Below are 219,802 nucleotides of genomic sequence, written 5' to 3' on the forward strand. Positions count from 1 at the left end.
AGGGCTCGCAGTACGGCCTCTGCGTTTGTCGAAAACAGGGATTTCACAAGCCCGCCAAGTGCTTCGACCTTATTGACGAACGGCCGCACGACAAGCGTGACCGCTTCTTCTTCAGATAGAGTGAGTTCGACGGAAAACTGAGCCGGCGCAGAACCGGTTGGCAGGCAAGCACTATAAAGCTGAAAAATCGCGGCACGGGCGAAATTCAAGCGTGTATCATGGGATTCGGCTTCGACGATTGATTGGAGAAAGCGTGAAGAGTTCACTGCCGGATTCCCTCTTTCGAATCGGGATAGCCCGATGATGAGTCAATATACGATACCGCTTCTGGGAGCGAGCCGTCCGCATTATTCATATTGCCAACTGCCGACCTTCGAAAATCTCCAGTTTATCCCCGATATCCTGGATATACCGCGAATATTTGGCGAAGCTAGAGACCCAGTTTAGATCGCAAGAAAATATGGATGCATTAGGTCAATACTCTGGCGTGTTGAGATCGCTATCACTCGTCCGTTCGCGCAACCATCCCGGTTCGCGAGCGCGCTTCCGATCGTCGTGTCATGCGTGTTTTCGTCTTGAAATCGGGTTCCGCCTTCGAATGCTGGACGGCGGAATGGCTCCGGTGGCCCTGATTATTGAAGCTTGAGGGCGGCGTCGCGCAGAGCGTGCCAAGCAGGGCTTCCATCGTTATGGATGTCGAATTTGTCATAATCGTCCTCAGGATAGAGGCCCGAGTCCTGGGTGCTGGTGAGCCGCCAGACCACCCAGCCTCCGCAATCCGAGGTGGCGATCGTGTTCAGCCACGTTTCATAGGCATTTGCCTGATCGGCATCGGATCGGGGAATTCCAAATTCCTCCAGGATCACCGGTTTTCCGATACTTCGTCCGATCGCGCAGTATTCGCGAATGCGGGCATCGAAATCGGAATGGCTCATTTTGACGTAGGATGGATAGCCATGCCACGTGCCGAAATCGACGCTCGGAATATTCATATCCGCCAGCTTCTGATCCATGTTCCCATGGCCCGTCGTTACCAGTTGTTTCGGTGCCAGGGATTTGACATAGGCTGACATTTCCGACACCCACTCATAAAGGAGCGGTTTGGGATGGATGTCAGGTTCGTTGGCCAGATCCCAGGCAAATATGGTGGGGTCATCGGAATAGCGCACACCGGTAATCGTGTTGACGCGCGACAGAACATGCCGGACCCATGCCTTGTAATCGCGTCGGGTTCGCGGATCAGCGGCAAAAAACGTGTATTTGTCCGAACTCCCGTACCAGGCGTTCATCTGTTGGGCACCGCCGGTGTAGGCCCAGAAATCGACGAATGCGAGGATCAGCTTGAGCTTGCGCTTCGCCGCTTCGGCGATGAGGTAATCGACCTTTTCCAGGCCGTCAGGTCCGTCGTTGGGAACCATCTTGTTGGTTATCGGATCCCAACTCATCATATAGATGCCCTTGGTTCCCAGATTGCTGGAATCGGCCGTGCTTTTTGAATTCCAGATCGTCGGCACCTGGCCGTCCAGCGACCCTATAACCGGTTGCAGGAAGGTGCGCACCACATTGGCACCCATTGCCGTGGCATCGTCCAGCACGCGGGTGACCTCGCCTGGTGAGCCAAATGTCAGATAATGGTTGTTTACGCCGGCCACCCGAAATGGCTTGCCGTCCAGCAGGAAGCCCCCCTCTTTCGTCGTGACGAAAGATTGCTGCGCAGATGACTGCGCGTCCAAAGATCCGACCTGAGCAGACCAAAAAAGCGCCAGCGCCACAGCGCCGACAGCGAAATTCCGGAAATGGCGAATACGTCTCATGCGAAGAAACTCCCTTTCAAGCCCGTGACGCAATTCCGATTTGGTCTGTCTCGTCGAGGGAATTGCCGTATGTCGAGACACCGGCAGCCGCTGATGGCGCGATGGCGGGCTGCGTTGCAGTGTGCCGTGTGGCCCAATACAATGCCGGGCACAGAAGCAGGCCTTCCAGCGAAACAGCAATGACCCAGAAATTGGCTGTGCCTGCGATCCCGAATTGCGCACCAGCGACGGCGGCCGCGATCTCCAGCACCGCACCGCCGGTCAGAACGAGCGTGGCAAAACCCAGGCGCCGTCGGACACGTTGAACCGCCAGATAGTGATACTTCAACGCCATTCCGAAAGCGGCAACGCCAAGAAACTGGAGGCCATTTCCTGCAATCACGGCATAGGCCGGATTGAATATCCAGAGCATCAAGCCTGATAGGAAGAGGAACGCCAAGGCGGTCGCCGCGCAGACCAGCATCGACAAGCCGAGCGACAGGCGCAGGCGCGAAGGAAATAGCTCCGGCTCCCGCAAAGCGATGGCAAACAACACCGAGGCGAGTGACGCAGGGACGAGAAGCGCGACGTTCAGCACCGTCCAGGCGGCATAAAAGGCGGCGTTGATCTCCGCGGACAGCATCACCGTGACGACGAAGGGCAGCAGCAGCGCCGGCGCCTGAACAGCCATGCTGAGCGTATGATGGCCGAAAACCTGTCCGAGCACCGGGCGGAAGGCGCGGATCTCCGGCCGGTGGAAAACGCGCCTGCCGGCATAAACAAGAAGCCCGGCCACGACGACCAGCGAGACAAGCTGCCCGGCAAACCAGGTGGTGAAGATCGCCAGTCCGCTGGCCGCCCGGCCAAGTGTCAGGCCGAGAGCGATCAGTAGAAGAAGCTTGCTGGCGGCGAAGACGACATTCCGGGCCAGTTGAAGGCCGCTGCGCAGAAGGCCAACCAGGGCTTGGTCGAGCACGAGGGTCACGGCCGTCAGAGCGCAACCAGCGACGAAGAAGAGATCGGTCGCGGAGGAACCGACGATCGAGCCAAGCCGCGTCGATGTATAGGCTGCGATAACAAGATAGATCAGCCCCACGACGATGGAAGCGCTGAACGAGGCCAGCAGGGCGCCCGTCAGAAAGGGGCCCGCTCTTTTCTGACGGCCCATCTCGCCCATCAGGAAGGGCCCGAGACCGACTTCACCGAGATTTGCGAGGAGATTCATCAACGATATGGCGGCGGCGGCGAGCCCAACAGCTTCGGCCGAGAAGGAGCGCGCCGCGAACCACCAGTAGACGAAGCCGAGAATGGCCGTCATCAACGTCCCAAGCCCCAGCATGCCTGCATTGAGGAGCAAAACCGCCTGATTCAACAAGAGGCTGCGGACCTTGGCAATGGCGGCGCTGAGGGTCATCATGCCTACTCCACCGGTTCGAGAGCGCGAGCAGGAACGGAGGTGAACGGACGCGTAAGGGCAGCGCGGGTCCGGCCGAAAGCGAAGCCGGCCGCAGTGGCCGCCAGGCCGGCACCCAGCGCGACGGCGCGAAGAAGGCCGCTCGGCTGGCCAAGCAACAGATCAGCGAATCCCCGCATAACCCCTTGGGGCAACGTCCTTGTCATATAGGTCTTTTCCGACGCCAGCGCCTCGCCGGAGCCTGCGATCAACGATAGGCTGGCCTTTGAAAGCCCTTCGGCCCAGCATCGATGAAGGAAATATTTCCAGGTCGCGCGATCGGCGGGGATGGCGTGATCGCTGCCGCTCGATGGCTCGAAGACGAAACGGCCATATGGCAAGGCCTTGGCTGCACGGATGCAGAGTTCCGTTTCCTCGCATCCGAGCGGCAAAGCCTTGGCCGTTCGGCCCAAGCCGGAATCGAAGCCGCCCGTATGATCGAAGACGTCGCGGCGTATGCACATCGACGCGCCGATGAGGTTGCGCACCGGCCCCGGATGAAGGCCGCGATAGGTGCAGCCGAGGGTCCACAGGAATTCGTCGGGAAACCAGGACGGACGGTCTGTTTCCCACAACGGGCGGATAGCGGACACGGCGCCCAGAACCGAGGGATCTTCGAGTTGCCGCACCAAGGTCGCCAGCAAATCTTGATCCGACACGGCGTCGTCGTCGAGAAACAGGATGACCTCGCCGCGGCTGACAGAAATTCCAGTGTTGCGGGCACCGGAGAGGCCGGGCGGATGAATATTCTCGACGATCCTGACCGGGGTTTCGAAGCGTCTGGCGCGCAGACGCAGCGCGAGTGCCGGATTGTGATCGACGACGACGACGATCTCGTCCGCGGCCGGGACCTGACGTGCTGCCGCCTCGATTGCTTTGTTGAGAATGTCCCAGCGCTTGTCGGAATAGCAGCAGATGACGATTGCCGTCGTAAGCTTGCCGGGCACGGGGTGCTGGAAATTATCCATTTTTCGTCCCCGGAGCGAACTGAAGGGTTATTCCGGTCGATGCCGGGGACTGGAGCGTGTCGATGGTCATCCAGACCTTGCGGTAGATCGTTTCCCTGTCGCCGCCCTTGTAGAGCCAGGCTTCCAGCCGTGCGGGGGGGTGCGTTTTTGTTGGTACGGAGAATTCGAAGGTTTGGCTGGAGGACGGTGCCAGTTCGAAGCTTGGCATCTTTCCAATCAACGTGCCGCCGAGAACAAGGTCAAGACTGTAAAGCGTCTTGGCGTCTTCCGAATTGCGCACGCCGACCGTTACCACATTGTTCGTCCAGTTCCCTTTGGGCACCATCCAAAGCTCGGTGAAATGAAACGGCTTGCGTTCAAGCGCGACCGGGCGCGCCATGAGCACGGAACTCGTCGCCAAGATGATGGAAACAGCGAAGGTCCCAAAACGGCGGCCGGGCCAAGCCCAGGGGATGGCTGGAACCGGCCTTGCGAGCTGCAAAACGACATTCAGCCACCGAACGGCGATCGTCGTCAGGCCCAGCGCGTAGACCCAGCCTCGCGCATCGAGATGTCCGACGACATGCAGCAGAAGCCCCAAAAAAATGCAGGCCGCGAAGCTCAGGAACACCGAGAGCGTCCCCCTCGTGACCATATCGCCCTCTATGCGCAAGGTGTCCACCAGCATGCGGCCCGGGAGATGCAGTATCAGCGGCGCGCAGAGCACCAGGCGCACCGCCTTTTCCCAGGTCGAAAAGGTTTCGGGCAGCCACGTTACGGCCAACGCAGCGGCAAGAACCCACAGCGGAATGATTCCCGGAAAGACACGGCGGGCCATCATCGGGGACGAGCTCCTGCATCCGCCCATGCCGTCGCGCCGATGATCTGAGCGGCGCCCGGGTTCACCTTCATGAGCTTCTGCCGGATCACGTTCGGGTCGAAGGATTTCTGGACGAGATGAACGATCTTGCTGTCCAGCCGGCTCAGAGTGAGGCCGAGACGGCTATGGATCTGCGTCAGATAGGCCCCGCGCGCATCGCGCATCGTCGGCGACTGGTGCATCACATCGAGCAGAAAGACGGAATAGAGCGTCCATTCCCCGAACCGTGTCTGATCTTTTGACGCGCTCAGCCCCTTGAGCAGCTCGACGTAGGGTTTTGAGCCGTATTTCGACGCGATGTAGTCATTCAGAGCGATAAGCCATTCGCGCTTGAAGCAGAAGAAATCATTGATGAAATCGACGTAACGAGAAGACCGGGCTGGCTCGACGCCGAGGATCTTTGCAACATTGCGCAATCGTTTCTTCTCGAAACGGTAGTGCAGATCGGGAAGCCTGTGGCTGGAATAGTAGAGAACCGGTTCGCGCCCGTCGATCAGATCGGTCCTCGCAATGGGCCGCAGCAGCAGTGTATCTGCGCCGAGATTACAGAAATGCTCGGTTCGGCAGAATTCGGAGGCGCGCAGCTTGATGATCTGCTGCCGAAACCAGCCGGGAAGTTCCAGTTCGCTGGCGGAAAGCCAGTCGCTGTCGCCGGTGACGGATGCGCCAGGCACGAGACCCTTCGCGTCGAGGAAGGCTCTTAAAGCCGCCGGGTTGTCGGTGACCATAGTCAGGTTTCCCTTGTCGGGGAAATGCTGCTGGTAGGAGCGAAGGGACGCTTCGAGCAAATATTCGATGTCCCGCGAATGGACGCACATGAAAGCGTCGAGACGGCTATCGATCATCGCGAATCTCCGTCTGTTCGTCCCAAGGATTGCACCGGCTCTCCGGTCCGCTTACCAGGGACGCCGGGCTGCCGTGTTTTCCCGAGCCGCCCGACGTCGAAAATGACCATGAAGCCGTTGTCGAAGCTACGGTCGACATCGGGCTCGGAATTGAACTTGAGCAACGATGACGGCTGGAGGGGGACCAGGTGGTTTCGGTCCTGCGCGCCGCCGTCGAAATAGACGCCGACACCAGGCAGGCCGGTGGTCATGCGCAGGTCGACCATGACGAAACCGATGCCCGACTCGATCAGCAGCTTGCGTTCCATCGGACCGAGATCGGCTGCGGTGATGGCCATGCCTGTATCCTGCCCACTCTCAAGCGTGGTCGAGACCTTTTGCCGGCCGTAGGTAGACAGGAGCAGGCGATTGATCCGGTCGGCTGCGAAATGCTGGTCGCCGCCCAGCCATTCCCTGGTCCACCTTGCGGCGCTGATCCCCATCGGTTCTATCGACGAGGAGTCGGCCGACACTTCATAGCCGGCCGGAACCAGGATACGTGGTCCCTCTGAGCTGATGACGCCAGCAATCAGCACCGTCGTTGCGGCGGCGGCAAGCGCCGTTGCGCGCAGCCAGCCACGCGACGTGCCGTGCCAGAACGCCGCAACGGCCACCGCGACGACAATTGCGACGCCGAGGAAGGATAGCGAGCCGATGCGGTTGCCGATCTCCCACCCACTGCGCGTCAGGCGGAAGATGATGCTGAGGGGGTAGGCCAGCGTCACCAAAACGAGGACAACGAGCAGGCTTGACCGCCATAGGCGCCATCTGGTCGCCGGCCAGAGGATGCTCGCATTCCGGGGCTGCCCATTGAAAACGAGCGAGCGGAGAAAGCCGGTGAGAAGTCCCAGGCAGATCAGCGCGACGCCCGCCATCGTCAGGTAACGTTGCCAAGCCGGCGCCAAGGCTCCCGTGTCCGACACGAAAAGCTTACGCGTCGAGGTCGAACTCGATACGAGTTGCGCTACCTCGTGCAGGCCGCCTGCCAGTACGGGAAGAATGTAGCTGCCGGTGGGGTTCCCGACGATCTTCGACCAGGCGACCGGAGCAATCACGGCGATCGAGGCCAGCAGGATCGCCTGCCGCCTCCCCATAGCGGACGCGCCCTGTCTCAGGCATTCCATCACCGCCGTGGCGCACAGAAGGGCCGTGCAAAAATAGGAGGTGAGATGATGGGTAGCCGCGAGCGCCACGATCAAAACCATGGTGGCGACGACCGTCGGCCAGCCTGCCGCGTCGCTTCGCTCCATGCGTCGGCTTTCCGAAGCCAACAGCACCGCCGCAAGCATGGGGATCGCCAGGCTTTCATAGGAATAGTGGACGTCGAACAGCAAAAACGTGGACGAGCCCATGTAGATCAGGCAGGCGATGGAGGCGATCCGTGCCGAGCCCGTGATCTTCTCGAAGAGCAGGAATAGCGTGAGCATCAGCATTATCCGTGCCGCCGCCAACACGATGAGGCCTGCCGCGAAAACGGACAGTCCGGAGAGGCTGACCAAGGCGGACGTTATGAGCTCCAGCCCGGGATAGAGCGGGCTGACCGGCAAAAGCGGATTGGGCAGGAACAGTCGCCCCGCCTCCAGAATGTCGTTCACCGTCGCCCAATGCAGGAACTCGTCATGGTCTATGAAGGCGACGGGCGCGCGGATGAGGCGTACCACGAAGAGGGCTGAGGTGACGATCACTATGAGCGCCAAGCGCTCCAGGCGGCTGGCTCCCGGATGGATGATTCGCGCCGCCGCGGGGAGAAAGATCGCGGCGATGGCGCAATAGAACGTCGGAACCGCCCAGCCCTCTCCCAGCCGACTGGCATTTGCAGCAAGAGCGGCCACAACAAGGGCGCAGCTGCATAGGAAGGCAAAGACCGGCGACATCCCCAGCGACGAAGGATCGGCAATGTCCCCGACCGCGCTGTCCTGCCTGCGCAGGCCCAGAAATGCGGCGATCCACAGATCGACGCGTGGAATGGAAACCCTTCCTGGATAACCATGACGATAAGCTCCGTCCTGGTAGGCCTTCTGCCGGCCTGGAGAAGCCCGCCCCTTAACAACGGTCATCGTGCTTCAAATCTCCAAGCAGTGCTGGACCGGTTCGCAGTTCAGGCTGCGGATGCGAAAGGACGCGTCTGTACACCATCAGCAGCCGGTCCGTGCAATCGTCCCAGTCCGGCAACCTCGTCTCGATTGAGATCGGCCCCGCGTCCATGGCGGCGAGCATTTCACGCGCGGTGAAGTCTGGCGAAGCGTTGAGCGGAATGGATCGCACGAGGCCCTCCTCAGCCAGCTCCCGAAAGCCGGATGTGTCGGCGGTCAGTACGGGAGCCTTGACCGAAAGCGCCTCCATAACCGCCACGGGATGAGCTTCATAATCGCTGAGGAGCACGACAAGAGCGGCCGAAGACAAAAGATCGGCCATTGCGGACCGGTCGGTCGGCGGAATTGCCCCGATCTCGACACGGTTGCCGAGCCCAAGCTCGGCCACCTGCTGACGCAGCTTCGCCTCATAAGGCCCCTCTCCCAGGATCCGAAGGCGCATATCAGGGAATTTCGTTGCCAGCACATGAAATGCAGCAAGCGCGCGGTGATGACCTTTATAGCGCTCCAGCCTGCCGAGCGAGACAATCAGCCGCCTGTCGTGAGGTGAAGCCGGTCGCCACCCGGACGTTTCCGGCAGGCGCGCGCCATTGGGGATAACGATGAACCGGTCTCTCGCGATTGCCATATTCCGGCTGAAGAGATCCGCTTCGAACCGCGACACGCCAATGAGTTGCGCTGCCCCCGCAGCCAGAGGCGCAAGCATTCTATGTTGGAGGCGCCGGATCGAGGACCGAAATCGCGACGAATGGCCACCGCTGTGAAAAGTGACCACGAAAGGAAGGCCTTTGCGCCATGCGGCGGCCATTCCCAGCGGCGCCAGGAAGGTGTGGTAGCCCTGAACATGCATCAGGTCCCAATCCCCTTCGGCGACCGCCCTGAAGACGCCGGGGGCGAAGCACCAATCCCGCCCACGGGGAAACGTCTTCAGCCTGACAATCTGCACGCCGTCTCGGGTTTCCGCTGCCGGAAGAAGGCCATCGGGATTGCCCGTCAATACCGTCACCGCATGCCCCTTGCGCACGAGCCGGATTGCGACCTCGCTGACATGGGTTTCCGTTCCTCCGGCAAAAGGCAGGTATCTCGCGCTGAGCATCAAAATGCGCATCATGCGGCCTCGCCAATTGAATCCAGACCTCAGGAAATGCCCTGCTCGAGGACTTGGACGCCCGTCGGCGTACTGACGCGTTCCCGGAAGATCGTCTTCAGCACGCGCCAGCCGTCCGGAAGGGCACGCAGATTGCTGACGCCGTAGATACGCTCCGATTCAAAGCTCGCGACTTCCATGATTTTGAGATTGTTCTTGAGAGCCCGCAAATTGATCAGCGTCTCAATTTCGAAGCCGTCGCAATCGGCACGCAGCAAGGGAACATGCCGTCTCCAAAAGCCCATATAGCCGTAGCACAGATCGCTAAAAGAGCTGCCATAGAGCATCCGGACCAGGAGGGTCAGGCCCAGATTGCCGAAACGGCGGATGACGGTCATGTCGCTGGTGCCGCCACCCTGCATAAAGCGCGAACCCTTGACGAAATCCGCACCTGCAACAAGAGCTGCGACGAACAAGATGATTTCGTAGGGATCCATCGACCCGTCAGCATCAAGCATCACGATCATATCACCAGATGCGGCTTCGAAGCCCGTCCGCAACGCGATGCCTTTGCCCTTCTTCGGCTGAAGCACGATCTTGACATCATCGCGCATGCTTCGCGCGATATCCGGCGTTCCGTCCGTCGATCGCCCATCGACGATGATGATTTCATGCACCCATGTCGGTATGCGGGGCAAGAGCAGCTTAATGTTTTCCGCTTCGTTCAAGGTTGGAATAACGAGTGAGGTCCTTGGCAAATTGAACATCGGACCTTGGACCGGCATAGAGGAATGCGAGGACTGTAACGCTTCAATTGTAGACATAAGCTCTCCTTGGCGTTTTGGACCGCGTGACAAATCGCAAATCGACGATGCCCCTGAGCTCTTTGGCCGAGAGGAGGACTAAACTCTCCTGGAAGAGTATGTGGGTAAGTCTCAATGTACTTTGATCAGATCGCCAGGCTGTAAGACCGTTTCTTCGGTCGCAGGTTCGACGATGACACCATTCGGTCCAGGCCGAACGATTTCAAATTCAACACCGGCGCTATCATTCGACGATACCATCGACTGGAAGATTTCAAGATCGCTCTCGGTCGTCTTCAACGCCGTGGATAGGCCTCTTTCGGCATCCGCTGCCGACTTTTCGATCTCGATCTTGCGTTCGATACGATCGCGCTCAACGTCCTGTTTGGCTGCCGCCAGCCGTTGCTTTGCGCTCTCGACATCGATGACGGCTTGCTGCTTTCGATCTTCCGACTCGGTCAGTTCGCTTTGTGCCCGGGTCAACTCAATGCTCGTGACAAGTTTGTTTTTGGCCAACTTCTCGATACTTGCCAGCCGATCCTGGCGGACCCGAATGGTGGCATCATAATTGCCGACTCGTGCCTGACGCAGATCAAGATCGGCCTGAGCATTGGCAACAGATTTTGCGTAAGCACTGCTCTGCGCATCCTTGCTCGTCGTTACCAATTGGCGCTGCCATGTCTCATCATCCAGCAACCGTTGAGCATCGGGGTCGGGACCAAGAACAGGCGTGCCAATGCTGGCAATTTGTACGGAATCGCGCTTCGCCCTGAGCACCTCGGTTCGCGACGCAAGCCGCTTCACGTCGGCCAGCCCAGCCTTCAACCGCTCGATCTGGCGTGAAATTTCCACGCTCTGCCATGGCTCAATACTCTTCGCAGCCATGCCACCCGCTTGCGCGACGGCATGCAGAACAGTCATGCCATCAACATATCGAAACGACCCAGGATTCCGAACCGGGCCGGTAATATAAATTGGCTGGTGCTCAATCTTGACGATATTCACGAACCCCTTTCTGCCGACCAAATTTTCGTACGAAGGAAGAATTATCGCCTCCACATCCGCCGGAGGAAGCCCTCGAACCGGGAAGCGTCCCAAAAGAGGAAGCGAAATCGTCCCGTCCGCTTCAACGACGTATTCGCCGGTGAGCTCGGGCCGCTGGTAAAAGTTCCAGGGAACCGTGCCCCGTGAGCCCGTCCAGCGATCTTCGACGGAGGCCAAGCTTTCGTAAAATGCGAGATCCAATTTATCGCCTGAGCGAAGAACGTCACGCAACAATTGAGGCTGTCGCGCCGAAGTCTCACCAGACGTCACAACCGAGACCGCTTCCGTGGGCGCAGGTAACTCTTCCGCTGCTGACGTCAAAGGAGCAATTGCCGTAAATACCATCCACAGTATTGTTTGATTTAGGCGAGAACCTCTTCTCAACCTATATTCAGGCATAGCTGGAGATATTATCTTCGAAAGCTTCATGTTTTCGGATTTCCGCCTTTAAAGCGCTGAGCACCCTCGGATCTGTTTAAGGTTAACATAATATTAACCATATTCAATAGTACTTACGAATGATTAGTACATCTTCCAAGCAGCCCAAGAGTCTGACTTGAAAAGAATTCAATGAACGTAATAACTTGCAGCGACGGGCAGGACTTCTAAACCCTTGGTCTTATCGATTTATTTGACGATCTGCAGGGTGAACTTTACGACCTTTTGCAATGTAGCCCTCAGCTTTGATCCACCAGAGCCCGCCATGGATGTCGGCAGAGTCCAGGGATGGCTTTCGGCACATCCGGTCATCCCGGCGCGGGTTTCGACATTCTGATCCGGCATGGCGAGCCGACCGCGCCTAGCCGGCGCAATTATCCATAAAATGGCATTATGTTATGTATTTCACACATCTATAGCCATAGAACCTGTTGCGATAGGGTACCCGCCATGAAGGTGGGCTCTCGGCACAGGCCGACCGCTCTCCCGCAAAACGACGCCTGGCACCGTAGCCGGGGTCAATGACAGGGAAAGGTTTAAAGCTCTATGTCTGCAGATGAAAAGCCACTGATCGCGATCGCCGGTGCAACGAGCAAACAGGGGCGCAGCGTCGCCGCGGCACTCCTTGAGAGCCAACGTTTCCGGGTGCGTGCCTTCACCCGGAAAAAGGATTCGCCTGAAGCTTTACGCCTGGAGAAACTCGGCGCTGAAATCGTAACGGTCCCGCTCGAACTTGGCCGTCAAAAGGACCTCGTTGCTGCCTTCACAGGCGCGGACGGTGCATTTCTGATGACGCCGCCGATCGCCCCGCCGGAGACGATCGAGGCCCCTCTCGGCCGGCAACTGGCGGATGCCGCCGTTGAGGCCGGCGTTGGGCATGTTGTTTTCAGTACCCTCGAAAATGTCGACAAGATCACCAGCGGCACGAAGTATGCACCGCACTTTACCGACAAAGCGCGCGTTGCAGACCATATTCGCGGCCTGCCTATCTCTCATTCCTTCGTCATGCTGGCGTTCTTCTACACCAATCTTCTCGAATATTATGTGCCCCGCATGGAGGGCGATACTCTCCTCCTGCCGATTTATCTTCCCGAAGATTTCCGAGCGCCTTTTGTCGATCCGCTGACGGCGACCGGGCCGGTCGTGCTCGAAATTTTCTCAAATCCCGAGCGTTACAACGGGAAAACGCTGCCGATCGTTGGCGATATCCTTTCTCCGCGTGAGATGATCGAAACCTTCCAGCACGTGACCGGGCTCAAGGCCGAATATCGGAACGCTTTCACCCGGGATGGCCTGCTGCGCTATTTTCCGGAGTTTGCCGCCAATGAACTTCTCGTTCGAGAGATTCTGGGGATGGTCGAATATGCTGTCGAATATGGCTATTTCGGCAAGGAGCATGATCTCGAATGGAGCCGTCGCCTGAACCCCGACACGCTCAACTGGGAACAATATCTGCGGACGACGGGGTGGCGCGGCGACAAGCGGTCTTTCGGGGGTTGAAGCATGTCTCGCAAAACTGCGGCAGCGGTTTTGCGACAACGTCATGCTTGAAACCAGGACTTATGATGGCCGGATTCCAGGCAGCTTGGCAATCTCGGCGGCAAGAAAGTCGACGAGCAGCCGAACGCGGGCAATGGCTGCCCGCTCTGGGACGATTAGCAAGCTCACCGGAACCGGCGCAGGACGATAGTTGCCAAGCACGACCTCGAGCTGACCGTCGTCCAGAAGATCGTGAACCAGCCAGAGGTGTGCGGGCCCAATGCCGCGTCCGGCGGCAAGGGCTTTGCGCGCCGCAAGCCCGTGATCGACGCGCAGCTTGCCGCTCACCGGGATCATCAGGCTTGTGCCATCGGGAGAGGAAAGAACGAGCCGATCGCTCCCCGCCACATTGGACATTATGACGGTTTCGTAGCGTGACAGATCGGTGGGGCGCTCCGGCCGTCCATGGACGGACAAATAAGCCGGAGCGCCCACCAGCAGCCGATGGCTTTCTCCGAGCGCATGAAGTTTCATCGCGCTGTCGGCGAGAGGCCCGAGACGGAGTGCGACGTCAACGCCTTCGCGAACCAGATCGATCCGCTCGTCCGTCAGGTTGAGGTCGACCCGGATGTCCGGATGCTTGTCCTGGAAATCAAAGATCAGGCGCGTGACGTGCATCACGCCGAGCGCGGCCGTACAGGAAAGCCGAACAGCGCCGGCGGGGGCCTGACGGGCATCTCTCGCTTCTTCGGCAGCCTGTTCGACCAGGCGTAATATCTGAAGGCAGTTGGTATAATAGCGGCTACCTTCGTCGGTCAGGGTGACGCGACGCGTGGTTCGGCTGAGAAGCGGTACGCCGACAGCCTCTTCAAGTTCATTGAGGTGCCGTGTTACGGTGGATTGACCGACACCCAGCTCTCTTGCGACCATCGACAGGTTACCGCGTTCGGCGACGCGAACGAAGGTGCGCATTCTGTCGAGAGACAGTCCCGTATTATCCATTTTTCAGCACAGTAATCATCATTCCCTCGGTATAGGGAATAATCCGGGCTATGCCTAGTTCGAGCATATCGGCCGGATTGATCCGGCCGATCGCTGTTCATCCGAATTTGACGAGGTTGAGGACAGGCAACGGGCCGCCGGGGAATTGCGCAAGCTTGCCGCCGATCGAAATCGGCCCGAGATCGATGCCGGCAAAACCCAGTTTAGAGATCAGAGCCCCCACTTCGGCCTTCGATGACGCATCGTCGCCGGAGTAAAAGAGCACGCGGCTTCCGCCCTCGGCGCGGGGATCGGCTGAAACCAGATGCGCCTGAAGATGGTTGAATGCCTTCACGACGCGAGCACCGGGCACCAGGCTCGCGAAGACTTCCGTCGACAAGCGGCCATTCAGCTCGGCCGGTTTGAACAGCGGGCCTTCGATCGGATTGTTGGCGTCGATCACGATGCGACCCGCCCAGCCTGGAAGATCCGCCAATGCCTTGGGAAGCTTCGACCAAGGGACGGCGACAAGGACGAGGTCAGCTTTCGCCGCCTCTTCGATCGTCCCGGCCGTGATGTGCGGGGACAGTTCCTCGGTCAGCTCCTGCAATGTGTCGGGGCCGCGACTGTTCGAGATCGTGGCGGCGATGCCGTTGCGGGCAAGAGCTAGAGCGAAGGCGGAGCCGATCTGGCCGGCGCCAATGATGCCGATGGTCATTGCGATAACTCCATTGTTTGGTTTCAATGGAGCAAATATCGCCTTGTTATTCCCCTGTGATTAGACGGAATTGCCTGTTATTAGTTTCAAGCATTCATTGAAAGTCATGTATGGAGACGCTTGCAAACCTGGAATCCTTCGTGCGCAGCGCCGAGCTTGGAAGCTTCTCCTCGGCGGCACGGCGGCTCGGCCTGACGCCGGCGGCGGTCAGCCGCAATGTCGCAGCACTTGAAGGCAACCTGAAACTCAGGCTGTTTCAACGAAGCACCCGAAGTCTGACGCTCACGGAAGCAGGCGAACGCTTTCTGCACTCGATCCGTGACCATTTGGAGAGCCTGCAGGGAGCGATCTCGGAGGCATCGAACGAACAGTCCGAACCATCCGGCGTGCTGAAACTCAGCATGAGCCCGACACTCGGCATAGGCTACATCCTTCCGCTGTTGCCGGAGTTCATGCAGCGATATCCGATGATCCGGCCGGAATGGATGTTCGAGAACAGACAGGTCGACCTGATCGCCGAGGGCTACGATGCTGCGATCGGCGGAGGGTTCGAATTGACGCCCGGTATCATCGCCAGGGCATTGGCGCCTGCTCATATTATCCCCGTGGCATCACCGGGATACATGGGCGATCGGGTTCCGCCACATGATCCGTCCGGCTTGCACGAACTCGACGGTATCGTCATGCGCTCGATGCGGACGGGTCGAATTCGCCAGCGGCAGATGCGCAATCTTGCTGGAGATGAGCAGCCTGCGGCCTTGAAAGAGAAGATCGTCGTCAACGATCCCGCTGCAATGCGATCCGCCGCACTTCTCGGCCTGGGTGTCGCGATGATCGCCAAGGCGGATGCTCTCAGCTATCTGGAGAGCGGCGAGCTGATTCGATTGATCCCGGCGTGGTATGCCGATGCAGGCCCGATTTCGATCTATTATGCGAACCGCACCCTGTTGCCCTCCAAGACAAGGGTGTTCATCGACTTCCTGACGGAGGTTTTTCAACGTGAGCGATGGCCGGAACGATTTGCAGGAACACTGGGCTGATATCGACATTTTGAGGGCATTTTTGACTGGCCTCATTGGCCGGTACAAAGTTCGCAGATCATGCCAGCTTACCGCGTCGAGCCGCGTGGGATGATGGAGAAGCCGCAATCGACCTTGTCTTCGCCGGGCGGCTCGTCGCGGATGGCGCGCAGCAGCATGTCGGCGACGCGGTGGCCGATATCGTAGCGTGCAATCTGCACCGTCGTCAGCGTCGGCTGGGTGAAGGCCGAAAATTCCAGATCGTTGAAGCCGCAGATGCCGACATCCTCCGGCACGCGGATACCGCGCACGGCGCATTCGATGAGGACGCCGAGCGCCAGATCGTCGCTTTGGGCAAAGACGGCATCGATATCCGGCACGCGCTGCAACAGGCGGGCAAATAATTCCCTGCCGAGGCCGGTGCTGCTTCCCTCATCTCCGCCAATGGCGAGATCGGGATCGAAACGGCCCGCTTCCCGCAGCGCGGCCTCATAGCCTTCCTTCCGGCGACGCGAGCGAATATCCGTGCCGCGGCCGATGAAGCCGATCCTCTCATAACCCCTCGACAGCAGGAAGCGGGTGGGTTCGGCGCCTGCCGCATGATGGTCGAGGCCGACGACGAGCGTTGCCGGCTCCTGGCTGAGATCGGTGATATGAGCGATCGGACAGGTGGCATTCTCGATCAGCGGCAGAAGATCACGATAGGATTCGGCGCCGGCGATGATGACGCCGGCCGGCTTCTGCGTCAGCACGGATTTGAGCTCGCCGGCCTCGCCGTCGGCATGGTGGAGCGTATTGGAATATTGCACGCGGAATTCGGTGGCGCGCAAGCAATCCTCGATGCCGATCATCAGGCCGGCGAAGCCGTGCTGGTGCAAAGCGGGCGTGATGACGCCGATAATGCCGTTATGGCGGCCGGCCAGCGCCCGGGCGGCAAGATTGGGGATGTACCCCATTTCCTCCACCGTGCGCAGGATGGTCTGGCGCAGATCCTCCGAGACGATTTCAGGATTGCGAAGCGCGCGCGAAATCGTGATCGGGCTGACTCCCACCTTCTTCGCCACATCGCTCAACTTCACCTGCGCGCCGCGCCTGGCCTTCCGCCCCCGCTCCACTGCTGCCCTCATCGCCCCGTTATATCTAGCCCGCGAGACTCATTTGCCCTCGAATCGCGGCCTTTACTTTCTGAAGAAGAAATAATTTAGAGTCTACTAACATTTTATATTCGCAACAGGATCCGGGAATATAACTTCCGGAAAGAGCAACAAGTTCGTCCGTCGGCGAATTACGGAGGCATGCGGAGAACGGATCACCGCCTGCGGGAATAAGTCCATTTATTTTCGAATGAAAACATCGCGAAGGACGCGAGCTAGGCAACATCAGGCCGGAATTTTTGAGAAGGTCAAACGCTGGGGAGAGCGAAGATTAAATTCCAGTCATATCTTACAAATCGGCAATATAAACATGATCAAACTTTAATTTGTAAATCCGCTTGGTGGGATCATATGAATCCCGAGCGCCAATTCTTCTCTTCCCCCGGTCGCCGCCGCTGACGACTGCGCGTTCCCAAGAGGAATTGGCGCCAAACGCCATCCGACGCCAGGTCCCAGGACATGGAACCACGACGCCATCCAAAACCAACGCTCTCGCAAGGGATCATCACCCAAGGGACCACCACCATGTCACACATCCTCCGCAACCATCGCACAGCAGCGCTTGTCGGGGCCGCGTTCATCGCCGGCGCGGCATGCCTGCCCTTCGCCATCAACGCCTCCAATGCCGTTGCCGCGCCGTCGGATACCGGCGGCATTCTCGCCCCCAGCGGCTCGTTCGCCTCCATCGTCGATGCCGACAAGCCTGCCGTCGTCACCATTACCACCACTATGAAGGCGACCGATGTCAGCGAGCAGGAATCGCCGATGGACGAGCAGTTCCGCCAGTTCTTCGAGGATCAGGGTATCCCGCTGCCGCGCCAGGCACCGCAAAAGCGGCCTTCGCAGCAGGCGATGGCGCTCGGCTCCGGCTTCATCATCAGCCCTGACGGGGTGATCGTCACCAACAACCATGTCATCGACAATGCCGTCGACATCAAGGTGACGCTCGACGACGGCACGGAATTGCCGGCCAAGCTGATCGGCACCGACCCGAAATCCGATGTCGCCGTGTTGAAGATAGAGGCGGGCAAGCCGCTGCAGACCATTGCCTGGGGCGATTCCGATCGGCTGAAGCTCGGCGACCAGATTCTGGCGATCGGCAACCCCTTCGGCATCGGCACCACGGTCACGGCTGGCATCGTCTCGGCGCGCGGCCGCGACCTGCACAGCGGCCCCTATGACGATTTCATCCAGATCGACGCGCCGATCAACCATGGCAATTCCGGCGGCCCGCTGGTCGACCGCAGCGGCAATGTCGTCGGCATCAACACCGCCATCTATTCGCCGAATGGCGGCAGTGTCGGTGTCGGTTTCGCCATTCCTTCCGATGAGGCCAAGGCAATCGTCGCCAAGCTGCAGAAGGACGGCTCGATCGATCACGGCTATCTCGGCGTGCAGATCCAGCCGGTCACCAAGGATGTCGCCGATGCCGTCGGCCTCGATAAGACCGGCGGTGCGCTGGTTGCCGCCGTCACCGCCGATACGCCGGCCGCCCATGCCGGCCTGAAGCCCGGCGATATCGTCACCTCAGTCGGCGGCGAGAGCGTCAAGACGCCGAAGGATCTGTCGCGCCTGGTCGCCGACCTTTCGCCGGGCGCCAAAAAATCCCTCAGCGTCTGGCGCGACGGCAAGACGATCGATCTCAACGTCACCGTCGGCACCAATGAGGAAGGCCAGAAGCAGGCGGCGGCCGAAAGCCCCGACACTCAAGATCAGAGCAGCGGCCAGCCGAGCCTCGGCATCGGCCTTGCCGATCTGACGCCCGACGTGCGCCAGCAGCTCAACCTGCCGCGCTCCGTCAACGGCGCGGTGGTCGCCAAGGTCGCCCCGGACAAGTCTGCGGCTGCCGCCGGCATCCAGTCCGGCGATGTCATCGTCTCGGTGAATGACAGGCCTGTTCATAACGCCCGCGACGTCAAGACCGCGATTGCAGACGCCGGCAAGGCCGGCCGCAAGTCGGTGCTGCTGCTCGTCGAACGCGACGGCAACAAGACCTTCGTCGCCGTGCCGTTTAGGGCTGCTTGAGACGAAAGGACCTGGGGAAAGCCCGTGAACCGGCGCCGATCTCTGCCTCTCCACGTAACCTTGACGGGGTTGAGCCACTCGTCTCGACCCCGGTTGGCGGCCTGTGGCAGCAGGCCCGTTCACGGGAACTCGGACAATCGTTCAGGCAGCCTGGTTTTGGGAAAGCGGTAAGCTGGCGGCCGCAGCGAGGCGTCCGCACGCCCAGACGCCGTATATCGCGCGATCCGATAGGCTTTCACCGGGGCGCCCCCGTCATCCTGCCATCGGGCCAAGGAACCGTCTTCCAAAGCCTGCGGAAGCGGGCCTGAACTCAATTGTGTCGCGAGATACATTTTCAGAGCCGATTTCAACGCGGCCTCGTCGACGATCCCCATCTGGAAACAATGAATGAGGAAACTTGTGGCGCTGATCTCGCCATCATCGGTCGCGTAGGTTTCGCCGCCGCGAAAGCCGGCCTTTCGGAGGATGCGGTCCAGCATTCTCAAATTATGGATATCGAAAAACTGATCTGATGTGGAAGACATGGTGTCCTCCTTCGTTGGGGCTAGGGTTCGCTGGCGCCAGGATTTACTGGCGCGCCCCAAGCAGCGGTGCCCGTATCGTGCCCGCCGATAGTTCAGCTTGCGCTCTTTGCCATCTGACCGCAACCTCATTCGGCGGCCGCCATTGATAATGGCGGGACGGAACCCATTTTAGAGAGAGGAGGATACGCATCATGCAGTTCAACGATGAAGCGACCCTCACAAAGCCGTCGGCATTGCCGGTGGAAAGGCGTGCGCTGGTCGAACAGCTGCGAGAGGCGATCGCACGCCTGACGCACGGGCTGGCGGCCGCCGGATTGGTGGAATTCGTGCCGCCACTGCTGGAGATCAACAAACTTCTCCGCGATATGACGGACGAAATATCCAGTGCGGATTCGCTCTATTCCGATGAGGTAATCACGGGTACGATGCGCTTGATCAAGACATCGGAAGCCTTGCTTGAAAACCGGGTTATCGTGCAGACCATCCACTAAGATCTGCCGACGCTTTGACATTCAGGCAGGCTGATCGCGGATATCCGGCGTCAAGCTATTCGCTCCCTCGTGCATCCATCATCATCACCGGTGCCCGAGTTCCGCAGATCGGCCGAGCCCACTTCCAAGGATAACCGCAATGACACTTATTTTCCCCAACAGAAGCCGCAGCTTCGACGAAGCGAGAAAAGGCGTCCGTTTCACCGGCTATGACGGCATGTTCGAAGTCAGGTTTCTGGTCGAAGAGGCAGCCCTCGGTAGCGCAATCACCCAGAACTCTTCCGAGGCCGCCTATCTCAATGCCTTTGATGCGGCGCGTTCTTCCATTCAGGAGGCGGCATCGAGAGCCTATCAGCATCGACGCGGAAACAACTTTACGCTGACGGCCGCAGATTTTCGCTGAACGCTGGAAGGCGCATGGCGCCGGCGCGCTGAAATGGCCATCGTCCCGCACTGCCGCCTGAGAGCCTGAGAGCCTGAGAGCCTGAGAGGAGGAGCAAAGCATATGGTTTGCACGCGATATCGCCCGAAAGACCTGAAGCTGGCACGCCGCCATATCGTGATGGCTGCACGCCGCATTGCCGAGCAGGAAAGGGTGATCCGGACACTATCGCTCAAAGGCGCCCCCGCCGGAGCGGCCTACGCCCTGCTGGACAGGCTCTACGACAATCAACGACGGAAGCTCGCCCGCCTGAAGCTGATCGAAGCGATGCTGAATGAAAGCATGGCGCTGCCCGCGCTTCGCCAGGCCTGCCACCCGCCCGGCAAGGCCAAGACGCATCTACGCCTGGTCTCTCCTGCTTCAGCAAACAGCGGGAACCCGGATTGCCTGCCTTAAGGCGGAGAGCAAGACAGCCCTTCCCGTCTGTTCATCTTTGATATTTCGATTGACGTGGTATCGGGAAGCCAAGTGGTTTAAGGTGCAGCCTTCAGACCTGCCGCGCCTCGATCACCGATTCTTAGCGCGGCTTTGCTGCACGATATATGGAACTCCAGACAGACACGGCTAAGCGCTGTCCGATACCAGCCTTCCCATAGGGGCGCGGATTGCATGATGCATCTTACCAACGCGGTTTGCTGAACCAGCATCGCGTTCAATGCCACACGACCACCCACAGGGAAAACGATGACAGACGCACCTGAAAATGACGCGCTTTTCAACATCACCGGACATTACGTGCAGGAATTGAAGGCCGTTCTTCAAAGCGAGAGCATTGTCGAAGGCACCGACTACGAAAACAGCGCCTTTAACGAAAAACGACGGGCGGAAGGACTGCACCTGCTGCGCTTCCACAAGACCGGCACGGCAGCACAGGCGACGCAGATCTGGGAAAAACATATGACGGCCCGAGCGCATCGATAAGACGCCCCGAAGCCGATTCTCCGGCTGATGCCGACTTGAGCGCGCCGGTTCTCCGATCCTCGGTTCGGAGACGACGGCGTTGACACGTCCAGCTCAACATTTCCATGGAAGGAAAAATCATGACCAATGAAACAACGAAAAAGGTCCAGCCGGCCAAAGCGGCCGTGGCTGACGCACCCTACGACGTCATCTATTTCGCCAAGAAACACCGCATTTCCAACGAGGATGCCAGGGACATCATCGAAAAACACGGCGCCAATCGCAAAGAGGCGGACAAGGCCGGCCGGCGCATCAGCGCCTGAAGCTTGAATGGCCCGGCAGACGTCAATTGCATGTCGCCGTCCCAAACCGCTGCAACGTTTGGATGACGTGTATTACAGCGCCGCGCGTCTTTCAGACGCGCAAAGGACGCGGTAACACTTTCAATCGACGCATCGTGCTTCCGAAAATCGATTCCGATTTTCGGGCCGATGCGCTAGCGACTGCCGGCTTTGCATCTGCCGGCGATGCCACGATGCAACATCGCCGGACGAATTAACCCTACTGGCTTACCTTAACATCAGCATCCGCTTGAATACATCCGCGCCTATGCCATCGTAGCGTCACGAAAACACTTCTGGTTCCTGAAGCAGCTCGCCGGAACCGTGGGCCCGCCTTTCCCTGGAGAGGCCGCCTTGCCTTCATAGGGCCCGAGCTCGATCAAATGGAGGGTGCGCCATGAACAACGTCTTGGAATTTCGTCCAAAATGCCCGCATGTCGAAAGCCTGTCCGACTGCCGGGACGCGCTTGAACCGGCCGTGATGAAAATCGTCAGCGACGCCGTCGGCAGGGGATACACGGCCGCGGAAGCCGCCATGGTGATTGCCGATATCGCCGACGACTACATCCTGATGCTGTCGCGGCAACCACGGCATTGACACGCTTTCTGAGCGCGCAGCTGTGCCTTCTTGAGCCATCGCACATGACGGACGAAAAACATGGCTTCGCCCGCTGCCAATAGCCGGGAGCAAAGTCTTTCCGTGAACTGCTTGAAGTGGACCGCGCAGCAACTGCAGGGGTAGCAGTGGTACAGGAGACGAGACCTGCCGCGCGATCCGCCGGCAAAACCCCTGATATTGCCGGAAGTTCCCGGCAGAGAAACGGCGCCACGACCCCGGAAATTCCGCCGAGGATCATCGACAACCTGCCCGGGCACATTGCGACGTCACACCGACAAGCTCCCGCCGGGCGAAAACCGACAGGCACATTAGAACGCCAACGAAAAACCCCGCCGGAGCGGGGCTTTCAGCAATTCCAAGTGGAGCAAGCCGAACATTCGGCCCGCGTTTTAAACAAAATCGATCATTTCAATCCGGCAAAAGCACCTCTTTCGCGAGCGTTCACGGCGCTGCTCTGGTCCGCTCAATCTTTGAATCATTGCTGTAATGTGGCGTGTAATGATTACTTGCTACAGGCCCTCCCCACCTAACGCCACCTTGGCTGGCGCGGCGGAGCATTGGCCTGGATTTCATGCAGCGGCGCCCGAGACCCGAGCAATTTCTTCAGCTTCTTCTCCTCCGCCGGGCCGATCCCGAATTTGCGGCAATGTTCCGCAACATCGTGCTCTCGTGGGCCGGGAATGCGAACTTGGCGATTGCTCATGCTCTTCATGACTGTTTCCTCCTGAGGGGAAAACCAACAGGGCGCCGTTTTGTTCGTTAGCGACGTCTAAAATTTAGGGGTTTGTTTGCTTCGGTTTGGGGCGAGTGAGTCTGCTGACGCCCCGGTGCTCGAAGGAGGTCAAATGAGGGTTCCACCTTTCTAACCGTCGCCCCGATCTACGGATCAAAAATCCGCCGAGCTGTGTGCTGCGGTCAAGGAGATCGGTCATCTCTGCTTGAAGAGTGCCTGTCTTCATCGCCAGGGATTACAGATCGAGCCCATCAATTGATTTTCAACCAATGCCGAAGCGCCGCCACCGCGCCATCGCTCGCATAGGCAATGGTGCCCCCAATCGTCAGTCCCGCAAAGGCAATCAACCCCGATATCCCATAGCCAATCGATTTCATCCGTTTCCACTCTTCAAGCGCCGGCCCGACCGCCTCCTGGTTCTTCTCGACGGTCTCCTTGAGGCTCTTGATCTCCTCGCGGATCTGCACATCCGCGCCGCCGCTGATCGCCACCCGGGTGTCGAGACGGGCGATCTGCCTGGCCTGCTCGTCGAGCCGCTTGTGGATCACGGCGCGGCTGTCGTGGGCGTTGGCCTTTTCGTCGCTGACCTCGTTGCGCAGAAGCGCGACGTTTTCCTCGATGCCTGTCAGCCTGCCTTCGACGCGCCCGAGGGCGCGCAGGATATCGTCATTGGATGTCATCTCTATCGGTGCTCTGTTGTGGGGCGGAACATTTTCAGCCCGGGGATGTTGAATCTTCGGATTGCCGAAGAGGCTTTTGCATGCCGCAAGACAGCTCAATCGATCTGACGCGAGGCGCCCATGAGAATGTTATTGATGCTCATCATCGGGGTAATGGTCGCGTCGATCCTGAGTATCCCAGTGATCAAGCCGTTCGTTCAAGGGAGCGGCAAGAGCGAAACGCCGCCGCCGGTCATCCAGCAGCCGGAGCCGAAGTGACGAGGCGGAAGGCCTCACGCGCCAGCCGTGCCTAGGAATTGAATTTCAGCTTTTCAGATTGGGGAATGCCGCCCACGACGCGGTCGATCACGGCGCCATAGGGATGAACACCATCCGGCGTGACGCTCGGACGGACGATGGAGCCGACCGGCAGCACCGTGGAGCGCGGGATCGAGATGGTGATCGTGTTGCCGGAGATGCTGCCGATCGAGGTGGTCGACAGGCGGGCAAGGCCATCCGGCCCGGCATAGGTGCTGATCTCCTGCTCCGGCCCGAAGATGCTGGCATCCGCAACCTCGATCGTCGTGTAGATCGCAACCCCGTCCGTGCCAGACTGCACCGTCACCGTGGTGCTCGGCAGCTCCAGCATGCCGGGCCAGACGCCATCCCTTTCACCGGAGACCCAGGCCGCATAGGTATCGATTGCGTCGTCGCAGCAGGCCGAGGTCTTCGCCAGGATATCGGCGCGCAGCCGCCATTTGCCCGAGGCATCCGTGCCGTCCGCCGGCCAGGTGTTGTTGGCCGAGAAGCTCTGGTAGGCGGCCCGGAGATAGAGATCGTTGGCGGTGATCGTGCCTGTCGCCGGCGATGTCGCCGATCCGGCAAAATTATAGGTGAAGCTGTTCGGCCCCGTGACTGTGATCACCACATTGCCGTTATACTCCGTCTGCGCCGCGCCGGAGATCGACACGGCCTGGCCGGTCGCAAGGCCGTTGATGCCCGAGGCAATCGTTGCCGTCACGACGGTGCCGACCGATGTCAGGGTGACCGCGCGGGTGGACACGGTGCGGCCGAGCGGCGGGAATGCGACGATTTTGACGCCGGGGTAACGCGCCCGAAGCCTGGTGATCAAGCTTCTGTAGTTGGTGTTGAAGAACTGCGTATAGGTCGCCGCCGTGTCGTTCTGCCCCATCTGGTTGGCGATAACGGTGAATGGCTTCTTGTTGTTGTTGAAGGCGGTGATCTCGTCGAGAATGGCCCAGCGCCGGGTCGCGATCGCAGCACCGGTGCCGGTGAGCTCGCGCACCGAACCGGCTCCCGGCATGCCGATCATCAGATGCGGAATGCGGCCGACGCCGCCGTCCCTATCGAGCCAGCGGCGAAACCAGCCGAGATTGCCGCGCGCATCGGCAGCCGCAGAAAACTGCTGGCGCGCTTCACCGATGCTATCCACAAGGCCGAGAACGATCGCCCGACCATCCCAATCACCCTTGGCGACCATGAAGTCAGGTCCGTAATATTGCGGCTGGGTAATGGTCGCGTAATTGCTATCGAGTGCGGCCGTGCTGTCGGCGAGGGGCGTGTCCTTGAAGGCGAGCAGCGTGGCGAGATCGCCCGCACCCCAGACGCGCTCGCCGCGATGCTTCTGGATGCGGTAGACCGGCCAGATCTTCTCGCCGACGGCGGTATGATAGAACAGCCAGATTTCGATTTCGCTTTCCGGGGCGACATCGGGAATGGTCAGCTCATCCGTCCAGGCGCCGTTCGTCTGGTCGGCGACCGTCACCGTGTTCAGGCCGGCGAAGGTGCATTGGTAGAAGACGCCGGCGACCCTGATGAACATCGCATCGGCGACCACGGAATTGCCGGGCGTGCCGATCGTGCCGGTGACCTGAGTTTCCTGCGGCGAGTTGCCGCCTTCCGTCGAAGCGAAGCCGGAGAGGTGAAAGCGGAAGGTCCTGGTCTTGTACTGCGGCGTGTTGACGACGATTTTGGTGCAGACATAGTTCGTGCCGGATGCGGCGGTGACGAGACTGCCTGATGGCATGCGGTTGCGGGTGGCGAAGAACATGTAGCGATCGGGGTCTCCGCCGGCCCCGCCTCCACCGCTCAGCATCGGATTCGCAAGGGCAAGCGAAATAGCGTTCATCATCGGCGTGTTCCGTATCTGTTGGTGAGGTCGTCGTAGAACTGAATAGTGCGTCCCTGGCGGGCGTTGGCGCGGTCGAGCGCCTGACGCTCGCGGGCGAGGATCGAAATCACCGGCTCGCCTTCGACAACAGGCGCATGCGCTTCCTGCCGGCGCAGATCATCGGGCAAAGGCGGCAGAGCGATGCCGGCCGCCGCCTGCCCCTTCGTCACCGCTGCCTTGTTCAGGCGCTCAGTGGCGGAGCAGCCACTGACGATCAGCAGCAGTGACAGCGCAAGCGCGGTTCTTTTCCGAAAGCTGAAGTTCATAGGATTGGATCTCGGTTTCGAGTGTGTCTCTGGCGGCCTGCTCGGCGGCCTCGGCCGCGGCAAGGCGCTTGCGGTGCTCTTCGCGGGCCGCCGTCGCCGCATTGCGCTGGCGCTCCATCTCGGCGGCTCTCGCATCGGCAGCAGCCTTCTCGGCAACAAGGACATAGCCGGCGCGCGCCTGCCTTGCCGCCGAGGGATAGCCGATCGAAACGGAATAGAGGTGATAGAGCAGAAGACCGGCGGCGATGCCGGCGCCCATCTTGAGCGTGTCGAGGAGACCGAACATCAGATACCCTCGAGGCAGAACTGGCGCTCTTTCTGCCGGCGCCGGGTGAGGCCCGGAAAGACGATGCCAGCCGCACGGTTCCACTTCAAAAGCGCCTCGCAGCCCTCGGCCGTGCTGCCCTGGTTAATCAGCCTGACCGCGCTCGAACCGCAGGCCGCCTTGACGCCGACATTATAGGCGAATGAGGTCAGCGCCACGAAGCGGGCATCCGGCAGGGCCACGCGCACGCAGCTTTCGATGCCCCCGGCATAGGTCTTGAGCTCCAGCGCCAGGAGCGCCTTGCACTGCTCCACCGTCTTGCGGTCCCCCGGCTTCACGCCATTGGTGCTGCCATAGCAGATCGTCCATGGCTTCCCCTGCGTCGCCGGATCGGGATAGGCGTTCTGGCGCAACCCCTCCAACGATCCGACGAGCGCCACAGCCATGGCCGCGGCGGCACTACCCTTCTGCAGGCGGTTTGCCATTCAGTTCTCCTGAGATTTTCTGCTGGACGAAGATGCGGGCGATGATCGCCGCAACGGCGAGAAGGCCTGTCGCTACCGACATGGCGAGCTGGATGTAGAGGTTGCGGGACACCCAGGTGGCGGCGACGAAGCTGTAGACGGGCTCGAGGACGATGCAGAGCAGCGCCAGCGCCATCAGACGGACGGACCAGGCACGCTTCAGCACCTCGCGCCAGTTATGGACGAGCATGGGGTGGGCTCCGGATTGTGAGGATGTGGCAAAGCATCCGGCTCCTGGGTGGAGACGGGGCAACGAACGCTCGGGTTAGGGTGAGTCCATTACTTTAGGCGGATAAACGTCACGACCAGAGGCAGGTCACGGCTTTCATAGAAATGCTTGTAGATTGCGCTGCCATAGTAATCTTTTTCGCCCGGCCAGTCTTTGTCCCGGAGGTAGAACGCTCGATATTCTCTGTTGTTCATACCATGGCGGTGATATCTGGATATCAGAGCCGATCGGCACATCTTTGCCGGCAGGTCACCTTGGATCACGCTCTAACGCGTGCCAGCGATAATTCCCATGAAGATCAATAGAATAGCAAGAAGCCGCATGGCTGTTACCGGTTCGCCAAAGAAGATCATGCCTCCAACTGTCACAGAAGCAAACATCACACCGATGAAGATCGGATAGGCCAATGACAGTTCATAGCGTTCGAGCACGGCGAACCACGCGATCGACGCGATAAGTGTCATCGCATACGATGAAAGAATAAGTGGATCACTCAGGTAGCGAATGACCCTTGTCAGTACGGTGGCAGAGCCAACCTGCTCGGCCAGCACTCCGACGCGCCATTTGGTTATGAATTGACTGTACAGCGTAAGAATGACGGTCGGCAGGATCGCCAGAAGCAACTTCATGCCGTTGCGCTCCGGTCGCAAATACTATGAGGGACAGGCTGCCACGCGCTCAAGACCTCGTTGATCATGGAATAGCATGTCCGTAGCGATACATGTCAAGCATCTCAGGCGGTATGCCCCAGTCCTTGGCGCCGATCTGATCGTGCAAACGTTCCACGGCGTCGCGCATGTTTGCCGCGATCTGGTCCGGCATTCGGCTCGTCGCAGGCGAAAATCCGTGCTGATAGGCAGCGCTCATCTGGTGGCGGACCGCTTTCGAGACAGCTTCATCCCGCGTCATTGTGCGTAGTGGCTTACGACTAGGTGCAAAAAACGCGTAACGCTCGTCTACGGCTTCACCGTGCAACATCTTGGCCATCACCTCGGAGATCAAAGGAGCGAGATGGAATCCGTCTCGCTTTGTTCCTGTGGCAGCGAAAAGATTATCGATCAACGTCTTGCCGAGCAGCGGGTAAGTATCCTGGCTGTTAGGTCGCGCGCCGACGTTCACACGGATCAGGTCGGCCCGGTAATAATTACTGTTAATTTGCTTTATGGCCCCGTTGAGCAGGCCCTCTATGCTCGTCAGGCGACCATGCGCATGGAGTTGCGGCGCAATAAAGTTACTGGCCCCGACGAGCACATGATCGTTCGGCTCGTTTGGCCCTTGGAAATAGGGCGCAGCATAGAGGCCACAGGCCAGACCGCGGTTAGGGGTACGGATGACATGGGACAGTGCGTCATCCGGGCTGCGGATTTCTATCGATGTGCCGATGCCATAGAAGATGCGCTGAATCAGGTCCCGCAACCCGCTGCGATCGAGGACGTCCCACGCCGTTGCTCCGGTGGCTAGGACAAACTGGTCGCCCTCAACCTGTTTGCCAGACATCAGAGTGACATGAGTGATCGCCCCATCCGCATGGTTAAAACGATCAACACCTTCGTCGACAAATCGCACATTCGGCGCGCGGCGTAGCGCACCCTCCATCTTCTCCAACATGATGCGCGGATTGAACCAACCCTCGTTGTGAATGAAGAGGGCGCGGCTCGCGCGGTAACGCTGGTGCGGTCTATAGTGGGGAATATCTTTCGGCGAAATAACATCGTGCTGCTCGTTGAAATCGACCAGCGCGGTGAGAATGGCGTCGAAATTAAGGTCATCGAGATCGTCGGCGGCGTTGTTGTTGATAACGTAAGTGCCGGATTTGAAACATCCGCCGCCCGCGCATCCCTGGCAGGCAGAGCAACCAGAGGGAAGTGTGTCCCCCGCCGCGTCGATAAGTGACTGTTCAAAAGCGGGCCAGAGGCGCGTCGCCCGATGACTCATCTCAAATCGAAAGAGATCGACATCGGTATCGAGACCGCCATGCTCAATTTCCGCGAAGGAATTAAGCATTGCCGCCGCAGCAAGCGTCGCGGACCCCGGGCGTTGCGCGGGGCCGACCACCACGATCTCATCCGAAGCGTTTGCGCGCCGCAGCAAGCCGAAGGCGATCGACAATCCCACAACGCCGTTTCCCAGCACCACCCGTTTCATGTCAACTCCAAGCGATCGTAAAATACGAGTTAGATCTTCTTCAAATAACACAGCCCAGGATAGGTCGGGCATCGGTGCAGACTATGGCCGTATCTGCCGATGATGTTCTCTGCATAAACGCGCCCTTCAGCCGGAATGACATTTCTGGTCAACTGCCAAAAAGCAGCAATGCCGCCCGGCACCATCCGCTGCCAAACAGCCTCGAAGGCTTCGAGCGACGGTTGATAGGAATTCACATCGAAAAAGGCGAGCGCCACAAATTCATGGGGATTTTCAGAGAAATATTGGGGAATAGTCTCGCAGCAGTCCCCCTTAATCACCTTGTGCTTGCCGAAATTGTTTCCCATGGCGTTGGATTGCTCATGCAGCTTCAGCAATTCATCGAGATAGACGGCATATTCCTCGCCTCCGACGCCATAGGTGCCGTCGCGATGCAGGTCCGACGGAGCATCCTTGTCGGAGAATCCGACATAGCCCTCGAACGTGTCGAAACAGGCTATCCGACGATTGAGATGCAGAGGTTCGTAAATGGCCCGGAGGTTCTCGCACAGTACAGCTGTCTGGCCGCGCCATGTGCCAATATCCAAGATGGAGCCGGGAATATCGACGATCTGTACATAAATATCCCGGATCGCCAGAATACGCGCCAGCAATGAACCACGCAGGAAAAGACCCGGCGAACGCTCTTTTTCTTCCGGCGTTGCCGGATAGGTCTTCTGCAACTCGAATATCTTGAGTCTGGCGTCGATGCTGGTGGAAGGTGAATAGCTGATAGAGGTGGATTCGTGCGACATGATCAATCTCTGATTTTTGGGTAAGCAGCGGATGTTTCTATCTCCAAAATCTGTCCTTGATAATATAGAGTGGACGATTTTGAACTTCCTTGAAAATTTTCCCAACGTAAAAGCCGACAACTCCCAAGCAAATCAGCTGGACACCAAAAGCAAACAGGCCGATCGCAGCAAGAGACGTGAAGCCGGGCTCGATGTTGGACAAAAACAAGCGCATCACCACAAGCAACAAGCCCATTATTGTACCAAATGCACTAATGAGAAGCCCCAGCGACATCATGAGAATAAGTGGGCGCTCGGAAAAATACAGCAGCCCATCAAGCCCCAGTCGCAGCCGTGACCAGAAATTATAGGACGACCTGCCTTTCAGTCGCTGCCGGTGGGCGATGCGTGTGTAACGTGGCGAGAAGCCCAGCCACTGGTCCAGACCTTGAGGAAACCGCGTTTTTTCTGTCAGGCAGTTGTAAGCATTGACGTATCGGCGGCTCAGCACACGCAGGGGAGACGTGTTTTGCGGCGAATCGAGACCGGTCATGATTCGAAAAAAGCTATAGTAGAGTCGAGCGGTCATGCGATTGATCAGCGGGCTTTCGCGTTGATCGTACTGTCCGATCACGATGTCCGCCTTCGCCGCCGCCATATGCTCGAGCAATGTTGGAATTTGGTCCGGATGATCCTGCATGTCGACATTCATTCGGATGACGACATCGCCCGTCGCCTCACGAAAACCGCAAGCGATGGCGATGTGCTGCCCAAAGTTCCTTGACAGGTCGATGATCCTGACGAAATCGAACTCGGCCTGCAACGGCAGCAGCAGCTCAAGGCTGTTGTCCCGGCTACCGTCATTAACGAAAATCAGCTCCAGTATCGCCCCAAGATCCTCGCGGCCTGTAAATGCACGCATGACCCGCTGAACTTCCGCACACAGGTCACCGGCCAAACCGCCATCGCCATAGATGGGCACCACAATGGAGTAATTCACAGTTTGAGCCCGATATATGCGCAGCCAACCTGCTCTTCGGCTTCGCAAACGAAAGTCAAACGGCTTACCATCCTGCTGCTCCCTGTTGTGATCCGGGCGTGGCCACAAATCCAGCCCCATGCCCATTCAGAATAGGATCGATGATGCTGACTTGCCCGTCAAAAACACCGTGAAGCTGGGTATAGTCCGGATACGGGCCATACCTCATCCATTCCACGGTGACCCCTGCATCCCGAAACATCGTTTCATCCAAATACACTTTCGCGGACGGACCCGACAAATAATGTGTCGCGCCAGCCGCAAGGCAAGTCGCAAGAACGCGCTCACTTCGCGCCGAGTGTGGCGCGTATATTCTGTCGCGTGTGATCAGAACATCCAGCTTCAACATTTCGACGAAATGTCTGAGGAACAACTCGTTGACCTCAGTCAGAAATCGCAATTTCTCGGCCTGATTGTAAAGCGATTCGATAACTGGAAGAAGGACCTTGGCGGCCGGTGCGGCTTTATAGGCCTGACGGATCTGGGAAAAGTGCGCCTCGACCCAATCCCCCTTGATTTCAACGTCCTCGATGGGCTGCCCCAACCTACCGCTGGTCATCACAGGAATGGTGATCCAACGTGTGCCCGTTGCGGTCTTGATCTTGTTCCGATTGTGCCAGTGGCCCTTGCTGTAGGCGACCTGATCATAAATGATATATTCATCGCAGCGGCTGATCAGGTCGAAGAAGCCACGCCAAGGAATATAAGATGACTGTATGATCGCGACGCGTTTCATGGCCGCGCACCTGCCGTCTTTCGCGCCACCACGAAACGCGACCCGCCGGCCGGCAGGCGCACTCCGAGGCGGATAAGCTGTCGTTCGCCATCCAGCAACATCTCGAACGACCTATCCACGAACCACGGCAGTTGCAGCTCCCGCGCCGGATCATGATTCTTGGAGCGGCTGCGCGTGGAGCGCTGGAGAGCGAAAACCGGCAACAGGCTCGTCACAAATGACGTCGAGAAAATCACGTCGAGACCGGCGGCAGCACATTTCCGCTCCAATTCGCCGCGCTGATAGCGGCGTTTGTGGAACGCCAGATCATCGTTGCGGCTCCAAAGGCCGGGGTGTTGCGGAACAGCCAGCAGCACTCCGCCGCCCGCCCGCAGGGCCTGGGCCATTTGCCGCAAGACGAGCTCGTCCTCTTCGATATGCTCAAGCACATCGAAAGCACAAAGCAAATCAAACTCCTCACGGAAAGGGATATCGCGCGCATCCATCTGGTAGAGTTGCCCCGCCCCTTTCAATCTTGCGCGCGCGTAAGGCAAGCCGTTCAGATAGATCTCGCTGCCGCACAGCACCGCATGCGGAAGAGCCTCGCGCAAAGCAGTGAGGACGAAGCCCGTGCCGCATCCCACTTCCAGCGCCCGTTGGCTGTTGACAAAATACCGTCGCACAAGATCTGTGATCAGGCGGTTTCTGGCTCGAAACCAGAAGCTGCCATGCTGCAAAGCCTGAAGCTGTTCATGTGAACTGCTCGCAAAACCGTCGTTGTCACGGGCAAGTGCGGGCGCAAAGGACAGAAAACCATCCTCCAGAGGCACGAGCGTATCACATTTGGGGCATTGCCAGATGTCCGCCTCATACGCGGCATCGCACACCAAACAACGTTTCATTGCGCAAGTTCCAGAACCCGGCTCGCGACATGGGCAATATCTGCCTCGGTCAGCCCGCCATGCAGAGGCAGCCGGAGCAGGGTATCGGCCGCCTCGTTGGTGACGGCCATCGACGACACAGTTAGTCCATATCGTTCACCGGCTGGCGAAGAATGCAGAGGAACATAATGAGTAACGCCCCCTATGCCTTCCGCCACCAATTTGCGGCGCGTCTCTTCGCGACGTTCAAGATTAGTGAAGCGCACATGATAGATATGTCCATTATGTGCAGCGTCGGCCGGAATTTCAGGAAGACGCAGCCCGTTATGGCCGGCCGCTTTGAATATTTCATCATAGGCATGCCACAGCGAAAGCCGATGCCGCGTCAGCTCCTCGGCGTACTCAAGCTGAGCCAGAAGCACGGCAGCCACCAAATCGGATGGCAGGAAGGAGGACCCCATATCCTGCCAGTCGTATTTGGCCACTTCGCCGCGAATGAACTGGGAGCGATTGGTGCCCTTCTCCCGAATGATTTGCGCTCGCTCGACGAAAGCGGGATCATTGACGATCAAGGCCCCACCTTCACCGGAAACGATATTCTTGGTCTGATGAAAGCTCAAAGTGGCCAACTGGCCGAATGTTCCGAGAGCCCGGCCTTTCCAGAGGGCCCCGTAAGCCTGGGCCGCATCCTCCACCACAACCAGTCCATGGCGCGTGGCGATAGCCAGGATAGGCTCCATCTCGCACCCTACTCCGGCGTAGTGAACGACGAAGATTGCCTTGGTTCTCGGCGTGATGGCAGCCTCAATCAGCGTTTCGTCGATATTGAGCGTATCGCTGCGAATATCGACGAATACCGGCACCGCCCCGCGCAGCACTACTGCATTGGCCGTCGACACGAAGGTGAACGACGGCATGATAACCTCATCCCCCGGCCCGAGGCGGAGAAGCATTGCGGCCATTTCCAAGGCGGCGGTACACGAGTGGCACAAAAGCGTGCTGGCACCGTACTGCGATTCCAGATGCGCATGACATCGCTTTGTGAAGCTTGCATCGCCGCCCCACTGGCCCGAGAGAAGGCATTCGTTGAGATACAGCGCCTCCTTCCCGATCAGGTGAGGCAATGCGAAAGAGACACGATTCATTCACGAACATCCGAAGCAGCATAGGGTCAAGGCGCGATAGAAAAAGAGCCCCGCGTTGCGCCCCTAATTAAATTATAATCCACATAAGACAAGCGATATTCCGCCAGGGACCGCGGGCATAGACCATGACGCTCGCGGCGATACATTTTTCTATTAAAAGAACCGTTTGGTTTGCAAATTTCTATTAAAAACCGCCTGGTTTGCAAATAGTGACTTAACCAAGGCCATTTATCAACTGTGCACGTCCGGCAACCGAAATCACACTCGTTGCTATTGCACCTGTCTGCCGATTCCATTCATTGGATTAACCGTCATCTTTGATGGCCCACTCGACTTTGACGTTGGTTAGAGACACAAACAATGACAGAGCCCACAACGCAATACCGATATTTCGTGCAAAAATGGATGTCCCGTTTGCACAAGGAAAGCCATGAGATGCCCGACATTAGAGGACTTTTCAAAAGGGCTGAATTGCAAATATTTCTCGTTTACATGGGCGCCCATCTTCCCATCTTTCTTTTATCGGATGCACGATATTGGGATGACTGGAGCCTTTCCGGCGCCAGCAAAGAAATGCTTGTTTCTGTTTTTACGCAGGCCGGATTTCCCCTCCTCGGATATTACCATTATGCCGTTCAAGTGATCGGCTGGTGGTTTTACGCTTTCTCGACCTTTGCGCTCGGCTACCTCATCATTTATGTATTCTATCTTATCCTGAAGTCTTTCGATTTCTCAAAATCTGACGCAACAGCGCTATCGTTTCTCGCGGCAGCTTCACCTGTTTACTTTGCCAGAATTGCGGCCATAAACAATCCAGGTCTATTTTTTCTACTGGCGTTTGTTTTTGCATTATATATTTTTGTAGTTTCGGTGAAGAATAAAAATGTATATACAGAATCTCTTTCTTACACTTTGTTTATGTTTTCTTTTCAGTTCAACGCGCTTATACCGTCGTTTCTTTTGGTGTTTTTTATTGCCGCCTTCCTGTTTTATAAGAAGGACGATGCTTCGACAGGCTCACTTCACTATGGAAACTATTTGAACAAATTCAAGTACATCATAAAGAGAACGGCTGCAATTGTACTTTTGCCCTTCCTCTATGCCATTGTACAACATTTTTTATTCAAGAAAAGCGGCATGTTTGCCGCCAGCTACAATGTCATAGGCATCAATTTCGGCGCAATACTATCGGAAATCAAAGTCTTAATTTTATATTTATTCCCATATGATGGAATATATATTGGAAAGCCAATCGCCATGACGATATTTTTGGCTTCCTTGTTGATTGTTTACTTGGTCAGATCTAATCCTGTGGGAAACGACACGGAGGCCGAATGCAATGGAAAAGGATTGATAGGCATCGGTGTCGTGCTGTTGGGCCTGGGAGCCTCGGCCTATGTATTGGTTGGGAAGGAGCCCGTCTATGAGCCTTGGATGGCGACCCGCTTTCAAGTGCTGCTTCCGTTTGGCGCCGCCTTTTCTACCCTGGGTCTCTTAAAGATCATATGTGCCGTTTTTCCGGCGAAGAATCCCGATATACGTCATCGGGTGAAAGTGGCCTCATTTGCCGGCTTGATGGCGGTGTTCATTGTGAATTGGTGGTTTGTTTATGCCACTTTTTACGTCGACCACCTGCGCCAGGAGGCTTTTGCCGATACCATCAGGACCACCCCTTCCCTACAAAGCCGCAATTACGTGATCCTTGATAGATCTGGCCTGAACGCATTCGATACAACGCCCGGATTGGGAGAATATGCCGGGTTGCATGAAGCCGCGACCGGGAAACACGATGCATTGATTTTGGATTATGACGCCATGACAGCATATGGCGGCTGGTCTGGATTTGTTGGCAATTTCGAACGGTTCTTGGGAGCCTGGTCGAAAGTCGAAGACGCGGCGTTTGACGTTCCAGGATGCCTCTACATCGTTCATCGCGGACGCGACGTGGAAAGCAAGTGGACCTATGCGGTGAGTGCTTTTTTCGTCAAGATAAGACATCCTGAACATTATACGGCACGGCACCTCTTGAGTTTTGATGGCCCCTATTGCCAATCGCCCCGGTGAATGTGACGTGCTCCGCGCAAATTAGCTAAGTGCTGACTCCGACTCTTGAACGAATGGCGTCATCCATGAGGTCGGGCTCAAAAAGAAACCACGTGGGACGACTGTATCGATGAAGCCGAGGCACGCATGATGGGCTCAGCGCCGGAACCGGGTGTCCAAAATTCGACCTCAACTTGCGCTCCGGATGCGATCTAAGTGCGGTATTTGACGACTTTCGCCGGCGAGCCAACGGCGATCGCGTAGTCGGGAATATCGGCCGTAACGACGGAATTTGCTCCGATCACAGCGCCGGTCCCTATCGTGACGTTCATCAATATTTTGGCGCCTGCCCCAATCCAGACATCATCACCAATTTGGACAAAGCCGATTTCTGCCCTCTGAAGCCTAATCGGCGTCTCGCGCCTCATGCCGTGGCCGTGATCTATAATCTGGACATCAGAGCCGATCAGGACATCACTGCCGATTGATATCCTGTTCTTCGCCGTGATGATATTGCGCCGGCCGATTACGGTGTTGTTGCCAATGAAGACTTTGGGCTCTGGCATTGTAAGTTGAAAGAACGACTGATCTTGGATGGTGACGTTATCGCCGACCTCAAGGACGGCATGACCGACCAGGCGGAACTCAGCACTGCGCTTCACCACGAGATTTTCGCCGGCCGCGGTGAAGTAGCGGAAGCGCTTATAGGCAGTGACGAGCCTCTGGATTACGCCGCCTCGATTGCGATATGATGCCTTGTCGACCTGTGCCATTTCTACTCCTGGCCTGATGGCTGCATGTCAAACACAGGTGTGGAGCTTATTCAAGAGCTCCTTCCGCAAGGGAAATGGAAGCCATCGGTCCAGATCCAGATGCTGCCGGTAGAGCCGCCCACTGCCATGCGAATTTGTCGACTTGTATTTGTCCATATCTCCTGCGATCCTACTGCGAAACCGCTCGCTACCTGGATAGAGCCGGCGTTGGCGCCGTCACTGCCGGCGCCGGCAACAAGCGCACCTTGTGCAGGGTCGGATAGCAGAGCTGCGTTAGTTGTTGCCGACGATGTGAACTCGAAACGCAGCTTCGCTTTGACTTTCGCCCCATTTGGCACTGTTAGCGCCAGAAGCGTCGAGGTCGTAGAGATAGCCGCACCGACAGCATCCTTGACCGGCGTCACGAACGTATATTCGTCCCTCGGATACATGACAAAAGACCGAATGTTCGAACTTCCATCGGTCAGCACGACGCCGATGCATTTCACGATGGTATAGCCGGTGAGCAGCGTCATGGTGATGCCGCCGATCGTTGGGGAATTCGAAAGAACCACGTCGAAAGCTAGATCTGCGTCCTTGCGCAGGGCATATGCGAAATAAGCGGCGTTCGCCGCAACGGCGCCGGTGTCGAGGCCGCCAGCCCCCGTTCCGGCTGCAAATGTTCCAGTCACCCTTTTGGTGAATGACGCTGCGCTGGAAACGAAGCTTGCCCCCGATCTGGCGGAGCCGGCGGTGAAATCGATATGGGTGTTCGGGTTGCCGCCGTTGTTGGAAAGGATGAGCCCAACGACGAAATCGCCTACCGCCGAACTGTCGGCTTTACTCTGTATCCTGGCGAAGAGCTTGTTGGTGAAGAAAGCGGCACCGGAACAGATGATTTCGACGCTGTAGCCGTCCTTCAGGACAAGCGTTGCGACCCCATCGATCGTCTCGGCGCCATTCGGATCGATCGTCACATCGCCGCCATCGGCAATGACGGCATAGTGCCAGTTCGCGCCGAGCGTTGCCGCGGCGGTCAGGGTCACGATCACGTCAGCCGTGAAGCGATGGACAGCGTTGTCGTCAGACGCAAGTGCCGTGTAATCGCCTGACTTCGCCGCGTAGACAGAAGCCTTGTCGAAGGCGACGTCGACGCCGTTTTGCGCGAACCCCAGCAACCCGCCGCCCTTCAGATAGAGGCCGGTCTGGGGGGTCGAGGCGAAGCCGAGACCCGGGGCGGATACCGTTCCGCCCGCGGCCTTGAGGGGCGCGACCATCGGCGCCGAGCCGTCGCGCGGCAGCGAGTTGGTGATTTCGTTGCCGAGGTCAGTGGTCAGCGCGTTCCACGGCACGGGGTCGATGACCTGGCCGACAGACGGTGTCGTTCCGGCGGGCTTGGAATAGACGCCGGTTGAGGGGTTTCTGGGCATTGACCTTCTCCAAAGAAAATGGCCCCGCGAATTGCGAGGCCTCGAATCGTATAGTATCGGTTGCGGCATGCAGAGTGATCACGAGCCGAACCAACCGTCACACAGAGCGATCAAGATCGTCGCGATGCTCATCGCCGTCGTGACGTTTGCCTCATGGCCCCCGCTCAGGACAGGCCCCGCCAGGTGGGTGGTCGATCAGTTTCCGATCGAGTTGATCATGTTTCTCGCCGGCGCTTTGACGGCAGGACCGGCCAGTTTTTTTATATGGAAGCAGGCGCGGGCCAATTGCGAAGGACTTTATTTCAACGGCACCACCTGGCTGCCCGGCGCCACCCTCGGCCTGATGATCACGCTGGCAACATTCCTGCTGGTCGCCATCCGGATCCAGATCGTCCTTGATAACCGCTGACATCATGTACCCCTCAGGCCCGCAAGCTTCCAGGAAGGATTTTTAATGAGGAAATTCATATCCATGACACTGGGGGCGATGATGGCCATTGGCGGAGCATCAGCGGCCGCTTACATGTTCCTGTACGCCGGCCAACCCGTCAAATTGATCATCTGGGCCATACCGATAAGCGTGATGGCACTGGGGGTTGCCATTTTGTGGGACGATCTGCGGGGATAGCTCACCAGCCACCACCGCTATTTTTGCTGCTTCCGAGCAAGCAACAGTGCGGAAGTTCATATCCATGGGTCACCGCCATCTTGCTTCTGTCGAGAAAGCAATAGAGCTCGGATGAGTGCCTCCGCCATCGGTTGGCGGACGACTTCCTTGGGGGCCGCATTCAGCGTGGCCTGATAAAGCGGAGAACGTTGCCGAACCATTCGATCAACGGAAGACAGCGCCCGGGATGTCAAAATGTTGGATAGTTCCTTGCTGCCTTGGCCCAAGACTGTCGGGACCAATGCACCCACAGCCGCGCCGCTGGCGGCGGCGCCGGCGCCACCGGTGCTACTCGCCGCCGCTCCAGCGGCGCCGCCCGCTGCCGTGCTCAGCATCCGAGCGAGACCACTTCCGCCCTCCAAAAATTTTCCTATGCGACGCGTAACGTTTTGGGCCGCGCTGCCCCCGGCAATAGTTTTGAGCGCTTCTATTTCCTCGGGAGAAAAGCGGAATATCTCCTTGTCCTGAAGAAGGGTAGAGGCGGCGCGTTGACGAATCACATCTACATTATTTGTAGCGGAAGTGTTTGGTACAGCGCGGAAATCTGGGGATCTGTCGATACCGTTCACAATATCGGAACGCTTTGCGGCTGCAAAATTACCACTTGCTGCTTTGAGCGCGTCGGCTGCGTCAGTCGCCTTTCCAGCCACGACGGTCGCCGGATCGCCGGCACCAATGAATTCGTCCAACTCTCGAATAACGCGGGACGCAGCAGCTTGATCGTTCGGTTCTTTAACGTATTGGGCTATTTTTCCGAACGTCTTGCGGGCTGAGTCTAACCCCTCGATGCTCGCCAAGCTGTTTTCCGGAGGGTTAAAGAGTTTTGCGAGAATCTTGTGAGTCTTTCCGGCGAGCTCTGGGTCAAAACCCTCTTTCTCGAGCTTCGATTGAGCTGCCTCTGCCATTGTTTTAACGGCATCGGAGGAGTAATCAACACCACTGTTTCGCATCGCCTCGAAATTGCGTTCTGCCTCGGCATAAAGAGCGTTGCTAGATGGCGGCTCTACGCTATTTGGCCTTCGCAGGCTCTTGCTCACTCCTGGGACTAGCCCCTCTCCTGCGCGGAGCCCCGGCGATGCCGGGATGAAAGTCGACGCAAACTCCAACGAACGGCCAATCGCCTCTGGGCTTATTCTGCCATCTGGGCCATTCATCTGCACTTTGCCGCTGTAGACGTCACCCGGAAGCATGACGGAGCGTTTTAGCGCTCCCAGAATGCCGGCGTCGCTATCGAAATATCTGTTCCCGTCGGTGTCCCGGCTGATTGGCCAAAGCTGTCCGATATGACTCTTATCTACAGGTGGAGTGAGGCTATCTGCAGGCGGGGGGAGGCGCCGCGATAACTCGTCAACTAGAAAATTCTGGTCGTCCGCAGAGAGGCTCAAAAAGCTGTCGTCGACCGTTAACTGCTGGCCATTAACCAAGATTGTCGCCATTACTGAATGCTCCATGTGGTGCCGTTCGATGTTTTGCGCATGGCTGAAGGCGTTGTGGTTCCAGCAAGAGCGACAGGGGCTGCCCGCTGTCTCGGAGCGACCGAGGCAGCGACCGGCGAAGTTAGCGCGTTCGGTTGTGCAGATGTTCCAAAATCGGGAACGACATCGGTCGGGTTGAGCTCGTCGCGCTCAACGATATCTCGATATTGTGTAGTGTTCGCGTTGAATGCTTCGTCGGGCGAAACCGCAGACGAGGTGTTAGACGCGTGCCTCGATGCGGCGAGACCTTCAGCCGCACCTGCACGTTTCTCCTGCTGCCTGATCGCCAGCCCGCCCATCAGTGCCTGCGCTAGCCGCGCCGCCCCCTGCCACGGGGATTGCACCGGGCTCATATCCATGCCCTGCTGCAGCATGGCGTAGGCCAGCCGCTTGCGCTGGTCGTCGATGTCGCCCTGTGTCTTGCCGGTATCGCCGCCGAAGATGGTTGGGATCATACGACTGCCCTCTCGTAATCGACGCGGTCGAAGCCGTCGGCGTGTTCGAAGACGGCGTCCGGATGAATCTTGCGCACATCGTCGGACATCAGGCCGATCTGGGTCGGGCCGCCGTCCTTGTATTTGAAGGCGTAGACCGGCAGGCCGTTATCAAGCGTGCCGACGCGTTTGATGTCTTCCTTCAGCCGACGGTCGGACTTCGCCCAGCCGCCGAGCAGCGAGCCGCCGAGGCCGAAGAGGCCGCCCATTGCCGCGTTCGACTGCGCGACCTGCCGGTCGTAGAGACCCATCTTCTGATTGAAGTTCTCATTGATGAGTCCAGCCTGATCCACGGTCGGCAGTTGCGTCGTCGGCGTGTTGACATAGCTCGGCTGGTGGACCTGCGAGCCCGACATCAGCGCCGAAATCTCGTTCAGCGGCTGGTTTCGTTCGGTCAGGATCGAATTCTCAGCATTCGAATACATGTCGCCGAGATACTGGTCGGATGCGGCCTGCTTGCGCGTCGAAAAATCGCGCAGCGCGTTGTCATAGGCGGCCGAGCCCATCGAGATGCCCTTGTCGGCAAGGCTCTGACTAAGGCTTGCCTGATCGCGGTCCCACTGGTTGTTGAAGCCGGACTGCCAGTGATCGTTGACATATTTGTCGACATTGCCGGCGCTGAGATCGACATTGGTGCCGAGAATGCCCGAAATCTTGCCGGTCTGGTCGTTGGCGAGCCTGGCAAGGCCGAGCTGCGTCTGCTGCGTCTGGTCGTAGATCGCCTGGTTCTCGGGCGAATAGGTCTGATAGGCGGAATAGGTCGGCAGCTGGTAGGTCTTGCCGTTCTGGTCTTTCATCGTCTGGTAGCCGCTGACCTTGTATTCCAGCGAACCATCCGGCGTGTACTGGTTGGTGTGGCTCAGCCCCGCATTGGCGATGGCGGTGTCGACGTTGGTGGCCGTCTGCGCCGCTGCGGTCTGTGTCGGATCAGGCGCCTTTGGGGCCTTCGGCGTGGAGACCATAGGGAAAATCCTCTTTCATGATTGCGTAAAGCAGCGCGTCGCAGTCGCCGAAATAGGCTTGCTGGCGACCTTCCAGGCGTGCGCCGAGCCGTGCCAAAACCTTCTGGGATTCGGCGTTGTCGGCGCGGGTCCTTGCGGTTGCCCGGCGGCAGCCGAGCTGATGCACGACATAGCGAAAGACCGATCGCATCAGCGTCAGCGTCAGCCGGTCGGCGGCCAGCGAAACTTCGACGTCATGTTCGGTCCAGACGTTGAAGACGAAGCCGGCAACGATCCGGCCGCGGTCGACATGGGCGAGCGTGGTGTAAGGCGGGTGGAAGCTCACGCCGATCCTGTTGCCGACCCAGGCCGCGATTTCCTCGCGCGGTTCGGAGACGATCAAATCGGCGCACCCTTTTCGTAAAGCACGGAGCCGCCGACCACGGCTGCTTCGGAGACGGAGCCGGACGAGCCCGAGATCAGCGCCCGGATCGTCGGCGCTAAGGCTGAACCGGCGCCGCCGGCGGAGGCGAATTTACGGACAAGCGAAATGCCCGGGAATTTCGACACGCCCCAGACCGCCGTTCCCCATTTCGCCGCCGCATTGTTCTCGACCGAGGACAAAAGTGCTGTCGGCACCTTGGTCTGGTAGTCCACAGAGATGCCGGCATACATCAGCGTGGAAACCCCGATCTGCGCCGTCACCCCGATCAGCTTCGAGAGCTTGGTCGAGAGGCCGTCGCCATAGCGGCTCCATGCGCCGACCATCAGCGCATCGATCGCCACGCCATTGTCGTTGGCCCCGACCTCGGCCTCGTAGACCGTGCCGTCGCCCGCCCCGAAGAACAGCCGGTCCTGCCATGTCGTCCAGCAGGAGGCCGGCATGCCGACGAAGCGGCACCAGGCCCCGGTTTCGGTGTTCATCACATATTGATAGGGGCCGAAGGAGGACGGCAGGTTGACGATCGCCATCTGCCGCGCCGGGAAGCTCGAAAGCTGCCACTCCTCAGAGGTCGTGCCGGTCGCCGCAACGGTCTCGCGCCAGGTCGGGCCGATCTTGGCGGTGATCGCCCCGAGGCTGGTGGCGCCACGGTCGAGCTGCACGGCCTTGGTGATCGGCACGATGCCATCCGTCGTCATGATCGCCAGATCAGCGCCGACCGACAGCAGGCATCGATCGGTACCGAGCGGCCGGCCGAGCTTGAAGGTGCCGATCAGGCCCCAATTGGCAGCACTCGAAGGATCGGAGCCCTGGAAGACGATCACCTCGCCTTCCGAGGAGATCAGCACCAGGCACTGCTGCAGGCCGGTCGAAACGGGAATCGTCCAGACGTTGATCGCAATCAGCGTGCCGCCATATTTCATGTTGCCGCCGACCGGCAGCACCGTCGCCGTGCCGCTGACGGCGTCGGTGGCCAGATACCAGACATTGGTCGAATTCTTCTCGATGAACCAGAGACGCGAGCGATAGGCGGTCACCGCGATCAGCAGCGAGGCGTCCGGAATGCCGGTGATCATCGTCGAGGAAACGTAAGGGGTCGCGACCGCGCCCGTCTCAAGCTGCGCATTGGTGACCGTTCCCGAGACGGTGACGACAAGCGTGCCGGCCGCCGGCGTGAAGCTGAGCGACACCCGGTTGTTGACGCCCGTGCCGTTCAGCGTGCCGGTGAAGGCGCCGGAAAGCGTGACGGAGCCGGTGCCGAAGAAGCTCAGCGTATAGGGCACGTTCCGGACGGCGACGTTCTGGGTGGCGAGCGTTGCCGTGCCGACCAGAAAATTATTCGTCCAGGCTGTGCCGTTGAAGAGCAGCGGCGTGTCGAGGCCGTTGACGAGGCGCAGAAACTCCTGGCCGGCCGGGTTGGTATATTGCTGCACCGACCAATGGGCGCTTGCCATGCCGGAGACGACGGGTGCACCGACAGCGCCGCCCGCAGTGACGTCGAAGATCTTGTCGCCGGCGGCGGCAAACAGCCTGTTGCCGACGCCCGAATAGGGAATGACCGTCCGCACGTCGGCGCCGAGGCCGGTCGCGAAGGCGAGGAAGCCATAGCGGGCGCGCACCCGGTTGGCCTCGGGAAAGAAGTTGTCGAGCTGAAACGCTGCATCTTCAGGCATATCGGCCATCTCGACATCGGTTCGCCAGCCGCCGATCGGCGCGATCCAGTCTTTGCCGGGCGAAACGCGGCGGGTGCGCCCGTTTTGAGGGACAGGTCTGCGGGTCATGGGTTCAAAATCGTGATCGTGCCGGGCCAATAACTCTCAGGGGTCTGTCCCCTCACCGGCAGCGAGAGGTCGACAGCGCTTGCGGCGCGATCGGCGCCGATCGCGGCTTCCTTAGATCGCTCGAAACTGGCGATCTCCTCGCCATAGTCGAGGCCCTTGGCCCGCTTCCAGCGCCAGATCAGCGAGAGCTCGAGAAGGTCTTCGGGGAAACGGGCGGTATCGGTGTCACCAGCCCAATTGGCGGCATAGGTCGCCTCGCCATTCACCGCCACCCAGAAGCCGGAAATATACTCATAAGCCATCGTCTCGCCGGCAGCGTTCGGATGGATATCGAGCTTACCGCCGGCTATGCGCCAGATCTGCGGCACCGGGTTCGAATTGATGATCCTGTTGCGCTGCCAGGTCTGCGGCACCACAGGGCCGTTGAGCTGCCAGAGGCGCGAGGCATTCCAGATCTTCGAATTGGCGGCAAAGCGGTCCCAGTCGGCGGGCGGCTCGGCCGGCTCCGGGTTGGCGCCCGTCGTTGCGAATTGCCGCTGCACCATCAGCGTCGACCAGTCATGCTCGCGCATCAGGTCGCGGCCGGCGCGGGTGGAGAGGATGCGCAGCTGCATGATCTGCGGATCCGCCGAGGACATGACGGCCGTCGGCGGATCGAGGTCGATTTCCGCACAGACGTTCTGAATGATGGTCAGTAGCGACATGCGCGGAATCTCCTGTTCAGAGCAGTTGCTGTGGGCGTGGCGGGGTGAGTGAATCTGCCTGAGGGTTGTGCCGTGTGGCCCCCTCATCCGCCTGCCGGCACCTTCTCCCCGCTGGGGCGAAGGGGTTATGCCGCGAGGTCTCGATTCCCTCTTCTCCCCAGCGGGGAGAAGGTGCCCGTAGGGCGGATGAGGGGGCGGCTTGTGTCAGCGCTTCATCGGGCCGCTTGTCGGCTGCGACCCTTGACGTTCGCTTTCCAGCGCCTCGAAGCGCAAGGCCATCTCCTTCATCTGCTCCTGCAGACGCGTTACCTCGTCCTTCAGCCGCTCGTTTTCGGCGGCAAAGGCCGAGGCAGCACTCGAGTTCTCGGCGGTTGCCAGATAGGCGCGGGCGGCGGCGACAAGCTCGTTCGCCCCCATGCCGATCTTCTGCTTGACGGTGTCGGAGAGTGCTGCGAGCTGCTCGACGGTGTAGATATTGACCGCCTCCAGCTCCTTGATCTGGCTGGGTTTGAGATAGGGCCATTGCGCCAGCGGCGTGCCGGTCAATTGCTCGCGGGCGGCCGCGCCTTCCTTGAAACGCTTATAGGCATCGGAAAAGCGCTGTTTGTCGTTTTCGGTCACCTCGCGATAGACTTCGGTGTGTTTGTCGCCGGAGATGAAGATGCGGACGAATTCCTTGTCGGCGAAGATCGGCCGGCCTTCCTTCTCCGTCAGAAAGGTCTGCTCGACCGGTTCGAGGCTGAAGGAGGCATAAATTCCAGTGTTGCTGTCGGACATTGTGTTTGTCTCGCTGTTGATGGCGGGGAAGGAAATGGGCGCCGAAGCGCCTCGGTGTCATTCTCGGCCTTGTGCCGAGGATCTGCTGCGCATGAACCGGCTGCAGATGCTCGGGACAAGCCCGAGCATGACGGAAGGGAAGTTGGCAGGCATTGTCAGCAGTCTCAACGGGCGCCAAAACGCCCGTCGATCACTTGCTGGTTTAGTTCACCTTCGACAGGAACGGACGCATCAGCGTTGCCTCGAGCACGCCCGTTGCGGTGATGGTAATGCCCGTGCCGTTGGCGGTGGCGTTGGCCGAGAGCGTGATGCTCTGGACGACGCCGCTCGGGCTGTAGGTGATGCCCGAGATGGTGGTTCCGCCTGATATGCCGGTGCCGGAGACGGCCGCGCCGATGAACGGGCCGGAACCGGCATTCAGCCCGGAAAGGCTCGTCAGCAGGTTGGAGCCGTTGACCGTGGTAGCCGTGAACGTCTGGTTGGCTGCCGCGAAGTTGACGTTGGCGATGGCCTTGGTGGTTGCCGTGGCCGATGCCGGGGCGCTCGCCTGGCCTGCCGTGGTGGTGGTTTCGGCAACGACGAGGGCCGCCGTTGCGGTTGCCACCTGCGACGGCGCCTGGCCATTGCGCTGCAGCCAGATGTAATAGGTGCCGGGTGCAAGGGTGATGGCACCGACCGGGCCGCCGGTCAGTGTCGGGGGCTGGGCAGCACCGGAAAAGACGCCGCAGCGCTGGCCGACGACGGCAGCGGCCGTGGTCAGCAGCGAAGCGACATAATCCCTGGTCCACTGAAACCACTGGCCGGGCTGAAGGGTCGTCTGCGAGGCCAGCACGAGCTGGCAATAGACCCATTCGGATTCGCGGTCTCCGCCGGCGACAGCGCCGAGGGCAAAGTTCGGGCCCGGAATACCGGAGCCGGAAACGATCGGGCCTTCGACGACGAACGGGTTCGCGCCAAGACGATCGGACTGGATTGAAGCGACCGACATTTGCTTTTCCTTTCGTTGACGATCAGGCGAACAACACGCCCTGCAGGAAGGCGTTGTTCATGGTGAGGTTGCCGGCGAAGCCCATGAGCTGCACGAAGGCATCCTGGTTGGTGTTCATGCGCTCGTCGCCGATCGGAGCCATGTCGCGGTCGCGGTGCGGGCGGTAGAACAGGTACTTGGTGTTCAGGAAGAACATCTGGTTGAGCGGCGCACCGCCGCCGAAGCCGCCGTCGAAGATCACGTCGGCGCCCATGTACTGGAGCGACTGGAAGCCGGCCATGCCCTTGTCCGCCGAGGTGATGCGCTGGATCGCCTGCAGCGATTCCCAGTAGAGGCGGAAGAAGTTGTTGTCGGCGACGACAAGATCGGGCGCGTCGGAGCCGCGAACGCAGGACATGTAGAGCCGGTTCATGTAGCTCTGGATGTTGGCATTCGAGGCGGCGGCACCGCCATCGGCCGAGGCCGAGAATTTCTGGTTGCGCCAGAAACCCCAGGTGGCGCGCGAAATGCCGCCGACGGTGCCTGATGTCGGCGAGGTCGAGATCAACAGCTGCAGGCCGCCGATCTGACGCCCGCCATCGGCCGTGCCATCGGAATAGCAGTCGAGCGCGATGTTGTTCTTCAGCGTCGTTTCGGCGTTTTCGATGCGCTGCTCGAGCAGATCGAGGATCGCATCCTCGGCGGAGTTCTGCAGCTGTTCGAGGCCCGACATGGAGACGGCGACCGCGGCCTGCTTGAGGTCGTATTCGGCAGCGGTGATGACGTCGGAGGGCTGGACGTTGAGGATATCGTAGCCGGAATAGCGCTTGAAGGTGCTGTTTTCCTGGTACTGCAGTTCCTGAACGATGGTGCGGCCGCCGGAGATGGGCTTCTTGCGGCCGCGGCTGTTCAGACGGGTGAGAAGACCATTGTTCTTCGTCACGTCGTCGGCAACCGTGCCGCTGCGGTTGCGCAGCGTCGTGGTCACGATTTCAGAGAGATTGGGCGAGATGGGCATTGATCATTCCTTTGATCAGACTTGACCGCGCGAAAAACGCATGGCGTCGCGCAGCGAGTCCCGGATTGAAGTGGGCTGGCCTCTTGCCGCATCGCGGGTCGGGCCCGGCGCGGAAGATCCAGAGATGGATCGCGAGGCGCGGCGGGCTTGATCTGCCGCTGCTGCCCTCTGGGCTTGCTGTTCTCGGACGGGTGCCTGCGCAGTCTGGCTGATCAACTGCTGGCGAATGTCCGGGCGCATCCAGCATGCGGCGTCGTAGGCGTCCTGAAGCGACGATGCCCGCCCTGCATTGATAAGGGCGATCATGTCATCAAGCACGTCATCGGCGTGCGCGTTTGCCGGGTCGGAAAGGAAGGCATCGACTTGAGTTTCGGTGTCCCTTTTCCGCAAAACATGTTCAACCGTCGCCTCGACGTTGATATGTCGCGGCTGCGGTCCTCCTTGCTGTAGTCCGGGCTGTGGTCCGGCCTGCTGCGCGTTGCGCTGCAGGACCTGTTCCATCTGGCCATCGACCAGGGCGTGAAGATTGACCCCGGCCATCCTGGCGACGTGAACGACGGTGTTGACGGGATCGTGGATGAGCGCCTTTTCCCAGTCGATCGCCCGGCGCATGACATCGGCATGGGTCATGCCGGCCTGGCGGATGAGCGGCGTGAACTCCTCGAGCCCCTTGTAGTCCTGCAGGACGCGGAAGCCGTTATCGACCTCCTGTTCCCGCTTGGTAATGGCCGCCTGCACTTCCCCGGGAAGGCTTGCAAATTGCGCCTTGGCTTCCGCCGACCAGCCGGGCGGAACCCGGCTGCCGATGCCTGCCGGCTGTTCGCCGCTCTGCGCTCGGCTTTGTGTTTGCGGCGTCTGCTGAGCGGCGGTTGCCGCGGGCGCCTGCCCTGCCCTTGCCGCTGCCGCTGCTTGCTCCTGCTCCTTGGCCAGGAAACGGCCGTTTTCCCCGTCGCGCGGCTGGCCGGCGATATTGCCCGGTCCACTGCCTTCGACGGTGTCGATCGCCGCCTTCAGGCTGTCGCGGATGCTGACCGGCCTGTCATTCAGGGGCTTGTCGTCGAACGCGCCAAAATCTTCGCTGCCGTTGCCGGCCTCGTTCAGGTCTTCCATATCCATGTCGGAAACTTCCTTTGTCGGGGATTGATGCCCGTAAAAACAAAAGGTTAGAGCGGTTGGTTCTAGGCGTTGTATTCGGCGTAAACCCGCCGCAGCTCCTTACGGATCTCGTTGCGATCCGTCTTCGGTGTCTCGATCGGCTGCGGCTTTTCGTTGCCGATCTCGACCACGCCGGCCGATCGATAGGCGGAGCGCAGCTTGGCCTTCGAGGTGTAATGCCTGCCGTCATGCATCGATTGGATATCGATGCTGTCGCTGACGAAATGCGGCGCCGGCAGATCCGACTGCGCGATGTTCTTCACCGGCATGCAGTTGTGCGGCCATTTGTCGAGCGGGTGCCAGCCGCCGCAGACGCGGCAATAGCGTTCTCTCATGTTGGATCCTCGAAACTATTGATAGGCCGGCTGCGCCTGGAACTCCAGCAAGGCCTGCGCCGCTGCCTCGCCGCGCGCCTGTTCCACCACGGCGCGATGTTCGATCTCGGCCTGGGCGACGCCAAGCTCGGCTTTCCGCTGCTCCGCACCCGCCTTCACTTCAGCCGTTTTCAGCTTGATCATCTGCTCGGCCGGGGGCTCCGGCGGCGGTTTTGGTGCGGTGGCGGCCTCGGAGAGCTGGGCGCCGACCTGCTCCAGCGTGCTTTCGAGCTGGCGGCCGGCCCTGAAGCCGCGGGCGGCAAAGAGCAGCGTCTCGACCATGACAGGCACCAGCATCGGGTTCTGCTGCGCCATGGCGCCGGCCTGCTGCAGGAAGCCGCCGATCATCTGCACGAATTCCATGCGGCGCTGCTTTTCGGCGTCCTCGTCGGGCTCGATCGTCGAATCCGTTTCGATGTCGATTTGGAAGCCGCGAATGCTGTCGTTGCGCAACAGCTGCACGACCTCGTCGATCGTCGGCTGCTGCATCATCTGCTGGAGCTGCGGCGGCATCTGCGGCGGCGGCGGTGCGGGCTGGCCCATCTGCTCCGCACGCGCCGCGGCCTGCTGGGCCGCCATCTGCATCTGCTGCATCTGCATTTGAACCTGCTGCTTCTCGGCCATGGTCGGCAGCTTGATGCCGCTGACCAGCATCAGCGTTTCCGGCTGGAACTGACCGCAGATGATTTCACCGGCAAGCCGGATGATATCGCGGGCGAAGCGGGCAAGCTCGGACTGGCGGTCGCGGATACGGATCGAGCCCCACTGGCTCTTGATCCGCTGCGCCGTCGCCGTCTCCGACGCCTGGGTATCGCCTCGGACGATGTCTGATATGCCGGTGATCTGGTAGACGTCCTCGATCAGCTGCTTGCGGGCCTGGATGCAGGCGATGATGACCTTCTGCACCTCGTCGATCGGCAGCGTCACGATCGCCTTCGAGCCGCCCTTGTCGGTGAAGGCCGCCCATTCCGGGATCGGCACCATCACCGTGTCGTTTTCCGGCCGCATCGCCTTCTCGATCGCCGGCGAGATCGCGCCGTCGCCGGAGGGGTAGAACACTTTCAGCCGCAGCTGATCGGTCAGCTTGTTGACGCGTCTCGTCAACAGATCGATCTCGTCGCATTGCTGCTGATAATAGACATAGTCGGGAACCGGGATCAGCGAGCTCGTCGACATCGTGCCATAGGCCGGGCGCGGGCAAGGCCAGAAGTGGGTGAGATCAAGCGGCGGCTCCGACACTTCGAGCGCCACGGGCGCGCCATCGGCGATCCAGACGGTATAGTTTTCGCTCTTGCACCAGATCTCCCAGACATGGGTCTTGCCCTCGTTCTCGGCGCGCTCGGTCTGGGTGGTGCCCTTGTTGCTGCCGGCACCTTGCGCTGAAAGCGATGCCATCGCGTCGGGGCCGAAGCGCTTCTCCAGCTCCTCGTCGGTCATCGGCACGCGCCGCGCCACCCATGTCACATCCTTCCAGCGCCGCGCCGGCGAATGCAGGAAATCCGACCAGTGCACATAATCGATGCAGACACGCTCGTCGGTGATAGCCTCTGGCGGAACGCCATTCTCGCCCGTGCCACCGGGCAGGCCGCCAGAGAGGAGGCCACCAATCGCCGGCGCGTCGGAGGGTTGGACGCCCATGTCGAGCGGCTCGAAATCGGCCTCGTAGCGCAGCCACACCGTGCCGCGGGCACAGAGCAGGAAATCATCGCGCACCGCCCGCATGATGGAATCGATATCGGCTTCATCGCCCATATAGGACAGGTTACGTTCAACCAGTTCCGAGGCCATGCGCGCCACCGGCTGGGCGTCCTTGAAGCGGCGCTCGACGACCGGCTGCGGCACCCGGGCATAGACGGCCGGTTGCAGCACCGAGGTGTTGGCCCAGAGCATCGGAAACCGTCGCTTGGCCGCATTCGTCTGGTCGGACTGCTGGTCGAGATAGATCTTCTCGATCTTGACGCAGCGGTCGTGCCAGGATTTGAAATAGCGCTGGGCGCGCTCGAGCTCCTGCTGCCAACGGGCGCCGACCTTTGCCAGGTCCCATTGCTGCCCGCCCTCCAAAGCCATTGTTTCGTCTTCCATCAAACACGCTCGCTATATGCAGGGGTGGAATCGGCAAATTCGTTGAATGTCATCGTCTGGAAGGTCGGCAGGGTTTTCGTTTGCGGCTTCAGCGGTTCCGGCGCCAAGCCGGTGAAGATGATCGCCAGCCCGCCGAAAGCGTCCGCACCGTGCGAAGCCCAATTGTGCAGCGGCTCGTCGCGGAAGACGCTCAGATCTTCGTCCCAGTCCTTGCGGTAGTTCCGCAGACACCTAATGCCCTGAATGCAGCCGGCCTGATCGAACTCGATCTTCGCCAGAATGCGCCTGGTGCCGTTGATGCGGTCGTGGACATAGGCGCGCTCGATCTTGCGGACCGTGCCGAGATCGCGGGCCTTGACCTCTCTCAGCATGACCTCGATGCGGGTCATGCCACCGCGCGTCCATTCCCTGACCTTGATGTCATGCGGCATGTTGTGCACGCCATAGACATAGCCATGTTCTTCGGCGCGCCGCTCCAGCTCGTCGAGCATGCCGTCCATGCCGGTGCCGGTATGCTCGAAATAGCCGATCATCCGAACCCTGCCGGGCAGCACCTGAAACAGCCAGACGCTGTTGGTATCGTCCATGCCGATGTCGGAGATGGTGTGGACGGGATAACCTTCGACATGCGGGAAAACCCCGATCCGCTCTTCGGCATCGGCCACCGCCATCTGATCGGCGTAATAGGCGCCCTCGACGCTCGCCTCGAAAGCTTCTGCCGGTGTCGAGGGGTATTCGCGCTTCATGTCGCCGAGCTGGGTTTCGGCCTTCTTGACGTACCAGGCCTTCTGCCGGTCCGTCAGCGTGATGCCCTGATCGGCCAGGTTGCGGAAGTACTTTTCGAGAGCATCTGTGATGATGACGCCATCAGCCGCGATCGCATATTGCGGCTCCTTCCACCAGGGGAAGAAATGGAACTTGAAATCCAGTTCGGTGAGCTTTGCCGCCTGGCGCTGCTTGACCTGGCCATCTTCGCAGAGCGTGTAGAAATGTCCTTCCTGGCCTTCCGCCGTGCTTTCGACGAAGACCAGCTGGCCGGCCTGCACCGTATTCAAAGCACCGGTGCGGACTTCCCTCGCCTTGTCGGGATATTTGGCGCAAAGCTTCCCATATTCGGAAATATGCAGATATTGCAGCGTTCCCGAGCGCAGCGAGGTGCCGACACGAATGCTCGAATTATTGCCAAGCAGCAGTTCGGTCTGGTTGGCCCTGACGACAGGCACGGCGTTACGAATGCCGTCGGGCAGATTGTCATAGGGATATTTGATCTTGTCCCGGAAGATCGTCTGCACGTCGCCCAGCGTATGGGCGATGGTGCCGGCGCGGATATCCCGGTTGAAGACGCAGGCATCGAGCATGAAGATCTGAATGAAGGTGGTGAGACCGAGCTGGCGGGCTTTCAGCAGCACATTGAGGTAGTGCATCTGCTCGAAAAACGTCATCTGCGTCCAGTTCATCTCGAACCTGACGCGTTTGCCTGATTTGTCGGTGATCCAATAGAGGTTGTTCAGACGCCAGCGCCAGTCGGAAAACTGGTCAACGGCCGTTTGGAAGTCCGCGCGTCTTGCCATTGATATCTTCCAGCAACTGCGAAACCTCGCCGGTCACGGCGCCCTGGTCGGGCTCGACCTTGGAACCGTATTTCTTCGGCTTCAGCTTCTCGGCGACCCATTGGCGGGTGGCGATGCGGAGCTGCGACCGGCGGATGGCTTCGCCATTCTCCTGCCAGCCGGTGGTCTCGCCGCTCGCATTCTTCTTTTCGATCCAGTCGTCTGCGCGGTCATCGGCAATCTCGACCATCTCGTCGACAAAGCCGTCCGCCTGAATCTCGCGCGCCAGGGCGTATTTGACCCGAAAACCGGCCTTGTCGTCATCGGCGAGCCAGGACAGCACGCTCGACATCGCCGGCATCCCTTCATCCCGGCAGATCGACCGCAGGCTTTCCCTGTCGGCGATGCGCTCGCAAATCCTGTCGGCAATCGCCTGGGTGAACTTGATGGGTCTGCCCATGAGGCGCCGCTTCTGGAGGGTTCTAGAACAACGCGACGATATTGGAGGCCGTGGTCCCGGTCAGCGCCACGATGGCGGCGTGAACCGGCAGGATCGTCCCCGCCGGCACGCTCTTGAAGATGACCGGATCCATGTCCCGGCGCGGCGCAATAGCAACATCGCCCGCCGTGCCGATATAAAGCGCGCGCGCACCGACAATGGCAGTATCGTTCGGGGTCACCACTGCGGCCCGCGAGGCGGGAGCAATCGAAGGGTCCATTACAGTTCTCCTTGGAAGAGGCGAGCGCGATCCGGCCCGATCCCGATGTGATCGAAGATGAGAGGTCAGGCGGCAGAGGATGAGGATCAACGACGAGCTGGGAGCTGGCCGGACGGTCACAGACACACCGATCGGGGGCGGCGTCGACCTGGCTGACATCACCTTCTGGATTCAAATTTCGCAGCTTGGATTTACGGTAGTCTTAACTGATTTGCCGGGGGGTGATCAAGCGCTAATCGAGTCTGAAATCCAGCCTGCTCGACCCAGTGGGCACCGGAACATCTTACGAAGCGCCGGCGGTGGATTTGGCAAACCGCGCTCCCCACCCTCCGTCATCCTCGGGCTTATCCCGAGGATCTATGCCCGCTGCCCGTGGAGGCCAACGTAGATCCTCGGGACAAGCCCGAGGATGACGGAGCAAGAGGCAAGCTCTGCGGCAAACTCGCGATGGTGGCTCAGTGCAGCTGGCCGGCTCTCAAGCCTTGGCGAATGGGCGCGTACTATCGGAGGGCGGCGCCGACTTAGTCGGCATCACCTCTGAATTCAAATCTCGTAGCCTGGATTTGCGGTAGTGATAACGGATGTGTCAGGGGGTGATCAAGAGCTTTTGATCGCAGGTCATGCGCCGGTTTGAAATCGCCCCAATCGGCGGCAAAACCCCTCACCGCTTTTCGAGCCTTCCGGTCCGGCGTACAATGAGCAGGCTGTTGATCCAACGGTGGAGAAGTTCAGTGAAAACCGCGAGACATTTTCTTTGCCTCGTCGCTTTTCTCAGCGTCACGTTCGCTGGAGACCCAGCTGGTGCCGACGAGCTGGTTCACTTCGAAAGCGCGCCCGTCAAGCTAAGCCCATTTCGGATAAGCAAAGCGAGAGAACAGGGAGAAATTCTTTCTCAACCGCAAGGTACGCCCCTGCTGGGATATCTGTCCCGCCCGGAGGGTGATGGCCCCTTCCCGGCGGTCGTCGTCCTGCATGGATGCGAGGGTATGCGTCTGAGCATCAAAGACCTTTGGCCGAAACGACTGGTCTCATGGGGCTACGTCGTGCTCGCCGTCGATAGCTTCACCACCCGCAACCTCAAGGACACGTGTCAAAGCCATCTCCCCGATCGCGTCTTCGACGCCTATGGCGCTTTGAATTTTTTATCGAAACAAAGCTTTGTCGATATCAGGCGAGTTGCCCTGATCGGCTTTTCAACGGGCGGCACGGCGACGCTGGAGGGAACAAAAATTGAAGGCAACGAACAGCTGATGGACCGCAAATTCAAAGCAGCGGTTGCCTACTATCCCCGCTGCGCGGCAACTCAGGGCGATGCGACGGTGCCGATCCTGATTTTGACTGGCGAGCGAGACAATTGGAGCCCGGCCGACCGATGCCGGAAGAGGCTTGCCCGTCTGAGTGACAATAGTCCGCCCATCGAGCTCAACATCTACAAGGGTACCTACCACGATTTCGATGCCCCGGAGTTTAAGGTGGGAAGGAAGGTGTTGGGTCACATCGAAAAATACAATCCGGACGCCGCGGGAAAGTCGATCCGCAGCGTTCGCACATTCCTTCGAGAGTACCTTTCGAACTAGAGTCCGAGCTTTGTCCGCTTGAGCGCCAACCGGCTATCTCAGTCACGTTCCATAGGATCAAAATACAAGATCACATCACCGGTTGAACGCCTAGCGTAGCTCACCAAGCACGACGTAGCTTCTTGCTCGCAGTCCGATCTTCATAAAGCCTTCAGATTCACCACTTGCGCAGTCGTGTGGGGTAAAACCCTTCGGCAACATCACATCGATCGATGAGGAAACCTCATGCTTTGCCAAGACATCAAGCTTTTCAGACCGTCTGAACGGCGCAATCTCGATAGTCTCCTTCCCAACGAGCACGAATGCAAAATGGCCCTCATCCGCAACGTAGTTGTTCGCGGCGAGATACATGTTCACTCTGGCAGCTAACGCATCTTTGGAAGGCAATCGGTCTTGGTAGGGCTGGAGCAGGCAGACCACCTGGGCATCAAAGGACGATAGATCCGAAAACTTCGCGGTCTTGCCAATTGGGATGCTTTTGAAAGCATCGTCATCCAAGGAAGCAGCATTGGCCAACGGCCCGCAAACAATCCATGCCATCGAAACCAATAAACCAATAAACCTCACGAGGTTCATTCGCGTCCGTACCTCCTGCGTCGATACTTGATACAACCCTGTGTTGATCACGCTGTCAACAAGGCCCGGCGCCCAATTGGCCAAGCGCTTTTTATCCGGCAGCCAGGTCAGATCCGATGCGAGCGCGCTGCGAGTGAACGCGTCGAGCGCTGGAGCGTCGGCGGTGTGTTTTCCCGAGCGCGGGTTGCTACGGTTCTTGGTCACTTTTGCGCCTTCTGCGTCTGCGGCCTATTCTACGGTTTCTTGAGAACTGACGTCTCGACCCAAGTATTCAACAGGTCCTTACCAACGACGACGACCGTCATCCACGTATTCTCACCCTCGATCAAATAGGCCATGCCGCTTTCCTTGCGGTCCTTCGTGACTGAACCCAACGAGTCTGCCGCGAGCCCAGCTTCGAAGGCTTCGATCTCAGCGCTCGAACAGCGCAGATCCTCCGAACGATCCGCCGCCAGGACGGCAAAATAATCGAGCGTACAGGTAGTAGAAAAGAGCTTTCGGTATTCCTGATAATACATGGCGAACCGCAGTCCGCTCGGCATCGTGTAGTGCTCGCTGCCGGTTCGAGGCTCAGAGGTCGGGTTGACGGGAGAAGAAGGCGCTTCAACGGTCCAATCGCCTCGATCGACGCCGTTGTGCAAGGCAGCCAGGCTTCGGCCATTCAACACGCAAAGCTTCAACGTATCATTGAGAGGGCATGCAACCGCCCCATCCCCACTCAATAGGATCGCAATCACCAAAGCTGCAAAGAAACGCACTCGACCATCCCCCAAATCATCACCATCAAACCCACCGGCACCGTAGTTCGGATGCCGGACAGCGGCGCCATAGCAACTTGCTATAATCAGATGGTTGAGCTAGATTGCGGCCATAGCAAAATGCGATGCGCGATTCCGGATCTATGCACGTCATTACACAGAAAAAGATCTGGGAAGCGAAAGACCGATGGCCGCAGGCGACCAATGCCCTGGATAGTTGGTATCGGCTCATGAAGTCGTCGGAGCCGACTGACTTCGCTGACATGAAGTCACTCTTTCCGGCAACCGACAAGGTCGGACGGCACCATGTATTCGACATTGGCGGCAACAAGCTGCGATTGATCGCGGTGGTCCATTACACATTCAAGAAGGTCTATCTCCAGAAGATTATGGACCATGCGGAATACGACAAAGGAACATGGAAGGCTTAGCCCGATGAGCGCACTTGTAAAACTGGTCAGCGAGCACTGGATGCATGTAGCCCCTCTTCTTGCCATGCCGACCAATGACGCTGAATATGATCGTCTCGTGGAGCAACTTGACGAGATCCTGGCTGAAGTCGGCGACGACGAGGAACATCCTTTGGCGTTGCTTGCATCGCGTATGGGAGACCTTGTCGAGGCCTATGACGAGCGAAACCGCCCAATGCCTCCGGTGACCGGAGCTGATGCACTGCGTTACATCATGGAAGAGCGGAATCTTGGCCAGTCCGAGGTGCCGGAAGTCGGCGCTCAGTCCGTCGTGTCCGAGATTCTCAGAGGAAAGAGACAAATCAACGTCCGACAGGCTCGCGCGCTGAGTGAGCGATTCTTGATTCCAGCGACGGTATTTCTATCGCTTTAAAGATGGACATGCATGGCGGCGCTCAAGGGAAGATGCCCGCCATTTTGAGTTTGCCGCAGAATACCGACATCGCTTTCGCGACGCCCTCGCTGCAGGGAAACTTGAACGGTCGCGTGGCTTCCTCGGTCAAAACCGGCGCGCCTGTTGCGGCGTCACGGCCGGTAACATGCTTCGTCAGCAGGATGCCGCAGGCCTCGCCGGCGGCCCCGTCGATCGCCATCTGGACATCGCCGAGATAGGTATCGCTGGGGATGTCGATGATGAAGGCCGTGAAAAATCTCACGCCTCGGCTCCCCGCCACGGCCTTGACCAGGCTTGCATGCGCCTCGGAGACCTCAATCTCCTTCTCCGGCGGCCACATCACATCACTTGCAGGCCACTCATCATCTTCCACGGCTTCGCCGATCGGCTGCTCGCGCATATCCGCTCTCCACATCTTCGGTTTTCAGATGGCGGCCGCCGCGCCGATGTTCTGATGATGGAGAGAGTCAAGACGGATGTTTTGGTATGCGCTGCCTTCCAGTGCAACCGCCAGAGAACGGGCATGATCAAGAGATCTGCACCGTCCCCCGGCCCTGCCTTAACCCCGCTTGAGCACGACCTTGCCCGGGGCTCCGGCTGCGACCGCATTCTGCGCCGTCACGCTAGGCACCGCTCCTGGCAGGACTGAGTACGCAGCGCCACCTATTACCCTCCCGGTGATAGACGTCGGTGATCCATTCGTCGGCTGATATCGGTTCGCCACGGAACATGCCGGTGTTCTGCCCGCGACCGGTAACCGTGGCGACATTGCCGATCAGATGGACGTGATGCGTCGTCTTGGTCATCGTGTCATGGCTCAGGACACCGGATCCGATCGCCGAAAGAATAGCCTGTGCAGGGATTGGGCCGCGTTCAGACGTCACCAGCACCCAATCCTGCGTGATGCAGGCGGCGATCCGGGCGGGATCGTTGGACACCATCGCCGCGTTGAAGGCGCGCTCAGCCGCCTCGAGCGCTTCAAGGGCTGCGGCACTCATGCCGATATATCCTCGTTCCAGCGGCGTTGCATCTCCTCGGGCGTGACCTGCTCGATGGTTTGCGACAACATCCAGCGATGACCGAAGGGATCAAGCACCTGCGCCACCCGCTCGCCAAAACTCTGGTCGGTCGCCGGGCGCAACATCGTCGCCCCGGCCGACAGCGCCTGCGCCAATGCTTCGTCGGTCGACACCGTGTCCATGTGGAAGGTTACCGGCGAGCCTCCGATGGTATCGGGAGACAGGGCGCCGAAGTCCGGATATTCGTCTGCCAGCATCATCAGCGTCTCTCCGAAACGCAGCTCGGCATGGCCGATCCGTCCGTCCGAAGGATCGGTCATGCGGAAGACTTCCGTGGCGCCGAAAGCCTCCTTGTAGAAGTCGATGGCCCGTGCCGCATCCTTGACGATGAAGTAGGCGCTCACTTTTCGGGCAAAACTCGGCATGGATGATCCTCCTTGACTGGGTTATTTATTAACGTTACGTATCGTAAAGATATGAGTCAAGAGAATAACGCAATACCGAAGAAACGAGGGCGGCCGCCAAGCGCTGCCGCGCAGAGGCGTGCCTTGGAGGCCGCCCATGAAATCCTGATGGCCGAAGGTTTCGGCCGCATGACGATCGAAGCCGTGGCGGCGCGGTCCGGTGTCGGCAAGCCGACGATCTACCGCTCCTGGGCCAACGCGCAGGAACTGGCGATGGCCGCTCTTCTGGTCAACCGGCTACCGGAAGCGGAGGTCGGAGGGGCCACGGCGCAGGCGGCTCTCGGCGCGCAGATGAGCGGACTGGTGACTGCCTTTGCAAGCACGCGCGGGCGGCAGATCACCATGGCGCTTGCGGCCGCCGACCCGGAAAGCGAATTCACCAAGGCCTTCCGCAATCAGGTGATCCTGTCGAGCCGCAACGCGGGTCGTGTCATCCTGGAGGAGGCTCTGGCTCGGGGAGAGATCGTTGCGCCGCCTGATATGGAGGCGCTGCTCGACATGATCTACGGACCGGTATTCTTCCGGCTGCTGGTCGGCCATCGCCCGGTCTCGCCGGAGTTCGGCGATGCGATCGTCAGGACCGCGCTGCGGGCCGTTGCACCGTCGGGCGCGTGAGACCCTCCCGTCGCGATGGGCGAAGCCGACATGCCAGGGCAGAGGCGATTGGCGGCGTGGAAATCCCTCACCGTCTCGACCGACGGCTGACGGCAGAAACTCTGCTTTCCGCGTCAACGATATCGAGATGATCAGCCAGCTCCTATTGGATGATTTTCCCACCCTCGGCCGCCTCCAGCTTTCGCCTGAGCGCCTGTTCCTGTTCGTATGATTTATGCGGGAAATGCTCAAAGCACCACCAGCGCGTTGGCACGGCCGGGGATGGGCTGTGGCCCCAGCCTCCCCATTCCTTGCAGCGTGTGCCGTCAGCATCGTGGTGTTCGCAATAATGCTCGACGATCACATTGGCGCCCGGTGCACTCGAATGGCCTTCGATGCTCATGGCTGCACCGTCCTGCGTTTCCCGCTCTTGATGCTCTCATAGATCATTTCCAGCCGTCTTGAGGCGACATAGGCACTGTCCTCGTATCCGGCCGACGGCCAATCCAGTCGATGGCTGCCGTCAGTCGCCACGATCCAGAACCATCGATTATCGATCCCTCCGCCTGCCTGTGACCGGAATATCCTTCCGATCTGGGTGTCGCCGTCAAAAGCGACGTAATCGTCACCGGGTTTCTCCTTCCAGGCGTGCCGCCATTTAAATCTGATTTCCCGGCCACTGACATGTTCCCACGATTTCCATGTGATTTGTTCTGGCATGCGTCGTCCTGTCCTCTCGCGAGGTATTCCTTTGACCGCATGGTTGATGGATGGCTCCCGCCCGAGCCGGTGAATTCAGATCAGCGTCGGTTCCGGATCGGGGTCGATCGGATCGGGGTCGATCGGATCGATAATGTCAGCCGTGTCGTTCTTGGGCGAACCCACGTTGCGGCCGATCGGCCACATGGTCATCAGTTCCGCCGGGAACGGCTTCATCAGGTCGTTCGGATCGGGTTCCGGCGATAGCCAGCGTTCATAATCCTCACGATGCAGGACCACCGGCATGCGGTCATGGATCTGCGCCATCATTTCATTCGGTTCGCAGGTGACAATTGCGAAGCTCCGGATCTCTATGTCATTGTCGCGCCGCGTCTCCCAGATGCCGGCGAGCGCAAAGGGCGAGCCGTCAGCCATGGCGATCGCATAGGGCTGCTTGTTCTTGCCGGTGCCGAAGATATCCTTCCACTCGAAGAAGCCGTTGATCGGCACCAGGCAACGGCGCGACCTGTAGGCCGAGCGGAACAGGCCGTTGGTACCGATACCCTCGCAGCGCGCATTGATCGGCGGCGGACGCCCTCCCGGCTTCATCCATGCCGGCATCAGACCCCAGCGCGCCGAGGCGAACACCGGCCCCATGATATCAGGCTCGCGGACCATGTCGCGAATGATGATGGGATAATCCAGCGTCGGCGCGCCGTTATAGCGCGGAAATCGGTTCCCGAGCGCATCGATCGCGCCTCGCTCTGCGAAGGCGAAATTGCGCACCAACTCCTCAAGCGATGTCTTGATATAGACGCGGCCGCACATCCAAAACTCCATCCCGCATATTAGATGTTCTGATTATGTTCTGGGTGTTCGAGGCGAGTCAAGGCCGGTCGCTACAACCGATGCCGCCATTACTTTCGCCAGAGTCAAAGTGAAGCCTGTCACCGTTTCGACGACCGCTGAAGACGCAAAATCTGCTTTGCGCTTGACAGCCTTCCTACTGGAAGGTAGATAAAGCCTATGAGCAATCTTTTGACGACCTCCGACGAAATCCTGGCCTCCGCCCGAGCATTGATCATGACCGGAGGCTATAATGGCTTCAGCTATGCCGATATTGCTGCCGTCGTCGGCATCCGCAAGGCCAGCATCCATCACCACTTTCCGAGCAAGACCGACCTGGTGCGCACGCTTGTCGTGCGATATCGCGAAGATGCCGAGGCGGGTATCGCGGGCCTGGAACAGCAGGTGCAGGATCCCCTCGCGCTCCTCAATACCTATGCCGGCCATTGGGCCCAGTGCATCGAGGATGCAAGCCGACCTTTTTGCGTCTGCGCCCTGCTGGCGAGCGAGCTGCCGGCGCTGCCGCCGGAGGTCGCGGCCGAGGTCAAGGCCTTCTTCCGCTTCGCGTCGGCATGGCTGACCTCGGTGATGGAACGGGGCGCCAAGGACGGGAGCTTGACATTGTCGAGCGAACCGCGCGTCGAGGCTGAGGCCTTCATGGCCTCCGTCCATGGCGCCATGCTTTCAGCCCGGGCTTACGGAACCCCGGAGGTCTTCGCCACCATTCTGGCGCCCACCTTGCAGCGGCTCACTCCGGCCGCCGCTCGATAAAGCTCCGGGCGGGATGAACGCCCGGAGCGACAAACACGACCAGCAAAACTACCAACTAGTAGGAAGACAAACATGATCAAGACCATTCTTCCCGCCCTCGTGCTGGGGCTCAGCGCTGTCGCGTCGGCGGCCATCTTGCCGGCGCCCATCCATGCCGAAGACCAGAAACCCGAGCAGATCCATGTCAGGGGCAGCATCGTCACCTATAGCGGGTCCGCTCTCAAGGTGAAGACCCGTGAAGGAGAGACCGTCGATGTCACCCTTGCCGACGGCTGGAAACTGGCGAGCGTCGCAAATGCCGCGGTCACCGACATCAAGCCGGGCGACTTCGTCGGCATCGCATCCCTGCCCAGCGAAGGCGGCGGCGACGGCGCGCTTGAAGTGCTGATCTTCCCGCCGGCGATGAAGGGCGCCGGTGAAGGTAGCTATGGTTGGGACCTCAAGCCCAACAGCAGCATGACCAATGCGACCGTGGCCGACGCCGTCAAGGGCATCGATGGCCGCACCGTCACCGTCTCCTATCACGGCAAGGAGAAGAAGATCTCCATTCCGGACGGCACGCCGGTCGTGACCATCGCTCCAGCCACCAAGGACGATCTCGTTCCCGGCGCCGTCGTCTTCATCCCCGCCGAGAAGGCTGCCTCGGGTCCCCTCGCCCATCAGGTCCTTGTCGGGAAAAATGGCGTGGTCCCGCCCATGTGACCACGTCGTCGCCGGTCGGCCGGGCCGCCCCCGGTTCGACCGGCGATTTGCCAGGGAATGCCGCCTGACTGCAGCCGATGGACCCGAACGACGGAGAACACCGTCTCGACGGCAACCGGCGGTGCCGGGGCGGTTCCCGCAAGCCCAGGAAATCCAATCGCGATGACGGACGCCGCCGCTCATGACGGTGAGCCGTCCCTATCAGACCAACACCATCACATTCAGGAAGAGATCATGATGACCACCGATCAAACCACCGTCGCGTCTGGCGACAGGGAAGAGTGGCTAACGCGCTATTATTTCACCCGCGCAGCCTTTTCCGCCATCTGGGTCGCAGCAGCCTTGACGGCCGGCCACCAGTCGCTCGCCGTCGCGGCCGCCTTGCTGATCCTATACCCGGCCTGGGATGCCGCCGCCAACCTGGTCGACGCAGGGCGCAGTGGCGGCCTGGCAAACAACCGCAGCCAGGCGATCAACGTCGCCGTCAGTGCGGTGACGACCGCTGCCGTGATCGTCGCGCTGACGATGAGCATGAACTGGGTTCTCGGCGTCTTTGGCCTCTGGGCGATCTTTTCCGGCCTGCTGCAGCTCGGAGCCGCTGTCCGGCGCTGGAAGACCCATGGCGGCCAGTGGGCGATGATCCTCAGCGGCGGCCAATCCGCGGTGGCAGGCGCATTCTTCATCGCCCAGGCGCAAATGCCGGAAGCGCCGTCCATTGCCAACATCGCCGGCTATGCCGGCCTCGGCGCCTTCTATTTCCTGGTGTCGGCCGTCTGGCGGAGCGTCACGCAGATGCGGCGGAAGCGGGCCTGAGCGAGGAAAGCGCGGGAGATATCCCACGCCATGCCGGGCGGCGGCGGCCGGCCCGCCAGGACCGCTCAGCTGGAGAGAGGTTGCAGCCTGTTTCAACAGGAAGCGCAGCTGCACGACACACCGACCAGCCCTCATCCTGAAGTGCGCAGGCCAAAGGCCGGAGCCGCGAAGGACGAGGGCGGGTGGCAAGCGCTTCGCCCAGCGATCGGAGCGATCACCCGGCGAACAGAGAAGTTCCGAAGGCTCGATGCGGTCTCCAAAGACGGGTTCCATAGCTACACGGTCGGCGATCTCGTTCTGCCGAGACGTGCAGCGGCGGTGTGACCGCACTCACCGCCTTGTGTAAGTTTTCGAAAAGCGGTTAGCTGAATCGTTGGCTATGCTTGGTGTGCTGAGACGTGTCTGCATTTCGGGGGAAATCTCGTGCACTGGTCCAAACCCCTAAGACTGCATCTCGGCGTCCTGGTCGTCGCATCGCTGCTTTTCACGTCGACGCCGATCATCTGGCTGGCGTTCAGGCAAGGAAGCGATGCTGCGGTCAATGCGGGCGTGCAGCAGATGCGCGAGTTGAGCCTGCGGCTGATCGAGGGGTATCGCAATACGCTGCATGGCGGCACCGAGGCGGCGGCGCTCGCTTCTACCCTGCCGCTGCTCGCCTCCCCGCCGCCCCAGGATATCACGGCGAAACAGCAATTCTTTCTGGAGGTTCTGCGAAACGTCCCCAACGCAGCGAGCGTCTACACCGGCTATCCTGACGGCTCGTATCTGCAGGTCATCAACACGCAAAGGCAGGATGTCCGCCGGATCCTCGCAGCACCCGATGGCACGGCTTTCGCGATCCGCACGATCGCACGCAGACAGGGCCCGGACGTCATATCGACAATTCGCTTCCTCGACCCCCAGGCAAGGCCGATCGCCGAGCGTGACGTCGACTATGCATCATTCGATCCGCGGCAACGCCCCTGGTACAAATCCGTCATCCAGCATGGCAAGGAAGTATCCGTCGGACCCTATGTTGCGGGAACGCTGCAGCTTCCAACGCTGACGATCGCAGCACCGATGAGAGACGACGGTCGGGTTGTCGTCGGCATCAACATCCACCTGATGACTGTCAGTCGCCTGCTGGATGCGCAGGAGATTTCGCCGCGGGCGCGCGCCTACATCATCGATGATGCTGATGATCTGATCGCCCATTCCGACCCGGCAATCATGAACAGGCTTCTCGGCATATGGTCGAAAAATGCCGATGGCGCCGTTGCCGTCGATACGACGACAGACAGTTACGACACAAGCCTCGAAACGGTGGCGAGGCTCAGGCGGGATCCGGCCTTTGCAGATGGCGGCGTGGTGCGGATCGATTTCGATGGCGAACGCCAGATCCTGCAGATCGCCCCCGTCAACGTGTCCGGTCTGTTCAAGGGAAGCGTTGCCGCAATCGTCGTGCCGCTGGAAGATCTGGTGGCTGAGGCCAATCGGCTGCTCATGCACAATCTCCTGATTGCCAGCGCATTCGTGATCGCGGGCCTTGCTGCATCGGTGTTGCTGTCGCGCATGGTCAGCCGCTCCCTCTATCGCCTGGCGGACGAGGCGCGCAGGATCGGCGATCTGGATGTCGGCGAAAAAGGCGTCTCCCATTCCTTCATATCGGAGATCAACACGCTGGCGAGCGCGCTGGCGGCAAGCCGCCATGCCATTAGCCAGTTTGCCCTCTATGTTCCGCGTGAAGTCGTCAGGCGGATCATCGATCCCAAGGGAAGAACCGCCGTCAAGGCGCAGCGGCAGGATGTGACTGTGCTGTTCACCGACATCAGAGACTTCACCACCATATCCGAGCGACATTCGCCCGAGGACGTGGTCGATACGCTGTCGGCCTATTTCGAACTCTTAAATACCATCGCCGAGCGCCATGGCGGGACTGTCGTGCAATATCTCGGCGATTCCATTTTCGTCATGTGGAACGCCCCTGTTCCAGATGCCGGACATGCCGAAAACGGCTGCCGATGCGCCCTTGCCATGAAAGCGGCAGTCGACGACTTGAATGAAGCCAACCGCCGGAATGGCCGTCCCGCACTCATCACGCGTTTTGGATTGCACACCGGCGCGGCCGTCGTCGGCAGCTTCGGCGCGATTTCACGTCAGCAGTACACCGCCATGGGCGATACGATCAACGTCGCCTCACGGCTGGAAGGACTGAACAAGGAATTCAACACCTCGATCCTGGTGAGCGCCGCCATCCACGAGGCGGTCGCCGATCGCTTCACCCTTCGCCCGCTGGGCCTCGTGCAGGTCAAGGGACGCGCCGAGAAGGTCGATCTATGGGAGCTTGTCGGGGATGTCCGCTCCCCAACCTCCCCCGGGCCTTGATGTATGGCCTGAGCCTGGGATCCATGCCCGATGGAGGCGCGAGTGGATCCTCGGGTCAAGCCCGAGGAAGACGGAGGATGGGGTGGCGTCTGGAGCAAGGATAGCGACGTATCCGGAAATGATCAGTGCGTCCACTTCGGAGGCGACAGGCGGCTCGGCCCATGGCCAGCCCCGTCCTTCGATGCCCCTTTCGGGGCACCTCAGGATGAGGCTGGAGAAAGGTTGCAGCCCCGTTGCTTGTGTTGCGGCGATGTTTAGAGCTTTCCCTCTGCCAGCAGTTCGCGGGTTCGCTTCAGTGTCGACAGCAAGGCGGCCTTGTAACCGGTTTCGCCGTCGAATTGAGCCTGCTCGGCCTGCTCTTCCGGGCCGTTCGGCTCCTTGCCGCGCAACCCGATGTAGCAGTAGAAGCGCAACTGCAGCTGACCTTCTTCATCCTCGAAGAGCTCGTTGATAATAGCTCCCTCGCGTGGGCCTGTGGCCTGAAAGAAGGTGACCTTGCTTTGCTGTTCGAGGGTGATGATCTCGCGCAGATCCTGCCCGGCAATCGTCGCCTCGCGCACGAAGTGGGTTGGGCTTTCCTCCACGACATCGCAGCGGGTGCAGAGACCGGCGGGAAGAAAGAGCCGGGCGTCGCGTGCCTTGCGTTCGAGACCTTGCCACGCCTCGGCGCGCGTCAACGGGGTTTCGCCTTCCGGGTTCACCGGAACTGTGGCGGTCGAATAGATCATGGTGATAATCCTTGTGGTCAGATGGCTGTTGGGCTTGCCTCAGGCGGAAGCAATAGTTTCCGAGGCGAAGGTGCGATAGCTGCGCAGCGGGCGTCCGAGCAGCTTTGTCAGACGCTCGAGGTCGCCGGCCTCAGGCAACATCCCGTCGGTGATGAAGCGTTCGCCCATCAGCCGCATGTCGTAGGCCATCCAGGCAGGCATGAACTGCTTGAGATTCTGCTCGAAGCCCTCGGTATTGTCGCCGCCATAGTGGATCGGGCGGGCGAGCACGTCTGACCAGATGGCGGCGATATCGGTTCCGGTCAGCGTCTCCGGACCGACGAGGTTGATCCTCTTGAGCGCCAGTGGCTCTGCAGCCTGTTGCCGGCGCAGCAGCTCAAGGGCGGCGATCTCGGCGATATCACGGACGTCGATCATGGAGAGACCTTTGGGCCCGACCGGCATCGGGTAGGCGCCGTAGCCGGTGATGACGTCTTTGACCATCAGATCGTTCTGGATGAAGTAGGCCGGGCGCAGGATGGTCGCCTTGAAACCCATCTGCTCGATCATCCGCTCGACGCCGAACTTGCCGGCGAAATGCGGCACGTTCACGTAGACGTCGGCGTGGATCACCGAGAGATAGACGATCCGCTCGATGCCGGCCGATCGGGCGACGTTCAGTGCAATCAGAGCCTGGGTGAATTCGTCCGGCACCACGGCGTTGAGCAGGAACAGGGTCGACACGCCCGACATGGCGTTGCGCAGCGAGTCGACGTCGAGGAAGTCGCCTTGGGCGACGCTGACACCAGCCGGGAATTCGGCTTTCGACGGGTCGCGGACGAGAGCACGGACATCGGCGCCGCGCTTGATGAGGTGTTCGACGACTTGGCGGCCAACATTGCCTGTGGCGCCGGTGACGAGAATGGTCATGGTTTTTCTCCGTGTTGAGTTGCTTGACACCTCGAATATGTGTGGTTCACTGGTAGTCCGATAGACGGCGATTTTGGACACGCCGTCTCGCTGGTGGAACGCTCATGGATCTTCTTGCGCTTGCCGATTTCAATCTCGTTGCCCGCCATGGTGGCTTCGGCAAAGCCGCAAGGGCGACCGGCCGGCCGAAGGCAACCCTGTCGCGGCGTGTCGCCGAGCTGGAAAGCAGCCTCGCTCTGAGGCTGTTTGAACGGGGTGCGCGTAACCTCAAGCTTACCGAGGAAGGGCGGGCGCTCTTCGAGCGGACTGGGGCGTTGCTTTCCGAACTGGACGAGACGGCGTCGGCGATTGCCTCCGGCGGTCAAAAACCCAAGGGCAGATTGCGGATCAGCGCACCTTTGCATTTTTCCCAGACCGCCATGGGCAGGATCGCCGCGGGCTTTGCCCTCCAATATCCGGAGGTGAGGCTCGAGGTAACGAGTGAGGACCGGTCTGTCGATATGATCGAGGAAGGCTACGATCTGGTCATCCGGGTCAATCCGGATCCCGACGAAAGCCTGGTCGGACGGGTGTTTCTCCGTGACCGGCTGGTGGTGGTGGCAAGCCCCGATCTTCCCCGCCCGACCGGCGGACACGCCGCTCCCGGCGTCATGCGCGGCGCAGGCGATCGGCAAACATGGCAGGTGAAGACAGAAGGCGGCCGGTCGACGATCAGGATCGAACCTGTGCTCACCTTGGCGACGCTCATCATGGTCCGGGATGCAGTGCGCGCCGGCGTCGGTGCGGGACGCCTTCCCATTTCGCTGGTAAGCCACGACCTGGCGGACGGCACTCTGGTCAATTGGGGAGATATCGACGGCCCCGAAATCGCTCTCTGGACGCTCTACCCATCGCGGCGGCTGCTCAGCGCGCGCGTGTCGGCGTTCCTGGACTTTCTCAAACAGGCCTTCCCCAATGGGACGGCTGACGAATTAGCCGCGTATATTGGCAGGTGATGACGGCGCTTGCCAGCTTCTTCGGCGGGTTTACCGCGTTAGGCTCTCTTAGCTCGCTACCTCGTTTCCAACGACGCGCCCTCCGGCGATGATGAGAGCTGTGGAATCGCGCGCTCTACCGAAGTCTCTCAAACGGTATCGATTTTCGTTCGCATCACATCGGAGCTCGACTCCGTTAGCTGAGATTGGCGCTAGAAAAGGCGTTCCAATTCTTCGAACGGAGAATACTGTAGCCGTTTGGCATTGCAGCGGTAGTCCTGATGCATATAGCCACTAAGGGCAAACCCGTACCTTTGGTCATAGTGCAAGGATTCTGTCGTCACGCCGGCACGTTCTGTGAGTTTATTCTTCGCCTTAAACCTGATGCAGATGATCCGATCACCACCGCTTAATATCAGTGAGTTCGATATGGTCGCGTCGCTGATTTCACGCTCATTGTAATACGTCTTCCGTGCATATTCGATGACAGCTGATCTGTCGGCTGCCGTTGGCGCGGTCTGGTTGGAATACACCGGATCCCACCGCTCGGGAGTCCCGCAGCCGGTTAATAATATCGGGATTGCGAGAAGAGTCAGGCGAGGCATTTGCTCTTTTGCTCCATTTCTCTACTACAATTCGGAAATGCTTATTTCTTCGATGATATATTGGCCCTCGCGTATGGCCCGCGCAATGGCTCTCGCACGGCTGATACGTTGAGGTCCTTTCTTATGATTGCGCATAGTTCGATGGCGGCCACGTTTTCTGGATTAAGCAACGTATGCATCTCGGCCCTGCTTACTTTCAGATCCTCGGTAACTACCTGGAATATATCTCCGATTTCCATCCTCGGAATCGGTTCGCGATACTTTCCATCCTCATATGCATCAAGCTGAGCCTCCTGATACTTCCGATAGGCCTCATTCACGCTGCAAACAGACAGCGCTTCGGAAGAGATATCATTATGAACGAACTCGATGCATCCTCGCGGATAGTGATCGCCCAGAGCATCAATGACATCGCCTGCTTTCTTCAGCACCTCAATCGCAGAAGCGTCGCTCGCACGCGAGAGTGCGGGGTGTCCGTGTTTTCGAAGCATGTCGGACGCGGCTTTCAACGCGGCCGCCTCTTCTCCTGCCTGAAACTTCGCGTTTATCTCCTTCGCTTCATCCATATGATCTGTGAAAATCGCGTGGAGCAAAGGGTTGGTGCTTGCAAGGTCATTCATTAGCTCCCCAACCGATCCCGGCGTCGCATCTTGTGCAATCGCTCCTGATGCGAGAAACCAAACCCCTCCGCATAGTGATAAGAAATTTTTCATGCACACTCGTCCCCACTTTGCACGTCCCCAGAAGACCTATCAGTCTATCGTGACGCCGCCGGCGTCAATGTGGCTGCGCGTCACGCCAAATTCGTCGGCAAGGTCGTGCAACGCTTCCTCCACGTCAGCGTCCAACGAGAGGGCCGCGGAATTGCGCAGACGTAGCGCCGCCCGACGACGCATGCCGAGCCCTGCAGCACATGTTTCATGGAGCGCGCACCGGCTCATATGAGATGACGGAGGATGGGCGCGTGCTTTCGCCGCGACCCCGCTGTCGACGAAAGGCCTTCCTGCGAAATTCCTCGAATCCCAGCCGATTTTAGGGTAAAATTAACCAGCGCATCGAGAGGGCTGAAACGCCCTTGCGCGTCGCATGCGTCGCGCAGCGCTTACGGAAGGAAAGATGAGCCAATGAAAAGGTTAGCAATCGTTATCCTGTCGCTGGTGACGGCGCTGACGAGCGTTCCGCCGGCCATGGCGTTTCCCACCATTGCCGTGCCGAAGATCGAAGCCCCGGAGACGCAGCCGGTCCAGTACAGAAATTATCGCGGTGGATACCGAGGCGGCTATCGAGGCTATCGCGGGCGTGGATACCGCCATCGTGGCGACGATTGGGCCTGGGCACTCGGCGGGCTTGCCACCGGCGCAATCATCGGCGGAATGCTGGCGCAGCCGAGATATTATGGCCCGAGCTACTACGGTCGGGGCTACTACGACGGGGGCTACTACGGATCGCCCTATTACGGTCCGCCGCGCTACTACGGGTCGACCATTTACCGTCCGCGCTACTACGCGCCTTACCGCCCGCGCTACTACGCGCCGCGTTACCGCCAGGTCTATAGTGGCGGCAACGGACATACGCGCTGGTGCTACTCGCGCTACCGGTCTTACAGGGCCTACGACAACACGTTCCAGCCCTATTACGGTCCGCGACGGGCGTGCGTCTCGCCCTACTAGGCTCAGGGTGATTAGTTTCTGCTGAGCGAGCGCCAGATGGCGCAGATGTCGCGGTTCTTCCCGCTGTCGCGCGGGGTTCCGCGGGTCGATGACCGGCGAGTGGTGAGTGGGATCGTCTACGTGATCCGCAATGGCCTGCAGTGAAAGGACGCGCCGGCAGGTTATGGGCCGCACAAAACGCTCGACAACCGCTTCATCCGTTGGAGCCCGCTCGGCGTCTTCGACCCCGTCTTCGCCGGGCTCACCGGCGGACGGCCCAGGCCTGAGCGCATCATGTCGACGCGACTCATCTTAAAGCCCACCGCACGGCTGCGTTCCCAATTTGGCGCGTTGTGCTGATCGCGGAGACAATAATCTCCGCGTCCAGCCCCATCGTTCACAAGCCGGCGTCTCAGGCGGCAGCGAACTTCTGGACGGCTGTAACGTCGAAATAATCCCGCCACTCGACAATCTTGTCACCTTCGATCTCGAAAATGCCCATGATCATCACGCGTCCGATTTCGCTGCCGTCGGCACGCTCGAACCTGTCGAGCCTTTCGGTGAGAACGCGAGATCCGTCGGCGGCAATCGCGAGCATGTCGATATGGACCGTCGAGATGCCCAACGACGTCTCCAGTCCGTCGATCATGGCGATAGCCTCTTCGACGCCGTTCGTGACTGAAACGCCTTCGTTGACCCAGCGCGTGTTGGGTGTGAACCAGCGACGGACGGCTGGCCTTCCGCCGTCTTCCAAGAATGTGGAGCAAAAAGCCGAAACAGTTTCGGTTGGGGTGGGCATGGCAGTTCCTTTCTGGATGATTTCGAAGCCTCAACGGCCTCTGTGTTCAGCCTGAAGATAGGCCTTGAATCGCGCCGCCACGATGCCAGATCTTCCGCTATGATTGCCTGATTTTCCGGAATGATTGATAATTCTGGGCAATCGAGTTAAGTTGCCATGATGAGCGAACTCGACAAAATCCGCGCCATGGCGGTGCGCCACGCTGGCCGTCAGAGTCCTCAACTGCCGAGACTGTTCGCTTACACCCTCGACCATACAACCGAGATCGATCCGCTGATCTACGATCCTGCGGCGTCCCTGGTGATCCAGGGAACTCAGCGCATGTTTATCGGCGACAGGATGTTTGAGTACGGCCCTGGCCAAAGCATGATCGTCGCGGCTGAGATCGCTGCGTTGGGTCAGATCTGTGAGGCGTCTGAGGATCAACCGTTTCTAGCAGTCGGTCTGTTTTTGGACCCAGCCCTGCTGTCGGATCTCGTACTTGAAATGGCAGCGATACCAGAGCTGCCGATTGAATCGGGATACGGCGTTAGCACTGCGAGCGCGTCGCTTCTGGGCGCTTGGGGAAGACTACTGGAACTACTCGATCGCCCAACCGAAATCCCGGTCATGGCTCAGTCTCTGGAGCACGAGCTCATGTTTCGGCTGCTGATGGGACCGCACGGCGGCCTGCTCCGTCAGATTGCCGGATCTGACTCGCGCCTGATGCACATCCGAAAGGCCATGGCTTGGATCCGCGACCATTACACCGAGCGCCTCAATTTCAAGGCGGTCGCTGCGCTCGCCGGCATGAGCGTATCCGTGTTTTACGATCGCTTTAAAGCCGTTGCCGCCGTCAGCCCGCTTCAGTATCAGAAATATATCCGGCTCCACGAGGCCCGCCGTCGCATGATCGCGAACCAGGTGAGTGCAGCCGAGGTGGGATTTGCGGTCGGCTATGAAAGCGCCTCGCAATTCAGCCGTGAGTACAAGCGTCTCTTCGGAGCGCCGCCGGGTCAAGATACCGAGAGAGCGAAGGCAGGCTTGGGGGGCTTCAATCCGCCAAGATCGCTTGGTGCTCGACCAGATGTTGCTTGAAACGGTGACTGTAGTCCCGACCCACGGCCGCGACGACGCTCTCTCGTAATGCCAAAGCCTCACGCCATAGGGATACGCGTGGGAGACCCTGAAATATCATCTGCGTCACGGTCGGGTTGATGAGGTCGAAATACTGGAACAGAGGCGCGAACACCGCATCGACCATGCTGAACGTCGATCCAGAGAAGTTCGCCCCCTGGCCAAGCACATCTTCGAGCCTCTCTAGCCGGTTTCGGAACGCTGCCGGCTTGGCGTCTGCGGTCGTGCGATCCTTGGCGTTTAGGAATTGCCAGGCTTCGGCTAGAGTCGCCGTACCATATTCGATCCACGCGCGCTGTTAAGCGCGACAGCGCGTCCTCAGAGTAGAGCTTGCCGCCGCCCTGCGTCTCTTCGAGATATTCGCAGATCACCATGCTTTCGAACAGGATTGCGTCCCTGTCATCCGCCATGATGCCGGAAAGCGTGAGCGGTTTTCGGACGACTTCATGCTCTAAAGCGCGTCGCGAACTTTCAGATTCGCTCTTCGCGCTTTAGGTCTTTGTTTTTACGCATGTCGTTGCCGCAAAACCGCTGCACACTTTTGCGCAACATGCTCTAACTGTTTAATTCAGAACAGAATTCAGGTTTGAGGCCGACCCGGCCTCAATTCATCCTGTTCTAGCGGAAGCCGCCGCTGGCGGCCAATCGCTCGCCGGTCAGCCAGCGGGCATCGTCGGAAGCGAGGAAGACGGCGACACCGGCGATATCATTCGGCTGGCCGATGCGGCCGAGCGGCGTCTGAGCGACGATGGTCTGTTCGAAATCCGAGCCGATGACGCCGGCCGAGTGCGTGCCCTCGGTTTCCACCATCCCCGGCAGGATGGCGTTGACGCGGATCTTGCGCGGGCCGAGTTCCTTGGCAAGCACGCTGTTGATGCCCTCGACGGCTCCCTTCGTCCCGGTATAGACGGCGGAATCCGGCGGCGCCAGACTGGTGACCACCGAGGAGATGTTGATGATGCTGCCGCCCTCGCCGAGATGCTTGACCGCTGCCTGGGTGGTCAGAAGAACACCGAGAACATTCACGTCGAAGATGCGGCGATATTGCTCCTCGGTCACCTCACCGATCGGCGCGAATTCATAGACGCCGGAATTGTTGACCAGCACGTCGAGCTTGCCGAACTCCTTGACCGCAGCATCGACCAGTCCCTGTGCCTCACCGGCCTTCGAAACATCGCCCTGCACCGCGATGGCTTTGCCACCGGCCGCGCCGATCGCCTCGACCACGGCATCCGCTCCCGCCTTGCTCGAGGCGTAATTGACCACCACTTGCGCACCTTCCGCCGCGAGTGCCTTGGCAATCGCAGCACCGATTCCCTTGGAGGCTCCCGTTACCACAGCGACCTTTCCTGTGAGCTTGGCCATTCTTGTTCCTTCCGATCCGGACAGCCGCCGGGATTGGCGGCACTGTTCCATAGTTCGGAAATTCGGAACTGTTGATCTCGATGTCAAGGGGCGCTATATAAAATTCATGAGACCGCTCTTTCACCCAGCCCTGGAGGACATCAAGCCCGAGGCGATCCTCTATGCGCTGTCCGATCCGGAGCGCGTTGCTATTTATGCAAAGCTTGCCGGCGCCGGCGGTGGCGGGACGTGCTCTGCGCTTGCCGATCTCGGCGATCGCGTCATTCCAAAGTCGTCGCTGTCCAACCATTTCAAGGTGCTGCGCGAGTCCGGGCTGATCATGAGCGAGCGCCAGGGTGTGGAGATGCGCAATCAAACGCGCTGCACCGAGCTGGACGAACGCTTCCCGGGCCTGATCAGGGCCATTCTGACGGCTTACGGCCAGCTTCCCGGACAGCCGAAGACGGACTGATCGCCCCTAGAGCAGCATAGTCCCCAATGGCCGACGGAGGTTCGTCTAGGTGCTTGCAGGCAACACGAATGGTCGCATGGATCCAGTCGCCCTTTCTATCTGCCCTACTGATGATTGTGGGCGTAGTTTGCGACCCGCGCATTGGACCGACAGGCGACCCAATGCGGGAGCACCAACAGCGGACAGCAGCAGATCAACGAGCGCTTCGGGTTATGATCTCCATCACGAGCTCTTTGTCTTTGTCCGTCCGGTAGATTCCCTGCACCCGGCAGCCGCGCATGATTTCATAGTTTTCGCGGTTATCCGGGTTCGATCGCATGAGCGCCACAATCACGTCGTTCGGCCCCCTCCACTGGTCCGCAAGCCCGCTTCGTGTCCAATTGAAAGACGATGGACCCCGTTGAACGCTCCCCTTCAGGGTCTCCAGTATTTCGAGGGTCACCCGCGCCTCTTGGCCCGGTTCCAAAACTTCGTAGTCCCGGAAATTGCCCCGAACGATCACGTCAGCGTCGAACAGCTCAGAAAAAAATGGTCGAGGTACTGCGCACGCGTGAGCGCTCGTCGCTGCGACGAAAACCGAAATCAGGGCGCAGACTGCCGGAAGCAAAAATTTCATCCCCCCAAGCGCAACTAAGATGCAAAGGCGGTTTCATATTCAGGATAGGCCATGCCCAAGATGATAATATTTATTTCCTGAACGGTTTCATTGAAATCCTCAATCGCGACGCCCTCGCATCGAAGCACCCCGAACTCTGCTGAACACGCAGAGAGCTGGGCCTTGCCCTCTAAATCATTATATTCGCCGTCAATTACGAACGCGTGGAGGCGTGGATCATAATCTGGAGTGGGAACAAAATGTCCCCCTGCAACGCCCATCGACGGATCGATGGGACCGAGATCGGCGTGCCCAATGATTTTTTCTTCGTGCAGAATATCGACATTCATGGCTTCATCTCGAAGTTTGCCTCGTTGCCTAGCCCACCGAATTTTCGACCACTATACCGCGAAGCTCCATTATATAGGAATGTCATCCCGATGCTTCCTTCCGAGTGGCAATTGAACGAGTACCGCCGCGTAGGGGCTGGAGCCGGCTCATAACAGCAACAGGCCGACACGCGAACAGCTAGTCAGCGACTGGTCCAACCTTTGGCCTTAGCTTAATTCTTGATCACATTGATGTTGACGGTGACGTCCTTGATGGTCCCCTCCCCGTAGGACACCCTCACCTTGTACATGTCACGTCCAGAATAGCCGCTGTTGGAAGTATAGTATTCCGACACGCCGAGAGATTTCCTGGAATTGCATTTAATACGGATGCCATCCTTGTAATTTGAATAAATATTCTCTTTGACGAATTCAACCGAGCCATGCGCCGGGGCTTCTACCAACTTTATATTGGCGATTGTTGCAGCCGTGCAGTCTTCATTCAAATTGTAGGACTGGCCCATCTTTGTCCGCTCTCCACTCAGAGCCCGACTGTGATCCGCAGAAACAGCGACACCGTCTTTAGTGGTGACGCATCCAGACAAACCGAAAATGATGGAAAGCAGAGAAATCGAAATAGAGTTTTCTTTCAAAAATCGCGAAGCCTGCATTTTGTTTTTCATCTCTTGGTTTTATCAATAGCGTCATTCAGCTTATCCAATCAGCAGCTCATTGCAATCGCACGTGCCTACGGCCGCCACCGCCTTCATTGTCTTTTCACCGCGGAAGCAGCCTGCCAGCAAAGCCCGATGGTACAGCGCCCATGCTCGACTTTAATCCGCTCTATTCGACCCCGCAGGTTGCGGCCATCGAACAGTTCATCGATCGGCATTATCCGCTTGCTGGGCCGGTTTCCTGCCGGATGCTGCAACGCGGCTTGAATGATGTGTATCTGGCCGTTGCAAGCAACGGCGAGCGGTATGTGTTCCGGCTTTCCCATCGCCGCGCCCGTGGCCCGGCCGACGTCAAGACCGAAACGGCGTTCCTGGCGCACCTTGCGCAATCAGGCGTTCCGGTCGCAGCACCCATCCCGACACGCGAGGGCAGCTTGTTCGCTGAGGGACAGGCGCCGGAGGGCGTGCGCCAGGCCGTGCTCTTCCGGGAGATCGGAGGCCGCAAGCCGGATACGACGGATGCCGGCGATGCACGGGCCAACGGCAAGACGCTTGCTCTGATGCACAATGCCGCCGAGACATTCCAGCCGGACGGATCCCTCTATCAGCTTGATCTCGAACACCTGCTGCATCGGCCTCTCGCCCGAATATGCGATAGCGGCGTCGTGGAAGACGCGGACGCCCGCAGCGAACTTGAAGACATCGCTGCGCGGACCGCAAAGGCGATCGAAGCCCTTGCCAATCTGAGCTGGACTTATTGCCATGGTGACTGCCACGGCTTCAATGCACGGATCAACGACGCCGGCGAAGCCGTATTTTTCGACTTCGATGACGGCGGTCCGGGATACCTCGCTTACGACTTGTCGGTGTTTTTATGGGCGCAAACATCCTTCGGCCGGAGGTCGACCGACATGTGGGACGCCTTCGTCGATGGCTATCGGGCCGTTCGGCCGATCACGCCAGACGACTTCGAAGCCGCCCATCGCTTTGTGATCGTCCGCCACATCTGGTTGATGGGTGAGTATGCCAGCCGGGCCCAGGAATGGGGAAGCGAGACTGTCGGCTGGATTGCCAGGCAGGCGAATTTCCTTAAGACGTGGGAGACCGAGCGATGTGTCGACCGCCTGTTTTGAATTCAGTTCTGCTCGTCCCGGAGGATCGGAGTAGCAGCTCGGAGATGGGCGAGCACCTCGACCTTCGCCCACTCCTGGTGCAGGTACATTGCTTTGACGCGACGATCTGTGCGCCAACACGAGCCGTGAGAGCGCCAGGCCTAATATTCGCGTCGCGATGCGGCCCGCGTCACAGCCGCGTCCTCCATGACGTAGGTCGCATATCGGTGGTCGCGGATCAGTGTTATCTTTTGGTCCCTCCATTCAAGCAGCATGAAGTAAGCTGGAGCAGCGGACGGCGCAGCCGAAACCAGCAATATCTCCCTGCCCTCCAGACAAGCCGGTTCGATCCAAACCCGCGGATAGTCTGCATAATAGGAAAAGAACCGGCCAACGTTCGCCGCACCGGAGACCTGCGGCCGTCGTGCCTGACGAAGCCGAACATCCTCGGCAAGCAGCCTGCGCAGGGCCGTCCAATCCCTCGCGTTGAAGAGCGCTGCGAAATTCAGAACCTCGGCACTTGGGGGCAGCGGAACTTCGGACTCTGACTCGGAGATGGATCGCAATCCTGCCCGACCACGTGAGAGATGAGCTTTGACAGCATCGATACTCAGGCCTAATAGCGCGGCGATGTCTGCGATGGACTCTCCCAGCACATCCTTGAGGATCACCGCGCTACGCTGCGGCACCGGCAATTTGGCAAAGTGAGCCAAGGCAATCCGCACCGTGTCCTGCCGAATCAGCGCATCCTCTGGATCAACAGCACTGACATCAGCTAGATCAAAGGCCGTGTCCAGCGGCTCTGACGGACGGGTACTTCGCTGGCGCAGCGCATCAATGGCGCGATTGTGAACAATGCGAAACAGCCAGGGTCGCAGCGGCGTGCCGGACGAGATCGAGTCGACCATCGCGAACGCACTGACTAACGCGTCCTGTATCACGTCCTCGCCGTCGATCACCGAGCCGACCAATCGGGCGGCATAGCGATGCAGTTCCGGGCGAACTGCATCCGCCTCCTTGGCCAGCGCCGCGTATAGTGTGCTCTTCGCTTCTGCTTCGAGGGCAGCTTCATCCATCATTCGATGACCGTCACGCCCGTATCTCCACGCACGGCGTAGATCATAGCCTCTTCTAGCGCCGTGTTGCCGATCAGTTCGGCTACCATATCGCCAAAGCCACGCGGTGTCATGTCCGGCCAGGTAGCGGCCTGTTCGGCGAATGAGCGGCCCGCCGCCGCAGCATAGCCGGAGATTCCGGCGTTGCCCACGCCGGTTCCTGCGAACATCTGCCGGGGAACAATGACCCGGAAACGCAGGCCGAGGCCAAGCTGGGTCGACAAGCCCTCAGCATATTTTGCAATGAACCACTGCGCCCGTTTTGCTCCTGCATAGCCTCCCGACAGTGGCGAGCCTTGCACCGCGGCTCCGCTGGAAACGAGAACGACCAGCCCGCCCGACGCCATCGGCAACGTCAGAGCGGCCTGGACCCAATGCAGGGCGGCCTTCACATCGACGTTCCAGTTGGTCGTGAACGCCTCCCAGCCAACACGGTCGATACGTTCCATGGGCGGTTCCGCGCCGGCGTTCATGATGACGACATCAGGTCGTGTCTCTGACATGATCCTCTTCGCGGCGTCGGCACTGGTCGCGTCAGCAGACACAGTCGTGACGGCTAGTTGCTCTCCCAGCGCTTGCAAAGTCGTCGCGTCGCGAGCCACGACGGTCACTTTAGCTGCGCGCGCTACAAACGCCTCGGCCATTCCGAAGCCCAACCCGCGGCTACCACCGACGACAACTATTCGTTTTCCATCCAAATCCATGTTCTTTTCCTCATTCGATCCAAACCGCGCAAAGGCAGTCGCAACAAGGACGTTCGAATGAACTGAAAAGAGTCATTATTTCGCGGGTGTCGTTGAATTGGCTGTGCCGCCAAACCTTTATCGCTGAGATCAGCAGGATTGCGGCCAGGGCCGGCAGGAGGAAGGCGTTTGGCACTATGCCAAGCAGGAGGCCGCCGGCAAAGGTGCCGACGATTGAGCCCCCCGCCATGACCAGCAGGAAGGTCTTGTTGCGGCCAAAGACCGAAAAACTTTGATCGCGGCTGAAGCGGGTGAACCCGACCAGCATGGTGGGCAGGCTTACGGCGAGCGAGAGGCTTCCGGCCAGTTTGATATCCGCCCCGAAAAGCAGGACCAGCGTCGGGATCAATAGCTCTCCGCCCGCCACGCCGAGCAGGGATGCCACAATCCCGATGATGAAGCCCGCCACCACGCCTGCGATCATCTGGGCCACGCCGGTCAGAAGCGCCTGGCTGGCTGTCGCGTCGTGGCCAACGACCAGGACGGCGGCGATCGCGACCAGCATGGCGGCAATCACCTTGTAGAGGGTTTCCGACTTCAGGCGGGTTGCCCAACCCGCGCCAAACCATGCCCCGAGCAGACTTCCAGCGAGCAGGTTGACGATGATCGGCCAGTTCTCGGCGATCGTGCTGAAAGGCACTGTCGCAGCACGGAACGGGAGCGCGGTGGCAACAACGACCAGGCTCATGGCCTTGTTGAGGATGACCGCCTCAAGAGCCGCAAAATTGAACAATCCGATCAGGAGAGGTAACCGGAATTCCGCTCCTCCAAGCCCAATCAACCCGCCGAGGGCACCGATAATGCCCCCGCTTGCAAAGGCCACAGGGAGATTTTGAGACTTAGGTTGCGAGGCGGGCAGACCCTCAGACATCGATATAGCCCATTGAAGATATCGCTATCCCTAACGGAGATAATCGAATTCACCAAGATAAGGTTGGATTGCAACGTCGGCTTAGGGCCGAAAGTGGACGACTACCGTGATCTTCGATTGCGGGCGTTGAAACATGGGCTTCAACAGCAATTCCAACGACAACGTGCTGTTTCGATCAACCTAGACTAGGTGCTTGCAGGCGACACGAATGGTGGCATGGATCCAGTCGGCCGTTCCCACCGACGACGCAGCTGGTCCAGGCTTTCCGATGATCGACGGGACGATATCGCTGGCCTTAAGCTTGCCGGCGCCAGCGGTGGCGGGACGTGCTCTGCGCTTGCCGATCTCGGCGACCGCGGCACTCGCGTGTCGAGCAACTGCTGCTCCCACATTTAGGCGATGGCGCTTCCAACGTGGTGGGGTATCGCCATGCGGCAAAACCGGAGTCCAACGAGCTTCTGCAATGGAACTGTTGGGGAAAGCGGGAGAACCTTTCCGCTGGGTTCATTTTTCCCCATGATAGCTGCCGAAGGATTTTACGGGTGACCAAGCGGGAAGGATCTCGGGCAGTTTTGGCGATAGAGCGCTATAGTCCTGCGCACCAAACACGACCTCTCCGTCCATGATCGTGAGCACAGAAGAGATGGAGTTGATCTGATCTTCCGACACGGTGAAGTAATCCCTGTCGAGCACAACAAGGTCCGCCAGGTATCCGGGAGCGATTACGCCCATTTCGGATTCTGTATTCATGAACCACGCCGCACCATTGGTAAACAGTTTCAGCGCCTCGGCGCGGGATAGGCGATTGTCCTCAGCAAGAATTTCGGATCCGGACACAGACTTGCCGGATACCATCCAACTTATACCGACCCACGGGTTGAACGTGGCTGCCCGGAAGGCGTCGGTGGTCATGGCCAGCGGCATGCCGCTATCCACGAGCTTGCGCAGACGCGGGGTCTCCAGAGCCTTCTCGCGACCATGGGTTTTGATAAAACCATCGCCGTGCAGCGCCATTTTGGCATCCAGGGCAATTCCGCCACCCAACTTTTTCACCCGATTGATGTTCTCCGGACTGATGGTCTCAGCGTGCTCGAGACTCCATTTCAGGCCATCGAGCGGGATCGTTTCGTCTACTTTCTCCAGAGCGTCAAGAAAGGGGGAGATGTTCTCGTTGTAGCTGATGTGCATGCGAAACGGGATACGCCTCTGGACCAGCTTCATCACATCCCGCTCGACGAAGCGTCGCATCGTCTCGGGCTCGATGATGACCGCCGGCCGGTCGAAGTTTTCATGATCGTGCACTTCCCCGCTCAGAACCTCCCCGGCCCCTCGATATTCATGGCCATGTGCCAGGGTGGGGTGCAGGTTTTGTCCTGGACTTATCGGCGCCGTTTTCGTGATCGCCTCGAGTTCCAGATCCACCATGTTTACCGGCCCGCCGTCGCCGAGTTGCAAGTCCACAAAGGGCATGCGCACATTGAGGCGATTGTCTCGTGCAAGCACGTCCACCCTCTCCTGGGCCTCCGGGTATGGCCACCTGCCGCCATTATCGATGATCGAGGTCACGCCGACCCGGTTCAGACCGTGAATGCTATAGACTATCGAACTCACTTGTTCGTCGAATGTGGGCTGCGGCACCATGGTCTCCAAAGCAAGAAACAACCACGTGTATCCGTGGACCACACCAGTGGGATTGCCGCGGCTGTCCTTTTCGAATTCGGTGTCCGGCAACTTTGGGAACCGATCGGTGCCCACGCCAAGCGCCTCCATCGCCTGTTTGTTCAAGAAGGCGCGGTTGTAGGCATATTGCACGATCATGGGGCGGTCGGGCACAGCCTCGTGCAGTTCGCCCAGCGTGGGAAAGCGGTTCTCTTCAAACTGGTAAGGGGACCAGCCTCCAATTACCTTGACCCATTGGCCCTCCGGCGTGCGTGCGGCCTGCTCGCTAAGCATGCTCAACGCGCGACGCAACGTCGGCACGCCATCCCATCTTACATTGTAGTTGTAAGCCATGTCGTTGAGGACGTGCGTATGAGCATCGATGATGCCGGGGATGAGCCGGCGGCTGCGCGCATCAATCACCCTGGTCTCCGATTTTTTCAGACCGAGAATATCCACATCAGAGCCGACGAAATAAATGCGGCCTTCCTTGATCGCCAAAGCTGAAGCTTCGGGCTGAGCACGGTTGCCGGTGAAGATCTTTGCGTTGAAAATGATCAGATCAGCACCGGGCTGCTCCTGCGTCGTTTGTGCCTGAACCGCAGAGAAAGAAAAGCTCGTCACAACCGCGATGAATATTTTTCTGATCATTTTACCCTCGTTCGACTGATCTTTATGAATTGCGGTCATGCACAAGCCGGCGCCCTATATTGGCGGTTCCTGAGGCAGGTCGCGAGGATGCCCTACGGGAGAGTCAGCCGCCGCGAAGTTGTCATTCTCCTCTTTGCCTTGGTAGTCCTCAGTCGTGTGAAGCCGTGTTGCAAAATAAGGAACGCTTTGTGGAACTTGAGGATCTCAGAATATTTGTCGAAGTTGCCGATGCGGGCGGAGTATCGGCTGCAGCGCTGCGACTGGGCATCTCCAAGTCGATGGTCAGCCGGCGGATCACCAGGCTTGAGGCGGAACTCGGCGCACAGCTATTTGCAAGGACGACCCGTGGTATAGCGCTCACGGAAGCAGGTTTTACATTCAGAGATTATGCAGCACGGGTTTCTGCTGACTTGGATGTGGTGCGCGAAACGATCCTGCCCGCCGGTGAGCTTCGAGGCCGCATGCGCGTGGCCGCGCCCCTGTCATTTGGTCCGACCTATTTTGCTCCCGTCCTCTCCCAGATGGCTAGCCGACACCCGCAACTGCAAATCCTTTCTTCCTATACTGATCGCTTCGTCGATCTCGTGGGAGAGGGTTTTGATTGCGCGATTCGGCTTGGGCATCTGCCGGACTCGAACCTCGTCGCAAGACGTATCGGACCGATCTTCGGCAAGCTGGTTGCGAGTCCTGCCTACATCGAGGCTCACGGCGCCCCCGAGACACCGGACGAAATTGTGAATCACCAAATCGTTATGCGGGACGCCGAGAAGTGGCAATTCATGGATGGCGACGAGATTGTCACGGTGCGTCCCCAGGGACGCTTCATAGCTGATAACGCGTTGTCCCTCGTAGCGGCCGCTCTGGATGGGCTCGGGGTCGCCTATCTGCCAGAACCGCTTGTCGCGGACCATATTTGTTCGGGTGCGCTGGTGCCAATCATGACGCGTCATCCGATTCCGCCAGCCGGCATCTTCGTCGTGAGGCCGCCCGGCCAGTATCCCTCTCGAAAAGTCCGAACCCTCACTGAGATGCTTATCGAACGATTTGGAACTCGTTGATCACAGCCAGAAGATGACGGAAGCTGCGATGCAGATTGCCGAGAAGAAGGTAATTGTTGCAACGGAGCAGTCTACGTTCAAATTGTAGGACTGGCCCATCTTTGTCCGCTCTCCACCTCAAGACGTGGGAGACCGAGCGATGTGTCGATCGCCTGTTCTGAAATCGGCTCTGGTCGCCATGACGCGATCCGCGGGGCGCTTTTGATATCGGACTACCGCGCCTCAACGCGTGAGCGCAACCCGAAAACGTGAAGAAGGCGGCCGGTTTGCGGGGCCGCCTTCTGTTTCATCAGGCCGTACGTCTGACCATTCTCGCAATAGCTATCAGGATGCAGGCACCGATGAAGCCCGCGATCAGATAACCCAGCCAGCCGCCAAGGGCGACGCCGAAGAGAGACAGGATAAAGTTGGCGACGATGGCGCCGACAATACCGAGAATGATGTTCATGAGCACGCCCATGTTGCTCTTCATGAGCAATTCGGCGAGCCAGCCGGCAATGCCGCCGATGATGATGGCGGCGATCCAGCCAATACCTGCATTTTCCATGGCAATTCCCCATTGTGAATTATTGAGCGGCCGGCGCCGGCTATCACGTCTCGCAGGTCGAGCTAAACCGATTGCCAAGCGACACGACTATAACCTTCCGCGGCGCCAGTTGGTTCCATAAGCCCCGCCTCCAAGAGTTGGCGTGCCCCTCCCCATCTGCTTCGGGTCACTTGTCGGCCGCGGGCCAATCGTTCGCAGGCTCCTCTATGACGGCAACGTCGTCGTCCGCGGGGTCGGGATCGCGCTCAAGGGCTGCGCGCAGTGTGCCGATCTCCTTGATGATCGCATCGAAGACGTCCTGCTGCCTGGCCCCGGCCACAACGCAGTCGTCGACGAGATGCTCCAGCTTGGCGCGAAGTCCGACCTTCCAATTATTTTTGCTCATAGCCTCTCCTCCTCTGTCTGACAGTTCCCACCGCCGTTGACAGGCGGGCGGCGGCTTCTACGTTCCAAGAGAAGTGCTGGTCGGCGGCTCGATCATCGCGAGATCCTGTTCAGCGGGATGAGGTCGCGGCGAACGGGTAAAGGTGCTCGCCTGGCGTTTCGTTGCCCGCACCGAGAAATCGGAAAAACCGGTGCGTTCACCATCTCCGTCACGTCCGATTGGCACGCCGCGACCTCGCCAAATTAACCGGCAGCCGCAGGAATGGTTCCGCCCGGCCTGGACTCTTTGGGTCCGTGACAGTGTCTCGCCTTCACCGCTGGAGCCGATATGCAAGTCCGGCATTTATTTCGAGCCCGAGACTATGCCAAGGCAATTCCCTAAAGTCCGCGGCTTCCCGGTCCAGTTCGGCATATTTCCCGCTGTGCGCGTGGCGAATTTGCGCCATTTGCTGACATTGACCCGCCGAGCCGGATGACGTCCTTGTCACGGCACCTGCACGATGCGGCCATTACCCTTGATCTCTGCACGCCGCATCACCGGATGCCCCGACAACTCGACATTGCCGCTCCCGGAAATCGAAACATCCGCATCTACCTTTGCGGTCACCTTTGCATCGCCGCTCCCACGGATTTGCACCGTCGCCGACTGCGCAGTCAAGCCTTCAAAGCGGGCTTCGCCAGAGCCGGAAATGCTGAGATTAACTGCGTATGCAATTCCGGTCGCGGAGGAATTCCCGCTGCCCTTGATGTTCACCTGAAGCTCCGGCTGGTTGATCTGCGACAGAGTCAGGTCGCTATTGCCGAGCAAATCCCATCTGGTGATCGCTGGCCCCGATAGCTTGACATCGAGTTGCGACGCAGACCAGCCAGGCGCGCAATCCAGGCCCAGTCGGCCGGATTCGATGCGCAAGTGGCTGAGCAGTGCTGAGTCTCCGCTGACGACAACCTCTGCCTTTTCCCCCGGCCGGTAGTGTATGGAGCCCGGCAAGTCGATCACCAGCCTGTCGCCCGCAGTAAAAGGCAGCGCAATTTGCTGCTGCGTGCCGCTCGCAGGCTCGCACGTCGATCCCCCGTTCCATAAATATGCTGCGCTGGCCCAGCCAGATCCGGAAAGAACGGTTCCGAGCGTCAGAAAGGCGGCAGCACCGATCAGTCCACCTGTCGCGATGAATGCCAGTGTGCGGGTCATGTCTCGTCCCTTCGATAACTTTGGTTGAAATTCTCAGTTGCCGAGCCGATCCGGCCGGACCAGACGAAAATGCAATCGCGCATACTGGCCGAGAACGCGGATACCGGCCCCCAGCCCCATTAGAAGCAAAGCGCCGCCTCCGAGGAAGCCGCTCACAAGTCCAGCGCCGATACAAAGGCGGGACAGTAGAGCCGTCAGCGCGTCACCTGGGTTAAGGAGCAAAGCCGTGACAATGACATTCAATCCGGCTGCTCCAATCGCCAACAGTCCAGCCGCAAACCCCACCACCAGTAGAATTGCCAGTAACAACAACGGCAGCAGGAGAAGGAGATCGACAATAACCAGTCCGGCCAATGCGATGACCGCAGCGATAAGGTTCGAGAGGCTCCAATGCGTTTCGAAACGCCTCAGTCCGATGTCGGCCCGCAGTTCCCGCGCGATCCTGGCAGGCTCACCGAGTGCCGAGACCACCTCCGCCTCGCTGCGTCCCCGGCTCTCTGATTCGGCAAAATGGGCCGAATAGTCGGACATGATTTCTTCGATCTCTTCGCCTGGAAGACCGCGAAGCCCACGCCGCAGCGTGTTCAGAAAGGCATCCTTGGTCATGATAAATCCTCAAGAAGTTTATCGACGGCAGCCGTAAAGGAGCGCCAGTCGCTGCGATGCGCCTCGAAAACGGTCTCACCGAGTGGCGTGAGCCGATAGTATTTGCGGGGCGGTCCGCTGCTGGATTCGACAAGTCGGGTGGCCACAAGGCCATCATTCTGCATGCGGCGCATCAGGGGATAGATAGTCCCTTCGCCCATGCCGACAGCCGCGACCAGGGTGCTGGCGATTTCATAGCCATAGCTCTCACCCCGTGACAGCACGGCCAAGACGCACAGATCGAGCGCGCCTTTTCTCAATTGGATTTGGATCGAGTCAACCATGTCATTTCCAGTATTTACAGACTGTTTATAACACGCTACCTGTTATTGCAAGGTAGTGAACCAACTTCGCCTAACTTCTCGATTTCGACACAAGCCGCGCGGCGAAAGGCCGGGCCGCCGCATAATTCTCTCGGATCGGAGCAATCACCATGACACGCATATGCTTGGCCCTCGCGGCCGCTTTTTGTCTCACTATGTCGACTGCGCAGGCGGCAGGCCTGAAATACCTTCACATCCCGGGCGGGCGGGATGGTCCGGCAATCGACGCGGCGATGTGGTCGCCTTGCATCAAAGCGCCTGAAGAAGTGCAGATCAGAGCGCTCACGATTCCAGCGGTTCCGGATTGCCCGATTGCTGGAGAAAGGTTGCCGCTTGCGATTATCTCGCACGGCTATGGTGGCTGGTATCTTGGCCATCATGACACGGCCGAGGCCTTGGCCGATTCCGGCTTTGTCGTGGTCGCCATCAATCATCCGCATGCAAACTATGCCGACATGAGCCGCGCGAATGGCTTGAGCCCCCTGATCGGGCGGCCGGTCGATATCAAGCGAACCATTGATTTCATGCTTACCGACTTCCCGGATTCTGCCAAGATCGACCCGCAAAGGATCGGCTTCTATGGCTTCTCTCAGGGCGGCTATACTGGTCTTGTTCTTGCTGGGGCCAATCCGGATTTCAGCAAGTTGCCACCGCGTTGCGCCGACCCGAATGCAGTCGGCTGCCCGCAGGTCAATCAAACCAGACCTCCGCAACAACCTCCGTTGCCCCAGACGCTAACGCATGATCCCCGCATCAGGGCGATGGTGGTCGCAGACCCTCTCAGCATCGTCTTTCAGACGACAGATAGCGTGAGGGACATCACGATTCCGCTTCAGCTATGGGGATCGGAGCTGGGAGGGGGTGGCGGCGCATCGCTGGAAAATGTCGCGACACTTGCGCGTGTATTGCCGGAAAAGCCTGACTTCCGAATCGTCCCCAACGCCGTCCATCTGTCGTTTTTGACGATGTGCCCTAAAACCCAACTGTCTTCGGAAGTGTGCATCGATGCTCCGGGCTTCGACCGTGCCGCTTTCCACAGGGAGTTCAATGCTGAAGTGGTCGCGTTCTTCCGGCGAAATCTAGGGGAGTGAACTGCCTTCTGATACGAACGGCTTAAGTGTTCACGTCTGGCTTTCCGGGAATTTCGCGACAAAAGAGAACCACAATATGGAATCGATTATCGAGATTGGGACCATAAAAGATGTTGAGCCGTGGGCGGAGCTTCGCGTTGCGCTGTGGCCGCATCACTCGCTCGAATATCATCGAGCGGAGTTGGGCCGGGCGTTTCTTTCAGAAAATGGAGAAGCGGTCGCGTTCATCGCTCGAAATGCTGCGAATAAAGCTGTCGGGTTTGCTGAGGCCACTTTGCGACATGATTATGTGAATGGATGCAGCAGCTCGCCCGTTCTATTCCTCGAAGGGATTTATGTCCGGCCCGTTGACAGGCGAAAGGGTATCGCACGATTGCTTTGCGATGCCGTTGCCGATTGGGGGAAGTCGCTTGGGTGTAGTGAGTTTGGCTCTGACGCGCGGCTCGAGAATTCAGCCAGCCATGCGCTCCATGCCGCGTTAGGATTTGAGGAAACACAGCGCGTCGTGTTCTTCCGAAAGCCGCTGTAGGCCGGTGTTGCCCTTCCACGAGGATGGTTCGCCGCACAAATCCTAAGACTTGTTAGGTCACAGATTTTAGTCGCAAAAGGTGTCGCAGGTTTCGGGAATTTTGCGACAGGGAACTATTCATCGGAGTTGATCTGCTGATGACACCGGACGAATTGAAGATCGTGCGTCGAGCTTATGCGAAGCAGATCACGGCGGCTGTGAGAGTTGTCGATGAGCGTGTTGAAACAGCTTTTGCCGACGTGCCGCGAGAAGATTTCCTTGGTCCCGGTCCGTGGCCGATCTTCCGGATGCGAAAAGCCTATGTTCCGACCCCGGCCGCCGACCCGGTCTACCTCTATACGGATGACGTTGTTGGTATCGTCCCTGAGCGCCACATCAACAACGGACAACCGTCACTTCATGCCTTCCTGCTTTCGCAGGCTGCGCCGCGAGCAGGCGAGCATATCGTGCATGTTGGCGCTGGTGCCGGCTACTATTCTGCGATCATGGCGAAACTCGTTGCCGCATCCGGCAGGGTGACGGCGATCGAGTTCGAGCCGGAGCTTGCTGCGCGGGCAAAAGCAAATCTCGCTGCCTATCGGAATGTTTCCGTCGTTCCGGGCGATGGCAGTTCCGTGGATTTCGATGCAGCCGATGTGATCTATGTGAACGCCGGCGCGACCCGGCCCGCGAATATCTGGTTGGACCGGCTCAATGATGGCGGAAGGCTGATCCTACCGCTTACGACCGATCTTGGATTTACCAGCAGCAATTGGAGCAACATGCACCTTCGCGGGGCGGTGTTCCTGGTGACGCGCAGCGGTGATGACTTTCACGCGCAATGGATTTCGCCGGTGGCCATCTTCCCCTGTGAAGGGATGCGCGACGCGGAATCGGAAAAAGCGCTTGCGGCGGCGTTCGAGAGCGGGGAGCACAAGCGGGTGACGCGGCTGTACCGCAATGATGAGTTGCCGGCCGGGCGATGTTGGGTTCGCGCTCCCGGCTGGTGCCTAGCCTATGCTTAGGCAACGGTTCGGCATCACCGTCGCGTAAACGGCTTATCCCGTTAGCTCCGGCAGCCCAAGATGTAGTGCAGCTACTGGCCGTATGAATCGCGGATTTTCAAGCTGGATTGCACCTTATCTGAGTCGCAGCGGGGATCCGAAAGGGGCTGGATATCAGCGCTATTCGTGGACGCTCCGGGCTGGTTGCAAAGGTCAAAGTAGTCTGTGAAGATAGTACTTGGCCTTTGGTCGGCCGAAGGGATACAGGTCTGGTGAAGGCTCGGCGGGTGTTTGGCGTTATCGCGACTACGGTCTTGGTGGCCGGAATCGGTGTACCTGCATACCTCTCTCGACCTAGCAGAATCACTGCCGCTTTGCTCAACGTGTCTGAACTTCCCAGCTCATTGCGCAATAGCGAATGCAGTTCCCTGCTGTCGCAGGACACCATTACCACATGCTCTTTCGACATCGATCCTGCGGATGCCAAGCGTTTGGCTGTAGGTTGGCCCTATAAGCCACCGATTGAGTTGGCTGGCAGCAGCCACCAATATGGATGGGGACTCAAAGTCGGGACGCCATTTCCCGTTTCCGTGATCTATGAGTACTCTACAGATCAAGGCGCAGGACCATATGAATACGTAGACGTCTCACTAATGTTCAACGCCGAACAAAGCAGGGGCCTGGTAACCTTCTTCGGGCTGTGAGGTACAACAATGAGCGATGACCAAGAACAAAACCAATTTGACGGCCCTCAGATGCGGGGAGCGCATTACGAGCGCGCCGATATGTCAGGCGCTAATTTCGACGGCGTAAACCTCGCAGACGCACGGTTTTACGCTGTTTTGACCAAGGCAAGATTCACTGACACCAATTTAAGCGAAGCGATTTTTGACGATATCAACCTTGCAGACGCGCGCTTTAATAACGTCAATCTGTCTGGAGCCGCCATCACCAATGCAAACCTATCGCGACTCACCATAAGCGGCGTCACCTTGGCAGATTCGGACATCAAAGATGCCGATTTGACTGGGATGCGGATCAACGGTGTTCTCGTAACCGATCTATTCATGGCCTATGAACAGGCGAAATCCCGAGATAATGCATGACGTCGCAAATATCCTAGTTCCGCGACACCGGAAGCGCTGATTTTCCAGGGATTTTCTGGCCGGAAGCAGACCCATCGCCCCATTATCATTCAATGGCGAAGGCAACCCGACGACCACCGATCGAGCCGGTGCCGCTTGCCTCCTCTCGCTTCGAAGAGCGAGTAGCGAGCATGGCGATACGCTTCACCTACACAAGGCATCAAGGACGTGGCCAAGACCCGACCGGTACCAACCATACTAATCCCTGCCAAGGTCGAGAGGTTGACGTTCGTATCGTGAAATCTCGCGATGAATCGCGGACAAGTCCGAGCTTCCGCATTACGCTTTGGGAGCGGAGGTTGTCACCACTGGTGTATGAGACGATTTGGTCTAGCCCGACATCATGGATTGCGTGAGAGAGGGCTGCTCTGGCACTCTCGAAAGCGTAGCCATTTCCCCAGGCCTCTCGTCGGAATCGCCAACCCACTTCGTAATGGGAATCCAGCGGATGTTTTGGGTCCATCCGCGGCATCACCCCGCAATAGCCTACGAAATTGCCATTCACGTCTTCCACAGCCCATCGCGCGACACCATGTTCGGCTTGTGCGGCGAGGTAGCGGGCTAATTTGAGGTCGCTCTCGACATTGTCGATTGGGCCGCCGAGGTCCGCCATGACCTCTGGGTCGGCGTGCATCTCGGCAAATGGTGACCGGTGATGGTCGGCGAAATGGTACAATTTCAGGCGCGTCGTCTCAATCACTTTGGGTTCCCGCTTGATCCGCCGCACCTACTTTAAAAGCCATTGCGACCATAGCAACGGCAGGTCTCCGGCGCAAAGCCGTCGCACGCGAAGGCAGACAACACTTCGCCCAGCGATGGGAGCCATCATTCAGCGAAGAGGTTGGTGGCCATGTAGTCGACGAACACCCGAACCTTGGGAGAAAGATATCTGTTTGTCGGCCAAAGGATCCGAAACGTTCCGGTATCGGCCAGATAATCGTCCAGCAGCGAAACCAGTTTGCCCTCTGCGACCTCGGAGGCCACGGCAAATGCCGGAAGACAGGTGATCCCGAAGGATCGCTGCGCAAGGTAGATCAGTGGCTCCAGGGTGCTCGCGACCGTCGTCACAGGCAGGTCGAGTTTGACCTCATCTCCTTTGCGGGCCAGCGGCCAGGGCTCGAGCTTGCCGGAGTTGGCGAAACGATGGTGAAGGCAACGATGCTCCAGAAGGTCTTCCGGCACTTGCGGGTGGCCATGGGCCATCAGGTATTCCGGTGCGGCAACGATCCTGTGCCTGAACGTACCGAGCTTTCGGCTCATCAGCCGGGTGTCCCTCATCTCGCCGGTGCGGATGACGGCGTCAAACCCTTCTTCGATGACGTCGACCAGGCGATCGGAAAAGTCGAGGTCGAGATTGATGTCCGGATAGGTTTGCATGAAGGCGGAAATGGTCGGCATCAGGAGCATGCCGGCCAGCGGAAGGCTCACACGCAGCTGCCCGCTGGGAATGAGCTGCGCGTTCGACAGCCGCGACTGGGCGGATTCGTATTCCGATTGAATGCGCCAGCACGCTTCGAGAAAGAACCTGCCTTCTTCCGTCAGGGCCATGCTGCGGGTCGAGCGATTGAACAACCGGACGCGCAGCTCGTCTTCGAGCCGGGCGATCGCCTTGCCGACAGCCGAGCCGGAGAGGCCGAGGCGGTGGCCGGCTGCCACGAAGCTTCCAACTTCTGCCACCTGAATGAAGATGCCGAGCGTGCCGAGCTTGTCCAATGACTATCCTATTGCGGAATTTTCATCCGATGTGTTGCGAATAGGCGCCTATTTATCCGCTATCCCAAGAGCAATATCCAGATGTCGCCGCGGCCGCAATGGCCCGAGCTTCAGATGGAGACAGCCATGGAAACGAACCTCATTGCCGCCTTTGCGGGCGCGCCCACGCCAACGACCTTTATCGTCAACGTCATCCACGTCCATCCGGGAAAGCAGGAGGAAGCCTTCGACATCATCCAGGATGTCGTGCACTACGTCGCCGACCGGAAAGAAGGCTTTCTGTGGAGCAGTCTGGCAAGGAGCACCGACGGCCAGACGGTCGTCAACGTCGAGGCGATCCAGGGCGCCGGCAACGTCGACGAATTCTTCTCCGACCCGGTCTTCGTCGAGAAGTTCCGGAGGCTCGATGCGGTCTCCAAAAGCGAGTTCCATACCTATACGGTCGGCGATCTTGTTCTGCCGAAACGTGCAGCAGCGGTGTGACCGCTAGCATCGTGCGCTCGCGCAGTCCGGTCAGGACTCGCGCTTCCAACGCCTCGCGCGGGGCGGTGCAGCCGTTGGCGAGCGCATGGTTGGTGCAGGTATTGCCGCGTGAGTTTCCCAACGCGCGGTCACGCGGTGATTTCCGGCGCTGCGACTGTCTCGCGTTCTGTCAGGATGCGATCAATCAGCCCCCACTCCAACGCTTCCTCGGCCGTCATGAAGCGGTCGCGGTCCATCGCCTGCTCGAACTCTTCATAGGTGCGTTTGCAATGCTCGGCGTAGAGCCGCGTCATGCGCTGCTTGGTTTTCAGGATTTCCTCGGCATGGATTTGCATGTCCGATGCCTGTCCTTGGAATCCGCCTGACGGTTGATGAATCAGAATGCTGGTGTTCGGCAGTGCGGTGCGCTCGCCGGGTTCGCCTGCCATCAACAGGAACGACCCCATCGAACGGGCCGTTCCCATGCAGAGTGTATGAACCGGCGCACGGATGTATTGCATGGTGTCATACATGGCGAGGCCGCTGGTGACGACGCCACCGGGGGAATTGATGTAGAGTTGAATCGGCTTCTTGGGATTCTCGGCTTCCAGAAACAGCAACTGCGCGCAGACGAGTGCGGAAACGGTGTCGTTGACGTCACCGTTCAGGAAAATGATCCGCTCGCGGAGAAGGCGGGAATAAATGTCGAAGGAGCGTTCGCCACGGCTGGATTGCTCGATGACCATAGGGACGAGTTGCATCGCTTCGCGCATGGGCGAACTCCTGTAGGTTCGGATTTAAGGTGACTGGCTAGCTAGGCAATTCCAGGAAAAGTGCGAGGCGGTTTTCCGTCCGGAATTGCGTAAAAACAAAGGGCTGGAGCGGTCCTGCGCTTCCGTTAAAAGCTGAACCGCTCCAAAGCGTCAGGCGGCCAGCATCATCCACGGCCCATTGCTGTTCGCCGCTGGTGGCATCCGCAGGGCCAGCCTCGCATCCGCCAGCCCGTGAACGATCCTGAGTATCGTGCCGCCGTTGGCATCGGGCCTGACCTGAAACGTGACGATGCTCTCAAGGAAGGGCGGCTCATCGTCCCGCATCCTGTAGCTCACTTCCTCGCCCGGTGCCGTGGAGATCGGCTCGGCGTCTGCCAGTTGCTGCTCGGGCAGCCATTTGTCCCGAAAGGCTGGAATACTGACCGCCCGCCAGACTTTTTCCGGAGGGGCGTCGAGTTCGTATTCAAACACCAGATCTTTTTCCTGCCTTTCGGCCTCCGTATCGCTCATTGGTCCATGTCCTTCAGTAAGGCCTTCAACGCATCAATCCGCGCAGGCCAGTAAGCCCGATACTTCGCCAGCCATCCGGCTATGAGCGCGAGTCCGTCTGGATCGACCTCGTAGTTGACGAAGCGCCCCTGCCGCTCCTCGCGGACCAGCCGCGCATTGCGCAGCACGGAAAGGTGCTGGGACATCGCCGGCTGGCTGATGTCCATGCCGTCACGCAAAGCGCTGGCGTTCATGCTGCCGCTCGCCAGCTTCTCGAAGATCACGCGGCGTGTCGGGTCGGCCAGAGCTTTGAAAATCTCGTTCTCGATCATGCCAACAGATAAGCACACACTTATCTGATTCGCAAGGCTATTGTCAGGCTGCGGACGCACAAACCGGATGGGATATGGGCGAGCTTCACTTCCGCCCCTGGGGTCATTCGGCGTCAAAGACCTCACTGCAAGGCTTGCCACCCAGGTCCCGGATCACAAAGGCTCCACCAGCAGACCTGCCGCCAGGGCATGGAAAGCCTCGACCGCCTTCGGCATCACGCCCTGCGGATCTTCGCTGGCGGCGATCCAGAGGGCGGCATTGAGAGCGGCGCCACTCAGCAATCGGGCGGCCGCCTCTGCGTCGAGCGGCTTGAGGATGCCTTGGGCGATCAGGCGCTCCACCGTGCTCTTGGTCACCTGCAGACAGTTGTTCTGGCTCGGCCACTGCGAGGGATCACCCAGCACTGCAGGTCCGTCGAGCAGGACGATGCGTTGGACTTCCGGATTGAGCGCCATCTCGATATAGGCCGCCCCCTCGGCGAGCAGGCCCTGCCAATCGTTGCCCGCGCGCGCGCCGATCTCTTGAGCGCGCACCGCCATCTCCGTGTCGATCTGATCGACAACCGCCGCCAGCAGCCCGCGCTTGTCTCCGAAGTTGTGGTAGAGCGCGCCCCGCGTCAGACCGACGTCAGCCGTCAGTTCGTCCATCGATGCCGCGGAATACCCCTTTTCCGCAAAGGTCTTGCGCGCCGCCGCGATCAGCTTGACGCGGTTTTCCTGCATCGTTTCGCTGCGTTTCTTCGCCATGCGATCCCTCAATTTCATATACGAGGCGTATATGGACTTGACATGCGCGACGCATGCCATACATTTCACATACGTACCGTATATCAAATAGGGCGCGAGATGTGAAGCGAAACGCCGCGCTCATCGGTCGTTGTCAACAATATAGAGAGATCAGAATGACCCAACGTGAAGCAATCTTTCCTGCCAACCGGCACGCTCTTTACGAGGAGCACGGCTATTCCGCCGCCATCCGATCCGGTGATCTGTTGTTTGTGTCCGGGCAGGTCGGCAGCCGTTCGGACGGAACACCCGAACCCGATTTCGAAAGCCAGGTGCGGCTGGCCTTTGAAAACCTGAAGGCCACGCTGAGTGCCGCGGGCTGCACGCTGGATGATATCGTCGATGTCACCAGCTTTCACACGGATCCCGAAAACCAGTTCGGAACGATCATGGCGGTCAAGCAGGAGATGTTCAGCAAGCCACCCTACCCGAATTGGACTGCCATCGGCGTCAACTGGCTCGCCGGCTTCGACTTCGAGATCAAGGTCATCGCCCGCATTCCGTGAAGTTACTGACATTGCCGGGGCCGCATCCGACACCGCAAGAAGTGCCGGCAGGGAAGCGGCCCCGCGCTGCCACCCCCGGGACATTTGACAGCAGCACAACCTTAGGAGTTAAAGGACCAAGCCTCACTCCGAGAGGTTTCCTTGAAGCGCGCGTGGATCATCGGTTACTCCTCTGTTATTGCCTGCTTACATTGCCCTGGCGCCGCGGAGAATAACCCCGCAGCGCGCCGCGCTGCCATATATTTAGAAAAATCAACCGCATAATCTTGGGGAACAAAGATCTCCTCTGCGTGTTTTGACCGCATGGATCGTCATCTGATCCGCAAAATGGAGAAAACACCTATGAAGAAGATCGTCTTTGCGGCGGCAATTCTTGGCGCGTCTGCAATTGCAGCCCTTGCCCAGACAACACCGGCTCCATCTCCGGATGGAAATACACCTGCGGTTGCAACACCGGACACCAAAAACCCGACTGCGCCCGTTGAGGGCGCCAACAGCTTTACCGAAGCTCAGGCGAAGGATCGCATTGCGGAAGCGGGTTACACCGACGTCAAGGATCTCAAGCTGGATGACAAGGGGATCTGGATGGCCGCCGGCATGAAGGACGGCAAAGCCGTCTCCATCGCCCTCGATTATCAAGGCAACATCGTCGCCAAGTAACCCCAAGGAGAAGCATGATGAAAACTGTAACCGGACTATTCGATGATTATTCGGACGCTCGCTCCGCCGTCAGCAAATTGGAAGCGGCAGGCATTCCCTCGAACGACATCAGTATCGTCTCCAACAAGGCCGGCCGCATCGATCGCGACAATGATGTTGCCGAGGATGCCGCGACGGGGGCTGGCATCGGCGCTGCCGTCGGCGGCGCCGGCGGCCTGCTCACGGGACTGGGCCTGATGGCCATTCCCGGTGTCGGACCGGTGGTTGCCGCAGGCTGGCTTGCCGCGACTGCGGCCGGGGCTGTCGCCGGCGCCGTCGCTGGCGGTGCCGCTGGTGGCCTGATCGGTGCCCTCACCGATTCCGGCGTCCCGGAAGATGATGCCCACCTTTATGCCGAGGGTGTCCGCCGCGGCGGCAGCCTGGTCACGGCCAAGGTCGACGACGCCCGCGCCTCCGAGGCGCAGGCCATTCTCCAGGGTTCAAACTGGGTCGACCCGATCGAACGCCGGCGTGCTTATAACGAGCAGGGATGGACCCGCTTCGACGACACCCTCGATCCATACGCCCCCGAGCAGATTGAACAGGAGCGTAACCGGTATCGCCGGACGATCTAACCGGCCTTGAGTTCAACCCTCCTTGCACGTCGCAAGGAGGGTTGAAGCGTTGATCTCGGTGCTTGGGATCCTCAGTGGACAAGTCCCCGTCGGAGAACGCCGGGGCGCGAAAGTCCCTGCGAGCGTCGTCATCATCGGCTCATCGCGTCGATATGGCAGCCCGCGATATTTAGCATGAAAGGATTCCCTGTCAGGCGTGTTACAGTGCCTTTGTCTAGCTGAGCCTTCCGGCCGGTTGGCATTGTTGCCGAGTGATGACTTGCTTCGTGAGTCTCCGGCCCATGAGGGCCTCTCCATGCAAAAGATTCCCACAGTGCATTTCGAAGCGGCGAGCACTCTTGCCGTGGTGGTATCGTCCAATGAACCGCTGCTTTTCTTGTCCGACGACCTGAAGGTCATCGCGGCGAGCGCATCCTTTTGCCGGGCCTTCGACATCGACCCCGGGACAGTTTGCGGCCAAAGCCTCAGCGAAATTGGAAACGGCGAATGGGCGATGCCCAAGCTAGCGTCACTGCTGGCGGCCACTGCCTCGGGAAGTGCCACCATCGAGGCTTACGAAATCGACTTTCAACGGCCAAACCAGAAAACACGGCAGCTGGTCGTCAATGCACGGACGCTGGATGACGGCGACATCGATCATATTCGCCTGCTTCTCGCCATCACCGACGTGACCGATATGCGCGCCGAGGCTCGACTGAAAGATGATCTCGTTCGCGATAATGCGATCCTGCTGCAGGAGGTCCAGCACAGGGTCGCAAACAGCCTCCAGATCATTGCCAGCGTTCTCATGCAGAGCGCCCGCCGGGTCCAATCGGAGGAAGCGCGCGGGCACCTCCACAACGCCCATCACCGGGTCATGTCGATTGCGGCCCTGCAGCGGCAACTCTCGACGTCTAACGGCGGCAAGGTTGAACTGCGTGCCTATTTCACTCAGCTTTGCCAAAGCCTCGGTGCGTCGATGATCGCTGATCCTGACAGGCTTTCGATTCAAGTGACGGTCGACGACAGCGCCGTGGACGCGGACGTTTCCGTTCGCTTGGGGCTTGTTGTGACCGAGCTTGTCATCAACGCCCTCAAGCACGCCTTTCCCGATGAACGACCGGGCGCAATCGTCATCGACTATCAATCATCCGGCGACGACTGGACTCTCACCGTTACCGACGACGGCATCGGCATGGCCGCGGGCAGCGAAGCACCAAAGGCGGGCCTGGGGACCGGCATTGTGGAGGCGCTGGTAAAGACCCTGGATGGCGACATTCAGCTGAGCGATGCGGGTCCCGGCACCGCCGTCACCATCAGCCACCGGGAAAGCGCCGGTTCCCGCGACATTTCTACGGCCGCGTAGGAACCGATTGGCTTCCTACGCGCTATCCCATCGGAGCCCCCCGAGGTTCACACTCCAATTTGACCGAGTGAGTGATGAAAAATGGCAAGGCGGTCGTCCTGGTCGTCGAAGACAGCACGATCATTCGGATGAGTGCCGTCGATCTGGTACTCTCTGCGGGATACGAAGCGCTGGAGGCCTGCGATGCGGACGAGGCAATTGGCATCCTCGAATCCCGAGACGACATCGATCTGGTTTTCACCGATGTTCAGATGCCAGGCACAATGGATGGCATCAAGCTATCCCATTACATCCGGGATCGGTGGCCACCTGTCAGGTTGATTGTCGCATCCGGCGAAGCAATCCTCGAAGAGAGCAGTCTCCCCACGGGAAGCCGGTTCTTCTCGAAACCCTACGACAGCCACGCGATTACCGATGCCATGGCGCATCTGCTGTCGATCCAGAATAAGACTGGCTGCTAAACTAAGTGTTTTTCGACTGTGGGGTCTGGGCGCGTAGCGTCCTCCCGGCGCAATCGCCAGAGAATGGTGCGTCAATCAAGACGTGGTCCTCATCTGCGCTATCGGATCTTGACAGTTTTTGACATTCTGAGGTACGTACATCATCATTCCGTCCGAGCTGCGATCTGCGCTGCACCAACAATCAAGCCGAACCCGCGAGCGGGGCTGATCAAGCCAACAACAGAGCTTCGAAAGGCAGTGGAATGAAGGAGTTCAAGGTCAATCCAGACTTCGCCATAACAGATGAACAATCTCTTCGAAGTCTGTTTGACGCGACACATGCTCTGGCCATACAGAAGTGTCAGGGCACGCTCAGCACGCATGCGCAAGCCTTTATCCGGCGCTCGCCATTCCTCTGTATCGGCACCCAGAATTTGGATGGAAAGGCCGACGTCAGTCCCCGCGGCGACCCTGTCGGCTTTGTCAAAATTCTCGATGAGCGCACGCTGGCGATACCGGATCGACCCGGCAACAACCGTCTCGATACGCTGGTCAATATTCTCGCCAATCCCACCGTCGGACTATTGTTCATCATTCCGGGGTTTGACGACACATTGCGGGTGAATGGGCGCGCCACTCTGACGACCGATCCTGAACTTCTGGGGAGCATGCGTGTCAATGACCGCGCCCCCAAACTCGCAATCGTGGTCGAGGTGAGCGAGGTCTTCATGCACTGCGCCAAGGCATTTCGGCGCTCTCACTTGTGGAACCCCGATCATTTCCAGGATCGCACTGAGATGCCGTCAATTGTAAAGATCATTCTGGATCAGACGACTGGCGCGCCAAGCGACGAGGATGCGATGCGCAAAATCGATGACGATCTCGAAGATGAATACAAGAGGACGCTTTACTAGAGCAATTCCAGGAAAAGTGCGAAGCGGTTTTCCGTCCGGAATTGCGTAAAAACAAAAGGATAGAGCGGTTCTGCGCTTCCGTTAAAAGCTGAACCGCTCTAACTCGACGGCCGACCTCGACCGCCAACCATCTCACCCTCAGAGCAGCCTACCCACCCCAAAATATGCAATTGAAGCGAACCATGTTTGTCTCCAGCCGGCTTGATGCGAAGCTGATCCGGGCGTAGTTCAGGATACACCCTCTCCTCGACACCGATCTGAAACGAACCCATGGCGCACTCCCTCAATACAGCCCCCTCGCCCGCCGGCGGCCCCAACCAGCCGAAACTCGATACGGACGACATCTGGCAGGCCCGCGTCGATCTTGCCGCCTGCTTCCGGATGGCGGCAAGGCTCGGCATGGAGGAAGGGATCTGCAACCACTTCTCGGCCGTCGTTCCCGGCTATGACGACCTGTTCATCGTCAACCCTTACGGCTACGCGTTTGCCGAACTGACGGCCTCGATGCTGTTGATCTGCGATTTTCACGGCAACGTGGTGTCGGGCAGCGGGCAGCCCGAGGCCACCGCCTTTTACATCCACGCCAGGATTCACAAGAACATTCCCCGCGCCAAGGCGGCGTTCCACACCCACATGCCCTATGCCACCGCCCTTTCGATGACGGAGGGCGATCCGCTGATCTTTGCCGGGCAGACCGCATTGAAATTCTATGGACGCACGGCCGTCGACCGCAACTATAACGGCCTGGCGCTCGACGCGCGCGAAGGCGATCGGATCGCGGCGGCGATCGGCGATGCCGACATCGTCTTCATGAAGCACCACGGCGTCATGGTCTGCGCTCCCAATATCGCCGAGGCCTGGGACGATCTCTACTACCTCGAGCGCGCCTGCGAAGTGCAGACGCTCGCCCTGTCGACCGGACGCGAAGTCCTTGCCGTCGCGCCTGAGATCGCGGAAGCGGCATACCGGCAAATGCGCGAAGGCGATCCGGAGTCGGCCCGGCTCCATTTGGAGTCCGTGAAGCGCGCGCTTGATCGCAGCGAGCCCGAATACAAGCGCTGAGCCGCAGACCGCGGTTTAGGCGTGTGCCGGCCGCCAATGCGGATAGGTGACATAGGCGGTGAGCGCGCCCTCCTCGTGCGAGCGGATGGTCACCGTTTCACCTTTGGGCATGTAGACGATCTCGCCGGAGCCGGCGGTGACCGTTCCCCCGTCCGTCGAGACCGAAAGCCGGCCTTCCAGAACGATCATGACGTCGTCGACCGCCATTGTCTCGGTGAGGCTCTGGCCGGGCGCGTAACGTCCATAGCCGATAGTGATCGGCCCACCGCGCCGCTCGTCGACCAGATTGCCGACGGAGATGTCTGCCTCCTGTCCGGGGGAACGCTCCAACGACGCATCGGCGATCGTGAACTTACGCATCTTCATGATCTTCCTCCATTGCCGCATGCAGAGGTAGCGCGGAAATTTCAGACGCCAAGACGGTGCAAAACGCTCGAGGAGGTTCCCGCCTCATGGTTTCCTCGCCACCGAGAAAGGCGGGGGAGGCATGGCAACCCGCTTCACCCACACAAAGCTTTGGGATATCGATCCCGCGTGCCTTTTGGCCCGCGACACCGAAGCAGCCGTCCCAACGAGGAGGGAAACATGCGCTTTCTCCATAGGTCGGCCGTTCCTATCGAGGAATTTATTCGAGCAAAGAAGTTCCATGTGTTGCGATGTGATGTCGACGGCTTGACCAAACCCGTGGCCGTGCCTCCTTCCGAAGTCAGCGAATTGCTTGATAAGTCGCAGATAGCCTGGGGAGCCCGTGCGCCCTACTATCTCTCCGCTGGAATGACTGATGAACAAGCGCCCCTTTCGCTCGAAGACGCCGTTCGCCAGATCGAACAAACTTCTGGCGATGAATTTCTTTTGGACATGTATGTCGACGGAGGGCTGATATCGGTGTCAGCAAGCGTGCTGGAGTTCCAACAAGGAGCCAGCGAAGCAAACTGGTGGCAGCATCCACGCCCGTTCAAAAGACGATGGCGCGATCTTCCTGGCGTGCGGCATCTCATTCATTTGACGTCGACATTCAAGAGGTCATGATCGGGCGAGATTGAACTGGAGAAATCGCCAAATTTTCGGTGGAGACCTTCGCGCCATGATGGACGAGATTGAAATCCGGCGCGCCATTGGCAGTGACGCCCCTTTGATTAGCGAGCTCGTGACAAATACGATCCGCATCAGCAATTCGGCGGATTATCCCGCCAGCGTCATAGAGAGGGTCATCGGTAATTTCTCTGCCGATGCGATCGTGAAATTGATGGACAGCCGGACCGTCTGGGTCGCCCTTCAGGGCGGTGAACCCGTGGAAACGCAAGCCTTGACGGGAATACGGTGAGGACGGTTTTCGTATCTCCGATAGCTCAGGGGCGCGGCATCGGAAGACGCCTCATGCAGACCGTTGAAGCGGCTGCTTTTGCCAACGGCATAAAGGCTTTGCAGGTTCCCGCCTCTCTGACTGCGAGAAATTTCTATGCCCGCCTCGGTTACAACGAAGTGCGGGAGGTTTTATTTGGCGAAGAGCGCACTTTCGTGATGGAAAAGCAGATCGGTTGATCAGGCAGAAGGCAAGAGGCCAGCCCCGTCCTTCGAGGCCCCTTTGGGGCACCTCGGCCGGAGAGAGGTTGCAGCCTGGTTCAACGGGAAGCGCAGCGGCAAGACGCGCCGCTAACCCGAGGCAAGCACCACGACTAGCCCTCATCCTGAGGTGCGCAGGCCAAAGGCCGGAGCCTCGAAGGACGAGGGCGGGTGGCGACACGGTCGCGCTGGAAGCCGCTCCCCCACCCGTCACCTTACGAATCCGTAAGTTGTGGCAAAGCCGTCCTCTCGGCTAGATCTCGCCCCCAGGCATGCCGGGAAGATCGGGCTGATGCGAATCCTGCTTATCGAGGACGATACCAAGACGTCCGATTATATCGCCAAGGGCTTTTCCGAGGCCGGGCATGTCTGTGACGTGGTTGGCGATGGCCGCGATGGGCTGTTTCAGGCGCAGCGCGAGGCCTATGACGTCATCGTCGTCGATCGCATGCTGCCGGGCCTCGATGGCCTGGCGATCGTGCGTTCACTGAGGGCTGCCAAGGTCGGCACGTCGGCGCTGTTCCTGACATCGATCGGCGGCGTCGACGATCGGGTCGAGGGGCTGGAGGCGGGCGGAGACGATTATCTGGTCAAGCCCTTTGCCTTCTCCGAGCTGATGGCGCGGGTCAACGCGCTTGGCCGGCGGCCGCCGGTGCAGGAGCAGAGGACGGTGCTGAAGGTTGCCGATCTCGAACTCGATCTGATCCGGCGGGAGGCGCGCCGCGCCGGCCAGGTGATCGAGCTGCAGCCGCGCGAATTTACCCTGCTCGAGGTGCTGATGCGCGGCGAAGGCCGGGTCATCACCAAGACGATGCTACTGGAGCGGGTCTGGGATTTCCACTTCGATCCGAAGACCAGCGTCGTCGAGACCCATATCAGCCGCCTCAGGGCCAAGGTCGACAAGCCGTTCGAAATCCAGCTTCTGCATACGGTCCGCAACACCGGATACAGCCTGCATGCGCCTCGCTAGAACAGGAAAATCTCAAATCCTGTTCGCAATTCAAAGAGTAAGAGTATGATGTCGTCCGAAAACCGCGCACACTTTTCGGCATCATGCTCGAGCCTGCGCAGAAGCACGCCGTTCCGGCTTGCCGTCACCTTCGGCGTGCTCTTCGTCGTCACCTTCATCCTGAGCGGCGCGATCATCTACCACACGCTGCGCCTTGGCCTTGAGCGGGATCTCGACCAGTCACTGAACGAGATGAATTCGCTTATTGTCTCGACCTACAATCCCGGTGACACCGAGGATCTGGTCAATACGCTGAACAATTATGCGAGCTTCCAATCAACCTCCGACGGGCTTTATTCGCTGACCGATGCAGGCGGGCGCAAACTCGCCGGCAATTTCGCCGCACCCCGTATCCCGAACGGCGTCTATACCGTCACCTCCAGGGATGTCGGGCTGAAGGGGCATGAACGCTACCGGATGCAGGTCTCGACCATCGGCTCCTACAGCCTGGTGGTGGCGGAAAACTTCAACGATGTCGACGAGATGCTGCGCATCGTGCTTGTCAGTTTCGAATGGGCGGCCGCAATCGTCGTCGCGACCGCGATCGGCGGCGGCGTCTTTCTCGCCGTTCGCGCCCAGGCGCGGCTGGACAGGGTGGCGCTGACCATGAACGACGTCTCCCACGGCGCGCTCGACGCCCGCATTGCCATCACCGGCAACGGCGACGATCTCGATATGGTGGCGATCCAGATCAACGCGGCGCTGGAGCGGCTGCAGAGATTGGTCGAGAGCATGCGGCAGGTGAGCGCCGATATCGCCCACGACCTGAAGACGCCGCTGAACAGGCTGCGCCTGACGCTGGATGCCGCGGTGGCCGGAAATGACCGGCAGGCCGATGTGTCGGCCCTTCTCGACGAAGCGAGACACGAGAGCGACCGGATCAACGCCACTTTCGAGGCACTGCTGCGCATTTCCCAGATCGAGGCCGGCGCCCGCAAGGAGCGTTTCCAGGCAACCGATATCGACGCCGTGCTTGCGGTGATTTCCGAGGTCTATGTCGATGTCGCCGAAGACGCGCTGATGGCGCTGAGGATTGTGGAGCGCTGTCCCGCGCTCATCCGCGGTGACCGTGATCTGCTGACGCAGATGATCGCCAACCTGGTGGAAAACGCGATCAACCACTGCCCGGCCGGAACTGACATCACCATTTCGCTCCGCTGCCGGGGCGGCCGCGCCATCGTCTCGGTCGCCGATAGCGGCCCCGGCATTCCCGCCGATGAAAGAGACAAGGTCTTCCGGCGTCTCTACCGGCTCGACAAGAGCCGCGCGACGCCGGGAAGCGGCCTCGGGCTCAGCCTCGTCAAGGCGATCGCCGACCTGCATTCGGCTGAGATCACCATGGCCGACAATCATCCCGGCCTCATCGTTTCGATCGGCTTCCCGCTGATGCCGGCGGAGAAGTCCTAACTTCTCATCCGCCATGCCGCGAGCCGGCTGAAGCGGGCGGTGAAGCGGCGCACTTCAGCCGCGGCGCGATACGGCAGCACGCTCCACGGCCGGCGGCGGCCCAGCCGGTAGGTCGAAAGCCCTGCCTGGATCTGGGAACAGGGATCGGCCCTTTGGCTCACCGGCAGCGGATCGACAAAGCAGGCGCTCAGCCCATCATCGAACTCCAGATCGAAGGCGAGATCATAAGGCAGGCGCATGGGGACAAGCACACCGGCAATCCAGCCCGCCGCCTTGCGATTGATCAGATAGGCGCCGGACCCCTTCTCGCGGGTGAGCGCGATGGCAAGCGAGCGTGACGCGGTCAGCGGCTCCACCTTGTGCTTTTTCCCGGAATTGACGGTCGACAGCCGCAGGATGTCCCAGCGCGCCTGGTGCTCGAGAGCGGCCTCGAGCAGCTCGGCCAGATCGTCATCGAAATCGAGATCGTCTTCCAGAATGAGCGCGAACTCGGCATGGCTGCCGAGGAACCGCTTGGCGCATTCGACGTGGCTGAGATAACAGCCGATCTCGAAAGGGTTCGGCCGGCGGCCGTGCCGGCTGAGATAGGCTGCTTCGTCAAAACCCGGATGCGGCAGGCTCAGCCCTGCCCCATCGACCGCCGCCACGCGCTCGAAGGCAAGGCCGAAGCTTGCCAGCAGGCGCTCCATTCGAAACCGGCGCAATGGCGCACGGTCGAGATTGATCAGATAGGTGTTCACCCGCAGGCTGACCGGATGAAGGGCCGGCATTAGGGTGGCAGTTGCGGCACGCATGTTCATGAGAGGACCTCGACTTGGCAATGATGGCGCCAAGCCTGCGCTCCAAACCTCACGGGGACCTCGCTGGAACTATACATTTTGGTAAAGTGCGGCGGTCGAACGGCCGGGGCTGCATTCTTTACGGATTGGTATGATCCCGGCAAAGTGCACGTAAGAATGCCGCGCTACCAGCTCTCCTGCGGCACGCCGTGGACGCCTCCCTTCCCGCGATCGAAACGACAACCAGCGCGCCTTCGATGACGACAGCGACCCACTGCGTGCCGCGCCGGATGGGCCTTGGCTGAGCAATCGGCTCAGAGCCCACCACTCTTAAACCCCGACGGAGACCAACGATGAAATCAGTTACCAGACTGCTGCCACTTTTCGCCGCAGTTGCCATCGCCTGCTCGGCCGGAGCAAGCTTCGCGGCCGCCACCGTGATCAATGTTACGGAAGATGGAGAAGGCGGCGGTGCAATGTCGCTGAAGCTCGACCCACCAACGGTGAAAGCCGGCCCCGCGACCTTCGCAGTCCATAACGATGCGATGACGGAGCAGCATGAAATGATCGTCGTTCGCCTGAAATCTCCGGACCTGCCGATCCCGCTCAACGCTGCCAAAAACCGCGTCGATGAATCAAAGCTGAAAAGCCTTGGGAAGGTTTCCGATCTGAAGCCAGGCGCCAGCGGCAAGCTGAATGCCAGGCTGGTGCCGGGGACCTACCTGCTCTTTTGCAATATGAAGGGACACTACGAAGCCGGGATGGAAGCCAGACTGACGGTTACGCCGTAGGGCTTGCCAGCAGGACCGCTTCCAGCCAGTTGTGTCGGCATCGTTTTTCGTGAAAAGTTGTGGCATGAGTGACCACGTCAAGATCGACATTGACGCCCTCCGCAAAATTGGGTGGGATCATTGGGACCCTATCGGAATTCGTCAGCTCGATGATCCGGCTTGGCGAACCGACGCAGCCGAAGAATACGACACCTATCTCCTGCAGGCTGCCCACATGATCCTGCAGGGCGCGACATGCGAAACAGTTGCTGCCTATCTCGATGACATCATTTCCGATTCCATGGCGCTCGGACCTCCAAGCGAGGCCGTTCATCGCGCTTCCCTGCTTACGGCCGAAGCGATCTCGGCCTATTTGCAGATCGATCGAGCAAGCTTCTGACAAACAGGCGTCTTCGAACACTCTTCGCAAAGGAGAAAATCTTGGCCGAGAATGATTATGATGCCTTCGCGGCCGCCTATGACGCCGATAACGAGGTCAATGCCTGGAATGCCTATTACGAGCGGCCGGCCATTCTTGCGCTGGTTGGCGAGGCCGCCGGGCTTTCCGTGCTTGATGCGGGATGCGGCGGCGGGGCGCATGCGGCAGCGCTCCTTGAGCGCGGCGCTGTTGTGACCGGGATCGACGCCAGTGCCGGCATGCTTGAAATCGCGCAACGTCGCCTGGAAGGGCGCGCGCGGCTGCTGCCGGCGGATCTCAACGAAGCATTGCCGTTTGCGGACAAAGCTTTCGATCTGATCCTCGCCTCGCTCGTCATGCATTATCTGCCCGACTGGTCGAGGCCGCTTTCGGAGTTCAATCGGCTGCTGCCAGAAGGCGGCCGCCTGGTTTTTTCCACCCACCATCCGTTCATGGATCACGCCTCGACCGGCCGCGACAATTATTTCGAAACCTACAGCTTCGATGAGGTCTGGCAGCGCGGCGGCAAGGAAATCGCCATGCGCTTCTGGCATCGGCCGCTGCACGCCATGTTCGACGCACTCAGGTCGGCCGGATTTCAGATCGATATCGTCAGCGAGCCCCAGCCCGATCCGCAAGCCCGCACGCTTTTTCCGCAGGCCTATCAGAGCCTGACGACCAAGCCGCGGTTCCTGTTCTTTTCGGTGGTGAAAGCATGAGGACGGATGACGAGAGCCTTTCTCTTACGCCGGGACTGCAGCCCTACGGATGGCCGGGCTAAGCGACAGCACCGACCCGTCATTTCTTTTCCTGCCAATATCTTTGCCAGAGGTCGAGCCTCGGCTTCAGCGTATCGGCTCCGAACGTCACGCCGTGATTGGTGAAGTCGATGACCCTGTGGACGAAGGGGTCGTGGTGAGGCCATTTTGGCCGTGAGCCTCCATTGGGGTCACCGCTCGTTGCAAATTGGACCCAGTAAGCACTCGCCAATGTGGCCATGGCCCAGTCGGCAGGCGTAACCTTGTCTTTCACCAGTGCGTCTGGGATGTTGAGCGTATAGGGAATTTCGAAGCCGTGCTCGACGCGGCGCAGAGAAGGGACTTGTCTCTTACCGTTTCGCAGTTCTGCCATATATTTCAAAATATGAGAGTCCGGCGGACGATTGTGTGGCGTTTGGAGCTTTGGCGGTGGATGCCGTCAATCCTTGCTTTGCTGACGTTGTTCTCGGCTTTGAGCCTGGCGACGCCCGCATCCGAAGCTGAGCGTGTCGCTATAGTCCTCAAGATGAACGGGGCGATTGGCCCGGCGACGGCCGACTATGTAAGACGCGGCCTTCAACGGGCCAATGAACGTGGCGCCAGCCTAGTCGTCCTGCAGATCGATACGCCCGGCGGTCTCGACACGTCGATGCGCGACATCATTCGGGCGATCCTTGCCTCGTCGATACCCGTCGCGAGTTTCGTTGCACCCAGCGGAGCACGAGCCGCCAGCGCCGGCACCTATATTCTTTACGCAAGCCATATCGCGGCAATGGCACCGGGCACCAATCTGGGTGCGGCGACGCCGATCGCACTTGGCGGCCGACCATCCGATGGTGACCGAAACGACAGCCCTGATACGACCGGCAAGCAGCGGCAAGTGCCGCGCGATGCCGGCGAGGCGAAGGCGATCAACGATGCGGTGGCCTATATCCGCGGGCTGGCGGAACTGCGCAATCGCAACGCCGACTGGGCGGAGCGCGCCGTGCGCGAGGCCGCGAGCCTTTCCTCCGCCGCGGCTCTGCGTGAGAAGGTCATAGATTTCACGGCGGCCGATATAAACGATCTCCTGGCACAGGCGCAGGGCCGGGTCGTGCGGGCCGGTCAAATGGATGTCCGGCTCGAAACATCGGGTCTCATCGTCCAGGAACTTGAACCGGACTGGCGAACCCGCCTGCTTTCGGTGATCACCGATCCGAACATCGCGCTGATCTTGATGATGGTCGGTATCTACGGCCTGATCTTTGAATTTCTGACGCCCGGGACGCTGGTGCCGGGAACGATCGGCGGCATCTGCCTGCTGCTTGGTCTCTATGCTCTGGCCTTGCTGCCGGTGAGTTTTGCGGGCCTGGGGCTGATCGTTCTCGGCGTGGGTCTGACGGTGGTCGAGGCCCATTCGCCGTCCTTCGGCGCACTCGGCGTCGGCGGCGGCATCGCACTGGTGCTCGGCGCTACCATCTTGTTCGACACGGATATACCCGGGCTTAAGGTTTCCTGGCCGGTGCTTGGCGCAATCGCCGTCGCCTGCCTCGGTCTTAGCCTTATCATTGCCCGTCTCGCCTTCATCTCGCGTCGGCACGATGTCGTCACCGGAAGTGAGCAGATGATCGGAATTTCGGGCAAGGTCGACAGCTGGACGGGCATCTCGGGCTACGTCATCGCCCATGGCGAGCGCTGGAAGGCCGTTTCAACTGAGCCGCTTGCCGCCGGTGACCGCGTGAAAGTGACCGGTCGGGATGGGTTGACGCTCGAAGTGGTTCGCAGTTCGCAGGAGGCCTAGCGGCCTTCAGATGCAGGAGGAAAAGTCATGGGCGTGTTTGCAGATCTCGCCTTCTATCTTGTGATCATCTTTATTCTGCTCGTCGTCGTCGCATCTGCGATCAAGATCCTGCGGGAATACGAACGCGGCGTGGTTTTCACGCTTGGCCGTTTCACCGGTGTCAAGGGGCCTGGCTTGATCCTGCTCATCCCCTATGTCCAGCAGATGATGCGGGTCGACCTGCGCACGCGGGTGCTCGACGTGCCCGGCCAGGATGTCATTTCGCATGACAATGTTTCGGTCCGCGTCAGCGCGGTGATCTATTTCAGGGTCGTCGATCCTGAGAGGTCGACGATCCAGGTCGAGGACTTCATGATGGCGACGAGCCAGCTCGCCCAGACGACACTGCGCTCGGTGCTCGGCAAGCATGACCTCGACGAGATGCTCGCGGAACGCGACAAGCTCAACATCGACATTCAGGAAATCCTCGACGCCCAGACCGATGCCTGGGGCATCAAGGTCGCCAATGTGGAGATCAAACATGTCGACATCAACGAATCGATGATCCGCGCAATTGCCCGTCAGGCGGAAGCCGAGCGCGAGCGGCGCGCCAAGATCATCAATGCCGAAGGCGAGCAGCAGGCTGCAGCCAAACTGCTCGAAGCAGCCGAAATCCTCGCCAGGCAACCAGAGGCCATGCAACTTCGTTATTTGAGTACATTGAACGTCATCGCCGGCGAAAAGACCTCGACGATCATATTTCCATTTCCGATGGAGTTCGGCAATTTGATGCCGCCCAAACCGGACCGATGACGACGCCTTGAATGCGTTGTTTTTGCCGATGGAGCGATGGTCCTGCGGTTGAAAGCATGAGGACGTGGAGAACCAGAGCCTGTCTGTTACGGCCGGACTGCAGTCTTGCCAATGGCGGGCTAAACGATAGGCACCGGCCCCGTCACCTCTTCTCCTCCCAATACCTTTGCCAGAGGTCGAGCCTCAGCTTCAGCGGATCGGCTCCGAACGTCACGCCGTGATTGGTGAAGTCGATGACTCTGTGGACGAAGGGGTCGTGGTGAGGCCATTTTGGCCGTGAGCCGCCATTGGGGTCACCGCTCGTTGCAAATTGGACCCAGTAAGCACTCGCCAATGTGGCCATGGCCCAGTCGGCAGGCGTAACCTTGTCTTTCACCAGCGCGTCTGGAATGTTGAGCGTATAGGGAATTTCGAAGCCGTGCAGAGTGCCTTTCCATGCCGGATCGTTGCGGAGGGCCTCGGCGACATAGGAGAAACGATACCACCACGTCGGCTGACCAGCGCGGATCATCTCGTCAGCAAGGTGGCGAGACGGTTCGACAAGCGTTTTATCGGCCAGAACCTGCTGCTTCAGCTCATCGAGTGTCTGTTGGCCGGTCGGATCGTAGAGGGTGCGGGCTTCGGCGGCATGCTTCCCGAACAGCGCGAAGAGATCGTCTTTCGTCGTGGCCTGACCGAGACCGAGATCTCGATTATTTGCCCCGACGATGACGGGAACCGGCGCTTGACGGCCTGCCGCAAGAGCCGCTTCCGGCGTTTCGAGCAAAAACCGTCCGTCAATGATCGGGCCTGAGACGCCGATGACGGGCTTGCCGGTCGACATGCCCGCCAGCACGTCATGTGCCGATGCACCTTCGGTCAGCTTTTCCGCAGGCAGCGCCCGAAGGGCGGTGAGAGCGTCGGCATCGCTGCCATTGATTCCCAGCGAAGCCGCATAGTCCAGCGCGGTTTTCTCCGCTTCTTTCAAAGGTGACAAAGGCGTGCTCTCAGCACGCGCTGTAGGCAGACCAGGCGACTGTAGAATGGCGCCGCGGAAAAGCCCGCGTGACAACGGCGATATCATGTGCGCCATCACCGAGCCGCCACCGGCTGACTCTCCGAATAGGGTCACTTTCTTCGGATCGCCGCCGAAGGCTTCGATATTTTGCCGGACCCATTTCAAGGCGGCAAGCTGGTCCATGTAACCATAATTGCCGACGGGCTCGTCAGGAGATTCCTTCATCAGCGCCGGATGGGCAAAGTACCCCAATCGGCCGACACGGTAGTTCATGCTGACGAACACAACTCTCCGGGCGGCCAGCTGGTCACCGGGATATTGAAGGGTGTTTCCCTGGGCTAGAGCGCCGCCATAAATCCAAACCATCACCGGCAGGGGTGTCCGAGAACGCTTGGCGGGTGTCCAGACATTGAGGGTCAAACAATCCTCTGACTTCGGCAGGTCATCGGCCTGCATGCAGGACGGACCGAAATCGCGGGCATCCTTGATACCGCTCCATGTCTCCGCTGGTCTCGGATTACGCCATCTCAGACCACCCACCGGCGGTGCCGCATAGGGTATGCCTTTGAAGCTGACGACCGTGCCCGACCTCTCACCTTTCAGCATGCCGCTGTCGATCGCAACGGTGTCCTCTGCCGCACCCGATCGTGGCGCCAACGTCAGTTGACACGATGCGACGGCCAAAAAGAGCAGCAACGTGCGACGGCCGTCCACAAACACTGCACTCTCCAGCGCCAAGTTGAGACAGTTTGGGAGGAAAATACTCCCATGGAGCGGCAACGAAAAGGGGCATCCGACGTTGATCAGGTCTGCCGGCGGGTGTTGTCGGGGTAGCGTCTTGAACCTGGGAGGGAATGGAAACTCATCCATGGCAAGGACTTATCCGGAATTATGCAGCAATGCCACCAGCCGGTGATCGTGCGCGGTGACCGCTTTGCGCCGCCAACAGCGGTCATGCGTAGTTTCAGCGTGCACGATGAAACAGTTAGGCCGACAGCAGCTTTCCGATGTCTCGGCGTGGCGGAGCCCCGAACAGCCGGGCATATTCCCGGCTGAACTGTGAGGGGCTGGCATAGCCCACCTCAAAGGCGACCGTTTCCGCCGACATTTCGCGCGACAGCATCAGCCGGCGCGCCTCCATCAGGCGGATCTGCTTTTGAAACTGCACCGGTGTCATCGCGGTCATTGCCCTGAACTGACGATGGAAGGCTGTCGGGCTCAGGCCGGCGAGCGCGGCAAGATCATCGACGCGCACCTGCTTGTCGAAATTGCCCCGCAATGCGTGGATCGCTTCGACCAGACGCCGGTTTCGCTCCGCGCCGACGACCATGCGGGCGAAGACACCGCCATGTGGCCCGGCCAGCAGGCGGTAGCAGAGTTCGCGCTTGACGCCGGGATAGAGAATCGGAATTGCCTCCGGCTCGCCAAGCAGGCTGATGGCGCGCGCGGCGCAGCCGAGGATCGCCTCGTTGAGCTCCATAACGAAGGCGGCGGCATGCTCGCCGGAGGCCGGAGTGGGCGGCGCCTCCATGCTTTCATAGACTTCGCGTAGGATCGCCTGGTCGAGTTCGATGACGGCGCTGAGATAGGGCGCATCCGGCGCGCCGTGCACCACCTGGCTTGCACCCGGCATCTCGACGCTGACGACCATGGCCTGGCTGGTGCGATAATGGAGCCTCCGTTCGCCGAACGTCGTCCATTTCGCGCCCTGCACCACGATGCAGAGCGCTGGCCGGTGGATCAGGTGGTTCGGATGCCGCTCGGAGAAGGATCGGAGCAAGGCCAGCCGTCGATCGCGGTGAAATAGGGGCTCCCGTTTCCATGAGCCGCAAACGCGGCGACGACGGCATCATGCAACATCGAAAGAGTGCTCAATCGGATCCCCCGCAAATCTGGAATTCCAAATTAACGCTGGAGGCAGGATCAGGCAAGAATGAAGCCGGTTCCGGCATGTTCGCCCGTGCTTCGCCCTCTTATGTTCACCGTCATCAACAAAGGAGAACGGCGATGACACAGAGTTCCGAACGAAAAATCGCAATCGTCACCGGCGGCAGCCGCGGGCTGGGCCGCAACACCGTGCTCAACCTCGCCAGACGTGGTGTCGACTCGATCCTCACCTACAATTCCAGCAGGGCGGAGGCCGAAAAGGTCGTGGCCCTGGTTGCTGAAGCCGGCGCCAAAGCCATTGCCCTCAAGCTCGACACCGGCGACGCCCACGGTTTCGACCCTTTCGTCGACGCCGTAAAGCAGGCGCTTGCCGATCTGGGCGCCGCCGAGCGCTTCGACTACCTCGTCAACAATGCCGGAACCTCGCACCACAACAGCATCGAGGCGACGACGGAAGATGAACTGGACATGCTTTACAATGTGCACTTCAAGGGCGTTTTCTTTTTGACGCAGAAGCTCTTGCCGCTGATCAATGACGGCGGCCGGATCGTCAACCTGTCGAGCGGCCTGACTCGCATCATCGTTCCTGGCAGCGCTGCTTACGGTGCGATGAAGGGAGCGGTCGAGGTGCTGACCCGGTACATGGCAAAGGAGCTGGGACCGCGTCGCATCGCCGTCAATGTCGTCGCGCCCGGCGCCATCCAGACCGACTTTAGCGGCGGTATGGTCCGCGACAATCCGGATCTGAACCAGCGTGTCGCCGAAATGACGGCGCTGGGCCGCGCCGGCCTGCCCGATGATATCGGTCCGATGATTGCCTCGCTGCTCGCTGAGGACAACCGCTGGGTCAATGCCCAACGCATCGAGGTCTCCGGCGGCATGTCAATCTGAGATGCCGGTCCGGACCGAGTTCAAATAATCCTACCGCTTCGCAAACAATGGAGATTCGATCATGATGATGAACAGACGTACATTTTCGAAAACTTTGCTCGTCGGTGCTGCCACGTCACTTGTTGCGACACATGCCGGCCTGGCCGCCACCCACACGCCTCCAAAGGCGCGCAATGTCGTTCTCGTGCATGGACTTTTCGCCGACGGATCATGCTGGACCGAGGTTATCGCCCTGCTGCAAGCGAAGGGCCTAAACTGCACGGCGGTCCAGAACCCGCTCACTACGCTGCCCGATGCCGTGGCGGCCGCCCGGCGCATCCTCGACCGGCAGGACGGTCCGACCGTCTTTGTCGGCCACTCCTTTTCGGGGATGATCCTAACCGAAGCAGGCGTACATCCGAACGTCTCTTCACTGGTTTATGTCGCTGCCCGAGCACCGGATGCAGGTGAGGACTATGCAGCTTTGGCAAAAACCTACCCGACACCACCCGCAACCGCGGGCATTGTCTTCGACGGCGACGAAGGACGGCTGACGGAGGAAGCGTTCCTGCGCGATTTCGGGGGCGACCTTCCCGAGGCCAGGGCGAGGGTTCTCTATGCCGTTCAACAACCATTCCAAAAGGCGTTGCTCACCGGCAAAACCTCAAACGCTGCTTGGCGTTCCAAGCCAAGCTACTACGCCGTTTCGACGCAAGATGGAACGATAAATCCAGACCTGCAGCGTTTCATGGCCAGACGCATGGGCGCTAAAGCCATCGAACTCAAATCCAGCCATCTGTCGCTCATTTCACATCCGAATGAGATCACCAAGCTCATTCTGGAAGCTGCCGGGCAATCATGACATTGGATCCCCTGACGCCGCGCGAGCCGATATTCCGAGCCTAATCGCTGCCGGCAGGGCCAAGGGGGAGATCGCCGAGGCACTCGGAAAAACGCAGGCCCGGATGGCCGCGAAGGATGACGAATTGCGGCGCGGATATCAAAGCCTGAAGCTAGAGTTGGAGTCGACAAACGAGAGCGGCATCGAGGAATACGCACCGTTCATCGATGCCGTGGTAAGACCACCACCAAAGACCTTATGACGGCTCCGGGCCGGAAGCGGCCGCTGGTGGCATTTGCTACCTAATACCGGACTTATCCTGCCGAAGCATCGACCCATGAGTACGCGATCTGCATAGATCCGGCGTAGGTGTTCGGCTCGATTGGCACGGATTCTGGCGAAAACATACGCCCCACCCTCCGTCATCCCAGGCCTTGAGCCTGGGATCCATGGCCTTGCTGATGGAGGCCGGCGTGGATCCTCGGGTCAAGCCCGAGGACGACGGAGGGTGGGGTGAGCTCTGCGGCAAATACAGCGATGGCAGAGGGGTTATGAGCGAATTTCGCTTCCGGCGTTGGATCGAGTCATTCGAAGTCGAAGACGTTGCCGTAAGGTTTACCACCGCGCTCCTTGGCAACATACCATTCCAGCCACGCGGGCTCGTCAATCGCACCGTGCTTTTTCAAGGCTTCAAACAAAATCCCGGCAAGCCGTTCGGGCTTCGGAACCAACCTTTTGTCGACCACGAAACAATCGAGTCTGTTGTGGGGGAAAACGCCTTCCGCAGGAATCCTGGCGTCAGTGATGAAAAAACGTGCGACATGCGCAGAGACCTGACCACCACCGCCCTTGTGCCGTGTGACATGGTAGATGCTGCCGGAATCAGAGCCTCCTCCGCGAGAAAATTCGACGAAAAATTCGGGCGACAGGTCAATGTCGTTCATTTGCAATTCCTACAGCAGACGCGAAGCGCAGGCCAAAGGGTTAGCGCAAAAAGTCCCGGCCTTCCATATGTCGGACTCGGCAAAGCCAGGGCTGCTCCGTATGGATCTGCAAGCCCTCCACAGGCCTAGCCTCATTTCATCACCCACCCCTCGCCCCCCGCAACGCCGTCAACCCCCGCCGCAGCCACAGCAACTGCTGCGGCGGCATCTGGCGCAGGTGGTCGTAGTCCATCACCGTCAGGTTATAGACCATGCTGCGCACCTGCGGCCCGTCGGGGCAGCGGAGCAGGATGCCCTGCAGCGCCATCATGCGGTTGCTGGCCTTGCGGGCGCGGTCGGCGAAGGTTTCGGTCTGCTCGCCTTCATGGCCTTTGACGGAGAACAGCGATTGGGCTCTCGGGCTCGGGGCCGGGATGCCTGTGGTCTTGTGGTAGCGGGCGATGGCCTCGGCATAGTCGTCGCCGGCCTGGCGCTGTTCGGCGGTGATCAGGCCGTCGAGGAACATGCGGCCGAGGGTGTAGCCGGCAAAGGGGCTCCTGACCGTCTCGTCATCAACCGTGCGGCCGAAGCCGTGGATGCGGCGGCGCGCTGATATCGCCACGCTGATATTGTCTTTCTCGGTTTCGAAGGGCTTGATCTTGCCGCAGGGAAAACGCTCGACATTTTCCTTGCGCGGCCGGCCGGCGCCCTTGTTTGCCCGTCCTGTCTTCACCTTGGTGGCTTTGCCGCCCATGCTGATCGTCCTTCTATCGAATGATGCCGTTTCTGAGTGCCGCGGCGACCAGCGCCGTCTCCTTGAAGACGCCGAGCTTCATCTTGGCGTTGGCGATGTGGGTATTCACGGTGATCGGCGAGATGCCGAGAATGGTGCCGATCTCGGAGGCGGTCTTGCCCTCCGCCATCCAGCGGATCACTTCGGTTTCGCGTGGGGTGACCTGGCTCATGGCTCCGCAGGCCCATCGATGCTGGGCACGCGCGGCATCGTCACATGCGCACCCGACAGGGTCACCCGCGTCACGCGGTCGGGGTGGCGGACCGGCTGGATGGGCGGGCCTGCCTTGGGATGCGGATGCCAGGTGTCGTGCCTCGAGGGGAACCTGTCGCGGTTGCGGTGCGCCATATTGATGACGGTGTTCTTCTTCGAGCCGAAGAGGTTGGCGATCTCTCTCGCCGACAGCCCTTCCCGCCAAAGCTTTTCCGCCTTGACGATCTTGTCTTCCGTCCAAAAGGTGATGGTCACTTGGCTGCCTCCTGTGCGTCGCGCGCGGCGCGGGCGATGATCGGGTTGTCGGGAAACATGCGGGCCAGCTCCCGCTTGGCGTTGCGGCTGCCATTGGCCGCATCGCGCAGCAACTGCATCTTGTAGGCCGGCACTTTCGGCCGCGGCACCTCGGGCTCGGCTTCCAGGCGCGGCCGGCGCTCGGCCTCGATCGCCGCCTGCTGATGGCGGCACTCCTCGGCAAAGCTTGCCGAGCTCGGGGCAAAGGCGCGGTTATGGTCCCTCACCTGGCCGGAGATGAAGCGTTTGGCGGCCCGCCAGACCGCCTCTGCCGGAAGGCCCTCGACGGCGACGAGATAGGCGCGGATCTGCATGTCGGGATCAGTGCCTGCGGATGCCGGGAAGCCAGAAAGCATCCCCGAAATGATCTTCACCAGAGGGGAAATCTCGTGCGGCATCCACTGCTGTCCTTCTCATGCTGCTGTTGATCGACCCGGCCTCCCTCGCCTTCTCCTTGAGGTACCAGTCGCATTTGATCGCCTGCCAGCCGCGGAAGATCTGCATCTCGGCGGCGCCGACCGGATCGCCGGTCATCAGATATTCCCTGGCCTGCATCCGTGCTGCATAAGCCGTCAGCGGCTTCTTCAGCGTGCGCTTGCGATGCTCGATGATTGCCGCCGCCAACTCCTCGCCCAGCACCGGGCGGAGGATCTCCATGATCTCCTCACTCACCATGTCCTTAGCCATGCGATGTCCCTTTCCCGCTCGCGGCCGCCACGGCCGCATGAATGGTTGGCCTCAAACCCGCGGCCTCCGTCGCCCGTCGAGCAAAATTGACCGGGGCGCCGGGCCTCGCGGGACGGCGGGGAAACCGCCTGACCTCGCCGCCGGCATGGTCCTGCTGGGCGGTGTCGCCCTTTTCCGCGCTTCGCAGCCGATGGATCTCGCTTTCCACCGATGGCACCGACGTGCCGATGATGGCTGATATTTCGATATAGTCCCGGCCGGTGCGGAAGAGCTCGAGCGCGTTCATGTAAGTGTCTTGCTGCGCTGGCGCGGCCTCGGCCTGGATGCTCATCGCTTGATCCTTCTTTCCGATTTCGAACGCGGCTCGTCGTTCCCGCCGGAGCGGGTGCTGGCCATATCCTTCATTTTCAAATTCGTGGATGACGACCGGAGCCGGCTTTGGAAACAAGGGCTCCGGTCGTCTGCCAGGCCGCCGCCTGGGTGGGCGCGACAGAGCCGCGCCCGGTGGGCTGGCGTCGCCGAGGGAGGGCGACGACGCCAGCGGCCGATAGCCGTCAGGGAGGGACTGGGCTATCTGGGTTGGAGATCGGCAGAGCGCCGGGCGGGATCAACGTTTCCCGCATCTCTTCCGGGCGCGTCGGCCGATTGCAATTCTCGCAGTGGCGCTCGATCACTTCGGCAATCGACAGCGCCTTTGCGCAGATCGGGCAGCCGGTGTAGCGGGCGACTGTTGCGGTGGCGATGCTCATATCGATTCCACCTCCCGGTTGGCGTTCAGCACCTGCTGCAGGGCCTTGGCGAGGAAGGGAATATCCTCGTTGCGAACGGGGATCATAGACATGCGCCCTCCCCTTGGGCCTTGCGGCCGGTGAATGACGACGCCGGTCGGCATGACGTCCATGGCGAGCTTCTCTTCGCTTGAGATGGTGAACCTCATGGCGCCGTCTCCCCACTCCGAAAGGCTGAACCGTTGTTGATGATGTCGGTGTTTGTCATGGCGAGTAGGGTACAATTAATACCCGATATGTCAAGCACATTAGGGCATGACATGTACCTTAATTTAGGGTATTTTTTATATCATGTTGAAAGATCAGGAACAATTTGAGCGCGAAGAACGCGCAAAGCGCCTCGTCATGGCCAGGAAGAATGCCGGCTTTGCCGGACCGAAGGCGATCGTCGATCGGTTCGGCTGGAATGCCAATGTCTACAAGGCGCATGAATCCGGCCGCAACGGCTTCGGCATTGCCGACGCGAAGAAGTATGCCCGCGCTTTCAAGGTCAATCTCAACTGGCTGCAGTTCGGCGCCGGCAATGCGCTCGATCCGGATGAGCTGCCCGCCTCCGTCGCCGACGTGCCAAAAATCTCCTGGGTCAGCGCCGGGCAGCTGAGCGAGCAGGCGCCGATCACCGACTTTTCGGAGTTCCCGACGGTCGCCGCCCTCGATCTGCCCGATGGCGAATGGATCGCGCTCGAGGTCGAGGGCAATTCGATGAACAAGATCTCGCCGCCCGGCTCGATCATTTTCGTCAATCTGCGCGACAAGCGCCTGGCGCCGAACGCGCTTTATGTCGTCGCCGACGAGACCGGTGCTGCAACCTACAAGCGCTATCGCCCGAACGACGATCCGCCCTTCCAGCCCGCTTCCTACGAAGACGTGCCGCCGCCGGAATTCCAAGGCGCCGTCACCATCGTCGGCCGCGTCCGCCGATCGATCATCGAGATGTAGGGATGAGAGCGCAAGGCTCGGAAATAATGCCGCCAATCAATCATATTTCAATAGGGAAAACAGGATGATCCGCCCTTCCTCACGCGCCGGCCGAATCTGGTTCTATATCGTCACACTAGCGGTGTTGCTCCTGGCCTACAGCGCCGCGCGCGAGATGTACGGCCTGTAGGATTTAGCTCGAAGCGCGCCAATCCCCAGCTGCGATCACGAGGGGTATCGGGACGATTCATCCTCTGAAACCAGAAATTGCGGAAGCTCCGGATGCCGTTCGCGTACCACTCTCGTCACCGCCACGAGATGGAACGGATGGCTGCGGGGAACATGTCCTTCGGCAGCTTCTCCTCCATGGATCTTAAAAACTCGGTGATGACATCCAGCCTCGATCACCTCGTTGGGGTTTTCGATTTCATGCGCATGGCCGGCCTCCTTTTTGCTTTCATCATGTACTCCAACTTCAGTTTCTCTATCCTCTCTCTTCAGCTTAGGAGGAGAAGGTTCCTGAAGGCTGGTGAGGGAGGGTTCCGGCCAAAGCTTCCCCCTACCCCATGAGCAAAGCCCATGAAGCCGGGAGAGCATTGGCCAGGTCCTGAAGGCCGGAGCCGGGATGGGACACGTGCCAGAGGGGCCATTCGCTTCGCCCTCGTCCTGATTTTCTGACAGCGCACTTAAGGACTTTCGCTTCCCGCGCCGCTGGGCTTCGTCAGCTCGGGAGTTGCACCCGGTCGCCCAATCACTGGCCCCAGACATACGCCTATGATTCGTACCTCGTCAATCTATGGGGTATTTTTTATACCTTATCCGATTGACGCGATAGGGTATTAAATATACCTTTCTCTCGCAGGCCGATCAGAAGCGCGAGAGGACAGGCGATGCAGCACATCCGCAAGATCGAGACCGAGGAAAGCAGGCGGGATGCCCGCTGGAATGGCGCGCAGACGATCGGCGACTGCCGCGCCTATATGGCGATCGAGGCCCAGCGCATGGGCGCCCTCGGCTTCGCCTTCCTGCGCCGTCCCGAACATTCGATCCGCGGTCCGTCCTGGCTGCGCGGGGCGGCGGCTTCCGTCGAGGAGCATTACCGCTATGCCCGCGAGATCATGGGCGTCGCCAACAACGATCAATTCTACGCCTGAGGGGGAACGGAGATGTCTGCCACCAACCTTACACCTGCTTCAACCGAGAGCCCTTCCCTTCCTGCCGCCCGGCGGACTGGGACAGCCGAAAAGACCCGCGCCAAGGCCCGCTTCACCGCCGGGGCACCCGATCTCCTGCAGGCGCTGGTGGAGGCCGAACGCTTTTTCGATGGCAGCGACGATCACGGCTGCCCGCTTCACCAGAAGATCCTCGCCGCCATCGACACGATGAAAGGCGGTGCGTCATGAACGATTGCCTGATCAAAGCCTTTTCCGGCTGCGCCTGCCCGCCCGGCGAATGCGCGAAAAGGCCGGTCACCCCGGCGCCGGTCACCTTCGTCTCATGGCGGACCCAGGCCATCGCCTGCCTCGCCTTCGGCTTCCTCGCGGCCATCGTCTCGGCCGCCTGCATGGAGACGCAGTTCAAAACCCGGGATCTGCGAAACCAGGAACAGGTGTCATGGAAGTGAGCCAGGGCTTTTGCCGACACCGCCGCTCAGGAACTGAACTTGATGTCGCTCGCCTTCGCCGCAGTGATGAATGCGCGGCGCACCTGCTCCGGCCCGGCGGCATCATTGAACACATCAAGCACCAGCCGCTCGGCCACCTTGGCCGCCGGCGTCTGCTCGGGCCAGTCATTCAGCAAAGTGTTGCCGGCCTGAACGACATTATAGACCGTCCTCACCTTGCCATTGATGGTGATCTTCACCGGCTTGAAGCTTCGTCGCCTGCTCATGATGCATCCCCCCACGCTGGAAATACGCGACTCAACGAATCACCGCGGGACTCGTTCCGGTTGAGATGATTCTTTGTTCGCCAGCCGGGCGCTGAGCCCGATGTCCTCCGCCTGCATGACAGAGCACGGCTCGGATGCGTGCGAGAATGCGGCAGATGAAGCCCGAACCAGGAGGCAACACAATGGACCTTCAGAGTCTCGTCGCCGCGCATATGCCAAACCGCCGCCGCCCGACGCCGATGGGCGCCGCGGCCGAGGACCGATACTACCGAAATCAGATCACCCTGCCGCGCCTGAAGCTTCGGCTTCTCGGGCTGACTGCCGCGACCGCCGGCCTGACGCTGTTTTTGGCCGGCGTCATCAAGGCATGAGGTGCCGTCATGCTCCGACAGAGCGATCATGCTATGCTGCGATCCGTTGTGGGGGACCGCGCGATGGACGACAGCGAGGCTGACCGGGCGGCGATCATGGCCGTGATCCGCGCCGAAACCGAGGCCTGGCTGCAGCGCGACTTCGAGGCGCTGGCGAGCCACTGGGTGCAGTCACCGCAGACCCGGCGGATGGAATACTTCGCCTCACTCGGCGTCCGCGTGGACGAAGGCTGGGACCCGATCGCCGCGCGGATCAAGAAGATCGTCGAGCGATTCCCGGAGAAACACGCCTTTTCGGAGCGCGTCCGCTGGGAAAAGGTCAACATCGTCGTCGACGGCAACATGGCCTGGATGACCTTCGATCAGATCGGCAGCGACACCGGCGAGGATCGCAAGCGCCAGCTCCGGATCCTCCACCGGATCGACGGCGCCTGGAAGATCGGCTGCATGGTGATGATGGAGAGCAGCGTCGAGGAGGCGAACTGCCCGCTGATCGAGGTCGACGCGGATGGGCGGATTCTCTGGACGAACCGGTTGGCGCGGGAGCGAATGCATGGCCATCCCGGGCTGGTCGCCGCCGCCGGCCGCCTGCGTGCCCGGCGGCGCGAACGCGACCCTGCACTGCGCGAGGCGGTGCGCCTGGCATTCCGCGAGCTGCAGAGCCAGAGACCGCTGAACATCGCGCCGAAGCAGGCCTGGGCGGTGGCGCTCGGCGAGGACGCGGCGGGGATTCCGCTCTACTGCTGGGTTCTGCTTGAGGACGGCAAGGCGCTGGTCTCCTTCGACGACGCCGAAACGCTGGTGCGCCGGATCGCGAGCGCGCGGGAGGTCTTCGGCCTCTCGCCGGCGCAGACCCGGCTCGCGCGCCTGATCGTCGATGGCCATGACCTCGCAGCCGCCGCCGATCTGCTCGGGGTCAGTGTCAACACGTTGCGCACTCAGCTACAGCGCATCTTCGACAAAACCGGCGTCCGCAGCCAGGCGGCATTGGTCCGGGCGCTGTTGAGCGCCGGGGCTCCGAACCAATAGGATCGACCGCGACCAATGCTCATGACGCGGCACCTCGCGCGAAACACGGCAGGACTGGCTCCGGTTGAGGCGCCTATCTTGCGTGTTATTGTTGATCAGAGAATCAATGAAATTTGCCGGTGGCTAAAACGTGCCAGAGCCAGAAAAACGTAGCGATAAGTTTACTTGGACGTATGCCCTCTGGGCGTTGCCATTCCTGGCGCAAAATTGGCTATATTGGCTTCATCCCCAATGGGATTGGTGGACGATCAGCCTGATCATATGGGTAATGACGCTGATCGCCGTCGCAGGCTCCCTCTGCATCAATCTGGCGCAGCGACGCTGGCGGCGTCTCGTCTCTCTCCTAATCGCACCCCTTCTGTTGCTGGTCCTGCTCCGTATCCTCGCTGCTGTCGGCATAACGTCCGACAGCCTTCGATTTGCGCTGACCAAGCAAACGTATCTGGCAGAGATCGAACGAACCGATCTGCCGGGCGGAGAGCAACGATTCAGGACATTCGTATGGGACGATACGTTCCTCGAGAAAACCTACTCGACGCTCGTCTACGACGAGGGTGATGAAGTCGCTTTGCCCAGGGGCGAGCAATCCACGGCCTGGCAACAGCGTGTCCAGACATCATGCTCGGAAAAGAAGGAATGCGTGGATCTCGATCCCGGTCCGGGCGAGTACGTCAGCGTCAGAAAAATCGGCGAACATTTCTATATTCTGGACAATTATCTGCCGAATGCGTTTCCTTAAGCCGCCGCCGCTGCACCCTTGGAAAATTCCCCCGCTTGATTCCGTCGGCGCGTTTCCTTAAGCGCACTCAGCCGCGCCTTGGTTATAACTTTCCTACAGAAAAATTATAACGAGCGAAAGGATGGGCTTTCGAGCGGTTGAACTCGATGTTATAATCTTTTTGCAGGAAAGTTATAACCGGAGAGATCCGTGCCCATCCGCGAGATCGATTTGATGTACCAGACCATGCTGGCGGAGCTCGGCCAGCGTTCGCTGGACGGACGTTTTGTCGCCGAGTTCCCGCTGGAGGGTCGGTTCGTCTCCGTTCCCGTGAAGGGCAAGGAATATTGGTATTTCGATCATCCGGGCCAAGACGGCGTCAAACGGTCTTATGTCGGGCCAAAGAAAGACGAGGAGCTTACGAAAAGGGTGACCGACTTCGGCGCGATCAAGGATGATCTCCGAAACCGCCGGCGAATGGTGGCCACTCTGACGAGAGAAGGCGGCATGAACGCACCGCCCAGGTTTACCGGCGACGTCATCGAGGCGCTTGCCAATGCAGGGCTCTTCCGTCTGCGCGCGGTTCTCGTCGGAACCGTGGCATTCCAGACCTATTCCGGCGTTCTCGGCGTTCGACTGCCGGCGTCGCTTATGCAGACGAGCGATGCCGACTTCGCCCAGTTCCATTCGATCTCGACGGCGGTCAACGACAGCATCCCTCCCATAGGCGAGGTTCTCGAAAAACTGGACCCGACGTTCCGAGAGGTCCCGCATCTCAACCATCCCACGCGCTCGACCCAGTTCGTGAACGCGAAGAACTACAAGGCCGAATTCCTGACGCCGAATACGGGCAGCGACGACAATCAGCACAAACCCGCCGACATGCCGGCCCTTGGGGGAATTTCCGCAGAACCGCTGAGATTCCTCGATTACCTCATCTACAACCCAATCAGGACCGTGATCCTTCACAAGAGCGGCATTACGGTCAATGTTCCTGCTCCGGAGCGCTACGCAGTTCACAAGCTGATCGTCGCCTCGCGGCGCCAGAACGACGACAATGGCGTGCTCAAGCGCGAAAAGGACGTGCAACAGGCCTCCCATCTTTTCGAAGCAATGGGCGCGACACGCCGCCATTCCGATATTGCGCTGGCCTATTGCGAGGCGTGGGAACGCGGTCAGTCGTGGCGTGACGCAATAGGGCGCGGACTCTCATTCATGCGGCCGGACCGCCGTATACAGCTCATGTCCGTTCTCGCCGAAGGCATGGCGGAAGTTGGCGAAGACGCCGTCCGTTACGGGGTTCAAACGGACCATGACGGCGTCGAGGGAACTTCATGATGAAGACACTGAGAGGGCAGCCTGAACTGGCAGCCAATGCCAATGGCCCCGTCCCGCCGCGCTCAGTTAGCCGGAGCGCTCGTCAACCAGTGATGGGTGCCACGTCGACCGTCGTTTAATACCAGCGTCCCCGGCCGTACCAGCCGCCGCCGCCCAGCAAAAGAAGTATTACAACGATGATGAGAAGGGTTGTGAGATCCATGTGCGTTCTCCTGGGAGGACCATCACCATCTCGTTTGCGCCTGACGGGCGTTGCTCATGGTGGGACTCCCTCGCGTACAACGGCGCTGGCCGGGGTTGGTTCCATTCGATGGCCCCTACCCGACCGGCGCGGACCTGGGCGGAGTTTATGCACTAGAGATGATCAATCGTTGCCGTAGTCATTGCCGTGCAAAATCGGCATAGCAGCGCCAGAAACGAAAAACCCCGCCGGAGCGGGGTTTCTAGCTGGTCGGAGTGGAGTGATTCGAACACTCGACCCCCACGTCCCGAACGTGGTGCGCTACCAGACTGCGCTACACTCCGTGACCAGCGGCGCTTCTATAGAACAGCCTATCTGGTTGCACAAGCACCAAATTCCAAAAAGCCGGCGGAAATTTTGACGGGGTTGTGACACGTTCGGGCGTGGGCTGCTGCAGCAAAAAGCCACACCTGCCGCAAATCGAACGGAAGTCTCTTGAGAGCAATTTTCTTTTGCCGGGTTCCGCGCTAAAGGGCAGACGGGACAGGCGAAAACGCTCACGAGGCGGGCTTGCCAGCCAATGCGCTAGAGATCAGGACGACACGATGAATTTCCGCACCATGACCGCGGCCGGGCTTGCCATTGCGCTTGCCGGATGCACGACCATACCTTCCGCCGGCAATCCGATCGAGGCCCGCTGGGTCGGCAAATCGGCCGGCATCTTCTTTGCCGCCTACGGGCCGCCGATCAGCGACAGCGAGCAAGGCTCGAGCACTGTCTATACCTGGCGCGGCGGCTACAAGACCGTGCGTATCCCGGCGAAATATGCCGAAGGCGCCGATGGCAAGCGCGGCAAGCAGATTGCATCCGCCCGCACCGCCTATCTGCGCTGCCAGGCCGAAATCACCACCAATTCCGATTACACGATCCGCGACATCCGCACCGTCGCCGACATCCCCGGCGTCAGCGGTCCGTCCTATTGCGCAGAGTTCCTGGCGCCCGAACAGAAGTAACGGACGGTTTGTCCGACATGCTGGACAGGCGGCCCGGATGCCGCCTGTTTTTGTTTTGGCAGGTCACCGCGCCGGTTCATTCATTTCATCGAAGCCGGCTGGGTCTGGCCCTGCGCCTCTTTTGGCCCGGAAGCGATCGGTTTGGATCCTTTACCGCCGATCGGTTCCGCCTATGCCGTCCTTGCGATTTATGAAAGTCTCGGCTTCATCCACCACGCGTTCCTTGACCGCATCATGAGCATCGGACGCAGCATCCACGGCCTTTTGATAGACCTCCGACGCTACCTCTTTACCCTGCGCGACGACGTTCTCCGCCTGATGGCTGAGAGTGTCTTTCGCGCTATCTGCGGCTTCCCCGACCAATTCATCCTCGGTGTCGGTGTGCGGCAACGCCGCGCCGATCGCTGCGCCGACCGCGAAAGCCAGAGCTCCGCCAACCAGCGGCTGGTCGCGGAAGTGGATGAGGATTGCCTCGTTGAGCTTGCTCGTTTGCTCCTGAAGACTGGTCGCCGCCGAAGAGGATCGGCTCGAAAGCGAGCTCGCCGCGTCAGACGCACGGGCGGTCAGGTCGCTCGCGGCGTTTTTTGCCTGCTCCCATTTCTCCGCCGCCCAGCCGGTTGCCGCATCGAGCATTGCGCCAGTCTCGTCGGTGATCTGACTGAGCTGTTTTCCACTTGCGTCGGCGAAGCCGCGATAGGTCTTGCCTGCCTCGTCCATGAAATGGCCGGCACGCCCCCCTGTTTCGTCAGTCAAGGCTTTCAACCTCCTGCCGGATTCGTCGGCAAAGTGGCTGTAACGCGCTCCGTTTTCCATTGCCGGCGGACCAATCCTGCGGACTTGGCCTGTCGCCGGATAAAGCGGGTACTCAGGATTCTCCCTCCAGGTCGCCGTCTCGCCTGATGACGGGCTGCCTTTGGCCATGAGCCAGGCCAGGCTCACGCCCATCAGCGCGACCGGCAGAGGGTTCGCCTTGAGGGCGTGGCCAAGATTGCTGACATATTCTCCGCCGCCGCTTCTCTTGGCGTAGGCAATCACCTCATCGATCAGTTGGCCTGGCGACATCCGTTCCTGGATAGCGTCAATCCGGTCGCCGATCCGGCGGCGGTCCTGGTCGATCTCGCGCTCAAGGTCGGCCGATGTTTTCTCCATTGAAGTTTCCATCACATTTTGTCCTTCACAACATCAACGTCGCGGCGAAGCGAGGTTGCAGTTCGATCCAGTGTCATGTTGTAGCCACGAAGTGCGGCAAGGCCCCGGGAGACCAATGCCCACGCGATGCCGGCAATGATGATGCCGACGATCAGCGAGGCGAGCGCGCTGGCAGTGGTTTCGGTAAAACCCTGTGTCACGAGGAAGGCCGCGAGACCGCCGACAAGGGCGCTCAGCAGGACGCCGACCGCCCCGATTGCCAGGACCAATCCGAATAGGAGGATCTCCACGCCGCTGAGCGCCTGCGAAAGTTTTTCCGAAGCCTCCGTCTTGGCAAGATCGATTTCCTTGCGGAGCAGGCCCGTGACATCACCAACGAGGCCACTGACCAGTTCGGAGAGAGGTGTGTTCTCTGAAGTTTTAGCCATTGTTCTCGCCTCCGGTCGGTGCTGGGCCGGAGCGACCGATTGGTGGTTCGCGCGACGCGGCGGTTGTTTGCCTTTTCGCGGACGCTGTGAGGAAGCGGCTTGCGGCCAGGCCTGCAAGTGCGGCGATGCCGAGAAAGGCGAGCGGTTGTTTGCGCCCGAACTCTTCGGTCATGGTGGCGATTTCCCCAATGTCCTTGCCTTCCATCCGCCGAGCAACGGTCTGCACGCTCCGCCCGATCTGCTTGGCGTATCGTCCGACTTCCGCCTGACCGGAGCTTTCCATTTCGGCGCCAGCCTTCTCGAGCGCCATTGCAACACCGCCGACCTGACGAGCGGCAAAGCTGGTGCGTTCGGAAATGACTTCCTTGGCTTTCTCGACGGCGGTGTCGGCACCGTCCCTGATCGTTTCCTTGGCGGCGGAAACATCCGCGCTCACCTTCGCTTCCAGATCGGAAATGGACGTGTGCGTTCCCGGCGAAGAACCGGAAGCTCGGGATGAGGACGGGGTCTGGGCGGACGCGCTCCGCCCTGCGGGATCTGTGAAATCGTTTTGCATTTCGAACCTCCCAATTCGTGCCGGCAACTGCCTAAGCCCCAAACCACGGATGGCCCGCTTTGTTCCAGGACGCTCTGTGGGACGTTCGCCTTCGCTATGGCTCAGAACAGCGACTGCCCGAAGCAGCACCGTCCTAGCCTTTCCTGACCTTTGGCGGGCGTGACAATAGACGCGGCTATGTAACGCTCCTCCCGGTCGCCATCGTTGAAGTAGTAGACGGCGAGCAGGGATCCATCGCCGCGTTTTACGAGTCTCGGATAGCCGAGATCAGCCGTGCCGCCGTCGCTCCGGATGATCTTCTCGGCGCCCCATGTCCGGCCGTCATCGAAACTCATGCGCATCCTGATCCCAAATGGCGGATCACGATGGCCGTAGACGAGCAGCAGCATGCCTTCGATCCGCCCGAGCGCCGGCGGGTTGCCATTGCTGCCCGTGTCGTCGACGATGCAGCCTTCCTTCGTCCAGGTCCTCCCTTGGTCATGGGAGGTGAAGGCCTCTATCCACCCCTTGCCACCGCCTCTGCCCATGCAGCGCGTCAGCGTCAGGATGGCGCCACCGGAAAGTGCCGTCGATGCCGGCATGATCGAATAGCCCTCAGGTTCCGGATCGACAAAGCCTTGCAGGACGAAGCTGCGCCCGCCATCCACGGTGCGCGCGCAGAATACTCTTCCTTCCGCGCCGTCCTCTTTGGACGTGCTGAGCATGAAGAGCGCATCGTCCCTGCCGAGAGGAACGATATCAGTGCGCGCCGAGATCGGAAGGTGCAAACCGGCGAACCGGAACGGACCCTGCCATGTCAGGCACCGATCCCGGCTGACATAGAACCAGCTGACGGCATCGCTCCGCACATCGGTTCTGGCGCACATGACGATCGTCTCGGCGTCGAGGAAGTCTATGGGATCGCCAATCGAGCAAAGGTCTTCGCGGACCGACAGACGGGGGCGGACCTTGAGGTCGGCGTTCAAATGCTCGTCGGCCGAAAGCGAGAGCCCGCCCGGCACGCGGCCGCGGAACGGCTCGTCCATCCATGTCAGTCCGCCGTCCAGGCTGCGTGCCTGCCAGGGTACGAATGGGTAATCATGGTCCAATTCGTGCAACTCCCCCTTCGCTCCGAGTTTGCCGCGCGCGAAGACGACGACCATTTCGTCACCCCACGACCAGAGACCATAATTTGCCGGCCAGGCTGCGAACTCGCCGCGTCTGCGATAGATTTCAAGATTGCGGAACTTCGTGTCCATGGAGGCTTCCAGACGGTCAGAGCGTTTCGACTGGAAGCGCCCGCACCAGCAATTCTTCCTGCCCGAGCAGCTGTTCGAGTTTGCGCCGGTATTGGCGCCACCAGGCCCGATCGAGACTGTTCACCATCACTTCGATCACGATGACCGTATCTTCTTCAGTGCCCTCGCCAGTGGACCAAAACCCCTTTGCCGGGGAATTGAGGTATGAAGTCGCCCCGCCATGGCGCTCCGTCATCTCGCGCTGAATCATCGCGATAATGTCTTCGATGTCGATCGCCGCTTGCGGCGCTGCTGGAATAAACAACTGTATCAGATGCATTTGGAATTCTCCTCGTCCCGCAAACTTCGGAGGCCCGTCGAGGTTCCGGCCCAGCTCGACATCGGATGCGATCCCATGGAACACCTGGCCGTTCAAGGACGTGCAGCGGGCGCCTGCGGCAGCCGGAGACGCAACGTTGCGTCATCGGATGATCAAAAATTGGGCTGGTCCTGACGGCTCTTGAACGGAGCGCTGTCACCCACAATATCATTTCGATCAGGATCATTGGTGGCAAGAAAGGAGGAAAAAATGCCGCTGAACGATGTCCCATGGGTTCGGCCGGTGAGACTCCGGTTGCAGTGCGGTTTGGAGCGCACCTTCACAAGCGTCTACGACGCCCTGGATTTTCTCGAGAACGAGTGGCCGCTGCGTCATGGCGAACGCCATGATCGGGCAGTGAAGACGTGTCGTGGCGCCCTCAACGGCATCATACCGAGCATGATCGCGCGGGAGGCTTTTATCGCAGCCTGCCTCGAAGCCGGCATGCCAACGGTCCTGGCCCCCTGGAAGACCAAGCCCGCCGCGCATCCGCTGAGGCCGGCGCGTCACGTTGAAGACCGATATCAAAGACGCCAGGCGCAATGACGCGAGGAGAGCGAGCAAACCTCAGCATGTCAGCGGGGAATCCGATGAGGCGTTCGGATTCACATGACGGCAATCCAGGCGAACCCGAAAGCGCATCAACAAGCGCCACGCCGCTTTCGCCCAGCTGATGCTGGCGGTCTAAAAAGCCAGCCGCAGCTGCGGCGCCGCGGCCGGCGCTCGTCCTTCCAGCGAAGAGAGGGCGACGCCGAGCAATCGTATGCCCTTTCGCGGCGGAAAGATCGGTGCGAGCAGCAGGTTGACCAGTTCCTCGAGGTCCGCGATTACCGGCAGGGGTGCCGGAACCGTCTTGCTGCGAGTGATCTGGCTGAAGTCGGCATATTTCACCTTGAGCGTCACTGTCTTGGCGGCGATCCCGTTGGCCTCGCAGTAAGCCCACACCTTTTCGATCAGCGGCTGGAGCCCTTCGCGAGCAGGCTCGAAAGCGTGGAGGTCCTGTGAGAAAGTATCTTCCGCGCCGACGGATTTGCGCACCCGGTCGGGCTTGACCTGGCGCTCGTCGATCCCGCGGGCGATGCCGTAAAAATAGGGGCCAGACTTGCCGAAATGCTCCACGAGGAACTCGAGTGTCTTCTCCTTGAGATCGGCGCCTGTTTCGATCCCGAGTTGATGCATCTTCTCAGTGGTTGCCGGTCCGACGCCATGGAATTTCCGGACGGGAAGCTGTTCGACGAAGGCCGGCCCGTTCTTCGGCGTGATGACAGCTTGGCCGTTCGGCTTGTTGAGGTCGCTCGCCATCTTGGCAAGAAATTTGTTGTAGGAAATCCCGGCCGACGCGTTGAGGCCGGTGACCTGCTTGATCTTGGCGCGGATCTCCAGAGCGACCTCGGTGGCGATCGTCATGCCTTTCAGATTTTGCGTCACATCGAGATAGGCCTCGTCGAGTGACAGCGGCTCGATCAGCGGTGTGTATTCGGCAAAGATTTCACGGATCTGCTGCGACACCGCCTTATAGACGGCGAAGCGCGGCGGCACGAAGATCAGGTCAGGACATTTGCGCTTGGCAGTTACCGACGGCATTGCCGAGTGTACACCGAATTTACGGGCCTCATAGCTCGCCGCCGCCACCACACCCCGGGCGGCCGACCCGCCGACGGCAATCGGTTTGCCGCGCAAGTCCGAATTATCGCGCTGCTCGACCGACGCATAAAAAGCATCCATGTCGACATGGACGATCTTCCGGACGGGAGGTGAGCTTATCTCGTTCATGGCGGTTTCAGCGATCGCGATGGGATCGGCATCCGAAATTGCGCGCCGAAACAAAAACAGAACATACCAGCCTTGGGACGCGATATCAACAATTCCAATGGGCGGCTCGGACCTGCCGTCGAAACTACCAGCCGCCCAAGGCGTTCTCATCCTGTGAAAAATGAAAATAAGGAGGCAGCCAATGGCGGACGACAGCACGATCACGATCCGAGCCACATTTGAAACACGCGAAGCCGCTGATCTCGCGGTCGAACATCTGGTTCAGCAGCATGGGGTTTCGAGGCCCGACATCTTTATCCAGTCGGCAAGCGACCGGAACAGTGCGGGTTCGGCGCCATCAGGCGGGGATATCTCTCATGACGATGGCGCCCGTCGCGATGCGCCGCTCGAAGGCGAGATCGAGGTCTCGGCAGATCTCGCATCCAGCCAAGTCGCCGCCGTCCAGCGCAGTCTCCGAGCTGCCGGCGCAGTGCGTGTATCGAGCCGCTGAGCACGGCCGATACCCTCTCGAAATACCGCCAACGCAGTTTCAAGAAGACCGACGACCCAGCCTTAAGGCAGCAGGCGCACGAAGGGCAAATGCGGATCGATGCGGGCTAGCAGATTGAGAGCGTAGGCGGCGCGCAGCAGACGGTCGGCGCGTGTCTGGCCGGAGGCGGCGGCCAGTTGGCCGACGAGGCTGCCGGGAAGCGCCAGGCCTGCCTCATCGAGTGTGCGCCCGAGGCGTTGCATGCGCTGCATCCGCTCCGGATCCTCCATGCGGCCGCCGAGTTCGGCGAGCGCCAGGATTTCGTCGAAGGCGGTGGAGATCAGCCGCTGGCTGGCGGCCTGCGGGCGGGCCAGCGCTTCGAAGCGCATCGGTTTGCGCTCCGGCGCGCCGGGCAGCGTCAAGCTTTTGGTCAGGCGCGAGAGTAAGCTCGGCTTTTGCGCGGTCGTCGTTGCCGGCGCCGGCGGCAGATCGAGGAGGGTCAGGCTGTCGGTTCCGAAAGCAAGCGGCGAGAGCACGATGTCGGCGCCGCGGGCTTCGGCGAGGACGGTGAGCAGCGGCGGCTGACGGTCGCCGATCGTGCCAAGCAGCGCGAAATGGGTCTCCAACCGTTCGTCGCCTTCGATCTCCAGTTCCAGCCAGGCCCCCTCGCGGTCGCGCACCGGCCAGCGCCCGACCTGCGCCACGCCGTCGAAGCGCAGCGAGCCGAAAGCGGTTGGGCGCAGGATCAGCGGCAGGGCGCGGCGCGGCGGTGTCGCGAGCTTCGGCCGGAAGGCACTCGCAAGACGGATGCCGCATTGTCTCCACTCATCGATGACAGCGCCTTCGATCCCCTGCACCGCCGCGCTCCAGCCGGCCTCGAGAAGCTCGGCGCGGCCGCTGCCGGTCTGCAGCCGGCCATCGCCGGTTGCGGAGGCGCCCTCGAGGCGGAAGGCGCTGCCGGCGATCGCCGCGAGCGAACGGCCGAAGACGGGCTCGGCGGTGGCCGCCTGGCGCGGCACAAAGCCCGGATCGCTGCCGGCCCCGCGCGCCAGCATCGCGCTGAAGCTTCGCCCGTCCATGGAGAGATAATAGCCGGTCACCCCGCGCGCGCCGCTGTCGGCCTGCCACAGGCGCAGGCCGCAGCCGACGAGGTCGATCGCCGGCAGCGGCTGTGGCGCCTCGGCAGCCGCGCCGGTGAGCAACGGTTCATCGGGCGAGGCCCGAAGCGCCTCAGTCAAAGCATAGGCGCGCGCCAGCATGACGAGAAGCTCGGCAGGATCGGCCGCATCCAGCCGCTCGCGTCTTCGCCGGATCATCGCGGCGATGGTGCGAAGCTCGGCAGCCAGCCGCGGCATCGCTTCGGTGCGCGAGGACAGGACGAGATCGCCGATCCGCTCTTCAAGACCGGCAGGCGCCTTCGAGAGCGCCTGACGCGCGGCATCGCGCAGCAATGCGGCCGCGTCTTCGATTGTGCCGGAGGTGGCCCTGCCTGGCTCTTTCGGCGCTTGCTCGGCACCGGCGGCCGTCTCACCAGGCCCGCGGACGGCGAGAAGCGCTGCCGCATGCAAAGCGGCGCGTTGCGACGCCGCCGCCTTGGAGAGCATGCCGGCAGGACCGCCGCCGGCGGGATAAAGCACCGGTGGATGGGCGCCCAGCACGATGCGGACGGCATTCGGGCTCGTTTCGATCCTGATCGCACCCGGTTCGAGCGCCGCCAACAGCGTTTGCGCCTGGATATAAGCGGCGCGGCCGAAGGCGCGGATGATGACGTCTTCCTTGAGCGAATGCACTTCCGCATGTGGATCCGGAATGGCCTCCGCGCGGATCGGCGCCCGTGTCTCGGCTGCGCCTGGCTCCTCGGCCGGTCTCACCTCCTCCGCCTCGCGGATGAAAATAATGCCGGCCAGAATATGCCGGCAAAGGCCGGTCGCCGGGCAGCTGCAGTGTGCTGAGGCGAGCGGACCGGCGGTGAGCCGCACGCTCTCGCCATCGGCTTCGGCCAACGCCGTTCCGCCATCCCAGCCGGAGAGGCGCACGAGCCCGGCCTCCACATCCCGGTGGGCGCGGCGCAGCAGGCCTTTGGAGGAGGCTGCCTCCAGCACCTCGTCGCTGAGGGCTGCGGCGTCGAAACGCTGGGAATTCTCCGTCTTGCCCTTCTTCACCTGATATGCCCCGCAACCCAATCGGCGAAATGCTCCGGCGTCAGTGCTGCGATCTCCATGCCGGCATCGACGAGCCGCGCCGCGGTATCGCGGTCATAGGCCGGCCGGGCAGTCTCATCGAGTGCGGCAAGCCCGAGCAGCTTCACCCGGGCGCCGGCAAGCCGCCGCACCGCCGCAAACAGCGGGGCGGCCGGCGCGCCTTCGCAGAAATCCGAGACCAGCACGAAGATCGTCCGCTGTGGCTCGGCGATATGCGTTGCTTCGCAATAGGCGACAGCCTTGCCGATATCGGTTCCGCCGCCGAGCTGGACCGACATCAGCACGTCGACGGGATCGCCGACCTCGTCGCTGAGGTCGACCACCGATGTGTCGAACAGCACCAGCTTCACCGTCACCGCCGGCAGCGTCGCAAGGATCGAGGCCATCACGGCGCTGTAGATCAGCGAGGTCGCCATCGAGCCCGACTGGTCGATGCAGAGCACGATCCGCCAGGGCAGGTGCCGGCGGGCGGCGGCGTGGAAATGCAGATGTTCGGCGATCAGCACACGCCGCTCCTGGTCCCAATTCTTCAGGTTCTTGCGGATCGTCTGGTTCCAGGCGATGTCGCGGGCGCTGGAGCGGCGCGCGGTGGTCTCGCCGCGCCTTCTCGCGCCGGAGAGCGCCCGGCTCGTCTGCAGGCGCAGCTTCTTGGTCAGCTCCTCGACGACGCGCTTGGCGACCTGGCGGATTTTCCCGGCGATCACAGGATCGGAGCGGCCGCGATGGGCAAGCAGAGCTGCCAGCAGCGACGGGTCGGGATCGAGCTCGGCGAGCGCCTTCGGGTCGTCGAGAATCTCGGTCATGCCGAAGCGGCCGAGCGCGTCCTTTTCGACCCGCTCCAGCACCGATTTCGGAAACAGCGAGCGCATCTCGCCAAACCATTCCGGCAGCGTCATCTGCGGCGGCTCCGCACCGCCCTTGGGGTTCTTCCTGTTGCCTTCGGGACCCCCTGTGCGGATGCCGCGCCGGCGGTAGGATTCGCCGTAGATGCGGTCGAGCGCAGCATCGCGGCGGGCATCGGCGCCGCTGCAGCAGTTCGAAAGCTGGCGCTCGGCAAAACGGCCGAGCACCAGGCGCCAGCGGCGAAGACTTTCCTCGGGCTTGTTGTCGCTCATGGTGCCTGCTCCTCCAGCCAGAGCCCAAGCCCATCCGCCTGCATCAGTTCGGCAAGGCTGGCGTTGAGGCGGGCATTGGCGAGCAGCTCGGCCTCCGTCAGGCCGCCGGAAAAACGCGGCGCCAGATCAAGATCGCTGCCCTTCACTTGCGCGATCACGGCGGCGAGCGCGTCGGTTTCGTCAGGCGCAAGGGCGGTGAAGGCAAGGCGCAACGCCGGCAGCACCTCGATGAAATCAGCCTCGTCGAAGCCGGCGAGCACCAGATCCAGCCTTTCCAGAAGCGCCGGCGTGCGCTTGAGCAGGGCCGGCTGCACCGCCAGCAGGCCGACCAGCGCCTCCACCCGGGTGGGCGGTTCGCCGACGCTGAATTGCAGCGGGCCGATGACGCGGGTGGCCAGCGCCTCCGCACTCAGCCTGCCCGACATATGCCCGATCGCGGCGACCGCGCCTGCCGCCCGTGGCGCCAGATCGGCGTCGATGAGGGCGGCGACCCCCTCGTCGAGCAGATCGAGATCGAGCGGCTGTTCGTCTTCTGCGGCCTGCGCGCCGGCTTCGGCGATCTCGTTCAGCGTTGCCAGCGCATCGACATAACGCGGTACGTCCTCGTCCTTGGCGGTTTCGAGGTCCGGCAGCAGGTCGATCGCCCGGCGATAGGCGATGAGGCGCAGTTCATCCGGCCCCGGCATGCCGGCAAAGCCCAGCGCCTTGCGGCCGCGCTGGAGATTATCGAGCATCGACAGGCAGACGGCGACCCGTCCGAAATCCGGATCGGTGGCAACGGCCGGACCGATCGCGGCAATCAGCGCGCCGCAGGATCTGGCCAGCCCCGCCTGGGCTGCGATCATCAGCAGGCGGAGGGCGGCATGGGCGTTTTTCGCCTGGCCTTCCTCGCCGAGCGCCTGGACGCGGCGGGCAAGAACGGCGTCGGCGGCGCGCTCCACCGTATCGCCGTCGATCGACAGCGCCACCAGCCGGCTTTCGACGGCCGGCGACCATCGATAGGTCCATTCCTCGAAGAGCACGTCGGTGGCAACGCCGCCTGCCCAATCCGGGCCTCTGAGACAACGGCCGAAGCCGGTGCCGAGCAAGGTCATCACATGCAGGAAGCGGCTGGCGGCAAGGTGCCGGGGCTTGCGATGGATATCGAGCAGGCGGTTGCGCTCGGTGCCGTCCTCGATGCGGAAACCGAGGGCGCGGGCCCGGCTGCGTACGGCCTCGACCAGCGGCGGAGCGCCGGCGCCGCTGGGCACCTCGCCGATGCCTTCGCCGGTGAGTTCGGTGAGCAGCGCCTCCATCAGCGGCGAACCGCTGCGGGGATCTTCCCCCTTCAGCAGGCAGGAGCGCGCCGCATCGAGAATTTCAGCCCGCCCAGGACCTTGCAATCCGCGCAGATCGGCCAGCGCCTGCGCCTGGCCGACGGTTGCAGCCAGCGAGGGCAGCGGCGGGGTGAAATTCGGCCGGTCGCGGCGCAGGCGCTGGGTGAGGTCGATCACCACATCGGTCGCCGCCTCGGTGAACGGATCGTCATGGCCCTCGGCGATCCGCTGCTGCAGCCGCTCGTACCAGCGCGGCGATGGCATGCCGGCGCCGTAGCCGTTGATCCGGTCGAGATGGTCGTGGGTGTAACGGATCAGATAGGATTTCGTCTGAACAGCTGACCTCGCCTCCGGGAGCAGCTTCGCCTCCTCGGCTGGCGGATCGATCATCACAGCCGTATGGAATCCGCCGGTAATGACGGCGATCGGCCCGTCGCCGGAAAGCGCCTCAGCCTTTGCCATGGCCGCCCGCATGCAGGCCTCGCGGGCCAGCGTGTCGTCGGCGGCGATCTCCTCGGCCGGGGTGGCGAGGCGCGACAGCGCGCAATGAATGCCGACGTCGCGGAAGAAACCGCGCCAGTCCTTTTCGGCGGCGCGGGATTCGAACAGCCTATCCCAGGCCTCGTTGAAATCGCGCACGCCGAGGCGCTTCACCAGGCCATCGGCATAATGCGAATAGGCAAGCTGGCCCTCATCGGTCAAAAGGGCCGGCGCCGTGTCGTCCTGTCCCGCCTCATCCTGTCTCGGGGCTTCCTCGCCGTCTTCCCCGGCCTCGCCCTTCTTCTCCGACCGCGCGGCGGCCAGGCGGGCGCTGCTCTCCCGGTCGGCCAGAATGACGGCGCTGCCGAATTCGCCCGCCAGCCGCAGTGCCGCCCATTCCGGCGAGGTCGCCGAAAACGGCCAGTATCCGACAGGGAGGCGCTCGTCGGAGGTCTTTTCCCCGTCGGCCACCGAGACGATGGCGATCGGCAGCCGAATGTCGGGATGCGAGAGCAGCGGCAGCAGGGGCCCAAAATCCGCCGGCATCTCCAGCACGATGGCGCGCGGCCGGATCTCGGCCAGGGCTGCGGCAAGATGCAGCGCGCAGGCGGGGCTGTGGTGGCGGATCGGAAAGAAGAAAAACCCGCCCTCGCCCGAGGTCAGCCGCTGCCCGTAGGCAGCAAAGTCCTGACGTTCCGCCGCTGCCGCTGCCGCTGCCGCCTCCATTCAGTCGAGCCTCAAGGCGCGCGCCGCCTCGTAGAAGGAGCGCCAGTCGCTTCCCGAGCGGGCGCGATCCTTGACGATGTGATCGACATAGGACTTGAACTTGCGGCCGTCCTCCGGATCGTCCTTCATGACGATGCCGCCGATCTGGCGGGCGAGATGGGCGCCCGTCACCCTGCCGTCGCCAAGATAGGCGGCTTCGAGGGCGGCGGCATGGGCGACATTGACCGCTTCGGCGGTGGACATGACGGCGGTCGGCTTCTGCAGCGTCACGCCTTCGGCCGTGCGGCCGGCGCGCAAGTCCTGGAAGCAGGAGACGAGAATGCCAAGGGCTGCCTCCGACATATCGGGCTTGATGCCGGAGGGCGCCAGGCGGTCGGCAAGACGGCGCTCGATCAGCTCCCGTTCGAAGGCCGGGTCGGTGATCGGATGCACGGTCTCGAAATTGAAGCGGCGCTTCAAGGCGCTCGACATTTCGCTGACGCCGCGGTCGCGAAGGTTCGCCGTGCCGATAATGTTGAAGCCGGGTGCGGCGCGGACGATCGCGCCATCACCGAGTTCGGGAATGGCGATCATCTTTTCCGACAGGATGGAGATCAGCCCGTCTTGGATCTCCGGCGGGCAGCGCGTCAGCTCCTCGATGCGCATGACCAGGCCACCCCGCATCGCCTGCAGCACCGGCGATGGCACCAGCGCCTTTTCGCTCGGGCCTTCGGCGATCAACAGCGCGTAGTTCCAGCCATAGCGCAGATGTTCTTCCATGGTGCCGGCCGAGCCTTGCACGACCAGACGGGTCGAGCCGGTGACGGCGGCGGCCAGAAGCTCGCTCAGCATCGATTTCGCCGTGCCCGGTTCGCCGACGAGCAGCAGTCCCTGCTCGCCCATCAGGCTGACGATCGCCCGCTCGACCAGCGCATCGTCGCCATAGAATTTGCGCGAGATGCCGAGCGCGGGATCGCCAAGCACGAAGGAGCGCACCGCGCGCGCCGAAAGCCGCCAGCCCGGCGGGCGCAGCCCCTTGTCGGCCTGATCGAGCTTGGCGAGTTCGGCGGCATGCAGGGTTTCCGTCGCCGGGCGAAGTGCTGTCTGATCCATGCTTACCATCCGCCCTTTTTCTGCCACTCGCTATCGAAGCCGGTGCCCTTGTCGGCAATGGCGCGCAGGTCGTTCCATGTTTCGCTGAGCAGCACCGGCGGCACTTTGGAGAGCGTCGTCTCGCCGCCATAGATCACCCGGCCGCCCGGCAGAATTTTCGCAAAGCGCATGTCCGTCAGCGCCTTCGGCACACGTTCGTTCTCGCCGATATAACTGCCGGTGAATTCGATGACGGCGGCAAAACCGCAATCGCCGAAGGCCTTCTCATAGGTGTAGAAGCCGGCGCCGTCCTCGACCGGCCCTCTGACATAGCCCAAGGCCTCGGCGGCCGAGCGCAGCGTCAGATTGTCGATCATCCAGCCCTTGCGGTCGTCGATGTGCTTGGCGTTCGGTTCGCCCTCGGAAAGCACCGGCCGGTCGAGCTGCTCGAACAGCGGCTGGACCTCGTAATCGTCGAGATGGGTCTTCCAGGCCTTGGCGCCCGCCTCGCCGAGGCTGACGCGGTGGGCGATCGAGATGCCGGCGAAAGTGTCGAGCGCGACGGGTTCGTCCTCGGCATTGGTGAAGCTGCCGTCATCGAGTGCCCGGAAGCTTCCGATGATCTTGCCCTTGTCGTCATGACCGGCAAGAACCAGGCGGCGCAGCAGCCGGCCAACGATCGGGTGGCCAAGCAGGAAGGTTTCGAAATCCTCGCGCGGCCAGATGCGGGCCGCGCACATCGCCTCATAGAGACGGCCGCTCTGCAGCTCCACTGTCTGCTTCAGCTCCTTCTTGGCGCTGGAGAGCAGCTTCTTGCCCTCCTTCGCCTCTTCCGCCTCTTCAGGATCGGTCGGGGTCGGCAGTGAAGCGATCGGTTTGCCGTCGGGATTTTCAAGGACAAGCTTCAGTTCCTGCGCGCCGTTCTTCGCGCGCTCCGCCACCAGCCGCGCCCGGTAAAGGCGCTCGCCGATCGGCAGTTCGAGAATGCCGTCCTCGTCGATGCCGGCAGAGGGCATGGTGCGGTCGCCGAGCTCGGCCGCCGTCCAGCCGCGGGCCTCGGCAAAGGCGGTGATCACCTCGCCGGCATATTTGCGCATACCCGGCTGCTTGTGGCGCTGCGAGGCGATCAGCACCAGCTGCAGCACCTGGGGAACCGGGTTTGCCATCAGCGCATCGATCAGCGCCCGGCACTGGTTCGGCCGCTTGCCGTGTTCGCGCAGGTACCGCTTGACGAGCAGCGTGGATTCGGCCGGCGGCGCAAAACGGGCAAGCGCCAGCAGGCCGCGATGATCGAGCGCGCTGTTTAAATAGATGGCGAGCTTTTCGCGGCGCAGTTCGGCAAAGGCCAGTTCCTCGGTAAAATCCTTGCGCCATTTCTTGGTATAGTCGTAGCGTTGCTTGGCATTTTGCGCCGCATAGGCATTGGCCTCTTCGCTGGTCGGGCGCTCAGTGTCGTAGGAGATAAAGGCCGAGACGACCGCCGCCCCTAGCCGCTCGGCATCCCTGCGGTCGAGACGTTCGAGCGCCATGTGGATCATCGGATCGCCGCCGGCCATTTTCAGCTTGTGCGACCGGGCAAACCACCATTTTACCAGCTTGGCCGAGACCTCGCGCCCATCCGCCCAGTGCAGCACGGGCAGGTTGTCGGCATCGAAAAGCGGGGAATAATCGACCTTGGTCGAGGCCAGCCCCTTTTCGGCCTCGGCCAGCAGCGTCTCTTCGGCGAAGAGATCGGAGGTATCGTCGCCGCAGGCGGCGAGCGCCGACATGGCCGCCGCCTTGACCGTCACCGATTTCTCCTTGGCCAGGGCTGCGCGCAGCGGCGCGATCGCATTGCCGTCCCGCCGTTCCGCCAGCCAGCGGGCGGCGGCAAGCCGTTTGGTTTCCGGCCCGGCCGTCAGCATCGGCGTGATCAGCGGCGTCAGATCGGCGACTTCGCGCAGGAGGTAACGGGCAAACTCGCGCTGGCGCACGCCGCCTTGCACGGCGCGGTCGGCCACCAGCGGGAAATAGCGGCGCGGCAGGCGCGGAAACATCCTGAGCCAGGAGAAAATGAAATCCTCGGTCCAGCGCTCCTTCAGGCCGTCGCCGGCAAGGGCGGCGTCGATCGCGGCAAAGTTCTCGGCCAGCAGCGGCCAGACATTAGCCGGCACCGGCTCGTCGATCATCTCGGAAATATTGACATAGGCCTTATCGGCGAGTGCATCGATCATGTCGCCGACATTAGGCGCGCCCATCTCCGCGGCGATTTCCGCGAGGATGCGGATATCGGCGCCGGCCTTGATGCGGGCGATGATCTCATTGTCGGGGCCGCGCATCCAATAATTCGTCGTCCCCAGCGAGACACGCAATATATGCTGCCAATGCCGCCCGTCCGTCGCCTGGAAAAGCAGCCGCGACAGCGCCTGAAGGGAGATATCGGCACGGGAGAAGATGGCCTTCAGCCCATTGCCCTGGACCTGGCGCGTCTGCCGCCTCCAGTTATCGGTGCTCTTGTCGTCGACCGCCTTCCAGACGTCCCGGCGCTGCGCTTCGCTCAGGCGTTCACCCCGCATGGCGGCGACGATATGTTTTGCAATCGCCGGGTCGAAGGGTGGCGAAAACGGCCGGGCCGGCCGCTGGTTCCAGTCTTTGCCGGGCGGCGTCTGGTCGTAATCGATGCGGGCCGCCGCATTGGCTTCCGTCAGAAGCTTGCGGAACGCCTCTTCCAGATCGGCCGGCAGCGGCTCCTCCTTGGCGGCGGGCGGCGGCGCGGCAACGAAGCTTCCGTCGAAGGCAAGATAACCTGCCTCGCCATCCCCCTCGCCCTCGCCTGCCTCGGCGCCGGCAACCGAGCCTGCCGCATAGGTCGCCCGGATCGTTGCGATCGCCGCCAGCACCGTATTGGATTTTTCCTGGTCCGCGTGCCGGTCGAGGATCGGCAGGGAGCGTTCGCGCAGCAGGGCGGCCAGAATATTGACGCCGGCCAACCGTTCGTTCGCCTTGCGCGAGGCGAGAAATTCCTCGGCCTTTGCCTGCACCTTTGCCTCGTCGGCCACCTTCAGCGCATTCGAAGCCGCCTCGCGCACCGTCTTGGCGCCGTCGCTCGCCATCTGGAAGGCGAAGTCGAAGAAATGCCGGTCGCGATCGATCAGGCCGTTCTGGCCGAGGAAGCTGACCATGACCTCGCGGCCGCCTGCCGCGAGCGTCCCGATCGTTTTGGTCGCTTCCTCAGGCATGGCGGCCATCGCATCGGCAAGGCCCGGCAATTTCAGCATCCGCTGGGTCAGATATGCGTAGGGCACGTCCTTGTCGGAAAAGGTGCAGTCGATCAGCGGCGCGACCGAGGGGGCAAGCTCGGCAGCTTTCATCATCTCGAAGATGCGCGGCGCGGTGAGAAAACCGAGGGGATTACGGCCTTCCGGTGCCGAGGTGTCGAAAAGCAGGCTTGCCGTGCGCAGCCAAGGTGGCGATTGATCGCTGCCGGGAAAGCGCCACGCCCGGTTTTGCGCATTAAACTGGCTGTGCAGATGGAGATAGCGATAGAGCGCCGCCGGATCGAAACCTTCGAGTTCGAAGAGCACCCGTTCCCTGGCCTTGTGGCGCTTCTCACGCTCGACCTTGTTATTCCAATCGTCGGCGACGGCGATGAAGACATTGTGAAGCCTGGTGCGGATATCACCCTGGGTGGTCTTCAACAGATTGCTCACATGAAGCACGCTCGCTTCGTCGGCGCCTGTCAGGACATAGCGGGCAAGGGCCTTGCCGAGACCCTTCTCCACAGCGTCGAAGGAGGCGAGGTCTGCCGTAATCGCCTCCCTGTCCCTTGCCGTCAACGCACTTCCTGCCGGAATGTCGTCCGTTTCCGAACGGCCACGGAAAAGCTTCTTCAAACCCTCTACGAACATCGTCAATCCCTCCTCACCAGGGCCAATTCTGCACGGTCATGTCTTTGGGTGATGCTGCGGCCAGGGGCGATGGGAAAACAGTGTCAGCGCGCTGGCATCAAGCATCGGCGGCAATCCGAAATTTATTGAACGAGTAAAAACTAATCATGCAAATCAACGGTCGTATGACGATGCTTGCAGCTAGCGCGCGTCCGGCCGTTTTCAAGCATCAAAGCAGTTTTCAGTGGCGCTGAATCGACGCCGGGGAAGCGATCGATATTTACGGACCTTCGGCAGTAAATGCAACCAACGGGTGTTTCTCGCCGCGACGAAATCGTCCTGGCTTCACGATGACAGGCTGTTCTTCCAGGTCAGCGCGAACACGCGCAGCCAGTTGTCGAAAGCGAATTTCGACAGGCTCTGTGTGTCGAAGCCGCTGTTGCGCATTGCTTCGAACAGATGCGGCAGGCCGCTGGCGTCCTTGATCGCGCGGGGGATGACCGCGCCGTCGAAATCCGATCCGAGGGCGACCCTGTCTTCGCCGACGCGGTTGACGAGATAGTCGATATGGCGGGCGACGGCCTCCAGCGGGGTATCGTCCTTCAGGTGGCCATCGGCTCTGACGTCGTTGACCGAGAGGTTGAAGCCGATGACGCCATCGCTATCGCGGATCGCGTCGAGCTGCCTGTCGGTGAGATTTCGGGTGGAGGGGCAGATGGCGTGGGCGCAGGCATGGGTGGCGACGAGAGGGGCTTGGCTCAATGCCGCCACATCCCAGAAACCCCGTTCGTTGAGATGTGCAAGGTCGATCATGATTCCGAGCGCATTGCAGGTCCTGACCAGCTCCTTGCCGATCTCGGTCAGCCCGGGACCCGTGTCCGGCGACCTCGGAAAGGCGAAGGGAACGCCGTAGCCGAACATGTTCGGGCGGCTCCAGACCGGCCCCAGCGACCGCAGGCCCGCCGCATGCAGCCGATGGAGATAGTCGAATTCGCCATCCACCGCTTCGGCGCCTTCCATATGAAGTACGACGGCAAAGGCTCCCTCGGCTCTGGCGGCGGCGATCTCAGCGACATCAACCGCCAGGCGCATCCGACCGTCGGAGCGGCGGATCAATGTTTCGAGCGCCAGGCGCTGTGCCTCGATCTGCCGGCGGGCATAGAGCGGATCGACGGTCTCAGCATAGATAACCTCGTAGCCATTGTCGGTGATGATCAGATCATTTTCCGGCTGGCGCTCCGGCGCCGCATGCAGCGCAAACAAGCCCCCGACCAGGCCGCCCTCGCGCGCTCTCGGCAGATCGAGATGCCCGCTTTCCGACCGCACCAGAAAGTCCCGGCCGGAGGATGTGTATTCCGCGATGAATTGAACCGCATCATTGTGCCCGTCGAAGACATCGATTTCGGCCATGTCGGTTTCCTCCGGGATCAATTTTGCATGGCTGGGGAAGCTGATGCGCGGGCAACATGCAGGAGTTTGCCGCAATAGTCACCGCGGTGCATGGATACCCCCCTCTGTCCTGCCGGAACCCAGCACCGGCACTTTCTCGATCGTGGCCTCGGCCGGCACCATCATCCCCTAGGATATCCCCTCACCCGTCAGAACCGAGGTCAACTCGGAAGCGGTTAGGCCGGACTACAGGCAGCTAACCTGACCGGCGGCCGCATAGGCTGAATAATTGCACACCAGCAATCCCGCCGTCAGGATCATTCCATGGCAGGCTGCCCAGAAGCTCGCACGTCGACATATCGAGGGACGAAAAATCGCCGCCAGCACCACGAGGAAGCTAGCGATCGCGATTGCCCAGAGCAGCATGTTCAGCGGTGGGAAATAGATTGGAATGATCTGCCAGCAGCTGGCAAACTTATAGGCGCCAGCCGTCCGGTAGGCCTGCAAAGCGAGCGCTGCCCATAGCAAGAGGTGGAGCAAGATCAGCGCCCATTTCCAGCCCGTCTGCACCGCATCGCTACCAAACGTCATTGGAATCCCTCTGGATGTTTCGAAGCTCGACAACGCAGCAGGGCGAAGATCGATCAGCTTTTTGCCGGAATAGCCGTGGCGGTGCCTGGCACCCCCCTCTGCCCTGCCGGGCATCTCCCCCACAAGGGGGGAGATCAGCAGGAGGCGAACACCCCGTCCCTCTCTATCGGTATAGTGATGCAAGGGGTCGTTGTTTGGGGAAGCCCGTGAGCCCAGCCAATCTCCCCCCTTGTGGGGGAGATGCCCGGCAGGGCAGAGGGGGGTGCCACACGCACCCCGAACCCTACGCCCTCACGCCGCCTGTTCCCCCTGCGCCGCCGTTTCCGCCAGCTTGCGCGCCGCGACGAAATCCACCTTGCCGGAGCCGAGTACCGGTACCTTGCCGATATTGACCTCGGCCGGGACCATCATGTCCATGGCGCCCTTGGATTTGGCGAAGGCGAGGAATTCGGCGCGGGTGGCGGTGGGGGCGTCGGTGAGCAGCACCAGGCGCTCGCCCTTCTTGGCGTCGGGCAGCGAGGAGACGACCGAGAGGGCGCCGGGCCAGAGCTCGGCGGCCAGCGTCTCGACGGCGGCGAGCGAGATCATTTCGCCGCCGATCTTGGCGAAGCGTTTGGCGCGGCCGCGGATCTTGACGAAGCCGTCCTCGTCGATGGTGACGATGTCGCCGGTGTCGTGCCAGCCGTCGACGAGCGGCTCGAGCACGCCGGGCTTTTCGGCGCGCAGGTAGCCTGCCATGACATTGGCGCCGCGCACATGCAGCCTGCCGCCCTCATCGATGCCGGGCACCGGTTCGAGCTTCCATTCCATGCCCGGCAGGATTTTGCCGACAGTACCCGACTTATTGTACATCGGCGTGTTGATGGAAATGACCGGCGCGGTCTCGGTGACGCCGTAGCCTTCCAGGATGCGCAGGCCGAATTTTTCCATATAGGTCTGGCGGGTCGCGGCCTTCACCGGCTCGGCGCCTGAGAAGATATAGCGGATCGAGCGGAAGTCGTAAGGATGGGCCGTCCTCGAATAGCCGTTGAGGAAGGTATCGGTGCCGAAGATGATCGTGGCATTGGAAGCATAGATCAGCTCCGGCACGATGCGGTAATGCAGCGGCGACGGATAGAAATAGACCGGCACGCCCGAAATCAGCGGCAGCACGGTGCCGGCCGTCAGTCCGAAGGAATGGAAAACGGGTAAGATGTTGAACACCTTGTCGCCGCTGTGGAAATCGATGCGGGCGGCGGCCTGGGCGGCGTTCGACAGGATGTTGCGGTGGGTCAGCACCACGCCCTTCGGCGTGCCTTCGGAGCCCGAGGTGAAGAGGATGACGGCCGGATCGTCCGGCTTACGCTTCACCAGCGGCCGCGCCTTCCTGAGAAACCCGAAAATCTTGTCCCTGAGCGAGATTTCTGCCCTGAGATCATCGAGCCAGACGATCTTCACCTGCTTTTCCATCTCGGCGATCACGGGACCAAGCTTCGCCTGGGTGACGAAGGCGCGCGAGGTCAGCACATGTTTGACCTGGGCGGCCTGGCAGGCCGAAAGAATATTGGCGGCACCCGCGGTGAAGTTCAGCATGGCCGGCACTTTGCCCGCCGTCATCACGCCGAGGATGGTGGCGGCAGCGCCATTGGCATTCGGCAGCATGACGCCGAGGTTCTGTTCCGGGAAGCGGGCGCGGAACTTCGCGCCGAGCACGGCAGCCCCCGTCAAGAGCTTGCCATAGGTCAGCCGGCCGGTGACCGGATCCTCGACGGCGAGCTTTTTCATGCCGAATTCGTGGCCGGCCTGGATGACGCGATCGAGCACGGTGGACGAGGTATCGGCGGTCTGGAACAGCAGGTTCGACATCACCTGATAGAGGGCGGCACCTGCCGCCGTGCGGCGCTTGCGGCCCTTCAGCTCGGCCGGCACTTCCAGCTTCACCGGCTCGAGAATGGTGACCTTGACCTTGGGGAACAGCCGGCGGCGGATCTTGCCGTTATCGAGATAGGAGAGATAGCTCTTCTCCAGCCCGTCGATCTTCACCGGCACGACCATCGAGCCGGTCTTGTCGGCGACCATGGCCGCACCGTCATAGACCTTCATCAGCGTGCCGGTCACCGTCAGGCGGCCTTCGGGGAAGATGCCGATCGGGTTGCCGTCCTGCACCACCTTGATCAGCGAACGCGTCGCCATCGGCTTTGTCGGGTCGAGCGGCAGGAATTTGCACATCTTCAGGAAGGGCCGCACCCACCAGGCCTGGGCGATCTTGTAATCGACGGCAAAGGTGGGCTCTTCCTCGGTGATGGCAAGCGCCAAGGCGCCATCGAGCAGGCTGACATGGTTGAGCGCGATGATCGGCGCGCGGCCGGCCTTCTTGATATTTTCGAGACCCTCGACCTCCAGGCGCATGAAGGCGCGGAACAGGATCGAGATGAAATCGCGGAAGGGATTGGTCGGCAGCGTCTTCAGCATCAGCCAGGCGACGGCAAAATTGAGGATGCCAAGGCCGATCAGGATCTCAGGAATGGAAGCGCCGAGCGCCTGGACGACGGCAACGAGGCCGAGGCCGACGGTGATGAACAGGGCGGACAGCACATTGGCAGCACCGATGACGCGGGCGCGGCGGTCCTCATGCGCCCAGGTCTGCAGGGCGGCGAAGGTCGGCACGGCGATGAAGGCGCCTGCTATCGCCATGCCGGCGAGATCGATGGCGACGCGGATGGTATTCTCACCGGCGAAGAAGCCGGCGATCGTCGTTGCATGGCTCACCGAAGCCAGGCCCCAGAGGTTCCAGGCGAGATCGAGGCTGAAGAGGCCAAGTAGCGCCGTGCCGACAGGGGCCGGCAGCAGCACGATGCGGCCTGACGACATCCAGGCGGCAATGGCCGAGCCGACGGCGACGGCGATGGCAAAGACGGTGAGATAGGCCGGCACGACCAGCTCGGAGCCGCCGAGCAGCTCGGTCACCATGGTCGGCAGGATGGAGAGCACGAAGGCGCCGACCAGCCAGAACCAGCAATTCATCAGCGCCGAGCGCCACAGGCGTTTATCGGCGCGGATTTCCATGACGAGGGTGTAGCTGGAGCGGATGACATTGCGGTCGATTTCCAGATCCGGCGCCTTGGAGCCGGTGGGCGGGATCATGCGGCTCGCCAGCCAGCAGAGCAGCGAAAGCCCCATCATCATCGTGCCGAAGAGCAGCACATTATCGCCGCTGGAAAAGGCGAGTGCGGCGATGATCGTGCCGGAAAGGATGGCGATGAAGGTGCCGCCCTCGATCCAGGCATTGGCCTTCGGCAGGTCGCGGCGTTCGAGGTGATCGGGCAGGATGCCGTATTTGATCGGCCCGAACAGGGCCGAGACGATGCCGAAGCCGAACAGCGCCGCCATCAGCACGAAGATGGAGGAGAAGGCGAGACCGACGACGGCAAGGGCGGCAACCGCGATCTCGCAGCGTTTCAAGAGTTCGGCGATCTTCGCCTTGTCATGCTTGTCGGCGAGTTCGCCGCCGAGTGCGGAGAGCAGCAGGAAGGGCACGATCAGGATGACGCCGGCAAGCGTCACCAGGGCGGCGCCTTCACTCGCCGACATCTTGAAGAGAATGAGGAACACCAGGGTGTTCTTGAGGAAATTGTCGTTGAAGGCCGTCAGGAACTGGGTCCAGAACAGCGGCGCGAATTTCCTGGAGGTCATCAGATTGTGTTGCACGGCGGGTCCCTCTTTCGACTGGCAGAGAAGGCCACAGAGTTGTTACGCAAAAGTTGAATGCGATAACAACTCTGCGCTGTGGTTAACCAAGATCAATCTTCATCGTTACGATTGAACTTGACCAGGAGTTTCTCGGTGCGGGCATCCTCGACCTTGCGGATCAGCTTCTCGGATTCGGCGTTGTCGCGCAGCGTCTTGGTGATATTCACCGTGGTCTGCACCAGCATCAGAATGCCCATGGCGAGATAGCCTTTGCCCCAGAGATCGAGCGGCATCATGTAGAGGCCAAGCGCCAGCATGAAGGCGGCCGAGCCGAAGGAGATGTAGGAGAAGCTGACCCAGCTTGCGGAATGTTTCTGGAAACTGTCGTTCATTGTCGTAATCCTTGATGTTCGATGGATGAATGGGTGGATGGATGCGATCTTAAGCGGCAGGCGTGATGCGGCTCTTCAGCCGCGCCAGCACATCATCGGCAGATGAGCGCAGCGGCGCGCCGAAGCCGGCATTGGCAAGCTTTTCGATGATGCCGGCCGGGCGGATGGCGCCTTCCATGTCCTTCAGGGCGGCGGCCGTCAGCTCATTCTGGCTCTGGCGCAGGCGAAGGCGCGCCAGGGTCTCTTCGGCATCGTCGAGCGTGGCGAAGCCCGGGCCGGCGACCACGACATCGAGCTTCTGCGCCTCCTGCGTGGCACGCGCCAGCCGCTCGCCGCGCTGCAGCTCCTGCAGCCGCGCCTCGGAGGCCCGGACGATGCCCTTCAGCTTGTCGATCGCTTGAGTGAACTGGGCTTGCGCCTTTTCCGACGCATCACGCTCGGCTTCGAGATAGGCGATCGCCTCGGCCGCCTCGCGGGCCAGGCCCTCATTGCCCTTCGCCAAGGCGGCCGAGGCGCGGATCTCGAGATCGGCGATGCGGGCGACGATCGCCCCGTGCTGCACCTTCTCCTGTTCGTTCTGGGCGATGGCGACCGCCACACTGCGGCGGGCCGACTGGATCGATTGGGCGGCATCGCGGATCTGCTGGGAAAGCAGCGGCACGGCGTGGCAGTCGGCAAAAGCCTGTTCGGCATCATGCGCCCTGCCCCGCAACAATATGGAAATCAGTTTGAACATTTCCTTCCTCCGGTTTATGAACGTTGTTCACGAGAGGTGTTATGCCAGAATCATGAACGTCGTTCAAGATAAATTTTGAACGACGTTCAAAAAATCGAAGTGGAATGGTGAATGGCCGGCAGACGAGAAGAAAAACGCGAAGACCTGAAGGCCCGGCTGATCGAGGCGGCGCGCGAGCGGATCGCCAAAGACGGGCTGGCAAACCTCAGGGCCCGTGACATCACCCAGGATGCCGGCTGCGCGCTCGGCGGCCTCTACACAGTCTTTTCAGACCTCGCCGAGCTCGTCATCCATGTCAACTCCGCGACGCTGAAGGCGCTGGAGGCGAGGCTGACCCTGCCCGAAACCAAAGACCGGCCGCCGACCGACCGGCTGCGCAACCTGGCGCAGGGATATTTAAGCTTCGCCGTCGAACACCGGAACCTCTGGAAGGCGCTATTCGAACACTTCCCGCCGGAATCGAGCCCGACGCCGCAATGGCATCTTAACGAGCACCTCTTCCTGATGGATGTGATCGCCGAACCGCTGGCCGAACTGCAGCCCGACATGCCCCCCGAAGACCGCGCCATCCGCGCCCGCACCCTCTTCGGCGCGGTGCATGGCGTCGTCAGCATCAGCCTCGAAGGCCGCTTCGTCGGCTTACCGCTGGAGCGGCTGGCGCGGGAGGTGGATGAGCTGGTGCAGACGATCGCGGCGGGGGCGGAGCGGCGGCGGGGGTGATGGGGCGTGAGGTGGTGTTTTTATCCGGGCTCAGGAGATCGGCGAGACCAGCCCCTCATCCGGCTGCCGCCACCTCTGCCTGGGTCGAGCCACGTGTCTCGACCCCGCTAGGTTAGGATGAGGGGCAGCCGTCGGCTCGAACTTGACCGCCGCAGATCCTCACCTCGGGATGACACAACCGGGCAGCCGGAGCCGCCCCAAAGTCGCGCTTATGACAGCATCAGGAGAGAACTGTCGTACCACACGTCTTCGTAATCGGGCACAATTAAGAACCGCCATCCCGGTGGTAGAGCGAGATATGGAAGCACCGCGTTGCAGCGCTCCTGAAGATGGTGGATGTGAAGGGGCTTGAAAAAATCGGAGGCGGTCGAGAACTCTTGTCCTCCCCATATGAACCACCCACTTGTCCCGGCCTCAGGCGGATGCCTTAAACCATTTATGGGTTGGTACCGGCGAGGGCACTGTCCGAAATCCCGATCTTGCTGTCGCGGTCGGGCGGCATATATCCTACGTCATAACGCCTACACACCATCGCTTGCGCTCGATCCACTTGCCAGTATCCCTGTTGATCGCCGTCGATCGATTATCAAAGATTACGCTGGCCGAAGCAAGTTATACACCGCCGAGGTCCCGCCTCTTGCCGATCGCTCACCTCAATCTCCGTCCTGCTCGGGCTTGACCCGAGCATCCATGCCCAAGCACTCTGCCCACCGCCCGCCGCGAAAGGACACCGCATGAGCCGCATCTTCATCACCGGTTCCACCGATGGCCTTGGCCTCGCCGCCGCCCGCACCCTCATCAAGGAGGGCCACGACGTCGTACTGCACGCCCGCTCCCGGGAGCGCGCCGCCGCCCTCGCCGAGATTTCGGCTGCAGCCCTCGGCCTCGTCATCGGCGATCTCGCCAGCGCCACGGAAACACGATCGATTGCCGAGCAGGTCAACGCCATCGGCCGCATGGACGCCGTCATCCACAATGCCGGCATCTACCTCGAGCGGAGCCGGGGCGAAACGCCTGATGGTCACGCAAAGACGCTGGCGGTGAATGTGCTTGCCCCCTATCTGCTCACCGCATGGATCGCGCGCCCCGATCGCCTGGTCTATCTCAGCAGCGGCATGCACCGCAGCGGCAGCAGCGCCCTTGACGATATCGACTGGAAGAAGCGGCCGTGGAACGCAAGCCAGGCCTATTCCGAAAGCAAGCTCTACATCGCCACCCTCGCCGCCGCTGTCGCCCGCCATTGGCCGGATGTTCTGAGCAACGCGGTGGACCCCGGCTGGGTGCCGACCAAGATGGGCGGCGCCGGCGCGCCGGATGATCTCGAGATGGGGCATCTGACGCAGACGTGGCTTGCGGCCAGCGATGCGGGAACTGCGAAGGTCAGCGGCGGGTATTGGTATCATCGGCAGCAGCGGGAGGCGGCGGTGGAGGTTGGTGATACCGGGTTTCAGGATGCGTTGGTGGAGAAGCTGGTGGAGTTGACTGGGGTTCGGTTGTTCGCAGAGCGCGGGTGAGGCGCAGGAGCGGCCGCGACGCGCGAGCAGCCGTGCGCCCCGATAGAATTTCGACGAGCACCTCTTCCTGATGCACGTAATCGCCCAACCGCTGGCCGAACTGCAGCGCCGCATGTCTGACCTTGCCCCCAGAAGACCGCGCCATCTGCGCCCGCCCCCTCTTCGTCGCGGTGTATGGCGTGGTCAGCATCAGCTTGGAGGGTCGCTGGGGTTGCCGCCAGAGAGGTTGTCGCGGGAGGTGGATGAGCCGGTGCAGACGATTACAGCTGGGCGGGGCGGAGAAGGTGATGGGTGAAGTGGGGTTGCCGTGCGCACTACGTTTGATGTCAGCTCCCGAAAACGTATGTTCTCGTCGGGAAAAATTTGCGACAGCGGGCACGCAAACAAAGTTCAGATGTTTTGAGAATCAAGGGATTCCGGCTAGATAACGGGCGACAGTGCCGATTTAGCAATTTTGCGCATTAATTTTAGAAGAGGAGATTCCACCGTGGCTAGTCCAGCACAGAAGATTTTCGAAGCAGACTCAGAGAGTCTCTACGACTTCGTCTCCAAAAACGGCCGCGGTCTATATATACCACCCTATCAGCGCGATTATGCTTGGGATAAGGCAAACGTTGAGCGCCTCATTGATGATACGGTTCAGGGCCTTGGAGCCCTTTTAAAGAGACCGGACGAGTCAATCACCTTCATCGGCACAATTATCGCGATGAATGACGCAAAGAAGCTCACGATAAGCCCCTTGGTTAAAAACCAGGTTTATAGCCAGGTGATGACGATTATTGATGGTCAGCAGCGGCTAACCACTCTTCTAATGCTTTGTCTTGCTTTGCTGATCGAAATCGAAAGTGAATGGGCTTCGCTTATCAAAGCAAAAAACATCGTCAGCGAAGAAACTAAAAATTGGATCGAGACCCGCGTTAACGACATGCGGGGGCTGCTATCTCAAATGCTGTCGGAAGAGCAGCGCAATGGCGACGTTGAGTTCCGGCACTTCCCCAAGATGATCCGAGCCTTTCGGGACACATGGTCGTACGAATCCGAAAAGGCAAATTACTCTTCTCCCATCGCTTGGATGCTCTTTGAATATGTCAAATTTTCCAGACAGGAAAATCCTAACTGGTCCAGATTTCTGACTGAACTTCAGCGAACCAGTGTCGGCGCCGATAACGAGGCAGAACGTAAGCACTTCGTCAAGATGATGAAGGTGATGAGGACGAAGCTCAAGGCGCTGCCCTCAGATGATGAGTTCCCGGATTTTGCAATGATCGTCCATGACCCGGAGAAGCAGGACGCTCTCTTCGGGGAGGAATTTCCCGAAGCGATGACGGAGGCGTTAGCGCAGATCCTGGCAAAGCAGTCTCACGCTTTGATGGTGGACGAAGCTGGCGATTTAGATATCGAAGCCGACGACAAGAAGACCAAAGAGTGGTGGCAATCTGCTACATCTCTAATTTCTCTATTATTTTTCTCTCGTTTCGCCCTAGAGAGGATCACCCTCGTTGTCGTCACGGCAACCACGGAAGATTTTGCATTCGATGTATTTGAGGCCCTCAACACCACTGGTCAGCCCCTAACCGCCCTGGAAACGTTCACACCAAAAGTCGTTCAGTCTATTGGCCTGCAGCACTACAATTCATCGGAAGAGAAAAGACAGCTTGATGCGGCATTTTCATACTTGAAAAAGGCATCGAACGCCGAAGCACGTCAAAAGCGTTCAGCAGAACTCCTCGTGGCATTTGCTCTAGCCGAACGGGGTGAGAAGCAGTCGAAAAACCTTGCCGACCAACGACGCTTTATGCGGGATACATTCGATGGGTGCGGCAATTCTACTGATCAGAAAAACTTCGTTAGGCATCTCGCAGATCTATCTCGCTTCTTCGATGAGGTCTGGGTGGACGGCGTCCCTGCTGTCGGCTCCATAAAATTGCCGACGGATGCGGCTCTTTGTATCCGCTTTTTAGTGGCACTTGGGCACACAATAACGGCACCTCTCCTTGCACAGTACGCGGCGGCTATTTCAAGCGCCGGTCAGGATGCAGAGCAGCGGAAAATCGCAGTCGAGGAGTTCGCAACAGTAGCCAAAGCAGTGACAAGTTTTGCAGTTTTATGGCGTGCGTCCCGCTCAACAACGGATCGGATCGAACAAGTTTATCGCGATCTGATGAGTAAGGGTGCGCCCGAACACGGCGTGGGTCCATTGGCCCGCGGTCTTCGCGAAAACGGTGTTCTCCCTAAAGCAAGTGTCATAATGCAGGTGCTCGCCGCACGTCTCAAAGCCGATCGGACCAGTGGCGGAGCCAATATCTCCTCGAAGGAGGAATGGATCGAGAAGACTGTGGTTCAACCGATCTATTTTGTGAACGTTGCTCTTGCACGGTTCATTCTGATGGCTGCGTTCCATGATACCGTCGAGGGTCCAAATGGGGCTTTGATAGCGGGTAAACCAAACTCCCATCCAACCCTGACTATCGATGCGTGGACGACGGACCTTTATATCAGTGTTGAACACATCGCGCCCCAGTCAGGCGGGCAGTGGTCGTCAGATCTCTACGTCGACGATGAGTACGATAGGCTTGGGAACCTCACACTTGTACCATTGAGCGCCAACCAGTCCTTGAGTGCCAGAGCCTGGGACCATAAGCGGAAGCTTTTTGCAGCGCTTGCCGCGGACACAAAACAAGAAGCCGAATTGATCTTGGCCGAACTTAAGGGCATGGGTGTTGACGTCTCCAAAGCGGCCGGCAGGATTCATAGCGAGCACTACCTGCCTCAAGTCAAAGCGTTAGCCTCATATCCGAATGATTGGAACTTGCAGGTTGTTGACCAGCGAGGGAGGGCACTTGCCGAGCTTGCCTGGAATCGCCTTGCGCCCTGGTTGGGTATGTAGTTAACCACGGCAACTATTGGCGTCGCGTAGAAATCTCTGCGCGTCGAGGTGGCGTCAGCTCGATGGTATACACTCAGACTCAAAGCACGTGTTTACACGCCTGTCCCACTTGAGATTTATTTGTGGCACACGACACATCCGCCTGCAGCCTCGTCGATACCGTAGATATCATCGATGGTGTCTGCGGTGCGTCCCGACAATGGATTGACCGGTCGACTCCTACGCAAGCGCTCCCGGCGCTTTTCGTAGTCGAGCTTGATCTGGGCGGCTCTCGCAGGCGCGACGAGTTCATTAAGACTTTCGCCTTGGCTCCAAGTGAAGGGTGAACCATCTTTCAAAGCCGTCTTCTCGTAGTCGACTGCTTCCTGAAAACGATCCGGGTGATGCTCCGCGAGGCGGACCCATTCAATTTTTTGCTGGAAGAAGCAAAACGTGCATCCTGACCTCGAGCGCCAGCTGTAGTACTCTGGTTCCCCTACGGCTGCCTGCTGCAACATTTCTATGACGCCAGCACGGTCTATACCGGCCTCTCGAAGCGGCAAATGGACCTTCATGTTAGGGTGAGTGGCCTGATATCCATCTCTGCTTGGCTCATCTGAGCGGATTGCAACGTACGAGTGAATCGTTGTGCCTTCGTCGAGGTCGCGCTTGATCCACTGTTCCAGGGGCCGGAGTTTGAGCTGTCGCGTGCACCAACGCGTGCGAGGTGAGGGAAGAAAATTGCCGTATTCCTCCAACCAGAAGTCGAAGTCTCGGTCTGGGTTCAAACGCTGAATCGGCTTTCCAAGGAATCCTTCCAACCGATCTAGGAAGCTATAAACCTCGGGCAGCTCTTTGCCGGTATCGGTAAAAAAATATTCGAGAGGTAGCTCCGGATAGTGTTGGCGCATAAAAACTGCGAGTGCCGCGCTGTCGCGGCCACCAGACACCCCGAGAATATGGCGTTCAGACTTCATAATTGTCGACCTTTGTGTCTGCGGCTAGGCTCGCAACAGCGCGGGCCAAGGCGGCAAACTGTATTCGCGCTAACGGTTCATTTTGTGAAAGTTGTCCTAACAACTGATCGGCCAAGGCTTTGGCTTGGTGCTTTTCCGCATCAGTCAAAACGAAGGTTCTGAGCAGCGGTGGGACCTTCGGGTCCACGCCAACCACCAGCGCCAACGCTTCAGTGCTCGACCCTCGGTCTCTAACAACCGCGAGGGCTTCGAGCTCCCTAAATTGACGACCAAATCGGGCGAGCTGGAGAAGTGCCTGTTCACGGTCACGATCAGACCAATTACGCGATGGCTTGTGTAGCAATAAGCTCGCAATCCCTTCAATATCGCCGCAGCCGCCTTCAAATGCGGCTGCCCGCATGACAAATGCTTCGAAAGAATAATCATTGGTAAGATTTTTAACCGATTCCGCGCGGTCACGGATTCCATCGAAAGATCTAGGATCGACAGCAAGAGAACGCGCCAACGAGGTATGCAGTTGGCGTAATAGAGCTGGATAAGCGGCTTCGACTTCCTCAAGGGCGGCAATCACAGTATCAACGCCGTCGTATTCGCTAAGAACAGACGGGATATTTTCGAACAGGAGCGCCTCTGGATCTTTAGACTTCAACACGACGCTGCGTAACTTTTTCGCAGTATCTCCTATGTTATCCGTCCGTTGCGCATACAAAGGCAGGTCTTCGTAACGGCGAAATAAGATTTGTGCGATTGGAAGTGATGCGGAGCCATCCGCAAGTTTCAGCCGTTGCGCCAGTCCGCTCATAAACGCCGTCTGCCGGAGAGAACGATCAATTCGTCGGAGACGAATATCGGCGGGCTTCTGAAGCAGTCGGTCGACCAGAACATCGTTAAATTCCGTCTGAAAGACACCATCGATGTAAATAGCTGTGCGTTCTCGGCTGGCTAACAGAAAGGCTAGCGCTAAGATCGGCATGGGTCCGGCCTTCAGCCCAATCGGTGGCTTTGCCCAGGTTTCGTAGACATCACTAAGGACAATATCCGTTGCATCTTCCAAAACACTCCAAGCCGGCTGCAAGGTTTTTGCATGAACCGTGCCGGACGGTGCTTTGAAGTCGAAGACGCCGGGACGCACCATCCCGTGTAGACCCAAGGATTTAAGTACCGTCAGGTACAGTCCCATTGCAGCCGGGAAACCTGAGAACCCAAGATCTGCCTCGGCATTTCTTAAAACCATCGCATAACAAAGGTCTCGGAGAGCCGCCATTGCGCTCGATGATGGCTTGTCACGCTGAAGCAACTCACTTTGCAAAACCGGCGCCTGAGGAAAGGACGCGTCTGCCAAAGCCGAGGCGACTATCGCTATCGGCTCCTTGACCGATTGTGTCGGGCTAGGGGCCATCCACCAGCGAGTGGAATTGAGCACACTCTCAAGGTCGCGGTGCAATGCATCCACAGTTCTTGAGCGTCGAGCAGCGACTTCGCGTCGAGCAATCCTGTCACCTTCAAGTTGCGGATGCTCCCTCAACACCCGGTCTATAGCGAAAAGCTCGGCCGCACTGGATCTCAACAAAAATCCATCCTTAATACCGCCTACAGCCGCAACCTCGCCGTCCTTCTGCAAAAGCTTGGCAACCGATTTGCATCTGTTCTCTATTTCCGTAGCATTGAGGCTGCCATCGCCCAATATAAGAGCAAGGACACCAGCGCTCCGCCCGCGGGATGACTTAACGCGACCGCATAAGTCCACTGGACTATCGGAATCACTGGCCAAAATCACCGCAATCTCGAACGTCCGCAAAGTTCCGGTTCGGAAATAATGACGCTTCGCAATGGCAAACCCTAGGCCAATTTGCTGAGCCAATGCTTGTAACTGTCCGGCTTCGATCGAAGTCGTGGATTTTGCAATCGCCTCCTCAAGATCGAAATCACTGCCCGCAAACAGCGCGTAACCTCCCAAACGCGGTTGGCGAATTAGAATTGCCCATGACAACAAGTCGTCAATAGCTGCTCGTCGTTGAGCACCATCCACATAAGGGGTCGCCGCGGCCAGGAAATCATCTGTGAGAGCGAGGCCAGATCCATTCCTGAAAAACTCGATTACTGCAGCGCTTTTTGTCAGGGCGACATGAAGGTTGGTTCCTTTCGCGGCAGCTCGCTCGATGGCTTCGAACGCCAGACTAAACCGGCTGCCATCGGAGCCGCTAGCTAACGACATGCCGAAATTCGACGCCAAATAATCCCACAAGCGATCTGGATTGTATGTTTCCGACAAGCCCGCGCCGTTCAGGAACTCCTGGAAACCAAATGGTTCCGCGGAACTTAAGAAACCGAACACGCTGCGTTCGTTCTGTGCGAATCGCTGGCGAGACACAGGGCCAAGGAGCAGCGATGTAACCGGGTTCAGCGGCCATGTCGCGACAAGCGCGTTCGTGAGCACATCAATATCAGTCGGCCTTCTCGTCGCGACCGCTTGAGCGACATCCGAGGCTGCGGCTTCGGCAAGGTACGGCACGAAACCGTTGCTAATAGCTCGACCGAGCAGCGCTACCGTTTCATCGGCACCGGCGAGAAAGGGAATGTCTTGATAGCGTCCTTGAACTTTGGCCCATTCGTCGCGCGCGCCCCTTCCGGCTTTCGCGGCATATTGATCAAACGCTTGGTGAAGAATCCCTATGACAACAAGGCGACCGTTACTGCGCGAACTCCGTTCGGCAAGATCTTGAAGGAAGTGGACGTCTCCTCCATCTAGCGCTTCGTGCTCTAGTAGTTTGCCCAATTCGTCGAGGATCACGAGCGCCCCGCTACGGCCTTTCGTTGCTGCCGTTAACATCGCAGCGAGCAAACTCTCATTCGATGTCGCAGCCTGCTCATGCTCTTCAGCCGGCCAGTCAAAAGCAGATGCGCAGGCATCCGCAACCGCCTGCCGCAGAGCCACCCTTGCGCCAGTGACCGCAACAATGCTCCAATTCCCGTGTTCGCTCGGGAACGCTTTGTCCAATTGACCGGTAAGCGTCTCACCGGCGATTTTGCGCGCAATCTTCCGACTATCAGACCTCCCCGCAACGATATTAGCGAGAAGAAGTGCGGCGCTCGACTTGCCGCCTCCATAGGGGCCCGTCCACGTAAACGCGCCTTGTTTACCCTCGACCTGGCTGGACGCCATAGTAATGAGCGCCTTTTCAACACTGGCCTGAAGGACATAGCCGACCAACGGCGGTGAGCCGTTAAGGTCGGCGTCCAATCGAGCGGAGCGGGCGAAGCGGCGATTGATCTCTACTTGCTTCGAAAGGTTCGACATTACGCCGCCATCCCTTCCTGATGTCTGCCATAAGCGCTCGATATAAGAGCAAGTGGATCGACCTCGGCCACACGCTGTATTTGGCGGAGCCCGGCGGTGTCTGTCCAGACCCAAGCGCCTCCGGTCAAACTTTCCAACGACATTAGCCTCGTCACGACGCTGTCTTCGTCCAGCTTGAATACACGACCTGGAGAACCTGCTTCGTAACAGATTCTCTCCGCGGTTAGAGCCGACGCCCCTCCCCCGCGGCGATCCCAAAACTGTGATAGAGCGTAAGCAAAAATACCATCAGGCAATGTCGGTTTCGGTCCGTGCACAAATTCGAACCAGCCTCCGAACCGAGCTTCTCTAACTAGGCCAAGCTCCGCCAGCAGTGGCTCAGCGGCATCGTCTACTTGACTATCACTACGGCGCACATAGCTGCGAAGAAAAACTTCAATATCTCGCTTCAAAGTACCTTTGGTGGCTCGCCAGCCCTTTTGCTCGACCAGAGCCTCCATTTGCGCCAATAGTGTTGGCGGATCAAATTCTAAAGCGCTTAAAGCATTGAACGCGTAATATGCCGTCGTCGTCAAAGCTGGCTCACCAGCAACCGACCAGTGAGCCAGCCAAATCGTTGCAGCTCGCTCAAGGTATGGATCAAATCCATCGTCGGACAAGATGAGGCTTCCGAAGGCAGATGGCCTCAAGGTGCGCTCGCGCTCCTCAAGAAACCCGGATGCTAGCGCCCAATAGCGCATAGAAACCGCCATATTGCGACCAACGCCAAAACGTGCGATAGCGTCTTGTTCCTGAAATGTTCCGGACGCGGCCCCACCCGCTACGGCGTCAAAGGCCTTCTTTAGCCACAGCAGGCGCAGAGGAAAAGTTTCGTGCCCCGCGAATTGCGGGCGAGCAAAGGAATCGGCAAATGCTTTTTTCATAAAGACAATGTAGCGGCTACTGGTGAAGTGGTCCAGTGGCAGCGGCAAGCTTTTGCACCGATAAAGATATTATCGAAGCCGCTCTATCTACCTCTTCCTCTGTGTTGTAACGATTTACGAAAATCCTTAATATACTTCTTGAAGTCATCTCATCTATACCCATTTCTCTAAGAACATGGGAAGTAAGTAATTGTCCTGACGTGCACGCCGAGCCGGTAGATACAGAAACTTTTTTTCCTACTGCCAGAACAACATCGTCTGCGTTTATTCCAGGAATAATTATACTCCCACCGCCGGGCACTCTCGGAGCTCCACCTGTTGAAATCATATGCCGAACCTGGTGGAGCTCGAGCTGTGCGAGCAGGCGCTTAAATAAGTAATCTGAGTGCTGATCATTTTTTAGATCTCGCGTCGCCAGCTCTGCTGCCTTGCCAAATCCTACAATCAAGGCGACGGGCTCCGTGCCCGGACGCAAACCGCCCTGTTGTCCGCCGCCATACAGCAGCGGCTCCGGTTTTGGCGCCGCCTGCGAGACATACAATGCACCAATGCCCATCGGGCCATACATCTTATGTGCAGAAAGGCTCGCGTAGTCTAAATCGAGCGATCCAACATCAATTGCCAATTTCCCAGCAGCTTGCGCAATGTCGCTATGAACGTAGGCACCTGCCCGATGACCGATCTCAATCAGTTCTTTAAGCGGCTGGATGACACCTGTCTCATTGTTAACCGCCATAACGGAAACAAGTAGAGTGGTGGTGTCAACGAGTTCGCCGAGAGCGGCGAGATCAACAATGCCGTCTCCGCGAACTGGCGCGACCCTCACGTCGAACCCCATATCACTCAACGCGGCTGCCGGCTCCAACACCGCCTTATGTTCAATCGCGGACACCACAACCCGGCGGCGCGGACTTTGAACTTTGACAGCCCATTTTGCGAGGCCTAGAAGGATCAGATTATTAGATTCAGTCGCCCCAGACGTAAACGTTACTTCCTCCGGCGTGGCACCGATCAAATTAGCGACCAATGCGCGCGCCTGCGCAATCTCCGCTGATGCTTTCCCACCAGCGAAATGGGGGGAGCCGGCATTAGCGGTCTCCAGCCATATTTGATTAATCGCGTCGCGAACCTCTGGTGCAATTGGCGTCGAAGCGAACCCATCAAGGTAGATTGCTTGAGTGACCATTTGACCTCCAAGTCTCATCCGCCCGGATGCTAAAGACTACGGTTGCGGACCGCAGGCAACAACATTCTTGTTAGGCGCTGTAACATTTTGTTGGAAACTCGGCGCGCCATCAGCCGTCCGGAGGCAACCATCGGTAGATGCGGCCGTTCTTACAACAGGTGTTCCAAGCCATAAGCAACAAGCACAGGCCGAAGAGTCTGGTAAGCGTAGGTTCTGTTCCGTGATAGCCCTGCGAACTCAGCGACCCTGCGAAGTTCGGAAGCGATCAGTTTGTAAGCGTAGCCGTCTCTATCGCCTGCATCTCCTGGCAATACGACCACAAAATCGTGGATCGTCGCAACGTCCTTGCCTGGAGATCGGCGTAGGATGCGACCTCTGCGCTGAATGAATTGCCGGGGATCACGCGAACTGGCCAGAATATAGGCTGTTTTGCACGCTGGGACGTCGATACCTTCATCAAGACATCTAATTGCGACCATGGCATCGATAAGACCGATGCGAAAGTTTGCCAGAATGTGATCGCGTTCTTTGCGCGGCTCGTGCGAGGTAAATCGAGAAAGCGTCCAGCCGAGCTCGTCCAAGTGCTGACTAATTACCTCGATTTGCCGCCCTGAGAATTCAGGATCAGAGTCGTCATTGGCATCGTCGCTATCGTCAGTCTCTACTTGGCCATCACCGCAATAGAACAGCGTGTGCGCCTCGGCAGGTCGATTGCGAAGGACTTGACGCAAGGCCACAATTTTGTTCCTGGCCGACCCGATGATACGTGCCCGCTTCATCATCAGCGCTTTGAGACTCAGACTCGGCTCGGCGCCGCCCTCCCGAGCGATCAGTCTTCCGATCTCCATCGACATTGCTACAAATTCGTTAGCTTCTGATGGAGTCAATTCTACCAAGTGAGGAAAATAGTCATAAGGAGTGAGGACTTCGTCCTGAATAGCTTGGGAGAGCGAATAGGTGAATACCACCTCGCCGTAGTAGGCCTCGAGCTGCGAATTTCTTGCGTTATCAAGGTAATGTTCAGGAGTCGCTGACAGACCAAGCCGAAACTTGGCCTGAGCAGGCAGGGCGTCATTAAAGCCGCCTGAACTATGATGGTGACACTCATCGCCGATCCAAAAAAGCCTTTGTCCGGGTATGCGAGCGATAAGTTGCTGAAACTCCGGCGTCTTGAGTGTACGATTGACGACGACGATTGCGGTAAATGGTGCAGCGCCTAATTCAATGTCGAGAATTCGGTTTTGGAGTTCAGCAAGCCACGCCGACTTCGAAACATAGCATCGCAACGGGCGGATATTGAATAAGCCGAGATTGTCGCACCATTGGTCAGCTAGATTCTGGTAGGGCACGGCCACAATCACCGTCAGTCCCGGAATGGCTTTGGCCATCTGAGTTGCGGCATAAGCGGCGGTGATCGTCTTACCGGCGCCCGTGGCGAGATTGAGGATCCCGTGATATTCTCCACTCAGTTGCCAAGACCTCAGCGCTTCGCGTTGATGATCGCGGATTTTGAATTGGGCGCCCCCAACGATCTCGGGTACGCGCGGCTCGTCTCCCAGGTGACTTGCGATATCACGGTCGCCAATACGACGCGCAATCGCCAGTTCACGCTCTGGATCAGGAGGCGCGTGTAGTCTCTCCCCGATTGACAGAAGTCGTTCTTTTATCGCTTCCGGAACATCCAGGACTGCAGTATTGCGGCTCCTGTTCGACCACAGTCGCTCGAAACTGTCTTTGTGAGGACGATAATAGGGCTCCAGCTCAGCTCGCCAGCTTGGGAATACGTCGATTGATTCATAATTATGAGTGGGCAAAAGCGCGTGAAGGCTTTCATTTGCGGACCCAGAGAAAACCACGGAATCCCCATTGGTATCCGATATGATGCCGATTTTGTCGTGATACATGCCCTTCGGCCGAAGCGCGACTTTAATCTCTAGGCGCTCCTTTGCCACAAGCCACGCCAACCCTTCAAAACGATTGTGAAATAGAGCATCATCAACCCTATCCAACTCTTTCAAAAACTCGCCACCAATGCGCTCGGACAGTTCTCGGTCTCTCAGCCCCTGAGAAACAGCCTGTATATCTTCCTCGTCACAAAACGCACCGAGAACAAGTCGCATCTTGCCTCCGTTTCGAATGAAGGCTGAAATCGCTTGGGCGGCGTAGCTGAGGGTGGCGGCCGAGAAAAAACCCACTGCCCGGTCATATGTATAGGCAACAGCCAAAGCAGGCATGTAGAAGTCTTCGAGAATATTGTCCTCGTCGGATTTGTAGACTCCTTTGATTGTCAGTTGCCGCAGCATCAGAATGTTATGGCGCCGGTGTCAGATTCGCCTCCCCCCGCGTGCAAGTAACTCCGTTCATGAAGAAGTCGCATCACGGCGCGATCCGGATATTCTCCGCCTTCCCGCAGCAAATAATCCTTGATCAGACCAAGTCCTCCATTTGCGTACTCTTCGAAGATTCGAGCGCATTCATCCTCATTATCTTCGCGGATTACGTTAACGTCCTGCATATCGGCAAGCGCGATAAGATAGATTAGGTTCTCGGCGTCCCCGCGCTCAAACTGTTGATAGGATACATCCTCTACGCCTTGGCTCCGATCGAGGGGAGTCCTGCGTCCTTCCGAATATCCGAGGACAGCAGCGAAACACAGAAGTTCTCGGATCGTAGGGAATAGCCTGCGATCCGTGCCCGGCAGCGATTGAGCGGCCAGCCTTTGGACGATATCTTCATACACGCGACTGCGATTGATATTTGGAGCGCGAACGGCCACGGTCAGGCAACCTCCTCGATTACAGTACCATCGAATTCGGCATTAAAAAGCGCGGTTTCAAAATCACGACCACGATGCTGCCTTATCTCGAGTGGTCGGCCGCCCCTGTCGGAGCGGTTGTATCGAACCATAACAAACTCTTTCCCCACTCGACCACGGAGCGCTTCCAGAACCCCGCCGGAAGCTTGAGAACCGGACACCATCAATATAACTTGCGCCGCCATTTCGGGGGCATGCTGAGCAACCGTTGTCCTGTATGATTCATCGAGCTGCCCGAATGGTGAGTCAAGGATCAACGGAGCGACCGTGCCTTTTAGAAGACGGAAGCCCTCCGCCTTTTCTCGCTGCTTGGCGAATTGAACGAGTGCCGCGGTAAAGGCAAGACCTAGGAGCTGGTTTTCGCCACCGGATTTTGGAAGTTGCGTGCCAGCATCGTTTACGAGGCTGACCCCATACTCCGCGCTCATTTTCAAGCGAAAATCTTTGCGGCCCGTTTGGGCGAGTATCTTATTGATACTGGCGCTGAGCACACCTCGGGCGCTCGTTTCGTCCTCTGTGAGTTCCCTCTCAAGTCGGCCTCTTAGCATTTGGCAAAGATTGTATCGCTTGATGAAGATCTGCGCCTCGGCATCTCCTTGAACCTGCCTCTCAAGCTCGCGCTCCTTATTGAGCTTCTCTACCTCCGCATCACGCGCATCACGTTCAGCATTCCAAATTTTTTGTTGTTTCTCACCCTCTTCGCCGCGCAGTTGGTTACGGCGGCGTTCGCGTTCGCCGATTTCGTCAAAATTTATCCCTGCCAGTTTTTCCGAGATTTCGATTAACAATGGCTCCAATCTCGCAACCTCAGCACGCGCCTCAGCCTCACGACGATAGGCGGCTTCCAACTCTCCCGGCGCTCGTTCACGCTTGTCCTTGAGTTGCCCCATAATGGCGCGAATTGCATTCAAACGGCTGCGCAAAGTATGGTTTGCAGCCTTTTTGAGAAGGCTAGCTACTTGCCGATGGGCATCCGATCCAGAATGGAGAGGCGCGCCACAAATACACTTTTCCAATTCAAGAAGATCTTTGACAAACTCTTCATTGTAAGGCGACGGAATACGCCCTTTTGTTTCTTGCATCTCGAGATGGTCGAAGGTTTGGGAGGTCAGCTTCGTGGAGACCAGAAAACGGGCGTTATCGCCGAGCCATTTGACAGTGTCGTTTTTAGCGGACATCTCGCGTTCGCGAGCGCGTCTAAGAGCCTTCTCGGCATCTTCGCGCCTTGCTTGCAATTCTTTTGCTGCTGTCGAATTGCGCAGCTGCTCATCGATATCTGCGATCTGCTGCTGAACGTTGATGACCTCGTCCTTCAAATTTGTCGCCGTATCGCGGCTACGGCTGATCTTTTCTCCAAGCCTTTCAATTTGCTCGCTAAGGGCTTCGACGTTGGATCCCCCGCGCTTGGGCATTTGTTTGCGATAAAGGTTGCCGACCTCTTCTAGATCCTTAATGGCGGTCTTGACGAGGGTGCACCCGAGAATGTCCTGGACCGCGCTTCGTATTTCGTGACGATTCTCTTCCCCGAGAAACACTTCTGCATGCTCGCCGTCGAACAAAAAATGGCTGGCCATGCTCTTGGGTATGACCGTGTTTATAAAGGTGTCAGGATTGGCAAGTTGTTCGCTGTGACCACGATCAAGGCGCATGATCGCAAACCGTGCGCTCGGTGGGGCATATCGTCGAGCCCGATATCGGCTACCATTATGCTCAAAGCACACCTCCACATACGCAGCGTTGCGGCCTGCCCGTACCGCATCGTGGTTGAGCAAGTCGTCTCGACGCTCGAATTTTGTCGTTGTCATGCCGTAGAAACACCACAGCATTGCATTGAGGATCGTAGTTTTGCCGACGCCATTCTCTGCATGAATTAGTGTTACATTTTTATCTCTATCAGTTGAAAACTCGATTTTACGGGTCCCAAAAAAGCAACGGAAATCGCTCAATTCGATGCGCTCGACCCACATCTTCTTACTGACCTTTCAATGGCGTGGCGCGATCTATGATATCTCGTAACTTTCGACGACGGTCCGACTCCTTATTCTTATTTTCGAAGTAATACTCCCGCTGCACAGCAATAATCTCTTCGATTATGTGCTCGTTTTCCGAGTCCCCGCCTATTTCAGTGTCACTCATGATTCGCTCCTCGTGGACTTCTATCTTGCCGTGTAGTCCCGCTAACAGCAATATCTCTTCGCATTCGCCGATTAGATAGCAGTATTCAACAGGAGGCTCGGCGAATTAACCACAGAAATTCATAACTTTAGCGGGAGCTCGGCACGGCCGAAATATCAGATATTAGTGGTCGCACGACCTATTCAAATCTCTCTGGCAGCGATATTTGTCTGACCAGCCATTTGTTTCCGGATGAAAGCAGGGCGACAACTGGTATCGTAGGACAACACAATTTCGATGCGAAAGCGTCCAGGTTGCAATCAACCTACGCAAATAAGTCATTGAAGATATAAGTGGCTGGGGCGCCTGGATTCGAACCAGGGATGACGGTACCAAAAACCGTTGCCTTACCGCTTGGCGACGCCCCACCAGAGCTTGAGCGGAAACCGCCTGCTCAAATCGACGCCTGATTAGCAAAGCTCTTCGCCTGTCACAATCACTAAGTTTAACCCGGCGCAGATTTATGCGCGCGCGGGGCCGGCCGGCGTGCTAGAAATTGGCGACGTCATCGGCCTGAGATCATTCCTTCATGGACAGTCCCGCATTCGACCTCGCTTTCGAGCCGGCCTATGGGCAAGCCGTGCCGGTGGTATCGGGTGTCGAGCGGGTTACGGCGAACAATCCCGGCCCTTTCACCTTTTTCGGCACCAACAGCTATATCGTCGGCTCCTCCTCCGTCGCGGTCATCGATCCAGGGCCGGAGGACGATGCGCATTTTCAGGCACTGATGGCAGCCCTTGGCGGCCGCGCGGTGACGCATATCTTCGTCAGCCACACGCATCGCGACCACTCGCCGCTGGCCAGGCGCCTGCAGGCGGCAACGGGGGCGGTGACCGTCGGCCAAGGGCCGCATCGGCCAGCGCGGCCGCTGCGGGATGGCGAGATCAATCCCTTTTCCGAAAGCTCGGATAAATCCTTCGTGCCCGATATAGCGCTCAGTGACGGCGAGACCCTATCGGGCGATGGCTGGTCGCTCAGAGCGGTGCTGACGCCGGGGCACACGGCCAATCATGCCGCCTTCGCGCTTGCGGGCCGCGACATCCTCTTCTCCGGCGATCACGTCATGGCCTGGTCGACCTCGATCGTGGCACCCCCGGATGGTTCGATGGCGGATTACATGGCCTCGCTCGACCTGCTGATTAAGCGCGAGGATCGCCTGTTGCTGCCCGGCCATGGCGGGCCGGTGACGGAGCCCTCGACTTTCCTCCGGGCGCTGAAGGCGCATCGCCTCAGGCGCGAGCAGGCGGTGCTGGCGCGCGTCCAGGCCGGCGACCAGCGGATTGCCGAGATGGTGAAGGTGATCTATCGCGACACCGATCCGAAGCTGCATGGGGCGGCCGCCCTTTCTGTGCTCGCCCATATCGAGGATCTTCTGGAGCGCGGGGAGATCGCGGCGGATGGGCCGCCTTCGCTGGCCGCCCACTACCGGCCGGCGGCAAGGATATGACAATGAAGCCTCGAGCCGATTACAGCTATCGCGACGATCCTGATGTGCGCGCCTTTGCCGATGACCGGCCGCTGATCGTCTTCGATGGCGAATGCGTGTTCTGCTCCGGCTGGGTGAAATTCGCGCTGAAACATGACAAGCGGCAGCGATACCGCTTTCTCGCGGCGCAGACGCCGCTCGGCGAAGCGCTCTACCGGCATTACGGGCTGCACGCGCGCGACTATGAAACCAATATCCTGATCGAAAACGGCCGCGCCTTCTTCAAGTCCGACGGCTCGATCCGCATGGTGGCGGGCCTCGGCTTTCCCTATTCGCTGGTGAAGATCTTCCGGCTGCTGCCGCGGCGGGCCGCCGATGCGCTCTATGAATTCATCGCCCGCAACAGGCTGAAGATCGCCGGGCGGCAAAGCTGCATGGTGCCGACGCCGGAGCAGCGAAGCCGCTTCATCACATGAGCGAGGACCGGTTTTCGCTGCTCATCATCGGCGGTTACGGCACGTTTGGCGGGCGGCTTGCCCGGCTGCTTGGCGATGAACCGCGGCTCAGGCTCTTGGTTGCGGGGCGCTCGCTTGAAAAGGCTGACGATTTCGTTGCCGATCTCCGGACGCCGAAAGATGGAGCCGAGGGCCTGGGAAGCAACAATCTCGGCGCGTTGGTGCAGGCCATTCGCTTCGATCGTGACGGCGATCTCACCGAACAGCTGACGCGGATGAGGCCCAATCTGGTCGTCGATGCCTCGGGGCCGTTCCAGAGCTTCGGCAAGGACGCCTATAAGGTGGTCGAGGCCTGCATCGGCCTCGGCATCGATTATGCCGATATCGCCGACAGCACCGGTTTCGTCGCCGGCATCGGTGGGCTGGATGCGGCGGCCAAGGCCAAGGGCACCTTCGCGCTCTCGGGGCTCAGCAGCTTGCCTGCCCTGTCCTTCGCCGCACTCGATGCGATGGCGCCGCATTTCTCCCGGATCGAATCTGTCGCGGCCGGCATTGCTCCGTCGCCGCATGTAAAGATCGGCCTCAATGTCGTGAGGGCGATCGCCACCTATGCCGGCAGACAAGTCACGGTGCTGCGCGATGGGCAGCCGGCCTCCGGGCGCGGGCTGATCGATGCGATGCGGGTGACGGTGGCGCCGCCGGGGGTTAAGCCGCTGCGCAGCCGGAAATTCCTGCTGGTGGATGCGCCGGATCTCAAGCTGCTGCCGGCACGCTTTGCCGGCCTGCAATCGACTTTCACCGGGGTCGGAACGGAGCCGCAGCCGCTGCAGCGCTTGCTCAGCCTTGCGGCAAGGCTCGTCCGCTTCCGGCTCCTGCCATCGCTGCTGCCGTTTGCTCGGCTGCTGCAGCGCGCCAGCCACGCTTTCGCGATCGGCGAACATCGCGGCGGCATGTTCGTTCGTGTGGGCGGTGTCGATCACGCCGGACGGCGGCTGTCCTGCGGCTGGCATCTGATTGCCGAAGGTGATGACGGGCCGTTCATCCCGGTCATCGGCGTGGAGGCGCTGGTACGCCGGCTGCTGAGCGGCGTACGGCCGGAGAATGGCGCCCGGCCGGCGGCGGGGGAATTGCAGCTTGCGGATTTCGAAGCGGCCTTCCGGCGGTTTTCGATCACATCCGGCATCAGGATGGAACACGAGGCGGTGCGCCTGCCGCTCTACCGGCGGATTCTCGGCAGCGCCTGGGATCAGCTGCCGCCGGCCATCTCCGCCCTGCATGCAGGTGGCGCACGCGTCGCCTCCGGCCGGGCGCGGATCGAGCGCGGCGGCGGGCTGCTGGCCAGGATCGTTGCTGGGGTGATCGGCTTTCCGAGAGCCGGCGAGGACGTGCCGGTCACGGTGCGCTTCGTGTCCGATGGCGACAGGGAGGTCTGGACACGCGATTTCGGCGGCACGGTCTTCCGCAGCTGGCAGGCCGAAGGCAAGCGCCGCGACCGGCATCTGCTCGCCGAGGTCTTCGGGCCGTTCCGGGTGCTGATGGCGCTGGTGCCGGATGGGGAGAAGCTGCGGCTCGTGGTGCGCGGCTGGCGGTTTTGCGGCATTCCGCTGCCGATGCTTCTGGCGCCTGGCGGGGATACTTATGAGGAGGAGCGCGATGGGCGGTTCCACTTTCACGTGGAGATCGGCGGGCGGCTGACGGGGCTGGTGGTGCGGTATACCGGGTGGTTGGTGGTGGAGCAGTGACGTGGTGTGAGGTCATGATCGAAGGGTTTCCCTCGATGTTCTCCCTCATCTGTGTTGGCGTGCGTGATACCCCCCTCTGCCCTGCCGGGCATCTCCCCCACAGGTGGGGAGATCACAAGTGGCTTGAACTTCGCGCCCCTCTACCGTTTCGCAGCGCTGGACGCTCATTGTTTGGGGAAGCCGGTGCGCCCAGCCGATCTCCCCACCTGTGGGGGGTCCGAAGGACGGGTCGAGACCCGTGGCTCGACCCCGGGCCCGGCAGGGCAGAGGGGGTGCCACACGGCATGCCCTTCGCCGTCATTCCTGCCTCGGATCGATTGCTGCCGCCTTTGGCGGCACCATAGGGGCGTTGAATCTGCCGCACCCTCTCCCGGCCCTTCGCTTTGGGCTCAGGGCGTTCGCAACTGCAATCGATTCGCCGGATCGATTGCTGGCGCCTGCGGCGGCACCGTATGGGCGTCGAACCTGCCGCACCGTATCCCGGCCCTTCGCTTTGGGCTCAGGGCGTTCGCAACTGCAATCGATTCGCCGGATCGATTGCTGGCGCTTTGCGCCACCGCGGCTCACCCACCCGCAATCCCCAAGAGTTCGGCATCCAGCGCCTTCAGATAATCGCCGGCGATTGCGGCGCTGAAGCCGAGGTCGTGTTGGCCGTAGCGGGAGGCGACGCGGATGTCGACGAAGGTGGTTTCGGCCTCTTCGCGCAGCCGAATGATGAAATCGAAGCGCAGGCCGAGGATCAGCGTGCGGGTGGTGCCCTGCAGCGTCACGCCGTTGACGCCGCGGATCAGCTTGGCGACGTCGTCGTCATAGGGGCGCGGCGTCGGCACGGGGATGGTATCGGGCGCATCGGCCACGGCATCGTCGCCGGCCTGCGGCGGCTTGACCGGTCTGTCTTCGGGGTCGCGGCCGCGCTCGCTGTCGCCGCTGCTCTCGGTGATGGTCATGCCGCTCATCTTGGCGACCTTGCGCACCGCCTCCAGCACGCGGTCGAGCGCGCCCTCATAGCGCCGGCCGGTGAGTTCGGGATAGGCAGTGAGCTGCTTTTCGCGATCCTCCGGCGTCACCTGCACCTGACGCTTCAGCCAGATCTGGTCGAAATACGGCTGCGAAAGCCAGTCGGGTGCGGTGACCAGATCGGTGGAAACGTCATAGATATCAGGCAGCGTCATGTAACGCTCGGTGGCATAGGCGCCGAGCCCCAGCGGAAAGGCGGCATAGATCAGCGCCGCCAGCGCCGCCAGTCCGCCCTCAGCCCCCGTCATCCAGAGGCTGCGCAGCCCGAGAGCTGCCAGCATCGCCGCGAGCAGCGCGCAGCCGGCGGCGACAATCAACAGCAGTACCAGATAGGGTGTGGCGAGACCGCCGAAGCGATGGGCGATCATCACGGCCAGCGCCAGCACCAGGGAAAACGCCCCGATGAGCCGCGAAGAGCGGGCGGCGCTGGAAACGGGGCGGTCATAGCGGATGGCCATCAAACTTACCGGTTGCTTGTCAGCGCCCGCGCGTTCGACCACGCAAATCGCCTCAACCCTGTTTAGAGCATGATGCCGAAAAGTGTGAAGCGGTTTTCGGACGACATCATGCTCTATTCTTTGATTTAGATCCGGATTCAGATTTAGAGCCTTTCCGGGTTAGATTGCAGCATTCTGTTGGCTCAAACGGAGTCGGATGGTCGACCGGCCGGCGCGTGTCGTAGCCCGGCTCTACGGCCAAGCCGGCCGGTCGATCAGCCGGCCCGTTTCAGCCAACCCTCCCGCAGATTTGCCTGGCAAATCTGCAAGACTTAAGAATCGCCGGACGCACTTGTCGCATCGCATGGCGAAGCGGTGCGGCCGGTGGGCCGGGCATCTTTCCGCCAGGATCAAAGGCGATCGGCTCGGACGTACCTAGGCGTATGCCCGTCGCCAATCGCCTTTGCCCTGACGAAAACCTGCTCCGGCAGAATGCTGCAATCTAACCCGGAAAGGCTCTAGGCCGGCCCGGCCTAAAATCATCCGGACTGGGGCAAGATTCGGCTAAATTGAAACTATTGTCTGAGGCATTGCGTTGGAATTCACGGCGATGGTCATGGCGAAACGGCGGCTTCTTCATAAGCCCTTGCTGATATGTCAAAAAAAGGCCATTCTGCCGCGGTTTCATCTCCAGATGCAGAGGAGAGACGGGATGATTTTACCCGAAACGGCAGCAAGGCCGCAGGCGTCTGCGCTTGGCGGGATCGACCACCAGTCCGAACCGATGCTGCCTTTGGAACTGCTGGAGCTCGAACTTTCGCTCGAAGGTTATGCCGGCGGCGATGCCGGCTTCTGCGAGGCCGTGCGCCAGGCGGCGGCACGCTCCGGCGGCGAATTGCTGTTCGACCTGCCGGCCGGCGGCCTCATCGACGATTGCCGCCGCATCGCCGTGCTGCGCATTCCGGGCGACGGCCAGGAGATGCGCGTCGTGCTGGCGCTGCTCGACAGCAACGGCACCGAAATCCGCATGCAGGCGCCCGATGAAGAGACCGCGCCGCTGGTGCGTTTTGCCGATGCCTTCATCGAACTGCTGGAGCGGATCTAATTCTAGATCATGATGTCAGCGGCGCTCGGCCGCAGCTTCCGCGACGCTGCGGAAGGGAAACTTGCGTCCGCATTCGCATTTGATGACAAAATTCTCCTGATGATTGGCAGGCCGCTGCACGCCGAAGCCGCGCGGCAGCTGATCGACCTTGAAATCCGGGTGCTTGCGCTTGGGATCATCAACTTCCGAGGCTTCGGCAAAGCCCTCATTGCCGCATTGCGGACAGTTCAGTTTTTTCGAAAATCGATCGCGAAGGGCCATGCTCGTTCCAAGGTTTCCGGCCGCTCCTGGAGCGGCCATGCTTTTCCTCATACATAGGAATGGCCCTCATGCATAGAAAGGTTGGCCGGCGAAAGTGGAACCAAGTGCTGAGCCTGCCGTTCCTTTTTCGAAAAGGAGGCGATCATGCCGAACAGAGATCCGATCCCGACACCCAATGCCGACACACCGCGCGGCCCGACGCCGACGCCTGGCATTCCCGATCCCATCCAGCAAAAACCGCCGCTGACACCGGTGCAGGATCCGGCCGATACGAAGAACCCACAGGATCCGCCGCTCAATCCAGCACTGCTGCCGATTGGGGATCCGGCTGGCGCGGCTTGAAGTGAGTGAGAGCGTCATCCCCAATCTCCCTCATTCCTGTGCTCGTCACAGGAATCCAGCCACCGCGCGTCGGCGCGGTGAATGACTGACACCAAAGAGTGTCCCGCGCCCAAGGACTTGGGCGCACTGGATTCCTGTGACGAGCACAGGAATGACGGAGGAGAAGTTGAACGCAAGAGGCTGCAAGGAACGGCAGGCCGGCTTCGCCGCCCCCACATCCGCCCTACGGGCACCTTCTCCCCGAGGCGAGAAGAGGGGATCGAGAGGTTGCGGCAAACCCCCTTCGCCCCAGCGGGGGTCCGAAGGACGGGTTGAGACCAGCGGCTCAACCCAGGCAAAGGTGGCCCGAAGGGTCGGATGAGGGGGCCGCACGGCACACGGCTCGCGTCATCACCTAAGGCTCAGCGATCTCCCAGGCCAATAGCAGCTTGACGCCCCCGCCCGAATGGCCTTTGCTCGGAGCGAGCATGCCTGAAGGAATAAACCAATGCGTATTCCCCTCCTCATCACCGTCATGGCCACCATCGTTGCTGGGCTCTCGGCCTGCCAGACCATGACGCCGGAGGAGCGGCGGGCGGCGGATGAGCAGCGGTGCCTGAGCTATGGCTTCCGGCGCGGCACGGATGGGTTTGCCACCTGCCTGCAGCGCATCGATCTCGACCGGCGCGCCGAATCGCGGGCGCAGAGTGCCGAGATGATGAACCGCATGGCCTGGGATCTGAACGGACCCTACGTTTACCGCGATCGTTGGCGCTATCGTTACTGAGTAGCTTGGGCGCCCTGCTCCACACTCCACCGCTATTTTACACGGTTGGCCGCAGGTCCTTCGGACCCCGCCGGATCTCTTCCAAACCGCCTGCAATCACCGCCTGCGCTGCCGCCAGTCTCGCGATCGGCACGCGGAAGGGCGAGCAGGAGACATAGTCGAGGCCGATCGTTTCGCAGAAGCGGATCGAGGCCGGGTCGCCGCCATGTTCGCCGCAGATGCCGAGCTTCATGTCGTTGCGGGTGCGCCGGCCGCGTTCGGCGGCGATGCTGATCAGTTCCCCCACCCCATCGAAATCGAGCGAGATGAAGGGATCGTGCTCGATGATGCCCTTGCGCTGATAGGTGGGAATGAAGGCCGAGGCGTCGTCGCGCGAAATGCCGAAGGTCGTCTGCGTCAGGTCGTTGGTGCCGAAGGAGAAGAATTCGGCGGCTTCGGCAATCACATGGGCGCGCAGGGCCGCACGCGGCAGCTCGATCATCGTGCCGACGAGATAATCGATCTTCATGCCGGCCTCGCTCATCACGTCGCCGGCGACCTCGTCGATGCGCGCCTTGACGTAATCGAGCTCGGTGCGCAGTCCAACGAGCGGCACCATGATCTCCGGCACGACGGCTGCCCCTGTCTCCTTGGCTGCGGCCACCGCCGCCTCGAAGATGGCGCGGGCCTGCATCTCGACGATTTCGGGATAGGAGATCGCCAGCCGGCAGCCGCGATGGCCAAGCATCGGGTTGAACTCGTGCAGCGCATCGACGCGCTGGCGAAGCACGGATGCCTCCATGCCCATGGCGAAGGCGACTTCGGCCACCTCATCGTCGGTCTTCGGCAGGAATTCGTGCAGCGGCGGATCGAGCAGGCGGATCGTCACCGGCAGGCCGTGCATGACGGTGAAGAGGCCGGTGAAATCGAGGCGCTGCATCGGCAGCAACTTGTCGAGCGCCACGCGCCTGCCCTTCTCATCGACGGCAAGGATCATCTCGCGCATCACATGGATGCGCTCACCCTCGAAGAACATGTGCTCGGTGCGGCAAAGGCCGATGCCTTCGGCGCCGAAGGAGCGGGCAGCCAGCGCATCGGCCGGCGTATCGGCATTGGTGCGCACCGTCATGCGCCGGGCGCGGTCGGCCCAGCCCATGATGCGGCCGAAATCGCCCGACAGCGCCGGCTGGATCATCGGCACCTCGCCCTTCAGCACCTGGCCGGCCGAGCCGTCGATGGTGATGATATCGCCCTTCTTGAGGGTGACGCCGATGCCGAGCAGCCGCTCGTTGCGCTGATCGATGCGCATGGTGCCGGCGCCGACGACGCAGGGAATGCCCATGCCGCGGGCAACGACCGCCGCATGGCTGGTCATGCCGCCGCGGGTGGTGAGAATGCCTTCGGCGGCATGCATGCCGTGAATGTCCTCCGGGCTGGTCTCGACCCTCAGCAGAATGACCTTGCGGCCTTCGGCCTCCGCCTCGACGGCCTCTTCCGCCGTGAAGACGATGGCGCCGGTGGCTGCGCCGGGCGAAGCCGGCAGCCCGCTGCCGATTACCTGGCGGGTGACGCGCGGATCGATTGTCGGATGCAGCAGCTGGTCGAGGCTGGAGGGCTCGATGCGCAGCACCGCCTCATCCTCGGTGATCACTCCCTCATCGACCATGTCGACGGCGATCTTCATTGCCGCCCGGGTCGAGCGCTTGGCTGAGCGGGTCTGCAGCATCCAGAGCCTGCCGCGCTCGATGGTGAATTCGATATCCTGCATGTCGCGGTAATGGATCTCGAGCTCGGTGCAGATGCGGCAGAGCTCGCGAAAAGCCTCCGGCATCAGCTTTTCCATCGAGGGTTTTTCGGAGCCGGAGGAAATCCGCCCCTCCTCGGTGATGCTTTGCGGCGTGCGGATGCCGGCCACGACATCCTCGCCCTGGGCATTGACCAGGAATTCGCCGTAAAGCGCCTTCTCGCCGGTCGAGGGGTTGCGGGTAAAGGCAACGCCGGTGGCGGACGCATTGCCGAGATTGCCGAAGACCATCGCCTGGATGTTGATCGCCGTGCCCCAGCCTGCCGGAATATTGTGGAGCTGGCGGTAGGTGACGGCACGCGCGCTCATCCAGCTGGAAAAGACCGCACCCACCGCACCCCAGAGCTGGACTTCCGGATCCTGCGGGAATTCCTGCTCCAGCTCCTCCTCGATCAGCTTCTTGTAGAGCGAGACGATATGCTGCCATTCCGAGGCGCTGAGTTCGGTATCGAATTCATGGCCGAGCTTGGCCTTCTCGTCTTCCAGGATCTCCTCGAAGGCGTCGTTGCCGAGACCCATGACGACATCGGCATACATCTGGATGAAGCGGCGGTAGCTGTCCCAGGCAAAACGCGCATCACCGGCATCATGGCCAAGCGCCTGCACCGTCTCGTCATTGAGGCCGAGATTGAGCACCGTGTCCATCATGCCCGGCATCGAGACGCGGGCGCCAGAGCGCACCGAGAGCAGCAGCGGTTGGCTGACGGAGCCGAAATGGCGGCCGGTGATTGCCTCGATTGCCGATATGCCGGCGCGCACCTCAGCCTTCACCGCATTCTCGATGTGGCGGCCGTTCTTGTAATAGGTGTTGCAGGCGTCGCTGACGATCGTCAGCCCCGGCGGCACCGGCAGTCCCAGGGCGCACATTTCCGCCAGATTGGCGCCCTTGCCGCCCAGAATCTCGTGATCGCGCGCCCGGCCCTCAGCCTGCCCGTCGCCGAACCTATAGACCCACTTGGTCATATTCCCCCCAACACCAAATCGGGATTAGCTTAATCCGTTGGTGTTGAAATGAAAATCGACAAATGCGGCAGAATGTTGCGCTGCACAATAAATCTTCGGCGCAGCCGAGGTCGAAACGATTGAAACATGGCCAACATGAAAAAAAGGCACAAAAAAAGCTTTGCGGGACTGCAACAATGTCCCGCAAAGCCTTGTTTCCGTCCAGCCAGGAAAACTGGACGGGGGGTCCCTCAACCCAGGAACGGTTCAGCTTTTTTATAAAACAGAACCGTTCTGACCTTCGTTTTACGCAATTCCTGGAAAATAGATCGCTACCTCCCTGGATTTGCTCCAACGGCTTCCGGTTCTTGCCCTCGCCCGGAAAACCGCACGCAAATTCGACAATACGCAGCGTTTGATCACCCGCTTTTTCAGCAGAGTAATTAGGTTGCGTTGAAACAACTTCTAATGCAAGTCAGCGAAAAGAGCATCACCCAAATGGGGTACATACGGCAAGAGAGCCGACCTTTTTTGGTGTTTATTGCTCGGCCCTTGATTTTACGCAATTTCTGGACGCAAAACCGCGCCATAGCTTTGCTGAAATTGCGTCGGCGCTCGGCGTCGACCTGGATGCTCGGGTCAAGCCCACTTCTGTCCGGTTGGCGCTAGTGGCTGCCCCTCACCCTAACCCTCTCCCCGTTCTGACGGGGAAAGGGGACGTGCCCTGCGAAAGGTCGGAGGGGCCGAGCGGGCGCGGCATGTCCCTTCGCCCCGTTTACGGGGAGAAGGTGGCGGCAGCCGGATGAGGGGCTGCTCTCGCCAATCCCCTGGTCCAGGATGTCCAGTGACAATCAGCCCTCCCCGACGCAGAAAACGCGTTCGTCGAAAACCTTAGGCAATCTCGCGCAAACGCTCGGCCATTTGCAGGTCGACGGAGACGAGTTGGGAGACGCCCTGCTCGGCCATGGTGACGCCGAACAGGCGGTTCATGCGGGCCATGGTGATCGGATTGTGGGTGATAATGACGAAGCGGGTTTCGGTGGAAGCCGCCATTTCGTCCATCAGATTGCAGTAGCGCTCGACATTGTGGTCGTCGAGCGGCGCGTCCACTTCGTCGAGCACGCAGATCGGCGCCGGATTGGTGAGGAACACCGCGAAGATCAGCGCCATTGCCGTCAGCGCCTGTTCGCCGCCGGAGAGCAGCGTCATCGTCTGCGGCTTCTTGCCGGGCGGACGGGCGAGGATTTCGAGGCCGGCTTCCAGCGGATCGTCGGATTCGATCAGCTGCAGCTCGGCGGTGCCGCCGCCGAACAGATGGGTGAACAGCCGCTGGAACTGGGCGTTGACGATGTCGAAGGCGGCGATCAGCCTCTCACGGCCCTCGCGGTTGAGGCTCTGGATGGCGCCGCGCAGCTTGCGGATCGCATCGATGACGTCGTCACGTTCCTTGATTAGCGCTTCGAGCTTCTCGCTCAGTTCCTTCTGTTCCTCGTCGGCGCGCAGGTTGACGGCGCCCAGCCGCTCGCGCTCGATCCTCAGGCGTTCCAGCTCGCGCTCGACTTCGCGCGGATCGGGAAGCGCCTGCATGGTCGGGCGGCCGGTCAGCTGCAGCGCCTCGTGCGGCGCGACGTTCAGGACCTCGCGGATGCGGCCTTCGCTTTCCTGCCGCTTCTCGCGGGCGGAGACGAGGCGCTCCTCGGCGCGGCCGCGGCGTTCACGGCATTCGGCAAGTTCCGATAGTGCCGTCGTCGCCTTTTGGTCGGCTTCGCGCTGGATGCGTTCGGCCTCGGTCAGAAGATCGCTGGCCTGGCGGCGCGCCTCCTCGGCCTTCTGCAATTCGCTGAGCAGAGCGCGGCGCTTGTCGTCGAACTCATCCGGCGCCAATTCGAGCTCGGCTGCTTCGTCCCGCGCCTCTTCCTCGCGCTCGCGCAGTGTCGCGACATGATCTTCAGCGCTTGCCGCCCGCTGGCGCCAGGTCTCTCGCTCCTGGCCGATCGCCATGATGCGGCGCTGGCGGGCCTCGTTTTCGCGGGCGAGGCTTTCATGGCGGGCGCGGCTTTCGGCCAGCGCGCCGCGATCGGTCGCAACTTCCGCCTGCTGGAAGCGCAGCCGCTCGTCGATCGCAGTCAGATCGGGCGCGTCCTCCAGCTCGATGCGGGCATTCTCTTCCTGGATAGCGATTTCCTCCAGCTGCGCGCGCAGCTGGCTGGCAGCCTCGCTGACGACATCGCGGCGGCGGATCAGATCGCCGGAGGCACGCTCGGCAGCAACAAGCGCATCGCGCGCTTCGGCCAAATGACGCGCCGACAGGCGGCTCATGTCGCGCGCCTCGGCGAGCCGGCGCTCCTCGGCGCGGATCGCTTCGGCAGCGGCTGCCTGCCGCTCCTCGGCTTCGGCAAGCACGTCGCGGGCAAGAGTGGCTTCACCTTCGAGTTCGGCCAGGCGGTTCTTCTGGGCAAGGCGGAGCGCCGCGGCACTCGGGGCGTCGGCACCGGTGACGTGACCGTCCCAGCGATAGACCGCACCCTCTTTGGTCACCAGCCGCTGGCCGGGCTTCAGCGCCGCCATCAGCCGCTCCGCATCGCCTTCCGCGACCAGACCGATCTGGCGCAGGCGACGGGTGAGTGCGGCAGGCGCGCGGACGTGATCAAGCAGCGGCGCAACACCGGATGGAAGGGCTGGATCGGCGGCGCCATCGCCATTGTCCGACCAATGGGCCGGCGCCTCGGCATCGAGCGGCGATTCCAGATCGTCGCCGAGCGCGGCACCCAGCGCGGTTTCGAAGCCGCGAACGACCTTCAATTCGTCGGCAACCGGCGGAAATTTGCCGGCGGCGGCACCAGCGGCGAGCATGCGGGAAATGGTGCGGGCCTCGGTTTCGAGCGCATTCAGGCTCGAACGGGCCTGCTCGACCGGCGCGCGCGACAGTGCCTCGGTCTGGCGGGCGCCGGCAAGCGCCTGGTCGACCAGTTGGACCGCGGCTTCCGCGTCGGCGACGGCGATCTCACCGGCTTCGACGATGGCGCGTTTTTCGTCGGGATCGGGCAGGCCGGCGATCTTCTCGCCGACGGCGGAGAGTTCCTGGTTCGCCTCGTCCATCTGGCGTTCGAGGCGCATCCGGCGGTCCGTGAGATCGCGGATGGCGCGCTCCAGCTGATTGCGGCCGGCGGCAGCTTCCGCACGCTCGGCGGTCAACTGGGTGAAGATGCGCTCGCTGTCGGCAAGTTTTGCCGCCGCCTCCTCGAAGGCCTCGCGGGTCTCCTCGGCATAACGCCCGGAATCGGCGAGGATCTCCGAAATCTCCGCCTCTTCGGCATCGAGCCTCGCCAGGATGACGGCATTGTCGGCCACCAACCGCTGCTCGCGGCTTATATCCTCGCCAAGCTGGGCGAGACGGCGGGTCAGCTCGTCGCGGCGGCGCAGGATGCGGCCGGCATCTTCCTCCAGCTGGCTTCTGGCGATCTGCAGGCGCTGCAGGGCAGCCGCCGCACGCGCCTCGCCCTCGCGCAGTTCCGGCAGCTTCAGGCTGGCAATACCCTGGTTCTTCGCCGCCTCCATCTGCATCTGCGCCTTTTCGGCGACGATGGAGGTCGCCTGGTTCAAGGCACTGTCGGCCTCGGCCTCGGCTTCCTTTGCCTGCACCCAGCGGATATGCAGCAGCATCGCTTCGCGGGCGCGGATATCGGCAGACAGCGTCTTGAAGCGGTTTGCCTGGCGGGCCTGGCGTTTCAGGCTCTCGATCTGGCTTTCGAGCTGCGAGGTGACGTCGTCGAGACGCTCGAGATTGCCTTCGGCGGCGCGCAGCCGCAGTTCGGCCTCGTGGCGGCGGGAATGCAGGCCGGATATGCCGGCCGCCTCTTCCAGCAGCTGGCGGCGGGCCTGCGGCTTTGCCTGGATCAGCTCGCCGATACGCCCCTGCCCGACCATCGAGGGCGACCGCGCGCCGGTCGAGGCGTCGGCAAACAGCAGCTGCACGTCCTTGGCGCGGCTTTCCTTGCCGTTGATGCGATAGAGCGAGCCCTGCTCACGCTCGATGCGGCGGGTGACCTGGATCTCGTCGCTGTCGTTGAAGGCGGCAGGCGCGGTGCGCTCGGCATTGTCGAGATAGAGCGCCACTTCGGCAGTGTTGCGCGCCGGGCGGTTGCCGGAACCCGAAAAGATCACGTCGTCCATGCCGGAGGCGCGCATGTTCTTGTAGGAATTCTCGCCCATCACCCAGCGCAGCGCCTCGACAAGGTTCGACTTGCCGCAGCCGTTCGGCCCGACAACGCCGGTCAGTCCCCGCTCGATGATGAATTCCGTCGGCTCGACGAAGGATTTGAAGCCGACCAGGCGCAGCTTGTTGAACTTCATGCGGAAATATCCACGGCAGGAAGCCCCCTCATCCGCCCTACGGGCACCTTCTCCCCGCTGGGGAGAAGAGGGAATCGAGACGCTGCGGCAAATCCCCTTCGCCCCAGCGGGGAGAAGGTGCCGGCAGGCAGATGAGGGGGCCACACCTGCAAACTGCGCTGAAAACGAAAAACGGGCGCACGGCTTTCGCCGTCGCCCGTTCTATCGAAACGATCCGGTTCAGAGCAGGCTGTCGATGAGCTTCGACAAAGTGTCAACCGGCATGTCTCCAGAGTAGCGCTTGCCATTGATCAGGAAAGTCGGGGTGGCATTGACGCCGAAATCCTTGGAACCTCTTTCCCGCGTGGCGTTCACTTCATCCAGAAGCTTCTGGTTCGTCAAGCATTTCGTGAAGCTATCCTCAGTAAATCCGGCAAGCTTCGACATCTGCAGCAGTGCGGCGCGGCCATCATCGGCGGCGGCCCAGACCTGCTGCTGCTTGAAGAGCATCGAAACCATCGGGAAATACTGTTCCGGCGTGCTCAACTGCTCCGGATTGGAAGAATTGCAGCGGGCGAGCATGAAGGCAGCGGCGGCGCGCGGGTCGAAGGGGAATTCGCGGATGATAAACTGCACCTTGCCGCTGTCGACATATTTCTGCTTGATCGTGTCAAAGACGGTGTTGTGGAAATGGGCGCAATGCGGGCAGGTCATCGACATATATTCGACGATCTTGACCGGGGCATCGGCCTTGCCGAGCGCCATTTCGGGCAGCACGCCGGGCTTCAGCACTTCGGCCATGTCGACATCGCCGTCGGATTCCGGCATTTCGGTCGCCGATGTGGCCGCCGTCTGCATGGTATCGACATTGGTGCCATCAGCCATGGTCTTGCCGGAGGACGAAGCATCGGCAGCGTCCTTACTGTCGTTGCAGGCGACAAGCGCTACGGCAGCTGCGGCGATGGCGATACCGCTGAGCAGGCGGCGTTTCGTCAGTTGCATTTCGGACATCTGCATGGATTCCCCATAACTAATGAGAGTGACGGCGTGACTGTGCGATATAACGGCTGGCGGCCACTCACAAGGCACGGTTCACCAACTTCCTTCAAAGAATTGTGACCGCGGGAAGACGACTAGACCAAAAATTGCAGGAATTCATACCGCCCCCGTCTCTTCATCCGAACAACGGTAGTTTGCAGTTCGAAACCACTGCTGCCCGGTTCGTGCTTATGGCTGCCCCTTACCCTAGCCCTCTCCCCGTAAACGGGGCGAGGGGACGTGCCCCACGAGAGGTTGGTGAGGAATGGAGAGGTCGCGTCATGTTCCTTCGCCCCGTTTACGGGGAGAAGGTGCCGGCAGGCGGATGAGGGGCTGGCCTCGGCAATCTCCCTGGGCCGAGGCCGACAGGGCTAAGCGCCACCACCCTCAGCCTTTATTCGCTCGGCATGCCGACGTTCGAGCCGCTCGAAGGCCATATCGGCATCGATATCAGAACCCGGATCATCGATCGCCTCGCGGATTTTTCGACGCCCGATTTCGTCGGTCGCACCTTCTTTCCGGGCAAACTGCGCGCGGATCGCCTGGCGACGTTCTTCGGCCGGCTGATCCGTGGTCTCGGCGAGGAGCTTGCGCATGCGCGGGCTAAGGACCATGCCGTCAACCGCACTGATCTTTTCGGCGCTGGCTTGAGTCAGGCCGCCGGTCTTGGTGTTGCCGGTCAAGTTGGGCGTTTTGCTCATCAGCGTTGTTTCCCTCCCTTCCCCATCACCGCGGTCCCCAAGCGCTGGATTGCCTGCCGCAGCTTGTCGTTCTCGATCCCCTCCATCATGCCTTCGAGCTTGCGGGCGGCTTCGCCCTTCAGCGGCGGCGGGGTGCGGGAGCGGCGGATGGCTTGTGAGACCGGCTTCTGGACGATGCGGATCTGGTGGACGGCGGCAAAGCCGAAGAAGCTGTTGATGCGCTGGATGAGTTCGCCCTGCGCATGGGTGAGGAAAAGTGCACGCGCGCCTTCGCAGGCAATCGTCAGCACGCCGGGCCGAAAGCCGCCGGTCTCATCGCCGCCGCGGGCCCAGGCGATCTTTTCCGGCCGGGTGCAATCGGCGAAATCCTCGCCGGCGATTTCGCTCCACGAGCCGAGCAGCGCCGTGTTGATACCGGCGCGCTTGGCAAGCACGGGATCGATCAGCCCGTTCGCCAGCTCGGAAATCTGCTTTGCACCTTTGCGTGGATAACTCATCGAAACCCTTCAGCGACGCCGCCAATTCGCATGCCAACTCGCACAGGCGACTTGATCGCGCGGCATTGCTTCGCCAAGTATAGGCACTTCCCCTCATCGCAGCAAATCATGACGATCACCACACTCGACACGCCCTCAGCAAAGCCCCTGCTCGACTGGTACGATCGCCACCACCGCGACCTGCCCTGGCGCGTTTCGCCCGGCATGGCGGCCCGCGGCGTCAGGGCCGACCCCTATCGAGTCTGGCTGTCCGAGGTGATGCTGCAGCAGACGACGGTGCAGGCGGTCAAACCCTATTTCGAAAAGTTTCTGCAGCGTTGGCCTCAGGTGACCGACCTTGCCGCGGCGGAGACCGATGCGGTGATGGCCGCCTGGGCTGGGCTTGGTTATTATGCGCGGGCCCGCAACCTGAAAAAATGCGCCGAAGCGGTGGCGACAGAGCATGGCGGCGTCTTTCCCGATACTGAAGAGGGCCTCAAATCCCTGCCCGGCATCGGCGACTATACCGCAGCCGCCGTCGCGGCCATCGCCTTCAACCGGCAGGCGGCTGTCATGGACGGCAATGTCGAGCGGGTGATCTCCAGGCTCTATGCCATCGAAACACCGCTTCCGGCCGCAAAGCCGGCGATGAGGGAGAAGGTGGCGCTGTTGACGCCGGCGACACGGCCCGGCGATTTCGCCCAGGCGATGATGGATCTGGGTGCCACGATCTGCACACCGAAGCGGCCGGCCTGTTCGCTCTGTCCGTTCCGGGGTGCCTGCGAGGCGCTGAAACTCTCCGATCCCGAACTCTTTCCGGTCAAGGCGGCGAAGAAGGAGAAGCCGGTCAGATACGGCGCGGCCTTCATCGCGGTGACCGGTGATGGCGAGATCCTGCTCAGGCGGCGCATCGACAGCGGCCTGCTCGGTGGCATGACCGAGGTGCCGACGACGGCGTGGACCGCGCGCATCGACGGCGAGACCTCGGCTGCCGCCGCCCCCTTCGATGCGGCATGGCAGGCCTCCGGCACCGTCACCCATGTCTTCACCCATTTCGAGCTCAGGCTTTCGATCTGGCGTGCGGCCATCGCTGCCAAGGTCGCCATGGATGACGGCCCGAATGACGGATGGTGGGAGCCGGTTACAAATCTTGAAGCCCAGGCCTTACCAACCATCATGAAAAAAGCGATCGCAGCAGCTATTCCTCTCGCGTTTAAAACATCCAAGGGATGATCATGACCACCGACATAAGACATATCGTTTTCGACATCGGCAAAGTCCTTATTCATTACGATCCGCATCTTCCTTTCAGCCGCCTCATCCCCGATGAGACCGAGCGCAACTGGTTCTTCGCCAACATCTGCACCCATGACTGGAACATCGAGCAGGACCGTGGCCGCACCTGGGCGGAGGCCGAAGCGTTGCTGATAAAACAGCACCCGGCCCGCGCGGAACATATCCGCGCCTTCCGCAAATATTGGCACGAGATGGTGCCGCACGCCTATGACGACAGCGTCGCGATCATGGAAGGGCTGATTGCCGAGGGGCGCGACGTGACGATGCTCACCAACTTCGCCTCCGACACGTTCCGCGAGGCGCAGACGCGCTTCCCCTTCCTGACCAAACCGCGCGGCGTCACCGTTTCCGGCGATGTCGGCCTGATCAAACCCGATATCGCGATCTACGAGACGCATACGAAAAGTTTCGGTCTCGATCCGGCAGCGACGATCTTCATCGACGACGCGCCGATCAATGTAGAAGGCGCCAAAGCCTTCGGCTGGAATGCGGTGCTGTTCTCAGGTGCCGACAAATTGCGCAGCGATCTCGCCGCTTATGGATTGAAGGTCTGAACCCATGGCTTTCGACCCGGCAGAAGAAATCGAACGTTTTCACGCTGCGATCAACACCCTCGATTTTCCGGCGATCGAAGCCTATTTCGCCGAGGACGCGACCTATGTCTCGAACGGCGTCGGCGATCTCACCGGACGGGCTCAGATCATGGCCGCCTTCCGGCGTTATTTCGACGACTATCCCGACCAGACGGCTGAAAATTCGCTGGTGGAAACACTGACGCCGCTTTCAGGCCGGTCGGTCTGGTCGGTGCGCGCCACCCACAGCAAATCAGGCAAGCCGCTGATCCGCGAGGGCGAGGAGACGATCACCTTCAACGCGGAAGGCCGCGTCACACGGGTCGAGGTCACCGATTACCAGGACTTTTAAGACGTCACTGATTATCCGGATTTATGTATAGAGGACGCCCGGGGCTTGACCCCGGGCGCCTTGCCCTTCTCCCGCAACTGGAGGGAAATCGGAAGAAGGTATTTCGATCCGTCAGAGGCGCTGCTCACTCCGCCTTTGCCAGATCACTGCGGATGACGGACCTGAGATCGTCGATCGGGCGCAGGGACTGCCCGTCTTCGAAATGCCAGAAGGTCCATCCGTTGCATGCATCGAGACCCTGCACCTTGGCGCCGAGACGATGAATGGAGCCGGCCTCGCCGCCTGAAGCCACCGTGCCGTCGGCGCGGACGATGGCGCTGTAGCGGCGCTTGGCGTCGGTCAGCACCTGGCCGGGCTTGATCAGGCCGCTTTCGACCAGCACATTGAAGGCGACACGGACTTCGGCCTTCTTGCCGGTCATGACAGTCAGTTCCGCCTTGCCGAGCGGCTCGACGGCGGCGATGCGGGCCGAAGCCGCATCGATATAATCCTGTTCGCGCTCGATGCCGACAAAGTGGCGGCCGAGACGCTTGGCGACCGCACCCGTCGTTCCCGAGCCGAAGAAGGGATCGAGCACGATATCGCCGGGCTTGGTCGAGGCCATGATGACGCGGGCAAGCAGCGCTTCCGGCTTCTGCGTCGGATGCGCCTTCTTGCCGTCCTCGCCCTTCAGCCGCTCGGCTCCGTTGCAGATCGGGAAGAGCCAGTCGGAGCGCATCTGCACGTCGTCATTGGCGGCCTTCAGCGCGTCGTAATTGAAGGTATAGCCCTTGGCCTTGGCGCTGGGGCTTGCCCAGATCATGGTCTCATGGGCGTTCTGGAAACGGCGGCCCTTGAAATTCGGCATCGGGTTGGTCTTGCGCCAGATGATGTCGTTGAGGATCCAGAAATTCAGATCCTGCAGCGTGGCGCCGACGCGGAAGATATTGTGGTAGGAGCCGATCACCCAGATCGAGCCGGTCGGCTTCAGCACGCGGCGGCAGGCCAGCAGCCAGGCGCGGGTGAAGGCGTCATAGGCGTCGAAGGAGGCGAACTGATCCCATTCGTCGTCGACCGCATCGACCAGCGACTGGTCGGGACGATGCAGCGTTCCGCCGAGCTGGAGATTATACGGCGGGTCGGCAAAGATGATATCGACGGAGTGGCTGGGCAAAGCTTCAAGGGCGCTGACGCAATCGCCTTTGATGATCGTGTCGACCCAAGAAGCCGGCCATGAATCCGACCGGGATCCCGGCCGGGGATCAGACTTGACGGAAGCCTTGAGGTCGGCAAGCGGAAAAACTGATGCCATTTAAATACTCACTCATACGCTCTACGCTTAACTGTCCGTTATGGTTACGCAACTTAGTTACCAAAGCCTGAAGCGGTGGCCGATTTCGGGAATTTATTGTGGCGGCCGGGGTAACCGGGCGCAGGTCGCCGTAGCCCACCGGACCGAGGACATCTGTCATCTTTTTATTCCAGATTTTCCCTCACAACAGAAAAACTCAGTATCGAGTCAAACATCAGCTCATATTCCAATGATATAGTATCCGTTATTTTATTATCTTTAGTTCTTCTCATCTCGCAACTAACTTTCTTCTCAAAATAACTACCCTTTTCGCTGCACTCTCCGTCGATTTCACCTGGATTTCCGTGGATTAAGCCAGCAGCATCTGAGATTGCTCGCTCTGGGAATGTAACTCCAATACGATCAGGATTCCGGATGAACATGACAATCGTCGAAAGGACGTATAATGCTAAGACAATGAATATAAAGGAAAATATAGCCGTCCAAGCAAATTTAATGATCCTTAAAGTCCACACAATTCAGTTTCCGGTTAGGTTTCGGATGAAGACCATAGATAGCATTTTCTTCATCGATGGATGAATATTATTTTGCGGTCACGCGCTACGGTTGCGCGATTGCCAAGATGCCACAGACAAGCAACTTTCAGGACGCGGGTGGCCCGCCCGAATTGGCTGCTCTGCATTATGCCGCATCATGAACTTTGCGGCTGTCGGCCGGCGCTTCGTCGCGTTCGAACATGCCGTAATCGCGGACGACACTGGCGATCCGCAGGCGGTAATCGGCGAAAATGCCGCCGCGTCCGGCCTGCTGGGCTGCGCGGTGCGCCTCTAGATTGCGCCATTCCTTCACCGCCTCCTCGTCGCGGAAGAAGGAGAGCGACAGCAGCTTGCCGCGGTTGGTCAGGCTTTCGAAACGCTCGATCGAGATGAAGCCGTCGATCTTTTCGAGTTCGGCGCGCAGCTCGCCGGCGAGATCCAGATATTTGTGGCGTTCGCCCATATAGGGCACGACTTCGAAGATGACGGCGATCATGGCAGCACCAGCTTGGCGTGAGGGGCGGAGACATTTTTAAGAAAGATGCGATCCTCCTTCAGGATGAAGTTTTCGCGTCGGGCAAATTCATAATTCTCACGGCCGAGGGGGTCGGCGGCCAGCCTGGCGCGATAGGTTTCGTAGGCGGCGAGGTTTTCGATATTGTAGACCCCATAGGCCGTCGTTGCCGAGCCCTCGTGCGGACCGAAATAGCCGATCAGATCGGCGCCATTCTTCGGAATCGCCTGGCCCCAGTTGCGGGCATATTCGGCAAACGCCTCCTTCTTGAAGGGGTCGATCTGATAGCGGATGAAGCAGGTGATCATATCGTTTCTCCTTTGCTGTCGATCCTTTTTCGCACATTGCCTGACGGCGATGCTTCGGTTACGATCGAACTATGAAGGAAGGTCCTGACATTGCGCAGATCGGCGCGCTCATCGGCGATCCGGCGCGCGCCAATATGCTGGCAGCGCTGACCGGCGGCCGGGCGCTGACGGCGACCGAGCTTGCCGGCGTCGGCGGCATCACCGTGCAGACGGCGAGCACCCATCTTGCCAAGCTCGAAGCCGGCGGGCTGCTAACCCAGCGCAAGCAGGGGCGCCACCGCTATTTCACGCTGGCTGACGAGGCCGCCGCCCGGTTGATCGAAAGCATGATGGGTTTTGCCGCCGGGCGCGGCCATCTGCGCCACCAGCCGGGACCGAAGGAGCCGGCGCTGCGCAAGGCGCGCATCTGCTACGATCACCTTGCCGGCGATTACGGCGTGCGTATGCTCGACAGCCTGATTGCCTCCGGCTCGATCGAGGCGGTCGGCGAAGGCCTGGCGCTGACGGAAAAGGGCGAAAGCGATCTCAAATGCATCGGCATCGATGTCGGTGATCTCAGATCCTCACGCCGGCCACTCTGCCGCTCCTGCCTCGACTGGAGCGAAAGACGCGCGCATCTGGCCGGCAGCCTCGGCAAGGCCCTGCTTTCAAGCTTCCTCGACAAAGGCTGGGCGCGGCGCACGGCCGAAAGCCGCTCGATCAACTTCTCCCCGGAAGGCGACCGGCAGTTTCTGATGCTTTTTCCGATCGATCCGTAGGTTATTGAGGATCTGCAAGAGGTTCCGAGGCAGCATTCAGCCTCTCACGCGCCTGCCCTCTTTTCATCTTCCTGCCGCACATGCGCCCGCAGTGCAGCTAGCGTCAGCGCCAGCGCCGCGTGATTGCTCTCGGCCTCGCCAAGCACGCTGTCGCTCTCCCTGACCTCGCGCAACTGCGCACCGTAAAGCGAGTCATCCGCTGTCTGGCGACCACGGGCAAGGTGCCAAACCGCATCCGGCCGGACTTCCCGGCACAGATCGATGGCGTGATTGACGTCGTGTGTGAAGGGCCGCGCCATCAGGAAGCCGTGCTCTGACTTGATGCTGCTCGGCAGGTAGTCGTGAGGACCGTCGAAATCCTTGGGCTCGGCCGGCCGGAATTGCTTCAACAAGAACGCACAGGTGATGAAGGCGTCGATCCGGCTGTCGGGCATGTCAGTCTTTTCCAGGGTTTCGATAATATCCTCGATCGTCATGCGGTCTTCCTCTTCATTCATTCTTTGGCATGCCGCTTCTCTTCCCAATAGCGGCGGTGGCGTTCTCCTCCCGATCGCCATCTAGTGCATGAGATTGCCAAAGGTAGGCCTGCGGCTGCGGTTCTCCCGACATGACGCGGAATTGATGGGCGTCGCTCCACCGGCCAGCGATGACGTCGCCTGCAGCCAAGCCTTCTTCGGCGCCGTCGGAGCCGCCGAGAAAGAGGTTTTGCGACCCGTCGGCGGGCTCATGAAACCCTCCCAGAACGCTCGAACGTCAACCATGACGGCGAGGTCGGACCAAGGTCCGAGGGATATCCGACTGAGTACCTAAGGCAGGAACAGTGGGTCGAAACCGAAGTTTGTCAGGCAGCTATCCATCCATTCCGGATGCGACGGCAAGTTAGAAACAAACGGAGGAATACACCATGATGAAGGCAACACATCTGGCCTTGGCGGCCGCCCTTTTTGCAGGCACGGCTGTTTCCGGCTTCGCTCAATCGTCTAGCACCGTCGGCACAGGCGGTTCGTCGGCCGGCGGCGGAACTGCGAGCAGCACGATCGGTACTGGTGGCAGCTCTGCAGGGGGCGACTGCCCGGCTGGTTCGACCAACTGCAAATCCGGCACGTCCTCGACGGTCGGCACGGGCGGCTCATCGGCCGGTGGCGGCACTTCGAGCAGCACGGTCGGCACCGGCGTCTCTGCTGCGGGCTCGGGCTCCGGCTCGGGGTCTGCTTCGACGCTTGGCACCGGCGGTTCGTCGGCCGGCGGCGGCACCTCCAGCAGCTCGGTCGGTACCGGCGGCTCCGCTGCAGGTTCGGGCGACGCCAACTCGGCCTCCAGCGTCGGGACCGGTGCTTCGTCTGCGGACGGAGACAAGACCGGCAGCACTGTCGGCACCGGCGGCAGCGCCGCAGGAAGCTCTCACAACAAGGGCAAGAAGGGCTGTGCACCCGGACAGGTCAAGAAAGACGCCGCCGGCACAGAAGGCTGCTGACGATGTCGGCCGGCGCCTTGATGGCGTCGGCCAAGCCCTCGGAGATAAACCAATGGCAAACTTTTCCACAATCGCACTGGGCGCTTCACTCGCCCTGATCGCCGGACAGGCAATGTCCGAGGAGATCAAGCTCGACGACGGAACGACATGCACCGTCGTCGAGTCGCGGTCGTCGCAGCGGGACATGTCCACCACCGTGACGGCCGGCAACGGCCAGGTTTCGTCAACGACCACGACCGGCGGCGGATCGGCCAGCTCCTCTTCGTCATCCTCCTCCGCCGGCTCCTCGGCCGGATCGGGAAGCGTCGACAGCTATTCGACCGCGAGCATCACCCGGCCTGACGGCACCGTCATCACCAAACGGTCCGACGGAACCTGTTCGGTCACGAAACCCAAGAAGTAGGAGATGGCAATGAAACCTATCAACCTTATCGCGGCCGCCTCGATCGTGTTGCTCGCGTCGAGCTCGGGCGTTATTGCGGAGGAGTGCAATGCAGCCGGAACGGTCGGATCGGGCGGAAGCGCCTCGGCAGGAGGCACATCCGCAAGTTCGCTCGGAACGGCGGGCGCCTGCCGGACCGATGACGGCACGACCTCTTCGATCGGATCGGGGGGAAGTGCAGCCACCACCGATGGAAAGGCGCAAAGCAAGACCCACGTCAACGACAATGGCGACAAGCTGAAGGCGCAGACCAAAGCCCAAGCCGTGGACAAAGGGACGTTCAGCAAATCTCGTACAAAGACCAGCACCGACGGCAGCACGCTGGATAGCACGACCCGCACGATGTCTCATGTCCCTGGCGAAAAGCCGGTCAAGAACACCACAAATCAGAAGATCATCCTGCCGGAGCAATAGTTGGATGGGGCCCGCCCTTGGCACAAGGGAGAGCCCCACCCTTATCGCATTTTCCGGCGCTCGAGGTGCCTGCGCCGGTAATCCACTTCACGCTCAACGCAGCTCAACTTTTCATCGAAATTGAAATATCAGCTGCAACCTGTTGTTTTTGCGCCGCTAAGCGGCATGGTGCTAAGAAAATAATTAAGCATATTCGGCTACTCTCACCTTCTGAATTAACGAGAGAGCCCTGTCATGGCATCGATCCAGCATAAGATCATCATTGCGAGCATCGCGATTTTCGCCTTGGCGGGTGGCGCCGCGGGCGTCGGCATCTGGTCCGCGTCGATCCTCTCCGAAAACAACGCCGAGGTTGCCCGGTCGGCCCAAATCCTGCGCAACCACATGCAGGCTGACATGATGCATGACGCGCTGCGCTCGGATGCGCTCGCATCATTGCTGGCGTCCAATCCGGCAGCAGGCATAGACCCTGCCGCGGTGAAGGCCGATCTGGCGGAGCATGAGGCGTCGTTCCGCGAAATGCTTGACGCCAACAAGGCTCTTGCCGTCGACGACAAGACGAAAACGATCCTTGCCGGCGTCGAACGTCCCCTGCTTGCCTATATCGCAAGCGCCACTCAGATCGTCGAACTTGCCGGTAAGGACCCTACGGCAGCTATGAAGGCATTGCCTGAGTTCATGGCGCAGTTCTCGACGCTGGAAGCGGCGATGGAACAGGCCGGCGATCAGATCACCGCTGCATCCGAGGAAATTTCCAATCGCAGCTCTGATATAAATGCGTCGGTCGATATTGTCCTGGAAGCCCTTTTGGCTTCGGCGGCGCTCTTCGCCTTTGGTCTCTATTTCCTCACCCGCAAGACCGTCACCAAGCCGATCCTTTCGCTTTCCGGCGATATGCAAAGGCTTGCCGGCGGCGACACGGCGATTGCCTGCACCGGGATCGGCCGCACCGATGAAATCGGGACGATGGCGTCGGCCGTCGAAGTCTTCCGCCAGGCGGCGATTGCCAACAAGCAACTCGAAAAAGATGCCGAGGCGGCTCGATTGCAGAGTGAAACCGAGCGGGTCACGGCGCGCAAGCAGGCTGACGAAGATGCCGCTGAACGGCTGCGGGCGGCGACATCCGGCCTCGCCGCAGGCCTGAAGAGGCTTGCATCCGGCGATCTCGCCTTCCAGATCGACGAGCCCTTCGCCCCGGATTTCGAGAACCTCCGGCATGATTTCAACATGTCGATCCGGCAGCTCGATCAGACGCTCAGCGCGATCACGGCCGCCATTGCCGCCATCGACGAAGGCACAAGGGAAATCGCATCCGGGGCGGGCGACCTGTCGAAACGAACCGAACAGCAGGCGGCCTCGCTCGAAGAAACCGCCGCAGCGCTCGATCAGATCACCGCCAATGTCTCGAACTCGAGCAAGCGGACCGACGAGGCGCGCACGGAAGCGACCGATGCAAACCGCAACGCCGCCAAGTCGTCCGAGGTCGTATCGCATGCCGAAGAAGCCATGCGCCGCATCGAGGCCTCGTCCCAGCAGATCTCCAGCATTATCGGCGTGATCGACGAGATCGCCTTCCAGACCAATCTGCTGGCGCTGAACGCCGGCGTCGAAGCGGCACGCGCCGGCGACGCGGGCAAGGGTTTTGCGGTGGTCGCCCAGGAAGTGCGCGAGCTGGCCCAGAGATCGGCTCAGGCGGCAAAGGAAATCAAAGGCCACATCCAGAAATCCTCGGTGGAAGTGGAAAGCGGCGTCAAACTGGTTCTCGACACCAGCCAGGTTCTGAAGGCGATCAGCGAACAGATTGCCCGCATCAATCAGCACATGGATGCCATCGCCGTATCGGCAAGAGAGCAGTCGACCGGCCTTGCCGAAGTCAACACCGCCGTCAACTCCATGGATCAGGTGACCCAGCAGAACGCGGCGATGGTGGAGCAATCCACCGCGGCATCCGGCCAGCTTGCCGAGGAAGCTGCCAAGCTGCGTGAACTGGTTTCCCGGTTCAGGCTTCGGGCGACAGCTTCGCCATCCGCAGCTGGACGCCGGGGTGGGCAACTGGCTGCCTGACGGCTGCTATCTCATCGCCATGCTTCATTCCCAAGCCAAGCCGACACGACCGGTCCGGCAGCGACGCCGGAGCCGGTCGCTTGCCGCATCGCAGCCATGCTTGAGATCAGGTTGAGCTTTGGCCGGGCATCGTGTAAAGCCGCAGTATTCCCGGACAAGACCCAGACTTCCAGCCCAGACTTTCAGCAAGGCGTGAACATATGGACGGCTTCGAGCTCATCATCTTCGACTGCGACGGCGTTCTCGTCGATTCGGAAATCATCGCGGCTGAGGTCGAATCCGGACTTCTGACCGAAGCCGGATATCCGATTAGCGCCGAGGAAATGGGCGAACGCTTCGCCGGAATGACGTGGCGCAACATCCTGCTGCAGATCGAGCGCGAGGCAAGCATCCCGTTTTCGGCCTCCCTGCTCGACAAGTCGGAGCATCTGCTCGACCTCAGATTGGCGCAGGACGTCCAGGCCATTCCGGGCGTCGAATTCGCCGTCTCCAGGCTGGCAATGAAGCGCTGCATCTGCTCGAATTCGAGCACCAAGCGGCTCGACATGATGCTGAGCAAGGTGGGGCTGAAGCCGCTGTTTGCGCCGAACATCTTTTCCGCCAAGGATCTTGGCCCCGACCGCGTCAAGCCGAAGCCCGACATCTTCGTGCATGGCGCAAGCCAGATGGGCGTTTCGCCTGACAAGGTCGTCGTGGTCGAGGATTCCGTCCACGGCGTACATGCGGCACGCGCCGCCGGCATGCGCGTCATCGGTTTTACCGGCGCCTCGCACAGCTATCCCGCCCATGCCGACAAATTGACGGATGCCGGCGCCGAAACGGCAATCTCCCGCATGAACGACCTGCCGGGCGTCGTTGCGGCCCTGGCGGCATGGGAAGGCGTTCTCTGAGGCGCCGGAGTGCTGATTCCGATACTAGGGGTTATGCAACTTTCACTATGCTCCGAGTCTATGGAGCCCACGGAATCGTCCTAATTCAACCCTGAATGCTCTGCCGGGTGAGCACGCCCTCTCCTTCCCTCATCCCTGTGCTCGTCACAGGGATCCAGTGCGCCTAAGTCCTTGGGCGCGAGAGAACGGCTTCATTGATGAGAGCTTCACGGCGCAGACGCGCCGTGGCTGGATTCCTGTGACGAGCACAGGAATGAGGGAGGTGCAACCGAATCTCGGAAACAGTCGCTGGAGTAACTTAGCTGCTCTTCTTGGTCTTTGCCGGCTGGGTGTCGAAGCCGATATTGACGCGCACCAGGGCACCGGAGCCGACCGGCATCTTGATGCCGTCCTTACGGAAGATGACCTGCGTGCCCGGCGCACCCGCCGGGATCTCGGTCGGGAATTTGGTGACCTCGGAATAGAGCACGGTCTCGCCATCGACGACGGAGATGCGGATCGGCAGCGTCAGCGGGCCTGGCGTACCGGCCGGGCCGGTGATGAGGCGCAGCTGGGCGACGACGGTCATCGTCAGGTTCGTGTCGTTCAGCGTGCACTGGCGGGTGTAATCGCCGAAGGAGGCCTGGTAGACGATCTGCTGCGGATCGTCCTTCTTGCCCTTGGCATAGGTGCGGAAGATCGCATCCTGGTCACGCATGAAGATCTGCGGGCAGGCGCCCTGCACAACGGGGGCGACCGTGCCCTGCGCTGTCGTGGCGGTGCCGATCGAAGGATTGTTCGAGGAGGGGTTGGCCGGCGCCAGCGGCATGATCTGGGCGGTGCCGTTCGGCTGGGTCGCCGGTGTCGCCGGCTTGCTGTCGCCACCGATGCCGAGCGAGTTGCAACCAGCGAGCAGGGCAAGAAAAGATGCGGAGACGATGAGACGCGAGACCTTGCCGAGCACCATATTCCATCCCTTGTATAAGCGCTTCTTGGAGGCCCCTGTCTTTTCCGCGGGGCCTTTCACGACGGTTTGCGATGGTCTATATCAGCGGCGCAAACAAAAATCGATTGGGTAAGCGCCGTTTTGATGCACTTTTCGACGCCGGATGCGGGCAACTTCAAAAGCATACGAGCAAAGCCCTGCCCGCAGAGCGGCCCCTTTTCGATTTCCGGCCCGATTTCCAGCCAAGACTTCCGGCAGAGCGGGCCATGGCCGCGCCCGGCCGGATTTCCTCCAGCGATAGATCAAGGATGACGAACGTGGACTATATCTCGACCCGCGGCGAGGCCCCTTCCCTCGGCTTTTGCGACGCCCTTTTGACGGGGCTGGCGCGCGACGGCGGGCTCTATGTTCCGCGCAAATGGCCGAGCTTTTCCAAGAAGGAGATCCGAGCGCTTAGGGGCAAGACCTATCAGGAGATCGCCTTCACCATCCTGTCGCCCTTCACCAATGGTGAGATCCCCGACGACACGTTCCGGGCGATGATCGACGAGGCCTACGGCACTTTCCGCCATCCGGCGATCGCGCCGCTCGTCCAGACCGGGCCGAACAGCTTCGTCATGGAGCTCTTCCACGGCACGACACTCGCCTTCAAGGACGTGGCGATGCAACTGCTCGCCCGGCTGATGGACTATGCGCTGGAAAAGCGCGGCGAGCGGGCGACGATCGTCGGCGCCACCTCGGGCGACACCGGCGGGGCGGCGATCGACGCCTTCGCGGGGCGCGAGCGCACCGACATCTTCATCCTCTTCCCGCATGGCAAGGTCTCGCCGGTGCAGCAGCGGCAGATGACGACCTCGTCGTCAGCCAATGTGCATGCGCTTGCCGTCGAGGGCAATTTCGACGATTGCCAGAACCTGGTGAAGGCGATGTTCAACGACGTGGCCTTCCGCGACAGGGTCAGGCTATCAGGCGTCAACTCGATCAACTGGGCGCGCATCATGGCCCAGATCGTCTATTATTTCACGGCGGCGGTGGCGCTCGGCGGACCGGAGCGGAAGATCTCGTTTACGGTGCCGACCGGCAATTTCGGCGATATCTTCGCCGGCTACTGCGCCAAGCGCATGGGCCTGCCGATCGACCGGCTGGTGATCGCCACCAACGAGAACGACATCCTGGCGCGGGCGCTGAAGACCGGCCGCTACGACATGAAGGCGGTCAAGGCGACGAGCTCGCCGTCGATGGACATCCAGATCTCGTCGAACTTCGAACGGCTGCTGTTCGAAGCCTATGACCGCGACGCCTCGAAGGTGCGCGCGGCGATGGAAAGCCTCAAGCAATCCAACGGTTTCGAGATCGGCGAGCAGGCGCTCAAGGCGATCCGCCGCGACTTCCGCGCCGGGCGCGCCAGCGAAAGCCAAGTCGCCGAGACGATCCGCAAGACCCATGCCGAGACCGGCTATCTGCTGGATCCGCATTCGGCGATCGGCGTCTTCGTCGCTGCCAAGAAAGAAAAGCCGAATACGCCGATGGTGACGCTTTCGACCGCGCATCCGGCGAAATTCCCCGTCGCCGTAAAATCCGCCAGCGGTATTGACCCGGCGCTTCCGACGTGGCTTGCTGATCTGATGCAAAGGGAGGAGCGTTTCCAGATCATCAAACCGGAGCTGAAAGCCGTTGAAACCTTTATCGGCAAGCACGCCCGCGGCGAGACGACAGCAGGCGCAGAAAGATAGCCAATGACAGTTGAGTGCACCCGGCTGAAATCCGGGCTGACAGTAGTCACAGAGACCATGCCGCATCTTGAAAGCGTTGCGCTCGGGGTCTGGATCAAATCGGGATCGCGTAACGAGACGGACAACGAGCACGGCATCGCTCACCTGCTCGAACACATGGCCTTCAAGGGCACGGCGCGCCGCACGGCCCGCCAGATTGCCGAGGAAATCGAGGATGTCGGCGGCGAAGTCAATGCCGCCACCTCGACCGAGACGACCTCCTATTATGCCCGCGTGCTCAAGGACTACGTGCCGCTCGCCGTCGACATCCTCGCCGACATCCTGACGGAATCGGCCTTCGAGGAGGAGGAGCTGGAGCGCGAGAAGCAGGTGATCCTGCAGGAGATCAACGCCGCCAACGACACGCCCGACGACGTGGTGTTCGACCGGTTCTCCGAGGTCGCCTATCGCGACCAGACGCTCGGCCGGGCGATCCTCGGCACGCCGGAGACCGTCGTCTCCTTCACGCCGCAGCAGATCCGCGGCTATCTCGGCCGCAACTACACGACCGACCGCATGTTCGTGGTCGCCACCGGCGCCGTCGAGCATGAAGCGTTCCTACGCTTGGTCGAGGACCGTTTCGCCAGCCTGCCGACGGCCCCTTCCGCGCCGCCCGTCATGGACGCGGCGCGTTACATCGGCGGCAGCGTGCGCGAACCGCGCGACCTGATGGATGCGCAGATCCTGCTCGGCTTCGAGGGCAAGCCTTACCACGCCCGCGATTTCTATTGCTCGCAGATCCTCGCCAATATCCTCGGCGGCGGCATGTCGTCCAGGCTGTTCCAGGAGGTGCGCGAATTCCGCGGCCTCTGTTATTCCGTCTATGCCTTCCACTGGGGCTTTTCCGACACCGGCATCTTCGGCATTCATGCCGCAACCGGCGGCGAAAACCTGCCGGAGCTGGTGCCCGTCATCATCGACGAGCTGCACAAATCCGCCGATGCGATCCACCAGAACGAGATCGAGCGCGCCCGCGCCCAGATCCGCGCCCAGCTGTTGATGGGTGCGGAAAGCCCGGCCGCCCGCGCCGGCCAGATCGCCAGGCAGATGATGCTCTACGGCCGGCCGATCTCCAATCCGGAGATGATGGAGCGGCTGGAAGGCATCACCATCGAGCGGCTGACTGACCTCGCCGGCCGGCTGTTCTACGACACGGTGCCGACGCTTTCGGCGATCGGTCCACTGGAACAGCTCGCGCCGATGGAAGACATCACTGCTTCGCTTTCGGTGCCGGCGTCGAAGACGCTGCAGGCAAGCCGCTGAGCCGACGTCCGTCCTGCCGGGAGTGATCGATGCCAAAATCGGTTTTTCGGTTCCTGCAGCGGCAGCCGGAAGCGGTGCAGCTGGAGAACGACAGATATTTCCTGCGCCTGCCGCGCTACCAGGATTTCAACCAGTGGCACCGGCTGCGCGCCGAAAGCCGCAAATTCCTGGAACCCTGGGAGCCGACCTGGCGGCGCGACGAGCTGACGGAGGGCGCCTACCGCGCCCGCGTCGTCCGCGGCAAGCAGGAATATGCCTCGGGCCAGGCGGTGCCGCTGTTCATTTTCCTGAAAGGCGACATGACGCTCGTCGGCGGCGTCACCATCGGTTACATCAGACGGGGTGCGGCACAAAGCTGCATGATCGGCTATTGGATGGGCGAACGTCATGCCGGCCAGGGGCATATGTTCGCCGCCCTTCAATTGGTTATTCCTTACATCTTCGCCGGGCTTGAGTTGCACCGTATCGAAGCAGCCTGTATTCCAGATAACGCGCGCAGCATCCGTCTGCTTGAAAAAGCCGGGTTTCAGCAGGAAGGCTATCTGCGCGGATATTTGAAGATCAACGGTCAGTGGCATGACCATGTGATGTTTTCACGTCTCGCCACCGATACGGATAAAGGCAGGAAAACCGACAGCCGATGACAAGAGACCGCATGCTGCCCAAGTCACCGTCCGGACGAGTGATCGCGGTGATCGCAGCCCTTTTCCTGGCGGCCTTCGCCTTCGCGGCGGGTGCTGCCCGGGCGGCCGAACCGGTAAAAATTTCCCGTGACGATACCGCGCTCGATCTGACGGCAACGACGGAGATCTACGCCAACCAGGGCGAGGCCTTCCAGGTTTCGACGGCGGCCGGCGCCGACGGCATCCGCCGCCGCATCGAGGTCAGGGCAAGTTCGGAGAACCATCAGGGCGACTGGGCGGTGTTTGCACTCGCCAACGTCTCCGAAGAACAGCTCGAACGCGTCATCGTCGCCCCGCATTTCCGTCTGGTCAATTCCAAGCTCTTCTGGCCGGATCTCGGCTCGCAGCGCATCAGCGCGATTACGCCGAGCGAAGGCTTCGCGCTCGACCGGCAGCCGAGCGACGAGGCTGACGTCTTCCGCATCACGCTGAACCCCGGCGCCGTCATCACCTTCGTCGCCGAACTGTCGACGCCGGAACTGCCGCAGATCTATCTCTGGGAACCGAACGCCTACAAGGACACGATCAACGCCTTCACGCTCTATCGCGGCATCGTGCTCGGCATTGCCGGCCTGCTCGCCGTGTTCCTGACCATCCTATTCGTCGTCAAGGGCACCTCGATGCTGCCGGCGACGGCCGCACTCGCCTGGGCGGTGCTCGGCTATATCTGCGTCGATTTCGGTTTTCTCGGCAAGCTGATCAGCGTCGCCTCGGCCGACCAGCGAATATGGCGCGCCTGCGCCGAGGTAGCGCTGGCGTCGAGTTTCGTCATCTTCCTCTTCACCTATCTCAACCTCAACCGCTGGCATGCGCATCTCGGCTACGCGACACTTGCCTGGGTGCTCGGCCTTGCCCTGCTCTTCGGCGTGGCGATCTACGATCCGTCGATCGCCGCCGGCATCGCCAGGCTTTCCTTCGCGCTGACGGCGACGATGGGGCTGCTGCTGATCATCTATCTCGGCTTCAACCGCTACGACCGCGCCATCCTGCTAGTGCCGGCCTGGGCGCTGATCCTGGTCTGGCTGTTCGGGGCGTGGCTGACGGTCACCGGACGGCTCGACAACGACATCATCCAGCCCGCGCTCGGCGGCGGCCTCGTGCTCATCGTGCTGTTGATCGGCTTCACCGTCATGCAGCACGCGTTTGCCGGCGGCGCCTACCAGCAAGGGCTGTTTTCCGATCTCGAGCGGCAATCGCTGGCGCTGACCGGCTCCGGCGACATGGTGTGGGATTGGGACGTGGCGCGCGACCGCGTCGTCACCATTCCCGACGTCTCGATCAAGCTCGGCCTGTCGCCGGGCGCCATGCATGGGGCGGCGCGCAACTGGTTGCCGCGGCTGCATCCCGACGACCGCGACCGCTTCCGCGCCACGCTCGACGTGCTGCTCGAACACCGCCGCGGGCGGCTGAACCACGAGTTCCGCATCCGCGCCGAGGACGGGCATTTCCACTGGCTGCTGATCCGCGCCCGGCCGGTGCTCGGCTCGAACGGCGAGATCATCCGCTGCGTCGGCACGATCGTCGACGTGACCGAACAGAAGAATTCCGTCGAACGGCTGCTGCACGATGCGCTGCACGACAATCTGACCGGCCTGCCGAACCGGCAGGTCTTCCTCGACCGGCTGCAGTCGGTGCTGGCGCTGGCGCCGGGCGGCGATACGCTGCGGCCGACGGTGATGGTGATCGATATCGACCGCTACAAGCTGGTCAATGATTCGCTCGGCGTTGCGGCCGGCGACAACATTCTCATCGCGCTGACGCGGCGTCTGCGCCGGCTGTTGAAGCCGCAGGATACGCTGGCGCGGCTTGCCGGCGACCAGTTCGGCCTCATCCTGGTTTCCGAGCACAATCCGGCCAAGGTCGCCGATTTTGCCGATGCGATCAGCAAGGCGATCATGGTGCCGATCAACTTCGCCAATCGCGAGATCATCCTGACGGCCTCGGTCGGGCTTGCCTCCTGGGTAGACCGGCAGGAGAGCGCCACCGGCCTGCTCAGCGATGCGGAGCTTGCGATGTACCGGGCAAAGCGGGCCGGCGGCAACCGCGTCGAGCCGTTCCAGCCTGCCTTCCGCGATTTCGGCACCGACCGGCTGCAGCTCGAAACGGATCTGCGCCGCGCCATCGAGCGCAAGGAATTGTCGATGGTCTATCAGCCGATCGCAAGGCTTGAAGATGTCGAGGTCGCCGGTTTCGAGGCGCTGATGCGCTGGGAACATCCCAAACGCGGCAATATCCCGCCATCCGAATTCATCCCGATCGCCGAGGCCTCCGATATCATCGGCGCGCTCGGCATGTTCGCGCTGGAACAGGCGACCAACGATCTGATGAGCTGGCAGCACCAAACCGGCGAATTGCCGATCTTCGTCTCGATCAACCTGTCGAGCGTGCAGCTGCTCAACAACGAGCTCTATGACGATGTGCGTTCGGTTCTCGCCAAGACGCATTGCCAGCCCTCGCGCCTCAAGCTCGAACTGACGGAATCCATGGTGATGGAAAATCCGGAACAGGCCAGGCTCGTCTTGCAGAAGCTGAAGGAAGCCGGCATCGGCCTGGCGCTCGACGATTTCGGCACCGGATATTCGTCGCTCGCCTATCTCACCCGCTTCCCCTTCGACACGATCAAGCTCGACAAGGCGCTGGTACGCGACAGCAGCGACAAGAAGGCAACCGTGCTCCGGTCGGTGATCGCGATGGCGCGCGAGCTTGACATGAAGGTGGTGGCGGAGGGGATCGAATCCAACGAGGATGCGATCGAGCTTGCCAAGATGGGCTGCAACTACGGCCAGAGCTACCTTTTCGGTCCGCCGATCCCTTCGGAATCGGTGCTGCGGCTGCTTCGGGACCGGTTTCCGCTGACGAAACGGGCTTGAGCGGAGCGGCCAGTCTCGTCGGTCGTCAGGTGAGTTGAGCGAGGATATCGTCGACGACACTTGGGACAGTACCCGTCGTGTCGATATTGATGCCGATGGGAAGATGTTCCCGGGTGTGATGGTAGCGGAGCACCAGCGCCCGCTCGGCCGGCTCGAAGCCGGGCTCATTTGGCCGCCCATCCAATCGATGGTTCAAGGTCTTAACGTCTATGTCGAGCACGAAAACCTTATCGAAAAGGTCCAGGAATTTGTGGAAATTGCGCGAGCCGCCACAGAAGAAAGTGGCAGGATGGGTGGTGTCGGCAGCAATTGCGCGGACCTTGTCGACACGCCAGATCCAGTGGGCGTATCCCCAAACGATGCGGTCCGCACCTTCGGGTGGTCCTGCGAGTGCCTGGCCCGTCTCGGGGTCGCCAACATAGGCCAACACCCGATCACCATGGACGACATGGTAGCCCCGCCGCTCCAGTTCGGTAGCGACAGACGTTTTCCCAGTGCCGGAACCGCCTTCGATCAGATAGTTCTTGATTCCCATGGGCGCCGCTTATCATGGACTTCGATCTGGTGAAAAGACACTTTACCTGGGAACGCTTCACCAAAGAAATGACGACCCCTCTCACTGCTCACGTACGTTTTCCACGCGGCCAATCCTTGGCCGAAGGGGGTGGATATTGAGGATGCGCTGGAACTAGCGGAGCCATTCCCGCAAGTTCTATGTGCGTCACGCCCGACTCGCCCGAACGCTCAGCCACCGATCATAGGGCTTTCCGACGCACCGACGTATCTCGCTGACGATCCAGCCGGCGTCTGTGAGTGCGGACCGCAGGGCAGACTCGCGCCAGTACGTCTCGACGTAGCGCCGGGGCGCTGCAGCGCTGCCGTGGGTGGAGACATCCTCGCCTTCGCCCTCTCTTACCGAGACGTGCAATCGGCCACCGGTCCGGGTCGCCTCGGCAAGCCGTCCAAGCACCGTGCCGAAATCCTCGCGCGCGACATGAATGAGGCAGGCACAGGCCCAGATCCCGTCATACGGCGTGCCGGGACGCTGCGGGTCGGTCAAGTCATCGGTCAGCGGGTCCAACAGGTCGGCTTCGAAGCCACTTTCGCGAAGCAGTTCGACGAAACCCTTTGCAATGTCGGTGCGCCGGACGCTCATTCCCCGCTTCTCAAGCTCAAGTGCATCTCGCCCGCCACCGCTTCCGATCTCCAGCACCCTGCCCGAGCCGCCCAGCTCGGTCACGAATGCATCGATCTCTGTCGCGACCCATTCGGGCATCGCCGCGGCCTCGGCAGCGTACCCCGCCGCGACCTTATCATAGGACCGCACGGTATCCAGGTCGGTGCTCATCCTAGCGCTCCTCCTTCAGAACAAGAGGCCTGATGAGCAGGAGGCCCATCCGCCCGTTGCGCCCTTCACACTTCGGCAGTTGGTGACATCGCGGGCGATGCTTCCGAACTTTAGCAGAAATGCGGTCAGAGACCACCGACCGAGCCAATGCTGCCGGGCGGCAATGCGCCTCATTCCGGTCGTTCACGAACCCGGAACGACGTCTCCAAAGCTGTCGTCCGTTAATCTGCACCAAAGTCTGTAATGGGGTGTAAGGGCCAGCCCATTGTGGCTTAGGAACGCAAAGGTGGTGTTGACTGGGCGAAACCTCCGAGGCTCTGCCACAAACCGTTGACGGGCAGCTGGCCCAAGGCTGGAGGATGTCGAGGTCGCCGGCTTCGAGGCGCTGATGCGCTGGGAACATCCCAAACGCGGCAACATCCCGCCATCCGAATTCATCCCGATCGCCGAGGCCTCCGATCTCATCGGCGCGCTCGGCATGTTCGCGACCAACGATCTGATGAGCTGGCAGCACCAGACCGGCGAATTGCCGATCTTCGTCTCGATCAACCTGCGGCTGCTATGCGGCCCTAAGCGGAAGCTTCACGACAGGTGAATTTCTTCCCCGTGTATAATGGACGGGTTCGTCGAAAATACAGGCGCTAATATGATCGTATTCGGTGCTCTTTTCGATATTGAACGGCTTCAATTTAAGGCTGGTCTGTCAACAAGCGCGTTTTGCTGTACCCGACCTGCTCAGATCGGGTACACCGTTTCGACGGAACCTTAGACCTGCCGCAAGCCGCCGTCGACGCACAGTTCGGCACCGGCAATGTAGCTCGCGTCGTCGCTCAACAAGAACAAGGCGGCCGCAGCCACTTCTGAAGGCCTCGCCATTCGTCCCATCGGGATCGGAGCGACAAGTGCCGCGCGAGTGTCTTCGGCAACCGTAGCCATCATTTCCGTATCGGTTGGACCGGGCGCAACAACGTTGACGCGTATACCTTTGGGCGCGAGTTCTGCCGTCCAGGTTCGAGCATAGGAACGGACGGCCGCTTTGGTGGCGGCATAGGTGCCGTACGAAGAGTAGCCCGCGTTATCGGCGATGGATCCGACGAGGACGACCGCCCCACCTCCTGTCATCACCGGGAGAGCCGCCTGCAGGCCGAATACCATCCCGCGGACGTTGACGCCGAAGTGGCGGTCGAAGTGGTCTGGCGTTATTTCGGCGATCTGCGCAGGCTCGGAGAGGCCAGCATTTAATACGAGCGCGTCAATACGCCCGCATACTTTTCGCACTTTTTCGACAGCCTCCACCATATCTTCGGGGACACCGGCATCGGCGGCAATGCCGACCGCGTCATTGCCGATACCCTTGGCCGCCTTCTCGGCATCTTCACTTCTACGACTGGTGATAAAGACCTTCGCCCCTTCGGCAGAAAGCCGCTCTGCAATTGCCAAGCCGATGCCCTTGGCGCCGCCGACGACCAGGGCAATCTTGTTACTCATTCGAGCCATCGTAAATCCTTTCAATTGATGGTCTCGCCATGATATACATCATATATCTGGTATCAATTACGCACCTGAAGTAGCCTAGATATGGACGAGTATACTGATCTGGAGGCACTTTCTCATCGCGCGTTTGGCGACATGGCGCAGGTTCGCCCGGTGCTCGACAAGATCGCTGACAAATGGACGATCCTGATACTGACAGTGATCTGTCCCAAACCCTCGCGCTTCAACGAAATCAAGCGGCGTCTCGATGGGATCACGCACAAGGCTCTGGCCGACGCTTTGAAGAGGCTTGAGCGGAACGGCCTTGTGACGAGAACCGTACTCCCAACGCAGCCGATTGGCGTGGAATATGCAATTACTCCACTAGGCCATTCACTGCGGGAGCCGTTTGAAGCACTGTGTTCATGGGCAGCGGCCAACGGCGACAAGGTAGAGGCGGCCACGCTACGCTATGACAACACCGAAAATCGTCGCTGAAAATGTCGCTATGTCCGCTTCTGGCGGATACTGTTGAAAAACACCACTGAGCGTTGGCAAGACTACTCTCCGCCGTGATCGTCGAGGATAGTTTTCCGGGTCTTCCGAGCTACCTGAAACCGATTGCGATAGAGTGTCAGCGGCGCCGCCTACGCGCAATTTCATTTCAGCGAAAACGTGCGAGAAGCTGTCAACTGTCGCGAAAATCCTGACTTTTGCGACACTCCGGTCTTTGAAAGCGTCGAGGATTCTCGCCGCAAGACTCTGTCGCCAAGAGCTGGAGTTTCGCGGCGGATTTTTTGCGACGCCAGTGACCGCTTTGCGCCTCATTTCGGCTATTCGAGCCGACCTGCCGATTTCCTGAAAGCTGCCGGTCTGCTTAGGTTACACAGAGTCCGTGGCTGGTGGGAGGTCGACGGTCAGGTTGGATAACGCGTGGGCCCCACGCCGACAACATTTTGCTCCTTGTCCGTAGTGAAAGTTCCCTTCGATTGATCCAATATTACAAGCACGTTGCCGAAAGGATCACAAACACGAGCACATCGCCCGATCGCGATGTCGAAGGGCGGCTCCACTGCCTTTGCGCCCGCTGCCAAAAGTTCTTGAAATGCCGCGTCTGCGTCATCAACGAGAATATCGGTCTCTGGACCAATACGAAGATGAACCACTAGCTCTGCGTCAGTTTCAGGCAACGCGAAGCCGGCGGCTTCAGCATTCCGCCAAATGAGGGAATGGCCGAGCCGATCCCGATAAAAGGATATGGCTTGCTCAAGATCGCTTACATGCAGTAGATAGTTGTCGAGTTTGCGGAACAATGGTTTTTTGGGGGCCTCGTAAGCCATTGCGGGACCTCGCGCAGTACAGCCGACTCACATCAGACATTACCCAAGATTATGCTTCCATGCGCGTTGTGCAACGGCTCAGCGACTGCTCGACTGATGTCCAGCTTCTGACAAGCTTGTATCGCGGGGACGGCAGCCATGGGCCAATCCCAGCCCTTGGCACAGAGTACCCAAATATCCGCTTTCGTGTTGGACGTCCTAGGAGCCGCCGGTCGGCTCCCGGCTCCGTGGCGGTCGTCTACCCAAGCCGAGCGGATGTCCGTTGTGGTACAATCCGGTCGAAGACGCGCGGCGCTGTAGAGATGCCGCCTTTGCACTGATCTACTTCCCGCCCGTGGAAGGCTTGCTCATTGTCGGCCGCTTGTTGAGGACTTAAAGTCAGCTATCTCAAGCCGGAAAATATCTCGAACGTTGAGGAGCAGGCATGACGAAGCATCGTATCTATTCCATCAGCGTCGCGAGCGTGTATCCCCACTATGTCGCCAAGGCAGAGAAGAAGGGGCGGACGAAGGCAGAGGTTGATGAAATCATCTGTTGGCTGACGGGGCATAGCCAGCAGAGCCTGGACGATCAATTGGCTGAGAAGACCAACTTCGAGGATTTCTTTGCGCAAGCGCCGCAGATGAATCCCTCCCGATCGTTGATCACGGGCGTGATCTGCGGCGTCCGCGTGGAAGAAATCCAAGAAAAGACGATGCGGGAAATCCGCTATCTGGACAAAATGATCGACGAACTCGCGAAGGGGAAAGCGATGGAGAAAATCCTGCGGAAATAGCCGGGAACCCGTGTCGCGGCACTACGGATCACCCACGACACGCGCGCAGAAGCCGGCACCGGTCTCGTCCGGGAATGACGAATGTTCACTGCCGCGGAGCAAGACCATCAAGCAGGAAGTCGAGGCCCTTCCTGAAAGCGCCGTCCCAATCATTATCCAGCAGCAGACGAGAGCGTTCGATCGTTGGGTAGTGCTCGCTGAGCCCTGTCAGGCGCTGCTGCGCGGCCGCCCTGTCGTCGTCCGAGAGATCGAAGTTCGCCCGGGTGATGGTCGCGCCGAGCACAAAGTTCCAGAGCGACCATATCGCGACGTTCAAATCTGCATCAGCCACACCGGCGCCGGACAAGGTCTTGCTCAGCAGTTCCAGGCGACTGAGGATGTTCGGGCCGAGCGCCCGGCGCGGCAGCAGCGATGCCGACCAGGGATGGCGCAGCATGCTGGCGCGCCAGTCTTCGAGCATATGCACGACGTCCCCGCGCCAGTCTCGAGTTTCGACGATATCAGGCGGGCCGCGATATTCGAGCACCGAATCCAGCGCCAGATCGAAGACCTTTTCCTTGTTGTCGACGTGCCAATAGAGGCTCATCGCGCCCGAGCCGAGGCGATCGGCCAGCCGGCGCATCTTCAATCCGTCGACGCCCTCGGCGTCCAGCAGCTCCACCGCGGTCGCCACGATCCGCTCCAGGGAGAGAGGCGGTTCGCTGCGCGGCTCCTGCCCGGACTGAGGTGACGCATTTCTCCGCCCAGACCCTTTGCTCTCAGCGCCGCTGCGTTTGGCTGCCATTCGTCTTCCTTTACTGATCAGAACGTCGATCTAAGCCGACAATGCCGGGAATGTCGATGCTGACCGATTGACTCGTACGCCGTACGATGCAATTTAATAGTACAGCGTACGAGTCTTATCATACGCGATAAAACTTCATCTTGCAGGCCGCGAGGTTCCATCGCTCGCAGCCCTGAGAAGCCGGGAGAAGTCATGTCACGCACAATCAAGCATCTCATTATCGGAGGCATAATCATCATGACCATCAGCGTTCCCACTGCGGCGACAGCCGATGACGATCTCAAGCTGACCATCGTCAATCCGAAAAACCTCTACGACCCCTCGCCGAATGGCTACAGCACGGCGGTGATCGTGCCGCGCCAAGGCCGGCTGGCCTACATCTCCGGACAGGGCGGCCAGGACGGCACGGGGGGCCTGTCGCCCGACTTCGCCGTCCAGGTGAAGCAGGCCTATGCGAATTTGCGCACCGCCCTCGATGCGCTCGGTGCAAGGCCGGATCAGGTCGCCAAGCTGACGGTCTTCGTGGTCGATCACGATATGTCCAAGCTCGAGGTGCTGACCAGGAACGTCAAGGACATGTTCGGCGAAGCACTGCCGGCGCAGACGCTGATTCCCGTTCCCAAGCTTGCCATCGACCCCATGCTCTTCGAGGTCGAAGCCGTCGTCATTCTGTAATAGGGGGCGACGCCGGATCTGCACAATTCCGGATTTTCCCGGTGGCGCGCCAACATCTGCTCGGCGCGCCGCCTTCGCTTTTATCGATGGCCATTGACCAACCGCCTGCGATGTGCGCCACTCATTCCTTGCACAAGGAAAATCCCATGCTCAAGTTTCTGCTCGCCCTCTCGATGGGTGTTTTTTGCGTCTCGCCGCTTCAGGCCGGCGACGTCACACCCGTTACCCAGAGCTGCCAGCCTGGGGCAAAACAGGCGCAATGCGAGCGATGGGTCACCGATATCAAGAAAGCCGTCCAGCTCGCCTATAAAGGCGACCACGGGGCGCAGGTGACCGTTGCCTTCTGCCTGTCCACCGGTTGCCATGGTGCTGTCGCCATCGACAGGGTCGCCTCCTGCAGCTGGCATCTCGTCATCGCCAATTCCGGTTCGACGACAGTACTCGACAGTTCAAACACCAGGAACACCTGCCGGCCGATGACGGCGGCCGAGAAAGACGAAGCCCGCGCGCTGGCAAGCGATCTCGTCCAGAAGATCTACAAGCGGCCCCTGGTTAAGACCGACCAGATGTAATCTGCCCGGCTCACGGCTTGCCGCGCAACGCCTGCGTGAAAATAAATCTCGTTGCTCTCCCGGCTTTCGCCGCTATTCTCCACCCAAAGAAAATCGGGCCAAAAAAAAACGGCCCAAAGAAAGTCGGGAGGACCACTGATGATCCTACACTGCGTATTCCTGCGGCTGAAGACCGCGGTGACGGCCGAAGACAAGCAGTCGCTGTTTGCGGCGATCGTCGCCCTGAAACAGCTCATTCCCGGCATATTGGATATCAAATACGGGCCGAATGTTTCGCCCGAGGGGCTGCATGGCGGTTTCGTCGACGGGTTTGCCGTGACCTTTGAAAGCGCCGAAGCCCGGGATGCCTATCTCATCCATCCCGAGCACGTGACGGTCGGCGAGCGCATCGTCTCGTCGACCGATGGAGGCCTTGCCGGCATCCTCGTCTTCGACCTTAATTTGTGAGAATGCATAAGAATCCGATTTATCGATGTTGCACGACCGCGTGTTACCGTGCACGCATGTCGCCCCTGCCGTCAGCGTGAGCGGCCGTCTTTCATGGACAGCAGTCGGCTTTAAGGAAGTGGCTAGCAAAGGTTTACGACTGGCTGGCTGCCGTCCGCCACTGCTGTTCATCCTGCTTCGACGGGACGAAGAGCCGTCCGGGGTCAATCGCATCTACCGACTGTATCGCGAGGAAGGTCTTTCCGTGCGCAAGCGGAAAGTCAGGCGGCGTGCTGTCGGCACATGTGCGCCGATCCTAGGACCACAAAGTCAAGTGGCACTACATCGCGCCGGGATGGCCAATGCAGAACGGCTATGTCGAGAGCATCAACGGCCGTATGCGCGACGAGCTGCTCAACGAGAGCTTCTTCCTCGGCCTTGAACATGCCCGAAGCGCCATTGCCGAATGGGCGGACGATTACAATAATTTCCGTCCGCACTCATCGCTCGGATACCAGACCCCGGCAGACTATGCCGGGATCATCGCCGCAACCGGCTCCAACGCTGCGCAATATGGAAGCTTCGCGTTTCCGCCGGTTGCTACCACCGCGCCGACTGGCGGCTCAAAACCACCGAGGCTCTAATCGCAGCCGGATGAAAGTTCAGTGGCAGGTCACGCATGATCGAGTTGGGCGGAACTTTGCCATACGCCTCCTTAGGATGCGGCAAGCCATTTCCAAAAAGTTGATTTGACAACCACCCGCGCCGGGGCTGCTTTAGTAATTCATAATATTCATCCTAACAATTGGCTAGGGAGGAAACAATGGAAGCCGTCAATCGTAGAACCATGCTCGCACTCGGTCTTACAACGGCCGCAACGCCACTGATCGCCTGGGCGACGCCAGCAGCCGCCCAGACTTACGGCCCCGATGAGGGCGAGGAGATCGGACCCGGTGTCAGAGTTGTCGCGCTCGGTGAGCGGGCTTCGGTCATACCAGCTTACAAAATGGTGAAACTGCGGGATGTTGTTATCCAAGCTGGGGCGAAGACGCCGGACAACATGATGAAGAACGACATGCTCTGCCATATGACTGAGGGAGAACTTTCGGTCGTTCAGAACGAAAAAAAGTTCACGGTCAAGAAGGGCGATGTTTGGACCTGCGCTAACGCCGATACGACAGAAGGCACCCAGAACACGAGCAATTCGGTCGCGATCATGCGGGTCATCGATTTGATGACCGCATAAGGAGGCGAGGCGCGGAAGTGGCGATTTATATGCAGGAATGTCCACTTTTGGCAGAAAACCACCTATCCGGACTTTCGAAGCGTTTCTGTAGAGGGGCAGCTTCGGGCCTCAAGGTGGCCGCAGGTTCAGCCTGCGGCCACTCTTAATCATCAGCTCGATTTCGCCATGGCGGTGGCGAGCTGGTCGACATTGTACTTGAACATCTTTTCATAGGTCGGCGCCGGCCCCTTGGCGTCGGAGAGCGATTCGACATAGAGCTCGCCGCCGGGCTCGGCCCCGGTTGCCTTGGCGACCTGTTTGACGAGCCGCGGATCGTTGGAATTTTCGAAGAAATAGGCCTTCACGCGCTCGCTCTTGATCTGTTCGATCAGCTTGGCGACGTCGGCGGCCGACGCTTCGCTTTCCGTGGACAGACCGAGCGGGGCGAGGAAGTTGACATTATATTCACGGCCGAAATAGCCGAAGGCATCATGGCTGGTCAGCACCTTGCGGCGATCGTCGGCCACCTTGTCGAACTTCGCATGGGCATAGGCGTTCAGTTCGTCCAGCGTCCTGGTGTATTTCTCGGCATTGGCCTTGAAGGCGGCGGCGTCCGTGGGATCGGCCGATGACAGCGCCTTTTCGATATTGGCGACCCAGACCTTGACGTTAACGGGGCTGTTCCAGACATGCGGATCGGTGATTTTTTCGCCGTCCTCTTCCATGGTGCGGGTGCTGATGCCTTCGGAGACGGTAACCGGCTTGCCCTTATAGCCCGAGGCGGTGATCAGCCGGTCCATCCAGCCTTCCAGCCCCTCGCCGCTGACGAAGGTGACTTGAGCGGCGTTCAAATTCTTCGCGTCTGCCGGCGACGGCTCGAATTCATGGGGGTCGCCGTTCGGCCCGACGAGGCTCGTCACCTTGACGTGCTCGCCGCCGACCTGCTTGACGACATCGGCAAGCACGGTGAAGGACGCCACAACCTTCAGCGTTTCGGCGGAGGCGGGCATGGCGGAGAACGCCATCAGAGCGGGGATTGCTGCGGAGAGAAGCAGTCTGTGCGGGTTCATCGAAGTCTCCTTGGGATCAGCCCTTCAAATGCGGGCGGGGGAAGAAGCGCCGGGCCAGGCCGGAGGGCGCGAAAAGAATAGAAAAGCCGTAGAGCAACGCCGCCGTCATGATGATCGTCGGGCCGGAGGCGAGTTCGAGATGGTAGGAGGCGATCAGGCCGAGATAACCGGAGGCGGCGGCACTGGCGGCCGCAATCGCCATCATCATGGCCAGGCTGCGCGACCAGAGCTGGGCGATGGCGGCCGGCAGCATCATCAGGCCGACCGCCATCAGCGTGCCGAGCGCCTGGAAGCTGGCGACGAGGTTCAGCACCACGAGCAGCAGGAAGAGGACGTGATAGACCGGCCCGCGCCCGCCGACGGCGCGCAGAAAACCCGGATCGAAACATTCGGCCACCAACGGCCGGTAGATGAAGGCGAGGATGACGAGGGTCAGCGAGGTGATCGCGCCGATCAGATAAAGCGCCGGCGCATCGATCGCCAGGATGGTGCCGAAGAGCACATGCAGGAGATCGATATTCGAGCCGCGCAGCGAGACGATCAGCACGCCAAGCGCCAGCGAGGCGAGATAGAAGCTGGCAAAGCTCGCATCCTCCTGCAGCACGGTCATCCGGCTGACGGCGCCTGATAGTAGCGCCACCGACAGACCGGCGATCAGGCCGCCGAGCCCCATCGCCGTCAGTGACAGGGAGCCGGCGACGAGGTAACCGATCGCAGCCCCCGGCAGCACGGCATGGCTCATCGCGTCACCCATCAGGCTCATGCGCCGCAGCATCAGGAAAACGCCGATCGGGCCGGAGCCGAGCGCAAGGCAAAGGCAGGCGACGAGCGCGCGGCGCATGAAACCGTAATCGGCAAAGGGCGCCAGGAAGAGATCGTAAGCCGTCATGCCGCCGGCGCCTCTTCGGGTGCGCAGGCATTCGCATCCTCATCCCAGCGCTCGGCCATGGCCCGGGCCTTCAGGAGATTGACGGAGGACATGACCTCTGCGGTCGCACCCCAGCCGACCAGTTCGCGGGCAAGCAGCAGGGTTTGCGGGAAATGGGCGCGGACGAGCTCGAAGTCGTGGAGCACGGCGATCACCGTGCGACCCTCGCCGTGCCAGCGGGTGACGATATCGACGAGGTCCCTGGTCGTGCGGGCATCGATTGCCGTAAACGGCTCGTCGAGCAGGATGATGCCGGCATCCTGCAGCAGCAGCCGGGCAAAGAGCACACGCTGGAACTGGCCGGCCGAGAGCGAGCCGACATGGCGCCGGCCGAAGCCTTCGAGGCCGACGGCCGAGAGCGCCTCGCCTGCCCTTTTCACCTCGCCGGGCGCGATGCGGCCGAAGGCTCCCGTCTTTTTCCAGGCGCCGAGCATGACGGTATCGAGGACCGAGATCGGAAAGCGCCGGTCGATCTCGGCCGCCTGCGGGAGGTAACCGAACTCCGCCCGCCCCAGCCGATGCTCGACCCTGCCCTCGGCCGGGCGAAGCTCCCCCATGATCGCCTTCAGCAACGTCGACTTGCCCGCCCCATTCGGCCCGGCAATCGCCGTCAGGCTGCCTGCGGCGAAGGCGCCGGAGACATGATGCACGGCGGGATGCCTGTTATAGGCGACGGTCAAATTCTCCAGACGGATCAGCGGCGTCATGGCAAGAGAACCGCCCAGTGGATTGCCAGCCAGAGCACGGCAATGACCAGCGTCATGCAGATCACCCTGAATAATGCCGACTGTCCCAGCAGGCTGACGGAGGGGCGGTCGGGTCTCGGGGGCATGGCGCATCCTACAATGTAATAACATTACAGTTATGTTATAACGATTGCGGCGAGATTGAGGCGGGGAGCTCGGCCGTTGCTCATACAATTGAAAAGGGCGACCGAAATGGCCGCCCTTCATGTGTCGGGGTGTCTGTTATAGTGTTTTGCGAGACGAGTGGCTCGACCCGGGCAAGGTTAGGCTGAGGGGGCAGATCTCGTTCGAAACTCAGAGCTGTTCCAGCATCGCGGCAGCGCCCGAGACGGTGGCCTGGCCGGGGCTTTCCTCGACGTTGAGGGCTTTTACGACGCCGTCTTCCACCAGCATCGAATAACGCTTGGAGCGGAGGCCGAGGCCGCCGGCGGAGAGGTCGGCGTCGAGACCGACGGCCTTGGTGAAACCGGCATCCCAATCGGCGAGGAAGTGGATCTTGCCCATGCCGCCTGATGATTGCGCCCAGGCGCCCATCACGTGCCAGTCGTTGACGGCGACGACGGCGATGTCGTCGACGCCCTTGCCAAGGATGGTGTCGCGGTTTTCGAGATAACCCGGCAGGTGGTTCAGCGAGCAGGTCGGCGTAAACGCGCCCGGCACGGCAAAGAGCACGACGCGCTTGCCGGCAAAGAGCTGATCGGTGGTGATTTCGACCGGGCCGTCAGCCGTCTTTTCCTTGAAAGTGGCGGCAGGAAGCTTGTCGCCGATCGCGATGGTCATGGTCTTCTCCTTGGTTCCGGCTTGGGGGTTTCCGGCTTTGGGGGTTCTGCCTGGCGGCGGGCGCCGCAGGGGATCGGAGGCGACTATAGGAGCCCATCATTGAAAGGCAAGTGTGGTCTCCATCGCCCTTTCGCCGTCGATGACCAGCACGCTCCAGTGCTTGCCTGATATGTCGTAATCCTTTGGCAGCTTGCTGATTGCTATATCGACCTTGAAGGTGGCGCCGTCGCGTTTGCCGCCGATCTGCTTGGTGAAGGCATAGCCGCTCGGGCCGGTGACGATGATATCGGGCGCGGCCTTCCCCTCACCCGGCAAGACGAGATCAAGCGACAGCGTCTTCCTGTCAGGCGACATCGCATGCGCCGTCACGTCGAAATCCTGCGATGGCGGCTTCGGCAGCCTCGCATCGGCGGCCTGAAGGATCGCTTCCTCCTGCGGGTGCGACTGGATGGCGGGGCCAAGCTTCAGCTGCAAATTCGCCTGGAAGGGAATGCAGATATCCTTGCAGATGCCGATGAAAGCGGCGGCATCGATCGTAACCGGGCCTTTGCCGGCCGCCGTCAGCGACAGCGGCAGCGTCACCGGCGCGTCATAGGCGATATCCTCGATCGCGCCGTTGAAGAAATGCTTCGGAACGGGATAGGCGATGGCATCGAGCGTGACGCCGCTTTCCGCCGCGATGGTGATCTGGGGCGGAATGCCGCTGTTGCCGGGCTCTTTCCAATAGGTGATCCAGCCGGGCTTCGGCTCGATCTGAAGGGCGGCGCGGATTTTGCCGCCGGCATCGGGTGCGAGCGCCACGAGGCGCATGCGGCCGCCTTCGTTTTCCGCCCAGGCGCTCATTTCCGCATTGGCGGAATAAAACGGCACAAGGGCTGCGACAGCTGACACAATCGCGATTAAAAGCCTACCCGGGACTGAGGAAATAATCATCATGGAACAAAGGTTTACCGAATGTGGTGTTTGGCCGCCAGAAGTCGCGGCGATTTAAATCTTCATTTTCAGTTGATTGATGTGGGACATTGGCCCATGTTTCTTTTGTCGAGGCCTTGGTGCGGTCTAGCAGCAGGAGGAACGATGTCCTTATTGACGCTGAAGAACAGACGGGAACGTGGCTTCTTCGATGGCCAGTTCCTCATCGCCATGCCGGGCATGGAAGACCGCAATTTTGCGCGCACGGTAATCTATATCTGCGCGCATTCGGATGCCGGCGCCATGGGCTTCGTCATCAACCGGCCGCAGAGCCTCACCTTCACCGATGTGCTGCTGCATCTCGACATGATCAAGCAGGAAGATTCGATCGTGCTGCCGAAACGGGCGCGCGACTTCCCGATCCAGACCGGCGGCCCGGTGGAAAGCGGCCGCGGCTTCGTGCTGCATTCGGACGATTATTCCAGCGACTCCTCGATTCCCGTCAGCGACGACATCTGCCTGACGGCGACGCTCGATATCGTGCGCGCCATCTCCAAGGGCGATGGGCCGACGCGGGCGACCATGCTGCTCGGCTATTCCTCCTGGTCGGCCGGCCAGCTCGAAAGCGAGGTCGTCAATAATGGTTGGCTCACCTGCCCGGCCAATGAGGAGTTGATCTTCGACCGCAGCCTCGACGACAAATACGAGCGGGCGCTCGCCGGCATGGGCGTGACCGCTGCCATGCTTTCGGCCGAAGCCGGCCATGCCTGAGAGGCTGGACGGCAGCGGGAACGAATAGCCAAGAGTGACGTTTCATTTCGGCAAGCATGGACAAAAGGCCCATGCCGACCAAGGAGACATCACAAGATGGGTAGCACCAGCGACAAGATTTCCGGCAAGACAAACGAAATTGCCGGCAAGACCAAGCAGGCCGTTGGCAAGGCGACTGACGATCGCGACATGCAGGCCAAGGGCGCCGTCCAGGAAGCCAAGGGCAAGGGACAGGTCGCAACCGGCAAGGTCAAGGACAAGCTCAAGGGCGCCGTCGACCGGCTCTGAGCAATCAGCGCATCCTTTTAAGAACCATGCCTGCTGCGCCCCTCGCGCGGCAGGCATTTTCAATCCCCCACCCTCATGCTTTGCAGAGATAGACAAGATGAAGCTTTTTGCCTGCGACAATTGCGATCAGGTCGTCCACTTCGACAACCGGCGATGCGTGCGCTGCAACCATCGCCTCGGCTTCCTGCCCGGCGATCTCGCCATGCATGCGCTGGAGCCGCGCGACGAGGAGCTCTGGCAGCTCGTTTCCAATCCCGATCGCGACGTCCGCTTCTGTGCCAATGCCAGCCTCGATATCTGCAACTGGCTGGTGGACCATGATGGCGAGAGCGAATTCTGCGTTGCCTGCCGCCATAACCGGCTGGTTCCGAACACCGACACCCAGGACGGCATCGATCGCTGGCGGCGCATCAGCCAGGCGCAGCGTCATCTGTTTTATTCGCTGCTGCGCTGGAAGCTGCCGCATCCGGATCGGGCGCAAGATCCGCAGGGCGGCCTGGTCTTCGATTTCCTCGAGGATTCGATAGAGAGCAACGGTTATATCGTGCCGGCCATGACCGGCCACGAGGAAGGCCTGATCACCATCCGCGCCGCGGAGGCCGACGATGCGACGCGCGAACAGGCACGCAGCTCGATGAACGAACCCTATCGCACGCTGCTCGGCCATTTCCGCCACGAGGCCGGCCATTTCATCTGGAACAAGCTGGTGCGCGATCGAGACGGCCTTGCCGATTTCCGCGCCGTCTTCGGCGACGAACGGCAGGATTATATGGCAGCCCTCCAGACCCATTATGCCGGCGGGGCGCCCTTGGGATGGCCAGACAATTTCATCAGTGCCTATGCGGCGTCGCACCCCTGGGAGGATTTCGCCGAATGCTTCGCGCATTACCTCCATATCGTCGATACGCTCGAAACCGCACGCGCCTTCGGCATCGCCATCGATCCACGCGGCCATGAGGAAATTGCCGGCGAGGTGGATTTCATCCCTTACAGGGCAAGAAGCGCCGAACAGCTGGTCAGCGCCTGGGTGCCGCTCAGCCTGGCGATCAACGCCATCCAGCGCAGCATGGGCCAGCCGGACTCCTATCCCTTCGTGCTGTCCTCACCCGTCGTGGCAAAGCTCGAATATCTGCACCGGCTGATCCAGGGTGCGGGGGCGGCGCAGTAGCAGGCGGCTATTTGAGGAGGTTCGGGCGCGCTGCTTGCTCCCCCTTCTCCCCAGCGGGGAGAAGGTGGCCCGAAGGGTCGGATGAGGGGGCCGCATGGCACACCCTTCATTGCCCTTCGCTTGCGCTCAGCGCATTCGCGGCTTTGCCGCTCACCCCCTCAACCGCCTGCCGGCACCTTCTCCCCGCTGGGGAGAAGAGACGTGTGGCAGCGCCATATTCCTCTCTCGTCCGTCAGGAGCTCGAGGGAACAGCCGCTTCCTAAAACGAAACCACCTTGCCCTTCTTGAAGGGCTCCATGCCCCGGCGGGCGAGTTCGTCGGCGCGTTCGTTTTCCGGGTGGCCGGCATGGCCCTTCACCCAGTGCAGCGTCACCTTGTGGCGGTCGCGAGCCGCCTCCAGCGCCTGCCAGAGTTCGGCATTCTTCACCGGCTTCTTGTCGGCGGTTTTCCAGCCGTTTTTCTTCCAGCCGAAAATCCACTTGGAAATGCCGTCCTTGACATAGGCGCTGTCGGTATAGAGATCGACCTCGCAAGGGCTCTTCAGCGCCTGCAGCGCCGAGATTGCCGCCAGCAGCTCCATGCGATTATTGGTCGTATCCGCCTCGCCGCCGCAAAGCTCCTTTTCGACATCGCCATAACGCAACACCGCGCCCCAGCCGCCGGGGCCGGGATTGCCGGAGCATGCGCCGTCGGTGAAGATATCGACGTGTTTCATAGGCTCAATCCATATTCGGCGGGCGTTTTGATCTGGCGGTGGAAGCGCAACTTGCGGAGATATTCGAGCGGGTCCTTCTTGGTGACCATGGCACCTTCCGGCGTCGTCAGCCAGTCATAGAGCCGGGTCAGGAAGAAGCGCAGCGCCGAGCCACGCGACAGCACCGGCAGGGCTGAGATTTCCGCATCGCTCAACGGCCGGACGCTCTGGTAACCCGCAAGCATCGCCGTGCCCTTGGTGATGTTATAGGCGCCATCCTTCTCGAAGCACCAGGCATTCAGGCAGATCGAGACGTCATAGGCGAGCAGGTCGTTGCAGGCGAAATAGAAATCGATCAGGCCGGAGAGCTCGTCGCCGAGGAAGAAGACGTTGTCGGGAAAGAGGTCGGCATGGATGACGCCGGCCGGCAGGCCACTCGGCCAGGCGGCGGAGAGGAAATCGAGTTCGTTGCGGATCTCGGTCTGCAGTCCGGGCTCGACCTCGCCGGCGCGCGCCTCGGATTTTTCCCACAGCCCCCGCCAGCCGTCGATCGACAGCGCATTCGCTCGCTTCAACTCAAAACCATCGCCGGCCACATGCATTTCGGCCAGCGCCCTGCCGACCTCGCGGCAGTGCTTGGCCTCCGGCTTTCTCAGCCACATGCCTTCGAGGAAGGAGATCAGCGCCGCCGGACGGCCGGACAGCGAGCCGAGCAGCGAACCATCGCGGCGCGGCAGCGGCAGCGGGCAGGACAGGCCGCGGGCGGAGAGATGCTGCATCAGGCCGAGGAAGAAAGGCAGGTCGCTCTTTTCCACCCGCTTCTCATAGAGCGTCAGGATCAGCGGATCCTTGGAGGTGTGAAGCAGGAAGTTGGAGTTTTCGACGCCTTCGGCAATGCCCTTATAGGAGAGCAGCGTGCCCGCGTCATATTCCGTCAGGAACCATTTCAGATCGTCTTCGGCGATATCGGTATAGACTGCCAAGTGAGGTCTCGCCCTTCATGCCTTGTTGATATTGGATTTGCCGGAGGAAAGGCCGATCTAGCCGTTGACGAAAGCCATGTCGGCCGCCGTCAGCTCGATATTGCGCAGTTCGCGGTTGACGAGGAAGTTTTCGGTTTCCTGCACCGTTTCGGCCAGTTCGACGCGAGCGTCGAAGCGGGCGCGGAAAGCCTCGATGATCTCGTTGACGATGACCTCGGGGGCGGAGGCGCCGGCGGAAAGGCCAAGCGTCGAAATCGCGCCGATCTCGTCCCAGTCGAGCTCGGCGGCGCGCTGCACGAGGATCGATTTTTTCGCCCCTGCCCTCAGCGCCACTTCGACGAGGCGCTTGGAGTTGGACGAATTCGGCGCGCCGACGATGATGAAGAGATCGCAGCCGGGGGCTGCCTGCTTCACCACTTCCTGGCGGTTGGTCGTCGCATAACAGATCGAGTCCGCTGCCGGCGCCGTCAGGTTGGGGAAGCGCTCGTGCAGGCGGGTGATGACGCCGGCCGTATCGTCGACCGACAGCGTCGTCTGGGTGACATAGCCGAGATTGTCGGGATCAACGGGGACATAGGCGTCGGCATCCTCGATCGTCTCGATCAGCGAGACCGAACCCTCCGGCAACTGACCCATCGTGCCGATCACCTCGGGATGGCCGGCATGGCCGATGAGGACGACATGGCGGCCGAGGCGATTGTGGCGCATCGCCTGCTTGTGGACCTTGGAGACCAGTGGGCAGGTGGCGTCGAGATAAAAGAGGTTGCGGCTCGCCGCATCCTCCGGCACCGATTTCGGCACGCCATGGGCGGAAAAAACCACCGGCTGGGCGCGATGTTCGGCCGGGATCTCGTCCAGTTCCTCGACGAAGACGGCGCCCTTGGCCTCCAGCCCCTCGACGACATAGCGATTGTGGACGATCTCGTGGCGCACATAGACCGGGGCGCCATAGGATTTCAGCGCCAGCACGACGATCTGGATGGCGCGGTCGACGCCGGCACAAAAGCCGCGCGGGCCACAGAGCCTGATCGTCAAAGGAGGTTTCGCCGCAATATTCATGTCTGTTCCGGGTTTTAGAGATTTAGGGACCTCTAGCCCAATATGGTCGAGAATTGAAGTGATACTATTGCGGAGGTGTCTTGGCGCCCTTGCGGAACCAGGAGATCGCCACCACGACGACAAGCACGGCGGCCAGCCCGTACCAGGTGAAAGCATATTGCAGATGGTCGTTCGGAACATCCACCTGGGTGACGCCGCCGATCGGCAGGCCGGCCGGATTGGGGGTGGAATCGGCATCGACGAAAAAGGGAATGACGCTCGCTTTCTCCAGCCCGACGCTCTCGGCCATGACGTCGAGATCCTTCCAGTAGAAGATATTCTTGGCGACGTCGTTGTCAGGCACCACCCAGGAAGGCTTGCCGGGAAGCTTTTCGCGCGCCAGGCCGGTGACGGTCTGCTGATCCGTCAGCTGGCCCTGCATGCGCATTTCCGGCTCCTTGTTGTCATAGGGGACGAAGCCGCGATTGACGAAGAGAATGCGGCCGTCGGCAAACTCCAGCGGGGTATAGATGTAATAGCCGGTCTGGCCGCGCCAGGTGGCGAAGAAGTGCCGCTCCTTGTTGTTGATGTAGCGGCCGGTGGCGGTCACCTTGCGGTATTCGATGTCGCCGCCTGCAGCCGCCATCGCCTCGATGTCGGCGAGCGGCACGGGGGCTGCTGCCTGCCGAGCGGCGATATCGGCGATCAGGCCCTCTTTCCAGTGCAGGCGCTCCACCTGCCAGGTACCGAGCGAAATCAGGATGGCAAGGGCGATCAGCACCAGGATGCCGGTGAAAACCGGCAGCCGGCGGCGCGGCGCGGCATGGTCGATATCAGTCACTCAGGCGTCCTTCGCGGGCATTATGGCGGTATTGCATGGCGATCAGGATGCCCTTGAACCAGCGCAGCGTCGTGAGCGACAGGATGATGGTCAGCGGAGCGAAGAGCAGGATATGCACCCAGATCGGCGGCCCGTAATTCACCTGCAGCCACAGCACCATGCCGATGACGATGAAGCCGACGATGAGGATGACGAAGACGGCGGGACCGTCACCGGAATCGGCAAAGGAATAATCGAGGCCGCAGGCCGCACAGCGCGGCTTTACGCCGAGCAGACCATCGAACAGCTTGCCCTGGCCGCAGCGCGGGCAGCAGCCCTTGATGCCTGTTTTCACCGGATCGACGGGCGGAAAATGGGCGCTGTCCTCGTTCATTCCATTCCTTTGCGTAACCTTGGCGGCCGCGGCTTTTTCGATGCTGCCTTAACTCTCCCATAAATTATTCGCAGGACGAAGGGAAATGCCTGCGCGATTTCGTCCCACTGATAGTTCCCCACATCGGAATCGATGTGAGGAACTATCCAGCAATTCAAAGTGTTACAGCGTCCTTACCACGTCTGAAAAGTCGCGCGGCGCTGGTGTGATTCGCGCCAAACAGAAGAAGAAGACTGATGACCAATGATAGCCATTCCGTGCAGATCATTATCCTGAACGGCGCGCCGCGGAGCGGCAAATCAAGCATCGCGCGCGCAGTACAGGAACAGTTCGAGGGGCCGTGGCTCAACCTCGGCGTCGACAGCTACAATGCCATGACACCGAAGCGCTACCTTCCGGGCATTGGCCTCAGGCCGGGCGGCGAACGGCCCGACCTGGAGGAACTGGTGCCGTTCTTTTATGCAGCACTCTACGAATCGATCGCCATCCATGCCAGCCTGGGGCTCAATGTCATCGCCGATCTCGGCCACCATGACAGCTATTCGCAGCCACTCGGCATCCTCGGCGATTGCGCCCGGCGACTGGAGGACTTTCCCGTGCTGTTCGTCGGCGTGCGCTGTCCGATCGAGACGATCATGCAGCGGCGCGATATTGCCCAGGAAGGACGCGCGACGCTTTATCTGCGTGCCACGGAGGACGTGCCCATTCCAGAACCGGTGCAACGCTGGCAGGACGCGGTGCATCGCCCCGGCATCTACGATATGGAGGTCGACACATCTGTGCTGACACCGCTCGAATGCGCCGAAGCGATCCGCCACCAGTTGGATCTCGGTATTCCCGAGCCTTCGGCTTTCGAACGGATCGCCGGGGGGCGCTGAGGCGATGAAA

General features: G+C 60.3%; 235 protein-coding genes, 2 tRNA genes and 9 pseudogenes. 100 read left to right on the plus strand and 146 right to left on the minus strand.

The features are described 5' to 3' along the window. Window positions 1-632: 632 nt before the first annotated feature. From G9X68_RS03110 to G9X68_RS03150, 9 genes are all read right to left on the minus strand, one after another. Window positions 633-1,814: a glycoside hydrolase 5 family protein gene (locus G9X68_RS03110; RefSeq protein ID WP_171601224.1), complete on the minus strand. Its 1,182-nt coding sequence runs from the start codon at window positions 1,812-1,814 to the stop codon at window positions 633-635. 16 nt (window positions 1,815-1,830) lie between these two features. After that, window positions 1,831-3,210, minus strand: a complete 1,380-nt coding sequence (locus G9X68_RS03115; RefSeq protein WP_171601225.1) for a polysaccharide biosynthesis protein — start codon at window positions 3,208-3,210, stop codon at window positions 1,831-1,833. A 2-nt stretch (window positions 3,211-3,212) separates the two neighbouring features. Next, a complete protein-coding gene (locus G9X68_RS03120) occupies window positions 3,213-4,214 on the minus strand; it encodes a glycosyltransferase family 2 protein (protein WP_171601226.1) in 1,002 nt (333 codons plus the stop codon). Beyond that, complete coding sequence (locus G9X68_RS03125) at window positions 4,207-5,034, minus strand: hypothetical protein (protein WP_171601227.1); 828 nt, start codon at window positions 5,032-5,034, stop codon at window positions 4,207-4,209. The genes G9X68_RS03120 and G9X68_RS03125 overlap by 8 nt, the downstream gene beginning before the upstream one ends. After that, window positions 5,031-5,918, minus strand: coding sequence for a DUF6492 family protein (locus tag G9X68_RS03130; protein ID WP_171601228.1), 888 nt, complete (start codon window positions 5,916-5,918; stop codon window positions 5,031-5,033). Before G9X68_RS03130 ends, G9X68_RS03125 begins: the two co-directional genes overlap by 4 nt. Continuing rightward, complete coding sequence (locus G9X68_RS03135; RefSeq protein ID WP_171601229.1) at window positions 5,915-8,014, minus strand: hypothetical protein; 2,100 nt, start codon at window positions 8,012-8,014, stop codon at window positions 5,915-5,917. Before G9X68_RS03135 ends, G9X68_RS03130 begins: the two co-directional genes overlap by 4 nt. Continuing rightward, entirely contained in the window at window positions 8,001-9,161 is a 1,161-nt protein-coding gene (locus G9X68_RS03140) for a glycosyltransferase family 4 protein (RefSeq protein ID WP_171601230.1), read from the minus strand. The genes G9X68_RS03135 and G9X68_RS03140 overlap by 14 nt, the downstream gene beginning before the upstream one ends. 26 nt (window positions 9,162-9,187) lie before the next feature. After that, entirely contained in the window at window positions 9,188-9,961 is a 774-nt protein-coding gene (locus tag G9X68_RS03145; RefSeq protein ID WP_171602139.1) for a glycosyltransferase family 2 protein, read from the minus strand. 111 nt (window positions 9,962-10,072) lie between these two features. After that, window positions 10,073-11,413, minus strand: a complete 1,341-nt coding sequence (locus G9X68_RS03150; protein ID WP_240602215.1) for a polysaccharide biosynthesis/export family protein — start codon at window positions 11,411-11,413, stop codon at window positions 10,073-10,075. A gap of 555 nt (window positions 11,414-11,968) precedes the next feature. On the opposite strand from G9X68_RS03150, the gene G9X68_RS03155 reads away from it, so the two are divergent. After that, entirely contained in the window at window positions 11,969-12,922 is a 954-nt protein-coding gene (locus G9X68_RS03155; protein WP_171601231.1) for an NmrA/HSCARG family protein, read from the plus strand. Window positions 12,923-12,982: 60 nt separating this feature from the next. Here the strand turns inward: G9X68_RS03155 and G9X68_RS03160 are convergent, their stop codons facing one another. Both G9X68_RS03160 and G9X68_RS03165 read right to left on the minus strand, forming a co-directional pair. Further along, window positions 12,983-13,903, minus strand: coding sequence for a LysR family transcriptional regulator (locus tag G9X68_RS03160; protein ID WP_171601232.1), 921 nt, complete (start codon window positions 13,901-13,903; stop codon window positions 12,983-12,985). Between the two features lie 97 nt (window positions 13,904-14,000). After that, window positions 14,001-14,600, minus strand: a complete 600-nt coding sequence (locus G9X68_RS03165; protein WP_171601233.1) for an NADPH-dependent F420 reductase — start codon at window positions 14,598-14,600, stop codon at window positions 14,001-14,003. Between the two features lie 110 nt (window positions 14,601-14,710). Between G9X68_RS03165 and G9X68_RS03170 the strand changes: the two genes are divergently transcribed. After that, window positions 14,711-15,640, plus strand: a complete 930-nt coding sequence (locus G9X68_RS03170) for a LysR family transcriptional regulator (protein ID WP_171601234.1) — start codon at window positions 14,711-14,713, stop codon at window positions 15,638-15,640. A 68-nt stretch (window positions 15,641-15,708) separates the two neighbouring features. Here the strand turns inward: G9X68_RS03170 and G9X68_RS03175 are convergent, their stop codons facing one another. Next, on the minus strand, window positions 15,709-16,746 hold the full coding sequence (locus G9X68_RS03175) for a LacI family DNA-binding transcriptional regulator (protein WP_171601235.1): 1,038 nt from the start codon (window positions 16,744-16,746) through the stop codon (window positions 15,709-15,711). Between the two features lie 552 nt (window positions 16,747-17,298). Between G9X68_RS03175 and G9X68_RS03180 the strand changes: the two genes are divergently transcribed. Next, entirely contained in the window at window positions 17,299-18,798 is a 1,500-nt protein-coding gene (locus G9X68_RS03180; RefSeq protein ID WP_171601236.1) for a DegQ family serine endoprotease, read from the plus strand. 119 nt (window positions 18,799-18,917) lie between these two features. Here the strand turns inward: G9X68_RS03180 and G9X68_RS03185 are convergent, their stop codons facing one another. Further along, on the minus strand, window positions 18,918-19,322 hold the full coding sequence (locus G9X68_RS03185; protein ID WP_171602141.1) for a hypothetical protein: 405 nt from the start codon (window positions 19,320-19,322) through the stop codon (window positions 18,918-18,920). Between the two features lie 191 nt (window positions 19,323-19,513). On the opposite strand from G9X68_RS03185, the gene G9X68_RS03190 reads away from it, so the two are divergent. The 6 genes from G9X68_RS03190 (at window position 19,514) to G9X68_RS03215 (ending at window position 22,094) form a co-directional block, all read left to right on the plus strand. Next, window positions 19,514-19,813: a hypothetical protein gene (locus tag G9X68_RS03190; RefSeq protein ID WP_171601237.1), complete on the plus strand. Its 300-nt coding sequence runs from the start codon at window positions 19,514-19,516 to the stop codon at window positions 19,811-19,813. A gap of 139 nt (window positions 19,814-19,952) precedes the next feature. After that, window positions 19,953-20,216 (plus strand): DUF1488 family protein, encoded by a 264-nt coding sequence (locus G9X68_RS03195; RefSeq protein WP_003546348.1) that lies wholly within the window; start codon window positions 19,953-19,955, stop codon window positions 20,214-20,216. Window positions 20,217-20,318: 102 nt separating this feature from the next. After that, window positions 20,319-20,651 carry a hypothetical protein gene (locus G9X68_RS03200; RefSeq protein ID WP_171601238.1) on the plus strand — a complete coding sequence of 111 codons (333 nt, stop codon included), beginning with the start codon at window positions 20,319-20,321 and terminating at the stop codon, window positions 20,649-20,651. Window positions 20,652-20,939: 288 nt separating this feature from the next. Further along, the gene (locus G9X68_RS03205) at window positions 20,940-21,176 is read left to right on the plus strand and encodes a hypothetical protein (protein WP_171601239.1); all 237 of its coding nucleotides are present in this window, start codon (window positions 20,940-20,942) and stop codon (window positions 21,174-21,176) included. 119 nt (window positions 21,177-21,295) lie between these two features. Beyond that, the gene (locus G9X68_RS03210) at window positions 21,296-21,478 is read left to right on the plus strand and encodes a DUF3606 domain-containing protein (RefSeq protein ID WP_171601240.1); all 183 of its coding nucleotides are present in this window, start codon (window positions 21,296-21,298) and stop codon (window positions 21,476-21,478) included. Between the two features lie 415 nt (window positions 21,479-21,893). After that, window positions 21,894-22,094, plus strand: coding sequence for a hypothetical protein (locus G9X68_RS03215; protein WP_171601241.1), 201 nt, complete (start codon window positions 21,894-21,896; stop codon window positions 22,092-22,094). A gap of 547 nt (window positions 22,095-22,641) precedes the next feature. Here the strand turns inward: G9X68_RS03215 and G9X68_RS03220 are convergent. Both G9X68_RS03220 and G9X68_RS03225 read right to left on the minus strand, forming a co-directional pair. After that, the gene (locus G9X68_RS03220; RefSeq protein ID WP_003546334.1) at window positions 22,642-22,827 is read right to left on the minus strand and encodes a hypothetical protein; all 186 of its coding nucleotides are present in this window, start codon (window positions 22,825-22,827) and stop codon (window positions 22,642-22,644) included. A gap of 272 nt (window positions 22,828-23,099) precedes the next feature. Then, a complete protein-coding gene (locus G9X68_RS03225; protein WP_171601242.1) occupies window positions 23,100-23,528 on the minus strand; it encodes a DUF1515 domain-containing protein in 429 nt (142 codons plus the stop codon). A 132-nt stretch (window positions 23,529-23,660) separates the two neighbouring features. Between G9X68_RS03225 and G9X68_RS32155 the strand changes: the two genes are divergently transcribed. Next, complete coding sequence (locus G9X68_RS32155) at window positions 23,661-23,786, plus strand: hypothetical protein (protein WP_276314741.1); 126 nt, start codon at window positions 23,661-23,663, stop codon at window positions 23,784-23,786. A gap of 31 nt (window positions 23,787-23,817) precedes the next feature. Here G9X68_RS32155 and G9X68_RS03230 read toward each other — a convergent pair whose 3' ends face one another. From G9X68_RS03230 to rffA, 12 genes are all read right to left on the minus strand, one after another. Beyond that, the gene (locus G9X68_RS03230) at window positions 23,818-25,659 is read right to left on the minus strand and encodes an SGNH/GDSL hydrolase family protein (RefSeq protein WP_171601243.1); all 1,842 of its coding nucleotides are present in this window, start codon (window positions 25,657-25,659) and stop codon (window positions 23,818-23,820) included. Continuing rightward, complete coding sequence (locus G9X68_RS03235) at window positions 25,656-25,868, minus strand: hypothetical protein (protein WP_171601244.1); 213 nt, start codon at window positions 25,866-25,868, stop codon at window positions 25,656-25,658. Before G9X68_RS03235 ends, G9X68_RS03230 begins: the two co-directional genes overlap by 4 nt. A gap of 19 nt (window positions 25,869-25,887) precedes the next feature. Beyond that, window positions 25,888-26,250, minus strand: coding sequence for a DUF2486 family protein (locus G9X68_RS03240; RefSeq protein ID WP_171601245.1), 363 nt, complete (start codon window positions 26,248-26,250; stop codon window positions 25,888-25,890). Beyond that, window positions 26,250-26,714, minus strand: coding sequence for a lysozyme (locus tag G9X68_RS03245; RefSeq protein ID WP_171601246.1), 465 nt, complete (start codon window positions 26,712-26,714; stop codon window positions 26,250-26,252). The genes G9X68_RS03240 and G9X68_RS03245 overlap by 1 nt, the downstream gene beginning before the upstream one ends. Beyond that, complete coding sequence (locus G9X68_RS03250; protein WP_171601247.1) at window positions 26,689-26,943, minus strand: DUF7940 domain-containing protein; 255 nt, start codon at window positions 26,941-26,943, stop codon at window positions 26,689-26,691. Before G9X68_RS03250 ends, G9X68_RS03245 begins: the two co-directional genes overlap by 26 nt. A gap of 305 nt (window positions 26,944-27,248) precedes the next feature. After that, window positions 27,249-27,611 carry a DMT family transporter gene (locus G9X68_RS03255; RefSeq protein ID WP_171601248.1) on the minus strand — a complete coding sequence of 121 codons (363 nt, stop codon included), beginning with the start codon at window positions 27,609-27,611 and terminating at the stop codon, window positions 27,249-27,251. A gap of 64 nt (window positions 27,612-27,675) precedes the next feature. Continuing rightward, window positions 27,676-29,127: an NAD(P)/FAD-dependent oxidoreductase gene (locus tag G9X68_RS03260; protein WP_244956099.1), complete on the minus strand. Its 1,452-nt coding sequence runs from the start codon at window positions 29,125-29,127 to the stop codon at window positions 27,676-27,678. A 29-nt stretch (window positions 29,128-29,156) separates the two neighbouring features. Further along, the gene (locus G9X68_RS03265; RefSeq protein WP_171601249.1) at window positions 29,157-29,921 is read right to left on the minus strand and encodes a TylF/MycF/NovP-related O-methyltransferase; all 765 of its coding nucleotides are present in this window, start codon (window positions 29,919-29,921) and stop codon (window positions 29,157-29,159) included. Between the two features lie 37 nt (window positions 29,922-29,958). Then, entirely contained in the window at window positions 29,959-30,900 is a 942-nt protein-coding gene (locus tag G9X68_RS03270) for a glycosyltransferase (protein ID WP_171601250.1), read from the minus strand. 64 nt (window positions 30,901-30,964) lie between these two features. Further along, window positions 30,965-31,675 carry a WbqC family protein gene (locus G9X68_RS03275; RefSeq protein WP_171601251.1) on the minus strand — a complete coding sequence of 237 codons (711 nt, stop codon included), beginning with the start codon at window positions 31,673-31,675 and terminating at the stop codon, window positions 30,965-30,967. Next, entirely contained in the window at window positions 31,672-32,556 is an 885-nt protein-coding gene (locus G9X68_RS03280; RefSeq protein WP_171601252.1) for a class I SAM-dependent methyltransferase, read from the minus strand. The genes G9X68_RS03275 and G9X68_RS03280 overlap by 4 nt, the downstream gene beginning before the upstream one ends. Further along, window positions 32,553-33,680, minus strand: coding sequence for a dTDP-4-amino-4,6-dideoxygalactose transaminase (gene rffA / locus G9X68_RS03285; protein WP_171601253.1), 1,128 nt, complete (start codon window positions 33,678-33,680; stop codon window positions 32,553-32,555). Before rffA ends, G9X68_RS03280 begins: the two co-directional genes overlap by 4 nt. A 360-nt stretch (window positions 33,681-34,040) precedes the next feature. Between rffA and G9X68_RS03290 the strand changes: the two genes are divergently transcribed. Continuing rightward, window positions 34,041-35,744 (plus strand): hypothetical protein, encoded by a 1,704-nt coding sequence (locus G9X68_RS03290; RefSeq protein ID WP_244956100.1) that lies wholly within the window; start codon window positions 34,041-34,043, stop codon window positions 35,742-35,744. Window positions 35,745-35,935: 191 nt separating this feature from the next. Here G9X68_RS03290 and G9X68_RS03295 read toward each other — a convergent pair whose 3' ends face one another. Next, the gene (locus tag G9X68_RS03295; RefSeq protein ID WP_171601254.1) at window positions 35,936-36,496 is read right to left on the minus strand and encodes an acyltransferase; all 561 of its coding nucleotides are present in this window, start codon (window positions 36,494-36,496) and stop codon (window positions 35,936-35,938) included. A gap of 50 nt (window positions 36,497-36,546) precedes the next feature. Continuing rightward, a complete protein-coding gene (locus G9X68_RS03300; protein WP_171601255.1) occupies window positions 36,547-37,905 on the minus strand; it encodes a hypothetical protein in 1,359 nt (452 codons plus the stop codon). A gap of 124 nt (window positions 37,906-38,029) precedes the next feature. Here G9X68_RS03300 and G9X68_RS03305 point away from each other — a divergent pair, with 124 nt between their 5' ends. Continuing rightward, complete coding sequence (locus G9X68_RS03305; protein ID WP_244956101.1) at window positions 38,030-38,314, plus strand: hypothetical protein; 285 nt, start codon at window positions 38,030-38,032, stop codon at window positions 38,312-38,314. 99 nt (window positions 38,315-38,413) lie between these two features. Here the strand turns inward: G9X68_RS03305 and G9X68_RS03310 are convergent, their stop codons facing one another. Genes G9X68_RS03310 through G9X68_RS03340 form a run of 7 tightly spaced genes read right to left on the minus strand, consistent with a single transcriptional unit; the run spans window position 38,414 to window position 44,409 of the window. Next, window positions 38,414-38,599, minus strand: coding sequence for a hypothetical protein (locus G9X68_RS03310; RefSeq protein WP_171601257.1), 186 nt, complete (start codon window positions 38,597-38,599; stop codon window positions 38,414-38,416). After that, window positions 38,590-40,008, minus strand: coding sequence for a hypothetical protein (locus G9X68_RS03315; protein WP_168347848.1), 1,419 nt, complete (start codon window positions 40,006-40,008; stop codon window positions 38,590-38,592). The genes G9X68_RS03310 and G9X68_RS03315 overlap by 10 nt, the downstream gene beginning before the upstream one ends. Continuing rightward, complete coding sequence (locus G9X68_RS32370) at window positions 40,008-40,502, minus strand: hypothetical protein (protein ID WP_244956102.1); 495 nt, start codon at window positions 40,500-40,502, stop codon at window positions 40,008-40,010. Before G9X68_RS32370 ends, G9X68_RS03315 begins: the two co-directional genes overlap by 1 nt. Beyond that, window positions 40,499-41,503, minus strand: coding sequence for a tail fiber domain-containing protein (locus G9X68_RS03325; protein ID WP_171601258.1), 1,005 nt, complete (start codon window positions 41,501-41,503; stop codon window positions 40,499-40,501). Before G9X68_RS03325 ends, G9X68_RS32370 begins: the two co-directional genes overlap by 4 nt. Then, on the minus strand, window positions 41,469-41,885 hold the full coding sequence (locus G9X68_RS03330) for a GNAT family N-acetyltransferase (protein ID WP_171601259.1): 417 nt from the start codon (window positions 41,883-41,885) through the stop codon (window positions 41,469-41,471). The genes G9X68_RS03325 and G9X68_RS03330 overlap by 35 nt, the downstream gene beginning before the upstream one ends. Beyond that, window positions 41,882-43,705 (minus strand): hypothetical protein, encoded by a 1,824-nt coding sequence (locus G9X68_RS03335; protein WP_171601260.1) that lies wholly within the window; start codon window positions 43,703-43,705, stop codon window positions 41,882-41,884. The genes G9X68_RS03330 and G9X68_RS03335 overlap by 4 nt, the downstream gene beginning before the upstream one ends. Then, on the minus strand, window positions 43,702-44,409 hold the full coding sequence (locus tag G9X68_RS03340) for a phage adaptor protein (protein ID WP_171601261.1): 708 nt from the start codon (window positions 44,407-44,409) through the stop codon (window positions 43,702-43,704). Before G9X68_RS03340 ends, G9X68_RS03335 begins: the two co-directional genes overlap by 4 nt. Before the next feature lie 65 nt (window positions 44,410-44,474). Between G9X68_RS03340 and G9X68_RS32375 the strand changes: the two are divergent. Next, window positions 44,475-44,606 (plus strand): annotated as a pseudogene (locus tag G9X68_RS32375) (endonuclease domain-containing protein); the annotation flags it as partial. Between the two features lie 7 nt (window positions 44,607-44,613). Here the strand turns inward: G9X68_RS32375 and G9X68_RS03345 are convergent. The 9 genes from G9X68_RS03345 to G9X68_RS03385 all read right to left on the minus strand — a co-directional run bounded on the left by G9X68_RS03345 (window position 44,614) and on the right by G9X68_RS03385 (window position 53,051). After that, window positions 44,614-45,186 carry a hypothetical protein gene (locus G9X68_RS03345; RefSeq protein ID WP_171601262.1) on the minus strand — a complete coding sequence of 191 codons (573 nt, stop codon included), beginning with the start codon at window positions 45,184-45,186 and terminating at the stop codon, window positions 44,614-44,616. 202 nt (window positions 45,187-45,388) lie between these two features. Then, complete coding sequence (locus G9X68_RS03350) at window positions 45,389-46,174, minus strand: hypothetical protein (protein ID WP_171601263.1); 786 nt, start codon at window positions 46,172-46,174, stop codon at window positions 45,389-45,391. A gap of 22 nt (window positions 46,175-46,196) precedes the next feature. Beyond that, a complete protein-coding gene (locus G9X68_RS03355) occupies window positions 46,197-47,171 on the minus strand; it encodes a phage major capsid protein (RefSeq protein ID WP_171601264.1) in 975 nt (324 codons plus the stop codon). Window positions 47,172-47,186: 15 nt separating this feature from the next. Next, a complete protein-coding gene (locus G9X68_RS03360) occupies window positions 47,187-48,287 on the minus strand; it encodes a hypothetical protein (protein WP_171601265.1) in 1,101 nt (366 codons plus the stop codon). Between the two features lie 62 nt (window positions 48,288-48,349). Continuing rightward, the gene (locus G9X68_RS03365) at window positions 48,350-48,661 is read right to left on the minus strand and encodes a hypothetical protein (RefSeq protein ID WP_171601266.1); all 312 of its coding nucleotides are present in this window, start codon (window positions 48,659-48,661) and stop codon (window positions 48,350-48,352) included. Between the two features lie 15 nt (window positions 48,662-48,676). Beyond that, on the minus strand, window positions 48,677-50,782 hold the full coding sequence (locus G9X68_RS03370) for a hypothetical protein (RefSeq protein WP_171601267.1): 2,106 nt from the start codon (window positions 50,780-50,782) through the stop codon (window positions 48,677-48,679). Beyond that, entirely contained in the window at window positions 50,782-52,353 is a 1,572-nt protein-coding gene (locus G9X68_RS03375; protein WP_171601268.1) for a terminase large subunit, read from the minus strand. The genes G9X68_RS03370 and G9X68_RS03375 overlap by 1 nt, the downstream gene beginning before the upstream one ends. Beyond that, window positions 52,319-52,792 carry a terminase small subunit-like protein gene (locus G9X68_RS03380; protein ID WP_138328664.1) on the minus strand — a complete coding sequence of 158 codons (474 nt, stop codon included), beginning with the start codon at window positions 52,790-52,792 and terminating at the stop codon, window positions 52,319-52,321. The genes G9X68_RS03375 and G9X68_RS03380 overlap by 35 nt, the downstream gene beginning before the upstream one ends. Window positions 52,793-52,814: 22 nt before the next feature. Beyond that, window positions 52,815-53,051 (minus strand): spike base protein, RCAP_Rcc01079 family, encoded by a 237-nt coding sequence (locus G9X68_RS03385; protein WP_033182850.1) that lies wholly within the window; start codon window positions 53,049-53,051, stop codon window positions 52,815-52,817. 695 nt (window positions 53,052-53,746) lie between these two features. Here G9X68_RS03385 and G9X68_RS03390 point away from each other — a divergent pair. Beyond that, window positions 53,747-54,628 carry a dienelactone hydrolase family protein gene (locus G9X68_RS03390; protein ID WP_171602144.1) on the plus strand — a complete coding sequence of 294 codons (882 nt, stop codon included), beginning with the start codon at window positions 53,747-53,749 and terminating at the stop codon, window positions 54,626-54,628. 90 nt (window positions 54,629-54,718) lie between these two features. On the opposite strand, the gene G9X68_RS03395 is transcribed toward G9X68_RS03390, so the two are convergent. Together G9X68_RS03395 and G9X68_RS31740 are read right to left on the minus strand one after the other, a co-directional pair. Beyond that, window positions 54,719-55,255 (minus strand): hypothetical protein, encoded by a 537-nt coding sequence (locus G9X68_RS03395; RefSeq protein WP_342355319.1) that lies wholly within the window; start codon window positions 55,253-55,255, stop codon window positions 54,719-54,721. A gap of 182 nt (window positions 55,256-55,437) precedes the next feature. Further along, on the minus strand, window positions 55,438-55,962 hold the full coding sequence (locus G9X68_RS31740) for a hypothetical protein (protein ID WP_342355311.1): 525 nt from the start codon (window positions 55,960-55,962) through the stop codon (window positions 55,438-55,440). Window positions 55,963-56,087: 125 nt separating this feature from the next. On the opposite strand from G9X68_RS31740, the gene G9X68_RS03405 reads away from it, so the two are divergent. Both G9X68_RS03405 and G9X68_RS03410 read left to right on the plus strand, forming a co-directional pair. Further along, window positions 56,088-56,393 carry a type II toxin-antitoxin system HigB family toxin gene (locus tag G9X68_RS03405; protein ID WP_240602204.1) on the plus strand — a complete coding sequence of 102 codons (306 nt, stop codon included), beginning with the start codon at window positions 56,088-56,090 and terminating at the stop codon, window positions 56,391-56,393. Window positions 56,394-56,397: 4 nt separating this feature from the next. After that, entirely contained in the window at window positions 56,398-56,805 is a 408-nt protein-coding gene (locus G9X68_RS03410; RefSeq protein ID WP_171601269.1) for a helix-turn-helix domain-containing protein, read from the plus strand. Between the two features lie 22 nt (window positions 56,806-56,827). On the opposite strand, the gene G9X68_RS03415 is transcribed toward G9X68_RS03410, so the two are convergent. The 3 genes from G9X68_RS03415 to G9X68_RS03425 all read right to left on the minus strand — a co-directional run bounded on the left by G9X68_RS03415 (window position 56,828) and on the right by G9X68_RS03425 (window position 58,270). Beyond that, the gene (locus G9X68_RS03415; protein ID WP_171601270.1) at window positions 56,828-57,226 is read right to left on the minus strand and encodes a hypothetical protein; all 399 of its coding nucleotides are present in this window, start codon (window positions 57,224-57,226) and stop codon (window positions 56,828-56,830) included. Between the two features lie 223 nt (window positions 57,227-57,449). Then, a complete protein-coding gene (locus tag G9X68_RS03420) occupies window positions 57,450-57,824 on the minus strand; it encodes a nuclear transport factor 2 family protein (RefSeq protein WP_171601271.1) in 375 nt (124 codons plus the stop codon). After that, on the minus strand, window positions 57,821-58,270 hold the full coding sequence (locus G9X68_RS03425) for a VOC family protein (protein WP_171601272.1): 450 nt from the start codon (window positions 58,268-58,270) through the stop codon (window positions 57,821-57,823). The genes G9X68_RS03420 and G9X68_RS03425 overlap by 4 nt, the downstream gene beginning before the upstream one ends. Before the next feature lie 51 nt (window positions 58,271-58,321). Between G9X68_RS03425 and G9X68_RS03430 the strand changes: the two genes are divergently transcribed. After that, on the plus strand, window positions 58,322-58,924 hold the full coding sequence (locus G9X68_RS03430; RefSeq protein ID WP_171601273.1) for a TetR/AcrR family transcriptional regulator: 603 nt from the start codon (window positions 58,322-58,324) through the stop codon (window positions 58,922-58,924). A 142-nt stretch (window positions 58,925-59,066) separates the two neighbouring features. Here the strand turns inward: G9X68_RS03430 and G9X68_RS03435 are convergent, their stop codons facing one another. From G9X68_RS03435 to G9X68_RS03445, 3 genes are all read right to left on the minus strand, one after another. Next, window positions 59,067-59,306, minus strand: a complete 240-nt coding sequence (locus G9X68_RS03435) for a hypothetical protein (protein ID WP_129418303.1) — start codon at window positions 59,304-59,306, stop codon at window positions 59,067-59,069. Next, window positions 59,303-59,623 carry a hypothetical protein gene (locus tag G9X68_RS03440; protein ID WP_171601274.1) on the minus strand — a complete coding sequence of 107 codons (321 nt, stop codon included), beginning with the start codon at window positions 59,621-59,623 and terminating at the stop codon, window positions 59,303-59,305. The genes G9X68_RS03435 and G9X68_RS03440 overlap by 4 nt, the downstream gene beginning before the upstream one ends. Window positions 59,624-59,698: 75 nt before the next feature. Next, the gene (locus G9X68_RS03445; protein ID WP_171601275.1) at window positions 59,699-60,430 is read right to left on the minus strand and encodes an SOS response-associated peptidase; all 732 of its coding nucleotides are present in this window, start codon (window positions 60,428-60,430) and stop codon (window positions 59,699-59,701) included. Between the two features lie 198 nt (window positions 60,431-60,628). On the opposite strand from G9X68_RS03445, the gene G9X68_RS03450 reads away from it, so the two are divergent. From G9X68_RS03450 to G9X68_RS03465, 5 genes and pseudogenes are all read left to right on the plus strand, one after another. Then, window positions 60,629-61,219, plus strand: coding sequence for a TetR/AcrR family transcriptional regulator (locus G9X68_RS03450; protein ID WP_171601276.1), 591 nt, complete (start codon window positions 60,629-60,631; stop codon window positions 61,217-61,219). Between the two features lie 72 nt (window positions 61,220-61,291). Further along, window positions 61,292-61,921 carry a hypothetical protein gene (locus G9X68_RS03455; RefSeq protein WP_171601277.1) on the plus strand — a complete coding sequence of 210 codons (630 nt, stop codon included), beginning with the start codon at window positions 61,292-61,294 and terminating at the stop codon, window positions 61,919-61,921. Window positions 61,922-62,155: 234 nt separating this feature from the next. Next, window positions 62,156-62,734, plus strand: coding sequence for a DUF308 domain-containing protein (locus G9X68_RS03460; RefSeq protein WP_171601278.1), 579 nt, complete (start codon window positions 62,156-62,158; stop codon window positions 62,732-62,734). Window positions 62,735-62,962: 228 nt separating this feature from the next. Continuing rightward, window positions 62,963-63,058: pseudogene (locus tag G9X68_RS31745) on the plus strand (antibiotic biosynthesis monooxygenase); the annotation flags it as partial. Window positions 63,059-63,157: 99 nt separating this feature from the next. Then, window positions 63,158-65,098 (plus strand): adenylate/guanylate cyclase domain-containing protein, encoded by a 1,941-nt coding sequence (locus G9X68_RS03465; protein WP_171601279.1) that lies wholly within the window; start codon window positions 63,158-63,160, stop codon window positions 65,096-65,098. Between the two features lie 254 nt (window positions 65,099-65,352). On the opposite strand, the gene G9X68_RS03470 is transcribed toward G9X68_RS03465, so the two are convergent. Further along, entirely contained in the window at window positions 65,353-65,826 is a 474-nt protein-coding gene (locus G9X68_RS03470; protein WP_171601280.1) for an AtaL-like protein, read from the minus strand. 39 nt (window positions 65,827-65,865) lie between these two features. Next, on the minus strand, window positions 65,866-66,735 hold the full coding sequence (locus G9X68_RS03475; RefSeq protein ID WP_171601281.1) for an SDR family oxidoreductase: 870 nt from the start codon (window positions 66,733-66,735) through the stop codon (window positions 65,866-65,868). Window positions 66,736-66,839: 104 nt separating this feature from the next. Between G9X68_RS03475 and G9X68_RS03480 the strand changes: the two genes are divergently transcribed. Continuing rightward, window positions 66,840-67,730 (plus strand): LysR family transcriptional regulator, encoded by an 891-nt coding sequence (locus tag G9X68_RS03480; protein WP_171601282.1) that lies wholly within the window; start codon window positions 66,840-66,842, stop codon window positions 67,728-67,730. Window positions 67,731-68,355: 625 nt separating this feature from the next. Here the strand turns inward: G9X68_RS03480 and G9X68_RS03485 are convergent. Next, window positions 68,356-69,027 (minus strand): hypothetical protein, encoded by a 672-nt coding sequence (locus tag G9X68_RS03485; RefSeq protein WP_171601283.1) that lies wholly within the window; start codon window positions 69,025-69,027, stop codon window positions 68,356-68,358. Between the two features lie 411 nt (window positions 69,028-69,438). Here G9X68_RS03485 and G9X68_RS03490 point away from each other — a divergent pair, with 411 nt between their 5' ends. Both G9X68_RS03490 and G9X68_RS31750 read left to right on the plus strand, forming a co-directional pair. Further along, the gene (locus G9X68_RS03490) at window positions 69,439-69,984 is read left to right on the plus strand and encodes a BA14K family protein (protein ID WP_171601284.1); all 546 of its coding nucleotides are present in this window, start codon (window positions 69,439-69,441) and stop codon (window positions 69,982-69,984) included. Between the two features lie 36 nt (window positions 69,985-70,020). Next, a pseudogene (locus tag G9X68_RS31750) lies at window positions 70,021-70,298 on the plus strand (transposase); the annotation flags it as partial. Between the two features lie 77 nt (window positions 70,299-70,375). Here the strand turns inward: G9X68_RS31750 and G9X68_RS03495 are convergent. Beyond that, a complete protein-coding gene (locus tag G9X68_RS03495; protein WP_171601285.1) occupies window positions 70,376-70,762 on the minus strand; it encodes a limonene-1,2-epoxide hydrolase in 387 nt (128 codons plus the stop codon). 159 nt (window positions 70,763-70,921) lie between these two features. Here G9X68_RS03495 and G9X68_RS03500 point away from each other — a divergent pair, with 159 nt between their 5' ends. Continuing rightward, window positions 70,922-71,839, plus strand: a complete 918-nt coding sequence (locus G9X68_RS03500; protein ID WP_171601286.1) for an AraC family transcriptional regulator — start codon at window positions 70,922-70,924, stop codon at window positions 71,837-71,839. Here G9X68_RS03500 and G9X68_RS31755 read toward each other — a convergent pair. Together G9X68_RS31755 and G9X68_RS03510 are read right to left on the minus strand one after the other, a co-directional pair. Further along, complete coding sequence (locus G9X68_RS31755) at window positions 71,796-72,164, minus strand: glutathione S-transferase family protein (RefSeq protein WP_342355320.1); 369 nt, start codon at window positions 72,162-72,164, stop codon at window positions 71,796-71,798. The genes G9X68_RS03500 and G9X68_RS31755 overlap by 44 nt on opposite strands. Window positions 72,165-72,496: 332 nt before the next feature. Beyond that, window positions 72,497-73,243 (minus strand): glucose 1-dehydrogenase, encoded by a 747-nt coding sequence (locus tag G9X68_RS03510; protein WP_171601287.1) that lies wholly within the window; start codon window positions 73,241-73,243, stop codon window positions 72,497-72,499. Between the two features lie 106 nt (window positions 73,244-73,349). Here G9X68_RS03510 and G9X68_RS03515 point away from each other — a divergent pair, with 106 nt between their 5' ends. Then, entirely contained in the window at window positions 73,350-73,694 is a 345-nt protein-coding gene (locus G9X68_RS03515) for an ArsR/SmtB family transcription factor (RefSeq protein WP_171601288.1), read from the plus strand. Window positions 73,695-74,324: 630 nt separating this feature from the next. Here G9X68_RS03515 and G9X68_RS03520 read toward each other — a convergent pair. Beyond that, a complete protein-coding gene (locus tag G9X68_RS03520; RefSeq protein ID WP_138388034.1) occupies window positions 74,325-74,639 on the minus strand; it encodes a hypothetical protein in 315 nt (104 codons plus the stop codon). Window positions 74,640-74,851: 212 nt separating this feature from the next. After that, window positions 74,852-75,289, minus strand: coding sequence for a hypothetical protein (locus G9X68_RS31760; RefSeq protein ID WP_425328638.1), 438 nt, complete (start codon window positions 75,287-75,289; stop codon window positions 74,852-74,854). Window positions 75,290-75,441: 152 nt separating this feature from the next. Between G9X68_RS31760 and G9X68_RS03530 the strand changes: the two genes are divergently transcribed. Beyond that, a complete protein-coding gene (locus tag G9X68_RS03530) occupies window positions 75,442-76,425 on the plus strand; it encodes a phosphotransferase enzyme family protein (protein ID WP_171601289.1) in 984 nt (327 codons plus the stop codon). A gap of 140 nt (window positions 76,426-76,565) precedes the next feature. Here G9X68_RS03530 and G9X68_RS03535 read toward each other — a convergent pair whose 3' ends face one another. From G9X68_RS03535 to G9X68_RS03550, 4 genes are all read right to left on the minus strand, one after another. Next, a complete protein-coding gene (locus tag G9X68_RS03535; RefSeq protein WP_171601290.1) occupies window positions 76,566-77,483 on the minus strand; it encodes an RNA polymerase sigma factor in 918 nt (305 codons plus the stop codon). Continuing rightward, a complete protein-coding gene (locus G9X68_RS03540; protein ID WP_171601291.1) occupies window positions 77,480-78,223 on the minus strand; it encodes an SDR family NAD(P)-dependent oxidoreductase in 744 nt (247 codons plus the stop codon). The genes G9X68_RS03535 and G9X68_RS03540 overlap by 4 nt, the downstream gene beginning before the upstream one ends. Window positions 78,224-78,233: 10 nt before the next feature. Then, window positions 78,234-79,133, minus strand: a complete 900-nt coding sequence (locus tag G9X68_RS03545) for a sulfite exporter TauE/SafE family protein (RefSeq protein WP_244956104.1) — start codon at window positions 79,131-79,133, stop codon at window positions 78,234-78,236. A gap of 504 nt (window positions 79,134-79,637) precedes the next feature. Next, a complete protein-coding gene (locus G9X68_RS03550; RefSeq protein WP_171601292.1) occupies window positions 79,638-81,443 on the minus strand; it encodes an amidohydrolase in 1,806 nt (601 codons plus the stop codon). A gap of 188 nt (window positions 81,444-81,631) precedes the next feature. Between G9X68_RS03550 and G9X68_RS03555 the strand changes: the two genes are divergently transcribed. Further along, on the plus strand, window positions 81,632-82,501 hold the full coding sequence (locus G9X68_RS03555; protein ID WP_171601293.1) for a LysR family transcriptional regulator: 870 nt from the start codon (window positions 81,632-81,634) through the stop codon (window positions 82,499-82,501). A gap of 289 nt (window positions 82,502-82,790) precedes the next feature. Here the strand turns inward: G9X68_RS03555 and G9X68_RS03560 are convergent, their stop codons facing one another. The 5 genes from G9X68_RS03560 to G9X68_RS03580 all read right to left on the minus strand — a co-directional run bounded on the left by G9X68_RS03560 (window position 82,791) and on the right by G9X68_RS03580 (window position 85,550). Continuing rightward, window positions 82,791-83,048 (minus strand): GlsB/YeaQ/YmgE family stress response membrane protein, encoded by a 258-nt coding sequence (locus G9X68_RS03560; RefSeq protein ID WP_129418285.1) that lies wholly within the window; start codon window positions 83,046-83,048, stop codon window positions 82,791-82,793. Window positions 83,049-83,214: 166 nt separating this feature from the next. After that, the gene (locus G9X68_RS03565) at window positions 83,215-83,433 is read right to left on the minus strand and encodes a hypothetical protein (protein ID WP_168315616.1); all 219 of its coding nucleotides are present in this window, start codon (window positions 83,431-83,433) and stop codon (window positions 83,215-83,217) included. A 483-nt stretch (window positions 83,434-83,916) separates the two neighbouring features. Next, window positions 83,917-84,621 (minus strand): GIN domain-containing protein, encoded by a 705-nt coding sequence (locus G9X68_RS03570; protein ID WP_171601294.1) that lies wholly within the window; start codon window positions 84,619-84,621, stop codon window positions 83,917-83,919. 33 nt (window positions 84,622-84,654) lie between these two features. Further along, window positions 84,655-85,227 carry a DUF1700 domain-containing protein gene (locus tag G9X68_RS03575; RefSeq protein WP_171601295.1) on the minus strand — a complete coding sequence of 191 codons (573 nt, stop codon included), beginning with the start codon at window positions 85,225-85,227 and terminating at the stop codon, window positions 84,655-84,657. Beyond that, window positions 85,224-85,550, minus strand: a complete 327-nt coding sequence (locus tag G9X68_RS03580) for a PadR family transcriptional regulator (protein WP_011652608.1) — start codon at window positions 85,548-85,550, stop codon at window positions 85,224-85,226. Before G9X68_RS03580 ends, G9X68_RS03575 begins: the two co-directional genes overlap by 4 nt. Window positions 85,551-85,699: 149 nt before the next feature. Between G9X68_RS03580 and G9X68_RS03585 the strand changes: the two genes are divergently transcribed. The 4 genes from G9X68_RS03585 to G9X68_RS03600 all read left to right on the plus strand — a co-directional run bounded on the left by G9X68_RS03585 (window position 85,700) and on the right by G9X68_RS03600 (window position 89,298). After that, entirely contained in the window at window positions 85,700-86,680 is a 981-nt protein-coding gene (locus G9X68_RS03585; RefSeq protein ID WP_171601296.1) for an alpha/beta hydrolase family protein, read from the plus strand. Window positions 86,681-86,756: 76 nt separating this feature from the next. Beyond that, entirely contained in the window at window positions 86,757-87,209 is a 453-nt protein-coding gene (gene aac(6'), locus G9X68_RS03590; protein ID WP_171601297.1) for an aminoglycoside 6'-N-acetyltransferase, read from the plus strand. A gap of 137 nt (window positions 87,210-87,346) precedes the next feature. Beyond that, window positions 87,347-88,213: a protein-L-isoaspartate O-methyltransferase family protein gene (locus G9X68_RS03595; RefSeq protein ID WP_171601298.1), complete on the plus strand. Its 867-nt coding sequence runs from the start codon at window positions 87,347-87,349 to the stop codon at window positions 88,211-88,213. Between the two features lie 692 nt (window positions 88,214-88,905). Next, a complete protein-coding gene (locus G9X68_RS03600) occupies window positions 88,906-89,298 on the plus strand; it encodes a pentapeptide repeat-containing protein (protein ID WP_171601299.1) in 393 nt (130 codons plus the stop codon). A gap of 199 nt (window positions 89,299-89,497) precedes the next feature. Here G9X68_RS03600 and G9X68_RS32380 read toward each other — a convergent pair whose 3' ends face one another. Both G9X68_RS32380 and G9X68_RS03610 read right to left on the minus strand, forming a co-directional pair. After that, entirely contained in the window at window positions 89,498-90,064 is a 567-nt protein-coding gene (locus tag G9X68_RS32380; RefSeq protein WP_425328634.1) for a GNAT family N-acetyltransferase, read from the minus strand. Between the two features lie 98 nt (window positions 90,065-90,162). After that, window positions 90,163-91,050, minus strand: coding sequence for a LysR family transcriptional regulator (locus tag G9X68_RS03610; RefSeq protein ID WP_171601301.1), 888 nt, complete (start codon window positions 91,048-91,050; stop codon window positions 90,163-90,165). A gap of 126 nt (window positions 91,051-91,176) precedes the next feature. Between G9X68_RS03610 and G9X68_RS03615 the strand changes: the two genes are divergently transcribed. Next, the gene (locus G9X68_RS03615; RefSeq protein WP_171601302.1) at window positions 91,177-91,533 is read left to right on the plus strand and encodes an antibiotic biosynthesis monooxygenase; all 357 of its coding nucleotides are present in this window, start codon (window positions 91,177-91,179) and stop codon (window positions 91,531-91,533) included. Window positions 91,534-91,661: 128 nt separating this feature from the next. Here the strand turns inward: G9X68_RS03615 and G9X68_RS03620 are convergent, their stop codons facing one another. The 4 genes from G9X68_RS03620 to G9X68_RS03635 all read right to left on the minus strand — a co-directional run bounded on the left by G9X68_RS03620 (window position 91,662) and on the right by G9X68_RS03635 (window position 93,871). After that, on the minus strand, window positions 91,662-92,285 hold the full coding sequence (locus G9X68_RS03620) for an ATP-dependent Clp protease proteolytic subunit (RefSeq protein ID WP_171601303.1): 624 nt from the start codon (window positions 92,283-92,285) through the stop codon (window positions 91,662-91,664). A gap of 150 nt (window positions 92,286-92,435) precedes the next feature. Next, a complete protein-coding gene (locus G9X68_RS03625) occupies window positions 92,436-92,795 on the minus strand; it encodes an SRPBCC family protein (protein WP_171601304.1) in 360 nt (119 codons plus the stop codon). Further along, complete coding sequence (locus tag G9X68_RS03630) at window positions 92,792-93,106, minus strand: ArsR/SmtB family transcription factor (protein ID WP_168312855.1); 315 nt, start codon at window positions 93,104-93,106, stop codon at window positions 92,792-92,794. The genes G9X68_RS03625 and G9X68_RS03630 overlap by 4 nt, the downstream gene beginning before the upstream one ends. Before the next feature lie 153 nt (window positions 93,107-93,259). Continuing rightward, window positions 93,260-93,871 (minus strand): TetR/AcrR family transcriptional regulator, encoded by a 612-nt coding sequence (locus G9X68_RS03635; protein ID WP_171601305.1) that lies wholly within the window; start codon window positions 93,869-93,871, stop codon window positions 93,260-93,262. 137 nt (window positions 93,872-94,008) lie between these two features. Between G9X68_RS03635 and G9X68_RS03640 the strand changes: the two genes are divergently transcribed. The 7 genes from G9X68_RS03640 (at window position 94,009) to G9X68_RS03670 (ending at window position 99,433) form a co-directional block, all read left to right on the plus strand. After that, the gene (locus G9X68_RS03640) at window positions 94,009-94,398 is read left to right on the plus strand and encodes a RidA family protein (protein ID WP_131716493.1); all 390 of its coding nucleotides are present in this window, start codon (window positions 94,009-94,011) and stop codon (window positions 94,396-94,398) included. A 342-nt stretch (window positions 94,399-94,740) separates the two neighbouring features. After that, on the plus strand, window positions 94,741-95,058 hold the full coding sequence (locus G9X68_RS03645; protein ID WP_168312857.1) for a PepSY domain-containing protein: 318 nt from the start codon (window positions 94,741-94,743) through the stop codon (window positions 95,056-95,058). 17 nt (window positions 95,059-95,075) lie between these two features. Continuing rightward, window positions 95,076-95,672 (plus strand): general stress protein, encoded by a 597-nt coding sequence (locus G9X68_RS03650; protein WP_171601306.1) that lies wholly within the window; start codon window positions 95,076-95,078, stop codon window positions 95,670-95,672. A 295-nt stretch (window positions 95,673-95,967) separates the two neighbouring features. After that, on the plus strand, window positions 95,968-97,017 hold the full coding sequence (locus tag G9X68_RS03655) for a sensor histidine kinase (protein WP_171601307.1): 1,050 nt from the start codon (window positions 95,968-95,970) through the stop codon (window positions 97,015-97,017). A gap of 74 nt (window positions 97,018-97,091) precedes the next feature. Then, the gene (locus tag G9X68_RS03660; protein ID WP_171601308.1) at window positions 97,092-97,478 is read left to right on the plus strand and encodes a response regulator; all 387 of its coding nucleotides are present in this window, start codon (window positions 97,092-97,094) and stop codon (window positions 97,476-97,478) included. A gap of 242 nt (window positions 97,479-97,720) precedes the next feature. After that, window positions 97,721-98,371, plus strand: a complete 651-nt coding sequence (locus G9X68_RS03665; RefSeq protein WP_171601309.1) for a pyridoxamine 5'-phosphate oxidase family protein — start codon at window positions 97,721-97,723, stop codon at window positions 98,369-98,371. Window positions 98,372-98,641: 270 nt separating this feature from the next. Then, window positions 98,642-99,433: an aldolase gene (locus G9X68_RS03670; protein WP_129418267.1), complete on the plus strand. Its 792-nt coding sequence runs from the start codon at window positions 98,642-98,644 to the stop codon at window positions 99,431-99,433. A gap of 15 nt (window positions 99,434-99,448) precedes the next feature. On the opposite strand, the gene G9X68_RS03675 is transcribed toward G9X68_RS03670, so the two are convergent. Beyond that, entirely contained in the window at window positions 99,449-99,799 is a 351-nt protein-coding gene (locus tag G9X68_RS03675) for an AraC family ligand binding domain-containing protein (RefSeq protein WP_171601310.1), read from the minus strand. A 219-nt stretch (window positions 99,800-100,018) separates the two neighbouring features. Between G9X68_RS03675 and G9X68_RS03680 the strand changes: the two genes are divergently transcribed. The 5 genes from G9X68_RS03680 to G9X68_RS03695 all read left to right on the plus strand — a co-directional run bounded on the left by G9X68_RS03680 (window position 100,019) and on the right by G9X68_RS03695 (window position 103,412). Next, a complete protein-coding gene (locus G9X68_RS03680) occupies window positions 100,019-100,462 on the plus strand; it encodes a hypothetical protein (RefSeq protein ID WP_171601311.1) in 444 nt (147 codons plus the stop codon). A gap of 55 nt (window positions 100,463-100,517) precedes the next feature. After that, window positions 100,518-100,757, plus strand: coding sequence for a hypothetical protein (locus tag G9X68_RS31765; RefSeq protein ID WP_244956105.1), 240 nt, complete (start codon window positions 100,518-100,520; stop codon window positions 100,755-100,757). Continuing rightward, complete coding sequence (locus G9X68_RS31770; protein WP_342355312.1) at window positions 100,754-100,975, plus strand: GNAT family N-acetyltransferase; 222 nt, start codon at window positions 100,754-100,756, stop codon at window positions 100,973-100,975. The genes G9X68_RS31765 and G9X68_RS31770 overlap by 4 nt, the downstream gene beginning before the upstream one ends. A 313-nt stretch (window positions 100,976-101,288) precedes the next feature. Further along, window positions 101,289-101,966 carry a winged helix-turn-helix domain-containing protein gene (locus G9X68_RS03690; protein ID WP_171601312.1) on the plus strand — a complete coding sequence of 226 codons (678 nt, stop codon included), beginning with the start codon at window positions 101,289-101,291 and terminating at the stop codon, window positions 101,964-101,966. A gap of 45 nt (window positions 101,967-102,011) precedes the next feature. Beyond that, on the plus strand, window positions 102,012-103,412 hold the full coding sequence (locus G9X68_RS03695) for a HAMP domain-containing sensor histidine kinase (RefSeq protein ID WP_171601313.1): 1,401 nt from the start codon (window positions 102,012-102,014) through the stop codon (window positions 103,410-103,412). On the opposite strand, the gene G9X68_RS03700 is transcribed toward G9X68_RS03695, so the two are convergent. Further along, window positions 103,409-104,212: a glycosyltransferase family 25 protein gene (locus G9X68_RS03700; protein ID WP_171601314.1), complete on the minus strand. Its 804-nt coding sequence runs from the start codon at window positions 104,210-104,212 to the stop codon at window positions 103,409-103,411. The two genes, G9X68_RS03695 and G9X68_RS03700, sit on opposite strands and share 4 nt — an antisense overlap. A 332-nt stretch (window positions 104,213-104,544) precedes the next feature. On the opposite strand from G9X68_RS03700, the gene G9X68_RS03705 reads away from it, so the two are divergent. The 3 genes from G9X68_RS03705 to G9X68_RS03715 all read left to right on the plus strand — a co-directional run bounded on the left by G9X68_RS03705 (window position 104,545) and on the right by G9X68_RS03715 (window position 106,098). Further along, entirely contained in the window at window positions 104,545-104,982 is a 438-nt protein-coding gene (locus G9X68_RS03705) for a copper resistance protein (protein WP_171601315.1), read from the plus strand. Between the two features lie 64 nt (window positions 104,983-105,046). Next, complete coding sequence (locus G9X68_RS03710) at window positions 105,047-105,361, plus strand: hypothetical protein (RefSeq protein ID WP_171601316.1); 315 nt, start codon at window positions 105,047-105,049, stop codon at window positions 105,359-105,361. Window positions 105,362-105,402: 41 nt separating this feature from the next. Then, complete coding sequence (locus tag G9X68_RS03715; RefSeq protein WP_171601317.1) at window positions 105,403-106,098, plus strand: class I SAM-dependent methyltransferase; 696 nt, start codon at window positions 105,403-105,405, stop codon at window positions 106,096-106,098. Window positions 106,099-106,177: 79 nt separating this feature from the next. On the opposite strand, the pseudogene G9X68_RS03720 reads toward G9X68_RS03715, so the two are convergent. Then, window positions 106,178-106,513, minus strand: a pseudogene (locus G9X68_RS03720) (carboxylesterase family protein); the annotation flags it as partial. Window positions 106,514-106,570: 57 nt separating this feature from the next. Between G9X68_RS03720 and G9X68_RS03725 the strand changes: the two are divergent. Both G9X68_RS03725 and G9X68_RS03730 read left to right on the plus strand, forming a co-directional pair. Further along, on the plus strand, window positions 106,571-107,917 hold the full coding sequence (locus G9X68_RS03725; protein WP_171601318.1) for an NfeD family protein: 1,347 nt from the start codon (window positions 106,571-106,573) through the stop codon (window positions 107,915-107,917). Window positions 107,918-107,944: 27 nt separating this feature from the next. Continuing rightward, window positions 107,945-108,709, plus strand: a complete 765-nt coding sequence (locus G9X68_RS03730) for a slipin family protein (RefSeq protein WP_171601319.1) — start codon at window positions 107,945-107,947, stop codon at window positions 108,707-108,709. A gap of 142 nt (window positions 108,710-108,851) precedes the next feature. Here the strand turns inward: G9X68_RS03730 and G9X68_RS03735 are convergent, their stop codons facing one another. Beyond that, window positions 108,852-110,426, minus strand: a complete 1,575-nt coding sequence (locus G9X68_RS03735; protein ID WP_171601320.1) for a carboxylesterase family protein — start codon at window positions 110,424-110,426, stop codon at window positions 108,852-108,854. A gap of 265 nt (window positions 110,427-110,691) precedes the next feature. Continuing rightward, window positions 110,692-111,486 (minus strand): AraC family transcriptional regulator, encoded by a 795-nt coding sequence (locus tag G9X68_RS03740; protein WP_206679620.1) that lies wholly within the window; start codon window positions 111,484-111,486, stop codon window positions 110,692-110,694. Window positions 111,487-111,713: 227 nt separating this feature from the next. On the opposite strand from G9X68_RS03740, the gene G9X68_RS03745 reads away from it, so the two are divergent. After that, window positions 111,714-112,484, plus strand: coding sequence for an SDR family NAD(P)-dependent oxidoreductase (locus tag G9X68_RS03745; RefSeq protein WP_171601321.1), 771 nt, complete (start codon window positions 111,714-111,716; stop codon window positions 112,482-112,484). Between the two features lie 61 nt (window positions 112,485-112,545). Then, entirely contained in the window at window positions 112,546-113,325 is a 780-nt protein-coding gene (locus tag G9X68_RS03750; RefSeq protein ID WP_022712590.1) for an alpha/beta fold hydrolase, read from the plus strand. Window positions 113,326-113,888: 563 nt separating this feature from the next. Here the strand turns inward: G9X68_RS03750 and G9X68_RS03755 are convergent. From G9X68_RS03755 to G9X68_RS03795, 9 genes and pseudogenes are all read right to left on the minus strand, one after another. Beyond that, complete coding sequence (locus G9X68_RS03755) at window positions 113,889-114,248, minus strand: hypothetical protein (RefSeq protein ID WP_171601322.1); 360 nt, start codon at window positions 114,246-114,248, stop codon at window positions 113,889-113,891. Between the two features lie 139 nt (window positions 114,249-114,387). Further along, window positions 114,388-114,981: a hypothetical protein gene (locus G9X68_RS03760; protein WP_171601323.1), complete on the minus strand. Its 594-nt coding sequence runs from the start codon at window positions 114,979-114,981 to the stop codon at window positions 114,388-114,390. A gap of 13 nt (window positions 114,982-114,994) precedes the next feature. After that, a complete protein-coding gene (locus tag G9X68_RS03765) occupies window positions 114,995-115,192 on the minus strand; it encodes a helix-turn-helix transcriptional regulator (protein ID WP_171601324.1) in 198 nt (65 codons plus the stop codon). Further along, window positions 115,189-115,488 carry a GcrA family cell cycle regulator gene (locus tag G9X68_RS03770; RefSeq protein ID WP_171601325.1) on the minus strand — a complete coding sequence of 100 codons (300 nt, stop codon included), beginning with the start codon at window positions 115,486-115,488 and terminating at the stop codon, window positions 115,189-115,191. Before G9X68_RS03770 ends, G9X68_RS03765 begins: the two co-directional genes overlap by 4 nt. Next, the gene (locus G9X68_RS03775) at window positions 115,485-115,883 is read right to left on the minus strand and encodes a hypothetical protein (protein WP_164578826.1); all 399 of its coding nucleotides are present in this window, start codon (window positions 115,881-115,883) and stop codon (window positions 115,485-115,487) included. The genes G9X68_RS03770 and G9X68_RS03775 overlap by 4 nt, the downstream gene beginning before the upstream one ends. Then, window positions 115,849-116,214 (minus strand): hypothetical protein, encoded by a 366-nt coding sequence (locus tag G9X68_RS03780; protein ID WP_131645800.1) that lies wholly within the window; start codon window positions 116,212-116,214, stop codon window positions 115,849-115,851. The genes G9X68_RS03775 and G9X68_RS03780 overlap by 35 nt, the downstream gene beginning before the upstream one ends. A 51-nt stretch (window positions 116,215-116,265) precedes the next feature. Then, a pseudogene (locus tag G9X68_RS03785) lies at window positions 116,266-116,545 on the minus strand (sigma-70 family RNA polymerase sigma factor). A gap of 223 nt (window positions 116,546-116,768) precedes the next feature. Further along, window positions 116,769-116,963, minus strand: coding sequence for a hypothetical protein (locus G9X68_RS03790; RefSeq protein WP_171601326.1), 195 nt, complete (start codon window positions 116,961-116,963; stop codon window positions 116,769-116,771). Further along, entirely contained in the window at window positions 116,960-117,151 is a 192-nt protein-coding gene (locus G9X68_RS03795) for a hypothetical protein (protein WP_171601327.1), read from the minus strand. The genes G9X68_RS03790 and G9X68_RS03795 overlap by 4 nt, the downstream gene beginning before the upstream one ends. Window positions 117,152-117,293: 142 nt before the next feature. Between G9X68_RS03795 and G9X68_RS03800 the strand changes: the two genes are divergently transcribed. From G9X68_RS03800 to G9X68_RS03815, 4 genes are all read left to right on the plus strand, one after another. Continuing rightward, window positions 117,294-117,941 (plus strand): S24 family peptidase, encoded by a 648-nt coding sequence (locus G9X68_RS03800; protein WP_003546093.1) that lies wholly within the window; start codon window positions 117,294-117,296, stop codon window positions 117,939-117,941. Window positions 117,942-118,810: 869 nt separating this feature from the next. After that, a complete protein-coding gene (locus tag G9X68_RS03805; protein WP_171601328.1) occupies window positions 118,811-119,074 on the plus strand; it encodes a hypothetical protein in 264 nt (87 codons plus the stop codon). 12 nt (window positions 119,075-119,086) lie between these two features. Beyond that, window positions 119,087-119,323 carry a hypothetical protein gene (locus G9X68_RS03810; protein ID WP_171601329.1) on the plus strand — a complete coding sequence of 79 codons (237 nt, stop codon included), beginning with the start codon at window positions 119,087-119,089 and terminating at the stop codon, window positions 119,321-119,323. Further along, window positions 119,320-119,544, plus strand: coding sequence for a hypothetical protein (locus tag G9X68_RS03815; protein ID WP_171601330.1), 225 nt, complete (start codon window positions 119,320-119,322; stop codon window positions 119,542-119,544). The genes G9X68_RS03810 and G9X68_RS03815 overlap by 4 nt, the downstream gene beginning before the upstream one ends. A 26-nt stretch (window positions 119,545-119,570) precedes the next feature. Here G9X68_RS03815 and G9X68_RS03820 read toward each other — a convergent pair whose 3' ends face one another. Continuing rightward, window positions 119,571-119,810: a DUF982 domain-containing protein gene (locus G9X68_RS03820; protein ID WP_003557262.1), complete on the minus strand. Its 240-nt coding sequence runs from the start codon at window positions 119,808-119,810 to the stop codon at window positions 119,571-119,573. Between the two features lie 182 nt (window positions 119,811-119,992). On the opposite strand from G9X68_RS03820, the gene G9X68_RS03825 reads away from it, so the two are divergent. The 4 genes from G9X68_RS03825 (at window position 119,993) to G9X68_RS03840 (ending at window position 123,266) form a co-directional block, all read left to right on the plus strand. Then, window positions 119,993-120,181 carry a hypothetical protein gene (locus tag G9X68_RS03825; RefSeq protein WP_171601331.1) on the plus strand — a complete coding sequence of 63 codons (189 nt, stop codon included), beginning with the start codon at window positions 119,993-119,995 and terminating at the stop codon, window positions 120,179-120,181. A gap of 9 nt (window positions 120,182-120,190) precedes the next feature. Then, window positions 120,191-121,210 (plus strand): LuxR family transcriptional regulator, encoded by a 1,020-nt coding sequence (locus G9X68_RS03830; RefSeq protein WP_171601332.1) that lies wholly within the window; start codon window positions 120,191-120,193, stop codon window positions 121,208-121,210. A gap of 130 nt (window positions 121,211-121,340) precedes the next feature. Continuing rightward, window positions 121,341-121,949, plus strand: coding sequence for a hypothetical protein (locus tag G9X68_RS03835; RefSeq protein ID WP_171601333.1), 609 nt, complete (start codon window positions 121,341-121,343; stop codon window positions 121,947-121,949). 195 nt (window positions 121,950-122,144) lie between these two features. After that, the gene (locus G9X68_RS03840; RefSeq protein WP_342355321.1) at window positions 122,145-123,266 is read left to right on the plus strand and encodes a nucleotidyltransferase family protein; all 1,122 of its coding nucleotides are present in this window, start codon (window positions 122,145-122,147) and stop codon (window positions 123,264-123,266) included. Window positions 123,267-123,714: 448 nt separating this feature from the next. Here G9X68_RS03840 and G9X68_RS03845 read toward each other — a convergent pair. After that, window positions 123,715-123,791: transfer RNA gene (locus tag G9X68_RS03845), tRNA-Pro, on the minus strand. A gap of 261 nt (window positions 123,792-124,052) precedes the next feature. Between G9X68_RS03845 and G9X68_RS03850 the strand changes: the two genes are divergently transcribed. Further along, window positions 124,053-124,460: a hypothetical protein gene (locus tag G9X68_RS03850; RefSeq protein ID WP_171601334.1), complete on the plus strand. Its 408-nt coding sequence runs from the start codon at window positions 124,053-124,055 to the stop codon at window positions 124,458-124,460. A 150-nt stretch (window positions 124,461-124,610) separates the two neighbouring features. Here G9X68_RS03850 and G9X68_RS03855 read toward each other — a convergent pair whose 3' ends face one another. From G9X68_RS03855 to G9X68_RS03875, 5 genes are all read right to left on the minus strand, one after another. Beyond that, window positions 124,611-125,621, minus strand: coding sequence for a DUF3618 domain-containing protein (locus G9X68_RS03855; RefSeq protein ID WP_171601335.1), 1,011 nt, complete (start codon window positions 125,619-125,621; stop codon window positions 124,611-124,613). Then, on the minus strand, window positions 125,621-126,037 hold the full coding sequence (locus tag G9X68_RS03860) for a phage holin family protein (RefSeq protein ID WP_171601336.1): 417 nt from the start codon (window positions 126,035-126,037) through the stop codon (window positions 125,621-125,623). Before G9X68_RS03860 ends, G9X68_RS03855 begins: the two co-directional genes overlap by 1 nt. Then, the gene (locus G9X68_RS03865; RefSeq protein WP_171602148.1) at window positions 126,030-126,593 is read right to left on the minus strand and encodes a nutrient deprivation-induced protein; all 564 of its coding nucleotides are present in this window, start codon (window positions 126,591-126,593) and stop codon (window positions 126,030-126,032) included. Before G9X68_RS03865 ends, G9X68_RS03860 begins: the two co-directional genes overlap by 8 nt. A gap of 101 nt (window positions 126,594-126,694) precedes the next feature. Further along, window positions 126,695-127,831, minus strand: coding sequence for a sialidase family protein (locus tag G9X68_RS03870; protein WP_171601337.1), 1,137 nt, complete (start codon window positions 127,829-127,831; stop codon window positions 126,695-126,697). 16 nt (window positions 127,832-127,847) lie between these two features. Further along, complete coding sequence (locus tag G9X68_RS03875) at window positions 127,848-128,150, minus strand: hypothetical protein (RefSeq protein WP_171601338.1); 303 nt, start codon at window positions 128,148-128,150, stop codon at window positions 127,848-127,850. Between the two features lie 249 nt (window positions 128,151-128,399). Between G9X68_RS03875 and G9X68_RS03880 the strand changes: the two genes are divergently transcribed. After that, window positions 128,400-128,735, plus strand: a complete 336-nt coding sequence (locus G9X68_RS03880) for a DUF982 domain-containing protein (RefSeq protein WP_171601339.1) — start codon at window positions 128,400-128,402, stop codon at window positions 128,733-128,735. Window positions 128,736-128,873: 138 nt separating this feature from the next. On the opposite strand, the gene dinB is transcribed toward G9X68_RS03880, so the two are convergent. Next, on the minus strand, window positions 128,874-129,962 hold the full coding sequence (dinB, locus tag G9X68_RS03885; RefSeq protein ID WP_171601340.1) for a DNA polymerase IV: 1,089 nt from the start codon (window positions 129,960-129,962) through the stop codon (window positions 128,874-128,876). A 181-nt stretch (window positions 129,963-130,143) separates the two neighbouring features. Here dinB and G9X68_RS03890 point away from each other — a divergent pair, with 181 nt between their 5' ends. Then, window positions 130,144-130,452, plus strand: coding sequence for a hypothetical protein (locus G9X68_RS03890; protein ID WP_171601341.1), 309 nt, complete (start codon window positions 130,144-130,146; stop codon window positions 130,450-130,452). A 62-nt stretch (window positions 130,453-130,514) separates the two neighbouring features. Here G9X68_RS03890 and G9X68_RS03895 read toward each other — a convergent pair whose 3' ends face one another. The 10 genes from G9X68_RS03895 to G9X68_RS03940 form a co-directional block, all read right to left on the minus strand. Continuing rightward, a complete protein-coding gene (locus tag G9X68_RS03895; RefSeq protein WP_171601342.1) occupies window positions 130,515-132,593 on the minus strand; it encodes a hypothetical protein in 2,079 nt (692 codons plus the stop codon). Next, window positions 132,590-133,747, minus strand: coding sequence for a VWA domain-containing protein (locus G9X68_RS03900; RefSeq protein ID WP_171601343.1), 1,158 nt, complete (start codon window positions 133,745-133,747; stop codon window positions 132,590-132,592). The genes G9X68_RS03895 and G9X68_RS03900 overlap by 4 nt, the downstream gene beginning before the upstream one ends. Then, complete coding sequence (locus G9X68_RS03905) at window positions 133,744-136,269, minus strand: DUF5682 family protein (RefSeq protein ID WP_171601344.1); 2,526 nt, start codon at window positions 136,267-136,269, stop codon at window positions 133,744-133,746. Before G9X68_RS03905 ends, G9X68_RS03900 begins: the two co-directional genes overlap by 4 nt. After that, window positions 136,270-137,361: an ATP-binding protein gene (locus G9X68_RS03910; protein ID WP_240602147.1), complete on the minus strand. Its 1,092-nt coding sequence runs from the start codon at window positions 137,359-137,361 to the stop codon at window positions 136,270-136,272. A 2-nt stretch (window positions 137,362-137,363) separates the two neighbouring features. Beyond that, window positions 137,364-141,227 carry a DUF4132 domain-containing protein gene (locus G9X68_RS03915; RefSeq protein ID WP_171601346.1) on the minus strand — a complete coding sequence of 1,288 codons (3,864 nt, stop codon included), beginning with the start codon at window positions 141,225-141,227 and terminating at the stop codon, window positions 137,364-137,366. Between the two features lie 324 nt (window positions 141,228-141,551). Continuing rightward, window positions 141,552-142,616, minus strand: coding sequence for a dipeptidase (locus G9X68_RS03920; protein ID WP_171601347.1), 1,065 nt, complete (start codon window positions 142,614-142,616; stop codon window positions 141,552-141,554). A gap of 225 nt (window positions 142,617-142,841) precedes the next feature. Then, window positions 142,842-143,300 (minus strand): hypothetical protein, encoded by a 459-nt coding sequence (locus tag G9X68_RS03925; RefSeq protein ID WP_171601348.1) that lies wholly within the window; start codon window positions 143,298-143,300, stop codon window positions 142,842-142,844. A 177-nt stretch (window positions 143,301-143,477) separates the two neighbouring features. Then, window positions 143,478-146,873 (minus strand): acyl-[ACP]--phospholipid O-acyltransferase, encoded by a 3,396-nt coding sequence (locus tag G9X68_RS03930; protein WP_171601349.1) that lies wholly within the window; start codon window positions 146,871-146,873, stop codon window positions 143,478-143,480. Window positions 146,874-146,965: 92 nt separating this feature from the next. Then, window positions 146,966-147,247: a YiaA/YiaB family inner membrane protein gene (locus G9X68_RS03935; protein ID WP_003546080.1), complete on the minus strand. Its 282-nt coding sequence runs from the start codon at window positions 147,245-147,247 to the stop codon at window positions 146,966-146,968. A gap of 49 nt (window positions 147,248-147,296) precedes the next feature. Further along, window positions 147,297-147,983, minus strand: a complete 687-nt coding sequence (locus G9X68_RS03940) for a PspA/IM30 family protein (RefSeq protein ID WP_171601350.1) — start codon at window positions 147,981-147,983, stop codon at window positions 147,297-147,299. A 111-nt stretch (window positions 147,984-148,094) separates the two neighbouring features. Between G9X68_RS03940 and G9X68_RS03945 the strand changes: the two genes are divergently transcribed. Then, a complete protein-coding gene (locus tag G9X68_RS03945; protein ID WP_075226023.1) occupies window positions 148,095-148,703 on the plus strand; it encodes a TetR/AcrR family transcriptional regulator in 609 nt (202 codons plus the stop codon). A gap of 209 nt (window positions 148,704-148,912) precedes the next feature. On the opposite strand, the gene G9X68_RS32385 is transcribed toward G9X68_RS03945, so the two are convergent. Beyond that, the gene (locus tag G9X68_RS32385; RefSeq protein ID WP_425328639.1) at window positions 148,913-149,209 is read right to left on the minus strand and encodes an immunity protein Imm33 domain-containing protein; all 297 of its coding nucleotides are present in this window, start codon (window positions 149,207-149,209) and stop codon (window positions 148,913-148,915) included. A gap of 228 nt (window positions 149,210-149,437) precedes the next feature. Here G9X68_RS32385 and G9X68_RS03950 point away from each other — a divergent pair, with 228 nt between their 5' ends. From G9X68_RS03950 to G9X68_RS03955, 3 genes and pseudogenes are all read left to right on the plus strand, one after another. Next, window positions 149,438-150,217, plus strand: coding sequence for an SDR family NAD(P)-dependent oxidoreductase (locus G9X68_RS03950; protein WP_171601351.1), 780 nt, complete (start codon window positions 149,438-149,440; stop codon window positions 150,215-150,217). 46 nt (window positions 150,218-150,263) lie between these two features. Then, window positions 150,264-150,512 (plus strand): annotated as a pseudogene (locus G9X68_RS31775) (hypothetical protein); the annotation flags it as partial. Window positions 150,513-150,704: 192 nt separating this feature from the next. Continuing rightward, window positions 150,705-153,104, plus strand: coding sequence for a GmrSD restriction endonuclease domain-containing protein (locus G9X68_RS03955; protein WP_171601352.1), 2,400 nt, complete (start codon window positions 150,705-150,707; stop codon window positions 153,102-153,104). 116 nt (window positions 153,105-153,220) lie between these two features. On the opposite strand, the gene G9X68_RS03960 is transcribed toward G9X68_RS03955, so the two are convergent. The 9 genes from G9X68_RS03960 to G9X68_RS04000 form a co-directional block, all read right to left on the minus strand. Further along, window positions 153,221-154,060, minus strand: a complete 840-nt coding sequence (locus tag G9X68_RS03960) for a phosphoadenosine phosphosulfate reductase family protein (RefSeq protein WP_171601353.1) — start codon at window positions 154,058-154,060, stop codon at window positions 153,221-153,223. Continuing rightward, window positions 154,050-157,358, minus strand: coding sequence for an ATP-binding protein (locus tag G9X68_RS03965; RefSeq protein ID WP_171601354.1), 3,309 nt, complete (start codon window positions 157,356-157,358; stop codon window positions 154,050-154,052). The genes G9X68_RS03960 and G9X68_RS03965 overlap by 11 nt, the downstream gene beginning before the upstream one ends. Further along, on the minus strand, window positions 157,358-158,329 hold the full coding sequence (locus G9X68_RS03970; RefSeq protein ID WP_244956107.1) for a DUF4007 family protein: 972 nt from the start codon (window positions 158,327-158,329) through the stop codon (window positions 157,358-157,360). The genes G9X68_RS03965 and G9X68_RS03970 overlap by 1 nt, the downstream gene beginning before the upstream one ends. Continuing rightward, complete coding sequence (locus G9X68_RS03975; RefSeq protein WP_206679621.1) at window positions 158,298-159,467, minus strand: cysteine desulfurase family protein; 1,170 nt, start codon at window positions 159,465-159,467, stop codon at window positions 158,298-158,300. Before G9X68_RS03975 ends, G9X68_RS03970 begins: the two co-directional genes overlap by 32 nt. 149 nt (window positions 159,468-159,616) lie before the next feature. Beyond that, window positions 159,617-161,770: a DEAD/DEAH box helicase family protein gene (locus G9X68_RS03980; RefSeq protein WP_171601356.1), complete on the minus strand. Its 2,154-nt coding sequence runs from the start codon at window positions 161,768-161,770 to the stop codon at window positions 159,617-159,619. Then, window positions 161,770-162,243: a DNA phosphorothioation-associated protein 4 gene (locus G9X68_RS03985; protein WP_171601357.1), complete on the minus strand. Its 474-nt coding sequence runs from the start codon at window positions 162,241-162,243 to the stop codon at window positions 161,770-161,772. The genes G9X68_RS03980 and G9X68_RS03985 overlap by 1 nt, the downstream gene beginning before the upstream one ends. A 2-nt stretch (window positions 162,244-162,245) precedes the next feature. Next, window positions 162,246-164,249, minus strand: a complete 2,004-nt coding sequence (locus G9X68_RS03990; protein WP_171601358.1) for an AAA family ATPase — start codon at window positions 164,247-164,249, stop codon at window positions 162,246-162,248. A gap of 4 nt (window positions 164,250-164,253) precedes the next feature. Beyond that, window positions 164,254-164,418 (minus strand): hypothetical protein, encoded by a 165-nt coding sequence (locus G9X68_RS03995; RefSeq protein WP_171601359.1) that lies wholly within the window; start codon window positions 164,416-164,418, stop codon window positions 164,254-164,256. Between the two features lie 333 nt (window positions 164,419-164,751). Next, a tRNA-Gln gene (locus G9X68_RS04000) sits at window positions 164,752-164,825 on the minus strand. 161 nt (window positions 164,826-164,986) lie between these two features. Here G9X68_RS04000 and G9X68_RS04005 point away from each other — a divergent pair. Genes G9X68_RS04005 through G9X68_RS04015 form a run of 3 tightly spaced genes read left to right on the plus strand, consistent with a single transcriptional unit; the run spans window position 164,987 to window position 168,080 of the window. After that, window positions 164,987-165,904, plus strand: a complete 918-nt coding sequence (locus G9X68_RS04005; protein ID WP_171601360.1) for an MBL fold metallo-hydrolase — start codon at window positions 164,987-164,989, stop codon at window positions 165,902-165,904. Beyond that, entirely contained in the window at window positions 165,901-166,359 is a 459-nt protein-coding gene (locus G9X68_RS04010) for a thiol-disulfide oxidoreductase DCC family protein (protein ID WP_171601361.1), read from the plus strand. Before G9X68_RS04005 ends, G9X68_RS04010 begins: the two co-directional genes overlap by 4 nt. Further along, window positions 166,356-168,080 (plus strand): saccharopine dehydrogenase family protein, encoded by a 1,725-nt coding sequence (locus G9X68_RS04015; RefSeq protein WP_171601362.1) that lies wholly within the window; start codon window positions 166,356-166,358, stop codon window positions 168,078-168,080. Before G9X68_RS04010 ends, G9X68_RS04015 begins: the two co-directional genes overlap by 4 nt. A gap of 563 nt (window positions 168,081-168,643) precedes the next feature. On the opposite strand, the gene G9X68_RS04020 is transcribed toward G9X68_RS04015, so the two are convergent. After that, on the minus strand, window positions 168,644-169,555 hold the full coding sequence (locus tag G9X68_RS04020) for a DUF1499 domain-containing protein (protein ID WP_171601363.1): 912 nt from the start codon (window positions 169,553-169,555) through the stop codon (window positions 168,644-168,646). Between the two features lie 196 nt (window positions 169,556-169,751). On the opposite strand from G9X68_RS04020, the gene G9X68_RS32280 reads away from it, so the two are divergent. Next, a complete protein-coding gene (locus G9X68_RS32280) occupies window positions 169,752-169,973 on the plus strand; it encodes a hypothetical protein (RefSeq protein ID WP_342355313.1) in 222 nt (73 codons plus the stop codon). A gap of 273 nt (window positions 169,974-170,246) precedes the next feature. Further along, window positions 170,247-170,639 (plus strand): hypothetical protein, encoded by a 393-nt coding sequence (locus tag G9X68_RS04025; RefSeq protein WP_171601364.1) that lies wholly within the window; start codon window positions 170,247-170,249, stop codon window positions 170,637-170,639. A 15-nt stretch (window positions 170,640-170,654) separates the two neighbouring features. Here the strand turns inward: G9X68_RS04025 and G9X68_RS04030 are convergent, their stop codons facing one another. Continuing rightward, complete coding sequence (locus G9X68_RS04030; RefSeq protein ID WP_131710409.1) at window positions 170,655-170,900, minus strand: hypothetical protein; 246 nt, start codon at window positions 170,898-170,900, stop codon at window positions 170,655-170,657. 144 nt (window positions 170,901-171,044) lie between these two features. Here G9X68_RS04030 and G9X68_RS04035 point away from each other — a divergent pair, with 144 nt between their 5' ends. After that, window positions 171,045-171,242 carry a hypothetical protein gene (locus G9X68_RS04035; protein WP_171601365.1) on the plus strand — a complete coding sequence of 66 codons (198 nt, stop codon included), beginning with the start codon at window positions 171,045-171,047 and terminating at the stop codon, window positions 171,240-171,242. 487 nt (window positions 171,243-171,729) lie between these two features. Further along, window positions 171,730-172,008: a hypothetical protein gene (locus G9X68_RS04040; protein ID WP_171601366.1), complete on the plus strand. Its 279-nt coding sequence runs from the start codon at window positions 171,730-171,732 to the stop codon at window positions 172,006-172,008. 37 nt (window positions 172,009-172,045) lie between these two features. On the opposite strand, the gene ppdK is transcribed toward G9X68_RS04040, so the two are convergent. The 5 genes and pseudogenes from ppdK to G9X68_RS04065 all read right to left on the minus strand — a co-directional run bounded on the left by ppdK (window position 172,046) and on the right by G9X68_RS04065 (window position 181,301). After that, window positions 172,046-174,754 carry a pyruvate, phosphate dikinase gene (ppdK, locus tag G9X68_RS04045; protein WP_171601367.1) on the minus strand — a complete coding sequence of 903 codons (2,709 nt, stop codon included), beginning with the start codon at window positions 174,752-174,754 and terminating at the stop codon, window positions 172,046-172,048. Between the two features lie 870 nt (window positions 174,755-175,624). Then, on the minus strand, window positions 175,625-179,086 hold the full coding sequence (smc, locus tag G9X68_RS04050) for a chromosome segregation protein SMC (RefSeq protein ID WP_171601368.1): 3,462 nt from the start codon (window positions 179,084-179,086) through the stop codon (window positions 175,625-175,627). 219 nt (window positions 179,087-179,305) lie between these two features. Then, complete coding sequence (locus G9X68_RS04055; RefSeq protein ID WP_017993213.1) at window positions 179,306-180,076, minus strand: DsbA family protein; 771 nt, start codon at window positions 180,074-180,076, stop codon at window positions 179,306-179,308. A 542-nt stretch (window positions 180,077-180,618) separates the two neighbouring features. Continuing rightward, window positions 180,619-180,804 (minus strand): annotated as a pseudogene (locus G9X68_RS32285) (hypothetical protein); the annotation flags it as partial. Continuing rightward, window positions 180,804-181,301, minus strand: coding sequence for a DUF721 domain-containing protein (locus G9X68_RS04065; RefSeq protein WP_168310953.1), 498 nt, complete (start codon window positions 181,299-181,301; stop codon window positions 180,804-180,806). The pseudogene G9X68_RS32285 and the gene G9X68_RS04065, both read right to left, overlap by 1 nt. A gap of 108 nt (window positions 181,302-181,409) precedes the next feature. Here G9X68_RS04065 and mutY point away from each other — a divergent pair, with 108 nt between their 5' ends. From mutY to G9X68_RS04080, 3 genes are read left to right on the plus strand one after another with little or no spacing between them, the layout of a single operon-like run. Continuing rightward, window positions 181,410-182,513: an A/G-specific adenine glycosylase gene (gene mutY, locus G9X68_RS04070; protein WP_171601369.1), complete on the plus strand. Its 1,104-nt coding sequence runs from the start codon at window positions 181,410-181,412 to the stop codon at window positions 182,511-182,513. A gap of 2 nt (window positions 182,514-182,515) precedes the next feature. Next, a complete protein-coding gene (locus G9X68_RS04075) occupies window positions 182,516-183,130 on the plus strand; it encodes an HAD family hydrolase (RefSeq protein WP_171601370.1) in 615 nt (204 codons plus the stop codon). Between the two features lie 4 nt (window positions 183,131-183,134). Beyond that, entirely contained in the window at window positions 183,135-183,500 is a 366-nt protein-coding gene (locus tag G9X68_RS04080) for a nuclear transport factor 2 family protein (RefSeq protein ID WP_171601371.1), read from the plus strand. Window positions 183,501-183,624: 124 nt separating this feature from the next. On the opposite strand, the gene G9X68_RS04085 is transcribed toward G9X68_RS04080, so the two are convergent. The 3 genes from G9X68_RS04085 to G9X68_RS04095 all read right to left on the minus strand — a co-directional run bounded on the left by G9X68_RS04085 (window position 183,625) and on the right by G9X68_RS04095 (window position 186,149). Further along, window positions 183,625-184,791, minus strand: coding sequence for a site-specific DNA-methyltransferase (locus G9X68_RS04085; RefSeq protein WP_171601372.1), 1,167 nt, complete (start codon window positions 184,789-184,791; stop codon window positions 183,625-183,627). A gap of 681 nt (window positions 184,792-185,472) precedes the next feature. After that, complete coding sequence (locus G9X68_RS04090) at window positions 185,473-185,823, minus strand: antibiotic biosynthesis monooxygenase family protein (protein WP_171601373.1); 351 nt, start codon at window positions 185,821-185,823, stop codon at window positions 185,473-185,475. Next, window positions 185,820-186,149 carry an NIPSNAP family protein gene (locus G9X68_RS04095; protein WP_171601374.1) on the minus strand — a complete coding sequence of 110 codons (330 nt, stop codon included), beginning with the start codon at window positions 186,147-186,149 and terminating at the stop codon, window positions 185,820-185,822. The genes G9X68_RS04090 and G9X68_RS04095 overlap by 4 nt, the downstream gene beginning before the upstream one ends. Before the next feature lie 71 nt (window positions 186,150-186,220). Between G9X68_RS04095 and G9X68_RS04100 the strand changes: the two genes are divergently transcribed. Beyond that, complete coding sequence (locus G9X68_RS04100; RefSeq protein ID WP_171601375.1) at window positions 186,221-186,907, plus strand: ArsR/SmtB family transcription factor; 687 nt, start codon at window positions 186,221-186,223, stop codon at window positions 186,905-186,907. Between the two features lie 44 nt (window positions 186,908-186,951). On the opposite strand, the gene G9X68_RS04105 is transcribed toward G9X68_RS04100, so the two are convergent. Then, window positions 186,952-187,383: a hypothetical protein gene (locus G9X68_RS04105; protein ID WP_244956108.1), complete on the minus strand. Its 432-nt coding sequence runs from the start codon at window positions 187,381-187,383 to the stop codon at window positions 186,952-186,954. Between the two features lie 428 nt (window positions 187,384-187,811). On the opposite strand from G9X68_RS04105, the gene G9X68_RS04110 reads away from it, so the two are divergent. The 5 genes from G9X68_RS04110 to G9X68_RS04130 all read left to right on the plus strand — a co-directional run bounded on the left by G9X68_RS04110 (window position 187,812) and on the right by G9X68_RS04130 (window position 192,191). After that, window positions 187,812-188,381: a hypothetical protein gene (locus G9X68_RS04110; protein ID WP_171601377.1), complete on the plus strand. Its 570-nt coding sequence runs from the start codon at window positions 187,812-187,814 to the stop codon at window positions 188,379-188,381. A 52-nt stretch (window positions 188,382-188,433) separates the two neighbouring features. After that, window positions 188,434-188,784 (plus strand): hypothetical protein, encoded by a 351-nt coding sequence (locus tag G9X68_RS04115; RefSeq protein ID WP_171601378.1) that lies wholly within the window; start codon window positions 188,434-188,436, stop codon window positions 188,782-188,784. 9 nt (window positions 188,785-188,793) lie between these two features. After that, window positions 188,794-189,237, plus strand: coding sequence for a hypothetical protein (locus tag G9X68_RS04120; protein WP_171601379.1), 444 nt, complete (start codon window positions 188,794-188,796; stop codon window positions 189,235-189,237). Window positions 189,238-189,471: 234 nt separating this feature from the next. After that, on the plus strand, window positions 189,472-191,301 hold the full coding sequence (locus G9X68_RS04125; RefSeq protein ID WP_171601380.1) for a methyl-accepting chemotaxis protein: 1,830 nt from the start codon (window positions 189,472-189,474) through the stop codon (window positions 191,299-191,301). 200 nt (window positions 191,302-191,501) lie between these two features. Then, a complete protein-coding gene (locus G9X68_RS04130; RefSeq protein WP_171601381.1) occupies window positions 191,502-192,191 on the plus strand; it encodes an HAD family hydrolase in 690 nt (229 codons plus the stop codon). Between the two features lie 298 nt (window positions 192,192-192,489). Here the strand turns inward: G9X68_RS04130 and G9X68_RS04135 are convergent, their stop codons facing one another. Then, a complete protein-coding gene (locus G9X68_RS04135) occupies window positions 192,490-193,137 on the minus strand; it encodes a hypothetical protein (protein WP_171601382.1) in 648 nt (215 codons plus the stop codon). A 287-nt stretch (window positions 193,138-193,424) separates the two neighbouring features. Between G9X68_RS04135 and thrC the strand changes: the two genes are divergently transcribed. From thrC to G9X68_RS04155, 4 genes are read left to right on the plus strand one after another with little or no spacing between them, the layout of a single operon-like run. Next, window positions 193,425-194,849: a threonine synthase gene (gene thrC / locus G9X68_RS04140; RefSeq protein WP_171601383.1), complete on the plus strand. Its 1,425-nt coding sequence runs from the start codon at window positions 193,425-193,427 to the stop codon at window positions 194,847-194,849. A gap of 3 nt (window positions 194,850-194,852) precedes the next feature. Next, window positions 194,853-196,151, plus strand: a complete 1,299-nt coding sequence (locus G9X68_RS04145; protein ID WP_027666710.1) for a M16 family metallopeptidase — start codon at window positions 194,853-194,855, stop codon at window positions 196,149-196,151. A 29-nt stretch (window positions 196,152-196,180) separates the two neighbouring features. Then, window positions 196,181-196,795: a GNAT family N-acetyltransferase gene (locus G9X68_RS04150; RefSeq protein ID WP_171601384.1), complete on the plus strand. Its 615-nt coding sequence runs from the start codon at window positions 196,181-196,183 to the stop codon at window positions 196,793-196,795. Then, the gene (locus G9X68_RS04155) at window positions 196,792-199,704 is read left to right on the plus strand and encodes a sensor domain-containing phosphodiesterase (protein WP_171601385.1); all 2,913 of its coding nucleotides are present in this window, start codon (window positions 196,792-196,794) and stop codon (window positions 199,702-199,704) included. Before G9X68_RS04150 ends, G9X68_RS04155 begins: the two co-directional genes overlap by 4 nt. A 25-nt stretch (window positions 199,705-199,729) precedes the next feature. Here G9X68_RS04155 and G9X68_RS04160 read toward each other — a convergent pair whose 3' ends face one another. Both G9X68_RS04160 and G9X68_RS04165 read right to left on the minus strand, forming a co-directional pair. Continuing rightward, on the minus strand, window positions 199,730-200,239 hold the full coding sequence (locus G9X68_RS04160; RefSeq protein ID WP_171601386.1) for a nucleoside kinase: 510 nt from the start codon (window positions 200,237-200,239) through the stop codon (window positions 199,730-199,732). Between the two features lie 186 nt (window positions 200,240-200,425). Further along, window positions 200,426-201,052, minus strand: a complete 627-nt coding sequence (locus G9X68_RS04165) for a class I SAM-dependent methyltransferase (protein WP_171601387.1) — start codon at window positions 201,050-201,052, stop codon at window positions 200,426-200,428. A 349-nt stretch (window positions 201,053-201,401) separates the two neighbouring features. Here G9X68_RS04165 and G9X68_RS04170 point away from each other — a divergent pair. Beyond that, a pseudogene (locus G9X68_RS04170) lies at window positions 201,402-201,641 on the plus strand (EAL domain-containing protein); the annotation flags it as partial. A 176-nt stretch (window positions 201,642-201,817) separates the two neighbouring features. Here G9X68_RS04170 and G9X68_RS04175 read toward each other — a convergent pair. After that, window positions 201,818-202,549 (minus strand): SDR family NAD(P)-dependent oxidoreductase, encoded by a 732-nt coding sequence (locus G9X68_RS04175; RefSeq protein WP_171602150.1) that lies wholly within the window; start codon window positions 202,547-202,549, stop codon window positions 201,818-201,820. 81 nt (window positions 202,550-202,630) lie between these two features. On the opposite strand from G9X68_RS04175, the gene G9X68_RS04180 reads away from it, so the two are divergent. Continuing rightward, entirely contained in the window at window positions 202,631-203,023 is a 393-nt protein-coding gene (locus G9X68_RS04180) for a winged helix-turn-helix transcriptional regulator (protein ID WP_025393490.1), read from the plus strand. A 419-nt stretch (window positions 203,024-203,442) separates the two neighbouring features. On the opposite strand, the gene G9X68_RS04185 is transcribed toward G9X68_RS04180, so the two are convergent. Next, window positions 203,443-203,865 carry a VOC family protein gene (locus tag G9X68_RS04185; protein ID WP_171601389.1) on the minus strand — a complete coding sequence of 141 codons (423 nt, stop codon included), beginning with the start codon at window positions 203,863-203,865 and terminating at the stop codon, window positions 203,443-203,445. Window positions 203,866-204,289: 424 nt separating this feature from the next. On the opposite strand from G9X68_RS04185, the gene G9X68_RS04190 reads away from it, so the two are divergent. Further along, a complete protein-coding gene (locus G9X68_RS04190; RefSeq protein WP_171601390.1) occupies window positions 204,290-204,640 on the plus strand; it encodes a DUF2200 domain-containing protein in 351 nt (116 codons plus the stop codon). 85 nt (window positions 204,641-204,725) lie between these two features. Here the strand turns inward: G9X68_RS04190 and G9X68_RS04195 are convergent, their stop codons facing one another. Further along, complete coding sequence (locus tag G9X68_RS04195) at window positions 204,726-205,424, minus strand: TetR/AcrR family transcriptional regulator (protein WP_171601391.1); 699 nt, start codon at window positions 205,422-205,424, stop codon at window positions 204,726-204,728. Window positions 205,425-205,616: 192 nt separating this feature from the next. Between G9X68_RS04195 and G9X68_RS04200 the strand changes: the two genes are divergently transcribed. The 5 genes and pseudogenes from G9X68_RS04200 to G9X68_RS04220 all read left to right on the plus strand — a co-directional run bounded on the left by G9X68_RS04200 (window position 205,617) and on the right by G9X68_RS04220 (window position 208,343). Continuing rightward, a complete protein-coding gene (locus tag G9X68_RS04200; RefSeq protein WP_171601392.1) occupies window positions 205,617-206,099 on the plus strand; it encodes a RidA family protein in 483 nt (160 codons plus the stop codon). A 146-nt stretch (window positions 206,100-206,245) separates the two neighbouring features. Beyond that, window positions 206,246-206,671 carry a hypothetical protein gene (locus G9X68_RS04205; protein ID WP_240602117.1) on the plus strand — a complete coding sequence of 142 codons (426 nt, stop codon included), beginning with the start codon at window positions 206,246-206,248 and terminating at the stop codon, window positions 206,669-206,671. Window positions 206,672-206,809: 138 nt separating this feature from the next. Then, window positions 206,810-207,118: a Dabb family protein gene (locus G9X68_RS04210; protein WP_017959279.1), complete on the plus strand. Its 309-nt coding sequence runs from the start codon at window positions 206,810-206,812 to the stop codon at window positions 207,116-207,118. 308 nt (window positions 207,119-207,426) lie between these two features. Continuing rightward, window positions 207,427-207,755: pseudogene (locus tag G9X68_RS04215) on the plus strand (integrase core domain-containing protein); the annotation flags it as partial. Between the two features lie 165 nt (window positions 207,756-207,920). Further along, window positions 207,921-208,343, plus strand: a complete 423-nt coding sequence (locus G9X68_RS04220) for a hypothetical protein (protein WP_171601393.1) — start codon at window positions 207,921-207,923, stop codon at window positions 208,341-208,343. Window positions 208,344-208,492: 149 nt separating this feature from the next. Here G9X68_RS04220 and G9X68_RS04225 read toward each other — a convergent pair whose 3' ends face one another. From G9X68_RS04225 to G9X68_RS04245, 6 genes are all read right to left on the minus strand, one after another. Then, entirely contained in the window at window positions 208,493-209,392 is a 900-nt protein-coding gene (locus tag G9X68_RS04225; RefSeq protein ID WP_171601394.1) for a metal ABC transporter substrate-binding protein, read from the minus strand. Window positions 209,393-209,408: 16 nt separating this feature from the next. Continuing rightward, the gene (locus G9X68_RS04230) at window positions 209,409-210,281 is read right to left on the minus strand and encodes a metal ABC transporter permease (protein ID WP_171601395.1); all 873 of its coding nucleotides are present in this window, start codon (window positions 210,279-210,281) and stop codon (window positions 209,409-209,411) included. Continuing rightward, a complete protein-coding gene (locus tag G9X68_RS04235; RefSeq protein ID WP_171601396.1) occupies window positions 210,278-211,027 on the minus strand; it encodes a metal ABC transporter ATP-binding protein in 750 nt (249 codons plus the stop codon). Before G9X68_RS04235 ends, G9X68_RS04230 begins: the two co-directional genes overlap by 4 nt. Then, a complete protein-coding gene (locus G9X68_RS32160) occupies window positions 211,024-211,152 on the minus strand; it encodes a hypothetical protein (protein WP_265171565.1) in 129 nt (42 codons plus the stop codon). The genes G9X68_RS04235 and G9X68_RS32160 overlap by 4 nt, the downstream gene beginning before the upstream one ends. Before the next feature lie 208 nt (window positions 211,153-211,360). Further along, entirely contained in the window at window positions 211,361-211,846 is a 486-nt protein-coding gene (locus tag G9X68_RS04240) for a peroxiredoxin (protein ID WP_011650769.1), read from the minus strand. Window positions 211,847-211,942: 96 nt separating this feature from the next. Beyond that, window positions 211,943-212,782: a protein-disulfide reductase DsbD domain-containing protein gene (locus G9X68_RS04245; RefSeq protein ID WP_171601397.1), complete on the minus strand. Its 840-nt coding sequence runs from the start codon at window positions 212,780-212,782 to the stop codon at window positions 211,943-211,945. 141 nt (window positions 212,783-212,923) lie between these two features. Here G9X68_RS04245 and G9X68_RS04250 point away from each other — a divergent pair, with 141 nt between their 5' ends. From G9X68_RS04250 to G9X68_RS04260, 3 genes are all read left to right on the plus strand, one after another. Continuing rightward, a complete protein-coding gene (locus G9X68_RS04250) occupies window positions 212,924-213,529 on the plus strand; it encodes a YqgE/AlgH family protein (RefSeq protein ID WP_017959273.1) in 606 nt (201 codons plus the stop codon). A 96-nt stretch (window positions 213,530-213,625) separates the two neighbouring features. After that, on the plus strand, window positions 213,626-213,817 hold the full coding sequence (locus tag G9X68_RS04255; protein ID WP_171601398.1) for a CsbD family protein: 192 nt from the start codon (window positions 213,626-213,628) through the stop codon (window positions 213,815-213,817). A 97-nt stretch (window positions 213,818-213,914) separates the two neighbouring features. Next, entirely contained in the window at window positions 213,915-214,985 is a 1,071-nt protein-coding gene (locus G9X68_RS04260; RefSeq protein ID WP_171601399.1) for a zinc-binding metallopeptidase family protein, read from the plus strand. Window positions 214,986-215,244: 259 nt separating this feature from the next. Here G9X68_RS04260 and rnhA read toward each other — a convergent pair whose 3' ends face one another. The 5 genes from rnhA to G9X68_RS04285 all read right to left on the minus strand — a co-directional run bounded on the left by rnhA (window position 215,245) and on the right by G9X68_RS04285 (window position 218,914). Beyond that, window positions 215,245-215,700 (minus strand): ribonuclease HI, encoded by a 456-nt coding sequence (gene rnhA, locus G9X68_RS04265; protein ID WP_168310980.1) that lies wholly within the window; start codon window positions 215,698-215,700, stop codon window positions 215,245-215,247. Further along, the gene (locus G9X68_RS04270) at window positions 215,697-216,662 is read right to left on the minus strand and encodes a homoserine kinase (protein ID WP_171601400.1); all 966 of its coding nucleotides are present in this window, start codon (window positions 216,660-216,662) and stop codon (window positions 215,697-215,699) included. Before G9X68_RS04270 ends, rnhA begins: the two co-directional genes overlap by 4 nt. Window positions 216,663-216,719: 57 nt before the next feature. Continuing rightward, window positions 216,720-217,721, minus strand: a complete 1,002-nt coding sequence (gene ispH / locus G9X68_RS04275) for a 4-hydroxy-3-methylbut-2-enyl diphosphate reductase (RefSeq protein WP_011650764.1) — start codon at window positions 217,719-217,721, stop codon at window positions 216,720-216,722. 64 nt (window positions 217,722-217,785) lie between these two features. Then, window positions 217,786-218,541: an SURF1 family cytochrome oxidase biogenesis protein gene (locus G9X68_RS04280; RefSeq protein WP_171601401.1), complete on the minus strand. Its 756-nt coding sequence runs from the start codon at window positions 218,539-218,541 to the stop codon at window positions 217,786-217,788. Continuing rightward, the gene (locus G9X68_RS04285; protein ID WP_168310984.1) at window positions 218,534-218,914 is read right to left on the minus strand and encodes a DUF983 domain-containing protein; all 381 of its coding nucleotides are present in this window, start codon (window positions 218,912-218,914) and stop codon (window positions 218,534-218,536) included. Before G9X68_RS04285 ends, G9X68_RS04280 begins: the two co-directional genes overlap by 8 nt. Window positions 218,915-219,150: 236 nt before the next feature. Between G9X68_RS04285 and G9X68_RS04290 the strand changes: the two genes are divergently transcribed. Further along, window positions 219,151-219,792: a chloramphenicol phosphotransferase CPT family protein gene (locus G9X68_RS04290; RefSeq protein WP_171601402.1), complete on the plus strand. Its 642-nt coding sequence runs from the start codon at window positions 219,151-219,153 to the stop codon at window positions 219,790-219,792. Window positions 219,793-219,802: the final 10 nt, after the last annotated feature.

Source organism: Rhizobium changzhiense, assembly GCF_013087625.1.
GTDB lineage: Bacteria > Pseudomonadota > Alphaproteobacteria > Rhizobiales > Rhizobiaceae > Rhizobium > Rhizobium sophorae.

Excerpts from the sequence above, each read along its gene's own strand:
- G9X68_RS03110 (WP_171601224.1), bottom strand. The coding sequence starts at position 1,814 with ATGAGACGTATTCGCCATTTCCGGAATTTCGCTGTCGGCGCTGTGGCG.
- G9X68_RS03115 (WP_171601225.1), bottom strand. The coding sequence starts at position 3,210 with ATGATGACCCTCAGCGCCGCCATTGCCAAGGTCCGCAGCCTCTTGTTG.
- G9X68_RS03120 (WP_171601226.1), bottom strand. The coding sequence starts at position 4,214 with ATGGATAATTTCCAGCACCCCGTGCCCGGCAAGCTTACGACGGCAATC.
- G9X68_RS03125 (WP_171601227.1), bottom strand. The coding sequence starts at position 5,034 with ATGATGGCCCGCCGTGTCTTTCCGGGAATCATTCCGCTGTGGGTTCTT.
- G9X68_RS03130 (WP_171601228.1), bottom strand. The coding sequence starts at position 5,918 with ATGATCGATAGCCGTCTCGACGCTTTCATGTGCGTCCATTCGCGGGAC.
- G9X68_RS03135 (WP_171601229.1), bottom strand. The coding sequence starts at position 8,014 with ATGACCGTTGTTAAGGGGCGGGCTTCTCCAGGCCGGCAGAAGGCCTAC.
- G9X68_RS03140 (WP_171601230.1), bottom strand. The coding sequence starts at position 9,161 with ATGATGCGCATTTTGATGCTCAGCGCGAGATACCTGCCTTTTGCCGGA.
- G9X68_RS03145 (WP_171602139.1), bottom strand. The coding sequence starts at position 9,961 with ATGTCTACAATTGAAGCGTTACAGTCCTCGCATTCCTCTATGCCGGTC.
- G9X68_RS03150 (WP_240602215.1), bottom strand. The coding sequence starts at position 11,413 with ATGAAGCTTTCGAAGATAATATCTCCAGCTATGCCTGAATATAGGTTG.
- G9X68_RS03155 (WP_171601231.1), top strand. The coding sequence starts at position 11,969 with ATGTCTGCAGATGAAAAGCCACTGATCGCGATCGCCGGTGCAACGAGC.
- G9X68_RS03160 (WP_171601232.1), bottom strand. The coding sequence starts at position 13,903 with ATGGATAATACGGGACTGTCTCTCGACAGAATGCGCACCTTCGTTCGC.
- G9X68_RS03165 (WP_171601233.1), bottom strand. The coding sequence starts at position 14,600 with ATGACCATCGGCATCATTGGCGCCGGCCAGATCGGCTCCGCCTTCGCT.
- G9X68_RS03170 (WP_171601234.1), top strand. The coding sequence starts at position 14,711 with ATGGAGACGCTTGCAAACCTGGAATCCTTCGTGCGCAGCGCCGAGCTT.
- G9X68_RS03175 (WP_171601235.1), bottom strand. The coding sequence starts at position 16,746 with ATGAGGGCAGCAGTGGAGCGGGGGCGGAAGGCCAGGCGCGGCGCGCAG.
- G9X68_RS03180 (WP_171601236.1), top strand. The coding sequence starts at position 17,299 with ATGTCACACATCCTCCGCAACCATCGCACAGCAGCGCTTGTCGGGGCC.
- G9X68_RS03185 (WP_171602141.1), bottom strand. The coding sequence starts at position 19,322 with ATGTCTTCCACATCAGATCAGTTTTTCGATATCCATAATTTGAGAATG.
- G9X68_RS03190 (WP_171601237.1), top strand. The coding sequence starts at position 19,514 with ATGCAGTTCAACGATGAAGCGACCCTCACAAAGCCGTCGGCATTGCCG.
- G9X68_RS03195 (WP_003546348.1), top strand. The coding sequence starts at position 19,953 with ATGACACTTATTTTCCCCAACAGAAGCCGCAGCTTCGACGAAGCGAGA.
- G9X68_RS03200 (WP_171601238.1), top strand. The coding sequence starts at position 20,319 with ATGGTTTGCACGCGATATCGCCCGAAAGACCTGAAGCTGGCACGCCGC.
- G9X68_RS03205 (WP_171601239.1), top strand. The coding sequence starts at position 20,940 with ATGACAGACGCACCTGAAAATGACGCGCTTTTCAACATCACCGGACAT.
- G9X68_RS03210 (WP_171601240.1), top strand. The coding sequence starts at position 21,296 with ATGACCAATGAAACAACGAAAAAGGTCCAGCCGGCCAAAGCGGCCGTG.
- G9X68_RS03215 (WP_171601241.1), top strand. The coding sequence starts at position 21,894 with ATGAACAACGTCTTGGAATTTCGTCCAAAATGCCCGCATGTCGAAAGC.
- G9X68_RS03220 (WP_003546334.1), bottom strand. The coding sequence starts at position 22,827 with ATGAAGAGCATGAGCAATCGCCAAGTTCGCATTCCCGGCCCACGAGAG.
- G9X68_RS03225 (WP_171601242.1), bottom strand. The coding sequence starts at position 23,528 with ATGACATCCAATGACGATATCCTGCGCGCCCTCGGGCGCGTCGAAGGC.
- G9X68_RS03230 (WP_171601243.1), bottom strand. The coding sequence starts at position 25,659 with ATGATGAACGCTATTTCGCTTGCCCTTGCGAATCCGATGCTGAGCGGT.
- G9X68_RS03240 (WP_171601245.1), bottom strand. The coding sequence starts at position 26,250 with ATGTTCGGTCTCCTCGACACGCTCAAGATGGGCGCCGGCATCGCCGCC.
- G9X68_RS03245 (WP_171601246.1), bottom strand. The coding sequence starts at position 26,714 with ATGGCAAACCGCCTGCAGAAGGGTAGTGCCGCCGCGGCCATGGCTGTG.
- G9X68_RS03250 (WP_171601247.1), bottom strand. The coding sequence starts at position 26,943 with ATGCTCGTCCATAACTGGCGCGAGGTGCTGAAGCGTGCCTGGTCCGTC.
- G9X68_RS03255 (WP_171601248.1), bottom strand. The coding sequence starts at position 27,611 with ATGAAGTTGCTTCTGGCGATCCTGCCGACCGTCATTCTTACGCTGTAC.
- G9X68_RS03260 (WP_244956099.1), bottom strand. The coding sequence starts at position 29,127 with ATGAAACGGGTGGTGCTGGGAAACGGCGTTGTGGGATTGTCGATCGCC.
- G9X68_RS03265 (WP_171601249.1), bottom strand. The coding sequence starts at position 29,921 with ATGTCGCACGAATCCACCTCTATCAGCTATTCACCTTCCACCAGCATC.
- G9X68_RS03275 (WP_171601251.1), bottom strand. The coding sequence starts at position 31,675 with ATGAAACGCGTCGCGATCATACAGTCATCTTATATTCCTTGGCGTGGC.
- G9X68_RS03280 (WP_171601252.1), bottom strand. The coding sequence starts at position 32,556 with ATGAAACGTTGTTTGGTGTGCGATGCCGCGTATGAGGCGGACATCTGG.
- rffA (WP_171601253.1), bottom strand. The coding sequence starts at position 33,680 with ATGAATCGTGTCTCTTTCGCATTGCCTCACCTGATCGGGAAGGAGGCG.
- G9X68_RS03290 (WP_244956100.1), top strand. The coding sequence starts at position 34,041 with ATGACAGAGCCCACAACGCAATACCGATATTTCGTGCAAAAATGGATG.
- G9X68_RS03295 (WP_171601254.1), bottom strand. The coding sequence starts at position 36,496 with ATGGCACAGGTCGACAAGGCATCATATCGCAATCGAGGCGGCGTAATC.
- G9X68_RS03300 (WP_171601255.1), bottom strand. The coding sequence starts at position 37,905 with ATGCCCAGAAACCCCTCAACCGGCGTCTATTCCAAGCCCGCCGGAACG.
- G9X68_RS03305 (WP_244956101.1), top strand. The coding sequence starts at position 38,030 with ATGCTCATCGCCGTCGTGACGTTTGCCTCATGGCCCCCGCTCAGGACA.
- G9X68_RS03310 (WP_171601257.1), bottom strand. The coding sequence starts at position 38,599 with ATGGATATGAACTTCCGCACTGTTGCTTGCTCGGAAGCAGCAAAAATA.
- G9X68_RS03315 (WP_168347848.1), bottom strand. The coding sequence starts at position 40,008 with ATGGCGACAATCTTGGTTAATGGCCAGCAGTTAACGGTCGACGACAGC.
- G9X68_RS32370 (WP_244956102.1), bottom strand. The coding sequence starts at position 40,502 with ATGATCCCAACCATCTTCGGCGGCGATACCGGCAAGACACAGGGCGAC.
- G9X68_RS03325 (WP_171601258.1), bottom strand. The coding sequence starts at position 41,503 with ATGGTCTCCACGCCGAAGGCCCCAAAGGCGCCTGATCCGACACAGACC.
- G9X68_RS03335 (WP_171601260.1), bottom strand. The coding sequence starts at position 43,705 with ATGACCCGCAGACCTGTCCCTCAAAACGGGCGCACCCGCCGCGTTTCG.
- G9X68_RS03340 (WP_171601261.1), bottom strand. The coding sequence starts at position 44,409 with ATGTCGCTACTGACCATCATTCAGAACGTCTGTGCGGAAATCGACCTC.
- G9X68_RS03345 (WP_171601262.1), bottom strand. The coding sequence starts at position 45,186 with ATGTCCGACAGCAACACTGGAATTTATGCCTCCTTCAGCCTCGAACCG.
- G9X68_RS03350 (WP_171601263.1), bottom strand. The coding sequence starts at position 46,174 with ATGTCGGTCGCTTCAATCCAGTCCGATCGTCTTGGCGCGAACCCGTTC.
- G9X68_RS03355 (WP_171601264.1), bottom strand. The coding sequence starts at position 47,171 with ATGCCCATCTCGCCCAATCTCTCTGAAATCGTGACCACGACGCTGCGC.
- G9X68_RS03360 (WP_171601265.1), bottom strand. The coding sequence starts at position 48,287 with ATGGATATGGAAGACCTGAACGAGGCCGGCAACGGCAGCGAAGATTTT.
- G9X68_RS03365 (WP_171601266.1), bottom strand. The coding sequence starts at position 48,661 with ATGAGAGAACGCTATTGCCGCGTCTGCGGCGGCTGGCACCCGCTCGAC.
- G9X68_RS03370 (WP_171601267.1), bottom strand. The coding sequence starts at position 50,782 with ATGGAAGACGAAACAATGGCTTTGGAGGGCGGGCAGCAATGGGACCTG.
- G9X68_RS03375 (WP_171601268.1), bottom strand. The coding sequence starts at position 52,353 with ATGGCAAGACGCGCGGACTTCCAAACGGCCGTTGACCAGTTTTCCGAC.
- G9X68_RS03380 (WP_138328664.1), bottom strand. The coding sequence starts at position 52,792 with ATGGGCAGACCCATCAAGTTCACCCAGGCGATTGCCGACAGGATTTGC.
- G9X68_RS03385 (WP_033182850.1), bottom strand. The coding sequence starts at position 53,051 with ATGGACCCTTCGATTGCTCCCGCCTCGCGGGCCGCAGTGGTGACCCCG.
- G9X68_RS03390 (WP_171602144.1), top strand. The coding sequence starts at position 53,747 with ATGAGCAGGCTGTTGATCCAACGGTGGAGAAGTTCAGTGAAAACCGCG.
- G9X68_RS03405 (WP_240602204.1), top strand. The coding sequence starts at position 56,088 with ATGCGCGATTCCGGATCTATGCACGTCATTACACAGAAAAAGATCTGG.
- G9X68_RS03410 (WP_171601269.1), top strand. The coding sequence starts at position 56,398 with ATGAGCGCACTTGTAAAACTGGTCAGCGAGCACTGGATGCATGTAGCC.
- G9X68_RS03415 (WP_171601270.1), bottom strand. The coding sequence starts at position 57,226 with ATGCGCGAGCAGCCGATCGGCGAAGCCGTGGAAGATGATGAGTGGCCT.
- G9X68_RS03420 (WP_171601271.1), bottom strand. The coding sequence starts at position 57,824 with ATGAGTGCCGCAGCCCTTGAAGCGCTCGAGGCGGCTGAGCGCGCCTTC.
- G9X68_RS03425 (WP_171601272.1), bottom strand. The coding sequence starts at position 58,270 with ATGCCGAGTTTTGCCCGAAAAGTGAGCGCCTACTTCATCGTCAAGGAT.
- G9X68_RS03430 (WP_171601273.1), top strand. The coding sequence starts at position 58,322 with ATGAGTCAAGAGAATAACGCAATACCGAAGAAACGAGGGCGGCCGCCA.
- G9X68_RS03435 (WP_129418303.1), bottom strand. The coding sequence starts at position 59,306 with ATGAGCATCGAAGGCCATTCGAGTGCACCGGGCGCCAATGTGATCGTC.
- G9X68_RS03440 (WP_171601274.1), bottom strand. The coding sequence starts at position 59,623 with ATGCCAGAACAAATCACATGGAAATCGTGGGAACATGTCAGTGGCCGG.
- G9X68_RS03445 (WP_171601275.1), bottom strand. The coding sequence starts at position 60,430 with ATGTGCGGCCGCGTCTATATCAAGACATCGCTTGAGGAGTTGGTGCGC.
- G9X68_RS03450 (WP_171601276.1), top strand. The coding sequence starts at position 60,629 with ATGAGCAATCTTTTGACGACCTCCGACGAAATCCTGGCCTCCGCCCGA.
- G9X68_RS03455 (WP_171601277.1), top strand. The coding sequence starts at position 61,292 with ATGATCAAGACCATTCTTCCCGCCCTCGTGCTGGGGCTCAGCGCTGTC.
- G9X68_RS03460 (WP_171601278.1), top strand. The coding sequence starts at position 62,156 with ATGATGACCACCGATCAAACCACCGTCGCGTCTGGCGACAGGGAAGAG.
- G9X68_RS03470 (WP_171601280.1), bottom strand. The coding sequence starts at position 65,826 with ATGATCTATTCGACCGCCACAGTTCCGGTGAACCCGGAAGGCGAAACC.
- G9X68_RS03475 (WP_171601281.1), bottom strand. The coding sequence starts at position 66,735 with ATGACCATTCTCGTCACCGGCGCCACAGGCAATGTTGGCCGCCAAGTC.
- G9X68_RS03480 (WP_171601282.1), top strand. The coding sequence starts at position 66,840 with ATGGATCTTCTTGCGCTTGCCGATTTCAATCTCGTTGCCCGCCATGGT.
- G9X68_RS03485 (WP_171601283.1), bottom strand. The coding sequence starts at position 69,027 with ATGAAAAATTTCTTATCACTATGCGGAGGGGTTTGGTTTCTCGCATCA.
- G9X68_RS03490 (WP_171601284.1), top strand. The coding sequence starts at position 69,439 with ATGAAAAGGTTAGCAATCGTTATCCTGTCGCTGGTGACGGCGCTGACG.
- G9X68_RS03495 (WP_171601285.1), bottom strand. The coding sequence starts at position 70,762 with ATGCCCACCCCAACCGAAACTGTTTCGGCTTTTTGCTCCACATTCTTG.
- G9X68_RS03500 (WP_171601286.1), top strand. The coding sequence starts at position 70,922 with ATGAGCGAACTCGACAAAATCCGCGCCATGGCGGTGCGCCACGCTGGC.
- G9X68_RS03510 (WP_171601287.1), bottom strand. The coding sequence starts at position 73,243 with ATGGCCAAGCTCACAGGAAAGGTCGCTGTGGTAACGGGAGCCTCCAAG.
- G9X68_RS03515 (WP_171601288.1), top strand. The coding sequence starts at position 73,350 with ATGAGACCGCTCTTTCACCCAGCCCTGGAGGACATCAAGCCCGAGGCG.
- G9X68_RS03520 (WP_138388034.1), bottom strand. The coding sequence starts at position 74,639 with ATGAATGTCGATATTCTGCACGAAGAAAAAATCATTGGGCACGCCGAT.
- G9X68_RS31760 (WP_425328638.1), bottom strand. The coding sequence starts at position 75,289 with ATGCAGGCTTCGCGATTTTTGAAAGAAAACTCTATTTCGATTTCTCTG.
- G9X68_RS03530 (WP_171601289.1), top strand. The coding sequence starts at position 75,442 with ATGCTCGACTTTAATCCGCTCTATTCGACCCCGCAGGTTGCGGCCATC.
- G9X68_RS03535 (WP_171601290.1), bottom strand. The coding sequence starts at position 77,483 with ATGATGGATGAAGCTGCCCTCGAAGCAGAAGCGAAGAGCACACTATAC.
- G9X68_RS03540 (WP_171601291.1), bottom strand. The coding sequence starts at position 78,223 with ATGGATTTGGATGGAAAACGAATAGTTGTCGTCGGTGGTAGCCGCGGG.
- G9X68_RS03545 (WP_244956104.1), bottom strand. The coding sequence starts at position 79,133 with ATGTCTGAGGGTCTGCCCGCCTCGCAACCTAAGTCTCAAAATCTCCCT.
- G9X68_RS03550 (WP_171601292.1), bottom strand. The coding sequence starts at position 81,443 with ATGATCAGAAAAATATTCATCGCGGTTGTGACGAGCTTTTCTTTCTCT.
- G9X68_RS03560 (WP_129418285.1), bottom strand. The coding sequence starts at position 83,048 with ATGGAAAATGCAGGTATTGGCTGGATCGCCGCCATCATCATCGGCGGC.
- G9X68_RS03565 (WP_168315616.1), bottom strand. The coding sequence starts at position 83,433 with ATGAGCAAAAATAATTGGAAGGTCGGACTTCGCGCCAAGCTGGAGCAT.
- G9X68_RS03570 (WP_171601294.1), bottom strand. The coding sequence starts at position 84,621 with ATGACCCGCACACTGGCATTCATCGCGACAGGTGGACTGATCGGTGCT.
- G9X68_RS03575 (WP_171601295.1), bottom strand. The coding sequence starts at position 85,227 with ATGACCAAGGATGCCTTTCTGAACACGCTGCGGCGTGGGCTTCGCGGT.
- G9X68_RS03580 (WP_011652608.1), bottom strand. The coding sequence starts at position 85,550 with ATGGTTGACTCGATCCAAATCCAATTGAGAAAAGGCGCGCTCGATCTG.
- G9X68_RS03585 (WP_171601296.1), top strand. The coding sequence starts at position 85,700 with ATGACACGCATATGCTTGGCCCTCGCGGCCGCTTTTTGTCTCACTATG.
- G9X68_RS03595 (WP_171601298.1), top strand. The coding sequence starts at position 87,347 with ATGACACCGGACGAATTGAAGATCGTGCGTCGAGCTTATGCGAAGCAG.
- G9X68_RS03600 (WP_171601299.1), top strand. The coding sequence starts at position 88,906 with ATGAGCGATGACCAAGAACAAAACCAATTTGACGGCCCTCAGATGCGG.
- G9X68_RS03615 (WP_171601302.1), top strand. The coding sequence starts at position 91,177 with ATGGAAACGAACCTCATTGCCGCCTTTGCGGGCGCGCCCACGCCAACG.
- G9X68_RS03620 (WP_171601303.1), bottom strand. The coding sequence starts at position 92,285 with ATGCGCGAAGCGATGCAACTCGTCCCTATGGTCATCGAGCAATCCAGC.
- G9X68_RS03625 (WP_171601304.1), bottom strand. The coding sequence starts at position 92,795 with ATGAGCGATACGGAGGCCGAAAGGCAGGAAAAAGATCTGGTGTTTGAA.
- G9X68_RS03630 (WP_168312855.1), bottom strand. The coding sequence starts at position 93,106 with ATGATCGAGAACGAGATTTTCAAAGCTCTGGCCGACCCGACACGCCGC.
- G9X68_RS03635 (WP_171601305.1), bottom strand. The coding sequence starts at position 93,871 with ATGAAATTGAGGGATCGCATGGCGAAGAAACGCAGCGAAACGATGCAG.
- G9X68_RS03640 (WP_131716493.1), top strand. The coding sequence starts at position 94,009 with ATGACCCAACGTGAAGCAATCTTTCCTGCCAACCGGCACGCTCTTTAC.
- G9X68_RS03645 (WP_168312857.1), top strand. The coding sequence starts at position 94,741 with ATGAAGAAGATCGTCTTTGCGGCGGCAATTCTTGGCGCGTCTGCAATT.
- G9X68_RS03650 (WP_171601306.1), top strand. The coding sequence starts at position 95,076 with ATGAAAACTGTAACCGGACTATTCGATGATTATTCGGACGCTCGCTCC.
- G9X68_RS03655 (WP_171601307.1), top strand. The coding sequence starts at position 95,968 with ATGCAAAAGATTCCCACAGTGCATTTCGAAGCGGCGAGCACTCTTGCC.
- G9X68_RS03660 (WP_171601308.1), top strand. The coding sequence starts at position 97,092 with ATGAAAAATGGCAAGGCGGTCGTCCTGGTCGTCGAAGACAGCACGATC.
- G9X68_RS03665 (WP_171601309.1), top strand. The coding sequence starts at position 97,721 with ATGAAGGAGTTCAAGGTCAATCCAGACTTCGCCATAACAGATGAACAA.
- G9X68_RS03670 (WP_129418267.1), top strand. The coding sequence starts at position 98,642 with ATGGCGCACTCCCTCAATACAGCCCCCTCGCCCGCCGGCGGCCCCAAC.
- G9X68_RS03675 (WP_171601310.1), bottom strand. The coding sequence starts at position 99,799 with ATGAAGATGCGTAAGTTCACGATCGCCGATGCGTCGTTGGAGCGTTCC.
- G9X68_RS03680 (WP_171601311.1), top strand. The coding sequence starts at position 100,019 with ATGCGCTTTCTCCATAGGTCGGCCGTTCCTATCGAGGAATTTATTCGA.
- G9X68_RS31765 (WP_244956105.1), top strand. The coding sequence starts at position 100,518 with ATGATGGACGAGATTGAAATCCGGCGCGCCATTGGCAGTGACGCCCCT.
- G9X68_RS03690 (WP_171601312.1), top strand. The coding sequence starts at position 101,289 with ATGCGAATCCTGCTTATCGAGGACGATACCAAGACGTCCGATTATATC.
- G9X68_RS03695 (WP_171601313.1), top strand. The coding sequence starts at position 102,012 with ATGATGTCGTCCGAAAACCGCGCACACTTTTCGGCATCATGCTCGAGC.
- G9X68_RS03700 (WP_171601314.1), bottom strand. The coding sequence starts at position 104,212 with ATGAACATGCGTGCCGCAACTGCCACCCTAATGCCGGCCCTTCATCCG.
- G9X68_RS03705 (WP_171601315.1), top strand. The coding sequence starts at position 104,545 with ATGAAATCAGTTACCAGACTGCTGCCACTTTTCGCCGCAGTTGCCATC.
- G9X68_RS03710 (WP_171601316.1), top strand. The coding sequence starts at position 105,047 with ATGAGTGACCACGTCAAGATCGACATTGACGCCCTCCGCAAAATTGGG.
- G9X68_RS03725 (WP_171601318.1), top strand. The coding sequence starts at position 106,571 with ATGCCGTCAATCCTTGCTTTGCTGACGTTGTTCTCGGCTTTGAGCCTG.
- G9X68_RS03730 (WP_171601319.1), top strand. The coding sequence starts at position 107,945 with ATGGGCGTGTTTGCAGATCTCGCCTTCTATCTTGTGATCATCTTTATT.
- G9X68_RS03745 (WP_171601321.1), top strand. The coding sequence starts at position 111,714 with ATGACACAGAGTTCCGAACGAAAAATCGCAATCGTCACCGGCGGCAGC.
- G9X68_RS03750 (WP_022712590.1), top strand. The coding sequence starts at position 112,546 with ATGATGATGAACAGACGTACATTTTCGAAAACTTTGCTCGTCGGTGCT.
- G9X68_RS03755 (WP_171601322.1), bottom strand. The coding sequence starts at position 114,248 with ATGAACGACATTGACCTGTCGCCCGAATTTTTCGTCGAATTTTCTCGC.
- G9X68_RS03760 (WP_171601323.1), bottom strand. The coding sequence starts at position 114,981 with ATGGGCGGCAAAGCCACCAAGGTGAAGACAGGACGGGCAAACAAGGGC.
- G9X68_RS03765 (WP_171601324.1), bottom strand. The coding sequence starts at position 115,192 with ATGAGCCAGGTCACCCCACGCGAAACCGAAGTGATCCGCTGGATGGCG.
- G9X68_RS03775 (WP_164578826.1), bottom strand. The coding sequence starts at position 115,883 with ATGCTTTCTGGCTTCCCGGCATCCGCAGGCACTGATCCCGACATGCAG.
- G9X68_RS03780 (WP_131645800.1), bottom strand. The coding sequence starts at position 116,214 with ATGGCTAAGGACATGGTGAGTGAGGAGATCATGGAGATCCTCCGCCCG.
- G9X68_RS03790 (WP_171601326.1), bottom strand. The coding sequence starts at position 116,963 with ATGAGCATCGCCACCGCAACAGTCGCCCGCTACACCGGCTGCCCGATC.
- G9X68_RS03795 (WP_171601327.1), bottom strand. The coding sequence starts at position 117,151 with ATGAGGTTCACCATCTCAAGCGAAGAGAAGCTCGCCATGGACGTCATG.
- G9X68_RS03800 (WP_003546093.1), top strand. The coding sequence starts at position 117,294 with ATGTTGAAAGATCAGGAACAATTTGAGCGCGAAGAACGCGCAAAGCGC.
- G9X68_RS03805 (WP_171601328.1), top strand. The coding sequence starts at position 118,811 with ATGCAGCACATCCGCAAGATCGAGACCGAGGAAAGCAGGCGGGATGCC.
- G9X68_RS03810 (WP_171601329.1), top strand. The coding sequence starts at position 119,087 with ATGTCTGCCACCAACCTTACACCTGCTTCAACCGAGAGCCCTTCCCTT.
- G9X68_RS03815 (WP_171601330.1), top strand. The coding sequence starts at position 119,320 with ATGAACGATTGCCTGATCAAAGCCTTTTCCGGCTGCGCCTGCCCGCCC.
- G9X68_RS03820 (WP_003557262.1), bottom strand. The coding sequence starts at position 119,810 with ATGAGCAGGCGACGAAGCTTCAAGCCGGTGAAGATCACCATCAATGGC.
- G9X68_RS03825 (WP_171601331.1), top strand. The coding sequence starts at position 119,993 with ATGGACCTTCAGAGTCTCGTCGCCGCGCATATGCCAAACCGCCGCCGC.
- G9X68_RS03830 (WP_171601332.1), top strand. The coding sequence starts at position 120,191 with ATGCTCCGACAGAGCGATCATGCTATGCTGCGATCCGTTGTGGGGGAC.
- G9X68_RS03850 (WP_171601334.1), top strand. The coding sequence starts at position 124,053 with ATGAATTTCCGCACCATGACCGCGGCCGGGCTTGCCATTGCGCTTGCC.
- G9X68_RS03855 (WP_171601335.1), bottom strand. The coding sequence starts at position 125,621 with ATGGAAACTTCAATGGAGAAAACATCGGCCGACCTTGAGCGCGAGATC.
- G9X68_RS03860 (WP_171601336.1), bottom strand. The coding sequence starts at position 126,037 with ATGGCTAAAACTTCAGAGAACACACCTCTCTCCGAACTGGTCAGTGGC.
- G9X68_RS03865 (WP_171602148.1), bottom strand. The coding sequence starts at position 126,593 with ATGCAAAACGATTTCACAGATCCCGCAGGGCGGAGCGCGTCCGCCCAG.
- G9X68_RS03870 (WP_171601337.1), bottom strand. The coding sequence starts at position 127,831 with ATGGACACGAAGTTCCGCAATCTTGAAATCTATCGCAGACGCGGCGAG.
- G9X68_RS03875 (WP_171601338.1), bottom strand. The coding sequence starts at position 128,150 with ATGCATCTGATACAGTTGTTTATTCCAGCAGCGCCGCAAGCGGCGATC.
- G9X68_RS03880 (WP_171601339.1), top strand. The coding sequence starts at position 128,400 with ATGCCGCTGAACGATGTCCCATGGGTTCGGCCGGTGAGACTCCGGTTG.
- dinB (WP_171601340.1), bottom strand. The coding sequence starts at position 129,962 with ATGAACGAGATAAGCTCACCTCCCGTCCGGAAGATCGTCCATGTCGAC.
- G9X68_RS03890 (WP_171601341.1), top strand. The coding sequence starts at position 130,144 with ATGGCGGACGACAGCACGATCACGATCCGAGCCACATTTGAAACACGC.
- G9X68_RS03900 (WP_171601343.1), bottom strand. The coding sequence starts at position 133,747 with ATGAGCGACAACAAGCCCGAGGAAAGTCTTCGCCGCTGGCGCCTGGTG.
- G9X68_RS03905 (WP_171601344.1), bottom strand. The coding sequence starts at position 136,269 with ATGGAGGCGGCAGCGGCAGCGGCAGCGGCGGAACGTCAGGACTTTGCT.
- G9X68_RS03910 (WP_240602147.1), bottom strand. The coding sequence starts at position 137,361 with ATGGATCAGACAGCACTTCGCCCGGCGACGGAAACCCTGCATGCCGCC.
- G9X68_RS03915 (WP_171601346.1), bottom strand. The coding sequence starts at position 141,227 with ATGTTCGTAGAGGGTTTGAAGAAGCTTTTCCGTGGCCGTTCGGAAACG.
- G9X68_RS03920 (WP_171601347.1), bottom strand. The coding sequence starts at position 142,616 with ATGGCCGAAATCGATGTCTTCGACGGGCACAATGATGCGGTTCAATTC.
- G9X68_RS03925 (WP_171601348.1), bottom strand. The coding sequence starts at position 143,300 with ATGCCCGGCAGGGCAGAGGGGGGTGCCAGGCACCGCCACGGCTATTCC.
- G9X68_RS03935 (WP_003546080.1), bottom strand. The coding sequence starts at position 147,247 with ATGAACGACAGTTTCCAGAAACATTCCGCAAGCTGGGTCAGCTTCTCC.
- G9X68_RS03940 (WP_171601350.1), bottom strand. The coding sequence starts at position 147,983 with ATGTTCAAACTGATTTCCATATTGTTGCGGGGCAGGGCGCATGATGCC.
- G9X68_RS03945 (WP_075226023.1), top strand. The coding sequence starts at position 148,095 with ATGGCCGGCAGACGAGAAGAAAAACGCGAAGACCTGAAGGCCCGGCTG.
- G9X68_RS03950 (WP_171601351.1), top strand. The coding sequence starts at position 149,438 with ATGAGCCGCATCTTCATCACCGGTTCCACCGATGGCCTTGGCCTCGCC.
- G9X68_RS03960 (WP_171601353.1), bottom strand. The coding sequence starts at position 154,060 with ATGAAGTCTGAACGCCATATTCTCGGGGTGTCTGGTGGCCGCGACAGC.
- G9X68_RS03965 (WP_171601354.1), bottom strand. The coding sequence starts at position 157,358 with ATGTCGAACCTTTCGAAGCAAGTAGAGATCAATCGCCGCTTCGCCCGC.
- G9X68_RS03975 (WP_206679621.1), bottom strand. The coding sequence starts at position 159,467 with ATGGTCACTCAAGCAATCTACCTTGATGGGTTCGCTTCGACGCCAATT.
- G9X68_RS03980 (WP_171601356.1), bottom strand. The coding sequence starts at position 161,770 with ATGCTGCGGCAACTGACAATCAAAGGAGTCTACAAATCCGACGAGGAC.
- G9X68_RS03990 (WP_171601358.1), bottom strand. The coding sequence starts at position 164,249 with ATGTGGGTCGAGCGCATCGAATTGAGCGATTTCCGTTGCTTTTTTGGG.
- G9X68_RS03995 (WP_171601359.1), bottom strand. The coding sequence starts at position 164,418 with ATGAGTGACACTGAAATAGGCGGGGACTCGGAAAACGAGCACATAATC.
- G9X68_RS04005 (WP_171601360.1), top strand. The coding sequence starts at position 164,987 with ATGGACAGTCCCGCATTCGACCTCGCTTTCGAGCCGGCCTATGGGCAA.
- G9X68_RS04010 (WP_171601361.1), top strand. The coding sequence starts at position 165,901 with ATGACAATGAAGCCTCGAGCCGATTACAGCTATCGCGACGATCCTGAT.
- G9X68_RS04015 (WP_171601362.1), top strand. The coding sequence starts at position 166,356 with ATGAGCGAGGACCGGTTTTCGCTGCTCATCATCGGCGGTTACGGCACG.
- G9X68_RS04020 (WP_171601363.1), bottom strand. The coding sequence starts at position 169,555 with ATGGCCATCCGCTATGACCGCCCCGTTTCCAGCGCCGCCCGCTCTTCG.
- G9X68_RS32280 (WP_342355313.1), top strand. The coding sequence starts at position 169,752 with ATGGTCGACCGGCCGGCGCGTGTCGTAGCCCGGCTCTACGGCCAAGCC.
- G9X68_RS04025 (WP_171601364.1), top strand. The coding sequence starts at position 170,247 with ATGATTTTACCCGAAACGGCAGCAAGGCCGCAGGCGTCTGCGCTTGGC.
- G9X68_RS04030 (WP_131710409.1), bottom strand. The coding sequence starts at position 170,900 with ATGGCCCTTCGCGATCGATTTTCGAAAAAACTGAACTGTCCGCAATGC.
- G9X68_RS04035 (WP_171601365.1), top strand. The coding sequence starts at position 171,045 with ATGCCGAACAGAGATCCGATCCCGACACCCAATGCCGACACACCGCGC.
- G9X68_RS04040 (WP_171601366.1), top strand. The coding sequence starts at position 171,730 with ATGCGTATTCCCCTCCTCATCACCGTCATGGCCACCATCGTTGCTGGG.
- ppdK (WP_171601367.1), bottom strand. The coding sequence starts at position 174,754 with ATGACCAAGTGGGTCTATAGGTTCGGCGACGGGCAGGCTGAGGGCCGG.
- smc (WP_171601368.1), bottom strand. The coding sequence starts at position 179,086 with ATGAAGTTCAACAAGCTGCGCCTGGTCGGCTTCAAATCCTTCGTCGAG.
- G9X68_RS04055 (WP_017993213.1), bottom strand. The coding sequence starts at position 180,076 with ATGTCCGAAATGCAACTGACGAAACGCCGCCTGCTCAGCGGTATCGCC.
- G9X68_RS04065 (WP_168310953.1), bottom strand. The coding sequence starts at position 181,301 with ATGAGTTATCCACGCAAAGGTGCAAAGCAGATTTCCGAGCTGGCGAAC.
- mutY (WP_171601369.1), top strand. The coding sequence starts at position 181,410 with ATGACGATCACCACACTCGACACGCCCTCAGCAAAGCCCCTGCTCGAC.
- G9X68_RS04075 (WP_171601370.1), top strand. The coding sequence starts at position 182,516 with ATGACCACCGACATAAGACATATCGTTTTCGACATCGGCAAAGTCCTT.
- G9X68_RS04080 (WP_171601371.1), top strand. The coding sequence starts at position 183,135 with ATGGCTTTCGACCCGGCAGAAGAAATCGAACGTTTTCACGCTGCGATC.
- G9X68_RS04085 (WP_171601372.1), bottom strand. The coding sequence starts at position 184,791 with ATGGCATCAGTTTTTCCGCTTGCCGACCTCAAGGCTTCCGTCAAGTCT.
- G9X68_RS04090 (WP_171601373.1), bottom strand. The coding sequence starts at position 185,823 with ATGATCGCCGTCATCTTCGAAGTCGTGCCCTATATGGGCGAACGCCAC.
- G9X68_RS04095 (WP_171601374.1), bottom strand. The coding sequence starts at position 186,149 with ATGATCACCTGCTTCATCCGCTATCAGATCGACCCCTTCAAGAAGGAG.
- G9X68_RS04100 (WP_171601375.1), top strand. The coding sequence starts at position 186,221 with ATGAAGGAAGGTCCTGACATTGCGCAGATCGGCGCGCTCATCGGCGAT.
- G9X68_RS04105 (WP_244956108.1), bottom strand. The coding sequence starts at position 187,383 with ATGACGATCGAGGATATTATCGAAACCCTGGAAAAGACTGACATGCCC.
- G9X68_RS04110 (WP_171601377.1), top strand. The coding sequence starts at position 187,812 with ATGATGAAGGCAACACATCTGGCCTTGGCGGCCGCCCTTTTTGCAGGC.
- G9X68_RS04115 (WP_171601378.1), top strand. The coding sequence starts at position 188,434 with ATGGCAAACTTTTCCACAATCGCACTGGGCGCTTCACTCGCCCTGATC.
- G9X68_RS04120 (WP_171601379.1), top strand. The coding sequence starts at position 188,794 with ATGAAACCTATCAACCTTATCGCGGCCGCCTCGATCGTGTTGCTCGCG.
- G9X68_RS04125 (WP_171601380.1), top strand. The coding sequence starts at position 189,472 with ATGGCATCGATCCAGCATAAGATCATCATTGCGAGCATCGCGATTTTC.
- G9X68_RS04130 (WP_171601381.1), top strand. The coding sequence starts at position 191,502 with ATGGACGGCTTCGAGCTCATCATCTTCGACTGCGACGGCGTTCTCGTC.
- G9X68_RS04135 (WP_171601382.1), bottom strand. The coding sequence starts at position 193,137 with ATGGTGCTCGGCAAGGTCTCGCGTCTCATCGTCTCCGCATCTTTTCTT.
- thrC (WP_171601383.1), top strand. The coding sequence starts at position 193,425 with ATGACGAACGTGGACTATATCTCGACCCGCGGCGAGGCCCCTTCCCTC.
- G9X68_RS04145 (WP_027666710.1), top strand. The coding sequence starts at position 194,853 with ATGACAGTTGAGTGCACCCGGCTGAAATCCGGGCTGACAGTAGTCACA.
- G9X68_RS04150 (WP_171601384.1), top strand. The coding sequence starts at position 196,181 with ATGCCAAAATCGGTTTTTCGGTTCCTGCAGCGGCAGCCGGAAGCGGTG.
- G9X68_RS04155 (WP_171601385.1), top strand. The coding sequence starts at position 196,792 with ATGACAAGAGACCGCATGCTGCCCAAGTCACCGTCCGGACGAGTGATC.
- G9X68_RS04160 (WP_171601386.1), bottom strand. The coding sequence starts at position 200,239 with ATGGGAATCAAGAACTATCTGATCGAAGGCGGTTCCGGCACTGGGAAA.
- G9X68_RS04165 (WP_171601387.1), bottom strand. The coding sequence starts at position 201,052 with ATGAGCACCGACCTGGATACCGTGCGGTCCTATGATAAGGTCGCGGCG.
- G9X68_RS04175 (WP_171602150.1), bottom strand. The coding sequence starts at position 202,549 with ATGGCTCGAATGAGTAACAAGATTGCCCTGGTCGTCGGCGGCGCCAAG.
- G9X68_RS04180 (WP_025393490.1), top strand. The coding sequence starts at position 202,631 with ATGGACGAGTATACTGATCTGGAGGCACTTTCTCATCGCGCGTTTGGC.
- G9X68_RS04185 (WP_171601389.1), bottom strand. The coding sequence starts at position 203,865 with ATGGCTTACGAGGCCCCCAAAAAACCATTGTTCCGCAAACTCGACAAC.
- G9X68_RS04190 (WP_171601390.1), top strand. The coding sequence starts at position 204,290 with ATGACGAAGCATCGTATCTATTCCATCAGCGTCGCGAGCGTGTATCCC.
- G9X68_RS04195 (WP_171601391.1), bottom strand. The coding sequence starts at position 205,424 with ATGGCAGCCAAACGCAGCGGCGCTGAGAGCAAAGGGTCTGGGCGGAGA.
- G9X68_RS04200 (WP_171601392.1), top strand. The coding sequence starts at position 205,617 with ATGTCACGCACAATCAAGCATCTCATTATCGGAGGCATAATCATCATG.
- G9X68_RS04205 (WP_240602117.1), top strand. The coding sequence starts at position 206,246 with ATGCTCAAGTTTCTGCTCGCCCTCTCGATGGGTGTTTTTTGCGTCTCG.
- G9X68_RS04210 (WP_017959279.1), top strand. The coding sequence starts at position 206,810 with ATGATCCTACACTGCGTATTCCTGCGGCTGAAGACCGCGGTGACGGCC.
- G9X68_RS04220 (WP_171601393.1), top strand. The coding sequence starts at position 207,921 with ATGGAAGCCGTCAATCGTAGAACCATGCTCGCACTCGGTCTTACAACG.
- G9X68_RS04225 (WP_171601394.1), bottom strand. The coding sequence starts at position 209,392 with ATGAACCCGCACAGACTGCTTCTCTCCGCAGCAATCCCCGCTCTGATG.
- G9X68_RS04230 (WP_171601395.1), bottom strand. The coding sequence starts at position 210,281 with ATGACGGCTTACGATCTCTTCCTGGCGCCCTTTGCCGATTACGGTTTC.
- G9X68_RS04235 (WP_171601396.1), bottom strand. The coding sequence starts at position 211,027 with ATGACGCCGCTGATCCGTCTGGAGAATTTGACCGTCGCCTATAACAGG.
- G9X68_RS32160 (WP_265171565.1), bottom strand. The coding sequence starts at position 211,152 with ATGCCCCCGAGACCCGACCGCCCCTCCGTCAGCCTGCTGGGACAGTCG.
- G9X68_RS04240 (WP_011650769.1), bottom strand. The coding sequence starts at position 211,846 with ATGACCATCGCGATCGGCGACAAGCTTCCTGCCGCCACTTTCAAGGAA.
- G9X68_RS04245 (WP_171601397.1), bottom strand. The coding sequence starts at position 212,782 with ATGATGATTATTTCCTCAGTCCCGGGTAGGCTTTTAATCGCGATTGTG.
- G9X68_RS04250 (WP_017959273.1), top strand. The coding sequence starts at position 212,924 with ATGTCCTTATTGACGCTGAAGAACAGACGGGAACGTGGCTTCTTCGAT.
- G9X68_RS04255 (WP_171601398.1), top strand. The coding sequence starts at position 213,626 with ATGGGTAGCACCAGCGACAAGATTTCCGGCAAGACAAACGAAATTGCC.
- G9X68_RS04260 (WP_171601399.1), top strand. The coding sequence starts at position 213,915 with ATGAAGCTTTTTGCCTGCGACAATTGCGATCAGGTCGTCCACTTCGAC.
- rnhA (WP_168310980.1), bottom strand. The coding sequence starts at position 215,700 with ATGAAACACGTCGATATCTTCACCGACGGCGCATGCTCCGGCAATCCC.
- ispH (WP_011650764.1), bottom strand. The coding sequence starts at position 217,721 with ATGAATATTGCGGCGAAACCTCCTTTGACGATCAGGCTCTGTGGCCCG.
- G9X68_RS04285 (WP_168310984.1), bottom strand. The coding sequence starts at position 218,914 with ATGAACGAGGACAGCGCCCATTTTCCGCCCGTCGATCCGGTGAAAACA.
- G9X68_RS04290 (WP_171601402.1), top strand. The coding sequence starts at position 219,151 with ATGACCAATGATAGCCATTCCGTGCAGATCATTATCCTGAACGGCGCG.